The organism is Vibrio algicola (assembly GCF_009601765.2).
Taxonomy (GTDB): domain Bacteria; phylum Pseudomonadota; class Gammaproteobacteria; order Enterobacterales; family Vibrionaceae; genus Vibrio; species Vibrio algicola.
On sequence record NZ_CP045700.1, the window covers coordinates 572,858 to 803,543 of the forward strand.

At 42.1% G+C, this 230,686-nt stretch carries 240 protein-coding genes, 1 other RNA gene and 10 pseudogenes (2 of these 251 cut by a window edge); 81 read left to right on the plus strand and 170 right to left on the minus strand.

Annotation, left to right across the window (positions count from 1 at the left end):
* Both GFB47_RS14290 and GFB47_RS14295 read right to left on the minus strand, forming a co-directional pair.
* Positions 1–8,348: the beginning of a T1SS-143 repeat domain-containing protein gene (locus GFB47_RS14290; RefSeq protein WP_153448706.1), read on the minus strand. The gene continues 9,904 nt to the left of window position 1, outside the view; 8,348 of the gene's 18,252 nt are visible here — the first part of the coding sequence; the start codon lies at positions 8,346–8,348; its stop codon lies off the left edge, out of view.
* Positions 8,279–10,846 carry a retention module-containing protein gene (locus GFB47_RS14295; protein WP_153448707.1) on the minus strand — a complete coding sequence of 856 codons (2,568 nt, stop codon included), beginning with the start codon at positions 10,844–10,846 and terminating at the stop codon, positions 8,279–8,281. Before GFB47_RS14295 ends, GFB47_RS14290 begins: the two co-directional genes overlap by 70 nt.
* 543 nt (positions 10,847–11,389) lie before the next feature.
* Between GFB47_RS14295 and GFB47_RS14300 the strand changes: the two genes are divergently transcribed.
* The 8 genes from GFB47_RS14300 (at position 11,390) to GFB47_RS14335 (ending at position 24,171) form a co-directional block, all read left to right on the plus strand.
* On the plus strand, positions 11,390–12,784 hold the full coding sequence (locus GFB47_RS14300; RefSeq protein WP_153448708.1) for an HlyD family type I secretion periplasmic adaptor subunit: 1,395 nt from the start codon (positions 11,390–11,392) through the stop codon (positions 12,782–12,784).
* A 161-nt stretch (positions 12,785–12,945) separates the two neighbouring features.
* Positions 12,946–14,889, plus strand: coding sequence for a bifunctional diguanylate cyclase/phosphodiesterase (locus GFB47_RS14305; protein ID WP_153448709.1), 1,944 nt, complete (start codon positions 12,946–12,948; stop codon positions 14,887–14,889).
* 8 nt (positions 14,890–14,897) lie between these two features.
* A complete protein-coding gene (locus GFB47_RS14310) occupies positions 14,898–17,222 on the plus strand; it encodes a type I secretion system permease/ATPase (RefSeq protein ID WP_153449020.1) in 2,325 nt (774 codons plus the stop codon).
* A 237-nt stretch (positions 17,223–17,459) separates the two neighbouring features.
* Positions 17,460–18,779: a TolC family outer membrane protein gene (locus tag GFB47_RS14315; protein WP_153449021.1), complete on the plus strand. Its 1,320-nt coding sequence runs from the start codon at positions 17,460–17,462 to the stop codon at positions 18,777–18,779.
* Positions 18,780–18,788: 9 nt separating this feature from the next.
* On the plus strand, positions 18,789–19,382 hold the full coding sequence (locus tag GFB47_RS14320; RefSeq protein WP_153448710.1) for an OmpA family protein: 594 nt from the start codon (positions 18,789–18,791) through the stop codon (positions 19,380–19,382).
* Positions 19,383–19,441: 59 nt separating this feature from the next.
* Entirely contained in the window at positions 19,442–20,101 is a 660-nt protein-coding gene (locus GFB47_RS14325; RefSeq protein ID WP_218619111.1) for a transglutaminase-like cysteine peptidase, read from the plus strand.
* Positions 20,102–20,159: 58 nt separating this feature from the next.
* Positions 20,160–22,022, plus strand: a complete 1,863-nt coding sequence (locus GFB47_RS14330) for a bifunctional diguanylate cyclase/phosphodiesterase (protein WP_178306523.1) — start codon at positions 20,160–20,162, stop codon at positions 22,020–22,022.
* A 109-nt stretch (positions 22,023–22,131) separates the two neighbouring features.
* Positions 22,132–24,171, plus strand: a complete 2,040-nt coding sequence (locus tag GFB47_RS14335; protein WP_153448713.1) for a bifunctional diguanylate cyclase/phosphodiesterase — start codon at positions 22,132–22,134, stop codon at positions 24,169–24,171.
* Positions 24,172–24,289: 118 nt separating this feature from the next.
* Here the strand turns inward: GFB47_RS14335 and GFB47_RS14340 are convergent, their stop codons facing one another.
* From GFB47_RS14340 to GFB47_RS14355, 4 genes are all read right to left on the minus strand, one after another.
* A complete protein-coding gene (locus GFB47_RS14340; protein ID WP_178306524.1) occupies positions 24,290–25,306 on the minus strand; it encodes an OmpA family protein in 1,017 nt (338 codons plus the stop codon).
* 178 nt (positions 25,307–25,484) lie between these two features.
* Positions 25,485–26,096 (minus strand): AI-2E family transporter, encoded by a 612-nt coding sequence (locus GFB47_RS14345; protein WP_153448715.1) that lies wholly within the window; start codon positions 26,094–26,096, stop codon positions 25,485–25,487.
* 26 nt (positions 26,097–26,122) lie between these two features.
* Entirely contained in the window at positions 26,123–28,597 is a 2,475-nt protein-coding gene (locus GFB47_RS14350; protein WP_153448716.1) for a molybdopterin guanine dinucleotide-containing S/N-oxide reductase, read from the minus strand.
* A 13-nt stretch (positions 28,598–28,610) separates the two neighbouring features.
* Entirely contained in the window at positions 28,611–29,705 is a 1,095-nt protein-coding gene (locus GFB47_RS14355) for a NapC/NirT family cytochrome c (protein ID WP_153448717.1), read from the minus strand.
* Between the two features lie 267 nt (positions 29,706–29,972).
* Between GFB47_RS14355 and GFB47_RS14360 the strand changes: the two are divergent.
* Both GFB47_RS14360 and GFB47_RS14365 read left to right on the plus strand, forming a co-directional pair.
* Positions 29,973–30,593 (plus strand): annotated as a pseudogene (locus GFB47_RS14360) (IS5 family transposase); the annotation flags it as partial.
* A 169-nt stretch (positions 30,594–30,762) separates the two neighbouring features.
* The gene (locus GFB47_RS14365) at positions 30,763–30,957 is read left to right on the plus strand and encodes a hypothetical protein (protein WP_153448718.1); all 195 of its coding nucleotides are present in this window, start codon (positions 30,763–30,765) and stop codon (positions 30,955–30,957) included.
* A 65-nt stretch (positions 30,958–31,022) separates the two neighbouring features.
* On the opposite strand, the gene GFB47_RS14370 is transcribed toward GFB47_RS14365, so the two are convergent.
* From GFB47_RS14370 to GFB47_RS14575, 42 genes and pseudogenes are all read right to left on the minus strand, one after another.
* Positions 31,023–31,262 (minus strand): GlsB/YeaQ/YmgE family stress response membrane protein, encoded by a 240-nt coding sequence (locus tag GFB47_RS14370; protein WP_153448719.1) that lies wholly within the window; start codon positions 31,260–31,262, stop codon positions 31,023–31,025.
* A 325-nt stretch (positions 31,263–31,587) separates the two neighbouring features.
* Positions 31,588–31,749: pseudogene (locus tag GFB47_RS14375) on the minus strand (L-threonine 3-dehydrogenase); the annotation flags it as partial.
* 90 nt (positions 31,750–31,839) lie between these two features.
* On the minus strand, positions 31,840–32,841 hold the full coding sequence (locus tag GFB47_RS14380) for a contractile injection system protein, VgrG/Pvc8 family (RefSeq protein ID WP_153448721.1): 1,002 nt from the start codon (positions 32,839–32,841) through the stop codon (positions 31,840–31,842).
* Positions 32,832–33,038 carry a tail protein X gene (locus GFB47_RS14385; RefSeq protein ID WP_153448722.1) on the minus strand — a complete coding sequence of 69 codons (207 nt, stop codon included), beginning with the start codon at positions 33,036–33,038 and terminating at the stop codon, positions 32,832–32,834. Before GFB47_RS14385 ends, GFB47_RS14380 begins: the two co-directional genes overlap by 10 nt.
* Positions 33,013–33,417 (minus strand): phage tail protein, encoded by a 405-nt coding sequence (locus GFB47_RS14390; RefSeq protein WP_153448723.1) that lies wholly within the window; start codon positions 33,415–33,417, stop codon positions 33,013–33,015. The genes GFB47_RS14385 and GFB47_RS14390 overlap by 26 nt, the downstream gene beginning before the upstream one ends.
* An 11-nt stretch (positions 33,418–33,428) precedes the next feature.
* Entirely contained in the window at positions 33,429–35,261 is a 1,833-nt protein-coding gene (locus tag GFB47_RS14395; RefSeq protein WP_153448724.1) for a phage tail tape measure protein, read from the minus strand.
* A 99-nt stretch (positions 35,262–35,360) separates the two neighbouring features.
* On the minus strand, positions 35,361–35,660 hold the full coding sequence (locus tag GFB47_RS14400; protein WP_178306525.1) for a phage tail assembly protein: 300 nt from the start codon (positions 35,658–35,660) through the stop codon (positions 35,361–35,363).
* Between the two features lie 59 nt (positions 35,661–35,719).
* The gene (locus tag GFB47_RS14405) at positions 35,720–36,235 is read right to left on the minus strand and encodes a phage major tail tube protein (protein WP_153448726.1); all 516 of its coding nucleotides are present in this window, start codon (positions 36,233–36,235) and stop codon (positions 35,720–35,722) included.
* Positions 36,235–37,701, minus strand: coding sequence for a phage tail sheath C-terminal domain-containing protein (locus GFB47_RS14410; RefSeq protein WP_153448727.1), 1,467 nt, complete (start codon positions 37,699–37,701; stop codon positions 36,235–36,237). The genes GFB47_RS14405 and GFB47_RS14410 overlap by 1 nt, the downstream gene beginning before the upstream one ends.
* A 74-nt stretch (positions 37,702–37,775) precedes the next feature.
* Positions 37,776–38,318: a hypothetical protein gene (locus tag GFB47_RS14415; RefSeq protein WP_153448728.1), complete on the minus strand. Its 543-nt coding sequence runs from the start codon at positions 38,316–38,318 to the stop codon at positions 37,776–37,778.
* Positions 38,318–39,100, minus strand: coding sequence for a hypothetical protein (locus tag GFB47_RS14420; RefSeq protein WP_153448729.1), 783 nt, complete (start codon positions 39,098–39,100; stop codon positions 38,318–38,320). Before GFB47_RS14420 ends, GFB47_RS14415 begins: the two co-directional genes overlap by 1 nt.
* Complete coding sequence (locus tag GFB47_RS14425) at positions 39,101–39,655, minus strand: phage tail protein I (RefSeq protein WP_153448730.1); 555 nt, start codon at positions 39,653–39,655, stop codon at positions 39,101–39,103.
* Positions 39,656–39,657: 2 nt separating this feature from the next.
* Positions 39,658–40,539 (minus strand): baseplate assembly protein, encoded by an 882-nt coding sequence (locus GFB47_RS14430; RefSeq protein ID WP_153448731.1) that lies wholly within the window; start codon positions 40,537–40,539, stop codon positions 39,658–39,660.
* Positions 40,536–40,874, minus strand: a complete 339-nt coding sequence (locus GFB47_RS14435) for a GPW/gp25 family protein (protein WP_153448732.1) — start codon at positions 40,872–40,874, stop codon at positions 40,536–40,538. The genes GFB47_RS14430 and GFB47_RS14435 overlap by 4 nt, the downstream gene beginning before the upstream one ends.
* A gap of 7 nt (positions 40,875–40,881) precedes the next feature.
* The gene (locus tag GFB47_RS14440) at positions 40,882–41,079 is read right to left on the minus strand and encodes a hypothetical protein (RefSeq protein WP_153448733.1); all 198 of its coding nucleotides are present in this window, start codon (positions 41,077–41,079) and stop codon (positions 40,882–40,884) included.
* Complete coding sequence (locus GFB47_RS14445; RefSeq protein WP_153448734.1) at positions 41,079–41,618, minus strand: phage baseplate assembly protein V; 540 nt, start codon at positions 41,616–41,618, stop codon at positions 41,079–41,081. Before GFB47_RS14445 ends, GFB47_RS14440 begins: the two co-directional genes overlap by 1 nt.
* Positions 41,596–42,141 (minus strand): hypothetical protein, encoded by a 546-nt coding sequence (locus GFB47_RS14450; RefSeq protein ID WP_153448735.1) that lies wholly within the window; start codon positions 42,139–42,141, stop codon positions 41,596–41,598. The genes GFB47_RS14445 and GFB47_RS14450 overlap by 23 nt, the downstream gene beginning before the upstream one ends.
* Positions 42,138–42,752: a phage tail protein gene (locus tag GFB47_RS14455; protein WP_153448736.1), complete on the minus strand. Its 615-nt coding sequence runs from the start codon at positions 42,750–42,752 to the stop codon at positions 42,138–42,140. Before GFB47_RS14455 ends, GFB47_RS14450 begins: the two co-directional genes overlap by 4 nt.
* On the minus strand, positions 42,718–43,065 hold the full coding sequence (locus tag GFB47_RS14460) for a head-tail joining protein (RefSeq protein ID WP_153448737.1): 348 nt from the start codon (positions 43,063–43,065) through the stop codon (positions 42,718–42,720). Before GFB47_RS14460 ends, GFB47_RS14455 begins: the two co-directional genes overlap by 35 nt.
* A gap of 10 nt (positions 43,066–43,075) precedes the next feature.
* Positions 43,076–43,264, minus strand: a complete 189-nt coding sequence (locus tag GFB47_RS14465) for a hypothetical protein (RefSeq protein ID WP_153448738.1) — start codon at positions 43,262–43,264, stop codon at positions 43,076–43,078.
* 59 nt (positions 43,265–43,323) lie between these two features.
* The gene (locus GFB47_RS14470; protein ID WP_225874321.1) at positions 43,324–45,129 is read right to left on the minus strand and encodes a phage major capsid protein; all 1,806 of its coding nucleotides are present in this window, start codon (positions 45,127–45,129) and stop codon (positions 43,324–43,326) included.
* A complete protein-coding gene (locus tag GFB47_RS14475) occupies positions 45,116–46,570 on the minus strand; it encodes a phage portal protein (RefSeq protein WP_225874322.1) in 1,455 nt (484 codons plus the stop codon). The genes GFB47_RS14470 and GFB47_RS14475 overlap by 14 nt, the downstream gene beginning before the upstream one ends.
* On the minus strand, positions 46,570–46,815 hold the full coding sequence (locus GFB47_RS14480) for a hypothetical protein (protein ID WP_153448739.1): 246 nt from the start codon (positions 46,813–46,815) through the stop codon (positions 46,570–46,572). The genes GFB47_RS14475 and GFB47_RS14480 overlap by 1 nt, the downstream gene beginning before the upstream one ends.
* Complete coding sequence (locus GFB47_RS14485) at positions 46,816–48,696, minus strand: phage terminase large subunit family protein (RefSeq protein ID WP_153448740.1); 1,881 nt, start codon at positions 48,694–48,696, stop codon at positions 46,816–46,818.
* The gene (locus GFB47_RS14490; RefSeq protein ID WP_153448741.1) at positions 48,668–49,210 is read right to left on the minus strand and encodes a terminase small subunit; all 543 of its coding nucleotides are present in this window, start codon (positions 49,208–49,210) and stop codon (positions 48,668–48,670) included. The genes GFB47_RS14485 and GFB47_RS14490 overlap by 29 nt, the downstream gene beginning before the upstream one ends.
* Before the next feature lie 102 nt (positions 49,211–49,312).
* Positions 49,313–49,594 (minus strand): HP1 family phage holin, encoded by a 282-nt coding sequence (locus GFB47_RS14495; RefSeq protein WP_153448742.1) that lies wholly within the window; start codon positions 49,592–49,594, stop codon positions 49,313–49,315.
* 27 nt (positions 49,595–49,621) lie between these two features.
* Complete coding sequence (locus GFB47_RS14500; protein ID WP_153448743.1) at positions 49,622–50,098, minus strand: lysis system i-spanin subunit Rz; 477 nt, start codon at positions 50,096–50,098, stop codon at positions 49,622–49,624.
* Positions 50,088–50,558 carry a lysozyme gene (locus tag GFB47_RS14505; protein ID WP_407701707.1) on the minus strand — a complete coding sequence of 157 codons (471 nt, stop codon included), beginning with the start codon at positions 50,556–50,558 and terminating at the stop codon, positions 50,088–50,090. Before GFB47_RS14505 ends, GFB47_RS14500 begins: the two co-directional genes overlap by 11 nt.
* An 88-nt stretch (positions 50,559–50,646) precedes the next feature.
* Positions 50,647–51,312 carry a hypothetical protein gene (locus tag GFB47_RS14510; RefSeq protein WP_153448744.1) on the minus strand — a complete coding sequence of 222 codons (666 nt, stop codon included), beginning with the start codon at positions 51,310–51,312 and terminating at the stop codon, positions 50,647–50,649.
* 1 nt (position 51,313) lies between these two features.
* Positions 51,314–52,312 carry an acyltransferase family protein gene (locus GFB47_RS14515; protein WP_153448745.1) on the minus strand — a complete coding sequence of 333 codons (999 nt, stop codon included), beginning with the start codon at positions 52,310–52,312 and terminating at the stop codon, positions 51,314–51,316.
* 56 nt (positions 52,313–52,368) lie between these two features.
* Complete coding sequence (locus tag GFB47_RS14520; protein WP_153448746.1) at positions 52,369–53,400, minus strand: DUF968 domain-containing protein; 1,032 nt, start codon at positions 53,398–53,400, stop codon at positions 52,369–52,371.
* Positions 53,394–53,681 carry a DUF4406 domain-containing protein gene (locus GFB47_RS14525; protein WP_153448747.1) on the minus strand — a complete coding sequence of 96 codons (288 nt, stop codon included), beginning with the start codon at positions 53,679–53,681 and terminating at the stop codon, positions 53,394–53,396. Before GFB47_RS14525 ends, GFB47_RS14520 begins: the two co-directional genes overlap by 7 nt.
* The gene (locus GFB47_RS14530; protein WP_153448748.1) at positions 53,674–53,985 is read right to left on the minus strand and encodes a PDDEXK family nuclease; all 312 of its coding nucleotides are present in this window, start codon (positions 53,983–53,985) and stop codon (positions 53,674–53,676) included. Before GFB47_RS14530 ends, GFB47_RS14525 begins: the two co-directional genes overlap by 8 nt.
* Complete coding sequence (locus tag GFB47_RS14535) at positions 53,982–54,617, minus strand: GIY-YIG nuclease family protein (protein ID WP_153448749.1); 636 nt, start codon at positions 54,615–54,617, stop codon at positions 53,982–53,984. The genes GFB47_RS14530 and GFB47_RS14535 overlap by 4 nt, the downstream gene beginning before the upstream one ends.
* Positions 54,610–54,819, minus strand: coding sequence for a hypothetical protein (locus GFB47_RS14540; protein WP_153448750.1), 210 nt, complete (start codon positions 54,817–54,819; stop codon positions 54,610–54,612). The genes GFB47_RS14535 and GFB47_RS14540 overlap by 8 nt, the downstream gene beginning before the upstream one ends.
* Positions 54,809–55,465, minus strand: coding sequence for a replication protein P (locus GFB47_RS14545; protein ID WP_153448751.1), 657 nt, complete (start codon positions 55,463–55,465; stop codon positions 54,809–54,811). Before GFB47_RS14545 ends, GFB47_RS14540 begins: the two co-directional genes overlap by 11 nt.
* 3 nt (positions 55,466–55,468) lie before the next feature.
* Positions 55,469–56,311 carry a replication protein gene (locus GFB47_RS14550; protein ID WP_153448752.1) on the minus strand — a complete coding sequence of 281 codons (843 nt, stop codon included), beginning with the start codon at positions 56,309–56,311 and terminating at the stop codon, positions 55,469–55,471.
* The gene (locus GFB47_RS14555) at positions 56,308–56,856 is read right to left on the minus strand and encodes a phage N-6-adenine-methyltransferase (RefSeq protein ID WP_153448753.1); all 549 of its coding nucleotides are present in this window, start codon (positions 56,854–56,856) and stop codon (positions 56,308–56,310) included. Before GFB47_RS14555 ends, GFB47_RS14550 begins: the two co-directional genes overlap by 4 nt.
* Positions 56,856–57,002: a hypothetical protein gene (locus GFB47_RS14560; RefSeq protein WP_178306527.1), complete on the minus strand. Its 147-nt coding sequence runs from the start codon at positions 57,000–57,002 to the stop codon at positions 56,856–56,858. The genes GFB47_RS14555 and GFB47_RS14560 overlap by 1 nt, the downstream gene beginning before the upstream one ends.
* Before the next feature lie 59 nt (positions 57,003–57,061).
* Positions 57,062–57,235, minus strand: a complete 174-nt coding sequence (locus GFB47_RS14565; RefSeq protein WP_153448754.1) for a hypothetical protein — start codon at positions 57,233–57,235, stop codon at positions 57,062–57,064.
* On the minus strand, positions 57,232–57,696 hold the full coding sequence (locus GFB47_RS14570; protein WP_225874323.1) for a YmfL family putative regulatory protein: 465 nt from the start codon (positions 57,694–57,696) through the stop codon (positions 57,232–57,234). Before GFB47_RS14570 ends, GFB47_RS14565 begins: the two co-directional genes overlap by 4 nt.
* A gap of 47 nt (positions 57,697–57,743) precedes the next feature.
* On the minus strand, positions 57,744–57,956 hold the full coding sequence (locus GFB47_RS14575; RefSeq protein WP_153448755.1) for a helix-turn-helix transcriptional regulator: 213 nt from the start codon (positions 57,954–57,956) through the stop codon (positions 57,744–57,746).
* 105 nt (positions 57,957–58,061) lie between these two features.
* On the opposite strand from GFB47_RS14575, the gene GFB47_RS14580 reads away from it, so the two are divergent.
* The 3 genes from GFB47_RS14580 (at position 58,062) to GFB47_RS14590 (ending at position 60,340) form a co-directional block, all read left to right on the plus strand.
* Positions 58,062–58,727, plus strand: coding sequence for a LexA family protein (locus GFB47_RS14580; protein ID WP_153449026.1), 666 nt, complete (start codon positions 58,062–58,064; stop codon positions 58,725–58,727).
* Between the two features lie 12 nt (positions 58,728–58,739).
* The gene (locus tag GFB47_RS14585; protein ID WP_153448756.1) at positions 58,740–59,774 is read left to right on the plus strand and encodes a hypothetical protein; all 1,035 of its coding nucleotides are present in this window, start codon (positions 58,740–58,742) and stop codon (positions 59,772–59,774) included.
* A gap of 377 nt (positions 59,775–60,151) precedes the next feature.
* Positions 60,152–60,340, plus strand: a complete 189-nt coding sequence (locus GFB47_RS14590; RefSeq protein ID WP_153448757.1) for a hypothetical protein — start codon at positions 60,152–60,154, stop codon at positions 60,338–60,340.
* Between the two features lie 12 nt (positions 60,341–60,352).
* On the opposite strand, the gene GFB47_RS14595 is transcribed toward GFB47_RS14590, so the two are convergent.
* The gene (locus GFB47_RS14595) at positions 60,353–60,547 is read right to left on the minus strand and encodes a hypothetical protein (protein ID WP_153448758.1); all 195 of its coding nucleotides are present in this window, start codon (positions 60,545–60,547) and stop codon (positions 60,353–60,355) included.
* Between the two features lie 355 nt (positions 60,548–60,902).
* Between GFB47_RS14595 and GFB47_RS14600 the strand changes: the two genes are divergently transcribed.
* The 11 genes from GFB47_RS14600 to GFB47_RS14650 all read left to right on the plus strand — a co-directional run bounded on the left by GFB47_RS14600 (position 60,903) and on the right by GFB47_RS14650 (position 66,622).
* On the plus strand, positions 60,903–61,154 hold the full coding sequence (locus GFB47_RS14600; protein ID WP_153448759.1) for a PapB/FocB family fimbrial expression transcriptional regulator: 252 nt from the start codon (positions 60,903–60,905) through the stop codon (positions 61,152–61,154).
* A gap of 38 nt (positions 61,155–61,192) precedes the next feature.
* The gene (locus GFB47_RS14605; RefSeq protein ID WP_153448760.1) at positions 61,193–61,711 is read left to right on the plus strand and encodes a hypothetical protein; all 519 of its coding nucleotides are present in this window, start codon (positions 61,193–61,195) and stop codon (positions 61,709–61,711) included.
* A gap of 32 nt (positions 61,712–61,743) precedes the next feature.
* On the plus strand, positions 61,744–62,085 hold the full coding sequence (locus GFB47_RS14610) for a hypothetical protein (RefSeq protein WP_153448761.1): 342 nt from the start codon (positions 61,744–61,746) through the stop codon (positions 62,083–62,085).
* Complete coding sequence (locus tag GFB47_RS14615) at positions 62,086–62,298, plus strand: hypothetical protein (protein WP_153448762.1); 213 nt, start codon at positions 62,086–62,088, stop codon at positions 62,296–62,298. It abuts the gene before it with no gap.
* Between the two features lie 99 nt (positions 62,299–62,397).
* On the plus strand, positions 62,398–62,838 hold the full coding sequence (locus GFB47_RS14620) for a hypothetical protein (protein ID WP_153448763.1): 441 nt from the start codon (positions 62,398–62,400) through the stop codon (positions 62,836–62,838).
* A 3-nt stretch (positions 62,839–62,841) separates the two neighbouring features.
* The gene (locus GFB47_RS14625; RefSeq protein WP_153448764.1) at positions 62,842–63,204 is read left to right on the plus strand and encodes a DUF7694 domain-containing protein; all 363 of its coding nucleotides are present in this window, start codon (positions 62,842–62,844) and stop codon (positions 63,202–63,204) included.
* Positions 63,204–63,503 carry a hypothetical protein gene (locus GFB47_RS14630; RefSeq protein WP_153448765.1) on the plus strand — a complete coding sequence of 100 codons (300 nt, stop codon included), beginning with the start codon at positions 63,204–63,206 and terminating at the stop codon, positions 63,501–63,503. Before GFB47_RS14625 ends, GFB47_RS14630 begins: the two co-directional genes overlap by 1 nt.
* Positions 63,504–63,668: 165 nt before the next feature.
* Positions 63,669–63,935: a hypothetical protein gene (locus GFB47_RS14635; protein WP_153448766.1), complete on the plus strand. Its 267-nt coding sequence runs from the start codon at positions 63,669–63,671 to the stop codon at positions 63,933–63,935.
* An 18-nt stretch (positions 63,936–63,953) separates the two neighbouring features.
* The gene (locus GFB47_RS14640) at positions 63,954–64,550 is read left to right on the plus strand and encodes a 3'-5' exonuclease (RefSeq protein WP_153448767.1); all 597 of its coding nucleotides are present in this window, start codon (positions 63,954–63,956) and stop codon (positions 64,548–64,550) included.
* Positions 64,550–65,125: a single-stranded DNA-binding protein gene (gene ssb, locus GFB47_RS14645; RefSeq protein WP_153448768.1), complete on the plus strand. Its 576-nt coding sequence runs from the start codon at positions 64,550–64,552 to the stop codon at positions 65,123–65,125. The genes GFB47_RS14640 and ssb overlap by 1 nt, the downstream gene beginning before the upstream one ends.
* A gap of 273 nt (positions 65,126–65,398) precedes the next feature.
* Positions 65,399–66,622: a site-specific integrase gene (locus GFB47_RS14650; protein ID WP_153448769.1), complete on the plus strand. Its 1,224-nt coding sequence runs from the start codon at positions 65,399–65,401 to the stop codon at positions 66,620–66,622.
* A gap of 157 nt (positions 66,623–66,779) precedes the next feature.
* Here the strand turns inward: GFB47_RS14650 and tdh are convergent, their stop codons facing one another.
* Complete coding sequence (tdh, locus tag GFB47_RS14655; RefSeq protein WP_153449027.1) at positions 66,780–67,817, minus strand: L-threonine 3-dehydrogenase; 1,038 nt, start codon at positions 67,815–67,817, stop codon at positions 66,780–66,782.
* Positions 67,818–67,849: 32 nt separating this feature from the next.
* Entirely contained in the window at positions 67,850–69,043 is a 1,194-nt protein-coding gene (locus tag GFB47_RS14660; RefSeq protein WP_153448770.1) for a glycine C-acetyltransferase, read from the minus strand.
* A gap of 180 nt (positions 69,044–69,223) precedes the next feature.
* On the opposite strand from GFB47_RS14660, the gene GFB47_RS14665 reads away from it, so the two are divergent.
* A complete protein-coding gene (locus GFB47_RS14665) occupies positions 69,224–70,135 on the plus strand; it encodes a LysR family transcriptional regulator (protein WP_153448771.1) in 912 nt (303 codons plus the stop codon).
* A gap of 1 nt (position 70,136) precedes the next feature.
* On the opposite strand, the gene GFB47_RS14670 is transcribed toward GFB47_RS14665, so the two are convergent.
* Positions 70,137–70,880, minus strand: coding sequence for a phosphatase (locus tag GFB47_RS14670; protein WP_153448772.1), 744 nt, complete (start codon positions 70,878–70,880; stop codon positions 70,137–70,139).
* Positions 70,881–71,087: 207 nt separating this feature from the next.
* Between GFB47_RS14670 and GFB47_RS14675 the strand changes: the two genes are divergently transcribed.
* Positions 71,088–72,212 (plus strand): DUF3541 domain-containing protein, encoded by a 1,125-nt coding sequence (locus GFB47_RS14675; protein ID WP_153448773.1) that lies wholly within the window; start codon positions 71,088–71,090, stop codon positions 72,210–72,212.
* A 74-nt stretch (positions 72,213–72,286) separates the two neighbouring features.
* On the opposite strand, the gene GFB47_RS14680 is transcribed toward GFB47_RS14675, so the two are convergent.
* The 10 genes and pseudogenes from GFB47_RS14680 to GFB47_RS16835 form a co-directional block, all read right to left on the minus strand.
* Entirely contained in the window at positions 72,287–73,072 is a 786-nt protein-coding gene (locus GFB47_RS14680; protein ID WP_153448774.1) for a hypothetical protein, read from the minus strand.
* A 146-nt stretch (positions 73,073–73,218) separates the two neighbouring features.
* Positions 73,219–73,533 carry an AzlD domain-containing protein gene (locus GFB47_RS14685; RefSeq protein ID WP_153448775.1) on the minus strand — a complete coding sequence of 105 codons (315 nt, stop codon included), beginning with the start codon at positions 73,531–73,533 and terminating at the stop codon, positions 73,219–73,221.
* Positions 73,530–74,264 carry an AzlC family ABC transporter permease gene (locus GFB47_RS14690; protein ID WP_225874324.1) on the minus strand — a complete coding sequence of 245 codons (735 nt, stop codon included), beginning with the start codon at positions 74,262–74,264 and terminating at the stop codon, positions 73,530–73,532. Before GFB47_RS14690 ends, GFB47_RS14685 begins: the two co-directional genes overlap by 4 nt.
* A 130-nt stretch (positions 74,265–74,394) precedes the next feature.
* Positions 74,395–75,249 carry a tetratricopeptide repeat protein gene (locus GFB47_RS14695; protein ID WP_153448777.1) on the minus strand — a complete coding sequence of 285 codons (855 nt, stop codon included), beginning with the start codon at positions 75,247–75,249 and terminating at the stop codon, positions 74,395–74,397.
* 152 nt (positions 75,250–75,401) lie between these two features.
* On the minus strand, positions 75,402–76,442 hold the full coding sequence (gene selD / locus GFB47_RS14700) for a selenide, water dikinase SelD (RefSeq protein ID WP_153448778.1): 1,041 nt from the start codon (positions 76,440–76,442) through the stop codon (positions 75,402–75,404).
* A 73-nt stretch (positions 76,443–76,515) separates the two neighbouring features.
* A complete protein-coding gene (locus GFB47_RS14705; protein WP_153448779.1) occupies positions 76,516–77,826 on the minus strand; it encodes a sulfurtransferase in 1,311 nt (436 codons plus the stop codon).
* 143 nt (positions 77,827–77,969) lie between these two features.
* Positions 77,970–78,572, minus strand: a complete 603-nt coding sequence (fdhD, locus tag GFB47_RS14710) for a formate dehydrogenase accessory sulfurtransferase FdhD (protein WP_218619098.1) — start codon at positions 78,570–78,572, stop codon at positions 77,970–77,972.
* Positions 78,550–78,774 carry a hypothetical protein gene (locus GFB47_RS16525; RefSeq protein WP_218619099.1) on the minus strand — a complete coding sequence of 75 codons (225 nt, stop codon included), beginning with the start codon at positions 78,772–78,774 and terminating at the stop codon, positions 78,550–78,552. The genes fdhD and GFB47_RS16525 overlap by 23 nt, the downstream gene beginning before the upstream one ends.
* Positions 78,775–78,863: 89 nt before the next feature.
* Positions 78,864–79,001, minus strand: a pseudogene (locus tag GFB47_RS16810) (hypothetical protein); the annotation flags it as partial.
* 210 nt (positions 79,002–79,211) lie between these two features.
* Positions 79,212–79,514, minus strand: a pseudogene (locus GFB47_RS16835) (AAA-type ATPase lid domain-containing protein); the annotation flags it as partial.
* Here GFB47_RS16835 and GFB47_RS14720 point away from each other — a divergent pair.
* Positions 79,446–79,754: pseudogene (locus GFB47_RS14720) on the plus strand (IS5/IS1182 family transposase); the annotation flags it as partial. The pseudogenes GFB47_RS16835 and GFB47_RS14720 overlap by 69 nt on opposite strands.
* A gap of 38 nt (positions 79,755–79,792) precedes the next feature.
* On the opposite strand, the gene GFB47_RS14725 reads toward GFB47_RS14720, so the two are convergent.
* Entirely contained in the window at positions 79,793–80,599 is an 807-nt protein-coding gene (locus GFB47_RS14725; RefSeq protein WP_225874325.1) for a ParB/Srx family N-terminal domain-containing protein, read from the minus strand.
* Between the two features lie 155 nt (positions 80,600–80,754).
* On the opposite strand from GFB47_RS14725, the gene GFB47_RS14730 reads away from it, so the two are divergent.
* The 4 genes from GFB47_RS14730 to GFB47_RS14745 all read left to right on the plus strand — a co-directional run bounded on the left by GFB47_RS14730 (position 80,755) and on the right by GFB47_RS14745 (position 86,427).
* Positions 80,755–81,753 carry a substrate-binding domain-containing protein gene (locus GFB47_RS14730; RefSeq protein WP_153448781.1) on the plus strand — a complete coding sequence of 333 codons (999 nt, stop codon included), beginning with the start codon at positions 80,755–80,757 and terminating at the stop codon, positions 81,751–81,753.
* Positions 81,754–81,875: 122 nt separating this feature from the next.
* Positions 81,876–83,507: a sodium/sugar symporter gene (locus tag GFB47_RS14735; RefSeq protein ID WP_153448782.1), complete on the plus strand. Its 1,632-nt coding sequence runs from the start codon at positions 81,876–81,878 to the stop codon at positions 83,505–83,507.
* A 213-nt stretch (positions 83,508–83,720) separates the two neighbouring features.
* Positions 83,721–85,616 carry a DUF294 nucleotidyltransferase-like domain-containing protein gene (locus tag GFB47_RS14740; RefSeq protein WP_153448783.1) on the plus strand — a complete coding sequence of 632 codons (1,896 nt, stop codon included), beginning with the start codon at positions 83,721–83,723 and terminating at the stop codon, positions 85,614–85,616.
* Between the two features lies 1 nt (position 85,617).
* Complete coding sequence (locus tag GFB47_RS14745; RefSeq protein WP_225874326.1) at positions 85,618–86,427, plus strand: 3'-5' exonuclease; 810 nt, start codon at positions 85,618–85,620, stop codon at positions 86,425–86,427.
* A 46-nt stretch (positions 86,428–86,473) separates the two neighbouring features.
* On the opposite strand, the gene GFB47_RS14750 is transcribed toward GFB47_RS14745, so the two are convergent.
* Entirely contained in the window at positions 86,474–87,172 is a 699-nt protein-coding gene (locus GFB47_RS14750; RefSeq protein WP_153448784.1) for a LysR substrate-binding domain-containing protein, read from the minus strand.
* On the opposite strand from GFB47_RS14750, the pseudogene GFB47_RS14755 reads away from it, so the two are divergent.
* A pseudogene (locus GFB47_RS14755) lies at positions 87,056–87,487 on the plus strand (phosphorylase family protein); the annotation flags it as partial. The gene GFB47_RS14750 and the pseudogene GFB47_RS14755 overlap by 117 nt on opposite strands.
* A 290-nt stretch (positions 87,488–87,777) precedes the next feature.
* Positions 87,778–87,963 (plus strand): hypothetical protein, encoded by a 186-nt coding sequence (locus GFB47_RS14760; RefSeq protein WP_153448785.1) that lies wholly within the window; start codon positions 87,778–87,780, stop codon positions 87,961–87,963.
* Between the two features lie 85 nt (positions 87,964–88,048).
* Here GFB47_RS14760 and GFB47_RS14765 read toward each other — a convergent pair whose 3' ends face one another.
* The 10 genes from GFB47_RS14765 to galE form a co-directional block, all read right to left on the minus strand.
* Positions 88,049–88,795, minus strand: a complete 747-nt coding sequence (locus GFB47_RS14765; RefSeq protein ID WP_153448786.1) for a phosphatase — start codon at positions 88,793–88,795, stop codon at positions 88,049–88,051.
* A gap of 14 nt (positions 88,796–88,809) precedes the next feature.
* Positions 88,810–89,544, minus strand: a complete 735-nt coding sequence (locus tag GFB47_RS14770; protein ID WP_153448787.1) for a nucleoside/nucleotide kinase family protein — start codon at positions 89,542–89,544, stop codon at positions 88,810–88,812.
* 12 nt (positions 89,545–89,556) lie between these two features.
* Positions 89,557–90,075 carry an MltR family transcriptional regulator gene (locus tag GFB47_RS14775; RefSeq protein ID WP_153449030.1) on the minus strand — a complete coding sequence of 173 codons (519 nt, stop codon included), beginning with the start codon at positions 90,073–90,075 and terminating at the stop codon, positions 89,557–89,559.
* 56 nt (positions 90,076–90,131) lie between these two features.
* Positions 90,132–91,403 (minus strand): zinc-binding dehydrogenase, encoded by a 1,272-nt coding sequence (locus GFB47_RS14780; RefSeq protein WP_153448788.1) that lies wholly within the window; start codon positions 91,401–91,403, stop codon positions 90,132–90,134.
* A gap of 41 nt (positions 91,404–91,444) precedes the next feature.
* A complete protein-coding gene (locus GFB47_RS14785) occupies positions 91,445–92,848 on the minus strand; it encodes a PTS mannitol transporter subunit IICB (protein WP_153448789.1) in 1,404 nt (467 codons plus the stop codon).
* 13 nt (positions 92,849–92,861) lie between these two features.
* Complete coding sequence (locus GFB47_RS14790) at positions 92,862–93,305, minus strand: PTS sugar transporter subunit IIA (RefSeq protein ID WP_153448790.1); 444 nt, start codon at positions 93,303–93,305, stop codon at positions 92,862–92,864.
* 524 nt (positions 93,306–93,829) lie between these two features.
* On the minus strand, positions 93,830–94,909 hold the full coding sequence (galM, locus tag GFB47_RS14795; protein ID WP_407701713.1) for a galactose-1-epimerase: 1,080 nt from the start codon (positions 94,907–94,909) through the stop codon (positions 93,830–93,832).
* A 1-nt stretch (position 94,910) separates the two neighbouring features.
* Positions 94,911–96,089, minus strand: coding sequence for a galactokinase (gene galK / locus GFB47_RS14800; protein ID WP_153448791.1), 1,179 nt, complete (start codon positions 96,087–96,089; stop codon positions 94,911–94,913).
* 106 nt (positions 96,090–96,195) lie between these two features.
* Positions 96,196–97,263 (minus strand): UDP-glucose--hexose-1-phosphate uridylyltransferase, encoded by a 1,068-nt coding sequence (locus tag GFB47_RS14805; RefSeq protein WP_153448792.1) that lies wholly within the window; start codon positions 97,261–97,263, stop codon positions 96,196–96,198.
* Between the two features lie 63 nt (positions 97,264–97,326).
* Positions 97,327–98,358, minus strand: a complete 1,032-nt coding sequence (galE, locus tag GFB47_RS14810) for a UDP-glucose 4-epimerase GalE (protein ID WP_153448793.1) — start codon at positions 98,356–98,358, stop codon at positions 97,327–97,329.
* Positions 98,359–98,780: 422 nt separating this feature from the next.
* On the opposite strand from galE, the gene GFB47_RS14815 reads away from it, so the two are divergent.
* On the plus strand, positions 98,781–99,332 hold the full coding sequence (locus tag GFB47_RS14815; protein ID WP_153448794.1) for a TackOD1 domain-containing metal-binding protein: 552 nt from the start codon (positions 98,781–98,783) through the stop codon (positions 99,330–99,332).
* Positions 99,333–99,354: 22 nt separating this feature from the next.
* A pseudogene (locus GFB47_RS14820) lies at positions 99,355–100,496 on the plus strand (IS3 family transposase).
* Between the two features lie 126 nt (positions 100,497–100,622).
* On the opposite strand, the gene GFB47_RS14825 reads toward GFB47_RS14820, so the two are convergent.
* Together GFB47_RS14825 and GFB47_RS14830 are read right to left on the minus strand one after the other, a co-directional pair.
* The gene (locus GFB47_RS14825) at positions 100,623–102,584 is read right to left on the minus strand and encodes a bifunctional 2',3'-cyclic-nucleotide 2'-phosphodiesterase/3'-nucleotidase (RefSeq protein ID WP_153448795.1); all 1,962 of its coding nucleotides are present in this window, start codon (positions 102,582–102,584) and stop codon (positions 100,623–100,625) included.
* 132 nt (positions 102,585–102,716) lie between these two features.
* Positions 102,717–103,559 carry a DUF6279 family lipoprotein gene (locus GFB47_RS14830; protein ID WP_153448796.1) on the minus strand — a complete coding sequence of 281 codons (843 nt, stop codon included), beginning with the start codon at positions 103,557–103,559 and terminating at the stop codon, positions 102,717–102,719.
* A gap of 281 nt (positions 103,560–103,840) precedes the next feature.
* Here GFB47_RS14830 and GFB47_RS14835 point away from each other — a divergent pair, with 281 nt between their 5' ends.
* The 6 genes from GFB47_RS14835 to GFB47_RS14860 all read left to right on the plus strand — a co-directional run bounded on the left by GFB47_RS14835 (position 103,841) and on the right by GFB47_RS14860 (position 107,399).
* Positions 103,841–104,776 (plus strand): M14 family metallopeptidase, encoded by a 936-nt coding sequence (locus GFB47_RS14835; RefSeq protein WP_153448797.1) that lies wholly within the window; start codon positions 103,841–103,843, stop codon positions 104,774–104,776.
* 26 nt (positions 104,777–104,802) lie between these two features.
* Positions 104,803–105,318, plus strand: a complete 516-nt coding sequence (locus tag GFB47_RS14840; RefSeq protein WP_153448798.1) for a DUF2301 domain-containing membrane protein — start codon at positions 104,803–104,805, stop codon at positions 105,316–105,318.
* Positions 105,319–105,495: 177 nt separating this feature from the next.
* The gene (locus GFB47_RS14845) at positions 105,496–106,032 is read left to right on the plus strand and encodes a YaeQ family protein (protein ID WP_153448799.1); all 537 of its coding nucleotides are present in this window, start codon (positions 105,496–105,498) and stop codon (positions 106,030–106,032) included.
* A gap of 137 nt (positions 106,033–106,169) precedes the next feature.
* Entirely contained in the window at positions 106,170–106,673 is a 504-nt protein-coding gene (locus GFB47_RS14850; protein WP_153448800.1) for a hypothetical protein, read from the plus strand.
* 26 nt (positions 106,674–106,699) lie between these two features.
* A complete protein-coding gene (locus tag GFB47_RS14855; RefSeq protein ID WP_153448801.1) occupies positions 106,700–106,954 on the plus strand; it encodes a glutathione S-transferase N-terminal domain-containing protein in 255 nt (84 codons plus the stop codon).
* Positions 106,955–107,033: 79 nt separating this feature from the next.
* Positions 107,034–107,399: a glutaredoxin family protein gene (locus GFB47_RS14860; RefSeq protein ID WP_153448802.1), complete on the plus strand. Its 366-nt coding sequence runs from the start codon at positions 107,034–107,036 to the stop codon at positions 107,397–107,399.
* Between the two features lie 187 nt (positions 107,400–107,586).
* On the opposite strand, the gene GFB47_RS14865 is transcribed toward GFB47_RS14860, so the two are convergent.
* Positions 107,587–108,525, minus strand: coding sequence for a DUF808 domain-containing protein (locus GFB47_RS14865; RefSeq protein ID WP_153448803.1), 939 nt, complete (start codon positions 108,523–108,525; stop codon positions 107,587–107,589).
* Between the two features lie 486 nt (positions 108,526–109,011).
* Here GFB47_RS14865 and GFB47_RS14870 point away from each other — a divergent pair, with 486 nt between their 5' ends.
* Complete coding sequence (locus GFB47_RS14870) at positions 109,012–109,794, plus strand: TSUP family transporter (protein ID WP_153448804.1); 783 nt, start codon at positions 109,012–109,014, stop codon at positions 109,792–109,794.
* On the opposite strand, the gene GFB47_RS14875 is transcribed toward GFB47_RS14870, so the two are convergent.
* The 5 genes from GFB47_RS14875 to GFB47_RS14895 all read right to left on the minus strand — a co-directional run bounded on the left by GFB47_RS14875 (position 109,745) and on the right by GFB47_RS14895 (position 115,203).
* Positions 109,745–110,590, minus strand: a complete 846-nt coding sequence (locus GFB47_RS14875; protein WP_153448805.1) for a LysR family transcriptional regulator — start codon at positions 110,588–110,590, stop codon at positions 109,745–109,747. The genes GFB47_RS14870 and GFB47_RS14875 overlap by 50 nt on opposite strands.
* Before the next feature lie 319 nt (positions 110,591–110,909).
* A complete protein-coding gene (locus GFB47_RS14880) occupies positions 110,910–112,385 on the minus strand; it encodes a sensor histidine kinase (protein WP_153448806.1) in 1,476 nt (491 codons plus the stop codon).
* A complete protein-coding gene (locus GFB47_RS14885; RefSeq protein WP_153448807.1) occupies positions 112,379–113,062 on the minus strand; it encodes a response regulator transcription factor in 684 nt (227 codons plus the stop codon). The genes GFB47_RS14880 and GFB47_RS14885 overlap by 7 nt, the downstream gene beginning before the upstream one ends.
* 89 nt (positions 113,063–113,151) lie before the next feature.
* On the minus strand, positions 113,152–113,535 hold the full coding sequence (locus tag GFB47_RS14890) for a diacylglycerol kinase (RefSeq protein ID WP_153448808.1): 384 nt from the start codon (positions 113,533–113,535) through the stop codon (positions 113,152–113,154).
* A gap of 18 nt (positions 113,536–113,553) precedes the next feature.
* The gene (locus tag GFB47_RS14895; RefSeq protein ID WP_178306529.1) at positions 113,554–115,203 is read right to left on the minus strand and encodes a phosphoethanolamine transferase; all 1,650 of its coding nucleotides are present in this window, start codon (positions 115,201–115,203) and stop codon (positions 113,554–113,556) included.
* A gap of 243 nt (positions 115,204–115,446) precedes the next feature.
* On the opposite strand from GFB47_RS14895, the gene GFB47_RS14900 reads away from it, so the two are divergent.
* The 10 genes from GFB47_RS14900 to pstB (GFB47_RS14945) all read left to right on the plus strand — a co-directional run bounded on the left by GFB47_RS14900 (position 115,447) and on the right by pstB (GFB47_RS14945) (position 125,413).
* Positions 115,447–116,235: a ferredoxin--NADP reductase gene (locus GFB47_RS14900; protein WP_153448809.1), complete on the plus strand. Its 789-nt coding sequence runs from the start codon at positions 115,447–115,449 to the stop codon at positions 116,233–116,235.
* 157 nt (positions 116,236–116,392) lie between these two features.
* Positions 116,393–116,809: a GNAT family N-acetyltransferase gene (locus GFB47_RS14905; protein WP_153448810.1), complete on the plus strand. Its 417-nt coding sequence runs from the start codon at positions 116,393–116,395 to the stop codon at positions 116,807–116,809.
* 707 nt (positions 116,810–117,516) lie between these two features.
* Positions 117,517–118,575, plus strand: coding sequence for a phosphate ABC transporter substrate-binding protein PstS (gene pstS / locus GFB47_RS14910; protein ID WP_153448811.1), 1,059 nt, complete (start codon positions 117,517–117,519; stop codon positions 118,573–118,575).
* Between the two features lie 160 nt (positions 118,576–118,735).
* On the plus strand, positions 118,736–119,677 hold the full coding sequence (gene pstC, locus GFB47_RS14915) for a phosphate ABC transporter permease subunit PstC (protein ID WP_153449033.1): 942 nt from the start codon (positions 118,736–118,738) through the stop codon (positions 119,675–119,677).
* Positions 119,677–120,546 (plus strand): phosphate ABC transporter permease PstA, encoded by an 870-nt coding sequence (gene pstA / locus GFB47_RS14920; protein WP_153448812.1) that lies wholly within the window; start codon positions 119,677–119,679, stop codon positions 120,544–120,546. The genes pstC (GFB47_RS14915) and pstA (GFB47_RS14920) overlap by 1 nt, the downstream gene beginning before the upstream one ends.
* 143 nt (positions 120,547–120,689) lie before the next feature.
* Complete coding sequence (pstB, locus tag GFB47_RS14925; protein ID WP_225874362.1) at positions 120,690–121,496, plus strand: phosphate ABC transporter ATP-binding protein PstB; 807 nt, start codon at positions 120,690–120,692, stop codon at positions 121,494–121,496.
* Between the two features lie 222 nt (positions 121,497–121,718).
* On the plus strand, positions 121,719–122,540 hold the full coding sequence (locus GFB47_RS14930; protein WP_153448813.1) for a phosphate ABC transporter substrate-binding protein: 822 nt from the start codon (positions 121,719–121,721) through the stop codon (positions 122,538–122,540).
* Positions 122,541–122,694: 154 nt separating this feature from the next.
* Complete coding sequence (gene pstC / locus GFB47_RS14935) at positions 122,695–123,615, plus strand: phosphate ABC transporter permease subunit PstC (protein WP_153448814.1); 921 nt, start codon at positions 122,695–122,697, stop codon at positions 123,613–123,615.
* A 5-nt stretch (positions 123,616–123,620) separates the two neighbouring features.
* Positions 123,621–124,559, plus strand: coding sequence for a phosphate ABC transporter permease PstA (gene pstA, locus GFB47_RS14940; RefSeq protein ID WP_225874328.1), 939 nt, complete (start codon positions 123,621–123,623; stop codon positions 124,557–124,559).
* 104 nt (positions 124,560–124,663) lie between these two features.
* Entirely contained in the window at positions 124,664–125,413 is a 750-nt protein-coding gene (gene pstB, locus GFB47_RS14945) for a phosphate ABC transporter ATP-binding protein PstB (RefSeq protein ID WP_153448815.1), read from the plus strand.
* A 152-nt stretch (positions 125,414–125,565) separates the two neighbouring features.
* Here pstB (GFB47_RS14945) and GFB47_RS14950 read toward each other — a convergent pair whose 3' ends face one another.
* Positions 125,566–126,486 (minus strand): glucosamine inositolphosphorylceramide transferase family protein, encoded by a 921-nt coding sequence (locus tag GFB47_RS14950; protein WP_153448816.1) that lies wholly within the window; start codon positions 126,484–126,486, stop codon positions 125,566–125,568.
* 196 nt (positions 126,487–126,682) lie between these two features.
* Here GFB47_RS14950 and GFB47_RS14955 point away from each other — a divergent pair, with 196 nt between their 5' ends.
* Positions 126,683–128,170 carry a DUF4832 domain-containing protein gene (locus GFB47_RS14955; protein ID WP_153448817.1) on the plus strand — a complete coding sequence of 496 codons (1,488 nt, stop codon included), beginning with the start codon at positions 126,683–126,685 and terminating at the stop codon, positions 128,168–128,170.
* Between the two features lie 78 nt (positions 128,171–128,248).
* Here the strand turns inward: GFB47_RS14955 and GFB47_RS14960 are convergent, their stop codons facing one another.
* The 12 genes and pseudogenes from GFB47_RS14960 to GFB47_RS15015 form a co-directional block, all read right to left on the minus strand.
* On the minus strand, positions 128,249–128,668 hold the full coding sequence (locus tag GFB47_RS14960) for a hypothetical protein (protein WP_153448818.1): 420 nt from the start codon (positions 128,666–128,668) through the stop codon (positions 128,249–128,251).
* An 18-nt stretch (positions 128,669–128,686) separates the two neighbouring features.
* A complete protein-coding gene (locus GFB47_RS14965; RefSeq protein WP_153448819.1) occupies positions 128,687–129,799 on the minus strand; it encodes a glycosyltransferase family 4 protein in 1,113 nt (370 codons plus the stop codon).
* 34 nt (positions 129,800–129,833) lie between these two features.
* A complete protein-coding gene (locus GFB47_RS14970; protein ID WP_153448820.1) occupies positions 129,834–131,039 on the minus strand; it encodes a glycosyltransferase family 4 protein in 1,206 nt (401 codons plus the stop codon).
* Between the two features lie 4 nt (positions 131,040–131,043).
* A complete protein-coding gene (locus tag GFB47_RS14975; protein ID WP_153448821.1) occupies positions 131,044–132,276 on the minus strand; it encodes a glycosyltransferase in 1,233 nt (410 codons plus the stop codon).
* Positions 132,277–132,338: 62 nt separating this feature from the next.
* Complete coding sequence (locus GFB47_RS14980; protein WP_153448822.1) at positions 132,339–133,727, minus strand: capsular biosynthesis protein; 1,389 nt, start codon at positions 133,725–133,727, stop codon at positions 132,339–132,341.
* Positions 133,728–133,730: 3 nt separating this feature from the next.
* A complete protein-coding gene (locus GFB47_RS14985; RefSeq protein WP_153448823.1) occupies positions 133,731–134,936 on the minus strand; it encodes a lipopolysaccharide biosynthesis protein in 1,206 nt (401 codons plus the stop codon).
* On the minus strand, positions 134,933–137,035 hold the full coding sequence (locus tag GFB47_RS14990) for a GumC family protein (protein ID WP_153448824.1): 2,103 nt from the start codon (positions 137,033–137,035) through the stop codon (positions 134,933–134,935). Before GFB47_RS14990 ends, GFB47_RS14985 begins: the two co-directional genes overlap by 4 nt.
* A gap of 16 nt (positions 137,036–137,051) precedes the next feature.
* The gene (locus GFB47_RS14995; protein ID WP_153448825.1) at positions 137,052–137,603 is read right to left on the minus strand and encodes a polysaccharide biosynthesis/export family protein; all 552 of its coding nucleotides are present in this window, start codon (positions 137,601–137,603) and stop codon (positions 137,052–137,054) included.
* Positions 137,604–138,917, minus strand: coding sequence for an outer membrane beta-barrel protein (locus GFB47_RS15000; RefSeq protein WP_153448826.1), 1,314 nt, complete (start codon positions 138,915–138,917; stop codon positions 137,604–137,606).
* On the minus strand, positions 138,918–140,312 hold the full coding sequence (locus tag GFB47_RS15005; protein WP_153448827.1) for an undecaprenyl-phosphate glucose phosphotransferase: 1,395 nt from the start codon (positions 140,310–140,312) through the stop codon (positions 138,918–138,920). It lies immediately after the preceding gene.
* A gap of 257 nt (positions 140,313–140,569) precedes the next feature.
* A pseudogene (locus GFB47_RS15010) lies at positions 140,570–141,717 on the minus strand (ISAs1 family transposase).
* A gap of 138 nt (positions 141,718–141,855) precedes the next feature.
* Positions 141,856–142,173: pseudogene (locus tag GFB47_RS15015) on the minus strand (sugar transferase); the annotation flags it as partial.
* Here GFB47_RS15015 and GFB47_RS15020 point away from each other — a divergent pair.
* The 4 genes and pseudogenes from GFB47_RS15020 to GFB47_RS15035 all read left to right on the plus strand — a co-directional run.
* A pseudogene (locus GFB47_RS15020) lies at positions 142,161–142,301 on the plus strand (IS5/IS1182 family transposase); the annotation flags it as partial. The pseudogenes GFB47_RS15015 and GFB47_RS15020 sit on opposite strands and share 13 nt — an antisense overlap.
* A 356-nt stretch (positions 142,302–142,657) precedes the next feature.
* Positions 142,658–143,014: a YibL family ribosome-associated protein gene (locus GFB47_RS15025; RefSeq protein WP_153448828.1), complete on the plus strand. Its 357-nt coding sequence runs from the start codon at positions 142,658–142,660 to the stop codon at positions 143,012–143,014.
* 138 nt (positions 143,015–143,152) lie between these two features.
* The gene (locus tag GFB47_RS15030) at positions 143,153–143,863 is read left to right on the plus strand and encodes a DUF445 family protein (RefSeq protein ID WP_153448829.1); all 711 of its coding nucleotides are present in this window, start codon (positions 143,153–143,155) and stop codon (positions 143,861–143,863) included.
* A gap of 29 nt (positions 143,864–143,892) precedes the next feature.
* Positions 143,893–144,420, plus strand: coding sequence for an RDD family protein (locus GFB47_RS15035; RefSeq protein WP_153448830.1), 528 nt, complete (start codon positions 143,893–143,895; stop codon positions 144,418–144,420).
* Positions 144,421–144,635: 215 nt separating this feature from the next.
* Here GFB47_RS15035 and GFB47_RS15040 read toward each other — a convergent pair whose 3' ends face one another.
* From GFB47_RS15040 to GFB47_RS15050, 3 genes are all read right to left on the minus strand, one after another.
* On the minus strand, positions 144,636–145,844 hold the full coding sequence (locus tag GFB47_RS15040; RefSeq protein ID WP_153448831.1) for an MFS transporter: 1,209 nt from the start codon (positions 145,842–145,844) through the stop codon (positions 144,636–144,638).
* A gap of 122 nt (positions 145,845–145,966) precedes the next feature.
* Positions 145,967–147,304, minus strand: a complete 1,338-nt coding sequence (locus GFB47_RS15045) for a peptidoglycan DD-metalloendopeptidase family protein (RefSeq protein ID WP_153448832.1) — start codon at positions 147,302–147,304, stop codon at positions 145,967–145,969.
* 254 nt (positions 147,305–147,558) lie between these two features.
* Positions 147,559–148,749, minus strand: coding sequence for a YcbX family protein (locus tag GFB47_RS15050; RefSeq protein ID WP_153448833.1), 1,191 nt, complete (start codon positions 148,747–148,749; stop codon positions 147,559–147,561).
* A 164-nt stretch (positions 148,750–148,913) separates the two neighbouring features.
* On the opposite strand from GFB47_RS15050, the gene pyrC reads away from it, so the two are divergent.
* Entirely contained in the window at positions 148,914–149,942 is a 1,029-nt protein-coding gene (pyrC, locus tag GFB47_RS15055) for a dihydroorotase (protein ID WP_153448834.1), read from the plus strand.
* 291 nt (positions 149,943–150,233) lie between these two features.
* On the opposite strand, the gene arsJ is transcribed toward pyrC, so the two are convergent.
* From arsJ to GFB47_RS15075, 4 genes are all read right to left on the minus strand, one after another.
* Entirely contained in the window at positions 150,234–151,475 is a 1,242-nt protein-coding gene (arsJ, locus tag GFB47_RS15060) for an organoarsenical effux MFS transporter ArsJ (protein ID WP_178306530.1), read from the minus strand.
* Between the two features lie 98 nt (positions 151,476–151,573).
* A complete protein-coding gene (locus GFB47_RS15065) occupies positions 151,574–152,062 on the minus strand; it encodes a cyclin-dependent kinase inhibitor 3 family protein (RefSeq protein ID WP_153448835.1) in 489 nt (162 codons plus the stop codon).
* Between the two features lie 12 nt (positions 152,063–152,074).
* A complete protein-coding gene (locus GFB47_RS15070) occupies positions 152,075–153,076 on the minus strand; it encodes an ArsJ-associated glyceraldehyde-3-phosphate dehydrogenase (RefSeq protein ID WP_153448836.1) in 1,002 nt (333 codons plus the stop codon).
* A 71-nt stretch (positions 153,077–153,147) separates the two neighbouring features.
* Positions 153,148–153,489 carry a metalloregulator ArsR/SmtB family transcription factor gene (locus tag GFB47_RS15075; RefSeq protein WP_153448837.1) on the minus strand — a complete coding sequence of 114 codons (342 nt, stop codon included), beginning with the start codon at positions 153,487–153,489 and terminating at the stop codon, positions 153,148–153,150.
* Positions 153,490–153,961: 472 nt separating this feature from the next.
* On the opposite strand from GFB47_RS15075, the gene GFB47_RS15080 reads away from it, so the two are divergent.
* Both GFB47_RS15080 and GFB47_RS15085 read left to right on the plus strand, forming a co-directional pair.
* Positions 153,962–155,758, plus strand: coding sequence for a formate--tetrahydrofolate ligase (locus tag GFB47_RS15080; protein ID WP_153448838.1), 1,797 nt, complete (start codon positions 153,962–153,964; stop codon positions 155,756–155,758).
* A gap of 165 nt (positions 155,759–155,923) precedes the next feature.
* The gene (locus tag GFB47_RS15085; protein WP_153448839.1) at positions 155,924–156,283 is read left to right on the plus strand and encodes a hypothetical protein; all 360 of its coding nucleotides are present in this window, start codon (positions 155,924–155,926) and stop codon (positions 156,281–156,283) included.
* A 52-nt stretch (positions 156,284–156,335) separates the two neighbouring features.
* Here the strand turns inward: GFB47_RS15085 and GFB47_RS15090 are convergent, their stop codons facing one another.
* Positions 156,336–156,740, minus strand: a complete 405-nt coding sequence (locus GFB47_RS15090; protein ID WP_153448840.1) for an alpha-amylase family protein — start codon at positions 156,738–156,740, stop codon at positions 156,336–156,338.
* A 113-nt stretch (positions 156,741–156,853) separates the two neighbouring features.
* Between GFB47_RS15090 and GFB47_RS15095 the strand changes: the two genes are divergently transcribed.
* Together GFB47_RS15095 and GFB47_RS15100 are read left to right on the plus strand one after the other, a co-directional pair.
* On the plus strand, positions 156,854–157,774 hold the full coding sequence (locus tag GFB47_RS15095) for an IS5 family transposase (protein ID WP_153448841.1): 921 nt from the start codon (positions 156,854–156,856) through the stop codon (positions 157,772–157,774).
* A gap of 83 nt (positions 157,775–157,857) precedes the next feature.
* Positions 157,858–158,097 (plus strand): EamA family transporter, encoded by a 240-nt coding sequence (locus tag GFB47_RS15100; RefSeq protein WP_153448842.1) that lies wholly within the window; start codon positions 157,858–157,860, stop codon positions 158,095–158,097.
* Positions 158,098–158,154: 57 nt separating this feature from the next.
* Here the strand turns inward: GFB47_RS15100 and GFB47_RS15105 are convergent, their stop codons facing one another.
* Both GFB47_RS15105 and GFB47_RS15110 read right to left on the minus strand, forming a co-directional pair.
* A complete protein-coding gene (locus GFB47_RS15105; protein WP_153448843.1) occupies positions 158,155–158,916 on the minus strand; it encodes an exonuclease domain-containing protein in 762 nt (253 codons plus the stop codon).
* Positions 158,917–159,153: 237 nt separating this feature from the next.
* Complete coding sequence (locus tag GFB47_RS15110) at positions 159,154–160,956, minus strand: sodium:solute symporter family transporter (protein WP_153448844.1); 1,803 nt, start codon at positions 160,954–160,956, stop codon at positions 159,154–159,156.
* 985 nt (positions 160,957–161,941) lie between these two features.
* On the opposite strand from GFB47_RS15110, the gene GFB47_RS15115 reads away from it, so the two are divergent.
* Entirely contained in the window at positions 161,942–162,661 is a 720-nt protein-coding gene (locus GFB47_RS15115; protein ID WP_153448845.1) for an oligogalacturonate-specific porin KdgM family protein, read from the plus strand.
* Between the two features lie 194 nt (positions 162,662–162,855).
* Here the strand turns inward: GFB47_RS15115 and GFB47_RS15120 are convergent, their stop codons facing one another.
* On the minus strand, positions 162,856–163,668 hold the full coding sequence (locus GFB47_RS15120; RefSeq protein ID WP_225874329.1) for a polysaccharide lyase family 7 protein: 813 nt from the start codon (positions 163,666–163,668) through the stop codon (positions 162,856–162,858).
* A 78-nt stretch (positions 163,669–163,746) separates the two neighbouring features.
* On the opposite strand from GFB47_RS15120, the gene GFB47_RS15125 reads away from it, so the two are divergent.
* Positions 163,747–164,688 carry a hypothetical protein gene (locus tag GFB47_RS15125; RefSeq protein ID WP_153448847.1) on the plus strand — a complete coding sequence of 314 codons (942 nt, stop codon included), beginning with the start codon at positions 163,747–163,749 and terminating at the stop codon, positions 164,686–164,688.
* A gap of 87 nt (positions 164,689–164,775) precedes the next feature.
* On the opposite strand, the gene GFB47_RS15130 is transcribed toward GFB47_RS15125, so the two are convergent.
* Together GFB47_RS15130 and kdgR are read right to left on the minus strand one after the other, a co-directional pair.
* Entirely contained in the window at positions 164,776–166,644 is a 1,869-nt protein-coding gene (locus tag GFB47_RS15130) for a putative nucleotidyltransferase substrate binding domain-containing protein (protein ID WP_153448848.1), read from the minus strand.
* Positions 166,645–166,955: 311 nt separating this feature from the next.
* Positions 166,956–167,750, minus strand: a complete 795-nt coding sequence (gene kdgR, locus GFB47_RS15135) for a DNA-binding transcriptional regulator KdgR (protein WP_178306531.1) — start codon at positions 167,748–167,750, stop codon at positions 166,956–166,958.
* A gap of 261 nt (positions 167,751–168,011) precedes the next feature.
* Here kdgR and kduD point away from each other — a divergent pair, with 261 nt between their 5' ends.
* From kduD to GFB47_RS15155, 4 genes are all read left to right on the plus strand, one after another.
* Positions 168,012–168,773 (plus strand): 2-dehydro-3-deoxy-D-gluconate 5-dehydrogenase KduD, encoded by a 762-nt coding sequence (kduD, locus tag GFB47_RS15140; RefSeq protein ID WP_153448850.1) that lies wholly within the window; start codon positions 168,012–168,014, stop codon positions 168,771–168,773.
* An 84-nt stretch (positions 168,774–168,857) separates the two neighbouring features.
* The gene (locus GFB47_RS15145) at positions 168,858–169,184 is read left to right on the plus strand and encodes a cupin domain-containing protein (RefSeq protein ID WP_153448851.1); all 327 of its coding nucleotides are present in this window, start codon (positions 168,858–168,860) and stop codon (positions 169,182–169,184) included.
* A gap of 84 nt (positions 169,185–169,268) precedes the next feature.
* Positions 169,269–169,907 (plus strand): RpiB/LacA/LacB family sugar-phosphate isomerase, encoded by a 639-nt coding sequence (locus tag GFB47_RS15150; protein WP_153448852.1) that lies wholly within the window; start codon positions 169,269–169,271, stop codon positions 169,905–169,907.
* A 251-nt stretch (positions 169,908–170,158) separates the two neighbouring features.
* Positions 170,159–170,680 carry a YgjV family protein gene (locus GFB47_RS15155; protein ID WP_153448853.1) on the plus strand — a complete coding sequence of 174 codons (522 nt, stop codon included), beginning with the start codon at positions 170,159–170,161 and terminating at the stop codon, positions 170,678–170,680.
* Between the two features lie 582 nt (positions 170,681–171,262).
* On the opposite strand, the gene GFB47_RS15160 is transcribed toward GFB47_RS15155, so the two are convergent.
* The 54 genes from GFB47_RS15160 to GFB47_RS15420 form a co-directional block, all read right to left on the minus strand.
* Complete coding sequence (locus GFB47_RS15160) at positions 171,263–171,649, minus strand: hypothetical protein (RefSeq protein ID WP_153448854.1); 387 nt, start codon at positions 171,647–171,649, stop codon at positions 171,263–171,265.
* A 173-nt stretch (positions 171,650–171,822) separates the two neighbouring features.
* Positions 171,823–172,023: a hypothetical protein gene (locus tag GFB47_RS15165; RefSeq protein WP_153448491.1), complete on the minus strand. Its 201-nt coding sequence runs from the start codon at positions 172,021–172,023 to the stop codon at positions 171,823–171,825.
* A 2-nt stretch (positions 172,024–172,025) separates the two neighbouring features.
* The gene (locus GFB47_RS15170) at positions 172,026–172,709 is read right to left on the minus strand and encodes a hypothetical protein (RefSeq protein ID WP_153448490.1); all 684 of its coding nucleotides are present in this window, start codon (positions 172,707–172,709) and stop codon (positions 172,026–172,028) included.
* Positions 172,706–173,257, minus strand: coding sequence for a hypothetical protein (locus GFB47_RS15175; RefSeq protein WP_153448855.1), 552 nt, complete (start codon positions 173,255–173,257; stop codon positions 172,706–172,708). The genes GFB47_RS15170 and GFB47_RS15175 overlap by 4 nt, the downstream gene beginning before the upstream one ends.
* Positions 173,251–173,496 carry a hypothetical protein gene (locus GFB47_RS15180; protein WP_153448856.1) on the minus strand — a complete coding sequence of 82 codons (246 nt, stop codon included), beginning with the start codon at positions 173,494–173,496 and terminating at the stop codon, positions 173,251–173,253. The genes GFB47_RS15175 and GFB47_RS15180 overlap by 7 nt, the downstream gene beginning before the upstream one ends.
* Positions 173,496–174,092, minus strand: coding sequence for a YmfQ family protein (locus tag GFB47_RS15185; RefSeq protein WP_153448488.1), 597 nt, complete (start codon positions 174,090–174,092; stop codon positions 173,496–173,498). Before GFB47_RS15185 ends, GFB47_RS15180 begins: the two co-directional genes overlap by 1 nt.
* Positions 174,093–174,096: 4 nt before the next feature.
* On the minus strand, positions 174,097–175,143 hold the full coding sequence (locus tag GFB47_RS15190) for a baseplate J/gp47 family protein (RefSeq protein WP_178306532.1): 1,047 nt from the start codon (positions 175,141–175,143) through the stop codon (positions 174,097–174,099).
* Positions 175,133–175,591 carry a phage GP46 family protein gene (locus GFB47_RS15195; RefSeq protein ID WP_153448486.1) on the minus strand — a complete coding sequence of 153 codons (459 nt, stop codon included), beginning with the start codon at positions 175,589–175,591 and terminating at the stop codon, positions 175,133–175,135. The genes GFB47_RS15190 and GFB47_RS15195 overlap by 11 nt, the downstream gene beginning before the upstream one ends.
* Before the next feature lie 8 nt (positions 175,592–175,599).
* Positions 175,600–176,202, minus strand: coding sequence for a phage baseplate assembly protein V (locus GFB47_RS15200; protein ID WP_153448485.1), 603 nt, complete (start codon positions 176,200–176,202; stop codon positions 175,600–175,602).
* Positions 176,196–177,266, minus strand: a complete 1,071-nt coding sequence (locus tag GFB47_RS15205; RefSeq protein ID WP_153448484.1) for a phage baseplate assembly protein — start codon at positions 177,264–177,266, stop codon at positions 176,196–176,198. Before GFB47_RS15205 ends, GFB47_RS15200 begins: the two co-directional genes overlap by 7 nt.
* Positions 177,259–178,590, minus strand: a complete 1,332-nt coding sequence (locus tag GFB47_RS15210) for a DNA circularization protein (protein ID WP_153448483.1) — start codon at positions 178,588–178,590, stop codon at positions 177,259–177,261. The genes GFB47_RS15205 and GFB47_RS15210 overlap by 8 nt, the downstream gene beginning before the upstream one ends.
* A gap of 21 nt (positions 178,591–178,611) precedes the next feature.
* Positions 178,612–180,363: a phage tail tape measure protein gene (locus GFB47_RS15215; protein ID WP_153448482.1), complete on the minus strand. Its 1,752-nt coding sequence runs from the start codon at positions 180,361–180,363 to the stop codon at positions 178,612–178,614.
* A complete protein-coding gene (locus GFB47_RS16720) occupies positions 180,347–180,475 on the minus strand; it encodes a hypothetical protein (protein WP_267904254.1) in 129 nt (42 codons plus the stop codon). The genes GFB47_RS15215 and GFB47_RS16720 overlap by 17 nt, the downstream gene beginning before the upstream one ends.
* Positions 180,476–180,488: 13 nt before the next feature.
* Entirely contained in the window at positions 180,489–180,833 is a 345-nt protein-coding gene (locus tag GFB47_RS15220; protein WP_153448481.1) for a phage tail assembly protein, read from the minus strand.
* The gene (locus GFB47_RS15225; RefSeq protein WP_153448480.1) at positions 180,833–181,183 is read right to left on the minus strand and encodes a phage tail tube protein; all 351 of its coding nucleotides are present in this window, start codon (positions 181,181–181,183) and stop codon (positions 180,833–180,835) included. Before GFB47_RS15225 ends, GFB47_RS15220 begins: the two co-directional genes overlap by 1 nt.
* 27 nt (positions 181,184–181,210) lie before the next feature.
* Positions 181,211–182,689 carry a phage tail sheath subtilisin-like domain-containing protein gene (locus GFB47_RS15230; RefSeq protein ID WP_153448479.1) on the minus strand — a complete coding sequence of 493 codons (1,479 nt, stop codon included), beginning with the start codon at positions 182,687–182,689 and terminating at the stop codon, positions 181,211–181,213.
* 2 nt (positions 182,690–182,691) lie between these two features.
* Positions 182,692–182,901 carry a DUF2635 domain-containing protein gene (locus GFB47_RS15235; RefSeq protein WP_153448478.1) on the minus strand — a complete coding sequence of 70 codons (210 nt, stop codon included), beginning with the start codon at positions 182,899–182,901 and terminating at the stop codon, positions 182,692–182,694.
* Between the two features lie 35 nt (positions 182,902–182,936).
* Positions 182,937–183,539 (minus strand): hypothetical protein, encoded by a 603-nt coding sequence (locus tag GFB47_RS15240; RefSeq protein WP_153448477.1) that lies wholly within the window; start codon positions 183,537–183,539, stop codon positions 182,937–182,939.
* A gap of 13 nt (positions 183,540–183,552) precedes the next feature.
* Entirely contained in the window at positions 183,553–184,095 is a 543-nt protein-coding gene (locus GFB47_RS15245) for a phage virion morphogenesis protein (RefSeq protein ID WP_153448476.1), read from the minus strand.
* Positions 184,095–184,535, minus strand: a complete 441-nt coding sequence (locus tag GFB47_RS15250; RefSeq protein WP_153448475.1) for a gp436 family protein — start codon at positions 184,533–184,535, stop codon at positions 184,095–184,097. The genes GFB47_RS15245 and GFB47_RS15250 overlap by 1 nt, the downstream gene beginning before the upstream one ends.
* 30 nt (positions 184,536–184,565) lie before the next feature.
* Positions 184,566–185,123, minus strand: coding sequence for a hypothetical protein (locus GFB47_RS15255; protein WP_153448474.1), 558 nt, complete (start codon positions 185,121–185,123; stop codon positions 184,566–184,568).
* 107 nt (positions 185,124–185,230) lie between these two features.
* Entirely contained in the window at positions 185,231–186,130 is a 900-nt protein-coding gene (locus tag GFB47_RS15260; protein ID WP_153448473.1) for a Mu-like prophage major head subunit gpT family protein, read from the minus strand.
* The gene (locus GFB47_RS15265; protein WP_153448472.1) at positions 186,130–187,098 is read right to left on the minus strand and encodes a phage protease; all 969 of its coding nucleotides are present in this window, start codon (positions 187,096–187,098) and stop codon (positions 186,130–186,132) included. Before GFB47_RS15265 ends, GFB47_RS15260 begins: the two co-directional genes overlap by 1 nt.
* 141 nt (positions 187,099–187,239) lie before the next feature.
* Positions 187,240–187,923: a hypothetical protein gene (locus GFB47_RS15270; RefSeq protein WP_153448471.1), complete on the minus strand. Its 684-nt coding sequence runs from the start codon at positions 187,921–187,923 to the stop codon at positions 187,240–187,242.
* Between the two features lie 138 nt (positions 187,924–188,061).
* Entirely contained in the window at positions 188,062–188,856 is a 795-nt protein-coding gene (locus GFB47_RS15275; RefSeq protein WP_153448470.1) for a phage head morphogenesis protein, read from the minus strand.
* Positions 188,849–190,438 (minus strand): DUF935 domain-containing protein, encoded by a 1,590-nt coding sequence (locus tag GFB47_RS15280; RefSeq protein ID WP_153448469.1) that lies wholly within the window; start codon positions 190,436–190,438, stop codon positions 188,849–188,851. The genes GFB47_RS15275 and GFB47_RS15280 overlap by 8 nt, the downstream gene beginning before the upstream one ends.
* Complete coding sequence (locus tag GFB47_RS15285) at positions 190,435–192,042, minus strand: terminase large subunit domain-containing protein (protein WP_178306510.1); 1,608 nt, start codon at positions 192,040–192,042, stop codon at positions 190,435–190,437. The genes GFB47_RS15280 and GFB47_RS15285 overlap by 4 nt, the downstream gene beginning before the upstream one ends.
* Positions 192,043–192,044: 2 nt before the next feature.
* A complete protein-coding gene (locus GFB47_RS15290; RefSeq protein ID WP_153448468.1) occupies positions 192,045–192,623 on the minus strand; it encodes a DUF3486 family protein in 579 nt (192 codons plus the stop codon).
* Complete coding sequence (locus GFB47_RS15295; RefSeq protein ID WP_153448467.1) at positions 192,595–192,843, minus strand: hypothetical protein; 249 nt, start codon at positions 192,841–192,843, stop codon at positions 192,595–192,597. Before GFB47_RS15295 ends, GFB47_RS15290 begins: the two co-directional genes overlap by 29 nt.
* An 8-nt stretch (positions 192,844–192,851) precedes the next feature.
* Complete coding sequence (locus GFB47_RS15300) at positions 192,852–193,142, minus strand: VpaChn25_0724 family phage protein (protein ID WP_153448466.1); 291 nt, start codon at positions 193,140–193,142, stop codon at positions 192,852–192,854.
* 2 nt (positions 193,143–193,144) lie between these two features.
* Positions 193,145–193,444, minus strand: a complete 300-nt coding sequence (locus tag GFB47_RS15305; RefSeq protein ID WP_153448465.1) for a DUF2730 family protein — start codon at positions 193,442–193,444, stop codon at positions 193,145–193,147.
* The gene (locus GFB47_RS15310) at positions 193,445–193,666 is read right to left on the minus strand and encodes a TraR/DksA C4-type zinc finger protein (RefSeq protein ID WP_153448464.1); all 222 of its coding nucleotides are present in this window, start codon (positions 193,664–193,666) and stop codon (positions 193,445–193,447) included.
* Positions 193,667–193,801: 135 nt separating this feature from the next.
* Entirely contained in the window at positions 193,802–194,062 is a 261-nt protein-coding gene (locus GFB47_RS15315) for a DUF2681 domain-containing protein (RefSeq protein WP_153448463.1), read from the minus strand.
* On the minus strand, positions 194,059–194,307 hold the full coding sequence (locus tag GFB47_RS15320; protein WP_153448462.1) for a DUF2644 domain-containing protein: 249 nt from the start codon (positions 194,305–194,307) through the stop codon (positions 194,059–194,061). The genes GFB47_RS15315 and GFB47_RS15320 overlap by 4 nt, the downstream gene beginning before the upstream one ends.
* Complete coding sequence (locus GFB47_RS15325; protein ID WP_153448461.1) at positions 194,294–194,626, minus strand: hypothetical protein; 333 nt, start codon at positions 194,624–194,626, stop codon at positions 194,294–194,296. The genes GFB47_RS15320 and GFB47_RS15325 overlap by 14 nt, the downstream gene beginning before the upstream one ends.
* Positions 194,626–195,174: a glycoside hydrolase family 108 protein gene (locus GFB47_RS15330; protein ID WP_153448460.1), complete on the minus strand. Its 549-nt coding sequence runs from the start codon at positions 195,172–195,174 to the stop codon at positions 194,626–194,628. The genes GFB47_RS15325 and GFB47_RS15330 overlap by 1 nt, the downstream gene beginning before the upstream one ends.
* 80 nt (positions 195,175–195,254) lie before the next feature.
* The gene (locus GFB47_RS15335; protein WP_153448459.1) at positions 195,255–195,734 is read right to left on the minus strand and encodes a structural protein; all 480 of its coding nucleotides are present in this window, start codon (positions 195,732–195,734) and stop codon (positions 195,255–195,257) included.
* A gap of 7 nt (positions 195,735–195,741) precedes the next feature.
* A complete protein-coding gene (locus GFB47_RS15340; protein WP_153448458.1) occupies positions 195,742–195,924 on the minus strand; it encodes a hypothetical protein in 183 nt (60 codons plus the stop codon).
* An 11-nt stretch (positions 195,925–195,935) separates the two neighbouring features.
* Positions 195,936–196,328: a Mor transcription activator family protein gene (locus GFB47_RS15345; protein ID WP_153448457.1), complete on the minus strand. Its 393-nt coding sequence runs from the start codon at positions 196,326–196,328 to the stop codon at positions 195,936–195,938.
* A gap of 145 nt (positions 196,329–196,473) precedes the next feature.
* A complete protein-coding gene (locus GFB47_RS15350; RefSeq protein ID WP_153448456.1) occupies positions 196,474–196,998 on the minus strand; it encodes a gp16 family protein in 525 nt (174 codons plus the stop codon).
* Positions 196,983–197,540: a hypothetical protein gene (locus tag GFB47_RS15355; RefSeq protein ID WP_153448455.1), complete on the minus strand. Its 558-nt coding sequence runs from the start codon at positions 197,538–197,540 to the stop codon at positions 196,983–196,985. The genes GFB47_RS15350 and GFB47_RS15355 overlap by 16 nt, the downstream gene beginning before the upstream one ends.
* Positions 197,537–197,863, minus strand: a complete 327-nt coding sequence (locus GFB47_RS15360; RefSeq protein ID WP_153448454.1) for a DUF3850 domain-containing protein — start codon at positions 197,861–197,863, stop codon at positions 197,537–197,539. Before GFB47_RS15360 ends, GFB47_RS15355 begins: the two co-directional genes overlap by 4 nt.
* Positions 197,863–198,342 (minus strand): hypothetical protein, encoded by a 480-nt coding sequence (locus GFB47_RS15365; RefSeq protein ID WP_225874330.1) that lies wholly within the window; start codon positions 198,340–198,342, stop codon positions 197,863–197,865. The genes GFB47_RS15360 and GFB47_RS15365 overlap by 1 nt, the downstream gene beginning before the upstream one ends.
* Positions 198,329–198,406: hammerhead ribozyme type II (locus tag GFB47_RS15370), an RNA gene on the minus strand. The genes GFB47_RS15365 and GFB47_RS15370 overlap by 14 nt, the downstream gene beginning before the upstream one ends.
* 3 nt (positions 198,407–198,409) lie before the next feature.
* Positions 198,410–198,565 (minus strand): hypothetical protein, encoded by a 156-nt coding sequence (locus GFB47_RS15375; protein WP_153448452.1) that lies wholly within the window; start codon positions 198,563–198,565, stop codon positions 198,410–198,412.
* Complete coding sequence (locus GFB47_RS15380; RefSeq protein ID WP_153448451.1) at positions 198,558–198,773, minus strand: hypothetical protein; 216 nt, start codon at positions 198,771–198,773, stop codon at positions 198,558–198,560. Before GFB47_RS15380 ends, GFB47_RS15375 begins: the two co-directional genes overlap by 8 nt.
* On the minus strand, positions 198,770–198,940 hold the full coding sequence (locus GFB47_RS15385) for a hypothetical protein (RefSeq protein WP_178306495.1): 171 nt from the start codon (positions 198,938–198,940) through the stop codon (positions 198,770–198,772). The genes GFB47_RS15380 and GFB47_RS15385 overlap by 4 nt, the downstream gene beginning before the upstream one ends.
* Positions 198,927–199,145: a hypothetical protein gene (locus tag GFB47_RS15390; protein ID WP_153448450.1), complete on the minus strand. Its 219-nt coding sequence runs from the start codon at positions 199,143–199,145 to the stop codon at positions 198,927–198,929. Before GFB47_RS15390 ends, GFB47_RS15385 begins: the two co-directional genes overlap by 14 nt.
* A 7-nt stretch (positions 199,146–199,152) precedes the next feature.
* Positions 199,153–199,776: a DUF3164 family protein gene (locus tag GFB47_RS15395; RefSeq protein WP_153448449.1), complete on the minus strand. Its 624-nt coding sequence runs from the start codon at positions 199,774–199,776 to the stop codon at positions 199,153–199,155.
* A gap of 11 nt (positions 199,777–199,787) precedes the next feature.
* The gene (locus GFB47_RS15400) at positions 199,788–200,108 is read right to left on the minus strand and encodes a hypothetical protein (protein WP_153448448.1); all 321 of its coding nucleotides are present in this window, start codon (positions 200,106–200,108) and stop codon (positions 199,788–199,790) included.
* Positions 200,095–200,313 (minus strand): hypothetical protein, encoded by a 219-nt coding sequence (locus GFB47_RS15405; protein WP_153448447.1) that lies wholly within the window; start codon positions 200,311–200,313, stop codon positions 200,095–200,097. The genes GFB47_RS15400 and GFB47_RS15405 overlap by 14 nt, the downstream gene beginning before the upstream one ends.
* Before the next feature lie 8 nt (positions 200,314–200,321).
* Complete coding sequence (locus GFB47_RS15410) at positions 200,322–201,278, minus strand: AAA family ATPase (RefSeq protein WP_225874331.1); 957 nt, start codon at positions 201,276–201,278, stop codon at positions 200,322–200,324.
* A 34-nt stretch (positions 201,279–201,312) separates the two neighbouring features.
* Positions 201,313–203,313, minus strand: a complete 2,001-nt coding sequence (locus GFB47_RS15415) for a transposase domain-containing protein (protein ID WP_153448446.1) — start codon at positions 203,311–203,313, stop codon at positions 201,313–201,315.
* Positions 203,313–203,546 (minus strand): helix-turn-helix domain-containing protein, encoded by a 234-nt coding sequence (locus tag GFB47_RS15420; protein WP_153448445.1) that lies wholly within the window; start codon positions 203,544–203,546, stop codon positions 203,313–203,315. Before GFB47_RS15420 ends, GFB47_RS15415 begins: the two co-directional genes overlap by 1 nt.
* A 172-nt stretch (positions 203,547–203,718) precedes the next feature.
* Between GFB47_RS15420 and GFB47_RS15425 the strand changes: the two genes are divergently transcribed.
* On the plus strand, positions 203,719–204,501 hold the full coding sequence (locus tag GFB47_RS15425; RefSeq protein WP_225874332.1) for a LexA family transcriptional regulator: 783 nt from the start codon (positions 203,719–203,721) through the stop codon (positions 204,499–204,501).
* 328 nt (positions 204,502–204,829) lie between these two features.
* On the opposite strand, the gene uxuA is transcribed toward GFB47_RS15425, so the two are convergent.
* Genes uxuA through GFB47_RS15450 form a run of 5 tightly spaced genes read right to left on the minus strand, consistent with a single transcriptional unit; the run spans position 204,830 to position 210,310 of the window.
* On the minus strand, positions 204,830–205,891 hold the full coding sequence (gene uxuA / locus GFB47_RS15430; protein WP_153448858.1) for a mannonate dehydratase: 1,062 nt from the start codon (positions 205,889–205,891) through the stop codon (positions 204,830–204,832).
* Positions 205,892–205,903: 12 nt separating this feature from the next.
* A complete protein-coding gene (locus tag GFB47_RS15435; protein ID WP_153448859.1) occupies positions 205,904–207,382 on the minus strand; it encodes a mannitol dehydrogenase family protein in 1,479 nt (492 codons plus the stop codon).
* 55 nt (positions 207,383–207,437) lie between these two features.
* Positions 207,438–208,406 carry a TRAP transporter substrate-binding protein gene (locus GFB47_RS15440; protein WP_153448860.1) on the minus strand — a complete coding sequence of 323 codons (969 nt, stop codon included), beginning with the start codon at positions 208,404–208,406 and terminating at the stop codon, positions 207,438–207,440.
* Positions 208,407–208,423: 17 nt separating this feature from the next.
* Positions 208,424–209,782: a TRAP transporter large permease gene (locus GFB47_RS15445; RefSeq protein ID WP_153448861.1), complete on the minus strand. Its 1,359-nt coding sequence runs from the start codon at positions 209,780–209,782 to the stop codon at positions 208,424–208,426.
* A 3-nt stretch (positions 209,783–209,785) separates the two neighbouring features.
* Positions 209,786–210,310, minus strand: a complete 525-nt coding sequence (locus GFB47_RS15450) for a TRAP transporter small permease (protein WP_178306533.1) — start codon at positions 210,308–210,310, stop codon at positions 209,786–209,788.
* A 349-nt stretch (positions 210,311–210,659) separates the two neighbouring features.
* Between GFB47_RS15450 and uxaC (GFB47_RS15455) the strand changes: the two genes are divergently transcribed.
* Positions 210,660–212,063: a glucuronate isomerase gene (gene uxaC, locus GFB47_RS15455; protein ID WP_153448862.1), complete on the plus strand. Its 1,404-nt coding sequence runs from the start codon at positions 210,660–210,662 to the stop codon at positions 212,061–212,063.
* Between the two features lie 156 nt (positions 212,064–212,219).
* Positions 212,220–213,707 (plus strand): UxaA family hydrolase, encoded by a 1,488-nt coding sequence (locus GFB47_RS15460; protein ID WP_153448863.1) that lies wholly within the window; start codon positions 212,220–212,222, stop codon positions 213,705–213,707.
* A gap of 89 nt (positions 213,708–213,796) precedes the next feature.
* Here the strand turns inward: GFB47_RS15460 and GFB47_RS15465 are convergent, their stop codons facing one another.
* The gene (locus GFB47_RS15465) at positions 213,797–214,522 is read right to left on the minus strand and encodes a GntR family transcriptional regulator (protein ID WP_153448864.1); all 726 of its coding nucleotides are present in this window, start codon (positions 214,520–214,522) and stop codon (positions 213,797–213,799) included.
* A 356-nt stretch (positions 214,523–214,878) separates the two neighbouring features.
* Here GFB47_RS15465 and kduI point away from each other — a divergent pair, with 356 nt between their 5' ends.
* The 9 genes from kduI (at position 214,879) to GFB47_RS15510 (ending at position 226,902) form a co-directional block, all read left to right on the plus strand.
* Positions 214,879–215,718, plus strand: a complete 840-nt coding sequence (kduI, locus tag GFB47_RS15470) for a 5-dehydro-4-deoxy-D-glucuronate isomerase (RefSeq protein ID WP_153448865.1) — start codon at positions 214,879–214,881, stop codon at positions 215,716–215,718.
* Between the two features lie 120 nt (positions 215,719–215,838).
* On the plus strand, positions 215,839–216,771 hold the full coding sequence (gene kdgK / locus GFB47_RS15475; protein ID WP_153448866.1) for a 2-dehydro-3-deoxygluconokinase: 933 nt from the start codon (positions 215,839–215,841) through the stop codon (positions 216,769–216,771).
* Positions 216,772–216,807: 36 nt separating this feature from the next.
* Positions 216,808–217,431: a bifunctional 4-hydroxy-2-oxoglutarate aldolase/2-dehydro-3-deoxy-phosphogluconate aldolase gene (locus GFB47_RS15480; protein ID WP_153448867.1), complete on the plus strand. Its 624-nt coding sequence runs from the start codon at positions 216,808–216,810 to the stop codon at positions 217,429–217,431.
* Positions 217,432–217,822: 391 nt separating this feature from the next.
* Positions 217,823–219,007 carry an alginate lyase family protein gene (locus GFB47_RS15485; protein WP_153448868.1) on the plus strand — a complete coding sequence of 395 codons (1,185 nt, stop codon included), beginning with the start codon at positions 217,823–217,825 and terminating at the stop codon, positions 219,005–219,007.
* A gap of 95 nt (positions 219,008–219,102) precedes the next feature.
* Positions 219,103–220,557 (plus strand): glucuronate isomerase, encoded by a 1,455-nt coding sequence (gene uxaC, locus GFB47_RS15490; RefSeq protein ID WP_153448869.1) that lies wholly within the window; start codon positions 219,103–219,105, stop codon positions 220,555–220,557.
* Positions 220,558–220,611: 54 nt separating this feature from the next.
* Positions 220,612–222,642, plus strand: coding sequence for a heparinase II/III domain-containing protein (locus GFB47_RS15495; protein ID WP_153448870.1), 2,031 nt, complete (start codon positions 220,612–220,614; stop codon positions 222,640–222,642).
* Positions 222,643–223,057: 415 nt separating this feature from the next.
* A complete protein-coding gene (locus GFB47_RS15500) occupies positions 223,058–224,824 on the plus strand; it encodes a sodium:solute symporter family protein (protein ID WP_153448871.1) in 1,767 nt (588 codons plus the stop codon).
* Between the two features lie 392 nt (positions 224,825–225,216).
* Entirely contained in the window at positions 225,217–225,906 is a 690-nt protein-coding gene (locus GFB47_RS15505; protein WP_407701714.1) for an oligogalacturonate-specific porin KdgM family protein, read from the plus strand.
* 273 nt (positions 225,907–226,179) lie between these two features.
* Positions 226,180–226,902 (plus strand): oligogalacturonate-specific porin KdgM family protein, encoded by a 723-nt coding sequence (locus GFB47_RS15510; protein WP_153448873.1) that lies wholly within the window; start codon positions 226,180–226,182, stop codon positions 226,900–226,902.
* Positions 226,903–227,081: 179 nt separating this feature from the next.
* On the opposite strand, the gene GFB47_RS15515 is transcribed toward GFB47_RS15510, so the two are convergent.
* Both GFB47_RS15515 and GFB47_RS15520 read right to left on the minus strand, forming a co-directional pair.
* On the minus strand, positions 227,082–228,953 hold the full coding sequence (locus tag GFB47_RS15515; RefSeq protein WP_153448874.1) for a DUF294 nucleotidyltransferase-like domain-containing protein: 1,872 nt from the start codon (positions 228,951–228,953) through the stop codon (positions 227,082–227,084).
* A gap of 132 nt (positions 228,954–229,085) precedes the next feature.
* Positions 229,086–229,805 carry a FadR/GntR family transcriptional regulator gene (locus GFB47_RS15520; protein WP_153448875.1) on the minus strand — a complete coding sequence of 240 codons (720 nt, stop codon included), beginning with the start codon at positions 229,803–229,805 and terminating at the stop codon, positions 229,086–229,088.
* A 514-nt stretch (positions 229,806–230,319) separates the two neighbouring features.
* Between GFB47_RS15520 and GFB47_RS15525 the strand changes: the two genes are divergently transcribed.
* On the plus strand, positions 230,320–230,686 hold the 5' portion of the coding sequence (locus GFB47_RS15525) for a FadR/GntR family transcriptional regulator (RefSeq protein WP_153448876.1). 350 nt of this gene lie beyond the right edge of the window; 367 of the gene's 717 nt are visible here — the first part of the coding sequence; it begins with the start codon at positions 230,320–230,322; its stop codon lies off the right edge, out of view.

Genomic DNA, 230,686 nt, shown 5'->3' on the forward strand with positions numbered 1-230,686 from the left:
ACACCAGAGATGGTGGTCACGCCATTGGCATCGGTGGTCATGCTGAAGTTAATTGGGTCACCACCATTGGTGGTCATTTCACCCATTTCGGCGGTTAATGCGGTTTTGCCCGCATTGGTCATGCGCAGCGTGCTTGGATCCAAATTATCACTTGGCGACTCAATCGTAACCGAGCTTGAACCATGCACTGGGTATTCGTTGCCTTCGGCTGGGTTTTGCACATCGCCTTCGTCAACAGTGACCGTATCGGTTACATCGGCCGCATTGTCACCGTCGGTAATGTGAATATTAATGGTGCCGTTAGCCGTATCCCCATCGTCATCCGTGCCGTGCACGTTTAATGCGATGTCGGTGATATCCCCATCATTTTGGTCGATCGGTTGCTCTTGAGTGACAACGTAGTTGCCTTGCGCATCGATGGTCACACTCAAAACGGTGTTGCCGTCGGTGTCGACTAAGGTTAAATCATTGCCATCAACCGAATAAGTCGTCGCTTCACCATTACTGGTGATCCCATCTAAACCGGCTTGATCGGTGTCAAACACGATTTGGTCTACATGATCACTGCCTTGGTCAAATTCAATCGAACCATTGGCGGTTTGGGTGCCGTCATTTTCAGTGATGCTGGCGCCCGTGTCCACGCCAAAGCTTGGATCTTGCCCATCTTCGATGTTTACCGTGATATCAATTTTAGTTTCTGTGCCATCGGTATCATCAATCACCATAGGAACATCGATACTGATTTGATCGCCATTAGCTGTGATGTAGTCACTAGAGAAATCAATGTGATCTAATGGGCCATTTTGAGTGACGGTTGTGGTTAAGGTCACATTGCCATCTGCATCCAGTACTGGTTGCATATTGATGTCTAAAAGACTGTCGCCTGAACCTGGGAAGCCACCTGAAATATCAACGGAACCATCAGCATTAATCGTCATGGTGAACACCAATGCCTGACCATCACTGGTCAATTGATCAAGGTCACCCATCAAATCATCAAGCGCTGCAGGATCAACCGCTAACGTACTAGGATCAAGGTCATCACTTGATGAATCAACCACAACGCTAGATGAACCACTTACAGGATAATTGTCGCCATTCTCTAAATCACCTTCGGTAATAACAACCGTATCTGAAGTATCGTTACTATCGCTATCGTGAATAACAATATTAATGTCGCCATTTGCTTTATCGCCATCATCATCAATAGCGTAAACGTTTAGATCTAGATTCACATCGCCTTTATCTTGATCGATAGGTTCAGATTGAATGAATGTGTAAGTACCATCGGTATTTAGCGTGATAGAAAGAACGTCATTTCCATCCATGTCCGTCACACTAATAGTGTCACCATCAACGGTATATTCTGTCGGTTGACCACCATTAACCGTAATATCACCTAAACCAGAATCGGATTGGTCTGGGTCAAAGCCAATTTCTTTGATTTCATCACTGCCTTTATCAAGATCAATATCGCCCGTTGTGACAGTTGGACCATCTTTATTATCAGTTTCAGTGATATCAATATCGGTAGTGCCGGTGAAGGTTGGATCTTCGCCATCTTTAAAGTTGACGTGTACTGTCACATCCGACGTATCGCCATCGGTGTCATCGATTTCAAATGGCAACTCGACTGAGATCACATCATCAATGTTGGTAATAAGACCGGTATTCTCACCCGTGCCGTTGTTGTCATCCAATGGTTGGTATTGATTAACATCGGTGGTCACGGTGACATCGCCCGTTGCCGGATCCATGGTTGGGGTCATGGTGATGTCTAGGACCGGATTGCCGTCCCCATCCACACCAGAGATGGTGGTCACGCCATTGGCATCGGTGGTCATGCTGAAGTTAATTGGATCCCCACCATTGGTGGTCATTTCACCCATTTCGGCGGTTAATGCGGTTTTGCCCGCATCGGTCATGCGCAGCGTGCTTGGGTCCAAATTATCACTTGGCGACTCAATCGTAACCGAGCTTGAGCCATGCACTGGATAGGTGCTCTCACCATCTGCATTTTGCACATCGCCTTCATCAACATTGATCGTATCGGTTACATCGGCCGCATTGTCACCGTCGGTAATGTGAATATTAATGGTGCCGTTAGCCGTATCCCCATCGTCATCCGTGCCGTGCACGTTTAATGCGATGTCGGTGATATCCCCATCATTTTGGTCGATCGGTTGCTCTTGAGTGACAACGTAGTTGCCTTGCGCATCGATGGTCACACTCAAAACGGTGTTGCCGTCGGTGTCGACTAAGGTTAAATCATTGCCATCAACCGAATAAGTCGTCGCTTCACCATTACTGGTGATCCCATCTAAACCGGCTTGTTCGGTGTCAAACACGATTTGGTCTACATGATCACTGCCTTGGTCAAATTCAATCGAACCATTGGCGGTTTGGGTGCCGTCATTTTCAGTGATGCTGGCGCCCGTGTCCGCGCCAAAGCTTGGATCTTCACCATCTTTAAAGTTGACGTGTACCGTCACATCCGACGTATCGCCATCGGTGTCATCGATTTCAAATGGCAACTCAACAGAGATCACATCATCAATGTTGGTAATAAGGCCGGTATTCTCACCCGTGCCGTTGTTGTCATCCAATGGTTGATATTGATTAACAACAGTATCGACCGTTACATTACCAGTCGCTGGATCAAATGTTGGGGTCATGGTGATGTCTAGGACCGGATTACCCGCCCCATCCACACCAGAGATGGTGGTCACGCCATTGGCATCGGTGGTCATGCTGAAGTTAATTGGGTCACCACCATTGGTGGTCATTTCACCCATTTCGGCGGTTAATGCGGTTTTGCCCGCATCGGTCATGCGCAGCGTGCTTGGATCCAAATTATCACTTGGCGACTCAATCGTAACCGAGCTTGAACCATGCACTGGGTATTCGTTGCCTTCGGCTGGGTTTTGCACATCGCCTTCGTCAACAGTGACCGTATCGGTTACATCGGCCGCATTGTCACCGTCGGTAATGTGAATATTAATGGTGCCGTTAGCCGTATCCCCATCGTCATCCGTGCCGTGCACGTTTAATGCGATGTCGGTGATATCCCCATCATTTTGGTCGATCGGTTGCTCTTGGGTGACAACGTAGTTACCTTGCGCATCGATGGTCACACTCAAAACGGTGTTGCCGTCGGTGTCGACTAAGGTTAAATCATTGCCATCAACCGAATAAGTCGTCGCTTCACCATTACTGGTGATCCCATCTAAACCGGCTTGTTCGGTGTCAAACACGATTTGGTCTACATGATCACTGCCTTGGTCAAATTCAATCGAACCATTGGCGGTTTGGGTGCCGTCATTTTCAGTGATGCTGGCGCCCGTGTCCACGCCAAAGCTTGGATCTTCACCATCTTTAAAGTTGACGTGTACCGTCACATCCGACGTATCGCCATCGGTGTCATCGATTTCAAATGGCAACTCGACTGAGATCACATCATCAATGTTGGTGATCAGGCCGGTATTCTCACCCGTGCCGTTGTTGTCATCCAATGGTTGATATTGGTTAACATCGGTGGTCACGGTGACATCGCCCGTTGCCGGATCCATGGTTGGGGTCATGGTGATGTCTAGGACCGGATTGCCGTCCCCATCCACACCAGAAATGGTGGTCACGCCATTGGCATCGGTGGTCATGCTGAAGTTAATTGGGTCACCACCATTGGTGGTCATTTCACCCATTTCGGCGGTTAATGCGGTTTTGCCCGCATCGGTCATGCGCAGCGTGCTTGGGTCCAAATTATCACTTGGCGACTCAATCGTAACCGAGCTTGAGCCATGCACTGGATAGGTGCTCTCACCATCTGCATTTTGCACATCGCCTTCATCAACATTGATCGTATCGCTCGCATCGGCGGCATTGTCACCGTCGGTAATATGAATATTAATGGTGCCGTTGGCCGTATCGCCATCGTCATCCGTGCCGTGCACGTTAATCGCAATATCTGTCGTGTCGCCATCATTTTGATCGATCGGTTGCTCTTGAGTGACAACGTAGTTGCCTTGCGCATCAATGGTCACACTTAATACTGGGTTTCCATCTGGATCGGCTAAGACTAAGGTACTTGGATCGGTGGCTAATGCATCGGTATCAATGTGTGTCGCTTCACCATTGCTGGTGATCCCCGCTAGACCCGGTTGGTCGGCATCAAACACAATCGCATCGACGTGGTCACTGCCTTGGTCAAATTCAATCGAACCATTGGCGGTTTGGGTGCCGTCATTTTCAGTGATGCTGGCGCCCGTGTCCGCGCCAAAGCTTGGATCTTCGCCATCTTTAAAGTTGACGTGTACCGTCACATCCGACGTATCGCCATCGGTGTCATCGATTTCAAATGGCAACTCGACTGAGATCACATCATCAATGTTGGTGATCAGGCCGGTATTCTCACCCGTGCCGTTGTTGTCATCCAATGGTTGATATTGATTAACATCGGTGGTCACGGTGACATCGCCCGTTGCCGGATCCATGGTTGGGGTCATGGTGATGTCTAGGACCGGATTGCCGTCCCCATCCACACCAGAGATGGTGGTCACGCCATTGGCATCGGTGGTCATGCTGAAGTTAATTGGGTCACCACCATTGGTGGTCATTTCACCCATTTCGGCGGTTAATGCGGTTTTGCCCGCATCGGTCATGCGCAGCGTGCTTGGATCCAAATTATCACTTGGCGACTCAATCGTAACCGAGCTTGAACCATGCACTGGGTATTCGTTGCCTTCGGCTGGGTTTTGCACATCGCCTTCGTCAACAGTGACCGTATCGGTTACATCGGCCGCATTGTCACCGTCGGTAATGTGAATATTAATGGTGCCGTTAGCCGTATCCCCATCGTCATCCGTGCCGTGCACGTTTAATGCGATGTCGGTGATATCCCCATCATTTTGGTCGATCGGTTGCTCTTGAGTGACAACGTAGTTGCCTTGCGCATCGATGGTCACACTCAAAACGGTGTTGCCGTCGGTGTCGACTAAGGTTAAATCATTGCCATCAACCGAATAAGTCGTCGCTTCACCATTACTGGTGATCCCATCTAAACCGGCTTGATCGGTGTCAAACACGATTTGGTCTACATGATCACTGCCTTGGTCAAATTCAATCGAACCATTAGCGGTTTGGGTGCCGTCATTTTCAGTGATGCTGGCGCCCGTGTCCGCGCCAAAGCTTGGATCTTCACCATCTTTAAAGTTGACGTGTACCGTCACATCCGACGTATCGCCATCGGTGTCATCGATTTCAAATGGCAACTCGACTGAGATCACATCATCAATGTTGGTAATAAGACCGGTATTCTCACCCGTGCCGTTGTTGTCATCCAATGGTTGGTATTGATTAACATCGGTGGTCACGGTGACATCGCCCGTTGCCGGATCCATGGTTGGGGTCATGGTGATGTCTAGGACCGGATTGCCGTCCCCATCCACACCAGAAATGGTGGTCACGCCATTGGCATCGGTGGTCATGCTGAAGTTAATTGGGTCACCACCATTGGTGGTCATTTCACCCATTTCGGCGGTTAATGCGGTTTTGCCCGCATCGGTCATGCGCAGCGTGCTTGGATCCAAATTATCACTTGGCGACTCAATCGTAACCGAGCTTGAACCATGCACTGGGTATTCGTTGCCTTCGGCTGGGTTTTGCACATCGCCTTCGTCAACAGTGACCGTATCGGTTACATCGGCCGCATTGTCACCGTCGGTAATGTGAATATTAATGGTGCCGTTAGCCGTATCCCCATCGTCATCCGTGCCGTGCACGTTTAATGCGATGTCGGTGATATCCCCATCATTTTGGTCGATCGGTTGCTCTTGAGTGACAACGTAGTTGCCTTGCGCATCGATGGTCACACTCAAAACGGTGTTGCCGTCGGTGTCGACTAAGGTTAAATCATTGCCATCAACCGAATAAGTCGTCGCTTCACCATTACTGGTGATCCCATCTAAACCGGCTTGATCGGTGTCAAACACGATTTGGTCTACATGATCACTGCCTTGGTCAAATTCAATCGAACCATTGGCGGTTTGGGTGCCGTCATTTTCAGTGATGCTGGCGCCCGTGTCCGCGCCAAAGCTTGGATCTTCACCATCTTTAAAGTTGACGTGTACCGTCACATCCGACGTATCGCCATCGGTGTCATCGATTTCAAATGGCAACTCAACAGAGATCACATCATCAATGTTGGTAATAAGACCGGTATTCTCACCCGTGCCGTTGTTGTCATCCAATGGTTGATATTGATTAACAACAGTATCGACCGTTACATTACCAGTCGCTGGATCAAATGTTGGGGTCATGGTGATGTCTAGGACCGGATTGCCGTCCCCATCCACACCAGAGATGGTGGTCACGCCATTGGCATCGGTGGTCATGCTGAAGTTAATTGGGTCACCACCATTGGTGGTCATTTCACCCATTTCGGCGGTTAATGCGGTTTTGCCCGCATCGGTCATGCGCAGCGTGCTTGGATCCAAATTATCACTTGGCGACTCAATCGTAACCGAGCTTGAACCATGCACTGGGTATTCGTTGCCTTCGGCTGGGTTTTGCACATCGCCTTCGTCAACAGTGACCGTATCGGTTACATCGGCCGCATTGTCACCGTCGGTAATGTGAATATTAATGGTGCCGTTAGCCGTATCCCCATCGTCATCCGTGCCGTGCACGTTTAATGCGATGTCGGTGATATCCCCATCATTTTGGTCGATCGGTTGCTCTTGAGTGACAACGTAGTTGCCTTGCGCATCGATGGTCACACTCAAAACGGTGTTGCCGTCGGTGTCGACTAAGGTTAAATCATTGCCATCAACCGAATAAGTCGTCGCTTCACCATTACTGGTGATCCCATCTAAACCGGCTTGATCGGTGTCAAACACGATTTGGTCTACGTGATCACTGCCTTGGTCAAATTCAATCGAACCATTGGCGGTTTGGGTGCCGTCATTTTCAGTGATGCTGGCGCCCGTGTCCATGCCAAAGCTTGGATCTTCACCATCTTTAAAGTTGACGTGTACCGTCACATCCGACGTATCGCCATCGGTGTCATCGATTTCAAATGGCAACTCGACTGAGATCACATCATCAATGTTGGTGATCAGGCCGGTATTCTCACCCGTGCCGTTGTTGTCATCCAATGGTTGATATTGATTAACATCGGTGGTCACGGTGACATCGCCCGTTGCCGGATCCATGGTTGGGGTCATGGTGATGTCTAGGACCGGATTACCCGCCCCATCCACACCAGAGATGGTGGTCACGCCATTGGCATCGGTGGTCATGCTGAAGTTAATTGGGTCACCACCATTGGTGGTCATTTCACCCATTTCGGCGGTTAATGCGGTTTTGCCCGCATCGGTCATGCGCAGCGTGCTTGGGTCCAAATTATCACTTGGCGACTCAATCGTAACCGAGCTTGAACCATGCACTGGGTATTCGTTGCCTTCGGCTGGGTTTTGCACATCGCCTTCGTCAACAGTGACCGTATCGGTTACATCGGCCGCATTGTCACCGTCGGTAATGTGAATATTAATGGTGCCATTAGCCGTATCCCCATCGTCATCCGTGCCGTGCACGTTTAATGCGATGTCGGTGATATCCCCATCATTTTGGTCGATCGGTTGCTCTTGAGTGACAACGTAGTTGCCTTGCGCATCGATGGTCACACTCAAAACGGTGTTGCCGTCGGTGTCGACTAAGGTTAAATCATTGCCATCAACCGAATAAGTCGTCGCTTCACCATTACTGGTGATCCCATCTAAACCGGCTTGATCGGTGTCAAACACGATTTGGTCTACGTGATCACTGCCTTGGTCAAATTCAATCGAACCATTGGCGGTTTGGGTGCCGTCATTTTCAGTGATGCTGGCGCCCGTGTCCGCGCCAAAGCTTGGATCTTCGCCATCTTTAAAGTTGACGTGTACCGTCACATCCGACGTATCGCCATCGGTGTCATCGATTTCAAATGGCAACTCGACTGAGATCACATCATCAATGTTGGTGATCAGGCCGGTATTCTCACCCGTGCCGTTGTTGTCATCCAATGGTTGATATTGATTAACATCGGTGGTCACGGTGACATCGCCCGTTGCCGGATCCATGGTTGGGGTCATGGTGATGTCTAGGACCGGATTGCCGTCCCCATCCACACCAGAGATGGTGGTCACGCCATTGGCATCGGTGGTCATGCTGAAGTTAATTGGGTCACCACCATTGGTGGTCATTTCACCCATTTCGGCGGTTAATGCGGTTTTGCCCGCATCGGTCATGCGCAGCGTGCTTGGGTCCAAATTATCACTTGGCGACTCAATCGTAACCGAGCTTGAACCATGCACTGGGTATTCGTTGCCTTCGGCTGGGTTTGCACATCGCCTTCGTCAACAGTGACCGTATCGGTTACATCGGCCGCATTGTCACCGTCGGTAATGTGAATATTAATGGTACCGTTAGCCGTATCCCCATCGTCATCCGTGCCGTGCACGTTTAATGCGATGTCGGTGATATCCCCATCATTTTGGTCGATCGGTTGCTCTTGAGTGACAACGTAGTTGCCTTGCGCATCGATGGTCACACTCAAAACGGTGTTGCCGTCGGTGTCGACTAAGGTTAAATCATTGCCATCAACCGAATAAGTCGTCGCTTCACCATTACTGGTGATCCCATCTAAACCGGCTTGATCGGTGTCAAACACGATTTGGTCTACCTGATCACTGCCTTGGTCAAATTCAATCGAACCATTGGCGGTTTGGGTGCCGTCATTTTCAGTGATGCTGGCGCCCGTGTCCGCGCCAAAGCTTGGATCTTCACCATCTTTAAAGTTGACGTGTACCGTCACATCCGACGTATCGCCATCGGTGTCATCGATTTCAAATGGCAACTCAACAGAGATCACATCATCAATGTTGGTAATAAGACCGGTATTCTCACCCGTGCCGTTGTTGTCATCCAATGGTTGATATTGGTTAACAACAGTATCGACCGTTACATTACCAGTCGCTGGATCAAATGTTGGGGTCATGGTGATGTCTAGGACCGGATTGCCGTCCCCATCCACACCAGAGATGGTGGTCACGCCATTGGCATCGGTGGTCATGCTGAAGTTAATTGGGTCACCACCATTGGTGGTCATTTCACCCATTTCGGCGGTTAATGCGGTTTTGCCATCATCGCTAAGACGCAATGTAGTTGGGTCGAGATTATCGTCAAGAGCCGTAATAGTGACAGAACTTGAGCCGGAAACGGGATACCCAGCATTATCATTATCAGGCTGTAAATCACCTTCATTAATATCAATCGTTGTGTCTACATCGGCGGCATCGGTGCCATCGGCGATATTGATATGAATATCACCATTGGCGGTATCACCGTCATCATCGGTTCCGATAATGCCTAAATCCAGTTGCAAAATATCATCTGCGTCTTGATCTAACGGGCCTGTCACTTCAACGGTGTAAGAACCATCAGTCTGAATTTCAACGGTAAGCACAGGCTCACCGTTGATGTCCGTTACGGTGGCAACATTCCCATCAACAGTATAGTCAGTTGGTTGACCATTACTGGTTATATCCTCCAGCGCCGGTTGATTGGGATCAAACACAATGCTGGCCATTTCATCACTACCAAGATCAAGCGGTACTTGGCCATGGATGACAGTGTTAGCATCATCACTTTCATTGATGTCGGTGCCGGTATCGAAGCCAAATTGTTCATTATTACCATCTAATACATCGATATTAATAATGATAGGATCAACAATTGGGTTACCTTGAACATCATCACCAGAGATTGGGAAGTTAATATGAATATCATCCCCATCAGTGGTCACCATACCGGTAGTATCACCATCAATATGATCCAGTGGGCGATCAATCGTGGTGGTAACGGTTACCGTCATATCACCATTAGGTAATGCAACAAAATCGACATCAAATGAAGCAACAGGCTCACCATCTTGAGTACCGATAAAGGTATTAATGTCCGCATCGTAAACAAAGTTAACCGGCTCGCCGCCTGAGGTGATTTCGCTATTCATTTCACCTAAAAGCTGATTAAGCTCGGCATCTGGAATATAAAATGAGCTCGGATCCAGTGCATTGCTGCCACTTTCTACCACGGCAGATTGCGAATTTTCAGTTGGATATCCGGTGCCACTATCTAGATCGCCTTCTGTGACTTCGACATCGAGAACTTGACCCCCTTCGGCAAATACCGTGTGTTTTTGCTCTGCTTCATCATAATATTCACGAGTGAACCCTTCGGTATCATACCCAGCTTCAGCTAACATCGAATCATAATCATAGGCGACGGTCACGAAAGATTCATTCGCCGAACCACCCGCTGTTACACCTGCGGCAGGTGCTTCTGTCACTTCAGTTGGATCTTGTCCTGCTAAAATAGCTTGTTGAATAGCAGCAATATCATCAGGTTGAGCGCCATTTTCTTGTGCTGCTTGCTGCTCAGCACCAATAATCGTTTGAGTAGGATCATCACCATTTAAGATAGATTCGCGAATAGCGGTAATATCTTGCTCTGAGAATTGAGCATTTGCGGCGTTTTCAGCGTTAAAACGAACTTGCTCATCTAAAGGCGTTGCAACCGGACCTTCATCGCCAGCCACAATAGATGTTGAATGTGCATTACTATGGATGTGTTGTACTTGCCCTTGACCAGAAACTGTCGCATTAGCACCGGGGGAAACCAATAAAACTTCATCAGGCTGTAACTGATAATCTCCTGTGATTAACACCGCGCCTTGGCCCGGTTTAATCACAAAAACTTCACCATTTTCAACATTGATATTTGTCGTATTCGTAGCAGGACTAGAATTTTCCATAGATCACTCAACTTATTCGTTAGGTCTTGGTTTAAGTACCAATAGTTTTCGATCCTATTGGCCTCTTTTCTCAGATGGCACCAAGCAAAAATTAATATAAACAATGTGTTTGATATTCAGTAAACTTGCGATACGGATTAAACTAGCTCAATAGCGAAATTTTAATTATTTTTCATTATAAACAATGAGTTAGCCCGATAAAACCAAATATATACAATTATCAATAGTATAGCACCCTACACAATGGGCTTCAAATAGCCTTGCTTATTAAATGGGCAAAATGAGGGCCTTTATTAATGTTTGATATTGTCATCAAATAACTATGATAAAATAAAGGGTAATTGTCACAAAATGTATAAAAATCCCCTGCGAAAATTATCATTTTCTTATAATATTAATAAATTATAATAAAATGATAGAACTTTGATAGATAATCAAAATGTGGCCATCAAATCCATCTAGCTTACGAGTGAATATTTACAAAAATCATTCATTTTAAGTTACCTTACTTTAATAATATGCATCGCCTGCTATTGGTAAATCATGAAAAAAAATATTTCGACTGAACAATTGGATTTTGTTGATGACAAATCATCTGCATTAATGCTCAATACTGCCCGCACCCCTAGAATTATGCTCTGGACGGTTGTACTTTTCTTTGTTATTGCTTTTATTTGGGCCTCACTTGCTAGTTTAGATAAGGTAACAAGTGGTACCGGAAAAGTGATCCCTTCCACTCAAATGCAAGTGGTGCAAAACTTAGAAGGCGGGATAGTTAAACAAGTCATGGTTCGTGAAGGCCAGCCCGTTAAAAAAGGTCAACGCCTACTCCTTATCGATGACACACAGACTAAATTTGATTTTCAGGGTAAGGCGCTCGATATCGCGAGCATGAATGCCGATCAACTACGACTTAGGGCTCAATTAGATGCCGTTAAGATCGATAAATCGAAAATTAAAGATGCTCATCATTGGCAAGATAGTGTCATTATTGATGAAGCGTTAACCCCAGCTTTTGATGCCGATTTTTTAAAACAACACCCTCGTTTAGTGGCTCGTCAAAATAATGAATATCAAGGCAATGTTTCTAATTTAGAAAACCAACTACACGTTGCGATGCAACAAATCACTCAAAAACAGCGTGAACTTGATGAAAACCGCTCTCGCTATAACAACTTAAAAAGCAGTTACAATATTGCGAATCAAGAGTATAAAATCACCGAACCACTTGCAAAGGAAGGTGTTGTACCTAAAATCGAATTGCTTAAGTTACGTCGTCAGTTAAGTGATACTCGCCGTGATTTAACCTCCACTAAAATGCAAATCCCAGTCGCCATATCTGCAGTACAAGAAACCATCTACAAATACCTAGATATTGCGTTGAAATACCGCAGTGACAATCAAAATGAGCTCAATAAAATCAGTGCTCAACTTGCTAGTATGAGTAAATCTCAATTGGGTCTGAAAGATAGAGTTAACCGCACCGTTGTGACCTCTCCTGTCAACGGCACAATTCAAAAGATCTATATCAATACTATTGGAGGTGTTATCCAGCCAGGTATGGATTTAATCGAAATCGTTCCAACCGAAGATACGCTATTAATAGAGGCTAAAATCGCGCCGCAAGATATCGGTTTCTTACACCCAGGTCTTCCTGCATTGATTAAATTTACTGCTTATAATTTTTCTACTTACGGCGGCTTAAACGGAACAGTAGAAACCATCAGTGCCGATACCATCCAAGATGAAGAAGGTAATAGTTTTTACCAAGTCCGGATCCGTACTGGTGAAAATGAGTTAAAAGGTACCGATGGCAAACCATTACCTATTATTCCGGGAATGACAGCAAGTACCGATATCATCACTGGTAAACGTACAGTATTAAGTTATTTACTCAAGCCAGTTCTAAAAGCCACAAATTCAGCCTTAAGAGAATAGTGCCCCTAGGCTATTTGCGCTAGAAACTATTTGTGCTAGAAGCAATTTACATTAGAGATTAAATCTAGAACTCGGTGGTAAAAAGCAGTCACATTGTTGCTTTTCACCATCTAGTCTGAAAAAACTCAAATTTTTGCAACACTATTTTGATGAGAAATCACATGACATTATATAAACAGCTCTTGATCTGGGTAATGGGGATATTCCTCGCCACGGCCACTGTGCTCTTCGTTATAGAGTTTAACAATACGCGAGATTATTTAAATGAAAGACAGATCGTTGAAGTCGACAATACCGTCGATGCCGTTGGTCTTGCACTCACGCCTTACCTATTAGTAAAAAATGATCAAGGCGCAACTGACTTAATTCATTCGATGTTTGATAGTAGCTACTATTCCGATGTTAAATTAACGCCAATCGAAGAAGGCAAAGTAATCGAGGTTGCCTCAAAAGAAACCAAAGCTTCAGCTCCGGGTTGGTTTATCTTCCTATCTGATATAGAACCTTATACTAAAACCGTACGTGTCGGCTCAGACTGGCAACAATTGGCGGATTTAACCGTCACTAGTAATCCTAATCTTGCATATCAGAAATTATGGAAAACTGCCGAACAATTATTACTAACTTTCTTCCTATCGGGCTTAGTGGTTATTGCTCTGTTCTCTTTTATCTTCCGTAAGATATTAGCTCCGTTACGTTCGATTCAAGAAAACGCCAAGAAAATAGCTGACAATCAGTTTGATGAAATTCTTGAACGACCAAAGTTCCAAGAATTAGATGATGTAGTAACCGCATTTAATCAAATGACAACACAGCTTCGCGCGCATTTTAATCAACAAGCAGAAGAAGCCGATAAACTGCGTATCCGAGCTTATCAAGATCCAGTATCCGGGCTGGCTAACCGAAATTATATGATGACTCAACTAGAATCATGGTTACAAAGTCAGAATAAAGGCGGTATTGCACTACTAAAAGTCGAATTATTAAAAGATACTTACGATCAACAAGGCTATGAAGAAGGGGATAATGTCACACGCCTACTGTCAGCTCGCTTAAAAGAAATCATTTCAGAAGAATTTACCATTGCGCGTCTTAATCAATCTGAATTTATGTTATTGGCACCAAATTCTTCAGATGAAGATATGCTACAACTTGGTCAGTCAATGCTGAACATGACCGCATCACTACAAAATGATCCACTCGATATCGCGCCTATGCGTGCTGCTGTCGCTTTAGTCATGAAACAAGAAAACGATACTATCTCGACCATTTTAGCGCATGCCGATAATGGTTTAGTTGAGGCTAGCACCAATCGCGCCACGCCATTATTTATTCATGCATCATCGCATGAAAGCTCGACTCAATCCTCTTTTGGTAAACAGCAATGGAAAAGTATTGTTGATGAAGCGATCGCCAATAAGCAATTTACTTTTAGCTATCAAAAAGCATTCAATCGCGATAATCAATTAATGCACCAAGAAGTCTTTGCTGCGATTCAAAAGGACGATGTTCGCTATTCCGCAGGTCAATTTTTAAGTGCGATTGAAAGCTTAGACAGTGGAGCTCAGTTTGATATGCACATTATTGATGAAGTATTTGAACAATGTAAGATCTACGATCCTAAGTTCCCGATCGCAATTAACATTACCCAAAGCAGTGTCAATGACACCGGCTTTATGCGCTGGCTCAGCCAAAAAATGGAAACGAATCCTAGCTTCTCAAACCGTATTTATTTTGAGCTACCTGAAATTTGTTTCATTAAACAGCCGGATAACACCAAGCTCTTATGTAATATCATCGACTCTAAAGGCTATCAATTTGGTATCGATAACTTTGGCCATAACTTTGGCTCAATCGGTTATTTAAATGCTTATCGCCCTGCTTATGTGAAACTGGATTTTGCTTATACTTCTCAGATCGATGATAACGTCCGGGCTGATGTGATTACTTCTATCACTCGTACCGCCTCTAATTTAGACATCACCACCATCGCCTCACGAGTTGAGACCATGGAGCAAAAAGACAAACTGATCGAGCTCGAACTTGGTGGTTTCCAAGGTTTCGTTACCGAGCAAATTAATAACGACAATGAAGGTCAGGCATAATGAACCCAATTAAAGATCCACTATTAAATTCTCTTGCTTACATTAGCCGTTATTATGGTCAAGCCAACTCACCAGACGCATTAGTTGCAGGCTTACCACTAAAAGATGGCTTACTTACTGTCCATTTATTTCCGCGCGCGGCTGAAATAGCCGGATTAAATGCCAAGTTAGATACACTGCCGCTTACCGATTTACCGCCATTGTTACTACCTGTAGTGGCATTACTTAAAAATAATGATGCTTGCGTGATCTTATCAATCGATTACGAAAAAAATGAAGCGGAAGTGATTTTATCTCAAAGTGATAGCAAGCAGGAATGGATCCACTTAGATGAGCTAAATCAGCAATATACTGGTCAGCTATTTTTGGTTAAAAAACGTTTTCGTTATGACGAACGCTCACCAGAAATGCTTAAAAACCGTGATGGTCACTGGTTCTGGAGCACATTGTATCAATCACGTAAAATTTATCGTGATGTTTTTGTTGCTTCTATTTTAATCAATATCTTTGCCGTGGGAGCACCATTATTCTCACGTTTAGTGTACGATAAAATTGTTCCCAACCTGGCTTATGACTCACTATGGGTCTTGTCTATCGGTGTATTTGTTATCTTTATCTTTGATTTTATTTTAAAGATGATGCGCAGCTACTTTTTAGATGTGGCCGGTAAGAAATCCGATATTTTGATCTCATCGAAAATCTTTAGCCATGTTATGGGTATCCGTCTTGAAGCTAAACCGCCTTCCGTGGGCGCTTTTGCTAAACATATGCAAGAATTTGAATCAATTAGAGATTTTTTCACTTCAGCCAGTGTCACAACTTTAATTGATTTGCCTTTTGCGATCTTCTTTATGATCGTCATTTACATGATTGCCGGACCATTAGCCTTAGTGCCATTGATCGGTGTGTTATTGCTAATTGGTTACAGTTTTGTAGTACAGCGCCCCTTGCGCCGTACTATCGAAGAAGGTTCACGCCTTGCTTCACAGAAAAATGCCAACTTAGTTGAGAGCTTAGCGGGTCTTGAAACGTTAAAAATGTTTGGCGCAGAAAGCCAATATCAATACCGTTGGGAAGAAGCCGTTGCTCACATGTCAAACTGGAGCTTAAAATCTAAGCGCCTAACCGACTCATTACAAAATGCCGCGGGATTCGTACAACAATTTTTGAATGTCGCCATGATTGTAGTCGGGGTGTATTTGATTGGTAATGGTGATCTAACAATGGGTGGTTTAATTGCCTCTACTATGTTAAGTGGTCGTGCTGTAGGGCCCATGATCCAAGTTGCGATGCTTTCAACTCGTTACAACCAAGCAAAATCGGCAATGGGCATTATTGATAAACTAATGCAAATGCCAACTGAGCAAGAAGAAGGCAAGCGTTACATTCATCGCCCGGTTATCCAAGGTAAGATTCAATTTGATAACGTCAGCTTTGCGTACCCAAATGCCACCTCCCCTGCATTGCGTGATATCAATTTAACCATTAATCCAGGTGAGCGTATTGGTATTATTGGCCGTATTGGTTCAGGTAAAACCACATTAGAGCGTATCTTAATGGGATTATACAAACCCACCGCTGGTACGGTATTAATCGATGACACTGATATGAATCAGCTACATCAAATTGATATTCGCCGTAACTTGGGCTGTGTACCACAAGACATTACTTTGTTTTATGGCAGTATCCGCGAAAATATCGCTTTAGGCCGCCCGTTAGCCAGTGATAAAGATATTATGCTTGCGGCAGAACGTGCGGGTGTGACTAACTTTACTCAACAAGATAGTGCGGGCCTTGAAAAGCAAGTCGGTGAAGGCGGCGCAGCACTGTCTGGTGGTCAGCGTCAATCGATTGCCATTGCTCGTGCATTTTTAGGTAATCCACCAGTTCTTATTATGGATGAACCAACCAGCAGTATGGATAACCGTTCTGAAATGTTTATAAAACGTCAAATGAAAAGCATTGCGGATGATGAAACCTTAATTCTTATCACCCATAAAATGAGTATGCTCGATATTGTCGATCGCTTAATCGTAATGGAACAAGGTAAAATTATTGCCGATGGTCCGCGAGACAAAGTTCTACAAGCTCTACGTGCTGGTAAGACGCAAAAATCAGAGCCTAAAAAAGACAACGCTTCAACACCAGAAGCTGCCACTACCGCAGCAAGTGCTCAAGACGCGCTCAAAAAAGCAGTAACCGAGCAGTTAGCAAACACAAACGTACCAATAACAGCAGAAAAAATCACTACTGCACCAGAGAATAAAGAAAAGCCAACACCAAAAGCTCAACAGAGCAAAGCTAATGTTGTCAGAAATGACAAACCAATCTAAGTATTAAAATACTGTTTAATTGATTTAATCCAACAGAATATTTACCAAACATATAACTTAGTTTACAATCATTTATTTCAACGTCGCCCAATTAATGAGATGAATAATTTTCAATTTTTACAAGAAGCGATATGATCAGTGTAAACAAGGTTCAAGGGCAGGACAGATCTTTTTTAGAGGTCTGATCTTATCTAAATCAATCCTTAAAGCTCGCGGTTTAGCATTAAGAGAGTAATGATGATCAAAAAAACACATATAACAAAATTAGCCATCTTAGTTGGCTGTCAATTGCTTGCAATACCTAGTTATGCACAATCTCTTGAACAAGCGATTGCGGCGACACTTATCAATAACCCAGACATAAGATCGTCTTATAACGAGTTTATGAGTAAGAACGAAGGGATCCGTCAATCCCAAGGTCAATATTTACCTTCTGTCGATCTCGAAGCCGGGGTCGGTTATGAAGATTACGATGATGATCCTAGTGGTACCAATGGTGATTTTAACCCTCATTACGCCCAAATCAGTATTCGACAGTTAATTTGGGATGGTTCGAGCACTTATAACGATATTCAACGTAATAAATCAGAAACTGAAGCCCAGCGTTATCAATTGCTGGCCGATGCTCAAGATACGGCGCTATCAACCGTTCAAGCTTATCTGGATGTAATTGAAGCGCAGCAAGTGGTTAAATTATCACAGGCAAATATTGAAGTGCATAACCGCATCTTAAAAGACATTCAAAAACGAACTGATTCAGGCCTAAGTTCCACTGCCGATTTAATTCAAGTACAAGGTCGTGTCGCTTCTGCCAATACCAATTTATTATCCGCGCAAAGTAATCTTAACGATAAAATTACTGCATTTGTACGCGTGACCGGTGAATACCCTAAAGATCTTAAAACACCACAAGTAGATGTCAATTTTCTACCAACAACATTAGAAGATGCGCTAAAAAAAGCGAAAGCGAATAATCCAACCCTGCATGTTGCTTATCACGATATTCTGGCGGCCAAATCACAGTACAACCAAGATACTGGTACTATGCTACCGACGTTCACAGTTGAAGGTTCACAGAAATTCGGTGACGAACTTGATGGCGATGACCGCAATGATGTCGATGAATTAAAAGTCATGCTAAAAATGAATTATAACTTATATAACGGCGGTAGCGATGCGGCTAAAGGCCGAGCGGCGGCTTATCAATTAACCAAAGCTAAAGATATTCGCGACAAAGCCTATCAAATGCTTGAACAAAGCACCCGTCTTTCATGGAGTGCTCGTGACCTAGCATCAGCTCAAGAAAAATATCTTGAACAGCATGTAGACTCTGCAGCGAAAACTATTATTGCCTATGGTAAACAATACAAAATTGGTAAACGTACTCTACTCGATTTACTTAACACTGAAAATGAACTGTTTGACTCTCGTAAAGCGTATTTAGCCGCTCACTATGATGGTGTGCTATCAAATTATCGTTTACTCAATTCCACTGGACTGCTACTCAATGCATTACGTGTTGCTATTCCAGAACAATGGACTAAATCAGTTAAGTAAGGACAGACTATGAAAACGTTAACGATCTCTTTAATGGTGCTGTTGCTTTCAGCATGTTCAGTGTTAGATGCCCCACCGCCTCCACTCGCCAATCAACAAAGTGATATTGGGGACGCTGATGCTGATGGAGTGATCAATGCACGAGATAAGTGCCTCAATACTCCTGCAAACGCTGTCGTTGACAACGATGGCTGTCCAGAAATCAAGGTTGTTACTGAACAGAAAAAATTGCATATTCTGTTTGCTAATGATTCTGATGAGATAACTCAACTCTATCTTGATCATATTAATGCTATGAGCCAATTTTTGGCTAAGTATCCAAAAACTTATATTGTGTTAAATGGCTATGCAAGCCCCGTTGGTCCTTCCGACCATAACCTCAACCTCTCTAGACGTCGTGCGGCGAATGTGTATAAAGCACTGATCAGCTCTGGAGTAGAAAGCGATCGTATACAAATAATTGGTTTTGGTGATAGTGAACCTGTTGCTGGCCAAACTAAGGAAGAAATTAATAAATTTAGCCGCCGGGTAACCGCCACTGTTGAAGGTATGGATAGTAGCGTCGTTGACAGTTGGACTATCTATGATAAACGTAAAGATTAACTCTGAACAACGCAAAGACTAAGACCTCTTGGCGAGATTTCCGTTGGCTTAAATGGGCTATCTTCTCTGTGTTGTTAATTTTATCGGTGAGGGCGATTGCTCTCACCGGTAGCGATAAACAACAAATTGATTTTAGCCGCCAAAACTTTGGCGAACGAGCTGGATTACGCGTCACCGCTTGGCGTAATCTCATTAATTCAATACAAACTTTATCCGAACAACAAAAACTCAATAAAATTAATGATTTTTTTAATCAATTGGTTTTTATCGACGATATTAAGTTGTGGGGGCAAAACGATTATTGGGCAACACCTATTCAATTTCTTGATGTGGGTGGTGGTGATTGTGAAGATTTTAGTATCGCTAAATACTCCAGCTTGCGAGAACTCGGAATCGCTGACTCTAAACTCCATCTTATCTATGTAAAATCGCTCACCTTAAACCAATTTCACATGGTGGTAGCCTACTATCAAACACCCAGTTCAATGCCTGTTATACTCGATAATATCGATGGTGAGATCAAACCAGCTAATCAACGTCAAGATTTAGTGCCTATTTACAGTTTTAACGCCAGTAAACTGTGGATCACCAAAAAACGTGAACGAAGCATAAACTCGATAGTCGCCGGTGACGCCTCAAACTTAAGCTTATGGAAAGATTTACAACAACGCAGTAAAAAACAAAATACTAAACACCCAATAATCAACTTGGATCAATAACACTATGAGCCTATATCAGCAATTTCTTTTATGGTTATCCCTTGTGCTTTTGGTGCTAATGACCACTGTGTTTGGTTTGCAATTCAACTCAACTCATACCTATCTTCAGCAGCAGCAAAAGATCGCACTCACTAATGCCATTAGTTCAATGAATATTGCCCTAACCCGATACATTAAAGATAAAGATAAAATAGGTATTGAGTCGGTGATTAATGCGACTTTTGACAGCGGTTATTATGACAATATTCATTTTGAGATGTTGGATAAAAGCCAAAAAATAGATCGTAAATACCAAGATGATACCAATATTGCCCCGACTTGGTTTCAAAAACTAGACTTATTTAAGAACTTAAAACAATCACAAGTATTGATGGATGGTTGGCTGCAAACCGCCACATTAACTGTCACCAGTAATGCCGATAACGCCTACGATGAATTATGGTCACTGACTATTTATTTACTGGCCGCGTTTATTGCCATTGCGATTGTGTCGGCTTTCTCTTTAGCCTTTATTTTAAAAGTCATGCTCAAGCCATTAAAAGATATTCAACAACGAGCTAACGAGATCAGTTCTGATCAATTTGGAGAGCCTATTCCATCGGTGAATACTCGTGAATTATCTGATGTGGTCCAAGCGATGAATCACATGAGTCAGCATATTGAAACCTATTACCAACAATCAGCTGAAGAAGCCCGCCGTCTTCGAATTCGTGCTTACCAAGATCCCGTTTCAGAATTAAGTAATCGTGATTTTTTTATTACTCAACTCGAACCTTGGTTAGATTCTGATAGCATGGACTATTGTGGCGTGTGCTTAATTCAGGTAGACAGCATTAATGATGCTTATGAAAATCAAGAATTTCAAAAAGCCGATCAACTGGTGAGAAGTTTATCGACCGTATTATCTAGACTCATGAGTGAGGAAAACACCTTAGCTCGCTTTAGTCGCTCTGAATTTATTCTGTTGATCCCTCATTGCCAACAAGACGACTTCGACCGTATTTCAAACAAAACATTAAAAATAGTCAAAGAGTTATCTTCCGATCCAAACACTGCAAGCTCAGCATCAATTGGTATGCTGATGATCCATGACCAAAACGATACTAAAACCGTCTTTAGCCAACTCGATAATGCGCTGACTCAAGCTCGTCAGCAAAGTGAGAATAGCACCTATCTTCTCGATACCAGTTCGATTTCACCTCAGTTCACCAAAGGGAAAATGGAATGGCAAAGCCTTGTCGAGCATGCAATCAACAATGGTCTAGTCAAGATCACACTGCAAGCCGCAATCGATAAGCAACAACAGCACATTCAACATGAAGTATTTGCGTATATTGAAATAGATGGCCTAATCTACAATGCGAATCACTTTATCACCGCATTGGAACAAACTCCGATTGCGGCCCAATTTGATGATCATATTCTATCCTTAGTAACTGAGTATCTTAATAACTCTATCGAACCCTCTCCTATCGCGGTCAATATCACGAAATATAGCATTAATGATGCTCAATTTATTGCTTCACTAGAAGATAAATTAGCCCATAATATTAATCTGCGTGAGTATTTATATTTCGAACTGCCTGAAATCAGTTTTATCAAGAAAACTCAAAGTACGAGGATTTTCACTCATCTTCTCAATAAATATGGCTTTAAATTTGGTATCGATCACTTTGGCCATAATTTCAGCTCACTTGAATACCTACATCAAGTTCGGCCACACTATGTCAAACTTGATTTAGCCTATACCAACCAGTTGGATGATCCGGCTAAATACGATGTACTTGCTTCCATTACTCGTATTGCAAATAACTTAAATATTCAAACAATTGCGACGCGAGTGGAAACGCAAGATCAGCTAGAACAGCTCGCTAATCTTAGTATTAGTGGTTTCCAAGGCTATATTACTGATGCCTCTTGATCTGAGTCATAAATAGCTATTCCTGTGCAGATAGATGCTATCTAATCGTAAGTAAACTCGATACAGTTATCACTCTCTGCTCTTCAAGCTAAATAAGTGTGAATACCGTATGACGTTATACCAACGACTCGTGACAGGGATGTTAGGCATCTTTTTAATTCTTATTTCTTCTGTCTTTATCACTCAATACAACACCGCTCGGCACTACCTTATAGAGCAACAAACTATTGGTGTTAATAATTTATTAACTGCGATGGTAATGGCGACTCTACCGCATCTTAGCACTCAAGATATTGATGGGACGAAAGCCGTCATCGATTCAATTTATAGACGCGGATTTCATGGTACTACCACACTAAACTTTTTGACTAAAAAGCGACTATCTCAGGCTATATCGACTCAAAATCAAGACTCTCAAAATAACGGTCTTAAAAACACGCCATTAACTTGGCATGACCCACATCCACCACTTTCACCTCCTCAATGGTTTCGTTCTTTGGTTAAAATTAACCCCGTCACCGCACAATCTGATGTGGTATGGAACAATACAGCTATCGCTAGCATAGAAATCACTGGCAGTTCTCATAACGCCTACTCAAAACTGTGGAAAGCCACCACTCACCTCTTTATCAACATGCTTATCGTGTTTATTATTGGGGTATTGTTACTTGCGGTGTTCCTACGTCAGTTACTCTCTCCTCTTATAAAGTTGCAACAAAAATCGAATGCTATCGCGCAGCAGCAATTTGGTGAGGCTATTGCTTTACCTGCCGCAAAAGATCTTCGTACCCTTGTCACTAGTTTCAATTTTATGAGTCAAAAAATCAAAAGTCATCTTGAACAAAAAGCGCACGAAAATGAACAGTTGCGAAAAATTGCTTATCAAGACCCAATCACACAATTAGGCAATCTAGATTATTTAAAAGCCAAATTTACTGGTTCTACTCATAGCCGCTCCACTCTAGGTGGGCTGGTTTTATTACGATCTAACCTGATTTCACAACACCTCGAAGAAAATAATATCGATTCGGCTATTACTGATGGTTTCGATCTCGAGAATATCGCGAACGCTGAGTCTCTCTCTCGTCTTCTGGCCCAACGCTTATCCAGCCTTTTGGATGATAACTCTACCATTGCTAGTATCAGCCACTATGAATTTGTCATCATAACAACGCACTGTTGTGCTCAACGTTTAAATGATCTAGCAGAAAAAATGATGCATTTAGCGAACAACTTACAATCTGACCCTTTTAGAATTAGCACCCAACATACGATGCTCGGCCTAGTAATAAACTCAAAAAATGATGATATTAGTAATATGTTACATAAGGCAAAGATAGCGATTCAAGAAGCCAGTTTAGTTTCAGGAAAATCGATTGCTTTGTTTGATCAAGACAGTAATCCAGATCTGAAGATCCGCACCAAGCAAGAATGGAAGCAATTAGTCAAAAACGCTGTCAATCAACGACAGATCAAACTGCACACTCAATATGTGATAAACCGCCAACATCAACCAATACATCAAGAAATATTTGCCTATATCGAGCAAGGTGATGAACGATTTTCAGCCGCGCAATTTATTGATTCAATTGAGTATGAAACAGAGGGTTTATTGCTCGACATGCATGTACTAGAATTGGTATTTGTGCGCCTTAGTTCAGCGGTTAATATTGAAGCTGTCACGGTCAATATCAGCATTTATAGCATCAATAGTGATAATTTCTTACGTTGGCTTACAAGCAAACTTCAAAGCCATCCACACCTATCTGAGCAGCTTATTTTCGAGCTCCCGGAAAATGCATTCATCGATTATCCCGCCAGCGCTCAACAGCTATGTGACGTACTTGCACAATATCAATATCAATATGGTATTGATAAGTTTGGCCGTAATTTTAGTGCGATTCGGTATTTAAACCAATTTAGCCCGAGTTACGTCAAACTCGATTTTGCTTACACCATCAATATCGATCAGCAGCAACAAACCGATGTCCTTAACGCTATTTTACGCATTGCAGACCGCCTGATGATTAAAGTGATTGCCACGCAGATCGAAACCAGTCAGCAGCTTGAACAATTGGCAGAATTCTCCCTCTATGGCTACCAAGGTTTTGTTACCGCTCAACTATTACAAGTCGAGCATCAGAATTGATATTCACACCCTCGTTAAACACATATAAAAAAGCGCCAAATCAATGACGCTTTTTATCTTTAATATCAGAGCCTAAGCATTAAACTTGAACTTAAAACTTTATTACTCATTGGCCTGATTATTGAAAGATTATTTCAACACGGCGGTTTTTCGCTCGGCCTTCTTCAGTGCTATTATCAGCAACTGGCGATTTAGCTCGCATACCTTCGGTCATAATACGATCAGAAGCAATGCCATGTGACTCCAGATACTCGGCGGTATTTTTTGCTCGCTGTTTTGACAGTACTTTCTGCTCAGCAATGGAATTTGCAGAGTTTGAAGTATAACCGGTTATCGTAACGGTTTGTTCTGGATGAGCATTGAGTTGATCGACTACCGTTTGCAAAGTAACGTAACTGTCTAGTGAAATTTCATCGGATTTTTCTGCAAAATTAACCGTCACTAAAGTCATTGACGTATTATTTTTTTCAACTTGTACTGGCGCGGCAACGTCTTTGTAGTCTCCAACTTGATCTTGTTCAATCTGTTCCATAGAAATAGGAGCTGCAAGAACAGGCTCTTTATAAGCATCTTGTCCGAACATATAAATAATACCAAATGTTACGTAATTGACATCACCTCTGCTTTTATAATGGTCATACTCACCTATATTATCGAACCATTGATATTCGGCGCGCAGTCGGACACTCTGGCTAATATGATATTCAATACCGGTACCTAACATTAATGAGACATTATCAGCATCTGGGAGTTTTACATCGTTATAAGAACCACCAATTTTACCAAATAAGTTCCAATTGTCAGACAGGTACCAATCCCCCTTAAAAGAGAGTTCAACGTTTTGGCTTTTGACTTTATCGTACTTAGAACTACCTGTATGTTTATCATTACCAAAATAGTTATAGCCCCCTTCAATCGCAAGCCAATTACTAATTTGATAACCGACTAAGCCACTGCCCCCCCAGGCATCATTATCGCAAGATTCACCTGATTGACAGTTTGAGTCAAAGTTGGTCCAACCCGTTTTGGCGCCAAGATAAAGAGTATTATTTTCGACAGTATTATCAGCATAAGCAGAACTTGCAGCAAAAGTAAGTGCAGCAAAAATAGAGCAAGATAGAAGACTTATTTTCATATTAGTTACCATATTATATGTGAATGGCTTATTAAAATAATGAGTATTAGTGAAGGTTAAATAGTTGCGCCCTAGAAATCAACTAATACACAACTTATCCTAATAAAATTAGAGCTATACCCATCACATAAGATGCTATCTTCAGGTATAGTCGGCTAATCCTATTTATATGACTATATTATAATGATTCTTCATTATTCTCGCCTAACCATATCGTCAATACACCCCACCATAATGCAAGTACCACCGCGCCTAAAAATAAGCCGATAATACCCGCATACATCATACCTCCCAAAGAACCAATGATAATCACAGGCATTGGAACCGAGATCCCTCTCCCCATTAGAAGTGGTTTTAAGATATTATCCGACAAACCTGCAACGATCCCCCAGATGGTAAAAATCAAAAACGAAGTCGTGTCTGCAGTAAAGTACATGTACCCGATTAAAGGGGCTATAGCTAAAATAGCCGGCAGTTGAGCAATACATAACACCAGAATGATAATGGTAAATAAGCCTGCCGCAGGAATGTGGAAAGTAAACATGGCTGCACTAATAATAGCGGTTTGAATAAACGCAACCCCTATCACTCCAACCAATACACTACGGATGATTTTTGCCGTCATTTCAGCCCATTCTGAGCCATGCTCACCGGCACTACGTTCAAAAATAGTAACAACAATTTTGGCGATAGGCTGGCTCGCCACCATAAACACACCAGCAATAATTAATGAAATGACAAACATTAGGACACAAAAAAACCGAACATCATCATAACGTTCGGTTTTCATTTTTCTATAAACTACTTTAGAGCAAATTACGCACCTTTTGGTGGCTCAAATGCTTCCATCGGCAGAGCTTCACCTATCCATTTCTCAATTTTCACTAATGCAGAGTTGGCGGCACAACCATTACTTAAACGTGACGCTGGAATATCGAGAGTTAACACATTCGATCCACCATTACGGTCAATGCCCGTTTTCGGGTCAAAGTCAGGCCAAGCACCTTCATGGATACAAACACTGCCTTGTTTGATGCCATCTGTTACTTTTGCACCAACTAAGACTTGACCACGTTGGTTAAATGCACGGACTAAGTCACCATCTTTAATACCACGAGATTTTGCATCTTGGGGATGAATGACAATAGGTTCGCGATTAGCCACAGCATCTTGTTTGCGAATATCGGCATAGTTAAATTGACTGTGCAAACGTACTGCTGAGTGCGCAGTCATTAATTGCAACTCACCATCTTTAGCATTACCCGTATATTCAGTCGGTTCTAACCAAGTTGGGTGTGCTGGACAATCTGGTAAATTATAACTGGCTAAGGTTTTTGAATAGATCTCAATTTTACCACTTGGCGTACCGAGTGGGTTCATGATTGGATCTTTTCTGTACTCGGCAAAACGAACAAACTTGGCGTTTTCTTCATTCCAGTTCATTTCAAACTCTTTATTCTGTTTCCAGAAATAAGTAAAGTTTGGCATTGGAACACGAGCGTTACGTCCACCTTTTTGCGCAATCTTATAGAAGTGGTTTAACCATTCCATTTCATCGCGCCCCTCACGATAAGCTGAACTGCCGCCTTTAAATAGCATTTCAGACAATTCGGAGAATACATCAAAATCACTCTTCGCTTCACCTTGCGCAGCAACAACTTGCTTCATTGGTGCGATATATTGGCTGCTGTAATCACCAACCATGGTTAAGTCATTTCGCTCAAAGCTAGTGGTAATTGGGAAAACGATGTCGGCATGTTTTGCCGCTGCGGTCCAATATATTTCAGACACCACTGATAATTCAAGACTTTGCCACGCACGCGCTAAGCGGTTGGTATCTTGATGCTGAGTAAAGTTACCGCCACCACACCACCAAATCATCTTAGTGTCAGGGAACGTTAACGTATGGCCATTATGTTGATACTGCTTACCTGGATTTTCCAAGGCTTCCGTAATACGCGCAACTGGGAAAGCATTAACCACCCCTTCGCCATTATTAAGCCAAGAACTGGTATCCCCACCTTCCGATGCTCCAGTATTAATGCTTGATGAAATTGACGGTAAAATACCAGCATCACGCGCAGGATTACCACCATTTGAATAGTGGTAAGAGAAACCAAAGCCACCACCAGGCAGACCAATCTGACCCAGCATTGCCGCTAGAGTGGTGATCATCCAGTGACGTTGCTCACCAAATTGTTGGCGCTGCATACCCCAACCGGCCATTAACATGGTGCGATTTTTAGAGAAGATCTCTGCTAGTAATTCAATTTGCTTGGCTGAGACACCGGTGATTTTTTCAGCCCAAGCTGAATCTTTTACCACGCCATCAGTTTTACCTAACAAATAATCATTAAATTTATCAAAACCATGTGTGTATTTCTCAATAAACTTAGTGTCGTGTTTATTGTTTTTCACTAAGGTATGCCCGATACCCATTGCCAATGCCACATCGGTCATTGGGTTTGGTGCGATCCATTGAACATTTTCACCGAAGAAATCAATGGTTTCAGAACGCATTGGATCAATCGCAATAACGGTTTTGCCCGATTTTTTCAGTTGATGGAAAAACTCAAGACCTTGGCCATCTGCCGCAGTCCAAGCAATCTCTAGGGTATTAATTGGGTTCATTCCCCAAAGTACTACTACTTCTGAGTGCTCCATGACCACAGGGTAAGTGGTTTGTTGCTCATACACTTCTATCGAGCCAACCACATACGGCATAATAACTTGCGCCGCACCGGTAGAGTAATCCCCTAGTGAGCCACTATAACCACCAGCCAGTCCCATATAACGCTGTAATAAGGTACGAGCATCGTGCAGAACACCACTCGAGTGCCAACCGTAAGAACCTGCAAAAATTGACTCTGCGCCATGCTGTTTACGAATACGCATGTGTTGTTCATGAGCCAATTTATAAGCTTGCTCCCATGTCACTTGTACGTATTCATCTTTACCGCGCACACCTTGTGGGTTTTCCGGATTAGCTAAGTAACCTTTACGCACCATCGGGTGCTTGATGCGAGCTTTAGTATGAACTTGAGAAGGCCCAGTACTTTGCAGATGATTGACCACGGTTTGTGGTAAAGCGTTTGTGGTTGATACTAGTTTGCCATCTTTAACTTCTGCCAGTAATACACCCATACGGCCAGCGGTCATGATTTTGCCATCGGTACGACCAATTTTAGGCTCTGCTGCCATTGACGGTAGCGGCACGATCGATGCGATAGCCATAGCACCAGCGGTTGCGCCAGAGCCTTTTAAGAATTTACGACGTGAAATATTAGACATGTTCACTCACTCCTTATTGTTCTGATTTAACAACGTCTTTTGCGTTGTTTTGTAAAAACTTAGTTAGGATTTCTAGATTAAGATCTGAGATATCCGTACGGCTACCCATGGTCTTCACAACCGGTCCCCATGCATTCACAGTAAAGTGCTTTGGTGGGATCTTGGCATGACACGTTGAACAATAAGTGCTGTCTAACTTTTCACCATACTTCCAAATTTCTTTATTTGAATCTAAAACCGGAGCATTGATCTCACCGGTTAAACTCGCGCTACGCCATTCATTACCGTACGCATCTTTCGAACTTGCGCCCAACTTAAGCATTTTTTGACCGGCTTCCGATACACTTGCCAAAATTGAACGTTGGCCATTGCCAAGATAAATCACCGATTCTGCGCCTTTCATTTGGTAACCAGAAACCGTCACTGTGCGCTTATCACCATCCGTTTTTTCAACTTTAAGTTCAACGGTAGGGTTGATCGTTGCCAGTTCGCCCATCTTAATAAAATCAAGTGGGTATACTTGCGCCGCATCTTTCGGCGTTGATTTGGCTAAATCGTATAAATGATCAAAAGCCGAAGTATCAAGTTTAACTTGTGGCGTCATGTGAGCCACACCTTTGTGACAATCGATACAAGTTTGACCCTCTTTTTGCGCTGAAATATGCATTTCACGTGCGCCTTTCGGTTGGTCATACAATTCCATTGCATTGAAGCTATGACAAGAACGACACGTAGCAGAGTCGTTCGCTTTTAGCTGACTCCATACCGTCTGAGCCATTTCTAAACGGTGCGCTTCATATTTTTCGTCGGTATCAATCTTACCGGTTACGAACTCATGATAGATATCTTTCGAGGCACGGATTTTAGTGATCAAGTAATCCACTGGTTGGTGCGGAATATGACAATCGGCACATTCTGCGCGGATACCTTTGCTATTACTAAAGTGAACTGAACCTTGGTACTCATGAAGGGGTTTTTGCATAGTGTGGCACGACACACAAAATTCAGTGGTTGATGTCGCATGTAACACTGCTTGAGTACCACCTAACGTGGCCCAGCCAATCGCGACACCGATCAAAACGATGAGTGCAATATATCTTTTTTTCATTATTATTTTCCTTATAGCGGCAAACAAGATAATTTCGATGCAAAACTACCACCTAAGGATAGGATCTAAAAGTAGAAATATACAAATAAGAGAGTTTAATACTAATTAGTTAAACTGATGAGAATAACAATACTTCTTACTATTAATGGCTTTGTTGCGTAATTCGATGGAACTAAATGTGAAACTGACGATCAGATCGTTTACTCCCCACTAAACCATCGATATTCATGCCAAAACCTCGTTATAAGACCAAAAACTGGAAGTTAAGAGGTTGAAGTCTCATTCAAAACGAAAGCTCGTGGCACGATACAACACTTAGCTATTGATTCTACTGGCCTCAAGGTTTACGGCGAGGGTGAATGGAAAGTCAGGAAACATGGAACTGATGGGAAGCGCCGGATCTGGCGTAAGTTACATATAGGTGTTGATGTCGTTACTCATGAAATTATTGCGGCAGGACTCACTTTCTCGAATGTCAGTGACGGAGACGTTCTACCTAATTTACTAAAGCAAACACGTCGAAAGATCTTAAAAGTATCAGGCGATGGTGCTTACGATACTCGACAATACTATGAAGCCATTCGTATCAAAAAAGCCACCCCACTTGTGCCCCCAAGACTTGGTGCAGTCTTTTGGGAAAAGGGACATCCACGAAATTTATCCGTCGGGTTTCAACAGTTTTATGGTTCTAATAAGCAGTGGAAAACACGGTTTGGGTATCATAAAAGGTCAATTTCAGAAACGGCAATGCATCGAGTGAAAAAGCTATTGGGCGGAACACTCAGCTTAAGAAATTATAATGCCCAAGTTGGGGAAGCTTACGCAATGATCAAAGCTTTAAATAAACTAACAGGGCTAGGTATGCCTAAAACTTACCGAATTGATTGAAATAATACCATTCTAGTGTTGTCACCTCTAAATTTGAATTACGCAACAAAGCCACTACATATGAGTAACATTTTGTTGAACTTAATTTTCATTTTTAACTAGTGTGTAAATTAGATGTTACGCGTATTGTTACACCACACCTTACATTTTGTTACATCTAGGAGATAGCATGAAAGTACTTGTTGAATACACCCAAGCAGGACTGTATAAAGATCAAACTTGGGGTGCACCAATCAAACGCAAGAAAGGCCAATTACAAGCGGTGGAACCGGCCTTTGCCGCCACCTTAATTAAAACCCAAAAAGCATGCCTACGTACTGATATTGATGGCGAGATTATTATTAGCCACGGCAGTCATCATTAAGCTTGACCTATAAAAAAGCTCCTCAGTTATCAATCATCGCTGAGGAGCTAAAATTTCTATAGGCTTCAAGACTTTACTACGCGGGATATATACAACAATATAACAGCACCGACTGTCGCGGTCACTATCGAGCCGATCAAACTACCCGAAGATAAACCAAGCAAACTAAACGTCAACCCACCGATCACCGAACCCACAATCCCGATGACAATATTACCAATCAAGCCAAATCCGGTGCCTTTCATTATTTGTCCAGCAAGCCACCCTGCTATCGCACCTATAAATAAAAACATAATCACTGACATTTAACACTCCTTTCATATCATTATCCTATTGTCTTAAGCTTAGCTAACAAAACTGTAGAGTAATATAAATATGCCAACAAAATTTGTAGTGAATGGCTCATCGAACCCAACAAGAAGGAATCGGATCGGGTTTGGAATAAACTGTTAAAGGTTCAAAATAAGAAGTGATATTGAAAGCCCCAAAATTGCTTTGGGGCTTTTTTATTTTAGCTGTGGGACTAAATTGGGGCTTTTTCTGGGGCTAAATAGGGCAAAACCCTCCACTTTACTGTTTTTATAAACAGTGTTAAATATTTAGCTTTTTAACTCCATAAGTCACCAATTTTTACTTAGTCCAATCTAAGATAACTTTGCCAGAAAGCCCACTACGCATAGCGTCAAAGCCTTTTTGGAAGTCATCCACACTGAAATGGTGGGTGATAATTGGGGTTAGATCTAAGCCGGATTGAATGAGGCTTGCCATCTTGTACCAAGTTTCGAACATGTCAGGCATGAGATTCATATAGGCTTTTATTTTCAATGACTTATCAATATGCAATCTTATCATGGGGCGTATATGGGGCTTTTATAAAATCAATCACTTAACCCCATGATCCCCACTCAAACGAATCGACATCCCTGCATCATTTAATGACCATTCAACCGACGTTGTTCGCCACTTACCGTCTTCAATATCACCAAAGTCTTCTAAAATGAAGTGCCCTTCTGCAATCAACTGAATAAGATCTGGTGTGGCTGGCATGGTGATATCCATCGTGTCACTGCCTGATGTTACGCTTTTAGATCTTGCTTGAACGGCAGCTGTGGCTTCAGCATAGTTAGGGTATTTATACACAATTCTAAATTCAGGTAACCCGGTACCAACCGATACTTCCTTGGTTTCACCAGTGGCCACATCGTTATATTCTGCAATCACTCGCTTGGCTTGTGTTCTGCTGCCAAATTGCCCTTGCCAATTACTGACGTTTTCAGGCTTTAGAGTAATGCTTTTCAGTTCCTTTCCTGATGCGCTCTTCCCTTCCCCATCTTTCAAGAATAACCAATACCCATTCGCCGGCTTACTGACTGCAGAATAGTTTTGAGCTAATCGACTTAATAGGTTCATGTCAGATTCGTTCACCTGATCTAAATGCTCAATGTTTATGTTGGCTAAATCAGAACTAACCTTAGCGATTAAACCATGATCATTTGCAACGGTTTTCACAACGTCACCAAGGCTAACATCATCCCAAGAACGAGTCTTTTGTGATTGCAATACACCAGACTGTTTAGCGTTATTCATTGGCGCAGCACTGGCGGTAAATTGAATTTTTCTTGGCGGTCCACTTGGGCTGATCTCATCAACCACAAATTGCCCTTTATCTACCAATTCACCATTGAAGCCTAGCCCTAATTTAATGACAGCGCCCTTTGGTGGGGTTTTCATATTGTTAGGTGCAGAAATAGCAAAAGAAAGGCGGTCTGATTGTTTGCCTGAATTATCGGTATAACTGAGGCTAATGAGGTTTTTACGGATGGATTCGGTAATGTCGGTACCATTAGCGATCAGTTGAAAATCTGGCTTGTAACCTAATCCCATAAGCTTTCAGCCTCTACTTCTGTTTGAATACTAATATCCGGTAACTCGATAACTAAGCCACTCGGTAAAATGGTACCGTATTCCGCTAAATTCATATTCTCATCTAGCACTTTCTCTACTACGCTGGTTGTGCCGTAATGCTTCCAACAAATGTAATCGAGCACATCACCATCACGGGTTCTGTAAGTCGTCGCCATAATATTTAAGCTCCATAGTGAAAGACTGACGCTTAGGATCGCCTCCTGGTATAAATTTTGAGTTAACAGCATTCAATGCAGTTATTACCCAATATCCAAGAACGCCACCTTCACCAGATGTGAGTAACTGAGGCTCTTGTAAGTCGCCCAATTCGGCTAAGGTTTCAAGTTGCTTGGTACCAACACTGTAAATGGTTGTAGCGATTTGCCCGCTTAATGAAATAGCGTTCGCAGCTTTACCTGTATTTTGCAGTAAATCGTTACGGCCAACACGAGATTGTTCCTGCCAACGCCATTCCCATTTTTGAGTTAACTCGTTATAAGCAGCAGTTGATATGGAAAATTGGAAACTCCCCAATGTAAGCATGACCTGTGACATAAATAGCTTCCTTATTGTGGGATGTCACTTAACAGGCTGTTTTCGTAACCCGTCATCTTCTTATGAACGGCTTGCGCCACTTCTTGCGGGGATTGTCCTGGTGCTGCATTTACTTGGATGGTACCAATAGTGGTTTGATTACCAGAACGGTTAGCATATTGAGCGCCCTGTAATGCAGCGCCATATCGGCTAGTGGGTAAAGCGGTGTTGTTGCCTTGGGCATAAGATGAAGGTGAAGCTTGTGGGTTATCACTGTTTTCGTCATCACCCCAAAACTTTAATTTACCCGCTAGGTTTTTAGCTGTGTCCCATACTGCAGTGATTTTTTGTAACCCTGAGTCAAACATCGATCCGATAGAGCCCCATAAGTCACTAAAAAAATCCTTTATTGGCTCCCAATTATTGACAACCATACCCAACGGAGACCAATCAAATAGAGTTTTTATAACATTAAAGGTTGCCGGAAATTCGGTGCTAAACCAATTTAACGTCCCTTTAAACCATTGTGTAACAGAATCCCAGTTTGTATAAAGTTGGTAACCTGCATAGATCAACGCACCGACAGCAGCAACAACTAAACCTATTGGGTTGGCAGCCATAACCACATTTAAACCAGCTTGAACAGTTGTCGCGGCTTTAAGCATTTGAATCATTTTATAACCAGCAGTGACAAAACTACTAATACCAACAACGACTTTTGCCGCCATTAATGAGCCAATAATAGTAAGTATATTCTTCCAGCCACCCAGCATATCCACCGAGCTAGAAATAAAACCAGAGACTGTTTTTATCCCTTTGCCAAAGGATTCTAATGCTGTTACTGCTTTGGGGATCGCTTCTGTGGCCCATTCACCAAAACTTTTAGCCCAACCATTTATTGTTTCTCTATTTTCACTCGCCCATGATGTAAATTTTTTCATCATATTGGTGAAAACTGGCATTAACTGAGCCGATACAACTCGCGTAATACCTTTGATCGTTAATTGTGTATCTAGCAGCGCATCATCAAAACTTTCGGCACCTTCATGTGCACCTTTATTTAATACCCAACCGAGTCGATCTGCTTCTTCTTTATATTGCTTTAACCCTTTAGACCCATCCTTTAGCATATTGGTCATAGCGGTACCTTTAAGACCAAAGATCTCAAAGGCTACTTGGTTACGATATGCGGCATTTTCTACACCATTTAATCTATCGGCTAATAAATCCATTTTATCGGCGGTCGATAAATTGGCTAAGTCCTCTTGCGCTAGCCCTAATGCTTCAAGTGCTTTTTTTGCAGGGCCACCAGCCGTTTGTGCAAAATTAGCGGTACGACGGGTCATTTTCTCAACGGCGCCATTAAGCTGCTCCGTTGTTACACCAGAACGCTCTGCCGCATACTGATAGCCTTGGAGTGTTTCAATGGGCAAGCCAATGCTGTCTGCCAGCTTTTTTGAGCCGTCCATGGTTTCAGCTTGTGCTTTCGTGATCGCAAATAATGAACCAACGACGGCGGTCGAGGTAGCCACAACAGTTGCACCAACTGCAGTAATACCAACCGCGGCACTTTTTAACTTTCCACCAAAATTTGAAACCGAGGCAAGTTGTTTTTGTTTACGACGAGCTTCATCTAGCTCTTTACCTAGACGATCATATTTATTGGTTAAAAACTCAACATTCGCCCCAGCCAATTTAGATTTCTTAATCTCTTTATTGAGCTTGGCCTGTTCACGCTCTAACGTTTTAACTGATTTTGTAGCTGAGCCTAGTTGCTTATTAAGTGCCCCGGTCACACTTTTAAACGAGCCATCAACTGCGCCGCCTAGTGTAACAACCGCTTTAAGATTTTGAGTTGTTGCCATGATCACCTCTAGGCAAGAGTTCTATAAATTCAAGAAAGGTTTGAAATGGCAGGGAAATCATCTCCTCAATCCCCCACCCTGTATGGCTAGCAAGAACCATTAGTCCTCGCTGGATATTTCGCTCTCTTTCTCTGGCATAAAAAAACCTTTGTAGCATTCCTGCAATTTGATGAAATCCATTGCGTCTAATTGATGTAGCAAGGCATCATCCACTTCACACAAAAGTCCCATCATGTAGAGATCTTTTTCTAAGTCATCGCCTTGGTGTTTTTCCATTAACAATAATTCACGCACGGTTGGTCGGCGCATTGATAACGTTTCAACAGTCTTATTCGCTAGAGCAACTGGGTATGCTAATTTAATGTCTTTTTTTAATACTGGGTATTTTGCTTTTGTCATTATTTTTATCCATAAAAAAGGCTGACACATGGCCAGCCTATTGAGTGAGAAATGATTATTTAAAACAACTGCATTGCAGCGCGAATACCTTCAAGAACATCGACACCACCGAGTTTGCGCACATGGTTTATTGGATCGATTTCAACCAACACCACACCAGCACGAACTACTTTGTAGTAATCCAGTTTCATAGTGACTTTCATTCCCTTGTCACGTTGGCTGCCTGTGTCTTGCGTGTCTCGTTCAATCTTGGTGATCATGCCGCCAAGCTCTTCAACCACATCATAAGCATTACCGCTTAGGTCTGTATAAGTTGAACGAACCGAAACCGAAGTACGAGAGCCCGGGATTAAACCGAACAATGGTAATAAGGTGGCATCAAAACCAAACATGGTAAATGACGACTCGAGTGCAGCCATTCCGTCATCCACTGGAATTGACATATCCATATCACCAGCTTGAAAGTCAAACGTATTCTGTTCAAGAACTGGCGGCGTGTACTCTTTGGCGTTACCGGCTTTACCCACACCATCGACCCAAATCGCCCAGTTTTTAAGTAAGTTATCACCAGCCATTAGCTAAACACCTCTTCCAAGTAATCGTTGTTAATACGAGAGCGGAAGATAATGTGTTCCGCTGGATATGGTGGGCAGAAGTCAAAATCAAAATACACAATACCTTGCTGAATATTGGTAGGTGTATTCAATTCAGGATCACTCCAACATTCACCATTAATAATGGCACCCTGCGCTTTCAAATCACGTAGATAAGCATTCACACCGGAAATCACGTCATCGGTATAGGTTTTGGTGATATTACGGTCCACTGCCCACATGTGAGAACGCTGCACGCTGTCATTGATCATGTCAGCAGTGCGTCGGGTTTGTTCGAAAGTCCACTTAGGATCGGTTGAACAAGTACGGTTACCCCAATGCAAAAAACCTCCTTCACGAATGATGGTGCTGACTTTGTTTTCATTGAGCATATTTGCGGTGGTATTAGGATCTCCCAATGACCAATCAACCGCCTGACTAGTACCTACAATGCCGTAAACCTGTTGGTTTGATTTAGACCACCAAAAGCCTTTTTCCGCATCGATACGAGCACGAAGCCCAGCTGCTCGTGCTGAATAAGGGCGATCGATATCAATTGCTTGGTCAGTATCAAACACTCGAACCCATGGCCAAGTTACTTCTACACGTTCACCAAACTGACGAGCACGTTTCATTGCGTCTGTATAAGTGGCAGTAAGAACACAATCAAGATAAGCAATTGCACGTAAACGAGCCGCTTTCGCTTCAAGCTCTGCTGCAACGCCATCAAACTGACTGAATTCCGGTGCTACCAAAATACGAGGCGTGTAACCGGTTTCAGTTTGGCTATCTAACCAACCTTGCATACCAGTAATAACATTGGCTTGAGTAGCTTCATCATCAAGACCTTCAGCAACTCGAACTACGATAACTAAAGCACCTGTTTGGTCAAAAATGTCATCAATTGCCGCTGGCAGTGTTCCGCCAGTTCCTAATGCTTCGGCACTTTTAGGGCTACCCGCTACAGCAACAGGCACGCCAATCGGGAATGCTTCATCTGCACCACCAGCTAAATATTGGCGAGTATGAGCACCAACTGGATCTAAGCCTGTACCTAACTTAGTTGCTGTAACTAATGCCTTTGCATCTTCATCGGCATCTATTGCTGCAATGATTTCAGTCGCCGTTGAGGTTATGGCCTTTTGTGCGTCGGTTGCTAGGTTGATGGTGATTTTCTTACCGTTCACCACCACTGCTAAATCAGCAGATACTGCGGCAGGGTTAATTAATTCAATACTAATCGCATTGCCTTCTTTACCGGATTTCGCAGCAGTAAATGTTAAACCATCATTTAACACTGCACTTCCCACAGTAAGGGTTGCGGCTATTGCCGCTGCAGAGTTTGGTGCGGTACCCACCAGCCCAATGACAGCTGATTTTACCGTTGTGATCGGGCGTGAGCCGTCATCAATTTCAATGACTTCCACGCCGTGGAGAAATTGTGTCATAGCACTTTCCTATTATTTAGGCACAAAAAAACCAGCAAATGCTGGCGGGTTTGGTTGGTTTATTCAGTAATTCGTTATGTTGGAGAAACGGGCCACGGATTTTCATCACGAATCTTTAAGTACAGCGCAATAGCTTGTTGTTCGTAATCTGCTGCTTTCGCTTCATCTTTCTCGACAGTTCGAATCATTGAAGCTTCATTACGCAATGCATCAACGTTTGTATAAAGCGCACGGCGAGTTGATTCAACTTGCAGTAGTTCCGCTTCATACTGCTGTTGTTTGTTAGTCACCCATGCGCTATCAATCCATTCATCGAATTGAGTTGTGGGCTTTTCTAATGTGTAGTCATCAGTGACTAGCGTTTTGTCATCAAACTCTTTTGGTTCACGCGTTTGCTTGTTGTATGCAGTAACTTTTACTGGTTTATCTTTTACTACCCAACGGCTCTCATTCGTTGGCCAATATGGTACTTGGTCATTTTTATCTCGAAATGAATAATATTGTTTTTCAGAGTCTAATACGGAACTAGGCAATTGGATTTCCGTTGCTAGCGGCATATCAACATTGCTGTCAATTTTTCGAATTGCTGCGCCTGTATTTGCATCAAATAGAATCATTAGAACACTCCTTTTGGTAACCAAATAAATGCATCAAAGAATGCACCCATAGTGTCGGTAAATGTGTCAGTACGTACAACAAAAGATGTATCTATATAAAAACTATATTGATTACCAATATTCGATTGTGCTGCAGTATTTCCTGAAGATGAATCATTCCTATAACGTAATGCACCGCTACCGCCCGAAACTAAAGATCCTTCGGTGTTGAAGCCACGAATTTTTAGGTCTCCCGTAATATTCTGCAAATGATCTTCTTTCGTATCACCCGCATCACCAAAGACACCTGCGGCTTTATCGTGCATATAAAGAGGTTTATTTGGTGTTGTGAAGAAGTCACCTGTTGAATCTGTACCAAATCCCCATTTAGCTGCATGTTCAAATGGAGATGCCGCTTTTGTATCTTCTTCAATGAAGTTGATTGAGGCCGATATCAATTGATATGCTGTCGTGTACTCGCTCACATAACATTTCTGACCAACACTTGGCACGACTAAATCAGCATTTGGGATATAACCAACTAGATTATTAAATACTGGCGTCCCAACTAAAGCTCTAAGTAATTCAGTTTGTAAAAAATACTGAGGTAACGGATTCGGTGTCTGTTCATCATCAAACTTTTTCTTTAAGTTATCCTGTTCTTGCTTCAAGTAAGCCGTTCGGTTTGCTAATTGCCCTGTTGGTACATTATCAATTCCTTCTGGCCCACCTTGAACCACATCGGTTTGTTCAAATTGATATACCCCATCCTCCCAGACCGCTTCTTCTTGTAAATTCGCCATCTATGCCGTTCCTCGGTTATAGGTACCATCACGATAAATGGTGCCATTTCGTAAAATTAATGCTTCGGTAAAGTTCAAGCCCACCAACTCACAATGCAGTGGTGCAGCATCGTCTAGTAATCGTCTAACTTGTCGAGCTTGTTCAGCTGTTATGGTTTTAGTCAGCCATATAATGTATTTAGCAAAGGCCATTTCTTCACCGTAGTAAGTCAATCCGTTACGTTGAATCGAGCCATCACGCAAACCACCGTTTAACCCTTCTTGAATAACAATCTCGTCATAGCCGGCATTACGCAAAATTCTGCGTACTGCATCAGGTGTCCCTTTCCGGCTGTGAACTAAGTACGCCTCTTGAAGAGTTTTACGCTTAAATTCATCACTCCAACGTTCGTCCCATTCATCCACATCCAGTGTTATTGCAAGTACATATAACAATTCAGTTGGACACTTCTCATAATTCCACAAGAAGCGAATAGGCGACGACATATCCGCTTTCGTAACCTGTTCAACAGAACGTTCGAATGATGTAGCGTTTGGGGGTAACAATGAATTCATACTTATTCCATTGCCTTAGCGGTTATCGTGATGGACGTGCAATATGGCGCAGTATCTTTATCTGCCTGGTACTGAACAAAATCTTGTAAGTCCACATCCTTAACACTGGAGATATGCATCGCGGCATCCAATGCTGAATGACTGACTAACGCCCCAATTCTATGCTGTGCATCAACGTATGTTTGAGTATTTGCTATTGCCTGAGCAATGATACTGTCAGAAGCTGAGTTGTTTTCTATATCTAATACCGCATTAATTGAATACTGGTAAATGGTTGCGCTACTAACTCGAACGGTAGAGCACAACGGCCGAACAGTTTCATCATTTAATGCTGCAGTGACGGTATCAACTAAATCTTGATCAGCTTCGCCATTACCCGTTTGAGAAATGATTTTTACATTTACAATGCCAGCCGATTGACGGTATGCATTGGCATCTTTAACTTGAGATGAAGAAGATAATGCATGATAGATATAAGCTTTGCGTGGCCCTGCAGTTGAAATCGATGACCACTTGAGCAAACAGCGATTTCGGAGTGAATCATTACTTTCCATCATTGCTTCCGTTGGCGGTACCGTGGAATCATCAGCAGGAACAATCGTCTCTCGCTCTAAGTCAAAGAATGCAGCTAAGCCATCTAGATCAGAACCCTCAGCCCAAGGCAACATCACCGATAATGCCGCATCATTAACCCGTTGACGCTCGGTCACAGCATCATAAGCGGATACTTCTAACAACTTTACTGATGATTCATGCTCATAATCGGCATCCCAATCAGGCTCACGTGTTTTAAGGGCTGCCTTTTTTTGTGCAAGAACGTCTTCATAATTAAGCTCTTCTCGCACTTTAGGCTTTGGAAGTGATGAAAGATTAATATTACTCATGAAACTTCTATTCCTTCCAACGTGATAGACTGCCCATTAGGCTTATATACGCCCGTAATATCTAACTCGATATAACCAGGTTCGCCCGATGCAATTTTGATTTGCTTTACATCCAAACGAGTTTCCCATTTCTTAATAGCTTGTGCCGTCGCTGCAATAATGCTCGCGGTACCAGAGGCGTTTAATGGGCTATCTATTAATTTGAATAACTCACTGCCATAGTCTCGACGCATCACTCTTGAGCCAATTGGGGTATTTAATATGTCTTTAATGGATTGCTTAAGGTGATTAATACCGTCAAGTGATTTACCGTTTTCAGCGTTCATGCCTTTCATTCTTCACCTACTTAACAGGCCAACTACCAGCGCTGCTTCCAGAGCTCACTATTGCTTTTGCATTCGCTTGAATTTCATCAACGATCGCATTCGCAATCGCCTCTGCATAATCGGCATTTCTTGAGTGCTCACCCGATACAGTAAAACCCTTTGCTGTGAGTTCGGTTAAGATCCGTTGCTTTAAACCTGTCTTAGAAAGTGCCATTACTTACCTGCGATCACCTTGATTGAAATATCTGAATGAACATTGCCAGTAAAAGCGCAGATACACTCACCCGTTACGACGCCAGTTCCGCCATTGAGTTTGACTTGTTTGGCATCAGCAATAATGTCACCCGTTGCCTGTACTTTGACTTCACCTTTCACATCCACCAGCAATTTATTCGTTTTAAAGTTATAAGAAACCTTAGTGCCATCTGAATACTGAGTAACATGCTCATCTGGTGAGGAACTTGGAGGGACATAGCTGGCATTAGGAATACTTGAAAACACAACGCCGTTATTTAAGTCGCCTGATTCACTAATGATCACAACAGAGGTACCGACAGTGATCGGTTGCCAGTCTTGTCGGTTTTCATCCATATTGGTGATCAAAAAAGGCAACCAACTTGTGATTGCCTTTTCTGCATATTGAACTTTAACCCGTGGTGGCGATTGACTAAAATCGACTGAATGAACTTTACCGCGGCGTACCATGTTCGCTAGCCGCTTCTGCAGATCATTAATTATCGGTATTAAGTCCACTAGGTACCACCTGTTCGTATTTATCTTCGTTTTTAGTGCCAATATCTGGCGAGTATCCAACCATTACCGTCGTTGGAATAATGCCTTCTGGCTTATAAAAATCTTCACCGACTTCAATGGTCTGCATAAAGCGAATCGACCAGACCGCATAATCATCAAGTTCAGGCTGAAAATCATCAGGCTCAGCGCCTTGCAAAACCACAGGTTCAATTGGCAACCCAAAACGCTGATCTTGTAGCTTTATGCATAAAGCCATCGCTGCATTTCGTACTTCTAATTGATACGCCGGATCAATTACGCCAAATACCACCATCAATTTACAATTCAAATCGACCGCTAGCATACCGTTCATTGGTTGGCTTTCGCTCATTTCCCAATCTTCAACACCGAAGAACGCGCATGGCGCAGGTAACTCAGTTTGTATTTCAGGGTAATATTGAACGGCCTGAAGCCAGTCCACGTTTTGAGTGATCCAGTCAATTACCGCATTGTGATAATCGGTTAAATGAATACCGTCACTCATGATTGCCACCCAGTTTTATTCATACCCATTTTGACTCGCCCTTTTAAATCAGTTTCAAAGTGCTTCATGAATACCGTAGAGAGCTCTGAAAATATTTCATCTTCAATGGTATCTTGCAGATCATCGGCTACTGATACCCTTGCTTCTTTGATTGGGTATCGGCTTTCGGTAGAGCGAGTGAAAATGGATTTACGGCCATAAGCTCTAGCAATAAAGCCCTTATCGTAAGATTGAGTACCAATTTTTCCCGATGGATTAAATACCGCACCTTGAGGGTTCTTCTTTGAGCCTATTGGCTTCATGCGACCTTTTAATTTACCAACTGGAATATCGTTCATCCCAAACCAAAGCTTTAATTCATCTAGCTTGCTTTGTTTACTGGTGCTTTTAAGACGAAACGTTTGTAAACGACGCCTTAAATCTTTCATTCGTTTAAGTTGAAGTTCGTCCTTGATCTTCTTATTGGTCAACGCTCGCATGGTTTTGGCCGTTCGAGTAAGCGCTCGGTTATAAGCAGCTCGAACTTGAGCTTCAGTGGCACTGTAGATATTTTGAATGGCTTCAATTTCATCCAGATCAATATCGAATAACAGGTTTCGATTGCTCGCCACTGTAGTTCCCCAGTATTAATTTTGTGATACCCGTTCCATCAGGTTCAGGTGGTGTAACGACCAACCACTGTTTACCACTTATTGTCACTAATTGACGCGCTTCAATGCCTAACGCATCTTCATCTCGCAAGCTCAGTTCAGGAGCTGAGTCTGAAATGCGCCCACCACTACCAACTTGAGATAAAGAAAAGGGATCATCAAAGACCCCTTTCGTTTCAACATCACCCATTGGGAGGTGTAAAATAATAGGAATTGAGAACTCAGCCATTAATGCCACATCCATATCAGTAACACCAAGGTTCCAAGTTCTCATACATCACCCTTTATTTTTTATTTGTTTTGATTGTTGCCGGCTTACCAATTTTGGCATCTTTATCAGCCACTTTTGCAGCACCCGCTTGTCGTAGATTTCGAGCAATATCGCTACCAACTTCAATCACTTCATCTTTCACAGCATTAACACCAGGAGAGACTACAGCTCCACGGGTTAATATTAGCTTTACTTTGTCCATGCTTTTTCTCCAACTTAGGAAAGGAAAGCCCCTGATACCAGAGGCTTAATCTTTAATGCTTATTCTCCGCCAGCGGCAGCAACACCTTTCACAAATGATTGAGGATTACGAACCGCAATATCAGCCATTTGGTGGCAACCAATATCCAAACCACCTGTTTTGCTATTGCGAGTAGGGATAAGTTCAACCATCCCCCAAGTACCCACCATCACATCAGAGAAGTTACCAAACAAGGAACCACCTACTGGCATTTGCGTTGAGCTGTGTGCGGCATAGCCATTACACTCTTTGCCTTCAACAACAAAACGACCAGAGCCAGCATCTTTCTTCGTGGTTTTCAGCGCAGAATACACCGTTGGGCGGAATGCATAAGAAAGGTTGCCCATTAATGCATTCACATCATCAAGCGCACCTTCCATCTTCACGATTTCTTCCCACGTGGGAATAAGATTAGTTGTATCAGCAATATCAACCGTTTGAATGCCAGTGGTATTCAAAATACCAAGTGGTTGGTTATTCGCACCAGTTCCACTAAAACCAGCCATATCAATAGCTAAAGCCATACCCATGAGCATATCTTCACGAACAATTTGTTCGATTGCAGGCGATGATTGACGCATAAGCTCAAATGTCATCGGAACAACACCACCAACATGCTTACCACTTAAGGTCACATTGCCAACAGTAACATCGGATTCATTAGCATCGGCTTTCTCTGCCATCCAACCGAAATCAGCAGAAGCCGTTTTCTTCGGCATACTTACATTGCCGTTTAGCCCTGGCAAGAAACGCGCACCTAATTTACCAAGCAAGGTATTAGCACGTAACACATCAATAAATTGATTCGCCATGTGTTGAGTACCGATTAAACCTGCCCCGCCATTAGTATCAGCTCGAGCGCCAGTAAGTACGCTAACAGGTACAATCAAACCACCACCCACAACAGAGCCGCCTTGACGAACAAGTTCTTGTGACATTTCACGTTCAAAACCTGCATTTGACCAGTCGCCAGATAGTTGGGCGTTCAAAGCACGAACCAATGAGTATTCACGATTCTCTTGGCGCAACATGTCTTCACCTGTATGACCAGCCGTTGGCGCGGGTTGAGAAGAAATAAAATCAAACGACTTAGAGCGGAACTGATCTAACGACCAACCTTTCTCAATCGCTTCACGTTTTAATTCCGACAAATCCCAAGGAGCATCAGCAGCAGCACGTTCTAGTGAAAAGATACGAGTACGTTCTTCTGCTCGTACGTTATCAGCATTAATCACGACAGGTGCATTAAGCTGAGGATCTTGACGATTCTCTCCCGTCGGGGTTTGAGTTTCTTTTGGCATATCAATTTCCTCGATATTTAATTCAGTTTCTTCGCTGCGCCCAATGCCTACACTGGCATCAGCTGGAACAGCCACAATTGAGATTTCCGTCGGTTCCCACTCCGTAATTCGAATCGTGTCAGGTGAACCATTCTCACCTTTGGTACGTTCATATTTCAGAATGTTGTAGCCAACGCTGATGTGTTTGCGGATACCGTCCACTACATCTTGAAACACTTCGTCAGCACGCTTGCCTTTACCAAAGCGAAGCGTTGCCCGTCCCCGACGGTCACTGTCGATACGTGCCACTTCAACCACACCGATTTGATCAGTTCGGTTATGGTCCATTAATACCGCTCCACCATTATTTAGCCGATCTAATCGAACGGACTCAGGGGAGTGGTCTAATACTTCTATGCCGAACCAACGTTCGACTGTAATTTCCGAAGAAAACGCCACTTCAACGGTACGACTTTCTTCATCTACTTTTCGCTCACCATCAATCAGCATTGAACGCTGCAATGGCTCACCTTTAATCGTCTTCATCGTCTTCATCGTCTTTAAGGGCATTTTCTTGCTCCAATTTGCTCATGACTTGCACGGCTGAAATACCCAATGACTTCATCAGTGCATCTTCTTCCGCTATTTCTTTAAATACCTCTTCAGGCTCATCACCGCGTTCTCGGATAATTTGAGAAAGAGAAACTATGCGCATTTCGTATTGCACTTTTTTCGCATTAGCTTCTTTCAAAGGATCAACCCATTCCCAACGGCGCCCTACCCATTGTGATGGCAGGTAATAACCCACCCCACGAGACAGTGGCTTGTTGTTAATTTCTAATCGGCCGTAGTAAAGCTCAGAGCCAAGCCAATACTTAAAAACTGGCTTGATGAGAGATTGGATTAACCAGCCTTGCAGAGTTTTAAAATATTCGCGAGTTTCAAGCATGCCAACCCGAGCACTTGAATAATTCACACCAGCTAAGTCATTACCTAATGTGTGATAGTCAACGCCAAGCCCAGAGGCTATTCCCTTTAAGGTTTGTCCCATGAACTCTTTAAATTCACCGCTTGGGTAACTAGGATCAAAGGTTTCAAATTGAAGCGAGCCAATGTTCTCAAACGTACCGGCTTCTGCGTTCAGCATCATGTCACCCGACTCTTCATCACCGGTATATTCTTCATTATCTTCACTTCGGAAAAAGCCCATCTTCGCCGCGCCGATGCGCGCAGCGGTTAATGCAGCTTCTTCATATCGACCTAACTGAAACAAGCGACCAAGTGAAGCAGACGCCCAAGGCATTCCACGCTTTTGACCCACAAATTGTTTACGAAATATATGACGCAATTTATCCGCTGGAATACGTGTACGTGTTTGAGCACCTTCACTTGCGCCAACCGCAGGGTGATAATCCACATAATCATCATTTATGTGGTAGGCAACAGGAGTTAAAAACTGATCGTATTCAATTCCCATACGGATAACATTGCCGTTGTTCCGCTTTTGATTGAAGTTAATATCAACACGAACCGGGTCTATTAAGGTTGGGATTAATCGACCAGAGCGATCCGTTCTTAGATAAACAAATGCTTCACCGTCAGTCACCATGCTGGTTACAATCAGCTGTTGAGTAGCAATAAAATCGGTTTGTTCGATAAACTCTTGCCAACCCGATTCAATCACCTTCCTTGCTGGCTGGTCTGGCTTACCATTAAAATCGACCACTTGAGAACGGAGCTTAAAACCTGCCGCTCCAATAATGTTGTCTTGCAAGATTTGAATGAGCCGAACAACATAATCATTATTTCTAGCTTGCTGACGAGAACGAGCTCGAAGCGTTTCTAATTGAGAGTAAGTGACTTGATCAGGCGTATAGGTATTGGTATCCCACGACATCGTGAGACGGTCTGGCGATGCAGACTCAAACATTCGTCTCGAATCACCCACTATCATTCGTTGGATATTTTGATTTTTCAGTTTTGACATTATCCAACCACCCTAACCGTACGAGTTCGCAAACCCTTTTCTTTACGTTCCAGTTTTTCTAACTCGGATTCATAGCTGCGTCGCATCGTTTCTAATTCCGATGGAGAAAGGTTAGTCACACTGCGTCCATTAAAAGAAAGTTCTGATTTACCCGATGTTAAGATCCCCATTTGAGCGTTTTGAATGGCGTCAATAGCGCTTTCTAACCACTCTTTTCTTGCGGTTTGTCTATCTGTAAGTGCCATTTAAAACCCTTTCATTTTCATTCGACGCCTTGTTTTCGGCTTTACTTCCGCTTGGTGCGTGACTGACTCAGCTAAGGCGTCATAGTTAGGATTAAGAATTTCACGAGCGGCCAAGTTATAAATTTCTAAATCAAATGCTTCATTACGTTTACGGACTTTCACCCACTCTAATACCGCATAACCTTTGTTATATCGGGTTCTGCGCTCTTCAGCGGTAAGCTGTTGAAAGAATTCTTCATCAAATTGACTGCTTACGGGGTAGTGGTAATAACCGGCACCAGGTTCAAGAACTTGCAGCCTTGCCATCACCAACTCTTTTGCGGTATCAGTACCAACAGCAAATAATTTGATTTTGCCTTTGTTTGAGGTCGATGGACGCGAAACAATTGGACGACCAACTCCACCAACACCTTTGATGGCAAAGATACGTCGGCTTTCGCGAGTCTTAACAAATTTATAAACTTCTTGAGTAAAGTGACCACCGGAGTCAATACAAGTACAAGCAATTCTCAACTTGTTTCCCGATTCATGTTCATAGGTTTGAGAAAGAAAATCATCAAGCTCATTCCAGATGTCAGGTTTGGCTAGGTCGCCATAAATGATTTTGAAATCAAGCGCCCAACTTTCATCGCCTTTGCCCCATGCTTTAACTTCACATTCGAGACGATCATCTTGAACATCTACAGAACAGGTAAGTACAAGGCCACCAGCAGGAATTAAGTCATAATGCTCACGTCTGCGATAAAGTTCGTGTGGCTCTAAGCGTTCGCCTTGTTCTTCCCAGGTCTCACCTAAGATGGTGTTTACGAATGTTTTAAGCTTTCCAATATCATCTTTTGCTTTCAACCAATCTTGAATAAGACGTCGCCACTCAGTAAACGGTGAGTAAGCAGACCAAATATGAAATGACACATTTTCAGGTGTATCTACTGGTGTGCCATCAATGGCCGTCCAGGCAATACCATCTTTAGTTGAAAGATCAATATCTCTATCTCGCCAAACACCTTTCGATTGCTCAGGCATCCATTCAGCATAAGTCCCTAAGCAACCGCAGTGTTCACATAGATACGCTACTGTTGAAGGATCATCATTTTGAAACTTCATGCCAAATTCAGCATCAGGCCCGCCCCATTTTAAGGATTGATACTCCTCACAATGTGGACATGGGATTTCATAACGAAGCATCATGCCTGATTCGAATGATGCGCGTTCTATTTGGCATTCATGCTTATTCTTTGGTGTAGAACCACGAATCGACTTGCCGAAAACAGAACCTTCTAAACGACGATCCCCTAAGAATGTTGGTGAACCCTCTTTCTCTACATCCGCAGGGAAAGCGGCAAGCTCATCATAAACAACAGTATCGACTGATTTTTCACGGTAGTTCTTTGCTGCAGTACCACCTACACACCAAAGCTGTCGACGGTTGGAAAACTTTTTAGTATCCAAAGTATTGTCACGGTGCTTTTTCCCATGCCAAGGAGCAAGCTGACGAATAACCGGAACATCACGGATCATTGATTCAATATGTGATTTCATGAAGCCAGCCGCTGCGGCATCCGTAGGCTGAAATAACAATTGATTTCGTTTTTTATGCTCAAGCATGTAAGCCAATGAAGCTTTGAGCATTTGTGAATATCCAACACGAGCTGACTTCATAAGATTCACGACTCGAATCTCGTCATTACCCATACTGTTTAAAATAGCGATTTGGAATGGCAGGGTTTCCCACCTACCTTCTAGATAAGAAGATTCTGCAGATAAGTAAAAGTTTTCATCCGCCCATTCAACTGCTGTCATCGGCAATGGACGCCAGAACGGACGTAAGCCTTGCTTAATTTGATAGCGAAGATTAGCTAGTTGCTTCTCGGATATAGTCATCTATCAAATCATCCATTCGTTCATCAATAGTACTTATCGAGCTCATGCCTTTTGCTAATGCCCGTTTAATGTTTTCAATTTGAACCGTGGTTAATTCAGGATGCTTTCTCATCATGTTAAGAGGAAGCGCATCTAAAATACCGGAAACTTCTGCAGCAACTTTCGATAACGCAAAGCTAGCAAACTCAACCGGTACCACTTCATGCTTTGCAATTTCGTTTTTTAGCTCTTGAGCATCAGCTTGTGCTTTGGTTAATCGATAGCGTTCATAATCCAAACCATTGGGATCTAACTCTTCAGGATTGATCGTCTTAGGTTGATGTTTCTCTGTTTCATTTTTCAGGCGATTATGGAGCACATCGGCAACCGTGAAATAGACAGAACGACCAACCTTTGCAACTGGCTTCACGCCCCATCGGTCAAAGGCTTGAACGCTTATCCCAAGGCTCTCAGCCATAGCTGATTTATTCAGCCAATGAGGCTCTGATTTAGACGCTGTTTTTATCGCTGACATATAAACAACAACCTAACTTTGAAAATGCTCATAAATAGCGAAAACGTGCGAGTCCCATACCCACAGTGAAAAGGGTCAGGAAGGACCCATGAAATCATAGACTTATTTAATTACCTGTTTTAGTTCATCCAGGCGACTGTCCAATGAACCCTTAATGGCTTTCATTCTGGCCGCGTGAAACTCCGCATCTTGTTCAGCTTTAATTTTGTCTTGTTCCGAACGCTTCTTGTATAGCTTATGTTGCATGACAAAGAGAATAAGTGTCGTGACAATACCAATCAGCAATGCAACGTCAGACAGCGTGAACAAGCCACCAATAGCAGTAGACACACTGGCAACATAACTGGAAGTGGTAACTGTTTTATCCATAATGCTCGTTTTCATGTTGGTAACCTCGACTGCAGTCGGGTCTTATTTAGCGACACACTCACTAGGAAGCGCTTCTATATATGACCTCAGCCCATTTACTTGAGCTGTGATGGTTGTGATTTGTTGTCTGAGACGTAGATAAGACTGTTCAGCGTCTCTTGTAAGTTCGGGGGCTCGCTCATCATCCACGCTGGAGGAGCTGGACTTTGCGGGCACTGGCTTACGACAAGTGGCGTTGACGTGCAGCCGCTTAGAACTATCAGCAAGATCACGCTCAAGCTGAGATACTTTAGCCTGTGCATTCTCATACTCCATTTGCTGCTTAACGTACTGCTTAGCCATCTTCTGATTCTGCTCTTGCATACTTGATACTGTATGCTGCACAGACTCAGCTACCTCAATAGCTGTGTTGAGCTTTTCTTTTAAATTTGTATTTTGAACATGCTGAACAAATACCGTCATGCATAAGAGCGCCACCAATACGATAGCAATGCTTTTCAAATAACCATTAGTGAGCATAACGACAAACCGCCTCTTCAATATCCCTGCGATTCATTAGCCCCTTCCAAGGCTTACCTGCTGCATAAACCCAACGTTTAAGCTGTGAACAAGCCCCAGCATAATCATTAGCGTTAAGCTTCTTTAATAACGTTGAAGAATTGAAAGCACCTGATCCTACGTTATAAGCAAAGGAGTAAAGCGCTGCATGCATAGTGACAGGGAGAACGGTTTTAATCTGAGGATTGATTTCACTGGCTATTCGAGCAAGGTCGGTGTCGAGCAATACCTGACACTCATCTGGTGAGTACACCTTACCCTTAATGATATCTGAGCCTGTATGCCCATAACACACTGTAAGAACACCTGCGACATCATAGTAAGGCGTATATTCAACACCTTCTAAATCAACAATCATTGCACTGGCAATAGATAAGGCAGCTGCCGAGATAGCAGCCATCACTCGTTTTGATATCTGCACACTCAACCTCAAATTTTAGGCATAAAAAAACCGCCATCGAGGGCGGTTGATTTGGTTAGATGCAATAATCCAACCTAGAAATTAGAGCTTATATTGCCATCATTTGCTTTTCAAGTTCTTTTTTGTACATTTTACGCGCTAACGTATCGTACTTCACAATTAGGCTTTTTATAAACTCGATATGTTCAGCGATACGAGCCCAATTATTCTGATAGTAACGAGTTCGCTTCTTAGTAAATGTCTCTGAATGGACATCCTTTTGCTCACAATCTACACCCACTAAGACCTCTATAAAAACAGAGCGCGGGGTGACAGGGAGATATTCTAAGCGGCCATTCTTCTGTGTCACTTCGGCACCGGAGAATTGTTCCAATGCCATGCCTCCAACAATTAAAGGCAATAATGCTTTAACACGATCAAAGGTTCGTTCCTGGATAAACTCACCTACATTTGCTCGCTGAATAACCCAATCATTAATAATATGCTCAAACAGCTGATCACGGTTAGAATGCCGGTTCCAGAGTGGTGAAGCATAGGCATACATACTCCACAACTCTAAATGACGATGTTCACGTCCAACCGTATCAACAGCTGCAAGAACTTTACCACCATCAAGCTTTGAGGCTATTTCCATATCAGCAGCACCAAAGCCACCACCTCCACCACCAACATTGTACTTAGCACGAACGCCTTCCGTCGCCATACCAATTGCTGCTGACATATCCCAATGTTCAATATTAGTTGCTAAGCCCATGTTAACCACCTAATCTATATTCTTTCAATTTATACATTATTGGTTTTTCAATTTTCTTATTAATAAAAATCCCAACAATTATAGATAGTACAACTAGCAATACTGCAATTAATTCAACCATTGTAGGGTTTCCTTTATTGGTTGACATGGTTGCCTTCAAAACATATAAAAAATAAATGTGTGATAAATATATACTATAGGATGCATCTCCAATTTTTAATAGCATATTATATACAAACCCCTTTCCTTCCTTAGAATACAAAGCAAATATAATAATGATTAACGAAGGAATCCCATACCTTAACAACCTTCTAACTCCATCCATATGAAATAACGAAACATATAGAACCAATCCAAATAAAAACATAAACAAATTAAAATTTATTACATTCTTGATGCCTATTTTTTCATAAATCAATGCAAAAATAGCACCAAAAGCAAAATTCAACATCAAAGTATCACTTAAGATATATCCAATATTTATCCAGTTCCCACGTTCTTGACCTCCAAACACATTATTCATAATAAATAATGATACAAATATTATGCTTACAGAGATTAAACATGCTTTTATTCTATTTTTACTTAATAACAATGAAAAAGTGAACATGACATAAAATATCATTTCATACACTAGAGTCCATGCGGGAGGGTTAGTTAGAGCTCCTTGTGTAACCTTATATGATGGAATCAAAAATAAGTTACTTATTACCTTATAACCCTCATTAAAGTTTATAAGCATTAGCATTGTAGGAAGTGACAATATCCAATAAAGTGGGTATATACGTTCTATTCTTCCTCTAATAAACATAAATGCATTTCTTTTTTCCGTTTGAGTATATACCATAAGAAAACCACTCAATACGAAAAAAACATCTACACCAAGCCCACCATTATATTGAAATACACCTCCAAACACTCTCCCCCACAAGTGATTAGTTACCACAAGTAAGGCTGCAATACCTCTTACAACTTGTAAGCTATAGATTTCATTTTTCATTATTAATTCCAACTAAAAAATTAATCGCATGATATCATATGTATACAATGCTATCCCTAAACAATTCCACCAAGCCCCATCACCCTCTTAAGCGTCTGCTTTACAAAAAACAACTGCGATCCATGCTTAGCCTCCCAAGCTTTCGGGTCGTGGTGAAACTCTTGGTGAACACTCGCAAGCATCGGCATAGTGAACAAGTCATGCGCTTTACCGCCCATCTTACCTTCACCGTGACCTATTAAATGATGGGCAACAACAGGATCCGAGTCGGTACCATGTCGTCCAGTTGCGCAGCATGGTAGAGAACGAACAAACTTAAGATACTTCTCGCTACGCCAATTTAATTGCTTAGGTCTTTTCATGTACATGGCTGGTGGATTGTCATTAACCGTTAAACGCACCACTTGTTTTGCTAACCGCTCTAATTGCTCTTTTCCATCCAAATTAAAGTCAGGGTCACTTTCACGCTTAAGTGTCAGTACGTCACGTTTAGCTTCCTGCTTAATGCCAAACATCTGATCAACAACACTGTTTGGTAAATGCTGATATACGCCCTCTCTCACCGCCCACCAGAAAAGTTCAGGTAAAGTTAATTGATGGTTAGAATCAAATCGAAGCTTGCCAGCCACAGTGCGAACACCCCAAACCATAATATTATCTCTGGCGGTCTTTCTAGCTTGCTCACTTAATTGCTTTCTTTCTTGGTTATCATGGTGCCAGCACAAACGTAATGCCCCATGTTTGCAGTCTAAAAACGTCAGGTTCTTATCGCAGAATTCACCGTCGGATAATTGGCAATGAGGAATACGCTCAAGCCAGTGATAGAAATTCCCTAAACGGTTTTGAACATCAGCATGCAAGAAGAACTCGAGCAAGCGTTCATCATCCACCAGCGACTTTTTTGAACTATTAGGAATGGCCGAATGGTTCAACTTACCGCTTGGCACATTAACCAACTCTTTCGGTAATGGCGCCACTAGCAGCCGGTTACCCGAACTCATGCGAACCAACTCATCTAATAATGACTTACCCGGCTTAAACATCATCAAACCAAGATCAGGCTGTAAGAATGGTTTAAGCACTAGCATTCGTAGATCACCGATTTACCCATAGATAACGCTTCACGATGTTCAATGCTTGCCCCTTTGGATTCTTCCCAACCTTTCAGCATATAAATCTCATCAGCCACCGACACCATAGGAATGCAGATATACATGTATTCTTCCCATGTCATACCATTAGGCAAAATAGCAGGGTTCAACACGATATAGCCTTCTTGCTCTAGCTCACTCGCTTTACTGATAAACGCAGGTTTATTAAATTCCGGTATACCGGACATCGGCCCAGCGATATAAATCTTCTTACGCATCCAACGCTTCCTTAATCATCTTCACCGCTTTCAAACTGGTGATCATGCCACTGGTGAAACGTAATACCGTCCAACCACGTAATGCAGCAGTATTGTATTTCTCACAATCTTGCTCATAACCTTTACCACGAGTATGGCGGCCGTTTGTCCAGGTACCACCTTCCACTTCAATGGCAATTTGTTGCTCTGGATAAGCAAAGTCAAAACGCCACTTGCGAGTTTCATGGAATCGATACTCAGCTACTGGCATTTCCAACTTCATGGCTTTGATATGGTAAATCAACAACGCTTCTAACTTACTCATGCGGATGCCTTAGATTTTTCACTCTTTATATATGCACGAATTCTCCCGTCTTTATCATCAAACCACTCACCATGTGTTCTAAATTCAGAAAATTTTTGATGACACTCTTTTTCTCTATCGCCTGAAACAAGTAACAAAATATCGAGAGGAATCCCTATACCACATTGCAATGCAGTAATTCGTCTCTTAATGTCATTAGTACGACCAATTTTTATTAACTTCGAAATTGGGTTAAAAATAAAATATGTTGATGTCGATTCATCTTTTCTCGGCAAGTCAGAACTACTCATTAAAATTGCAGGTGCAAAAGTTCCATAAGAATAAGAAAGCGCACTATAAAGCCCTTTTGCCGACTGTGATATGATGGGATATTGGATAAAAATTGATTCTGTCATTTTGGCAATATGACGACCATGCTCTAGATTATCGAGTATAATTCTCCCTTCGGCTTTTGATAAACCAGTGCACTTTTTAGAATCAAGCTCTCTAATTTCACTACTAGCTAGATGTAGCATTTGCATTCCATACTTATATGCAACCTCATCACTAACCTCTCCTTTTATGATTGCCTCAACTAATGCTTTAGCTTCACTACTCATTACAATCTCCCCATTTCCACTTAACTCAAACATGTTCGCCCCCTAAAAATATCTTTCCACTGTTCCCTGTTCGCTCACCATTCACCACGCAAACTTCCACACCTTGCTTGCGAGCTTTATCCATCAAACGCACCAACTCAATCACATGAACATCCAACGCATTACATAGCTCAGTCGGAGTCCAAACCTTAGCGCGGTTCTGTAACACTCGAATCAAATCCATTTCACTGGCCATGGGCACCTCCTTGGGCTAGCTCAGCGATACGGGCAAACACCGAACCGCGTTTAAATTGGCTAGGATCCGGTCTGCCTGCTCGCTCTCTAGCAATATCCGTAGGCATCACAACTGATTTAGGTGGCAAGGCAGGCACATCTTGTGGAATTTCACCGGCTGCAAAACGTTTGGCCCACTTATCGAATATGCGTTTAAACGCTTTTTCATCATCACCAACCGCCTTGCGCTTCACGTTTGCATGGGTCGCATCAGTGAAGATCAACTTTTCCATGCGGTTGGAAGCCTTAGCGCCAGACATAAACCGGTCAAAACAAACTTGGAAGGCATCACCACGACACCAGGTAATAAACTTACCCACGCTTGGCAAAAAATCAGAGCTACTTTCACGGGCAGCTTGTAATCCAGTCTCAACCATCGACATGCTAACAATGCCGTTTTCCATGAACGCCTTAGTCCAAACCTTTTTCACACCGTCTAGCTCGGCTTGGGTTTTAATTGCGTTACGCCATGCCGGGCAAATCGATCTAAGCTCCTTGAGTACCACGTTCATGCAGTATTCCGCTTGAGAATCGATAGACTCCATTGCAGGTCTTGGCTGCTCAGTGCCGATGATATTGGCTTGGTTAAATTCAACGATATTCTTCATGCGCTATCGGATCGTTAAATCCGCCCCCCATCCAGTGCTATCCCAATCAATATCTTGGTCGCGGTTGCCTTTGCTCGCCTTGACCCAATCCGCTTTGAAGCCCTGCCAGCCACGAAACTCCCACTCGTCCAAGCAGTCCGACAAACTCAAACCATGCTGAACATTCGCCTTGATGAACTCGCCAGCCAGAATATTCAACACACGCTGAGTGGGCGGTTTTTTAGTATTGGCCTTGCGAATACGAATAATCTCTTGGATTTGTTCTGGAGTAACCTCACCAAAGACTGAAAAATCTAAATCACTAAGCGAAGACTTTCGCGCCTTTGTATTTTGTTTATTGTCTTTTGGTATAGTGTCTCTCTTTTGTGGTTGTTGGTTCTGACAGTTTGCGTTGTCGGTTTCGACAATCGTCTTGTCAATATCGACAACTTTAATTGTCGGTTTCGACAACTTTTTAACTTGTCGTTTTTGACTGGTTTTATTGTCAGTTTTGACAACTTCTTCTTTCTTTAGCCACTCAGAAACTACCTTGTTAATCCCAAGCTTGCGTCCATCCTTAATAAGGATATTTCGACTAACTAATCCCTTAATGGTGCGAGAAAGGTTGTCTTTTGTTATCCCTGTCATCTCACACAGCTGATCTAAGCAAATCCAATCCATAGACTGACGGTAACCATAGGTTTTGCGCATTACCGCCCACACAATACGGCTCTCACGGCTGCTCAATGCCGTGCAACACAGTGCATCAGCAAGCTCATTGGCAATCTTAAAGAATCCATTATCACAATCAGCCACTTGCTCACCTCGTTTGTCTTGTGCAACCTTAAACGCCACAACATTACTCATGGTCTGCCCTCCATAGCTTTAAGCGAATCACGGCTCACATAGCGCGTTACCATTGGCATGCCTAAGTCTTGGTGACGGTAGATAACCAACGCTGAGCCTTTGGTGTTTCCGTTTACCGCCTTTTTAGTAATAGGATGTTGAAACGAAATACGACCACCAGTAATAAAGCGCACTTCACTCGCGTTCGTAGGCCACCAGCTCGCATCAGGCGTGGCAGGAATAAGTAATACCGAGTTAATTTTGTGTGTAACGCATTGCTCATAGGCTTTATTAAGAAACGCCTTCACCATGCCACGAGAATAAGGCGGGTTAATCCATACGTATTGATAGGCCATTTTGCCAAGGTTTGGATGCACCCCCCAGTCCACCATGTTCAAAGCATCGTCTAGTGCTGTGTAATATGTACCGCATTTTGCATTGTCATCACTGGCAGCAATATCTACATCAAAGAAGAACTCTTCATTAAGCACATCAAACAACCATTGTGGCGTGGACCACGAATCCTTATCATTGGCTGATAAGTCACTAGAAATAACATCAGCCATTACAGGCCCCCCTCAAATACTTGTTTAGCGAATGCACGACTAATACGAACAGGACTACCCATTACCACCATGTAATATTCAAATTGGTTGTCGATTAGCTTGCTGTAGAGTTTTGACGTTAATTTTCGTTGTGCTATTCTGTTCATGATTTCATTTCCAAAGTTGAATCCACGCCATTGGTAGTTACCGCTACGCAATGGCACTTTTATTTTTGGCTATCCAAAGCAGCTAAACCACGCTCACATTTCTTGATGATGTTTTTCAAAGCATCACGTTCAAGCTCTACACTTTCCTGATTTTGACTCTCAGCAACCTTGCAAGACGAACGTGTCATATCAATCATTTGCTCTATCGTGATTAAGAAGATATTGGTTTTCATACATCCTCCGCATACAGCGCATCAAGCTTCAACATAAAGGCTTCAAACGTCGCTTGGTATTTTTGCTTGAGTTCCGTAATGGCTTTACGCTCTGCTGCATCAAACACGCCATCTGCTTTCGCTTCTTCAATGGCTTTGTCTAACATGCCCTTCACCGCATTAAGCTGTAAGTGGCAATCGAACATATCCACGCTATCTAATTCGCTCACTTCTGGCATAGGTACAACAACGTGATTAATACGCTCTGCAAGGTACTGAGCAATGTATGGGGTTTGGCTTGTTACGGTTAACGTCACAAGATCATCAAACTGGAAAAAATTCATCCCCTTTACCTGACGCAAATGGTTTTGAAATTTGTTGATGTTCATACCCAATAAAGCTGCGCCATCCATTTGCTCGCCAATAGCGCCACCACGACCAAGGTGATGTACTGTTCTGTTAATCATTTCTTTTTTATCCACTGTTAACTCCTCGCTAATGTGGTTACGTGGTTGATTTGTTTGTGCGACTATTTGGACTGAGGGTCAGGGAAGACGTCATTTAACGTGAACTCACCACCCCATGAATTAAGGGCGTGAACAATCCGCCAGCCCAACGACGTCTCAACCGCTCTATTTCCATTCTCATAATGGTTAATAGCGCTTTGGGACACTCCAACCTTTTCTGCTAGAGCTTTTTGAGTGACCCCTAGCTCGCCACGAATTACTTTAAGTTTTGACATGTCGGCTCCTTATTAGAATTGAGTATTACATTATGGAATTTATTAATCAAGAAAATATCACATTATGGATATTCCAATAAAATTACAATAAGTAATAATTTAAGGATGAAAATGAATTGGAATGACTTGGTTAAATCCAAGATGAAACAAGTAGGGATCACTCAAAACACTCTCGCTGAAAAGATGGGAATGTCTCAGAGTGCGATAGCTCATTGGTTAAATAGAAACCGCGAGCCTAGTATCGAGAATATTGCCGAGATAATGGCAATCGTTGGTCTAGAGAGCATGACTTTAACTTCTGATGGCATGATTGATTATCCAGATGATGTTATAGCCAATGTAAGCCCTATTGACATCCAACCCACCTATCAAAATAGCTTCCCTGTCCTTAGTGCCGTACAAGCAGGGCAATGGACAGAGGCCTGTGAACCTTATACGTTAGATGAAATTGACGAATGGCATGAAACAACCGTCCGCACATCAAATCGTTGTTTCTGGCTTAGAGTTCAAGGGGATTCAATGACAAGTCCAGTTGGCACCAGTATTCCCGAAGGAATGTTAGTGTTAGTAGATACAGAACGAGAGCACGAAAATGGATCACTGGTTGTGGCTAAACTCACCGACGTCAATGAAGCGACCTTTAAAAAGTATGTTCGTGATGCAGGGCAAGAATATTTAAAACCCCTCAACCCTAACTACACAATGATGCCAATCAATGGGAACTGTCGAGTGATTGGTGTGGCTGTGGACGCTAAATTAAAGTTAATTTAAATAGAGAAAGTCATGCACACCATTTTAAAAATAGAAAATTGCGAACAGCTTGACGAGCTTATTAAAGCTCTAACAAATCCATTACAAAATCAGGATTTATCCACTCTTGATTTAACAAGCCTTTATCCTGAAATAACAGTTAAACTAGATGGTGGTGATGACTTAAATGGACAGCTAACATCGACAATATGCAAAGGATTAGCGGATTTTCATAATGATTTTTTAAAGGCATACTGTATTATTAAATACAGCAGTGACAATTTAAAGAATCTAAAACCCGATGAACGTGAAAAATTAGAAATAGTTTTTAATGTAGAAGCTGGGTGCACCCAGATCTTTGCAGATATAAAAGAATGCTTATCATCAATAAAGGATGTGATCACAGTGGCTAGCGATGGTTTAACAGGAAATCAAAAAACAGCTTTATTTCTTGTGGCTATTATTTCTTGTGGAGGGTATTTTGCTTACTCTGAATACATTGATCTTCAAAAGACACAAGCTTCCGCCTCACAAGCAGTATCAATAAAAGAGGCTGATAACCGACAAATTAAAATATGGACAGATAGCTTAGATAAAGTAGTTATAGCTAATACCAAGCTTGCCGAAACAAAAATAAAGTTAAGTGCACAAATGGATAAAGCCTATCAAGGTATGGTAAAAACCGGCATTGCTGCTGGAGCCACAAACATCAAACTATCTGGAACCTCTTCAGTTGAGTTGAACGAAAAAGATAGCAAGCAATTTACAACCAGTGCAAAAAAGCCACTAATCACATCAGAGAAAACTTATACTCTTGAAATTAACGCCATCAAGCGGACATCTGACGGAAACTTAACAGTTAACGCTAGACTTGATGATGGCTCAGAAAATAGTTTCATACTTGCAGTTGACACTACATTTATAGAGCAAGATGAAGTGAACATACTCTTTGAAGCTTTTAAAAATGGCAATGCAGTTAATGTTCACGGAAACTACAAGATAAGATCTGGGACAATTGAGAAGGCACAAGCATCAACAATATCAAAGCCAAATGCGCCAACTACATAAACCAACAATATAACTAATAAAAACCACCCTCTTCGGTGGTTTTTTTTGTACCTAAAAAAGCAGATCCCTACCAAATTATTACACTCCAACAAAATATAATTCCATTTTGTAATTTACAAACCAATTCCATTATGTAATATTTGTCTCATCAACACACTGAAAGCGCCAAGAACAGCGCCGATCATGTTGATGGCTCTTTAACAGGATTGAACTATGAACGACTAACTTTGGTCCCCTCACCAATGAAGGAACCAAACTAGGTCACTCCGAGCACACTCACGGAGGACAGAAATTGAGTGAAGGCTTTTTGCCATTCATTCGAGTGGCAATTTCAAAGCATCTAGGTTGGGTGTTTTGGAATTTAAACAGGAGGATTTATGAAAGATGCGAAATTATCCAATCACATTTGGAGAGCAATTGAGGCTCAAGCAAAAACTGTGGTGGAAGGACTAAACATTGACAACATTAATCGAATTGATGGTAGTAACGTTGAATTAGTAAATGAGTTTGAGCTAAAGCGACTACGCATTCTTATTCGCCAACTGGAAGAAGAAAGCCCGAACTAACGGGCTTTTAAGTTACTTTTTCTTGAGAGCATCTTCTATTAGGTCTGCATATTGAGATAGGCGTGATAGATGCACTTTTAATCTATCAGGACCAGACGAAGTAAGTACATCATTCTTAATAATCTCAAGAGCGCTAGCAACGGCCAGCTGTCTATCTGGAGTCGATGAGTGTGCAAGTTGAGATATAGCAGTATCTTTATCGCTCATTTAAATATCCTTTTTCTTGTCTGTGGAAACAAGAACATACCAGTTTCTATGTCTGTGGAAAGCCGTAGAGATCACGTTGCTGGGCGTGAATAAATAATCCAGCCCAAATCAATGATCCATTGACAACCTCAGCGGTGCGTAGGGATATAACGCCCGAACCGGAGATCTGCCCCTCCTTGCCTCTCAGCATAAAAACGTGCAGAAATGACCGGTAGTGCGAACAACATGATCACTCGAATGGTCATGCGTACGGGATAGCCTCTTTCCCCATTAAGAGGCAAACCCAAAGCGTCTACCTACCTTACTGGCTGGTGGACGCTTTAGGTTTAAAGCCAATCCAAATAACGGAGGTGAAATGCTTTTACCTGGCATGGAATCAAGCGAAAAAGTAGAGCTAATTATCTCTCTCACCAAAATTCGCAGTGAACCTCAGATCAAAGCACTTAAACGCCACTTTGTAGAGGGTTACAACATGGCCGCTTGCGCTGAATCAGAAGAGATAGCTCCTTCAAACTTTCAAAGAGCAATAGATACCGTTCAATCCGCCTCCAAGATCGTCGATGAAATAAAAGAACTAGATTGGGTTCGGTTTAAATCAGTAAAGTGATAAGCGCACTCTTATTACTTATTAATTAGGAGTAAACAATGTCCAAACAGTTATTCGATAAATCAGGCAAAGAAGTACCAGAACGCCCAGCAATGGACAATGATGATGTTCGATTGCTTGTCATTAACAACGCAGTAGAGGCTCTATTTAAAGGTAAGTATTGCCCGTTTGAATATCATGAGCGAGAAGAACTATTGGAAACGCTTATTGCTGAGTATTCCGATTATGACGACGAATACGCACTAGCTAAGAAGTTTGAAGATTATGGATGGGATGTTAACCGTGACTTTGTTAACAACTTGGAATGTGTAACTGGTGAGATTTCAAGTTCGCTTAATGAGACCATAAAAGCTTGGTTCGATGCTTATCAACCGATTCCCCCTTATTCAACTGGTACTCAGATTACGGTAATCAGCTTTAATGGCAAAGAAACCGGAGTCATTGAGTCCATCTACGAATACGACCAAGCAACTTACACAGTAAAGCTTGATAACCAATTAGACAGTGACACCTCTCGCCGCCTAATTAAATTCGAAGATGCCACCTTGGCAGAATAACAAACCCAACCATCAACCACGAGGGGTACATCATGAAATTTAACCCACACAGCGGATACGGACGCCTGTACAGACTCTTAAATGAAACCAATGGCCCCGTTACTCGTGATCAAATAATTGAAAAATGCTTCATTCCAGTTGGCAGCGTTCGTTACTCCATTATGCGTTTACGTGAGCATGGCCTAACCATCCACGTTGAGTACTGTAATCAATCACATGTTGGCGGAGCAAAGTACACGTTAGATGCAAAAGATAAAAACAAATACCACTTTGAGCCACCTAAAAACAAAAGCCCTCTTCACTTTGTACGTAAAGCGGAATTCCACATTCCATTCAATAACTGGGCTCAAATCCACCAGCTAATGGGGGCTTAAATGGCTGCTACCTATAAAACCGAATACGGCACGGTTACAGCCAGTCGCCCTTATTTCAGCTTCATTTCAGGTCGTGAAGCCATCGACTTAACTTTAATTAAACCCGAAAACGAAAATAATGGCTGGGGCATTAGCCGCGCAGTTCGCTCCGATGTTGAACTAACCCCTGAGTTATTTTTATCTTTTGCCCAAGAGGCTGCAGAGAGACTTTGATGAACACTCTACTACTCTACGCCCTGTTATGTGGGGCGTTTTATCTACTGTATTTTAAATTCAAATAGCGCACTACGGTGCGTATTTGTCGGAGTTAATATGGAAAAGCCCTTATCAATAAAGCTTCACGCGCTTTTATCAAGTGAATTCCCCAATTCATCACAAAATCTAGCCAAGTTTGCACGCTCTAAAAAGTACAAAGAACTTAAGTCCAACTATCGAATTTATCGAATTGGTGGTGACCTGTATATAGCCTATAAATCAGATGAAGAATGGCTTTGTGGAGCAAAATTAATTCGTGTCGCTTGCGGTTACTTTGAAACCTTCGCCAGCCTTACTCCCTCATATGAAGATGTAACAGAGTGGTTCATCAGTGAGTATTCTCAGAAAGGAATGTGTGCTTATACCGATATGCGTCATGAATGGCATCAGGGTGCGCACGAAGAGGAGCTTGAAGACGGAGAAACTAGAACCTGCTTTCACTGCGGAAAAACTGAGGCGCTGAAGTCTAAAATGGTTCGTGAAATCTGGTGGGAGTGAGCGATGAAACTAAAACCATTTAAGAAAATTCATCACTCTAGTTTTCCTCCAGAACGAAACAGAAAGCACCCTCACCACGTCTACCAAAGCAGCCAGTATTTAGTGCAAATCTACCTTGAAAGTGAATCACTTACTCGCATTACCGTGAACAGTGTTAAGCGCAAAGGTAGCAACTGGCAAGACGGGATTACGTTTGATGAACTGCAAGCGATTAAATCAGCAGTTGGTTATGGTGATAGCTGCGCTGTTGAGGTTTATCCAGAAGACAGCGAACTAATCAATGATGCCAATATGCGTCACTTGTGGGTTTTAAGTGAGCGTCCTGATTTTGCTTGGACGCGAGACAAGAATGCGAGGCGAATATAATGGCGCTTGAATTAAGCTCTTTCGATAAACGGTGCGCATTACAGCGCATCATGGAATTAGACCGTAAATTAAACCTAACCGAAGATGAAAAGCGGGATTATCAAAACCGGATTGAGATTGTCGAAGAGTTTGATAGGCAGCATCGAAATACTTGGAAGTCGGAACGCAGATCTTGGATAAAAGCGCAGCTTATCAAAAAGATGATGACCAAAGAGCAATCTGAAAAGAAACTTTCTGAGCTTGATATTGATGCTGACTTAATACTTGGCAGGCCAAGCTACCCATGGAGGTTGATATGAAAATAACCCACCGACCTAGCGGATCAATGTGCCAAGTATGCACCCATAAAGGTGACAAGTCATACCCAAATGGGAAATGTCCATCGCCAGCTATGTTTTACCTTATGCGACCAATCAAGAAAGACAAAGACGGCGTGATCGTTGTTAAGTGTGAGAGGTTTGAGCGTGGAATTCAAAGATAGATACTACTGCCCATATTGCCGCTTAGAAATGCGCAGTGGTGAAGTACGAGCACGGCACGTTGATCCAGATGAAGCGTGGATGGATAGGTGTTGTGAGTACGGTGTGGGCGATAAAGGCGTGATGCCTACCTTGATAACAGCAACGGAACAGGCTAAGCGCTCAATTAAAGACTTAACAGCCAAAAAGAACGCCACCAACAAGAAATTACGCGAGTGCAAAAGGTGGGTGCTAGATAATGAACTTAAATAATTTAAAAGGCATTAAAGAATGAAATACCGGAACGTAGCCATTGATACAGAAACGCTTGATACTGAAACCACCGCCAAGATCTTAAGTATTGGCATCGTGCCTTTCAATTGGGGCGAGCAAGTTAGCTTTGAAGAGTTATGCAACCGCCCATCAAGCAAGTATATAAAAATAGATATGAATAGCTATCTTGTGGAGGATGGAGTATTTACCACCAATGCAAGCACAGAAAGCTGGTGGAGTGAGCAAGGGGAAGAAGCTCGCCACGTATTAGAACCTGATTTAAGTGATCTACCGATTCGCGATGCGCTTCACTCACTCAAGCAGCACTTATCCGATTATGTTGAACCGCTCAAAAAAGACCAGGGACAAGTATTCTGCCGTGGTTACGATTTTGATGGGGGCATTCTTAACAACGCCTTTGAGCAATGCGGAATAGCTAAGCCGTGGGGGTATAACCGATTCCGCTGTGTTCGCACTGTTATTGATACATTAGCCGGCACTCGAAACGGATACGTAAAAGAAAGCGATCCCGATGGATTCATTCACCACCACGCGCTTCACGATGCAGCAAAAGACACATTAAGCATGATCACTTTAGAGATGGGGAGACGATAATGGCTAGCAAAGGCATCAATAAAGTAATCCTAGTCGGCAACCTAGGCAAGGATCCAGAAGTTCGCTACACAACATCAGGTTCAGCAGTGGCGCAAATTACCATTGCAACAAGTGAGTCATGGCGTGATAAAGCCACCAGCGAACAACGAGAAAAAACAGAATGGCACCGTGTTGTGCTATGGGGAAAGGTTGCCGAAGTTGCCGGGGAGTATTTAAAGAAAGGCTCTCAAGTTTATATCGAGGGCCAACTAGAAACCCGTAAATGGCAAGACCAAAACGGACAAGACCGCTACACAACAGAAGTCGTAGTAAAAGGCTTTAACGGTGTAATGCAAATGCTAGGCGGTAACCGCAACGAATCTTGGGGCCAACCACAACAGCCATCAAACAACGTCCAAGCAAACCCACCAGCCAAGAGCCAACAACAAGCGGCTCCTCAAAATCAGCACCAATACCCACCAAACAACGAAAACAACAGCGCACCGCAATACAACGAGCCGCCAATGGATTTTGACGATGATATTCCGTTTATCGACCCCTACCGACGAACGTTACGACTTACCCACTCTATCTAACAAATCTAATCACCCGGTAGGTTTTTTAATCCCTTAACTGTCAACCACCATTTGCACTGTCATTTGGTGGTTATGTTCACTTCATTTACACGTTATATAGGTCGATCAAATGAGTAGATCTCAAATCGCTATTGTTACGCTTAAAAAGGCTTCGGAAGAAATCGGATTGAGCACAAAAACGCTTAGAGAAAAAGCTCGTGACGGTTTCTACCCATCCACTGTCATGAGAAAAATTCAAGGCACTTGGATGGTAGATATTGAGGAGTGGAACCGATGGCACAGAACGCAGGCATAGAACTACCAAAAGGAATTGAAATCCATGGTAATAAACTGCGCATCATTTTTTACAATAATGGTAAGCGATACAGAGAAGCCTTAGGTCTCGAACCAACAAAGCAGAATATCAACTTCGCTAGTCGCAAGCGTGAAGCCATTATGTACGAAATCAAAATAGGTATCTTCAATTACGCCGCCCACTTTCCTAACTCAAAGCATGCCTCAGGCAAACCAAGGGCACTCGATATTAGTGAATTGGCAAAACGATTTCTTGAATCAAAAGCTCACGACGTTCGTAGCTCTACACTGCAACGTTATGATTGGGTACTGCGTGATTTTATTATGTGCTATGGCGAAAATCGCAGCTGCGATACATTATCACCCCGTTCACTTAGCCAGTTTCGACAAGAGCTTGTTAAAGGCAAAGCGGGACGAACTATCAACCGCAATCTAGTGACTATTAACGCCTTCTTAAGCTGGCTGTATAAAATGGAATATATTGATCGTGACTTATCCGAAGTGCTTACTCGAGTAAAAGAAAGCCCTGCCGATATACAGCCATTTTCAGTCGGTGAAATCGATAAGATACTATCTAGCTGTCATCAACTGCAGCATAGAAATATGGTCACCCTACTTCTCTATACTGGTATTCGTAGTGGTGAGCTCTGTGCATTGGCATGGGAGGATGTGGATTTTAATAATAAGACAATTCACGTTCGCCGTTCTACTTATGATAACCGTGGCCTAAAAACCACCAAAACAGACAACGAACGTTTTGTTGACCTCATGCCACCAGCCATTGAAGCATTAAAGGCGCAGCGTCATCTTACTTATCTATATCCTGCAAATAGTCATCAGGTCGAATTGCCTGGTAAAAGCTACCGAACTGAAAAACTTAGGTTCGTATTCAATCCTAAGGTGGTGAGAGCACAAAAAGGAAGTGACTATGATTATTACGGTAAACGCGCATTAGGTAGGATCTGGAAAGAGTTATGCAGTAAAGCAAACGTTGAATATCGCAATCAATACCAATTACGCCACACCTACGCCAGTTGGATGATCACCCACGCTAATGTAAACGTGAGTTACCTCGCCCACCAGATGGGCCATGCGGATATAACCATGGTTGCGAAAGTGTATGGGAAGTGGCTCACCGAATCTAACAAGAAAGAATCGGATAGAGTGTGGAGTGAACTATTAAAGATTCAAAATAAGAAGTGATATAGAAAGCCCCAAAATTACTTTGGGGCTTTTTTGTTTTAGCTTTGGGGCTAAATTGGGGCTTTTTCTGGGGCTAAATAGGGCTAAATCTTCCACTTTACTGTTTTTATGAACAGTGCTAGAACTTTAGTTTTTCATCCCCATAAGTCGCCAATTATTACTTAGTCCAATCTAAGATAACTTTCCCAGAAAGCCCGCCACGCATAGTGTCGAAGCCCTCTTGGAAATCATCAACGCTGAAATGATGCGTGATAATTGGCGTCAGATCTAAGCCTGATTGAATGAGGCTTGCCATTTTATACCAAGTTTCGAACATTTCACGGCCGTAGATGCCTTTCACCACCAAACCTTTGAAGATAATGTTGTTCCAGTCGATTGACATGCTTGATGGTGGTAGACCTAATAAAGCAACACGGCCACCGTGGTTCATCGCTTCTAGCATTGAGTTAAATGCAGAAGGGACGCCTGACATTTCTAAACCAACATCAAAGCCTTCGGTCATGCCAAGTTCGCTCATCACATCTTCAAGCTTTTGCTCTGCCACGTTAACAGCGCGAGTCACGCCCATTTTACGAGCCAAATCTAAGCGGTATTCATTCACATCGGTGATCACTACATGACGTGCACCAACGTGTTTTGCCACGGCAGCCGCCATGATACCAATTGGGCCTGCGCCTGTGATCAGCACATCTTCACCCACTAAATCAAAAGATAGCGCGGTATGGACGGCATTGCCAAATGGGTCAAAAATTGAGGCCAAATCATCAGAGATTTCGTCTGGAATCTTAAACGCATTAAAGGCTGGGATCACTAGATATTCCGAAAATGCACCGGTACGGTTAACGCCAACACCTGTGGTATTACGGCATAAATGAGTACGGCCACCACGACAGTTACGGCAATGACCGCAAGTAATGTGCCCTTCACCAGAAACACGGTCACCAATGGTAAAGCCTTTGACTTCTTGGCCAATACCCACGACTTCACCAACATATTCATGGCCGACAACCATTGGGTAAGGAATGGTTTTTTGTGACCATTCATCCCAGTTGTAAATATGCACATCAGTGCCACAAATCGCGGTTTTGCGAATTTTGATTAAGATGTCGTTATGGCCCATTTCTGGCATATCGACTTCATTCATCCAAATGCCTTCTTCTGGCTTTAGTTTTGACAAGGCTTTAATTTTGCCCATCTGTTGAATGTTTTCTGCCATTTGAATACCCATTAGATAATCTCCATTTCTTTACCAACTGCGATGAATGCATCAATCGCGCGGTCAAGTTGTTCTGTTGTGTGTCCGGCCGACATTTGAGTACGAATACGCGCCTGACCTTTTGGTACCACTGGGAATGAGAAACCGACCACATAAATGCCTTTTTCAAGTGCACGTTCTGCAAATTCAGCCGCCACTTTAGCATCGCCAAGCATGATAGGAATGATGGCGTGATCAGCGCCTGCCATAGTAAAGCCAGCCTCGGTCATGCGAGTGCGGAAATGAGCGGCGTTTTCCCAAAGTTTGGCGCGTAAATCACTGCTTTCTGCCAATAAATCAATCACTCGAATTGAAGCTGACACAATCGCTGGCGCAACAGAGTTCGAGAACAAGTACGGACGAGAGCGCTGACGCAACCAGTCGATCACTTCTTTTTTACCTGCAGTATAACCACCAGAAGCGCCGCCCATTGCTTTACCAAGTGTGCCTGTGATCAAATCAATACGACCCATCACATTATTATATTCATGGGTTCCGCGACCGTTTTCGCCCATAAAGCCCACCGCATGGGAATCATCGACCATCACCAATGCATTGTATTTATCGGCTAAATCACAAATAGCGGTTAAGTTTGCAACCACACCATCCATTGAGAAAACGCCATCGGTCACAATTAACTTATGACGAACACCGGCCTCATCGGCAGCGATCAATTGCTCTTCTAATTGTGCCATATCGTTGTTTGCGTAACGGAAGCGCTTTGCTTTACATAAGCGAACACCATCAATTATAGAAGCGTGATTTAATGCATCCGAAATGATCGCATCTTCAGCGCCAAGTATTGTTTCGAATAAACCGGTATTGGCATCAAAACATGAGGTATAAAGAATGGTGTCTTCCATACCTAAGAAATCCGATAACTTGCGCTCTAAAGTCTTATGCAGATCTTGTGTTCCACAAATAAAACGGACCGACGCCATGCCAAAACCGTGATCATCCATACCTTGTTTTGCCGCTTCGATAAGCGCAGGGTGATTCGCTAAACCAAGATAGTTATTGGCACAAAAGTTTAGCACTTCTTCGCCAGTTGAGATCGAAACCGCAGCCGCTTGAGCTGAGGTAATAATACGTTCAGATTTGTATAAACCTTCTGACTTAACATCTTCAATTTGTTGGTTTATTTGGTTGTAAAATGCAGATGACATGGTATTCCCTTTTATTATAATTTCATTTATACCCGTAGGTATGACTACGATGAGTATGACGAGTTACTGCTGTTAAACGCGATAAAACCATTCTAATCGAACTGATTTAATACTATTATCCCCTAACATGGAAAAACATTAGTGAATTTAAATCACAAATAGCCAAATAAAGGAAATGTGATGCTCAATAAAGGTTTGATCGCCCTACTGCCCGATCTCGCGACATTTATTTTAGTGGTCAATAAAGGCTCGTTCACCGCCGCGGCTAAAGAGCTCGGCGTGACACCCTCTGCATTAAGTAAATTGATCACGCGACTTGAATCAGCGCTCGAAGTGAAATTGTTTGAGCGTACCACCCGCAGTTTATTGATCACTCAATCAGGGCAAAAAATCTATCAACAGTCCGTTATTATGGTCAATGCTGCCCAACAAGCGCTGGATATTTCCAATGCCGAGCACTCCGAACCAGTCGGCACCATTACCGTTGCTGCGCCTAAAGCATTTTTAAGTATCGTATTACAGCCGATTGTGACCCCATTTTTGCAGCGTTACCCTGAGATCGAACTCAAGCTCAAAGTATCCGATGGTGAAATAGGCCTGTTAGAACAAGACATTGATATTATGTTTCGCCTAACCGATGCCCCTTATGAGAACTTAATTTCGCGTGAACTTGGTAAGGTCAATTTATCTTTGTGTGCCAACCCCGATTACCTTTTAGACAAAGGAACTCCCTGCCATCCAACCGATTTACGCCAACACGATTGTATTTATTTGGGTGAAACACGAACCGATCATATTTGGGATTTTGTTAAAGGCAACGAAACCCACACCATTCCGGTAACTGGGCGCTATGCGGTCAACCACTCTCAAATGCGACTCAATGGGGTAAAGGATGGCTTAGGGATCGGGATCTTTCCAGATTTTGTGATAAAAGAAGCGGTACGAAATGGTGAAGTGATTCAAGTGCTAAAAGATTGGACCATTAAAGGGAATTATCATGGTGTCATTGCGATGCAGTACGCGCCAAGCAAATACATGCCAACGCGTATGCGAGTATTTATTGATTATGCGATTAAGCACTTACCGATATAGCTTACAAGCCATCAAATTCTACAATAGCCGCACGTCCACGCAGCGCTAAAAAGGCAAGAAATTGCGCTGGAGTATGTGTGATCACTTTGTCTGTCGGCATTTGCACGTCATCTAATAATGGTGACACTTTCTCAAACACCCCGATTTCAGTGCAAAAATGGGCATCTGAACCAGTAGTAATAAAGCCACCAGCCGCTTTTACTACACGCGCAATTTGTGCACAACGTTCTTCACTGCCGGCGCGACTGCCGCCTTTTAATGAAGAGTTATTCAACTCGATCGCGACATTATGTTGTTTGGCACATTGCGCCACCGCTTCAAAATCAAAATCGTAATTAGGGTTGCCCAAATGCCCGAGCGCATCAATTTTGCCACTTTTGATAATATTGAGCAGCGCCTCGGTGTGCGACGCTTTATCCATTGGCTTAAATACTGCTTCGTGGAAACTGGCGATCACCCAATCAAGGTGCTCATAGGTGCTGGGATGCAGATCCACTTCGCCTGCAACATTCATAATATTGGTTTCCACCCCACGGATGATCGCAACCTCATCAATAAAACGAGGCAAAATACGCTGATTATTGAAAAACCAGTAATGCGGAGAGCCCGGCATAGCAGAGGAATGATCGGTAGTGCAAAACATCTTCAAACCATGCTCTTTCGCCATTTTTACATTTTCAATTAAGGTACTGTAAGCATGACCGCTGGCATAAGTATGGGTATGAGTATCAACTTGAATTTGCATCTGTATCACCTTTCATTATTATTTTTATTCAATCATAGTCATACCATATCATCGCCGCTCTATTGATGGACAGCCTGATCGTGATTGAATTTAAAATATTTTAAATACTCACTTTGATTTAACATAAATATACTGCAATTATTGCCAATATCATCGACACTTATAATTATTATAAGACATCATTAAAGCTTGAGTAAAGGAATCACTATGGCTGTAACATTTAAACGAACGACTCTGATTATCGCGCTGTTAGGTTTGTCACAACTGGCATTCAGCCCTGTCAGTTTTGCTAAAAACAGCCTAAACGCCCAAGATCAAGTTACACAAAATACTTATCGTGAAGATGCCCAAATTATTCAACACACCTTTGAAACGCAGCTTTATACCTTAAGTGCCACCACCGCAGGCCATTATGGTTTACGTTTGTTTCGTCAAACTTTAGATCCTAAATATTCAGCCGCAGTGTGGTCTGATTTAGCTCGCGTCACCAGCACATTGAGTTATATTGCCGATAACATCGAAACGCCTGAACAAGTAAAAGCTTATGGTGTTGAGCAATTAAAGGCTTATAAAAAGATCCAAAAACCACGAACTCAAATGCGCTATACAATCACCAGTAGAATGCCGGAGTACATGTTAATTGGTAACGATTTACTCAGCACCATGGCGCGTGCCAACGAATACGGCTTAAAGCACAAAGACGATGCCAAACTTAAAAAATTACTGCAAGAGTTTGATTTTACCCCGATGGCCACCGATCACGATATGATCCGTGCATGGGCGGCGCAACAAGCCAATCAGGTTTACTGGTTACGTCAATTAGGCGAGCAAGATGTGGTTGAAGCGTTTATTCAAGCCTTTAAAGACACTTACCCAGACGCTCAAGATAAGCAACTTTCGGATCAACAATACGCCAACAAGATTTATGGCATGACCCATATTATCTTTGCCGCCTCCGAGTACTATCAAAAGCAACTCGATCCCAAAAATAAAGAGTTTGATTGGATCTACGCTTACTTTAGTCACAATATCGACACCATAATTAAGCGCACCAAGCATGATGTGATCGCCGAAGTCGGTATCAGCTTTTTACTGGCGGGTAAATTAAATGATCCAGCATTATTAAAGGCCCAGCAAAACATTGCCGAAGCGATCGATTTTAAACATGGCATGATCCCATCCACCGATGGTGATTTTGAAGTGGCTAAAGGTGAGCATCGTAATGTCTTGGCTATCATGCTACTTAATTGGCAAGGGGTGAATCAAGCCCCTACCATCATCAATCAGCCACATGTGTTTAAAAATCTGCCGTATGGATTAATGAAAAAGTAATACCAGAGCTGGCCGTCATAAAAACAGAATCGCCCCTTAACGTTAGCGCTAAGGGGCGATTTTTGTATTAAGATTTATTTGTCGCTTTGTACCACCACATCTTTGGCATTACTTTCAAAGAACTTGGTTAAAATTTGCAAATCTAATGGCGCAATATTGGTTCGAGCCCCCATTGATTTAGCCACCGGCCCCCATGAATTTACGGTAAAATGCTTAGGTGACACCTTAGCATGACACGTTGAACAATAGGTAGTGTCGAGCTTTTCTGCATATTTCCATAATGGCTTATTTGAATCTAGTACTGGCGATTCGATCATGCCGGTTAATTCAGCGGTACGCCATTTATTACCATAATCATCCATACTGAATTTGCCTAATTTCAGCTGCTTTTGGCCTTTCTCTGTCACTGCCGCTAAGATCGAACGCTGTCCCTTGCCTAAATAAATAACACTTTCGGCCCCTTCCATTTGATAACCTGACACTGTCACCATACGCTTGTTGCCATCAAGGCTCACAACCTTCATTTCCACCGTTGGGAAAACAGTGGCGAAGTCTTGCATTTTCACAGGCTTGATCGGGTAAACCGCTGGTGCACTCGCCGATGTTTTGGCGGCTAAAGCTATCAATTGATCAATATTATCCACGGCTTCTGAAGAGACATCAGCATGGCTTGATAATACAGTGGTGCTGGTTGAAGGTTTTGATGGTGCTGGCTCAGCCGGTGATGCTAGTTGTGTCGTTGTTTGTATTGACGCATCCTGATGATGATGCATATCATCCGAATGATTTGAAGAACACGCAAAACTAGTGGTGAAATAAAGGCTTGAAAGTGCGAGCAGCGGAAAAGAGTATTTTTTCATAAGGTGAACCTTACAACTGTGGATAGAGTTGCCTGCATCCTACTCCTAAAAATAAAGCCTAAAATTGATCTTAGTCATGAGTGTGGCACATGAAAATATTAATTATTCTCAATAAATATCCATAAATAACAAGCTTATTATGAATATTAATTAATCACAGTATTCAGTATAAAAAAGCAGCCCATACTGATCACTGTGGTTGCAATCACATTGTTGGTTTTCCAGGCCACTAGCGCCGCCAATATTGCCGCGATTAAATACGGATTGTTTAAAGATAAGGCCAATTGTTCATCATGTACAAAGACAATTGGCGCCCAAATTGCGGTTAACACTGCGGGGCTAGAATAACTGAGCAAGCGTTGCGCTTTAACATTAAGTTTAACCGGCAACCTAGGCTCTAAGAAGATATAACGACTTAAAAATACCACTGCGGTCATGGCAATAATTGATGTAAAGATCATCTTTCCTCCTCCGCTTGCATGGTATTGTCATCCACTCTTTTGGGTAAATTCACTTCGGTTAAATAGCCGCTCACCATGGCGAGTAAACTGGCAATAATTAAGCTGCCTTCTACTTGCCAATAGCTCAATAAAACAGAAGCCACCAAAGCGACGATAACCGCGACAAAAATTGGCAGGTTTTTAATGGTTGGGATCACAATCGCAATAAACGTAGCGGCCACCGCAAACTCTAGGCCCCATTGATTCAAATTCGGGATCTCTTTACCTGCGATGATCCCCACCAAACTCGCAAGGTTCCAAAAAAGATAAAAACTCAACCCAGCCCCCAGAGCAAACCAAGGTTGAAATTGAGTTTTTGTTTGATGTCCGCATATTGCAAATAATTCGTCGGTTAATAAGAAACCAAGGGTTAAACGCCAACGAGCTGGCAGTGGACTGATTTTTTCGCGCATTGAAACGCTGTATAAGAAATGACGCGAGGTAATGAAAAATGTGGTCAGCAGCATGGTCCAAATACCTACGTTGGCATCAAACATTCCGGTAGCAACCAATTGCGCCGCACCAGCAAACAATATCGCTGATAATGCTTGAGCTTCTAATGAGGTTAAACCAATATCAATCGCGTACGATCCGGCTAATAACCCCCAAGGCAGTACCGCAATACTTAACGGCAAGATCGCGAGCGTACCTTGCCATAATTGTAAGCGGCGCGACCGATGATGCTCCTTCACGCCAGTCCTGATTTATTGGCACAGTTTGTATAAACCGTGTTTGTATTAGCAGTATTTGTATTAACAACGTTTGTATTAGTACAACTGCTCTTATTAGTATGCTCATTAGCGTCCATGCTAAACCTTAATATTACGCGGTTTCAGTTGGGTCGATTAATTCCTCAAAACGACTATGCCCACGTAGCGATTCAAAATCCGGCTCTTCTGCGGCCAGTTCACGCAGCGAATTACTCGACTCTATCGCCAACTTCAAATCATTAATCGCTTGTTCTTCCGAACCTAAACGAGAGTACGCACAGGCACGTTGATATAAAGCATGACCATTATGATCATCCACCTCCAGCACCCGATTACAAATACTCAGCGCCCAGTGGTATTCATTAATTTCCATGGCTGCATCGGCTTTATGGGTCAGTGCTTCAAGATCGCCGGGGCGAATTTTTAAGATATCATCATAGGTTTCAATCTTCTGCTCTGGGGTTTGAGCACTTTGCGCCCGCAACCACAGATTATGAATTTCGTTAATGATTTCTATCTCGCGGTTATTTTCGGTAATGATGCGCGATTTTCGCTTAAGGTCACGCTCTAAAATGCTGAACTTTTTCTCATACGATAGCGTAATTTCACTCAGCTGTTTATCGGCCATTTCTTTGGTGTTGTGTTTGATCTCTTTTAAAGACTGCCAACCAACAAGCGCCACTAAAGATGCCACACCAGCAATAATGTAGAAGAAGTAAGTCACGGTGATATTAGAGTAATTGAGGGATTTATCGGCAACAGACAGTTCTCTGTCAGTAATTTGAACCGTGAGGCGACGCTCAAGATCTTGTTGCTCGGTACGCAATGCTTTTAATTCATCGAGCACATAACGTTCCATTAATGGTTTATCCATCATGGGTGTTTCGGAGTATTTTTGAGGTTCATTTGCGACCGCTTGAAAGGTCAGCAATAAAGAGAATAAAACAAATAGACAGCGTGTGATCATATCAATTTCCCTTTGATTCTAAATAGGCTCTCGGATCTGAGAGTTAATGTTTCTTCGAATAACGAAACATTAACATAATCAGTCAAAAATCACATCGAATCAAAGCGATTAATACCCTTATTACTTGGGGTATGTAACATTATTGTTGGTCATTAGGCCACATGAACCACAATTGAACTGTCGTCTTGTTTCTCGACTAACTCTCCAATTGAAATTAATTCAATATTGTATTGCTCTGCCACCACTTGAAGGGCTTGGCGATTGCCTTTTTCTACCGCTAGCAATAAACCGCCCGAAGTTTGTGGATCGCACAATACTGATTTTTGCAGATCGGTAATATTACCAATTAAATGACCATAGCTTTCATAGTTGCGTGAAGTACCACCTGGGGTGCAACCTTGTTCGATATACTCATAAACGCCAGGCAATGTCGGCACTTTATCAAACTCAATATTCGCGATAACGTCCGAGCCTTGACACACTTCGCTTAAGTGACCAAGCAGACCAAAACCGGTAACATCTGTCATCGCTTTCACGCATTCAAGTTGAGCAAAATCAAAGCCTGGTTTGTTTAATTTACACATCCAATCGCGTGCTAAACCTTGATGTTCAAATTTTAATTTGGCGCGTTTTTCTGCAGTAGTTAAAATGCCAATCCCTAATGGTTTGGTAATAAACAAATCACAACCCGCTTTAGCTTGGCTATTGCGTTTAATGGTGTCGGTATCTGCAATACCGGTCACCGCTAAACCAAAAATAGGTTCTGGTGCATCAATTGAATGCCCACCTGCAAGTGTGATCCCTGCGTCTTTACACACCGAGCGGCCACCTTCAATCACTTGTTGCGCCACTTCTGGTGATAACTTATCTAACGGCCAGCCTAAGATCGCGATCGCCATGATCGGTTTTCCGCCCATTGCATACACATCGCTGATGGCGTTGGTTGCCGCAATGCGACCAAAATCATACGGATCATCAACAATTGGCATAAAGAAATCGGTGGTGCTGATAATCGCAGTACCATTTTGTAAATCGTATACCGCAGCATCATCACGCTCTTCGTTACCAACTAATAAGTTCGGATCAACAAATTGTGGCACACTGGTTTTTAAAATTTCATCCAATACTTTTGGTGAGATTTTACAACCACAGCCCGCGCCATGACTGTATTGGGTAAGACGAATATCGCTCATAGTATGACCTCAAATTGGTGTAAGTAACCGCCCCAACTCGATGGGACAATAAATAATACTTTATATTTAATTGTTAATGAACAGCGCTTGGCGTACCAGTCAATGTAGGATTATTGCCATCTAGACTCCATTGATACCAACCACCATCAAATACACTGATATTGTTCCAACCCATGGCATAAGCGTACAAGAATACCGCTGATGCTCGCCAGCCAGTGCCACAGTAGAAGCTGACTTTTTGATCGGTGCGAATATTCCACGCCTGCCATTTCGATTGAATTTCGCTGGCACTGCGCATAGTACCGTCCGGGTTGGTAAAGTCGTCTAAATTATTGGAATTTTTACCACCTTGCCCCCATTTAGCACCATCGACACGACCTTTAGGCTTAATATAGCTGTAACCGCTGGTATCGCCAATGTATTCACTCCAAGTCCGCACGCTGACGAGCGAGTTGTTATCGCTGTCTTTGAGCATGATTTTCACTTGGCTTACATCGGTAATGTATTCAGGGTGGGCTGGAACTTTTGCGCCAAACTTCACCACATTTTTCACCGAATTATTACCCGATTGTGTCGGTAGATCCGCCGCTTGCCATGCTTCCCAACCACCATCCAATAAACGGACATCTTTAACGCCTGCATACATTAGAATTTGAGCAATACGCGCCGCACCTAAATTATCACGTCCATACAAAACCACCGTTGTGTCTTGGGTAATACCCAGTTTCTCAATGTTTTGTTGCAATTGTGCAGGCGGTACCACATTCCACAAAGGTTTAGATTCAAAGTCATTGGTATTAGCATATATCGCACCTTTCACATGAGATAACAAATATCCTGTAGCTGGGCCCCAACCGGCTTCAATGATTTTAAAATCATGTTGCGGCGCAGCCACTAACTGCGCATCATTCGACGATGAATGGCTAACCAACAGATTCAACCAACGAGGGCTGACTAAGGTTTTAAAATGCGGTAACGCAACCAATTGATCTTGAAAATCGGATAATGGCTTTTGCATAATTGCTACAGATTTAAAATCAATACCTGTTAATTGTTGTTGCAGTTTTTTCGCATTGCCGCTGTCACAATAAATCTTAATTGGTTGATTTTTATTGAGTTGTTTTTGATCCACTAAAAAGTGAGTTCTTTCGGCTACAGACATATTGTCTAACCATTGGGCGCGAATATTTACCGCATTAGGAATGTGTCCACCCAACTTCATACCTTCTTGCGGCCAACCATTGAAATACTCACTAGCACGACAATCAATGATCTGCGTCGAAGTGGCATTATCTGCCAGCACTGGCCATGAAATACAAATAGAAGTAAAAACAATGGTCGTTCCTAACCAATGCTTAATTTTATTTTTCGATACTAAAAACATAACTATCCCTATAGCCACAGTAAACACTGCTAGCTGAGTGTAAATGAATAAAAAATTTTTTACTTTTTCTACTAATATCAAGCAGGAAATTGAATCCGATCGGAATGAGTATAGACATTCATTCGACCGGTACGGCAATAACCCTATAAAGTCAGGTTTAATTGTTCAGATAAATCCACCGCCATGCTGGTCGCACCTGAAATCGCCAATAAAATACCCACATTGGCAGCCGCTGTTTTTTGCACCATTTCAAAACTGGCTCGGCTTGAGACTAAAATCGCCCCACCTTGATAGTCAGATGTTAAATAATGACCAATGAGTTTATCTAACGCATTATGACGACCGACATCTTCACGGATGGCTAAGATCTCACCTTTGGCAGAAATATACGCCGCCGCATGGGTTGAACCGGTTTGTTGGTTTAAGGTTTGATGTTGTTTAAATTGTGATAATGCACGTTCAATTGCCTGATGTGACAGTGTGGTGGTATCACTCACTGGCGTCACCGCGCGTACCACATGCTGCAAACTTTCGGTGCCACAAATACCACAACCCGTTCGGCCACTCATATTCCGACGAGCACGTTTTAAGCGTTCAAAATGACGGTTCGCCAACTCAATATGCACTTCAACTCCATTGCATACAGGCACGACTTCAACGCCATGAATTTGCTTGGCATCATCAACAATGCCTCCAGTAACCGAAAAACCAACCGCTAAGTCTTCAAGATCGATCGCGCTGCACATTTGCACCGTCGTTATACACCATCGCCACCGCCGTTTCGACTGCCAGTTCGTCTTCTTCCATATCAAACAATTGACCATCATGAAAACTCAAACGCGAATAAGTGCGGCAAGTGGATGTTGTCGCGAGAGGATCCGTTGAGCACATTAACACATCGGCAGCGATAACTGACGAAACAACCGGTTGGTCAGTACATTCATTCATGAGAAGCGCCTTTGCTAGTCAATTGGAGGTTTAGATTTAGATAAACGAACACAGCCAATAAAGCGGCAACGTCGAGTCCGTTGGGGTTTTTAGGCGTAATCATTGGATGTGATCCCTAAGCGCTGCATACGAGAAAGTAAAGTGGTTCGCTTTAAACCTAAACGTTGCGCTGCGCCGCGAGGCCCTGCCACAATGCCATTGGTTTCTTTTAACACTTGAATAATTTGCTCGCATTCAAGGCTTTTTTTACTGCTCATCGCACTGCGATCGGTATTGCTGCAGGCTTGCTCTTTTTGCCCGACTGACTCAGTACAACAAAAACCGGAACGGGTTTGTGGATCATCATTGACACTAAACGAGGTGCTTTCAACTTCTGGAAAATACTCTTGCAGCTCTGAAATCGGCAAATGCAATACGCTGCCATAGGTCATGATCACCGCGCGCTCGATTACGTTTTTCAATTCGCGAATATTACCAGGCCACGGCAATGAAGACAGCACCCGCAGAGTTTCAGAGGAAATACTGCTGATATCACGGTTCATTTTTTTAGCGAAGATACGAGTAAAATGCTTCGCCAGCAATGGAATGTCTTCACCGCGCTCACGCAATGGCGGAATACGAATTGGAAATACATTTAAGCGATAATACAGATCGCGGCGGAAAGATTTATCATTCGTATCAAAAAAGCCACCCCAATTGTGCCCCCAAGACTTGGTGCAGTCTTTTGGGAAAAGGGACATCCACGAAATTTATCCGTCGGGTTTCAACAGTTTTATGGTTCTAATAAGCAGTGGAAAACACGGTTTGGGTATCATAAAAGGGCAATTTCAGAAACGGCAATGCATCGAGTGAAAAAGCTATTGGGCGGAACACTCAGCTTAAGAAATTATAATGCCCAAGTTGGGGAAGCTTACGCAATGATCAAAGCTTTAAATAAACTAACAGGGCTAGGTATGCCTAAAACTTACCGAATTGATTGAAATAATACCATTCTAGTGTTGTCACCTCTAAATTTGAATTACGCAACAAAGCCGCTTTCAGTGGTAAGATCATCACGATTTTCTGCCAATTGCAGTGACAGTGCTTTTGCCCAATAAAACTCTAAAAATGGCACGGCAACATCTGGCTTATCCCAACTCACGCCTTTGGTAAAATACAGCATGGAACGCATTGGTGAATCTTGAAATTGCTTGAGATCAAGCTGCTTTGGCAATTCTTGTGGCGTAATCGCATCACCGGCAACATTAAATAGCCATGTGTTTTTATCCTGCTGCATTTGCTGCCAAAATTCCGTCATCTGCTTTTTTTGTGCACTAACCCCTGATTGTAAATTAGCCTCTCCATTGCGATAATCTTTTGCGATTAAAACATGAATAGGAAAATCGGGGCCACCATTTGGCATAGCCCAAAAAGTGGTGAAGGTATGATGACCATCGGTAAGATATAGCTGTCCATTTGGGGCGATCACCACAGTTTTCAGCGCCGATTTTTCACGGCCAATAGATTCTAAGCAAGTAAATGAATCAAGCTTATTGGGCTTCGAGTTCTGATCAAAATCCTTGATCCCTTTTTGGCCATTGGCTTCACACACATCATCAAATAGGTTCTTCGGTTTTTTCTGATAGTTAGCCAATTTATACAACACTTGATCACGACCAATTAAAGCTTGGGTTGGGTGCAAATCCCCTAAAGACACTGACACCACATCCCCCTCCGAATGCGGGATATTTTGCTTAGCACTGACCAAAGCCACTGGCAGTAAAAAAGCAGCAACAGTCAAAATAATACGTTTCAATCCGTTGTTAACATGAGAACTTCTCATCATGAGATTAGCCTTGTGGTCGAAGAGATAATAAAAACTAGAAAATACAATAACAAAACGTTAGTGTAAGCTGAATAAATCACAATGTGTAAACGTTATCCACTCTAGCGCGCTATTATTAACGTTTAATGGCATAAAAAATTCTGGAACAAACCACTATGTCAACCATTAAAGATGTAGCAAAAGAAGCGAATGTTTCCATCGCGACCGTTTCACGCGTGATCAATAAATCACCGAAAGCAAGTAAAGCTTCAATTGAAACGGTTAATCTTGCGATGAAAAAATTAGGCTATCGTCCTAATGCTGCCGCGCGCGCTTTAGTTAGCCAGTCCACATTAACCATGGGCGTTTTAGTCGGTGATGTATCCGATCCGTTTTTTGGTTCTATGGTAAAAGCGATTGATACCGTTGCCACCGCGCAGGGTAAACATTTATTAATTGGTAATGGCTACCATAGCGCACAAAAAGAACGTGAGGCGATTGAACTGTTGATCAACCATCGTTGTGAAGCCTTGGTGATCCACTCTAAAGCGCTCAGTAATGACGAGTTGATTGGCTTTGCCAAAGAAATTCCAGGCATGGTGTTAATCAATCGACATATTCCTGAAATAGCCCAACGCTGTATTGCACTCGATAATCATCGTGGTTCCTACCTTGCCACTGAATACTTGATCAAAAAAGGCCACCAACATATCGGTTATATCTGCTCAAACCATGACATCGAAGATACCCATCAACGCAAAGCCGGCTATTTACAAGCTCTAAAAGATAATCACCTGCCGGACTGTGAAAGCTATATTGAATACGGCAGCCCAGATGAACAAGGCGGCGAGATGGCTATGCTCAATTTACTGGCAAAAAATCAACCTTTGACCGCCATTGCGACCTATAACGATTATATGGCCGCTGGAACGCTTTCTGTGCTTGAGGAAAATAACATTGAAGCGCCAGCCGATATGTCGATCATTGGTTTTGATAACGGCCTGATTGCAAAGTACTTGCATCCAAAACTCACCACCGTGCGCTACCCTATTCAAATGATGGCAGAAAAAGCCGCCGCATTAGCACTAAGGCTGGCCAACAAAGAACCGGCTCAAGCAGAAACACAAATGTTTGTACCGACCTTGGTCAAGCGTGTCTCGGTTATAGCCCACTAATTCCTAGAGTTTTTATTGAAATAAACACAAATGTAACACTTTGTGACATTTATCACCCCGCCTGAGCCTGTAAACGTTTACACTTCTTCCAAATTCACACAACAAACGATAGGTTCAATACTATGTCTCATGTAGAAAATGGATTAGGTACTATCGACATCGTTGTATTTGCGCTGTATGTGGCAATTATAATTGGTGTTGGTCTTTGGGTTTCCCGAGATAAAAAAGGTACTAAAAAAGGTACTGAAGATTACTTCCTAGCAGGTAAATCGCTGCCTTGGTGGGCGGTCGGTTCTTCATTAATTGCAGCTAACATTTCTGCTGAGCAGTTTATTGGCATGTCGGGTTCTGGCTTTTCTATCGGCCTTGCGATTGCATCGTATGAGTGGATGGCAGCTATTACCCTTATCATTGTGGGTAAATACTTCCTCCCTGTATTTATTGATAAGGGCATCTATACCATTCCAGAATTTGTTGAGAAACGCTTTAACAAAAATTTGAAAACCATATTGGCGGTATTCTGGATCGGATTGTACGTGTTTGTTAACTTAACCTCAGTTTTATACTTAGGCGGTTTGGCACTACAAACTATTCTTGGCATTCCACTAATGTATTCTATTATTGGTCTGGCTTTATTTGCGTTGATTTACTCTATTTATGGCGGTTTGTCTGCGGTAGTGTGGACCGATGTTATCCAAGTGTTCTTCTTAGTTCTCGGCGGCCTATTAACCACCTATTTAGCAGTTGGTTTTATTGGTGGCGCAGACGGTTGGTTTAGCGGTTTGTCTAAAATGGCAGAAGCGGCTCCTGAGCATTTCCAAATGATTTTGGACCAAAGCAACCCTCAATATGTCAACCTTCCAGGTATCGCGGTACTTATCGGTGGTCTTTGGGTGGCGAACTTATACTACTGGGGTTTCAACCAATACATCATTCAACGTACTTTAGCGGCTAAATCGGTTCCTGAAGCACAAAAAGGGATTATGTTTGCAGCGTTCTTGAAATTGATCGTGCCATTCCTAGTAGTGGTTCCTGGTATTGCGGCTTACGTGATCACCTCTTCTCCAGAGCTAATGTCACAGCTGGGTAATACTGCAATGGTGAACATGCCTTCTTTAGCGCATGCGGATAAAGCCTACCCTTGGTTAACTCAATTCCTACCTGTTGGCTTTAAAGGTATCGTGTTTGCCGCACTTGCTGCTGCAATTGTTTCTTCATTAGCGTCGATGCTGAACTCAACTGCAACTATCTTTACTATGGATATTTACAAAGAGTTCATTGGTCCTAAAGCAAGCGATCATAAACTGGTTAACGTCGGCCGTATCTCGGCTATCGTAGCGCTTATTATTGCATGTTTAGTCGCGCCAATGCTAAGCAACCTTGGTCAAGCATTCCAATACATTCAAGAATACACAGGTCTTGTTAGTCCTGGTATCTTGGCGGTATTCCTACTTGGTCTATTCTGGAAGAAAACCAATAGCAAAGGCGCGGTTACCGGTGTGATTTTATCTATCCCATTCGCCTTGTTCTTGAAATTCATGCCACTGAACATGCCTTTCATGGACCAAATGCTTTACACGCTTCTATTTACCATGGCAGTGATTGCATTTACTAGCTTGAGCTCTTCTGATTATGATGATGACCCTAAAGCGATTGCATTAAATTCTTCCATGTTTACCACCGAGCGTAGCTTCAATGTTGCCGCTTATGTGATCATGATTATTACTGCGGTACTGTACTCAGTCTTCTGGTAATTGGTATCCTGGTAATTAATTAACCAAGAAACACCTTCTAGCCTCATCTTTTGATGGGGCTATTCATACTGATTGTGATTAGATTTGGAATACCCAATAATCATTAACTCCTAGATTCTCGGCATTAACGATCAGTATGAATAGCCTGTTAAGCTTTTGTTTTTACAGTCTAAAATTTAAATCGGGAAAATAAGATAAGGATAGGCAACCTGTATGAATAATGAATTGTTGCCCAATATTGTATTCTTTCTGCAAAACATCTCGCCTTTCAGTCAGCTACCTCAAAATGCACTTTATGATATTGCCCATACCGCAGATATCTTATTATTAGGGTGTGACGAGATTTTAGATCAAGGCGATCACAAACCTTACCTATACATTATTCGAACCGGCGTGGTGCAACAAAACAATCTCGACGGTAGCCTACGCGCCAAGCTTGGGGTGGAAGATATTTTTGGCTTTAACCTACAGCAAACTGATTCTGAGATCGGTTATTCAATTCTTGCCTTAGAAAATACTTTACTCTATCGATTTGATTATCATGCTTTAATTGAAGCCGTCTCCGATCATCCTCGAATAGCGGCACAACTCGCATCTAACCAACAAACACGTTTGCATGCCCAAAATATTAAGCAAAATAATCACCACTATTCTCAGGCACAATATCTTCGCCCTAATAGCGACATTGCCAGCACCCGCCTTGCCATTGCCTCGCCCAGTGACAGCATTCAAGCCGTTGCCCATCAAATGCGAAATGTGATTGGCGTATCCTGTGCTTTTGTGGTCGATGAGAATAAAACACTGATCGGGATGATCACCGATAAAGACATGACTAAGCGTGTGGTTGCTGAAGCGAAAAATGTTCGCGATCCGATAAGCTCAATCATGTCGCAACAACTTTATAGCGTGTATGAGGATGAATTGGTTATCGCGGCTGTGCAATTAATGATGAAGCACAACATCCAAAATGTACCGGTTTTAAACCATAATAAACAGGTCACTGGATTTATTACCCCTCAGCACCTCATACAAAATAACAGCGTCCAGTCTATTTTCTTACTCGATAAGATCCGCCATGCAAAATCCATTGTTGAGCTGATCGATTTATCCAAACAACGTAACGCCGCATTTGAAGGCATAATGGAGAGCAATTCCTCGCCAACCATTATTGGGCAAGTATTGAGTTTGATCTACGATGCCTTTACCCATCGCTTAATCGAATTAGCCATAAAAAACTTTGGCCAACCACCCTGCGCATTCACTTGGATTGTAGCCGGATCCCATGCCCGCAATGAGGTACATTTAGCCTCCGACCAAGACAATGCGATTATTCTGGCTGATAACGCCACCGCATCTGATCGGATCTACTTCAATCACTTTGCGATGAGCATTTGTAAATCGTTATCCGAATTAGGCTACACCCTATGCACAGGCCGCTTTATGGCCGCGACCCATCAATGGTGTCAAAAGGCAAAAATTTGGCAGGAATATTATCGTAAATGGAGCACTAACCCTGAATACGAGTTATTGCTTAATTTGAATGTGTTTTTAGAAATACGCCCTGTTTATGGCGATCTCGCCTTATTTAAGCAAGTCGATGATTGTCGTCATAAGCTTGTCACCAATAATATGCAATTAACCGTGGCCTTAGTGCGTAATGCGCTTAGAACTCGCCCACCATTGGGAATATTCCAACATTTGGTGCTCGAAAAAGACGGCAATAACAATAAAGTCCTCAACATCAAAAAAGCGGCCATCAGTTGCGTGGTCGATCTAGTTCGGATTTATTATTTAATGAAGCAAAACTTGCTCGCTGAGTCTGCTCCTCTAAGTGAACAAGCCAGCCTCCTCAATACCAGTGAACGGATTGATTTTTTACGCGACACTAAGGTGCTAAATGATTCAAGTTATCAAGATCTGAGTGAAACCTATCATTATGTCAATCAATTGCGCTATCAACACCAGTTGCAAGCAATACAAAAGGATTGCGGCATTGATAACCAACTCCAACCTGACTTATTTGGCAGTTTTGAGCGTCAGCATTTAAAAGATGCTTTCCGAATTATTTCAAGCTTTCAAGATTTGATAAAAATGAAATTTGGAGGCTAAGGTGCCAGACCAAATTGAAAAACACCCGTCTCGTTTCACCAGCAAAGGTAAGCTTGGCAACATGATGAACTTATTCTCTAACCGTCACCCTTTACTGCGGTTAGAAAAACGCCGTCAAACACTTTTACAACAAGTACAAGAGCACTCGCAGCAGCCACTGCCACAATACTTACAGCGCTTGCTTGTGCAGCCTTATCCAAATCCAAAACAAGACTGCAAAGACCTGTCGTTTACGGTGGTGGACTTTGAAACCTCTGGGCTTGATCCTAGTAGCGATCATATCGTTAGTATCGGCTGGGTACACATCATTAAAGGCGTGATTAAGCTAAGTACGGCGCAACATTTTATCGTTAACCAACCGGTAGCAAGCGCAGCCACAAAAGAGAATGAAACCGATAATATTGCTCGCTCGTTGCACCATATTTTGCCAGAGCAGCAGAAAATGGGTATTTCAATTGAACAAGCGATGCAGCATTTTTTTGAAAGCCTACCAAGCAGCCTTGTGATCGCCCACGGCACCACCATAGAAACCCGTTTTCTAAGCCAATTCTTTCTGTCTCACAACCTTATCGACTTGCCATTAATTTGGTTAGATACCCTCAAAATTGAGCAAGCCACCATTTTAAACAATCGCTATCAAAATGATTTTCGCTTATCGGCTTTACGTCGTTTCTATAAGCTACCCGACTACCCTGCCCACAACGCATTGATGGATTCCACCGCCACCGCAGAGCTTTTTCTGGCACAAAAAAGGCGCTTATTTGGACAAGCCATCGCGCCGATCGGGATCTTGTATCAAAAATCACAATGAGGATATCAGGCCATCTTGCTAGTGAAGTGTAGCGACACACTAAAGATCAACAGCCCCTAGCAACTTCTAGGATTTTATCAACAGTCTCCTGCTCGTTTTGCTCATCATAAATAATGCATAAACTGGCAGGAATAGATTCGGCAATTTTGATAAATTTAATATGTGCCCATTTTATATTGGCATAACTTTCAGGTACGACCGCCACGGCTTGATTAGAGGCAACAAAAGCTAACTGTGTTTGAGGTTCAATCACTTCATATACGATATTTGCGTGAAAATCAGCTTGCATACAATGCTTTAAAATAAACTCTGTCGATTTGGATTTTTCTCGATTTAAAACCACAAACGCTTCATCTTTAAGCTCTTTTAAGTTAACTAATTTCCTGGTACTCATCGGATGCGTATCAGAAACCGCAAGGCACATATTCTCCGCGACCAGCAATGACGTAGACAGCGGGTAAGTATTTTGAATGTCCGCAAAACGGCAAATACCGATATCAATTTTATTATTTTTTATCGCTTCAGGCTGCGAATTCGGCGATATTTCAATAAAGTCAAAAGTATAGCTCGGGTACCTTAACTTGAATTCATTCAGAATATTGATAAAGCCTTCCCAGAGAGCTGAACTGATCACATTAATACTATGCCAGAGTCGCCAATGGTTGGCCCTAATGATGACAAATACGGCGATCGCTTCTTTAGCCTTGCCAATGCTTATGATAAAAAATTGCGCGCTGAAATCCACAGTGTTGCCAAAGAAAACAATATTCATCTCAATGAAGGTGTTTTTGTTTCTTACACTGGCCCTAACTTTGAAACCGCAGCAGAAATCAAAATGATGAAAATAATGGGCGGAGATGTGGTCGGCATGTCAGTCGTACCTGAAGTTATTTCAGCGGCGCATTGTGGTTTACCTGTTTTAGCCGTATGTGCTATTACCAATATGGCTGAAGGCCTAGGTGAAACAGAACTGTCCCATGAACAAACATTGCGCTGTGCAAAATTAGCTGAATCGGATTTTATTAAATTAATTGAAGAATTTGTTAAGAGTCATTTTTAGATTTCAATCGCGCGCCTGCCACACCGCAAAAGATGACAATCTGACCTTCCCCCTAACCTCCTTCACCGGAGGTTTTTTATTTTCTCCCCCTTTCATTTACTTGCTTCATCCTTCACTTTTTTAGCATTTCCCTTAAACCATGACGCAGACTTCAAACTTTTCAGCCAAAGAAAATATATCCCGTTTAAAATTGATCTAAATCAACCCAGAAACATCTTCGCCTCATCACATTAATAAGTCATTAATAGCTCATTAATAACTCATTAACAACCTCATAATAAGGGATGTATATGGAGCTTAAACCTTGTGAAAAATGCTATACGGATTTGTGCTTAGACGGTAAGTGGTTCCATCATGATCACTTAACAACCAAGGCTTATATGTTAAAAGGTGGGAACTATCAAGCAGTCGAACTTTCAAAAGTCCCCGTCACTGAGGATGAACTGGTTTCGCTGTTAACTGATGCAGTAAAATAAATTCATTCTAATTCAACTGATAACAAAAAACCCGAGTCAGTTACATCTTGTATGTGATGGTTACCGAGCTCGGGTTCTTAGTATTTTAATAGAGGTGTTTGAATTGCTCAATAACAGGCTTACCTCGGAGAAGTAAGAATTTTAAAAACCGTTGTGTTGATGTTGTTATAATTTTACTTTCCTCCACCTTATGCAGTTGCAATAGATTAACCGCTAAATCTAAACGAGCAATCTCTTCACAAAAATGCGCATCAGAACCCGTAGTAAAATACACGCCAATTTTTTTACCTATTTCGACAATTTGACTACAACGTACGTCACTGCCCTTACGGCTTTTTCCTGTTAGTGAGGTATTATTCACCTCAACCGCAACATTGTATTGTTTGGCGCACTGTAAGACCTTTTCAATATCAAATGGATAATTAGGATTACCTAAATGACCAAGAACATCTATTCTGCCACTCTTTATGACATTAATGAGCGCTTGAGTATGCTCGTCTTTATTAGATGGCGGAAAAACAGGTTCGTGAAAACTCGCAATAACCCAATCTAAATGCTGATCGGACGTACTCGGTAAATCAATATCACCGTTGATATTTAATGTATTCGCTTCCACACCGCGTAATATACCTACGTCATGCAAAAATCGAGGCAAGATGCGCTGATTATTAAAAAACCAATAATGGGGAGCACCTGGCATTTCAGGGGCATGATCGGTAGTGCAGAATAATTTCAAACCTTTCTTTTTCGCTGAAAGCGCATTCTCTAGAATCGTACTGTAGGCATGACCACTTGCAAGTGTGTGGGTATGAGTATCGATAACAATATTCATAAAAACCTCTTTAATTAGCAAATATCAAATGAGCCATTACGGTTCATAAACAATTTAAGATCGGCATCAACAGAATGCTGCAATACTTTTTCAACATTGATGGCATCGGAATTATGATAAAACGCTAAAGCATCAGCTTCGCTACTACCACCACGAATTTTCCGATTAACTAACCGCTCTTGAAGAAATTTAGGCTCAGTATCTATAAAAATAGAAAAATCAGCCAAATGGTGTAATTCATTCCAAACTGGCTCATCCAATAATAACCAATTCCCTTCAACAACCACTATATTTTGATTAACTTGAATTGCATCATCAACGGGATCATGAATATTCCTATCGTAATATGGCCATTTAGGTTCTTTATTTTTCAATTGTTTTAATTTATCAATCAATGAAATTAAATTAAACGTTTCATAAGAACCCTTAATATTTTTCAAGTTAATATCTTTGCCATTTTTATGAATAGTACTTTCTTCCAAAATAGCGTTAGGGAGATGAAACCCATCAAAAGGTAAAACTTGCAACGGCTCAATTGAGGGATTTTGATTGGATAAGTGCTGCCAAAAAGCCGCTAACGTTGATTTACCACTTCCTGGAGGTGCGCAAAGGAAAATCACAATACGTTGTTCGTTTTCTTGATATAAGCGAGTAAATTTTTCAACTAAAGGCTGATGGACTTTGACAATATCTTCATCAAAAAATACCGCCTCCGTATCAAACCCACTAACATTTAAGTTCACTTTCATGGTGAAACCTTACTACGAGTTAATTTCCCTTTCGATTTTTTCTAGCAGCATCTCACAAGACAGTTTGAGAACTGTTTTGATAAGGGATTCATATCTCATCTGAGAGAATGTCTCGAAAGAAGAAAATTTTAATTGGTTAATTGATTCAATGTAAAAGCTATCTTGCTGGGTAGAAAGTATTGCTTGATTACTAATAAAGTCGAACACCATATCATCGCCATAAGACACCTTTTCAGGTTGAGCGATCGCATATTCCAGCATTTGAGCATATAAACCAATATCAGAATATGTTTCTAATGATACCTTCCCCATTGCAAAGACTAATTTAGCCATCACATCTGTCGCCACCAGTGGTCCTCCTTCTTTAAACAGAGGATCAACTGCATATTCCATAACGAGCTTATCTTGCACAAACACGTTTGGAAGTAATTTTTTTAATTCTGTATTAATAATTTTATTTGAGATCTGAAGAAAGCAAGTAGCGTTATCACACTCATCCAACTTTTCCATTAACTCATGAATACCTGACAACGTGTAAACCTCTAAATTATGTGGCAACCAAAGGCTACCACATAAATTCATGACAACTAAACCGCCAAGCTCACATCATAGAACTCGAGTAATGCTTTTTCTGCATGAGCACTCCAGACATAATTATCTTTGGCTAAAATAGCATCAAGATCTTTAAAAAATGGTTCATTCTGTGCCAGCGATTTAAAATCATCGATTGCCGTTAATGGCAGATCAATATGCGGATAAATCAGTTTTTTCCCACCAGGTATATTTAATTGGTTTAAAATGGTATCCGGCGCAGCTTGTAGACCCCCTACATGTGTGATCATAAAGGATGGGTTTATTTTCCCTTTCGAGGACAAGTCTAACGATTCAATCATGTCGTCTTTTGAGCCACCCGAAGTGCCCACAATATGCGTTGCTTCGTAATGCACGTTATAAAAATTAAAAGGGACTTTAAATTGCTTATCTGTCGGCCCGGCAAAGAAGTTTAAACAACCATCATTGCCTAACAATTCATCTGCTTGTTCTAGCACCTGGCTAACAGCCGCATAAACCATCACGTCATCATACCCTTTCCCATCGTTAATAGACTTTAGGTAAGATACTGGATCATCAACTTGTGCAGTATTCACATAAATCAACTCAACCCCTTGCTGCTGCGCTGCCTCTATCGAAATCAAACTTTCTGCTCGAGTTAGACGGTCTTGGTCAATATCAGTCACTACCACACGTTTCGGTTTTCTTGGTCCATTGATTGCGTAATCAATCGCGCCAATCCCCATCGGTCCAGCACAGGCTAACAGAGCCAACGAACCACCTTCTTTAATACCCATATCATGTTCATACACAAACTGAGTGGTGTGATAACTTGCGTTGTAAGCCCCTATAATACAAGACATTGGCTCAGCAAGTGACGCATCAGCAAAATACGAACCGGCATAAGGCAGTACACAACCTAGCTCTATCGCAATTTTTGGAATAATCGAATAAGTAGCATTACCACCAAAGGTTTCATAGCTGTAGCCTGCCGAGTAACCAGTAGGTAACCCCATTGCTGGTTGCAGAACAAACGACTGCCCTACTTTAAATTTATCCGCTAAATTGGCACCAACTTCTACAATCATGCCTGCATATTCATGACCCGTAATCACAGGAACTTCTGCAATATTTTCAGGTACACGCTTGTGCTTACTTCCTAGCAAGGCCGCTTTATAAGTTGATAAACAAATACTATTCGAGATATTTTTTACAAGTAATTCATCATCAGAGATTGTTGGTAAGTCAAATGCTCTCAGTTGAACATTTTTTTCACCACAAATTACAGCAGCAGTAGTTTGAACCATGGTATTTCTCCTGAGGGGCTCTATGCCCCTAAATTTTTAAATTAGGCTTGTTGTTGTTCAATCGTTGACATCAATTCATTCAGAGCGGGGTCGTTTAAAAAGTTCTTAATCGGAATAACCGGTAACCCTGTGGCTTTTATCGCCCTATCTTCTAGGCTTTCATGTGTCACAACTACATCAGCCTCCGACGGTACTTTTTCTATAGCAAAGTTTTTAACTTCAATCTCGTAACCGGCTTTCATCAGTTTCTTCCTGAAGATAGAAGCCCCCATCGCACTTGACCCCATACCTGCATCACAAGCGAAAACAACATATTGAATTTTTTTAGATGGCGTTGCTGCTGTCGCTGCAGCGGTATTGATTGCGCCTTCTTTTTTCATATCTTTCATATCGGTAACGGATTGCTCAAAAGCTTCTTCTGATTTTTTCGATTTACTCATTTTCAAAATAAGGCTAGCAACTAAGAAAGAGACTATGGTCGCACTTGCCACACCCGCGAGAGTTCCAATGAAACCGCCTTTCGGTGTCAATGCAAGGTACGAAAAGATAGAACCAGGACTTGGACCTGCAACTAAACCTGCACCTAGTAAGTTAAAAGTGCTAATACCTGTCGCTGCACCCGCAATTAGCGCTAAGATCATAATTGGTTTCATTAAAACATATGGGAAATACAGTTCATGAATACCACCAAAGAAATGAATAATAATGGCACTTGGTGCCGAGCGCTTACTTAGCCCCTCACCGAACTTAGCGTAAGCTAGCAATAAGCCTAAGCCAGGGCCAGGATTTGAAGCCACCATGAAGAAGATGGATTTACCAGTTTCTGCCGCGGCTTGTAGCCCTAATGGATAATAGATACCTTGGTCAATAGCATTGTTCAAAAACAATACCTTAGCGGGCTCATTAATAACCGCAAGTAATGGTAAATATCCCGTTGCGACCAATGCTTCAATGCCAGATTTAACAAACAAATTAGCTGCGGTTACTGCAGGGCCCACCACTTCATAGGCAACCAAGCAACAAAGCATCCCAATAATACCAAGTGAGAAATTGTTAACGACCATTTCAAAACCAGATGGTATTTTATGTTCAATTTTTTTATCAAACTGGACTATAAACCACCCACTTAAAGGCCCCATTATCATTGCACCGACAAACATTGGAATATCTGCACCGACAATCACCCCCATAGTACCAATAGCACCTGCAACCGCACCGCGCTTGTCACCAACGATTTGCCCCCCCGTATAACCAATCAATAGCGGTAATAGATACTTAATCATCGGACCAACAATCTGAGCAAATTGCTCATTGGGCATCCAACCCGTCGGGATGAATAATGCAGTGATAAAGCCCCAAGCAATAAATGCCCCGATATTAGGCAGGACCATTGCGGTCAAATGCCCACCAAAAGCTTGTATTTTTGCCCTAACATTTGTAGCCATGTTATATTCCTTCTTAGTACTGCTTAATCAGTTCGAGTACTTCTTGTTTAGAAGTGGCTTCAGATAACTTAGTGATGTTATCTTCATCAATAAGCATTTCACTTAAGGCTTGTATTACTTCAATATGAGTATCTGAATCTTTCGCGGCAAGCGTAAATAGAACATTGGCTGGACCAAGGTCTGAACCGAAATCAACAGGCTGTGGGAAGATGTGAATACCTAAGCCTGTTTTTAAAACACCAGCTTCAGGTCTTGCATGTGGCATCGCAATACCTGGACAAAGTACATAGTAAGGGCCATTATCATACGTTGACTGGATTATCGCATCAGCATAGTCAGCGGAAACATAACCCTTATTTTCTAGATATTGGGTGGTCGTTTTAACGGCTTCTTGCCATTCATATGACTGATTATGAATAACATCAATTAGATCGTGATCAATTAGGTTATATAGCATGTTGAAACCTTACTTTGTTATCTCTGGGAATAGATCAATTATCAAGATTGTTACTTATAACTGCAACTGCACACATAATGAGATCCACCTCACACAACGAGCTCGGTCAATTAGTATTTAGTCATCTAACTCACATAATTAGAAGTAATAAAATTACAGTTTTGTTCTTGAGCAACTTGTCAATAGTATTAATTAGACTCAGAGCAGGCTTTGCAATAAAACACCTTATTCGATATAAGCGACGTACATCACATTTCAAATATTGACATTGTATTTGTTATTTAATTAACTTAGCGAAATAAATAATAACTTGAAAATCTGTCTCTGGTTTTAGTGATATAGATCTTCATGACTTTATACTACATTAATTTTGTTGCTTTCTTTCTCCATTATACCTCTACTTCATCACCTCTCTCCTTTATCTTTACTTGATTGTTAGAGCGCCCATTCGCCATAAAAAAGCCCCTTTAGCAATTAAGCTAAAGGGGCACATATAATATTTAGTGACTAATATAGCCCTAAGATCAAAAACTAAATTGATATACCGTAGTGTGGTGGTATGACTGATCTGGCTGCACGATACTGTCGCTAAACGTCCATTCAGGGTGATTCGGTGCATCAGGTAAGTATTGAGTCTCTAACGCAAAACCATCACATGTTTGATACGGAGCTTCCTCGCGTGAGGGACACTGAGCTAAATAATTACCACTGTAAACTTGCATCGCAGGCTTAGTGGTAAACACGTGCATGCTGACCTTGTCATCTGGCGACACCACGCTTGCAACTTGTTTCAGTTGATTCAAATGTTCAGTTGAGAAAATAAAGGCATGATCATAACCAGCGGCCAATTTTTGCTCATCATCAAACAAAAAGTCTTGCTGTAATGTTTTTTCAGTTTGAAAATCAAAACCCGTATTCACGACCGATTTTATGCGCGTCGGCAAGCTATTCTCATCACTTGCAAGAAACTGCTCGGCTGATATAGTCAGCTTATGCTCTAAGCAATTGACGCCACTTTTCGCGCCTTGTAGATTAAAATAAGCATGATTAGTTAAGTTAATTGGACACGCTTTATCGACCTTGGCCTGATAGTCTATCGACACTTGATTGTCATCGGTGAGCGTATAGCTTAACTGCACCTGCATATTCCCCGGAAAGCCTTGATCGCCATCGGCGGAGTTAAGTTCAAACACCACTTGGTCTTGTGATTGACTTACCACTGTCCAACGGCGCTTATCAAACCCCATTTCGCCACCATGAATACAATATTTTTCATGGTTTTGTGATAGTGAATAAACCTGTCCATTAAGTTCAAATTGAGCGCCGGCAATTCGGTTTGCATAGCGGCCAACACTCGCCCCTAGAAAACAGGTTTGCTGCTGAAACTTCTCGATGGTATCAACCCCAAGCAATACTTCTCGTACTTGGTCGGCAACCGGAACGGTACAGCTTAACCACGTTGCCCCAACATCCATAAAAGTCGCGGTCATACCGGATTGATTGGATAAGGTGATCACCTTGGCAGCGAGTCCATCAAGGTAGACTCCTGCGCTCATATTGGTGTGCAATTGTTCCACACCGCATGGTAACGATAATGATCCCATATTAACGAGTCTCAGTTGTAATAACGCCAGCGCCATCCATTGCTTTACACACATAGATGGTTTCTTTTAAGCCCGTTTTAGCTTGATATTGTGCTTCCACTGCCGCTTTTACTGCATCAACTAAAGACGGTGGAACCAGAGAAACCACACAACCACCAAAGCCGCCGCCCGTCATGCGTACGCCACCTTGAGTGCCAAGCACGTCTTTCACAATATCAACAATCGCATCAACTTCTGGGCAAGTGATATCAAAATCATCGCGCATAGACACATGCGATTGTTCCATCAGTACCGCTAAACGTGCCATGTCGTGATTTCTTAATGCAATCGCCGCTTCTTCTGTTCGATCGTTTTCGGTGATCACATGACGAGCGCGTTTGGCTACCACTTGGTCTAGCTCGGCTTCACGTTGCATAAATTGCTCAATCGACACATCACGCAATGCTTTCACATTGAAAAAGTCGGCGGCTGCTTCACATTGCTGGCGGCGAGTGTTGTATTCGCTGTCAACTAAGCCGCGTTTTTTATTCGAGTTAATGATCACAATCGCCATATCTTCTGGCATGGATACCGCTTTTGTTTCTAGCGAGCGACAATCAATCAATAATGAATGGTTACGTTTACCTTCAGCCGAAATAAGCTGGTCCATAATGCCGCAGTTACACCCAACAAATTGGTTTTCGGCTTGCTGACCATTTAAGGCGATATCTTGTTGTGAGATGTTAAGCTCGTACAGGGTTTTAAATGTCTGCCCAATCACCACTTCTAATGCTGCCGAAGAGCTTAATCCCGCCCCTTGTGGCACATTGCCGCTCACTGCAATATCGGCACCCGTAAATTCATAACCACGTTTTTGCAAACAATCAATCACGCCGCGAATGTAGTTAACCCACATCACATCATGATCAAATTCGAGTGGTTTGGAAATATCAAACTCATTCACTTGGTTATCAAAATCCACCGCTACCACACGCACGATGTTGTCATCACGCTTAGAGGCTGCCACCAAGGTTTGGTAATCAATCGCGCACGGCAGCACAAAACCATCATTATAATCGGTATGTTCACCAATTAAGTTCACACGGCCTGGCGCTTGAATAATGTGCGTCGCGGCGTAGTTAAAAATCAGTTCAAATGCGCCATTAACGGCTTCTATTAACTTTTGAGTACGTTCGTTCATTGGGTTTACCTACATAGTTTTAATAATGATCACTCGTATGGATATACTCTTGATATGAAAATAAAAACTTCCATTATCTAAAGGAGAGACGAGTGTTTAAATTGGGTTATTGTGCATCTTTATAATGTTGACTGCTTAATGCACGTAATCTTTCTGCTGCTTGTTCTGCGGTGAGATCGCGCTGACTTTCTGCCAGCATTTCATAGCCCACCATGAATTTTTTAACCGTCGCAGAGCGCAACAATGGTGGATAAAACAAAGCATGCAATTGCCAATGTTCAGTACCTTTATCTTCTATTGAATCATCATTTTCAAAAAATGGCGCGTAATGCCACCCCATTGAGTACGGGAAGGAACATTGGAATAAATTATCGTAACGACAAGTGAGTTGTTTGATCGCGAGTGCCAAGTCATCACGTTGTGCATCGCTGAGATCATTCATACGTTTGATGTGCGTTTTTGGCAGTAACATGGTTTCAAATGGCCACGCCGCCCAATAAGGGACCACGGCGATCCAATGCTCGGTTTCTACTACAGTACGCGCGCCATCTTGCAGCTCACTTTGCACATAATCGACTAATAAGTTGGTGCCATGTTGTTGGTAATAATCACGCAGATTTTTATCTTTACGCTCGATTTCGTTAGGCAAAAAGCTATTAGCCCAGATTTGTCCATGCGGATGAGGTTGCGAACAGCCCATTGCCTCACCTTTATTTTCAAACGCTTGCACCCATAGGTAATCTTGACCTAATTCTTCAATTTGCTCATTCCATGTGTCGACCACATTACGGATCTGTGACACGGGTAATTCCGGCAGGGTTTTGCTGTGATCGGGCGAGAAGCAAATCACTCGGCTTAACCCGCGTACCCCTTGGGTTTTAAATAACGGATTTGTGGACGGTGGCGCATCCGGTGAATCTGGCATTAAGGCGGCAAAGTCGTTTTGGAACACAAAGGTGCCTTTATAATCAGGATTCACATCGCCAGAAATTCGGGTATTGGTTGGGCATAAAAAGCAATCGTCTTGATATGGCTTAATGCTGGCGGTCACAGGTTTCTCATCTTGACCACTCCACGGGCGTTTGGCGCGATGAGGAGACACTAAGATCCACTGCCCAGTTAATGGATTGTAGCGGCGATGTGGATGATCAATGGGGTTAAATTCTGTTGTCATTTTTTATTTTCTGCCTGTTTGAGTGAGTTAAAGCGTGAATAACCAATATTATTGATCCCAATATTACGAATCATAGCCATTAGGGTTATTCGACTGCCAACGCCAAGTATCTGCGCTCATTTCTGCCACATCTCGCGTGGCTTTCCAGCCTAAATCTTGTTCTGCTTTTTCTGTACTTGCCCAGCATTCGGCAATATCACCCGCGCGACGTGGTTTGATTTCATACGCCACTTGATGCCCGCAAGCGCTAGAGAATGCATTGACCATATCCAATACGCTGCTGCCTTGGCCAGTTCCTAGATTATAGATATGCAAACCGGCTTTATTCGTCAGTGCATTAATGGCGGCCAAATGCCCATCGGCTAGGTCCATAACATGAATGTAGTCACGCACACCGGTGCCATCTGGGGTGGCATAATCATCGCCAAATACCGCCAATTTATCACGACGACCAACGGCCACTTGCGCAATAAATGGCATGAGGTTATTCGGCATACCTTGAGGATCTTCCCCCATCGTGCCAGATGGATGCGCGCCAACAGGATTGAAATAACGCAACAAGGTAATGCTCCAATCCTTTTCAGCGTCAAACAGATCGCTAAAGCATTCTTCAATAATGTATTTACTGCGACCATAAGGGTTGGTGGTGGCACCTGTTGGTGACGACTCGGTGATCGGTACTTGAGCAGGATCGCCATACACAGTCGCCGATGAACTGAATACAATATTTTTCACCCCTGCGGTACGCATACTGCGCGCTAACACCAAAGAACCATTCACGTTGTTATCGTAGTATTCCAAAGGCTTGGCAACCGACTCCCCGACCGCTTTTAGACCTGCAAAATGGATCACCGCATCAATAGGTTGGTTGCTATTGGCTTGTTCACTAAAGACCTGATCTAAGAAAGCTTCATCACGCACATCACCTTGATAAAATTCAGGCTTGGTGCCGGTTAGCGCTTCAATGCGATTTAAAACCTCTAACTTGCTGTTGGTTAAGTTATCTAATGCAATTGGCTGATGCCCAGCGTTGATTAACTGCACACAAGTATGACTGCCGATATACCCTAACCCACCCGTGACTAAAACTTTCATTTTGACTCCTTCATGATCTTTAGCTTCCAAAAGAAAACGATCCCATTAAAGCAAACCGCTTAACTTATGGTGATAATAGCAACATACCCGGCATTATTTCTGTGATCCAACGCAATTAATGTAAACGTTTACACTTGTAATTACATTAACATTGGAACACCAACATCACTGAGGAACATCCAGCAACTCTGCCTAACAGATCCATGCCTTCATGAATAGGTTTATCAAGCCTATAACTGCCGAAAATCCACATTAATAACCTAAATAATGTTATTAATTACGATATCACTACCAAAAATTAAAGTTCACGCCATAGGATGCTGAACTTCTACATTTTTGATAAGAATATTATGGACTTACTTTTTTTTAACACTCAAAACTCGGTATCTACACCTTCGATGCGACACAATCAGGTAACATGCTTGACTGAACTCAATAAGCATTCAGCATCAGTTTGTCTTATTTCAGCAAACGAACCAGAACAAGACAAATTATTACAATCAATTCATCAATTAGAACACACGCATACTTGGCAAATATATGTGATGAAAGAAAGTACCTTATCTGCTCATTTATCTGATGGGTTATGGTCGGAAAATGAGTGGGAAGCGAAATGGCAACAACATCAAAAACGGTTATCTCATCTCAATGACCGACAAACTTGCCCTATCCTCACTTGGTTATGGCTGGATGAAAAGCGCTCTTTATTACCCGTAAAAGATCATCATACCGACCAAGTTTATTATTACCCATTGATCGATTGTTATTACCCTGCATTACAGTCAGCACAAACGTATGTAGTGGCAAAGCTGAAAAATCAATTACTCCAAACAGAAGACTTTATCGACCGAATTCGGCACTGCCCTGAGTGTGACTCAGCACATCTTAATTATGTTGAAACCTGCGTGTATTGCCACAGCGCGGATATCCAACTATTCTGGTCTAATCGATCTGGACACCTTGATTGTGGATAATCGATAATCAATCGAGGTGAATATGAATACAAAACGTCAATATCGAACTTATACGAAAGAATTTAAAGAAGAGGCAATCGGCCTTATTACCGAACAAGGGTATTCTGTCGCCCAAGCTGCTGATGCGTTGGGAGTATCACAAAACCTGCTTTATACTTGGAAGCAGAAGGCTGACGAACTCAATAATTCATCTGTCAACGCAGATGAAAAAACGGAATTAATGGCTCTGAGAAAGGAAGTAAAGCAGCTTAGAATGGAGAAAGAGATCCTAAAAAAAGCCAGCGCCTTCTTTGCGAAAGAAATGAAGTAAAGTTTCAATTTATTCGAGAGCATCGCTCTCGATTTCCAATAAAAATGCTTTGTAACGCTCTAAAAGTAAGCCGCAGTGCATTTTATGATTGGTTAGCACGACCTGCTCAGATCATTACTGAGCAAGAGCTTAATTTATACAGAACTGCCAAGCGCTTATTCAAGCGCAGTCGTGGAAGTTTAGGCTCTCGTCAATTAGCTAAGAAACTACGTGAAGAAGGCTTCACTATCGGGCGTTATCGTACTCGCACCATCATGCGTAAGTTAGGTCTTGTTGTGCGTCAGCGTCGAGCTTATAAAATCACCACCAAGCGGAAACATAGTGATAGCGTTGCAGATAATATATTAAAACAACAATTTAATCCTACAGTGCCCAATCGTATTTGGGCCGGAGATGTTACTTATCTGAGAACCAATCAAGGTTGGATGTATCTGGCTGTAGTCATGGATTTACATTCACGCGGATCATTGGTTGGGCATTATCAGATCGCATGACGGTAGGTCTCGTTGAACGTGCATTACAAATGGCAATTACACTTCGTAAGCCTCAAAGAGGCTTACTTTTCCTCACAGTACACCAGTAGTTCATTTCAGCACCTGTTAACGAGAAATGGCATCACATCATCAATGAGCAGCGTTGGAGCTTGTTTAGACAATGCAGTCGTCGAACGGTTCTTCGGTAGCTTGAAAAATGAATGGCTACTCAATGTGGTTTATTTAACGCGTGATGCAATGAAAGAAGATGTTGAAGAATATATCCGGTATTACAACCATGAAAGGTTGCATACTACGCTTGGTGATTTAACGCCAATCGACTATAAAAAATTACAAAGTCAGGTGTCCTATTGGGCTTGACCAGAATACTCGGTATAACTAAGATTAAATCCAAAAAAAATCCCCGAGTCGATGAATATACATCATCTTGGGGATTTCAATATCTGGACACCTTAAACGCCCAAAATCTCTCGATGAACAGCTAATTTACTTATTCAACTCCAACTGGTAAACCGCGAAACCAACTTCATCGGTAGCGACTTTCTTCATCGGATACTGGGCTTTGGCTTTAATGAAAGCGGCGGCTTTATCGCTTGGTGAGGTTTCAAAGCGCACATCTAAATTGGCTTTGGTTTTAATCGGGGCAAACGACCAGTTGTTATCCGCGCTTGGCGTGACTTGGCCCTTCTCTTTACTCACGCGGGTAATATAGTCGGCCAAGATTGTGCGGTTTTCATCCGGAGAATCAAACGCCACATACTTGGAACCAGTACCTGCAAACTTACCGCCATAAGCTCGGTAGTTATTGGTCGCCACGATAAAGGTTTGTTTAGGGTTGATCGGCTCGCCTTTATAAGTCAGGTTCACAATACGCTGAGAATCAGGGTGAATCGCCTTACAATCACCGTCATATTTGGCCGGTTGAGTCACATCAATTTGATAGTTAACCCCATCAATCACATCGTAATTATACGTACGGAAACCATCCCAGTTAATGAGTGACTGCGGCTTACTGCTGTTTGGATCAATTTGATTAAACTGCCCTGCTGAACACTCAAGCCATTCTTTTACATCAGCGCCAGACACTTTAAGTGCCACCAGCGTATTTGGATACAGGTATAAATCAGCCGCATTACGGAAAGTTAGTTGCCCTGCTTCGACTTCGGTAAAGTTACCAGGATCGTTCTTACGGCCACCCGCTTTAAACGGTGCTGCTGCGGCTAAAACCGGTAAACCATCCAGATCGGGATCGCCTTGAATAAAGCGTTCGGTGTAATCTTTTTGCGCCATATTAACAATTTGTACCGTAGGATCATCTTGCACTAACGACAAGTAACTGTACATTTCATCACTGGCTTTACCGATTGGCTGATTAACAAAATCCCGCGTGCCTTGATGATCTTCTTCAAGCGCATGTTTCACTTGCATATCTTCTGCAGCTAAAGACTTTTGAGCCTTAGCATCATAAATAGGACGAGCTTCGGCTTTACCGTTGGCAACCATCCATTTATCACCTTTTTGTTCGAGCACTAAATCAATCACCCCCACATGGCTCCCCCAACGACCCGGCATCACCGAAGGTACGCCATTAATGGTGCCTTGTTTAATATCTGCGCCAGCCACTTTGGCAAATTCTTCGCTTGGGAACACGGCATGAGAATGACCAAAAGTGATCGCATCAATGCCTTTTACTTTAGTGAGGTAATAAACGGAATTTTCCGCTCCTTGTTGGTATTTCTCAGTCGAAATGCCCGAGTGAGGAATGGCGACAATCACATCGGCCCCTTCGGCGCGCATTTTAGGGATGAACTTTTCAGCCGTTTCTTTTATATCGGCAACTTTTACTTTGCCAGTTAGATTTTTTCTATCCCACACCATGATTTGTGGTGGTACAAAACCAATATAACCGACTTTAATTTGGTGTGACTCACCGTCAGTATCTTTAAACTGATATTTTTTGATCACATAAGGGTTAAAGTAATTCTTGCCCGTTTTAGCATCAACCACATTGGCATTCACATACGGAAAATTAGCATCATTGGTGGCTTCAGCTAAAAAATCTAGCCCATAGTTAAATTCGTGGTTGCCAATGTTACCCACATCATAATCAAGTAAATTCATCGCTTTATAAGCGGGGTGCACTTCACTTGGTTTTAAACCATGCGAGGCAATATAATCGCCCATCGGACTGCCTTGCAATAAATCACCGTTATCCACCAGCACGCTATTTTTAACTTCTTTACGCGCATTCTCAATCAAGGTTGCCGCGCGAACTAAGCCGATTTTCTTCGAAGCTTGATCTTTGTAGTAATCGTAATCCATATAGTTCGCATGAATGTCCGTAGTTTCAATCACGCGTAAGTGAATAGTGTCCGCAAAAGTAGGATTTGACAGGCCGATCATCCCGATCAACACAGACAAAGAAAGTGGGTGGCGTACAATTTTCATTAAGCTCTCCATTTGGCTCTTGTAATGAGTCGCATCTTATTAACAATGAGACGTATCTAACGTGTGAGTGTAATAATAAATCAGCTTACATTTCATTTATGTGATGAATGATAGATCGAGAATGATTTATTTTTATTTTGCATCTTCCATAAGTTCGCTAAACCTCTCGCGCCAATCGCGTAATTGTTGATGGTAATGCTCAAACTGCTCTGGGTTCATGGCTTGGATCACATCCACCAGCATCGTAATCGTGACGGTGCGGTTATGTTGCCGTTTTTGCGTGAGCGACTCGGGGTACAACCTATCGGGGTTAAGCAAGGTCGTGCTAAATTTTTGTTTGAATGCAGGTGAGTCATTACGCTGCAAAAATAACACCTGTAATTCGGATTTATTGATCAATTGTTGTTTAAGCCAATCTTGCCGCATAGATGGACGATCTTTACTCCATTGCTTCACCATCGCAACTTGTGAGGCAGACAAATCGCCGATCCACGTTTCCAATATGTCAGTCATTCCTTGTTGTGATTTTTCGCGCCGTTGTTGATCGCTGAGGTCATTATCATCGGCATAACGGTCTTCGTATTTGCGTTGCAACGAATCAAATAATTCATCGCCTTGTTGTTGATCTAAACTCATAAATAAGCGGTATAAATGCGGCATAGAATGAGTGACTAATTGAGTCGAAAAGTCTTTTAGTACCTCGTACTGTTGTGCCACTTGTTGCTTGTTCGCTTGAGAGGGCGTCAGAGTAAGCAGGTAATCAATCTGTTTAATATATAAGGGTAATTGTTCGGCTCGATGCCACGCTTGCACCTCGCGTACCGATTGTTTAAACGACGCTTGTTGTTGATCACTTAATGACACATAGCGATCGACATATTGCGCTGCCATCCAATCTAAGCGGTTATAAAAAAATTGGGTTGAACAGGCTGTCATTAATAGCAAACTCAATATGATACAAATCCGTTTGGTCATAACATTCCTTATCCATCACGGTTTACTGTTCTTACTTCAGTGTAAGCAATAAATCCATCAATTAAGAGAGCGCCATAATATTTCTGCTATAGCCGAGATAATAAAGTGCTAAGATTGTGACTATACCCAAAGTAATTGAAGTTGCAGTGAGGCGGCAAGTAAACAAAGCCCCATGAGCTTAGCTTGCCTAAGTGATTGGGGTAAGTTAGCGCAGCCAACAAAGCTGCAGCTTCAAGTAAGACGGGTATATATCAGTGATAGCACTCAATAAAGGATACGTTATGAACTCTGAAAATGCCTTCCCAATCGGGACTCTGGGTCAAAAATGGACAGCCATTGAAAAACGTCAATGGCTAGAACAAACCAGTGTGAAGCGCAGTTATTTTGATGAAGTTATGCCAAAGATTGATGGCTTAAAAAATGATTTCGATGCCTTTCATTATGCCGATTTGCACTACGATGCGAACCCTGTCGGGGAAAGCCGCTACCCACTTTGGGCGCTAAAATCCAAGTCTTGGTCTGCCAATAAACCAACCGTTTTGATTACTGGTGGTGTGCACGGCTATGAAACCAGTGGTGTGCATGGCGCGCTGTTGTTTGCTCAAAGTGAAGCCAAGCGTTACCAAGACCAGTTTAATATTGTGATCGCGCCGTGTGTCAGCCCGTGGGGTTATGAAACCATTAATCGCTGGAACCCCGATGCGCTCGATCCTAACCGCAACTTTATTGCCAATAGCCCTGCACAAGAATCCGCCGCGCTCATGAAGATGGTCAAAGATCTCGATGCGCCAATTTTAGTCCACATTGATTTGCATGAAACCACCGATACCGATGAACTGGAGTTTCGTCCAGCGCTTGCGGCGCGCGATGGTTTAGCTTACACAAAAGGCTCAATCCCTGATGGTTTCTACACGGTTGGCGATACCGAAAAACAAGACGATGCGCTACAAAAGGCGATTATTGATTCAGTACGTAAAGTCACCCACATTGCCCCTGCCGATGACAACCACCAAATTATTGGATCCGATGTAACGCAAGATGGCGTGATCAACTACCCATTAGCCAAATTAGGTTTATGTGCCGGTTTTACCGATTATACTTATTGCACCACCACGGAAGTTTACCCAGACAGCCCTAAAGTGACCAATGATGAATGTAATCGCGCTCAAGTTGCCGCTATTGTGGGCGCATTGGATTATGTTTTAACGACACTTTAAACCTCAACACACAATAGGACCACCACATGGCTGACATACATATAAAAGAAGAGCTTGATAGCATCGATTATTTAACCGTCGGTTTTTATCGTTTAAGCTTTGGTGTGTCTGCCATTGCGATGTTGTTGTTTAACTTTATTGCTTTTGAATATGCCAGCCAGTTGCTGATTTGCAGCTCACTTGTGGCGGCGGCTTGTATGCATATTTATGATAAAAACATTCGCTGGATCATCTTAGGGTCGGCGCTATTTTCTGTCTGTTGGCTGGCGATAGGTCTCGCGCCAATTTTGGCGATAGGTGCAAGCTTTTTAGTCACGAGTGGCCTTGCGATCAAAGAGTATTATTGCTTTCGGATTTATTTGGTTCGTATTACGCCGGTGGTGTTAATCATTTATTGGTTGAGCTTGTTGATCCCTATTTTACCCATCATCACACATGGGTTAGCCATTGCCTCGTTCTTATTACTGAGCGGAATTTGTATTGCTAAGTTTCGCCAGCCATTTCATTTCGATATTGGCGATAAAAGTAAGTTTCAGGTGTAAAGGAATAAGCATGCTAAATCAAATAACGTTGATCGACAGCAGATATTAGTATCCCAACCAAAGCGCCATACGCCACCCCATCACTGCGGTGGCGCTTTTTATGGCAATAACTCACCACTTGGCTGATTTATCACGTACAATCACCTTCTCTTTACTCGCACTCCCAAAGGCTAACTTGTGGCTTTAAAACCAACTATTTATAAATTTCGTATCGCATTAACCGATATCAATAACGATCACTACGATTCACTAAACCTCACCATCGCTCAGCATCCATCCGAGAATGATGCTCGTATGATGGCGCGTGTGATCGCGTATTGCTTAAATGCCAAACCGGATCTGCAATTTACTAAAGGCCTATCTAGCATTGAAGAGCCGGATATTTGGTTAAAGTCGTTAGATGATCAATTACTGCATTGGATTGAAGCCGGCGAGCCTGATTTTGATCGGGTTAAAAAAGCCACCCGCTTGGCCAAACAGGTCAGCATTTATAGCTTTAATACCAAATCGGATGTGTGGTGGAAGCAAAACCAAGACAAGTTCTCAACGTTGAATGCTGATATTTTCCGCTTAGATCATGCCGGGGTATTAGCCTCGACCAAGATGATTGCGCGCACCTTAGAATTAGGCGTGATGGTTTCAGGCAATACAATTTACTTATCGACTGACGATCAACAATGTGAAGTAACATGGGAAATGTTGTCCGAGTCGTAAGTATTACTCGTTTGGTATACCAATAGTGCGCAAGGATACCCAAAGCTACAGCGTCAAGTAAGACGATTATAATAATATTTGTTATGATAGCCTCTATATCTTATTACCCTATTTAATTGATAGTAAAGGAAGACAGGATGTTTCGACTCTCCACTCATTTCTCTGCAACGCTTTTTTCTGCCTTGCTAGTGACATCAAGTATGGCTCAAGCAGAGCAATCAGCCAGCGTGTCTGCCGCTACGCCTGCGACAGTCTCAGCCAGCGAGCAAGCCAATCCTTCTGCTGTAAGTTCTAGTCAAGCAACACTTAGCACTTCAACCGTCGTTGCCACGCCAAGCAAAGATCCAATCGACCCTTCTCAACCGAAGATGTTAGCGGATAAAGATCTCACTCGTTACTTGGTGTGTGGATTTTTACACCGTGAAGGCAGTTATAAAATTGGATCTTATGTGATGACAGAATACCCAATTCAATGGACAATGCATCATGCTGAATACCAAGCTCTGGTTGAAAATAAGCTCACAGAAATTTCTCAACAACAAAATGTCTCTAAGTTTAAAGCAGAAGATACTCTCTACGATAAGTATTCATGTGGCCAAGCTTATGCAGATCTCTTAAAAATTAATCCAAATAAAATATAATTTAGAAAATAATCAAGGAGTTAGATATGACAATTTCCACTCAAGGCTTGGCACTGTATCACTTTGAAAGCTGCCCATATTGCCAAAAAGTTCGCCGTGCGGTTGCGGAATTAGGCCTCGATTTAGAATTACGCGATATTCGCAAAAATCCTGACTTCCAAGACGAGAAAGTAGCAGCAACCGGAAAAACGCAAGTACCGTGCCTACGCATCGAAAAATCAGATGGCGTGACGTGGTTATATGAATCTGATGCTGTGGTAGATTATTTGAAAGCGTTATAACCTCAAATTTTCTGACACAAACAAGGCTGAATGACTCAGCCTTTGTTTTTTATTTTTAGCAAACCCTTATAGGATTAACATGGCGATTATTCGTTGGATTTTAGGGCGTATTATTTTACTGCTCAATTTTGTTTTTTCACCTTCAGGTACCAAACGCTCGGCGCCAGAGCAACAAAAAATTGATCTTGCGACCCAACATCTTTCGTTGTATCAATATGAAGCCTGCCCTTTTTGTGTCAAAGTACGCCGTGCGATTAAGCGTAATAGTTTGAAAATTGAATTACGCGATGCCAAGAATAATCCGACTCATCGTGAGCAACTATTAACCTGTGGTGGCGCCATGAAAGTCCCTTGTTTACGAATTGAGCAGCAAGGTGAAGTGAAATGGTTGTATGAGTCAAACGATATCATTCAGTATTTAGAACAAGAGATTGTGGCGGCTTAATTCGGTTATGACTCCTCAAATTTGCACGTGCAAGTGACACAATCATGCTAACAATAAAATGGCGAATGACCTTTCAGTTGGTCATTCGCCATTTTATTAAGTGTTTAATGCTTCGTTCTTATACCAATGCCATAAATTTAATGAACGTTCAAAATTGATCAAATATTAAATGGAAATGGTATGGGTATTAGGGATTATTTTTGTTGCCATTTAAGCTTGTCTTTAATCCTGCCAATCCAGTCAATATCCCCACCAATACCGTCCCAGCCAATAGACCTAATACTGCCGTCACGATATAAGGAGCAACCGTTGCCACTAGTGGCATAGAAACCATTGGCGCGATCAAGCTTTGAGTAACATGATGCACTGCCGCAATACTATGTTCAATAATGCCACCGCCAACTAAGAACATCGCAACCGTTCCCACCACCGTGAGCACTTTCATCAATTTTGGCGCGGTGGCAACCAGAGCCCCACCAATCATATTCAAAGCGCCGCGACCTTGGCTTTTTCTTTGTAGATAAAACCCTAAGTCATCTAATTTTACGATCCCTGCCACCAAACCATATACCCCACAAGTCATGATAAAAGCGATAAAGCTCACCACAAAAATTTGAGTTAACTGCGGATGACCTTGCACTATCCCTAATGCGATCACGATGATCTCAAGCGATAATATAAAGTCGGTACGGATCGCGCCTTTTATCTTCTTTTTCTCAAACGCCAGTAAATCGATTGGTTCTTTACTGCCTCCGGCTCTTTTTGTTTGAGTCTCATTCTCTGAGTGATGGGGTAAATATTTCTCGAGAACTTTTTCTGCCCCTTCATAACATAAATACAAACCCCCGATTAATAACACTGGCATCAGAAGCCACGGCGCGAGTGCGCTGACTAACAAGGCTGAGGGCACTAATATTAATTTATTGCGAAAGGAGCCTTTAGCCACACCCCAGACCACAGGAATTTCACGCTCAGCTCGAACGCCTGTGACTTGCTGTGCGTTTAACGCCAGATCATCGCCTAGCACACCAACCGTTTTCTTGGCGGCCACTTTGGACATCAGTGCCACATCATCGAGCACTGACGCAATATCATCTAATAATGTCAGTAGACTTAAGCCGGCCATGAGTTATTCCTAAAATATAATCACAAAAAATAATCGATAATTTATCAATTCGTTACTAAAAATGAAAGCACATAACTTCGGTTATCAGGGGCGAAACGTATAAACTCAATGTTGAGATCTGCCTCGAAAACTAAACGCTTTTTCATAAGCCAACTCATAAATGCTGAATCCACGACTATAATTACTCTGTGTGCTTCTGATTCGCAATCATAATAAGCCCACTCCCTGCTTTAGGCTGCTTTTTACCATCCTAAGTAAAGTCTATAAGCAGGGATTTTTTGATCCCATCGTTATTCTGCCCATTCCATTTAATATCTGATCAAGTTGAATACACCGAAAAGATGCAGTCCTGTCCTAGTCGCTTGAGAAAGGCAATCCCATCAATATAACCAATGAAAATTTGGAATAGGTCTATTTCCTTCCTTTTGCTGATCCTACCGCGCTTTTAATGCTATTGTCAGCTCAATTATTATTATAGGGTAGAATATGGATCTCTCATTAGAAGTAATGGCGCTACTGGTCGCCGTTGCAGCATTAGCCGGCTTTATCGACGCCATGGCCGGTGGTGGCGGTTTACTCACCGTTCCTGCACTGTTAGCTGCGGGGATCCCACCCGCTCAAGCCTTAGCTACCAATAAATTACAAAGCTCATTTGGCAGCTTTTCTGCCAGTTTGTATTTTATTCGCAGCGGCACGGTGAAGCTTAAATCGATGTGGTTATCCATTGTGTGTACTTTTATTGGTGCAGCCATTGGTGCCACCACGGTACAGCATATCAACGCCGATGTATTAATGAGCATCATCCCAATCATTTTGATCGCCATTTCGAGCTATTTCTTATTCTCTAAGTCCTTGAGCCCTAAACCGGATGAAAAACCATTATTATCAGAAGCTGCATTCGCCTTTGCTATCGGTACCAGTGTTGGTTTTTATGATGGCTTTTTAGGCCCGGGAACCGGTTCAATATTTGCGGTGTGTTTTGTGGCGCTCGGTCGCTACAGTTTAGTTGCCGCTACCGCTCGTACTAAGGTGTTAAATTTCACCTCCAACATTGCCGCGTTGTCTTTCTTTATTATGGCAGGATTACCTATTTGGGAACTTGGTCTCACCATGGCGATTGGGAATTTTATTGGCGCTCGATTAGGAGCCAAAGTAGTATTAGGCAACGGTCAAAAAGTGGTACGCCCTTTGGTGATCATTATGTCGATGACTATGGCGCTTAAACTGTTGTGGGAACAACATCCACAATTGCTGCAATCAATCTTTTAACCCTTTCGTTTTGATAACTGTTCGGGCGTAAACAGATATTAATCGGGCGAGAGAGTGGCTTTAACGACTCAAAACTAAAGCAATACTTAGCCTCTATTTTTAACGTTTTCACTACCGAAAGTGGCACTAATGCGGCGGCAATTCCACCAAGTGCGAGTTGCGCCGCCGCAGAATATGAGTCCATCTCCATTAAAGCCTCAATCTTTAATTGCGACAACATATCAAACTGATTTCTATTGGCCGGATTGGATAAATCGTTGGTGAGCACTTGCTTAGGAAGTTGCAGCAATGGCGCTTGGCTTATTAACACAAACGGTTCTTGCCACAGCGATATAACTTTCAGCCCATGTTGAGCTGGTAAGTGGCCAGCGCAAAACCCAATGGTCGCTTTACCCGACTGGACACGCTCGACAATTCTTGGGGTGTGATGGGTACTAATCCGAATGGCAGCGTCACATTTAAAATGCTCGCCCATCATCTTGCATAAGTAGCCGGCGACTAAGGTTTCCGAGCAATCTAGCTTAATAATCGTTTGATCTTGCAGGTCATATTGTTCATAAATACGCCCTTGTAACTCTTGAAAGGTAGGGCCAATACTGGCGATCAACTCATTGGCCGCTGAGGTTAAACGCACATGACGCCCGTCTGGCACTATCAATTTTTTACCCAGTTTTTTTTCAAGCAAGGCGATGCGTTTACTGACCGCAGATTGACTAATATAAAGCTGGCTCCCCACCCGACTCATGGTTTTTTCTTGGCTGAGTGCCAGTAAGGTTTCAATCCCTTCCAGTAACATAATTTTTATTAACCTGAGTTTAAGTAAGCCGAATGGATCTAATATAGCATTATACTAGTATAAAATTCATGCTTATTGGGAATAGATTTATTGAAGATAGGGGAAAATAATCACCCTAACGACTGGCATTAGGGTGAGTTGCAAAGCCGCATAAATGGTTTTAAGGAGTAATAAGTTTTTATTACCTAGATAGTATGGTCAATATTGACGGTATTAAAAACAGTCAATTTTGCCTTTTCTATTTCCTCATTTATACCCGCAAGATTTGACGACACTGTAGTGTGAATGGTGCTCACCCTGAGGATTGTTTAAAGCAGCCTCAATGGTCATCCAATCTTTCATTCGTTGAGGCAATCGGCCCGACAGTGAAGGTAACTTGCTGTGCAATATCAGTATTAAAGGTCAATGTATAACCATTTTGTCGACAAATGTTATCCACGATTGATAAGCCTAACCCGTGCCGTTCGTTCGAGGTTCGTGAGCTATCGGCTTGGTACATCGGATCTAAAATATGCTCGATATCTTGTTGACTTAACGGCACAATCAAATCGTTGGTCACTTGTAATAACCAGCGCCCAGATTGAGTTGCCGGTATGAGTGAAACCGTCACAGTTGAACTCTCAGGGCTATAAAATAATGCATTATCAATAAGATTGGTAATAATGACATTGAGTGAGAAAGCATCGGCGTAGAGATTATCGGTTTTCAGTGCCACATCTACCCTTTGTTGAATAGTCGGCACTTTAAAGGCCAAATCTTGCAACACTTGCTCAAGCATAAATTCAGCATCTAACACATCATAATCTAACTGCATGGCGTTCGAGGATGATCGCTGTAATAACAGTAAATTATCTACGATGGTTTTCATTCTAGTCGCAATTTTAAGCATATCTTGCTTGTAGCTTTGGCCTATTCGCTCATCATTTGGATAACGAATATAGACTTCACTCAAACTGATTATTTCCGCAATTGGCGTTTTTAATTCATGGGCAATATCGCCAGTTAAGCGTTGTTCCGTTTGTAGCAGTAATTGATTCGCTTGAATAAAATTATTGATCTCTTTTCGGATCGGTTCGATCTCTTCAATTGTTTTGCCTGTCACTGGTGAGTCAATAAATTTTACTGAATCAATCTTTTCTTGCTGATTAATTTCAATTTTTTTTATTTCTTCATTTAAGTATTGCAGCGGTTGCAAACCATTACTAACAATGCGAGTAGCCACATTTCGCACCAAAAAAATCGAGAAGAAAAAGCTCACAACTAATAAGACATCCAGAAACATCAGCATCTTTTCTAGCGAACTATTTGATTCATATAAGGTTAAATAGGCGGGGTGAGCATGTTGAGTATGGAGTAATTCGGAGTCAGGTAAAAAATAGGAAAGTGACGCTCTGCCTGTTTCCCCATTTGGTAGTTTCATATCAACGATTTGGGTAGTATTGAGTGGCAAGGAAATTTTGAGTAATTCCAAATCGGGAAAGGCGGTTAATGATTCAGAACGCTTAAAGCTTTTATCTTGATACCATAATTGATAATAACCAACATCATCACTGCCTTTCGCATCTTTCATCATCCCATCATTGAATTTTACCGCGTCACCCGATTTATTAACGGTAACTAATGACTTTAAATAATTGGTTTTATTAATCAAAGCCCTATCAAACTGTGAATCGCCCCAACTGTCCATACTTAAATCGACCGATAAATAGATGGCGAAGATCAACACACCAAATAATACTGAAATCGAGTTCACCAAATTCCGCTTAATAGAACGAGGACGATTTTTGTTTAGCATAAATGACTCTTTTCAATAATGTAGCCAAAGCCACGTTTATTCTTTATCGGTAAATCACCGCCACATTGACGCGCTTTTTTACGCACTGAAGACAGGTGCGATTCAATGGTGTTTTTAGATAAGTGGTCAAAATTGCCCATAACCGCTTCACTGATTTTTTCAGCATTGACCACCCGACCTTGCGCTAAAAATAAGCATTCAATAATTTTAAATTCATTGCGGGTTAAATCAATGATTTGGCCTTGATAGGAAAAACTTTTGGTTTCAAGATCGAGCGTAAACCCGTCAATTTCAAGGCTATTATTGACTTGACTAGTTTTCCCACGACGCAATAACGCTAATATTCGCGCATGCAGTTCTTCAAAAGAAAAGGGTTTGGTGAGGTAATCGTCTGCGCCATCCATCAAGCCATCAATTTTATCTTTAGTGAGGTTTTTAGCCGATAAAATAATGACTTTGGTTTCGAGATTTTGCTTGCGCAGAGCTCGCAAAATATCCATACCATCAACATTGGGCAGCATTAAATCCAAGATCAATAAGTCATATTGATTGAGCAACGCCATACTTAAACCGGTTGCCCCATCACCTGCTTCATCAATGGTAAAGCCAAGGTTATTTAATCCTACCACCACACTGCGGCGCAATGCTTCTGAGTCTTCAATGATAAGTAGTTTCATGAGCTCTCTATTCAACCATATTGACGTAAATAAAAATGGGCACAAATAAAAAAGGCTCACCGTGGTGGGGAGCCTTTAAAGTATATCGGTTAAGCGCAGAAGTGGGTGTACAACATCACGCCCCACACCATAAGCGACATGATCATGCTTAAGGTGACGATCCCTGAGCCGATATTTTTTGCCACACCCGACAGTTCGTGATATTCCAACCCAACGCGATCCACCACCGCTTCTATCGCGGTATTGGTCATTTCAGCAAACAGTACAAACAGCATCGACAACATGATCGCCAGCGTTTGTAGCGCCGTAAAATCAATCCAAAATGTCAATATGGTAAGAGGAACCAGCAACATCAGTTCTTGCTGAAAAGCCGCTTCATTTTTAATCATCCACTTCACGCCATTACTGCTGTGTACAAGCGTGTACATAATGCGGCTAAGACCGGTGCGTTTTATTACTGTTTTATCGTTCATTGTTTAACTCAATTAATATTATTGTGATTGGCAGCTTGAAAAGAGATCTTGCTGCTCATTTTTATCTTTGGTGGTCACACCCATAAACCCAATCAAACTATGGAAGAAGTTATCATGTGAATAACCGGTTTTTTGTGATTCACGTTTGACACAATCAAGGTTAATGTTTTTTTGCTGTGCATATTGCTTAGGTATCCACATTTGCCATGGCACCGTGGTTTGCTCTTTCGGTGCCAACGAATAAGGGGTGCCGTGCAAATACAAACCATGTTCACCTAATGATTCACCATGATCAGAAATATACATCATTGCCACATTGTATTTATCGGAATACTGCTGCAAGGTTTTCACAACTTGTGACAAGAAGTAGTCAGTATATATCAATGTGTTGTCGTAGACGTTAGTTATTTCTTGATCGCTACACTGTTCAATGTCTTTACGGTTACACCAAGGCGCAAACTTTGCCATTTTAGCAGGAAAACGCTGGAAGTACGTCGGCCCGTGACTGCCGATAGTATGCAGCACCAATAACTTATCTTTTTTGTCATCCGAGCTTAAAAATGGTTGGGCTTTTTTGAGTAACACGCCGTCATAACACGTTTCACCATTACAAAACTCCGGATCTTGCGATGCATCAACGTGGATCAGTTTGGTTTTCTTAGCGACGCCTTTATCACCACCATCATTGTCTATCCATAAGGTTTCAACCCCACTCTTTGCAATAATATCGACCGCGTTATCTTGGGCATTAGCGCGTTGTTTTTTGTAATCTTTTCGATCCATATTCGAGAACATACAAGGCACCGACAGCGCAGTATAGGTGCCACACGACGACACATCTTTCATTGAAATCAAACCCAAATCTTTGGTGTATGGCTGAGTATCACGCGCATAACCATTGGCGGTAAAATTCATGCTCCGTGCGGTTTCACCTAACACTAAGATCACTAAGGTTGGTTTTTTATTGGCGGTCGGCGTGAGCGCTGCATCTTGACCCAGTTCAACGTACTTTAATGGTTTGGTTAAAAAGTTTCGGTTCACATATTGAAAGGTATTGTAAACATGAGCAGGAATGATCATTTTATTTAAATACTTATTATTACGACCCACAGACGCGTAATCTTTATAAGTGGTCACTGCAATCAAGGCAATGCCACACACGGCGATCATAATGATGATCACGCGGCTTAATAATTCTTTAAAGATAGATTTTCGATATTCCAGTTTAACCCACAAGATCAATATCGCGGGAATTAAGCCAAACACCACAAAAAATAAGGCCGAGCGGAAAGTTAGATAGAACGAAATCTCCGAAGCATTCGTACCAAAAACATTCTCCATCATAGAGACATCAAATAAAATCTTGTAGGTGACAGCGCCAAATAAGGCAATCCCAGAAGTGAGCGTGATCAACGCCATGATAGGTTTGAATACGCCCGGCCACGCCAATAAAGAAAAAATGATCATAAAAGCAAAAAAGAGCACAAAAGGCCCGGTATACGGGAACCAAAAATCAGGCACATCTTTGCTTAATGCGAAAACACGACTCACAATCGGATAATTCAAAACAAAACCGTAATACAACGCTAAAATGGTAATAAGCGTCGTGACTTTCATGGTTGGACGTGGGAATGAATCAAACCAAGCAGGAGTGGATAATTTGCGCATGGGAAAACCTATAAAATCAAAGTAAGGCTAGATTAATCCCAGAAACTTAAGATTGGCTGAAGACAGACTGAATCTTACCTCAACGCAATCACTCACCGTTCATTATAAAAGCAAAGAGTCCATTACCTTATTTTAATGATAATAATTCTTGTTTGCGTTAATGGCGAGGTATATGATGATTCTAGATTATTACTGTGAGTATGATTAATAGCTGCCATTAAATAGAAAAACTAGGAGTCACTTATGAAAGACATTCCTGTTGGTTTTACTGCTGGTCGAGTGATTAAGCGGATTGAGTGGGCGCAACACCTTTTTTCGCTGGTCGTCGAAGTGCCAGCCAATGCGTACCCTTCCCCTGCTTTTATTGCTGGGCAATTTTCTAAACTGGCCTTAGTAAATGGCCAAGGTGAATGGGTGCGCCGCGCTTATTCTATGGTCAACAATCCCACTCTGAAAAAGCAAAATTTAATCCTCGAATTCTTAGTGATTGAAATTCCACAAGGGCAACTCACCCCACTTCTAGCCCATCTGCAGGCTGGTAATACGATTTATGTCGGCACCCAACCTTCTGGTTTTATGACTGTCGATGAGATACCTGACAGTGCGATAGATTTATGGATGTTGTCGACCGGCACAGGGATCGGACCATTTTTATCGATCTTAGAAGAAGTCGAACAATGCCAAAAATTTGAGCATTTGGTGTTAGTCCATGCCGTTCGGACCAAAGAAGAGTTGGTATATAAAGACAAGATCATTGAGATGATGAAAACCTACCAAGGCAAGTTACGTTATGTGCCGATTGTGTCGCGTGAAGTGGAGCAAGGCGCATTGCAAGGACGAATTCCTGAACTGCTTAAGAGCGAGCAATTATCTGCCGCCGCGCATGTGACGTTAACCCCAGAGCACAGTTTCTTCTATTTATGCGGCAACCCCAACATGGTACACGACACCCGCGATACCCTAGAAAGCATGGGCTATCAAAAACACCTGCGCAGTGAATCCGGTCAGTTTAGCTTTGAGAATTACTGGTAAAGCTTTCCTCAGCGTAGGTTAATGCGTGCAACGGTAAGTGAAAAACAGACGTATTTTATTGCATTTAAACCATCGATTAGCAGCGATTGTGTCAGAAATATCTACGGGTTTATCCGCGTTTCCTGCTAATACATTTTTATATGATAAGGAGGTCACATTGAGTATCGAATATAAAGTTAATCAGCAGATCTCGGCTGACGAGTTTATTGGTTTGCTTAAGCGAACGACGTTAAGAGAGCGTAGACCGATAGAAAATATCAAATGTATCAACGGTATGTTAAACAATAGCAATCTCATAATCACTGCTTGGGATGGACCTAAACTGGTTGGTATTTCTCGCTCTATTACGGATTTCCATTATTGCTGCTATCTGTCCGACCTCGCGGTTGATGAAGCATATCAAAGGTCGGGAATAGGCAAGCAGTTACAAGTTCAAACACAAGCCCAAATAGAGCCTACATGTAAACTGTTTTTAATCGCCGCACCGGCAGCCAATGACTATTATGGACAAATTGGCTACACCAAAAACGAGCGCTGCTGGGTGCTGGATCGTGGTAGTGAAATTATCACATAACAAATAAAGATAGGTGTCGCGCAGAAGACACCTTATCTGGGTGCTGAATCAGCTCGAAGCTGCTTATTATTGTAAATTGGTCGATAATATTTTTAGGTCGGTATTAGGGGCAGTTGATCTTTCGTGGTTGTTTTTGCTGCGAATTGTTGGGTTTTTATACAAGGAAGAGGCTTTGTGGTGTAGCTGGCTACACGAAAAGCCGATGACTAAGTAGAAAAGACCAACAAACGCAGCCCGAAGGGTTCGGCTAAAAGCCTTTTACTCTTCGTTAAGTCTCATTTACTTAGAATAACTAGGCTTCAATCGACTTGCCTCGATTAAAAGGCTTTTATCTCGAACAAAATTTAATCACGAAAGATCAACAGCCCCTAGATTCAGCTTTTCTTTAGGCGCATTTAACCTTGATAACATTGCCGTGTTCTACTCTTTCTCATATTTTCAGCCCCTATTAAAATGTAACAAAATCACTGTCACATTTAGTAGTCGAAAGCTCATAACACTCCCCGCCATCAAATCATATCGTGTTTAAAATCCATAATAACCATTAGCGAAAAAATAAAATCCGACACAAAAACAACCAACTACATTAATCTTTCAAATCTGAAACTTATGATTTCACATTCTTCAGCCCGTTGTAACAAAACTGAAATCTAAAGCAGTTAACGTTAGCCCTGAAAACACACTTACTTACAATTCAGGATGGAAAGATGAAGAAATACACTTTGGTTTTGACCTCGTTAGTTGCGTTATCTGCGTCTACTTTGATTGCACCGGCGATGGCAGCCACCACCATTAATGGCGCGGGTGCCACTTTTCCTTATCCGGTTTACGCCGATTGGGCCAAAGCATACAACCAAGAAACCGGTGTACAACTGAACTACCAAGCCATTGGATCCGGTGGTGGTATTAAGCAAATTGAAGCCAACACCGTTGATTTCGGGGCATCGGATGCGCCATTAAGTAAAGATGAATTAGACAAAAATGGCTTGGTGCAATTTCCTGCGGTCATGGGTTCGATTGTGCCTGTGGTGAACGTTAAAGGGATTAAAGCTGGCGAGCTTAAGCTGTCGGGTGAAGCTCTCGCCGATATTTATTTAGGCAAAGTAAAGTATTGGGATGATGCCGAAGTAAAAGCCTTAAATACCAATTTAGCGCTGCCACACCAAATGGTGATCGCGGTGCATCGCTCTGATGGCTCAGGCACTACCTACAACTACACTGATTACTTACAACGCGCGAGCAAAACTTGGGCCTCTCAAGTCGGTATGGGTAAAGAAATCGCTTGGCCAAAAGCTGCCACCGGTTTAGGCGGTAAAGGCAATGCTGGAGTCGCGAATCTCGTCAAACGTACTCCTGGCACAATTGGCTATGTTGAATACGCTTACGCTGAGCAAAATAATCTGGTTTACACCCAAATGAAGAATAAAGAGGGTCATTTTGTGAAACCTGAATTAGCCGCCTTCCAAGCAGCAGCGGCCAATGCGGATTGGTCACATGCACCGGGCTTTAAGCTAATGCTCAACGATCAACCGGGCGCACAATCATGGCCAATGACCGCGGCAACCTTCATCTTAATGCATAAAGAACAAGCCAATCCAGCTACCGCCAAAGAAGTGCTGAAGTTCTTCCAATGGGGCTATCAACATGGCGACATCGCCACCAAATTAGGTTATGTACCAATGCCAAGTAATGTGGTGGATATGGTGCAAACCATGTGGTCAAAAGAAATTAAAGCTAAAGACGGTTCAGCGGTTTACCAGCAGTAAATCCCTTCCCGATGATGGGGTTCTCTGCGTTGCTATGGCTTTGCTTATTTTGCATTGTTGATTTAGCCGCGCGAGAAAGCCCATCCATCATGGATCAAGACATCGTTAACAGGATATTACCTTGAACGTTCCACATATCGACGCATCTCAAAACTCAGTGATTCAAAGCGCGCCCCGAGCTCGATTTTTTACCCATAATCGAGTTGAGCGTTTATTTAAAAATGCGAGTTATACCAGCGCGTTATTCATCATGTTATTGATGATCGCTTTATTTGCTTCATTAGTCGGAGGAGCTTGGCCTGCAATTTCTAAATTTGGCTTTGGTTTTATTACCAATACCGAATGGGATCCCGTTCAGTCTTTATTTGGCGCGGCGAATGCTCTGTATGGCACCATAGTTTCTGCGATTATCGCAGTGCTACTGGCAACACCAGTGGGCATTGCGATTGCAATTTCATTATCAGAACTGGTGCCTAAATGGATTGCTAAGCCGATCAGTATGGCGATTGAATTACTGGCCGCCGTCCCGAGCATTATTTACGGCATGTGGGGGCTTTTTGTGTTCGCTCCGTGGTTTTCTGAAAATGTTCAGGTTTGGTTACTCGAGCATTTAAGTGAAATACCGGTCATTGGAGTGTTATTTAGCGGGCCACCGATTGGCTTAGGCTTACTCACTTCTGGCATTATTTTGGCGATCATGATTTTGCCGATCTTAACCTCATTAATTAAAGATGCCCTTTCAACCGTACCCAATGTATTGCGTGAGTCGTCTTACGGTATTGGCGCGCATTCTTACGAAGTGATTTTAAAAGTATTACTGCCTTCCATTAAAAGCTCAATCTTAGGCGCATTTATTTTGGCATTGGGCCGCGCATTAGGCGAAACCATGGCGATCACCTTTGTGATCGGTGGCTCACAAGACATTAACGCATCGCTGTTTATGCCGGCAACCTCGATCTCAGCCACCATTGCAGAACAGTTTAATGAAGCCACCGATCCTGTGCATATCGCCTCACTATTAGCGTTAGGTTTAGTGCTATTTGTGATCACCTTCATTGTGATGGGTTATGCCCGTCTTCAACTTAGAAAAGGGAACCGCTAATGACTCGCTCACAATGGCGTACCGCCAAAAGTAAAGCATTTAGGGCCTTGTGTTACAGCGCGACAGGATTGGGCTTAGCTATTCTCGGCGTGATTGTTTACAGCTTATTAAGCAAAGGTTTACACGGTTTGCATTTTTCAACTTTTACCGAATCGATGCCAAGCCCTGGCGGCGAAGGTGGTTTAGCCAATGCGATTGTTGGCAGTTTAATGATCAGTGGCGTGGGTATTGCTATCGCGATCCCGATCGGATTACTGGCGGGAACTTGGTTATCGGAATACGGTAAAGATTCAAAACTGGCCGATATTATTCGCTTTTTAAATGGCATGTTAATGAGCGCGCCATCGATTTTGATTGGCTTATTTGTCTATGAAATTTGCGTCAAACCGACCGGCAGTTTCTCTGGTTGGGCCGGCTCGATTGCGCTGGCGATGATCGCACTGCCGATGATTATTTCAACCACCGAAGAGATGCTTAAACTGGTACCGAAAAGCATTCGTGAAGCTGGCGCGGGCCTTGGTATGCCTAAATGGCGCGTCACCTTATCGCTCAGCTATCGCAGTGTTGGTGCTGGGATTTTAACTGGGGTATTACTGTCGTTTGCCCGTATTTGTGGTGAAACCGCCCCACTGCTATTCACCGCGTTAAACAATAATTTTATGTCACTTGATATGAATGGACCGATGGCCAATTTACCAGTCACCATTTATCGACTGGCGATGAGCCCTTATGACTCATGGAACGACTTAGCTTGGACTGGCGCATTAATTATTACCGTCGCCATTTTAATACTCAATGTGACTTCTCGAATGCTACCGGCGATGCTGGCGAAACGTTCGCACATCAAAAGCCAAAAGACACAAGGATAAGACTGATGAACTCGACTGCCTCTACTGTAATTAATCATCCTGTTATGAATACTAACCAAAACTCAAACATTGCAAATGCTGCGGAAAAAACGATGAATTCAGAAAAACCGAAAGCTTTAAAAGATATGAGAGCTTTAGAAAATATGAAAGCTTTGGAAAGCGTTACCAACCCTCCAATTGACACGGCATTATTATCAAAACGTATGAACATCCAAAACTTGAACTTCTTTTATGGCAAAGATAAACAAGCGCTATTCGATATTAATCTGCCTATTTATGATAATCATGTCACCGCCATTATTGGTGCTTCTGGTTGCGGTAAATCAACGTTATTGCGCACCATGAACCGTATCTATAACTTATATGATGAGCACTCAGCCGAAGGCAAGATCTTACTCGATGATGAAAACATTCTGACCACGAACTGTGATTTATATGGCCTGCGCAGCAAGATCGGGATGATCTTCCAAAAACCGACTCCGTTTCCAATGTCGATATATGAAAATATTGCCTTTGGCATTCGCTTAAACGAAAAAGTATCCAAAGCCGATATGGATGTACGAGTACAAGACGCACTAGAGCATGCTCGTTTATGGAAGGAAGTTAAAGACAAGCTACACGCCGATGCAATGGGGTTATCTGGTGGTCAACAGCAACGTCTTTGTATTGCTCGCACGATTGCTTTACAACCCGAAGTCATTTTAATGGATGAACCGACTTCGGCGCTCGATCCTATTGCCACACAAGGTATTGAAAGATTAATCGCCAAACTGAGAAAGACTTTCACAATAGTGATCGTGACTCACAATATGCAACAAGCGAAACGTATTTCCGATTTCACCGCTTTTATGCACCTTGGCGAGTTAATGGAGTTTGGTCAAACTGAACAAATATTCAATCGCCCAGCCCAAAGCATGACGGCTGAATACATTGGTGGTGAGTTCGGTTAAGCCACACGTCAGTCCTTTTTGCTAGATGAATCGCTATTAATCTCACCATTAATAGCGACTTTTCTCGATTTTTGTTCATTCCACTTTTCGTTTATTCACAACACATATTCCCTCTGTCACGTACCCTTCAAATTACTGTCACACAACTGTCATATTTCAACTTTATTGTGTCATTCGTCAACTGAATAACTCAACGGCATGATGCCACAAAAGGAAATAGGAATGAAAAAGACACTAATCAGCACCTTAGCAATTCTTGGCGCACTGAGCGCAACCTCTGTATCTGCAAAAGAAACTATTTCTGCGGTGGGTTCAAGTAGTGTAACTCCATTAATGGAAATGTTTTCTGAAACCTATATGAAAGCAAACCCTGATATTTTCGTTGAAGTTCAAGGCCCAGGTTCATCGGCTGGTATTAAAGCGGCAAAAAATGATTCTGCTGATTTAGGCATGTCATCTCGTAACCTAAAACCTGAAGAAAAAGAAGCAAACTTAAAAGAAGAAATCATCGCCCATGACGGTATCGCGGTTGTGGTTAACCCTGCGAATAAAATCAAAGGATTAACTGCTGCACAAATCACGTCAATTTATAAAGGTGAGGTCTCTAACTGGAAACAAGTGGGCGGCGAAGATAAACCTATCGTGACAATCACTCGTGATACCGCTTCAGGTACTCGCGGCGCATTTGAAGACATTATGAATTTAAAAATGAAAGTGAACGATATGAAAGTATCGGCAATCTCACAACGTGCACAAGTGGCTAACGGTAATGGTGGTTTAAAAACTATGGTTGCAAGTAACCCTTATGCGATTGGGTATATCTCTTTAGGTACGGTTGATAACACAGTGCACCCACTGGCTGTCGATGGTGTCGAAGCCACTATCCCGAACATCAAAAACGGTACTTACAAAGTTTCTCGTCCATTTTTAGTACTGTACCACGAAGGTAAACCATCAGCGTCGGCGCAAAAATTCCTAGACTGGATGCTGACTAAAGATGCACAAAAGATCGTGCTATCTCACGGCTACATTGATATCCACTAAGCAACACTTTAACAATTTTGCCTAGTACGCAAGTGCTAGGCTTCTTTTCCATCTCGACGTTTTTCCTGCTCCTATTTATAGCAAGAGCCATCGATTTGTGAGTTTTGAATACCCATCGCCACTTATAGTGACAAAATTTGGTAGTGACCAAACTATGAATACTATCGTTAACCCAGAAGCATCAAACACTTCTAATCAAAACGGTAATCTACGCCAAAAGAAAGGTGTAGATTGGAAAGAAAAAATCTTCCATGCCTTATTTCTAGGTAGCGCCATCATTGGGATTGTGTCTTTAGCCCTCATTGCTTATTTCATTATTGCCGAAAGTATCCCAGCGTTTAAAGCGGTCGGTGTTTCTGCCATTGTGTTCGGTGATAACTGGCTCCCCCCTGCCCTTTATGGTATTTACACCATGATTGTTGCTTCGGTCGTCTCGACCTTTGGCGCAGTAGTGGTTGGGGTTCCTATTGGCTTATTAACTGCAATTTTTATTGCTGAAATCGCACCGAAGAAACTGGCCGATATTATTCGCCCTGCGGTGGAACTGCTGGCGGGGATCCCATCGGTGGTTTACGGTTTCTTTGGTCTCGTGATTATTGTGCCGTTAATCCAAAATATCTTTAGCGTGCCTGCGGGTAACACAATTTTAGCTGGGATAATCGTGTTGGGCGTGATGATATTGCCAACCGTGATCACCGTGTCTGAAACCTCGATTCGCGCTGTGCCTCAAGCTTATAAAGAAGCCTCATTGGCACTGGGGGCATCAAAAACCTACACCATCTTTAAAGTATTACTGCCTGCGGCTCGTTCTGGGATCATGACGGCGGTTATCTTAGGTATTGCACGCGCGCTTGGCGAAACGATGGCCATCATTATGGTGATGGGAAACGCCCCTGCTATGCCAGAAGGTATTTTAGATTCTGCCCGTACTTTAACCGCCAATATCGCGATTGAAATGTCATACGCAAGTGGTATTCATGCCAACGCATTATATGCAACGGGTGTGGTGTTACTGGCTTTCATCATGATTTTAAATGCCGGTTTGCTTTATCTTAACCGTCAGAAGGCGAGGTAGTTATTATGACTATTCAATCAAACAATCAATCAAACAACCATCATGCACAAGCAACTCTCTCTCAGCCTGTTATTTCTCAAGCGCTGCGCGATAAGTTAAAGAAACAACGTCAGTTTAAAGATACGTTACTCAATATTTTTATTTGGCTATCCGCAGGATTAACGGTTGGCTTTTTATTTTGGATTATGTGGTACATCTTATCCAACGGCTTACAGCATGTAGATTGGAACTTTATTAGCGACGATTATACTCGTACTGGTGATGAACACGGTATCTTCCCTATGATCATCGCCACCATTTATATGGTGATTGCATCAATAGCGGTTGCCGCGCCATTGGGCATCATGACGGCGATTTATTTAACCGAATACGCGAAACCTGGCAGCAAATTAGTGAAAGTGATTCGCTTTTGTACTGAGTCATTGGCCGGTATTCCATCGATCATCTTTGGTCTGTTTGGTATGACCTTTTTTGTTACCGTGATGGGCTTTGGTTTCTCGATTTTATCGGGGGCATTAACCTTAAGTATCTTGATCCTTCCGGTGATTATTCGTACCACAGAAGAATCATTAATGGCGGTTTCACAGACTTACCGTGAAGGATCTTATGGTTTAGGCGCATCTAAAATTTACACCATCTGGCGTTTAATTCTACCAAGTGCGATGCCGGGCATTATTACCGCAGTTATTTTGAGTGTTGGTCGCGTGATTGGTGAATCGGCTCCAGTGTTTTTAACCGCCGGTATGGTGGCGCGTATTCCAGAATCAGTGTTGGATTCAGGTCGAACATTAACGGTTCACTTATACAAACTAACCACTGAGCTTTTCACTATTGATGAGTGGAATCAAGCTTACGGCACCGCAACCGTTCTGATTGTATTAGTCCTAATGATTAACATGCTGACCAAGTTCCTTGGCAGTCGCTTTAATAAAGCCAATTACTAATATTTTATCTTAGAGACGTATTGATTCTAAACACCATTATTAATAACAAAGCAATTTGACTCTCAAAAATATCAGTGGCTTTGTTACCTAAAGAGAATACTAAAATGAACAAATTTAATATCGAAAACCTAGATTTATTTTACGGCGACAACCAAGCATTAAAAAGCATCAACTTGCCGATCCCACACCAGAAAGTTACGGCATTAATTGGTCCTTCCGGTTGTGGTAAATCGACCCTACTGCGCTGTTTAAACCGCATGAACGACTTAATCGCCGGCGTAAAAATCACCGGTAAAGTCAGCATGGATGACAATGATATCTACGGTAATATCGATGTGGCCGATCTGCGTATTAAGGTTGGTATGGTATTCCAAAAACCCAACCCATTCCCAATGAGTATTTATGAGAATGTGGCCTATGGATTACGCGCACAAGGCATTAAAGATAAGAAGCATATTAACGAAGTGGTCGAGAAATCATTACGCGGCGCAGCGTTATGGGATGAAGTAAAAGATCGCTTAAAATCACACGCATTTGGATTATCGGGCGGTCAGCAGCAACGTTTATGCATTGCTCGCACTATCGCGATGCAACCGGATGTGATCTTAATGGATGAACCGACTTCGGCGCTTGATCCTATTGCGACTCATAAAATTGAAGATTTAATGGAGTCACTGAAGAAAGAATTCACCATAGTGATCGTGACTCACTCAATGCAGCAAGCACGCCGCATCTCAGACCGAACGGCCTTCTTTTTAATGGGTGAGTTAGTCGAACACAATGATACTGCTGTTATTTTTAGTAATCCAAAAGATGACCGCACTCAAGGATACGTCAACGGTGATTTTGGTTAAAAAACCAATGCCTCTCACCGCACGTTAAGCATAACTATAAAAAGCGATGGACCTTTTGCCCCTTTAATCGAGGGGCTTTTTTTGTACAGTCACTGAAGAAAAACAATAAGAATAAAAACCCGATACCATGTAAATCTGCCTATTAGCGGCCCCTAATCTTTTACGTTAAAAAATGGTATTTCAGTGCCCAACTTTACCATCACTAAGTATTTTATTTTCCTATAAATATTTGAGTATTTGGTCAAAATGTTTTTTGAATCTATCACTGTCATATTATCCCAACAGGATAGTGTATGAATACCATCTGAAAATGGTTCAATCGGCATCACATCGTTAAAAAATTCTTCTTTATAACGACTTTTAGAGATCTCAGTAATCTTCATTACCTTCAAACTGCCACCATAAGTGACCGCACAGTTTTGACAAACACGATAATATTCACTTGAAGAGTAGTCATCAGTACGTTCAATGATTGGTCCGCCATTACGTCCAAAAGCTTTATCGTTCGCAATAGGTGAGCATGGGTGGGCCTGAAAATCCCCCAATAAAGAATCAGAAAAGAATAACTGTTGCTTAAAAGGTTCATCTGCGGTGGAAGTAAACAGATAAAATGTATCATCGATTTGTTTTACACAAGTATCGACGTATTTGGCACCACTAAGCATTGTTTTGATTTTTTCAAACTTGTTTTTATTAAATTTATATAGCGATATTTCGTTTAAATCTGAGGTTTCAACAATCGAATATAACTCCCCTTCACTTTCAAAAGTAAACGGGAAGGATTTGTGGCCAACAACCTTATTAATGTCGGCAAAAAAATTGTAGCGCTTGCCATCAAAATCCACACATTCAATTTTTCCATTACCATGTGAATAATCAAAAATCTCGTATCCAATATACGCTTTGGCATCAAGTACAAACACAAATGGATCGGCTTCAAAGTCCTTGTCGGTAAAATTAAACCAACGAATCTCATAATGACTTAACCCATTTTCAATCACCTCTAGAGGGTGAGCATCTATCAATCCAATTCGCCAAAAATCTTGATCGGTAAATTTACTTAACCACTTCATCTAACAAATCCCCTTAACGCTAATACTTATACCAACACGACAGCTAGTTGGCTATAAAACCCATAGACTGATGCTTAAGCCATATAAGCCTTTTTAATGCGGGCAGACTTAGTGGAAAGTCTAAAATACTGCTCACTGACCAAGCAAAAATAACGCTACAATCATACATCTATACTAGCTTTCGAGATGGCGTTTTATGTCAATATTCAATAAATATTTATGTTTTCTATGCTTAATAAATGTTTTTCTTCCAGTTCTCACTCAAGCAAAATCGATTGACTGCATTCCACAGGAAAGTAATTCCATACTAATCAACCCTGACATTGGCATTACTGACCACCAAACTATTGATATACGTAATGATCCCAACTGGAATGAACCCAGCTACCCTGAGACAACTGTTGTTTATTTTCGTTGGTACTGGGAACAATTAGAACCCCAAAAAGGCGTCTATAATTTTCAATTAATTGATAACACACTGCAATCTGCGCAACATGCCGGTAAAAAAGTGGTGATTCGATTTATGACATTGGCAGGCCTTGATGAGACCTACTATGCAGGTGATCCTCGCCAAGGTAAAAAAATACTCGGGATCCCATGTTGGTTAAAACAGCAATTAGACCCGAAAACCGATCAAAACTGCGCTGATGATAATAGTTTTGTGGTCGATTATAAAAACCCCATCTTTGACAAAAATTTGAACGACTTCGTGACAGCAATGGGAAAACGTTATAATAAGAACCCCAATATCTTACGTCTCGATGTTGGTTTGGTTGGCACTTGGGGCGAATGGCATTTAGGGACGCATTACCCCGATCCGGTCTCCACTTTGACCAAAAGAGGTTATCGCAATGAGGATTTATTACCATACATTGACATGATGCGTAAAAACTTCCCAGATAAAATGCTGACCATAGATTTGGGTACCGCTAATGATAACTTCACCGGACCTTCGACTAAAAATGGTTTAGGTTGGCGTGCCGATTGTTTTGGCGACTGGTCACACGGTTGGAATCACATGCAAGATGCATATCCTGAAACGTTACGACATATTCAGCAGACAACTGATCCACACATTATGTCGCGCTGGAAACATGCACCGGTTGATTTTGAAATTTGCACCAACATGCAAGGATGGGCTCAACAACCCGATATTTATACCCCACAAAAAGTAGAACAAATCTTTGACAGTGCATTAAAATTACATGCCTCTCTTTTTAATTTAAAATCACAAAAAATCCCAGCAATCTACCAACCAGCACTGAATGATTTTATTAAAAAGTTAGGCTATCGCTTTGTTATTAAACATGTAAATATCAGTGGCAACTTTAAACCAAACACTCCAATTGTAATAAAATCGGATTGGACAAATGTGGGTTCTGCTCCCAGCTATAATAACTACCCTGTCGTATGGCGATTAGTCGATAAAGAAGGCAATGTTGCGGCTTATTTTGAGACAAATAATGATATCCGCGCTTGGTTTCCCTCACAAGATAAGATGACTCGCCCTGCGATATATCAACAAAATAATACTTTCGTCTTACCAGAAAGTCTTCCACGAGGCCGTTATAACCTCGAGGTTGGTCTTGTAACCATGAATACACATAGTGCCGTAATCAAACTCGCAATTGAAAATAACCACAAAAATAACTGGTATGAGGTGACCCAATTCACAATTCGATAACCTACAAAGTAGAACCGAGATCCTCGACATAAGTGACACACTTTAATCAGTTAAAATATTAAACTTCAACTTGATTTATCAGCTTAAAAAGTGAGCTTTAAAATAATCCCACACACCAAAAGAAAAATGACTAAAAATATCAATGCCTAGCGCCGACTTTATTAAGTACATAATCAGAACCGCAGCCGCAAATAGAAACAAGAAGAAAGATAAAATTAATAGTGTTTTAATGAAAAGGCTTAAAGAAGTGCTTCTTCTTGAATTTTTCCGTCTATCCTTACCGAATAAAAATACCACATAATAGCGCCAACGGCCCAATTTTATGACCGGCCGAAAATCAATAATATGGTTAGAAACTGCATTATTAATTGCAATCGACCTTTCAATTGCCTCTCGTTGTTGACTATCAAAAGATTGACAGACCTCATCCGGTATTGCTTTAAACACACGGTCAATAATCGTCCATTGTTCCTCTGTATACTTTTTATTTGAATTCAAAATCTTTTCACTTATTGATTATCGTTTTTCAAATGAGAGAGATGAAAAAATATCATAGGTTTGCTCTGCAATGACATTCCAATCATACTTTTTTAGGTATTCATCATAATTAACCCGTGAGTGGTTCACTGACACCATTAGCATACTGGCTAACTTTTGACTATCACCGCAAGGAAAGTAGCACTCATTGGGTAAATGAACGGCTTTATTGGCTGGAATGTCACTGGCGATCACCGGCAAGGAAAATGACATGGCTTCCAGCAGTGCAATAGGTAACCCTTCGCTAAAAGATGGCAAAACAAAGGTATCAGCTTGCGAAAAAATACTGCTTAGCTCATCTCCCGATAAGAAACCGGTCAATATAACGCCTGCCGTTTGCTTTGCTGAGGCTTTTAGTTTTTCACTGTATTCTGTCGGATGGTCACTATCCCCAACTAAAACTAATTTTTTATTGATACCACTACTTTGAAAGGCTTCGAGCAATACGTTTAAGCCTTTTTCTTGTGAAAAACGTCCAACGGCTATTATGTAATCTCGTGGCTTAAGATCGTACTTGGCTAAATAACCCGCAATTTTATCTTGTTGTGGTAATTGAGCCGAATGAACACCATTAAAAATGAGATGAGTATCATTACGACCATATTTTTCGCTCATTAAATTTTGCATAAAATCAGATATTACAATCACTTCCGATGCATATTTCATCGCAAACTTTTCACCTAAGCGAAGAATAAATTTCGCCAATTTACCCCATTTTTGATGATCATAGTTTTGGCTATGATGGGTGAAAATAACTTTTTTTCCAAACAGACGCAAAATTGGTGTCACTAGTCCAGGACCAATGGCATGTATATGAACGATATCCACCCCTTGTTTAATCGCATACAAAGCCGCTAACAATGAATGCAATGGTGCTTCTAATGATTTATTGGTCACCGCAGGTAGAGCTTTAAGTTTTACACCTTGATATTCACTTTCCGTATAAGGGACATAAGGTTTACGTGCCACCACCGTAATATCCAAATCATATTTTTGAGCTAATATTGGATACAAAGATTGGCAATGAGATTCAACACCGCCTGGAATATTAGGAATACCACGGGTGCCCAGCACTAAAATTGATTTTTTCACACTATAACCTCATCCAAATGCCTATATTTTATTATTAATTATTTAACAGTGATTGATACAAACCCAGCAATTCTTCTTTATGATTCTGCAATGAATATTTCTCGAGTAATCTAGCTCGTGATTTTAGCCCCATATCCGCGACTAATTGTGCATCGTCAGCCAATAACTGCATTTTTGCGGCTAGATCTTCCGCATCCCCAGATGTAAACAAATAACCAGTTTCACCATCGACTATTTGTTCTGGGATCCCTCCGATATTGGCCCCTATTACAGGCTTTCCATAACTCATTGCCTCAAGTACTGACATTGAACAATTTTCATTCCATTCAGATGGGACAACCACTGCTTTGGCGTTTTTAATGATATGAGTTAATGTTTCACCTGTTTGAAAACCTAATAATTCAACGTTATCAAAATTATCTTTAATATGGTCAAACATAGGGCCAGTACCCAAGACTTTTAGTGGCGTATTACCGCCTAGCTGTCGATGCGCTTGTGCCAAAGTGACAATGCCTTTTTCAGGCGTTAATCGGCCACAAAATAAAAAGTAGCCTCCATCTTCGCCAATATCCGTGGTTGAAGCGTCAATACCATTAACGATTACCTGAACATTTGCAGTTGGTATTTGACGTAAGATCATTGATTTCATAAAGTCACAAGGCGCAATGAAAGCATCTAACGCTTCATAACTTTTCTTGCTGCGATGATAGAATGCTTCAAGAGATAACAATACACTTCTTGGCCACGAACCATCCTGCCACTGGTATTTAAACAAATTAAAATAACTGCCAGTATCCCAATCCAACTCAATATTTTTACCCGCGGCCAGCATACTATAATTTGGACAGACCGACTTATAATCGTGCGCAGTGAGAACCGTTTTACAACCCAAACTTTGCGCTATTTTTATCACTGATGGCGTAATTTGGTGGTAAACATTATGAAAATGAACGATATCTGGTTGCTCAGCTTTAATGAGCTTTTCAAACTGCTGACAGGCTTCTTGGTTATGAACAAAATTCATTGCCACTTTCATTCGGTCTAAAATAGAATGTTTGCCATGATAATCCACATTATCGACAAAAAAATCAGCTTGCTCTGACGGAATATTCTCTGGGTGCTTCATCGAAAAATCGATCACTTGGTAACCCGCGTCTTTCACCATATCGCGCTCTTGGAAGAATACAGTTTCAGCACCTCCATGTGGAAAGAAGAATTTATTCACAAATAAAACTTTCATACTATTACCAACCTTTCTTAATTTTTTGTTTCACGACATGATGAATATCAGAGGCAACGTGTTTACCAATGGCAGCATAAGAACGATGGTGCTTAATATAATTGAAGCCGGCATCTAATTCAGATTGCGCCATTGGTTGCTGAGCTAATTCAATCATAGCCTCGGCGTAAGACTCGCTCGTTCCATCGGTGACACGGCCACAGCCCGATTGCTCAATCACAAATTGTTGATCCGGTGAATCATTGCAGATCATCGGCTTTTTTAGTGCCATATATTCCATCGCTTTGGTCGGGGTAGAAACATCCAGCAATAATCCTCGATTCATAAAACCAATCACCATATCGACTCCTTTTAGATAGGACCATGCTTCTTGTATTTGTACCCAACCAGTAATATGAAAATCGTCACTAAGCCCCATCTCATCCGCAGTATGTTGCAAATACTCGCGATCTTTTTCAACCTCCGAATCACCGACGAACAATAACTTCAGGTCTGGCACCACCTGTTTGGCTTGTTTAAATGCGCTAATGATAACTTCTAACTTGCGCAAACGATCTAGACTGCCTAAATAACCGATCACAGGCGCATCGCCCCACTTTTCTATTTTTTTTGCCTCTGTGGTAGCAAAATCATCGATTTTATCGAAATCAACCCCCATCGGAACGACCATCATGTCGTCTTTATTGAGCCCTTTTTGTTGCATATACTTCAACATAAAGTCACTTTGCACATAGACGCGATCCGAGTGCGGTAAGATCAAGCGATACAAAATAAATTCTTCGAGTAAACCTCGCGACAAAATAATTGGACGCTTCCAACTTGGGATATTCTCACTTTTATCTTTGGCTCGCATTGTACGGCTTTCCGCATACAAAAATGAAACCCAGTAGGTATAAGGTAACTTGATGATTTTTGCTACCACGAGACAAATCAAACCAACCCAAACCATGTCTCGCACTTGAATTAAATGGAAACCCTTTTTTTTAGCTATAAAGGCTAATTTGGCGGCATGTAAAAAATACATGACGGAATCAAGGTGACGATTGGAGGTTTTCTTACTGGTCGATAAGGTACTGCCTTCGGTTTCTATCTGCACTGCTGCGCTTTTTGGCATACCTATAATAGTGGTATGGACGCCATTGTTAGGCAATTCTTTCGAGTATAAAACATCCACATCTGGGCGATATGAAGGTAATTCTTCTGGCACAAAGTTAATTATATTGGTTTGATGATCCATTAACTGACTCTCTTGTTTATCGCGGATAAGACGATGGGAAAGACCCTAAAATTTAATTATTATCAGGACAATGCATAACTTGGTTCTATTTTATCCAGCGTGGCTTTTCTTATAATTAAGATCGCCCCCAACACAAAATAAAATTGAAATTGAAACACAGGTATCAGGGCAAGCTGGGGGGAGTATGGTAACGTGATCAACCCAGCTAAAATGAAACCGATAAATGCCGGTTGATAAGACAATAGTTCGGTATCGGGTCGTGACAAATCCTTATCAGAAAAGACCGGTTTTGGTTTAGAGTGTTTTAAAATTAGATATACAATTGCGATTAACAACATGGTGCCAATTAATCCGATCTCCCACAGAAAGATGGCTAATGACGTTGACCCAATACTTAAATTAAATAGGCTTGCAAGATACCCCAGCACTTCACTACCAGAATTAGAACTGTTCAAGCCATAACCAAACAGTTGATTCGCAACCCCTTGAATATCGGAATGTTGTGACCAAAAAATTAACGAGGTCACTCTGCCTAACTCATCTAAGTTGCCATCAATGCCGGGTACAACAATAGATGGATCAAAGATGTAGCCTATATTATCTAAGAATATATCCAATATACTCATGTGTGCTTGTGTATTGGTCGAAAATGCGAGTGCTAATATCGTGACCATCACTGCTAAAATTGCAAATATCCCGAGTACAGAAATTAAAATAGTTTTCACACTAATAGCCCGTACTTCTTTGATATAGCTTGGTTTGATATAAACATACAACAAAAAGAAGGGTGATAACAAAGTGACAAACTTCACTTCTGCGATCACACATATTGCCAATGCGATAGCAATATGGATCGCCACAGACCATAATTTTGCAACTCCATGCTTATATTCCGACAATTTCATCATCATGATAAGCAAGCAAAATAAGCCCATTGAGGCACCATTTCCCCCCGCGACCATGCTTCCACCAAAAGTCCCCACAACCGAATCCCAAGAGTCCATCTTCCCTTCTATCGCAACTCGAGCGGGCACAACAATCAATGCTTGATAGATCACGACGGGGATCTGAGCATAAAATACCCAGTACAGTTTTTTGCAGATTCGATAGAGTTGAGATTCGCGGCAAAAACCTAATAGCAAACAAGGTAATAACAATGAAATCCCGATGCCATTTTTTACCCCTGCAATGGTAGTTTTTATGCCTACTTGCAGCAAAGAACTGCTGAGAGCTAAGACAAAAAAGCCTAAAAAGAGCAATAAAATAATATTTTCAATGTTATCTAAAGGCTTAAAATCATAACGAGTCTGCAGTGGTACTAGTGCCACCATCAACATCGTCATGATGAAAGGGAGCCATAAGAAGGCTTGAATATTGGTAAAATATTGAGCTGTTCCGCTAAAAATCAGCGTAATAAAAACATAAGCCTGAAAAAAGGCCCCTGTATTCATAACTTATACACCATCTTTGTTTAACGTAGCCGCATGTCTATTAATATAGACATAGATCATAAGATACCGACCAGCCGTTAATACTGTAAATACCAAAAGGGAAGCAACATAACTTTTATAGAAAAATGGCATGATAATAAACGCAAGCACCACAATCGCAAGTTGCTCACACTGAATGCGTAAAAAGTATTTCGGGGTGCCAAAAATAAGCTCAAGAACCGTCATAGGCACAAACGCAAGCATCGCAAAAACATACGGCAACATTAAGCGCGATGTTTCAACCGATTGCTCCCATTGATGATTTCCAAAATTATGTGTTAACCATGGATAAACAACATAAATACCAGCGACAGTTATTAATGCAATCGCCAATAAGAACGATCTAATCTTCTTAAATTCAATGTAATTAAAAGTCTTATTGCGAAAATCTTCAGACCACTTAGAAAAGGCATAGTTACTCACTGACTGACCTAAGATTAAAACCGGCGATAAGCAAAAACGGTTGACCACGGCAAAATAACCGGCAACCAATGGACTAAACCAATAGTTAATAAAAACCGTAGGCAATTGCAAACTGGCATTGGCTACAACTTCTGCTGTCCCCACCCTTGATAAATGATTCCAATGTTCACTTAAATACTTGCGCTGAGTCTTAAGGCGAAAATCTGACTTTGAAAAGTCTTTCTTATCAAGACCATAATATAGCCAAGCCAATATTAAGCACAACAAGGCGCCCGCCCAAATAAGATAAAATTGCGCCATACTGTGAGCGACAAAAAGTGATAAAAATACGATGGTAGTAACCGAAATGCGTTGAAATGCCAAGCACACAAAAGACTTACTACGCAAAAAAATGTTCTCAGAGACGATCATCAAGGCATAGCTAACGGTTAAAACATAAATAGCAATTAACGGCAACGTAAAGAAAAAACTCACCCCTAGCGCATAAATCACACTCACTACAACTGACTGTAAAAAGCAAAAATACACAGCTTTACCAAAATCACACTGATCCACTTTCGGTAACAAGAAATGGGAAGCGTACAACGCAATTTGAGCACCAATTAATACAATGCTCATCATTAATGCGTAATTCCCTACATCCGCCATACCAAAGCGAGAAGACATGAACAACAGTGTTAAGGCACCAATAACCTGTGAGATCACCGATGCTCCGCCAATGGTAGAGGCCCCTTTGAGCAAACTCATAATATGATATCCTCACGCGAGGTCATATTAAGGTTCTCATTCGACTCTAATAACTTATCGTTTACTTTATTTAACACACAACCTAAGAATGGTGTCTTCTGCACTTTTAATTGCTTGATTGCCGCGAGTGATATATTGGAACTATTGTAATTAGACGCGGTGACAAATATAGCCGCGTCAATAAATTTGCTAATTAATTGAGTGTCTTTATTGTCAGAAATAGCAGGCGTATCAATAATAATGTAGTCATAATTTTTACGCAAACCTTCACAAAGAGACACAATATTAGGATGGGTCAGTACAACTAGAGGTGACAATGCTTGGTCTTTGCCAGCTGCAAGCCAATCAAACCCTTGTTTTTTAACAATAGCTTGCTCCACAGGCACATTTTGGTAAAGCACATCTGTTAAACCAAGTTGATCTGTATCACCTAATGATAACGTGAGATCACTTTGTCTTAAATCCATATCAATTAATAATACTCGCGTATCAATCGCCATTGATTTAGTGACTAAACAGGCCACTAACGATTTACCTTCTTGCGCATGTGCCGATGTTACGGCCAGTATTTTGGCTTCACTGTTGAGCAGTAAAATCTGGCTACGGATCCCTAGTGATGCAGCGTCAATATTGGGATATTTGATACTATTTTCCAATGCATCATTAGGAGTAATCGCCTGAGGATAAGCTCGTATTTCACCTAAAACCTCCAAACCTAAACGGCGCTTAACATCGAAAATAGACATCACTTTATTATTTAAAGCTGCCATTATTAATATAAACAAGGTTGCAATCAGTAATGAAGCAATCGCCACCATAACAATTAACAACATTTTATTAGGCTTACTTGCTTTACTCGGTACTTGGCCTGCATCAATTATTTTTACAGTTGACTCAATAAATTTAGTATTAATTTGAGTTTCATTCTGACGCTGCAATAATTGGTTATAGAGATCTCGAGTATGACTAATATCATCCGTCATATTGTGGTATTTCGTTTTCTGCACACCTAAAAATTGAAAGTCGTTGGTTCGTTGATTTAAAGCGGCCTGTAATTTTTGCTGTTTAAATACTGCCGCTTTATATTGATCCTTCACTCCTACCACAATTTCATTAATCAGTTTGTCAGCCTGATTTTTTAGAATTCTCAACTGAGCTTGAGCCTGAATCACTTTCTCATGCTTTGGGCCATATCGATTTTCAAGATCAGACAACTGGCCTTGCTGATAAATAATGGCTTGGCGCAAATTCTCCATTTGAGGGTGACGCGAGACATCAGGAAGAGCGGCAAGATCCGACAATTTATGCTTTTGATATTGCACCACCGTATTATACATACCTTCCATACTGGCACGTTGCGCAGTTGCCGCGGCTAGATCTTCGCTTAAAAGTGATAATTGCTTGGATTGAAACCCATCAACGCCATCATCATAAGTGATCAATTTTTGCTCTGTCAGGTATTGATTTAATTTTTTCTCTTTCGCTTTTAATCGTTGATGCATTTCATCAACCTGTTTAGCCAAAAACTGACTGACCTCTTGACTGGTTTGACGGTTATCATCTATAGACAGTTCGACAAAAGCCTTAACAATTTGATTGACCACTGCGGCAGCATCAATAGGATTCTCCGATTCAAAATCAACCGACACAACTTGAGTTTGTCTCACCGGAGATACCGTCATGTGTTTCATTAGATATTTGATACTACGGGATTTTTTCTTATCTAGATTGTCATTTTTAACTGTCTTTGACCCAACAAATTCAGGTTTATTATATAACGCTAATTCATCGACCACTTGAGCAGCCAAATGGCGCGATTTAAGCAACTCATATTGAGTATCAAAATAACGAGCACGGGTCGAGTCAAATGGTACGGTTTTGTCAAATGTCGTTGACTCGCTTAAATCTGCTTTTAATAAAATGGTCGCGAAAGATTCATATTTAGGCGTTAGCTTTAAGATCATAGGAATAGAGATCCCTGTAACCAAAATACTAAATGCCAGGATTTTCCACCAATTTTTTTTAGTTGCTTTCAACAAGCGGGAAAAGTCGATAGTACTTTCTAGCTTGCTTCCCTCTTCAACAAATAATGAGTTCATTTATACCAACTTAATTTTAGAAGAAACTCTGCTCAATAATGACAATATCACCAGGATAAACAGGTTGTGTGTTCTCGACATCTTTTAAGAGTTGCCCATCGGCACGTCGAATGCTTATATCATCACGATCAGCTCGGTCAGTAAAACCACCGGCAACAGCAATCGTTTTCTCTAACGTAAATCCTGGTTGATAGTCATAACTACCAGGGGTTTTAACTTCACCTGAAACATAGATCGGGCTAAATTCAGTAATTGAGACTGTCACCATAGGGCGCTTCATATAGCCATCTTTTAATCGGTCTCGAATATCAATCGACACTTGATTGGGCGTTTTACCCGTCAGTTGTACTTTTCCAATCAATGGATACATAACACTGCCAGTCTCATCAACCAGAAGTGACATCGAAAGGTCTGCTTCGTTATAAACAGAGATCTGTATTTGATCGCCCATTGATATTACATAAGGGTTTTCATTTGCTTGCTGGTTCGTTTTAGAGTCAGCTGATACATTGGTACTCACCAACACAAAGACAAAGAACGTGAGTAAAACTGATGTTATATTTTTCATTTAAATCACCAAGTTAACCGATAATCCGATTTCATTTTGTTTATAACCTAAATCTCTCTGATAGTCAGCGCCATTGATATAAGCAGGATTAGTGCTGTCATCTGTCCTATACAAAGAGTACTTATAATCCAAGGTTAACTTTACCTTAGGTCTGAATAGATAATTCAAGCTAAAGTTAACGTAGTTATACTGATCTGTTGCTTTCCTTATTTGATACTTCTCATGTACATAATGATAAGCTAGTTGGCTGGAAACATGCCCTAAAAATTGGTGTTGTAACGCAATACTCGACTGATAAGATTGAATATAATCACCTGTATTGTCCGGATCTTTCAATACACTGAGTGTTTTCAGCACTAGACTAGAATAATCCACTGGCTGCCACTTATACATCACATCCCAATTCACGCTGGTTATGGAACGATCCGGCATTTTATTGTCAAGATAGTACACTCTTGCCGCGATTTTTGACTTACCCGTTAACTGGCTAATGATAGAAAAAAGGGCAATATACTCATCATTGCAACGTTCCGGATCCAAGTAATCAAAACTTCGATACATTAAGGTATAATCAAAACGAGTTTTATCTGTGTAGTGATGCCGAAAGTTAATACTGGCATGGGTTTCCGTAAATTGTTCATTCTCTAGATAATCTTGAAACTCATAGGCATAACTGTTTAAAATATCGTAATCAAGTTTTTTTTGACCAAGGTTAACAAGAATATTGCCTTTAGCGCCTTTTGCTCCATAAGTATACGTTGCTTCAAAGTCGGTATTCACATTACCGATTTCGTGTTCAATATTAAACGCATCAAAAGTAGCAAGTTTGGCATTAGTTGAATTGTCACCAAAAAAGAACCCACGGGTGACTCCCTCTCCTCTCGCCTCGTGGCCTATCCCATAGTTCCCTTCAAATTCAACATGATGGCGCAGACCTAACTCCCAGTTAAACACACCACTTAATTGATGATCGGCATAACTGTCTGCACTCACCTGGTTATTGGTATAATTGCGATAATCACCTTGATAGTAAAAACCGAAATCTTTTGTATTCCTATGCCCTTCCATTGACAAGCTTGGCTGGAAGGAATAGTAGTTTGAGCCAATTATATTGCTATCTTTTTGATATAAAACATTATCATTATACCCATAATCACTCGTCAACGACGCTGTAAAATCTAGACCGAGTAACGGGTCGATATGGTGTGTCAAATCTTGAAAACGACTGTCAGCTCGCGTCGTCATACTGTAGGCGGCAGCCATGCAGCCTAAAAGCAGTAGATAATCCTTTTTCCACTTTAATGCCCCAATCATTTAATATGCCGTTTCACTCATAAAACCCTTAAATATTGTCATGAAAATTATTTTCAGATCATACAATGGTGTCCAGTTTTGCATATAGCGAATATCATATTGAATGCGCTTTGCCATTTTATCAAGGGTATCTGTTTCACCTCTAAAGCCTCTAATTTGTGCTAATCCTGTGATGCCAGGCTTGACTTTGTGACGCACCATATAGTTATCAACAATCTTGCGATATTGCTCATTATGCGAAACCGCATGCGGACGCGGCCCTACAATTGACATCGTCCCTTGTAATACGTTAATAAATTGTGGTAATTCATCCAATGATGTACGGCGGATAAAAGCGCCAAACTTGGTAACACGAGGATCGCCTTTGGTTGCTTGTACCACTACATCCGTATTTTCCATTACCTTCATTGAACGGAACTTCCATACCTTAATTTTCTTTCCTCCCAAACCATAACGATCTTGCTTAAACAAAACCGGTCCAGGTGAACTCAGTTTAACCCCCACCGCGACACCAGCGAGCACAGGTAAAATTATTAACGTGATCACACTGCCAACAACAAGATCAATGCCCCTTTTAATCACGCCACCCAGTCCTTCAAAAGGAGAGGCAAAAACACTGAAGGTTTGTACCTGACCAACTGATTTTAACTGTATATTGGATAAATTATAGGTATACAGATCAGGAACGATCATGGTATCAACAGTGGTATCCGACAAAATATGCATAAATTTACGAATTCGATCACGGGCCACCAGAGGAAGAGCAATATATACCTCATCGATTTCATTTTTTTTCGCTAGTTCAAGTAATGCAGCAATGCCTCCTTTATAGGCACTTTTCGTCATATAACCAAAACGTTTTGGGCCACGATCATCGTAAAAAGCAATATTCTGAATAATATCCTTGCCATATTTTTCTATTAACCCGCGTTCCACTGACAGTCCACCCGCGGTTAAGCCTAGAATGGCAATTTTTGGCGGCGCTGTTTTTATAGACAAAAGGGATAAGCGCAAAATACCTATTAAGAAAAAAGAGACGCTATAGACAATCCAGAGTAATTCTCTGGTAAGCGCAGCATCTTTTATGCAAGGTAAAGCTATAAATTGAGTTTTGACCAATGACATCAAAATAAGAGAGGTGAGAATAATGGCAATAAACTTCTTTAAAAATAGCATCTTACTTGATTCAAAACCCAGTTTATAGAAGCCGGTATATTCACCACTCAGTAGAAAAATAGCTGAAAATAATAGCCCTGCGGAAACATCCACAATCGATGGGTGTAATCCATTCAACTTTAGCAAACCGATTAATGTTAAATTGATGATACTGAAATCAACTATTTTAACTAATATGGAAAAACCATCGTTTGCAATTTTAATAGCCTCACGACTCATAACTCTAACCTATATATAAATAAATCATTATCGAAATAGAATGCTCTATCTGACTATGCAGCCGAGAATTAAAACATCACCGCTTCAAAATCAAGACAGTTTTAAGCCAATTTTCTATCAACATTTAACCAATTATGAAAAATGTCATCACTTAAATACAATATAATTATGCTTTTTACTCGCTCCATTGACAACAACAATGATTGTCACCGTTAGATTCTCGACATAAGTGACACCCAGGGCAAACGCGTGAGTGTTTAGTTTTTAGCCAGCCCCATAATTCCAGCTATCAATACTTTTTCTAAATGCTCTGTTTTCATCCAGCATCGCTTTTGCTTAGCAATAATACTGAGTTTGGTTGATTCTAACTGCAACATGTTAAGTGCCATATGCCGTAAACACGCTAAATTTTCAGCAGCATTTTCTTGAAAAATTTGGCAAGCATCTTCTTGCATGCTGACATCCAGGGTCCAATGCATCGATTCAATTGCCCAATGCTCACGCACGGCATTGGAGACCTGCTCAGAAGTCATTTTTTTAGAACTTATGTAATATCGATACTCTAAACTGAACGATTTCCTTTTTACATATCGACAACTCTCTATCATGACAATGGTTTTTAACCCCTTCCAACGAGAAAAATTGCCTTCTAACTTATCGGCATCCAGAACATAACTTTTACGATATTCAACGCGTCCATGATGCTTTTCTGGTTTAACTTCATCAGACTCTGATGATAATTTACGTTTAGGTGTAAATGCGCTTTTTACTGCTTTCGCTAGATTGCCTTGGTTACTTTTTACAGCAAGCAAGTAATCACCACCTTGGTTAATTATTGCGGTTGCAATTTTAGTTTGGCATGCCATTGCATCAATAGAGACAAGGGCTCCACGCAAATCTAGCATCTTAATTAGTTCTGGTATTGCTGTGATTTCATTGCTTTTTTGTTCAGTTTTTAACTGCCCTAAAACTAACTTGTTAGCAGAAGCGTATGCACTAATCATATGAATGGTTGAGCTGCGGTTTTCTCTATTGTATGAACCTCGTAAGGTTTTACCATCAATAGCAATCAATTCACCTTCGGTAAGCTGATGGACGGCACTCATCCAACTTAGAAAACATTCTTGAAATTGTTCTAGTTTAAGGTGTGAAATAGCACGAGCAATGGTGTCATCGACGGGTACCCCTCTTGAAATAACCCGAGTTGTTTAAACCAATCATGATGACCAAGGATATATTCATGGATATCAAACCAGCCACGAGCACCAGCGATAACGGAACATAAGGTTCCAAATAGGATATCGAATAAAGGATAAGTGACTTTGGCACTTTGTCGATTGTCGATTGTCGATTGTCGATTGTCGTTTACAGCCTTGAAATGTTCTTTAAATGTATCGATATGCATAGTTTTCGCTTCAAATATCGAGTATGAGATCATAAATAGAGCAGAGCGTCAATGAATGCATTAATTGCTCAAAAAACGTTCGCGATTTTGCCCTGAAGTGACACCCTGTCGATTTTTTATTTTTTTTCAACTCATCAATTAGTACACTAGCTTACCAAAAAAGCCCTTAAATATCGTTATATATATAATTTTAAAATCATAAAATACCGTCCAATTTTGTATATAACTAATATCATACTGGATGCGTTTTGCCATTTTATCCACCGTATCGGTTTCACCACGGTAACCACTGATTTGCGCTAACCCTGTGATGCCAGGTTTAACTTTATGACGCACCATATAATTATCAACAATTTTGCGATATTGTTCGTTATGCGACACCGCATGGGGGCGCGGACCCACAATCGACATAGTACCTTGTAGTACATTAATAAATTGAGGTAATTCATCGAGTGAAAAAGCTATTGGGCGGAACACTCAGCTTAAGAAATTATAATGCCCAAGTTGGAGAAGCTTACGCAATGATCAAAGCTTTAAATAAACTAACAGGGCTAGGTATGCCTAAAACTTACCGAATTGATTGAAATAACACCATTCTAGTGTTGTCACCTCTAAATTTGAATTACGCAACAAAGCCACTTTATAGTATTGAGTATCACGCAAATTCACCATCATAATAAATCTTGTTTAAAATCAAAACTATGATTATTAATCAATCGGTTAATACGAATAAGATATATTGTTTTTTAAACTTAATCTTACATTCAACAAGTGAATGCAACCTGTATTTAACAGTGGAATTACATTTGGTTAACTATAGAATGGTTTACAAAAAAACGATACAAATTTAATGCTGATTAACTATAGATAGGTAGGTAAAAAAAACTCTCTATGCTATAATCTGCGCCCTGTATTTTGTGATAACTAGACTGGTGTACATATGAGCCAAAATGATGAAAAACAACTATTAAACAACCGACTCGATAAATGTCGCCATAAGCTAGAAGCTGCGAAATCTCGTGCTGACAAATCAACGATTTTTCAGTTTGAACTTGAGATTAAACAAATCACTAAAAAACTGGCTCAAATGAACCACAAGGACAGCTTTGATTTGAATAAAGAACGCAAAGCTTTATTAGCAATGCCGTTTATTCGTGAATTGACTAAAGCAGAACAAGCAGACCAAGGTAGCTTGAAAAAAACCTGCAAAGGCTTAGTCATTGTTCATCCTCTTACCAAAATCGGTAAGCAGTTGAATCTTGAAGCCATGACGGGTTTCGCGCCAAGTAAATTCTAATGGCCTTGGCAGTCTCTTGTGATTTATGCTTAAGACTGCTGCATTCAGATTTCCTTAAAGGATGATAACTCTTATGGTTTATCATCCTTTTTGCCATTTATCTTTCGTATAACTGATCAACCTAAATGAATTCGCATTATGAATAAAAGCCTCATTACTAATCTTTTGTCTTTAGCCTTACTGGCTATTGGTTACTTCACTCAGCAGACCTTAGTGCTTTATGCTGGTCTATTTGCTTTTTCTGGCGCGATCACAAACTGGCTCGCTATCCACATGCTGTTTGAAAAAGTGCCTGGTTTATATGGCTCTGGCGTGATCCCCGCACGGTTTGAACAATTCAAATCGGCCATAAAGCATTTAATGATGGATGAATTTTTCACCGGCCAAAATATTGAGAACTTTATTAGCAATGGCATGTCTCAAGGTAAAGGTTTAGATCTTCAACCTGTGATTGAAAAAATCGATTTAGCCCCTTCATTTGATTCTTTAACCGAAGTAATTTTAAATTCATCGTTTGGCGGTATGCTGGCTATGATGGGCGGCGCCGAAGCACTGCAACCATTAAAGCAGCCTTTTATTGATAAAATGCAGCAGTCTATGGTAGAAATTAGCCATAGCGAACAAGTGCAACAAGCGGTGCAAGATCAGCTCCACAGTCAATCTACGTTAAATGACATTAGCACTAAGATTGAGTCGATCATCGATCAACGATTAGATGAATTAACACCTAAGATGGTGAAAGAGATGGTGCAGACGATGATTAAGCAACACTTAGGTTGGCTGGTGGTTTGGGGAGGGATCTTCGGTGGCCTGATCGGGATAATTTCAGCATTGATCACCGCTTTATAAGCAAATTACATTCTCACGTAGGAAGCAATATGGTTAATTTTAATAACGTAGTAGGCACACCAACAGAATACGAATACGTTGGTTTCTGGGCTCGCGTTGGCGCTAGCCTTGTCGATACCATTTTATATTCGTGCCTGTTACTTTTACTGCCGATTGGAAATATGTTTAATAATGTCGAACGTTATTCAATGCAAAATGACATGGGCAGTTTTCACTCTATCAGCACTTCTTGGTCAAGCGTTCTGCCTAGCGGTACCTTGTGGAGTTACTTACCACTATTAATTATTACGGTATTATTTTGGCGCTATCGCTCTGCCACTCCAGGTAAGATGATGATCAAGGCCAAAGTAGTTGATGCTAAAACAGGTTTACCGCTCACCACCACTCAGTCGGTGATTCGCTACCTTGGTTATTTTGTTTCTACTTTTTTATTCTTTCTTGGCTTCTTTTGGGTGGCGGTAGATAGCAAGAAACAAGGCCTGCATGACAAGTTAGCCGGCAGCGTGGTGATCCGCCCTAAAAGCAATACTTTTCAGCCTGATTGGTCTAATAAATAACCTCTTATCTAGCTAAGACTCAACATAAGATCGCAAAAGGCCGAACAGAATATCCACTCTGTTCGGCCTTTTTGATCTCATCTTTAATGTTTCGATTTTATACAAATTACATCGATTTAATAATCGAACAAGATTGACAATTTTCTCAAGCGACTAGGACGGATCAGCGTCTTTTCGGCGTATTCAAATTGATAAAATATTAAATGGAATTTGCTTTAGTTTTTACCCCAATGAAACCAACATACTTCGTTATCCATACTTGGCTTAGACGGTACATTGAAAGCCAGCAATAACGATACCGCCGCCATGAGTGCACCGATATAAAATACCGCTGCTGGTGAGTGTAGCCATAACATACCAAAAGTAACGGGAATAATAACTGCGGCAATGTGATTGATGGTAAATGAAACCCCAGCAGTCGAGGCCATATCTTTTGGATCGGCAATTTTTTGGAAATACGTTTTAATCGCCAAAGCCAAAGCAAAGAACAGATGATCAATCACATATAAACCTGCGGCTAAATGCTCGTTATGCACTAAGGCGTAACCGACAAACACTAAGATCAAGCCGCAATATTCAAATATCATCGCTTTACGTTCACCAATGACGCCGATAAAGCGGCCAATTTTTTTGGCAAACATAAAGTTAAAGGCAAAATTAATCAAAAATAACAGTGTAATATCGGCTGCGGTATAATGAAATTTTTCTACCATTAAGAATCCGGCGAATACGGTGAAGATCTGACGACGTGCGCCACTCATAAAGGTCAGCGCGTAATAAAGCCAGTAACGTTTACGTAGTACTAAGTTTTTATTTTGGATGGTAGTGGATTCAAACTGTGGAAATGCCAATGCCATAAAGACGGTGACAATGAGTGCCGCGCTGCCCATAACCAGATAGACATGCCAATAGTCCCATTTCAGGATCTCTAACATCCCCCATAACACACCATAGGTAATGAGCGATGCCAACGCACCCACCGCGATCAATTTACCAAGAAACTCCGGTGCTTCTTCTTTCGATAACCATTGTAAAGACAGCGACTGTTTTAAGGTTTCAAAATAATGAAATCCGGTCGACATCAATAAGGTGGTCATAAGCAAGCCCAATACCGATGGAAAGAAACCGGTGATAGAAACGCCAATCGACAGCATCGCCAAGGCGACAATCATAAATTTTTGTTCACGAATAAACAGCAATACAAACACCACAGTGAAGGCTAAAAAGCCTGGTATCTCGCGCACGCTTTGCAGTAAACCAATATCCGCCCCAGTAAATCCGGCTTTTTCGATCACAAAGTTATTCAATAATGCCTGCCAACTGGCAAAAGCGATTGGCACCACTATCGACACTAACAACAAGAATATTTGTGGTGTCTGCCATGCGTATTTTGGCGCGGTTATATTTTGTGGAGGAGGATTCATGACGGTCTCTAAGCTTATGCTTTGTTTTAAGTATTCTATTTCAAGATAGGGTTTATCCCGAAAATAAAGGAGAAAAAAGGCAAGTAACGTAAATTACTTGCCTTATTCAGTTATTGAGGGATTTAGCTTTGTTGCTCACCCGGTTTTGCATTTTCTGCTTCTGGAGCATTCGCAGCCGTTTCTTCCGCTTGTTTAAACTCTTTATCGATCTTGCTGACATGTTGTTCAAACTCGGCTTTATCTTCTTTCGAGATAGACGTAGCCATCGGAATATTCGCCGTTAAGAAACTTACCGGACGATTACGGATAATGAATTCATAATGCAGATGAGGGCCGGTTACTCGCCCTGTTGCACCCGATTTACCAATTAATTGTCCGCGATGAACAACTTGCCCTTTATGTACCAAGAATTTACTTAGGTGCAAGTAACGAGTCCGATAAGTACTTCCATGCTGGATCGCGATGTATTTACCTGCGTATGGGTGATTTCGGATCATGGTCACGATACCATCGCCGGTAGCATAAACGTTGGTACCACTTGGACAAGCAATATCCGTTCCGTTATGCGGCGCTAAGCGATGCGTCACAGGGTGTAAACGATGCGGGTTAAATGGTGAACTAATACGATAATGCTGTTTTAACGGCCAGCGTAAAAATGCACGTTGTAAGCTATCGCCATGCTGGTCATAGTATTGGCCATCTTTGTGTAAATAAGCACTGATCACCACGCCACGATTATAAATTCGAATCGCTTCTATTTCACGATTACCACTAGCAACACCATCAATAAACTGACGATTTTGTAATACTTCGAAGCGATCACCTGCGCGTAAATCACGACCAAAATTTAATTTATCTTTTAATAATTGGGTAATATTGGCAATTTCTGCCCCTGACACACCAATTTTATAAGCCGATGTTGAAAAGCTACCATGAACTTTCCCTATTAGCGGGTACGATTTCCAAACACCATCTAATGTGATGTCTTTAAAGGTATAGCTTTCATCATTATGGCGAGTAAATACCACTCGGTCCGCAATGGTGAATTCCACTTCTAATTTAGTTAGATGTTGTTGTTTCTCATCCATCCAAATTTTTAAAATATTGCCCGGCTTTAAGGTATCTAAAGTCAGGTGGTTTTGGTCGGTATCCATCACACTCAGCATGTCACCATACGGCACACCTAAACGAACAAAAATACTGCTTAAGTTATCGCCCGGTTGAATTTCATACGCATACAAGGGCGCATCTTTTAAAGGCATGATCGGTTGAGTTTTCGCCACCGCCAGCTTTTCTTTAGCAAGAATTTTATCCATATCCATAGGGACGGATTTACGCCCGTCGCCGGAGCCGGAAATAATGGCGTACAAAATGAAAAGGACCACAAGACCCGCCGCTATTTTCATCGCGAGCGGAAACGAAGGATGTTGACGCAATTGAGATAATCGTTGTTTAGACATAACACTAAATAATTCAATAAGGATAAAGGTCCGGCTAACAACACAAAGATGTGTTTTGTTCCGCCACGGTATAGACGATAAAACAGCTTATCGACTGACTGCGATAAATTCAGACGGAATGTAACTTAATTTTACAAAAAAAGCTAACCCATTCCTTAAACAGCTTGCTTTACTGACACTATACGGATGCCCCACACACAACGTTAACATTCACGTAATGTTATGGCTTCTTATATCATCACACTAGATTGAGTTTAGCTGACTAACTCAACATCCGATTTTGGCACACAACAACAAGCTAACACTTTACCTTCATCAATTTCGCCAGGAAATAACGCGGGCATATCCGGTTGATCGACACTGCCTGATTCTAATGTCATTTTACAACACCCACAAAAACCTGAACGGCAACTATTGGCGATCGCTAAACCCGCCTTTTCCGCTTGCTCTAATAACGTCGATTGGTTATCACCTTCAAACAGATTGCCATCAATGCTAATAGTGACCTTTTTTACTGCTGCCACTTCCACCACATCGGCGCTGGTATCGGCATAACATTCTTTCTCTTTGGTTTCGATAATTTCCACCACATCTCCCGCGCGGATCATGCCTTCATTTTTGGCGATCACATTTTGACCAAAGAAGATGCCACCACTTTCATCTGCGCGAAATGTTGCCATCGTTTTCACTGGTTCATTTTTTTCACTGCGCATCGCAGTTTTAGGATTCACTGTAGTCAATACACAACGCATGCAAGGTTTCACCACTTCAAATTCAACTTCGCCTATACGAAAACGTTTCCAACTATCTTCGGCAAACGCTTCGGTATCGGCTACCACAATATTAGGGCGAAATTGCGCCATCGTATGTTGCGTTGGTTGCTCTGAAATTGAACAACGTTGATTCAGTTCATCAAGTGAGGCTTGGCTAATCAGTAGCAATGGATAACCATCGGCAAAACTGACGTTGGTTTGAATTTTTTCACGCTGGCGATTGGATTGTTCGCCCGTAAATAGAAGTTGGACTTTTTTACCAATAATAAAGCTAAACCAATCATTGGCTTGTTGTGAGGTTGAATACGCAATGAATTCATCACCCCATACTTGGCAAGTCACCTCCTCCATTGAGCATTCAGAAAAATGAAGATGCAGCGGCGCAGACTCTGGGTAAGTCAACACTAAACCATTGGCTTGCAAGGCAGATTTCACTCGCACCATCTGGTTATTTTCCCGCGCAGTGATCATCCGGCCATTCGTATCGGCCACCATAAAACGTCGGTCAAAGCTTAGTCCTTGTTTTTCCACCCACGATGATGACACGCCGATACCGGTAATTGATTTCACCGGATAAACATTAATTTGAGAGAGTGTGGCGGGGATATGTTCATCAAGGCCAAGGGTGGCTTCAAGTTTGGCGAGTTTTTTTTCCACTTCCGACTGGCTCATTGTTACTCCACAATTTTGGTTATGACGCTTTCTTGCTTTGAAACAATGTTATCAGAGTTCCAGTAAAATTTGATGAAAAATAGCGACAATTGCTCTATTATCCCACACCAAATGCAAGCGTTTGCGTTTTCTTTCCCGCATGAATCAATAAAAGGTAGAAATCCATGACAACCCTAACCATTACCCGTCCTGACGATTGGCATGTACATTTACGCGATGGTGATGCGCTTGCCAACACGGTAAAAGATATCAGCCGTTACAATGGCCGAGCGTTGATCATGCCAAATACCGTTCCACCGGTGACCGATCTGGCGATGGCGCTTGATTATCGTAAACGCATTATGGCGCACAACAAAACCGCCGCTTTCGAACCTTTAATGGCGCTGTATTTAACCGATAACACCACCGCTGAAGATGTCCGCACCGCGCACGCTTCTGGCAAGGTTGTGGCGTGTAAACTCTACCCGGCTGGCGCGACCACTAATTCTGATTCTGGCGTGACGTCGGCACAAAAAATCTATCCGGTATTAGAGGCAATGGCTGAAATTGGCATGTTGTTATTAATTCATGGCGAAGTCACCACTCACGATGTCGATATTTTTGACCGCGAAGAGCAGTTTTTGAATACCGTGCTTGCGCCAATCGTCAATGATTTCCCGCATTTAAAAATCGTGTTAGAGCACATCACCACTAGCAACGCCGTTGAGTTTGTTAAAAACGCCGGTGACAATGTGGCCGCGACCATTACTGCCCACCATTTATTGTTCAACCGCAATCACATGTTAGTGGGCGGAATTCGTCCTCATTTTTATTGCCTGCCAATTTTAAAACGTGGCTCACATCAACAAGCGTTAATTGAAGCAGCCACCAGCGGCAACAAAAAATTCTTCATTGGCACCGATTCTGCGCCGCATGCTCAAGGTAAAAAAGAGACGGCTTGTGGTTGCGCCGGTTCGTATACCGCTCACGCATCGATTGAGCTTTACGCCGAAGTGTTTGATCTCGCAGATAAGCTTGAAAACTTAGAAGCCTTTGCCAGTCATAATGGTCCTGATTTTTATAACTTGCCACGTAATAGCGACACCATCACACTAGAAAAATCAGCTTGGGATGTCCCTGCCACTATGCCATTTGGCGATGATGTCGTTGTGCCGATCCGTGCCAATGAAAAAATTGAATGGTTGGTGAAGTAGGTTCATTAAATTAAGCTTCTATACCCAAAATAATTGAAGTTGCAGTGAGGCGGCAAGTAAACGAAGCCCCATGAGCTTAGCTTGCCTAAGTGATTGGGGTGAGTTAGCGCAGCCAACAAAGCTGCAGCTTCAAGTAAGACGGGTATACACCAATATTAAATGGAATTGGTATTACATTTAACTCCAAATAAATAAAAAGCTCGCGCATTGATTTATCTCAAATACGCGAGCTTTTTATTGATAATCGCCTAGGCCAATGTCTATGCCGAGTCTTTAATGTGATCGTTTTGCTTAGACCGTGGTTGCGGTATGTTTGGGCAACCAAAGCGAAATCACACAGGTTAAGGCTAAAAATCCAAACGACACCCATAAACAGGCTGCGAAACCAGCGACTTGGAACACCCAACCAGATAAAACCGTCCCGATTAAGCGCCCCATCGCATTGGCCATATAATAAAAGCCAACATCTAACGACACCCCATCTTGCTTGGCATAACTGACAATCAAATACGAATGCAATGATGAGTTAACCGCAAAGATAGCACCAAATATCAGCAAACCGATCACGATGGTATACTCGGCATACCAATTGACTTGGATAGCCAATGCGATCACACCTGTCACTACGGTTAATAGCACCGCCCACATTAACGCCATTTTTCCATCTGGGGTAACCCCTTTTTCTCTACCCGTTCCCCCTCTTCCAGTTAACTTGGGCGCTTGAGTTTGTACTATGCCGTAACCAATCACCCATAAGGCTAAAAAACCACCAACATAAGTATGATCCCAACCAAATACACTGCCTAAATAAATAGGCAATGCGACCACAAACCACACATCGCGTGCGCCAAACAAAAATAAGCGCGCCGCCGATAATATATTGACACTCGAAGATTTAGAAAACATCTCCGAAAATTTTGGTTTGGTGCTTGCTTTACCCATATCGGATTTTAAAAACAGTAAACTACTCATGAACACCAACAGCAATACCGCTGCCATCGTTAAAACCGCATATTGAAACCCAATCAACGTCAACAGCAATCCACCGATGAAGAAACCAAAACCTTTTAGTGCGTTTTTAGAACCGGTTAACACTGCAATCCAATGATACAACGCGCCTTGTTCATTATTCGGCACTAAGGTTTTAATCGAACTTTTGGCACTCATTTTATTCAGATCTTTGGCAATACCAGAAATCGCTTGTGCCAGCATCACCCATGCAACGGTTAACCAACTGCTTGGCACTGCAAGTAACAGTAGCACGAGTATTTGCAACGCCAAACCCACATTCATGGTTCGGCTGAGCCCCAACCTTGCGCCTAGCCATCCTCCAACTAAGTTGGTGACAACCCCAAAAAATTCATAAAACAAAAACAAGGAAGCAATGGCTAAGGTTGAATAACCTAAGTCATGAAAATACAACACCACCAACATGCGTAATGCACCATCGGTAATGGTAAAGTTCCAATAATTAAACGTCACCAACATGTACTGTCGTAAGGTGCTATCTAAGCGAGATAAAGCGGCTATCATTTTTATCACTCAACCTTTATCTAAACTCAAAGTGAATAAAAGAAGGGGTCGACGGCCTACTTTTATCACTTTGGTTAATGTCTTTTATATAAAGCGATTTATCCCGCAAAAGCGCGAATATATTCGATCTGATCGGGCTTAGTAAATGCCCCCGGACGCAGGGCTTGCACTTGCTCGATGATCAAATCTAAAGGCCAGTCTTTCTCCAGCAAAAAATGCGCCGCTAATAATCCGGTACGACCCGAGCCGCCCATGCAATGCATTGCCACTTTTTCACCTTTATCAATATGCTGATGCAACGCTTGACTTAACGAGCTCCATTGCTGCATAAAACTCGCGTCTGGCGCTTGATCATCTTCAATCGGCGCGTGATACCATTTCATGCCTAATGCTTCGACTTGTTTTGACAGATCATCAACACCTTTTTGCTGCATTTCTTCGATACTCAAAGCAGTCACAACTGCGCTCACGCCTTGCGCTTTTAGCTGTTGTAAACTTTCAATCAAAGACACAATTTTAGTCCCAGGACACGGCGTTAATATCAAGGCGCCAGTATCAAGTTTTAATTCCCAAGTAGGATGGATCATGATTTTTCCTTGTTATTTTTGGCCAACGAGACGAACTAACTCGGCGGTACGGGTGGCATAGCCCATTTCATTGTCATACCAAGCATAGATTTTCACCATTCGCTTACCGACCACCATAGTAGAAAGCGCATCGACGATGGTGGAACGCGGATCGCCTTTATAATCAATCGAGACTAATGGGCGGGCTTCAAAGCCTAAAATGCCTTTTAATTCTCTCTCTGACGCCTCCTGTAATAAGTCGTTCACTTCTTCTGCCGTGGTATCACGTTTCACATCAAAAATGATATCGGTCAAGGATGCATTAGCCAAAGGTACTCGTACCGCATGGCCGTTGATTTTGCCTTTTAGATCCGGAAAAATTTCGACAATTGCGGTGGCAGATCCGGTTGTCGTCGGAATCAGGCTCATACCACAGGCGCGGGCACGGCGTAGATCTTTATGTGGCGCATCTAAAATGGTTTGAGTATTAGTCAGGTTGTGAATGGTGGTAAAGCTCGATTGCTCAATCCCGAGTTTTTCATGGATCACTTTCACCACTGGCGCAATGCAGTTGGTGGTACAAGACGCCGCGGTCACAATACGATGTTTTTCAGGCTCGAATATATTGTCATTCACTCCCATCACGATATTGGCCACACCCGCTTCTTTAACTGGTGCCGACACCACCACGCGCTTAACGCCTTGCGCTAAATATTGATTTAATAATGCGCTTTTACGGTGTACCCCAGTCGCTTCAATCACCACATCACATTGTGACCAATCCACATCGGCAATCGCTTTTTGTTGGCTGACTTTTATCGACTGACCGTTAATGAGCATGTGATTGTCTGCGCAGGTGACCGCATGGTGCCAACGACCTTGAATTGAATCGAACTCTAATAAATGCGCCAAAGTCGCGGTATCGCCAGCCACATCATTGATTTGCACAAATTCAATCTCAGACCAATCAAATGCGGCGCGAAGTGCTAAACGACCAATGCGCCCAAATCCATTAATTCCTACTTTTATCGTCATCTCTTTATCCTTAAAATGTTCATCATTGTTGATCTGCGTCTAACGTGAAATCGCATAGTTGTTGGCGACTGTTAAACACAGCACGTTGGACGTTCTTTCATTTGTGCTAATCTCTGCACATCTTTCTGGTATTGCGCGGCTAAACATTTCGAGTCGCGCAAACCTTGTAATTGCTTTCTCATCCAACCCGGTAAGTCATCGGCTAAGCGATAAAAAACCCATTGCCCTTGCCTAATATCCACCACCACACCACTGGCCCTTAATAAAGCTAAATGTCGTGAAATTTTGGGCTGACTTTGATCCAAAGCTTGGGTCAGTTCCGCGACACATACTTGCTGTTCACGGGCGATAATTAACACACAACGCACTCGGGTTTCATCTGCAAGCAGTTTAAAAAATTGATGAGGTAACATAAGCACCGCCTCTTATATATGGATATGCGTATGTTATAAATATCTAACAGCAAAGCAAGCTAAAAGTCCAAATGTCATAAAAGGTTCATGCAGCCTAACCCTCTTGTGAACCAAATCAACGGTATATAACCGTCTTACTTGAAGCTGCAGCTTTGTTGGCTGCGCTAACTCACCCCAATCACTTAGGCAAGCTAAGCTCATGATGCTTCGTTTACTTGCCGCCTCACTGCAACTTCAATTACTTTGGGTATAGAAATGTAAATATCTGAAGATTTCGTTGTTAACGGCATAATTTCGAGATCTCAAATTACACTGTGAAATACAGGAAAAAGTTGGATAAAGCAGCAATTGAGGCTAAAATTTCCGCGACAAAATTATCCACTACCATTTTTGCTTTACAAGCGACAATTACACGCTATTATCGCCACGCAAACGTTTCCCTCGCCACTTCAACTACCTTTGATGAGCCTTTATGCTGTCTGACATTGAAATTTGCCGTATCACACCATTAACGCCAATTGACACCATTGCGACTCAACTTGGCTTACACACGGACGAATACCAAAGCCAAGGGGCGTACAAAGCCAAGGTCTCACTTAATAGCTTAAAACGTATTCATTCCCAACCAACCGGAAAATTGGTGGTGGTGACCGCTATCACGCCAACGCCATTAGGTGAAGGGAAAACTGTAACGGCGGTAGCGCTGGCACAAGGTTTGGCGCTGTCTTTAGCCAAAAATTCCTCCGCCACTCATCATTTAGCCAGCAAAAACAATAAACATTCGGTCATGGCGTGTATTCGCCAACCATCAATGGGCCCAGTGTTTGGAGTCAAAGGGGGCGCGGCCGGTGGTGGTTACTCGCAAGTCGCACCAATGGAAGAACTAAACCTGCATTTAACTGGCGATATCCACGCGGTGACTGCCGCGCATAACTTAGCCTCTGCGGCGATTGATGCGCGTATTTATCACGAGCAACGTTTGGGCTATGAGCACTTTGAACAGCGCACCGAGATGAAAGCGCTGCGCATTGATGCAAGTAAAGTGGTTTGGAAACGAGTGATCGATCATAACGATCGCGCGCTACGCATGATCACTGTCGGTAAAAATGAAGCCGATAAAACCATTAACGGCTTTGAGCGAGAAGATGGTTTTGATATTTCAGCCGCATCGGAATTAATGGCGATTTTGTCTTTAGCCGATAGCCTAGCCGATTTACGCCAACGTATTGGTCGCATTGTGGTGGCTTACGATATTGAGAACAACCCAATCACCACTGAAGATTTACAAGTGGCAGGCGCAATGACGGTCACCATGAAAAATGCGATAGAGCCAACCTTAATGCAAACGCTTGAAGGGGTTCCCACTCTTATCCATGCTGGTCCTTTTGCCAATATCGCTCATGGTAACTCTTCTATCATTGCCGATAATATTGCCACCAAACTGGCTGATTACACTGTGACTGAAGGCGGCTTTGGCTCTGATATGGGGTTTGAAAAAGCCTGTAATATTAAAGCTCAAGCTTCCAATAAAGCGCCAGATTGCGCGGTGATCGTTGCCACCCTACGCGCTCTTAAAGCCAATTCAGGGTTATACGATTTACGTCCAGGACAAGCGATCCCAGAGTCTATATTAGCGCCTAATTCCGAGGCGTTAGTGGCCGGATTTGAAAACCTAAAGTGGCATATCGATAACGTCAATAAATACGGCGTCCCTGCGGTGGTGGCGATTAACCGTTTCCCACAAGATACCCAAGAAGAAATCGATCAATTAATTCAACTGGTTGAAGCGCTGCCTAATAATGTCAGCATTGCATTGAGTGAAGGGTTCGTGAAAGGCGGCAAAGGCGCACTTGAACTGGCCCAAAAAGTCGTCGTTCAATGCCAAACACCGCCACACTTCCAACCACTTTATTCATTGAATGACTCAATCGAACACAAACTGCAAGCAGTGGCATTAAAAGGTTATGGCGCGAGCTCAGTGACATTATCTGCCAAAGCGCAACAACAAATGCTGCAATTTACTCAGCAAGGCTTTGATAAACTTGCAGTGTGTATGGCAAAAACGCCGTTATCGATCACCACCGATGGCGGATCAAAAGGTGCGCCACAAGATTTCGACGTGCCAATTCGTGAGCTAAAACTGTGCGCCGGAGCAGGCTTTATCTACGCTTTATGCGGCAATGTTATGACCATGCCGGGTCTGCCAGAAAAACCGGCTTTTATGAACCTAGATATTGATAAAAATGGCGAGATTGTCGGGTTAAGTTAAGGCTGCCTTACTGGTGTGGCGGATAAATTATCACCATTCTGGCCATAAATAAGCCAGCCTCCTAAGCTAGGAAACCTAAAAACTCAGACCTTAATCACAATTTAATCAATAATTAGGTGATACTACTAAGTAGTACATTTTTTGCCCGCGATTAAGGATGATCTCATGGCTACTTTTATTCACCATAATAAGCATAAATCCGCTTCATTTATTACCTTATCTAGAAAAGAGCGCGTGGCTTTTGTGCTGCTTTGCTGCGCCTTTATTGTTGGGTCTATCTATTTTGTCAAAAATACGGCTCAACAACGTCAATACATTGCGTCTTTAAACCAATATCAATACCAATTTAATCAAGCCTGCCAAACCGCAATCAACTCTGGTATGGAAAGAGACAATAGCTATTGCCAAGTCGCCAATAATAATAACCGTCAACTGAGTTTGGCCTTAAAAGATCAAGATATCTCATTAGCTGAATGGATCAATTTAAAGCTCCACTACCAGCATGATTATCAGCCTTTTAATTGACGCACGGTTGAATTAGCCCATAAGTAACCATTTTCTTTAAAGTAACAACACATTATTGCACTAAGGAGAACGGATTATTTTCAATGGGCATATAACGCAAAGAAAAAAGTAACGATTGCCTGCAGCTTTGCTCTTTTCGAATTTTTTGATACTCAATTAGACTGAGTTTGCTGGCCTTAAATTCCGTCGACGCTTGATCTTGTTTAAATATCTCTCTTATTTCACCTATATTACAGGTAAATAATTCATAATAAGACGCCATTATGTCCTGAGATAGGGCCTCGGTACCGGCTCCATCTTGTACATAAACCGTTAATCCAATGTCACTTAGCTCTTGAGTCCATTCCGCCACCTTTTTAGGCGGAAATTGACCTGATAGATATAGACTCACCATTAAAGGCTGAGGATACCGCGCCACTTGTTGCGTTAATATCGCTTTGAGTTGGTCGCGCTGCACTTGCGTCGGAAAGTCATAGTCGCTGATTTCTAAGGCTTTGTTGCGTAATTCGATGGAACTAAATGTGAAACTGACGATCAGATCGTTTACTCCCCACTAAACCATCGATATTCATGCCAAAACCTCGTTATAAGACCAAAAACTGGAAGTTATATAATCAATCACTGATTAAACGTGGTTCACTGACTTTCTGGATTGATGAAGAAGCTATCCAAGAATGGAAAGAAGCTAAACAAGGGCTGCGTGGTAGACCTCGTATTTTCAGTGATTTAGCAATAACAACAGCGCTTATGGTAAAACGTATATTTTCAATGCCCTTAAGGGCATTGCAGGGATTTATTGATTCTGTATTTCAACTTGCTAATGTCCCGCTCACTTGCCCTCATTATTCTTGTATTAGTCGTAGGGCTAAAGAGGTTGAAGTCTCATTCAAAACGAAAGCTCGTGGCACGATACAACACTTAGCCATTGATTCTACTGGCCTCAAGGTTTACGGCGAGGGTGAATGGAAAGTCAGGAAACATGGAACTGATGGGAAGCGCCGGATCTGGCGTAAGTTACATATAGGTGTTGATGTCGTTAATCATGAAATTATTGCGGCAGAACGCACTTTCTCGAATGTCAGTGACGGAGACGTTCTACCTAATTTACTAAAGCAAACACGTCGAAAGATCTTAAAAGTATCAGGCGATGGTGCTTACGATACTCCACAATGCTATGAAGCCATTCGTATCAAAAAAGCCACCCCACTTGTGCCCCCAAGACTTGGTGCAGTCTTTTGGGAAAAGGGACATCCACGAAATTTATCCGTCGGGTTTCAACAGTTTTATGGTTCTAATAAGCAGTGGAAAACACGGTTTGGGTATCATAAAAGGTCAATTTCAGAAACGGCAATGCATCGAGTGAAAAAGCTATTGGGCGGAACACTCAGCTTAAGAAATTATAATGCCCAAGTTGGGGAAGCTTACGCAATGATCAAAGCTTTAAATAAACTGACAGGGCTAGGTATGCCTAAAACTTACCGAATTGATTGAAATAATACCATTCTAGTGTTGTCACCTCTAAATTTGAATTACGCAACAAAGCCGGTCACAGTGGTGAGTTCCATGCTGAAACTATGTTACTGATGATTTACATGGCGTTACTGTCTTCTGCCTCTTTCGCAATTTGGAGTATCTTATTAAAATACCATTCGGTCGGTATGATCACCATTTTTAATTTCTTGATCCCAATTTTTGGCAGTTTGTTGTCGGCCATATTTCTGCATGAAACAGTATTAGAATGGAAGAACCTTATCGCTCTTATATTAGTGTGTAGCGGAATCTTTTTAGTCACTCGCGTACATAAAAAACCATAGCCGCGGTTTTTTCAAGGCCGCTCTTCATCAAATAAGAAAGATCAAAAACAAGAAACATTAAAGGCGGCAAGTGGCGCGACAATACAACTGTCCAACTTGCGCTTTATTGTGTTTACCGCTAAAGATTTTCACTTTTTGAGCAAGGTATAATTCTGCAGTTGACAGTGCATCGACTAACGCATTATGCGCTGAATATGGCGGTAAATTGTAGCGCTTACGTACATCATTGAGTTGCAATTCTACCCGTTCCGATTGATCGTGATACACCAAATGTTTTTCAATTTTTAAGGTATCTAACCAAATGATCGGGAAAGCATTTAACTGGTAACGTTTTAATAGGTAGGTTTGAATAAAACTGCGTTCAATCACTGCGCCATGCGCAATTACCACTTTTCCGGTCATTTTAACAAACAGACGATTCATTGCTTCGTCCAGTTGTTCACCTTCAAGTAGCATTTGAGGGGTAATATGATTGACCACCGCACTGGCAGCCTTTATCTTCTGGTTATCGTCTACATAGCAATGCGCCGCCGTTTCCATATCGATACGACCGCCTATAATACTCACACTGCCCACACTCAATAGACTGTCTTTGTCGAAATCGATCCCTGTGGTTTCAAAATCCAATACTAAAAAATCGAGCTCTTGCAAAGGCTTATTCATTTTAGGCAATGGCGTTAACAGCAAACGACGTAATTCATGCGGGCAACCTTCAGGAATAACTAAATCACGACGTTGTTGTTCTAGTTGGTTGATCGGATGAAAATGATGCTTGGTCGAACTGATTTTTTTTAACACAGACTTCATATATTGCAGCATGTTCAACCCTTTTATATCAAACCATCTTCATCGAGAAAAACGTATAGAGTAGATCAACTTATCACAAGTTAGATTACTCATGTTATCCATTCTTATTATTTGAATCCTTGGGCATCAAAACAATAACCCTAACTTGACGAAATAAGAAAAACGAGCCGCTGACTATTTCTAGTTCGCTAAGCTCGTTTCTTTATTTACGGTGTTACTTTTTGTTTGTGTGCATCAAATCATTAAGCGTTATTTATTTTCAGCTTCAATTTGTGCATCTTCTACTTTGGTATCTACCGCTTTCACAAGTAGGAGACCTACCGCAAGAACAATCACACCACAAAGAACGAAGATCATACGTCCCCAGAATGGGTTAGGTAGAACAAACATTGTCATTACACCTACACCAGCAACACTGATTAGCGTACCAAGCATGCGACGTTGTTTGTTATCAAGGTTCTGTTGCTCTGTACCTTCAGATACAAGCGGCGTTGCCAAGTTGCTGAAGAATAAATCAACATCTTTTTCACGGTGCTCTGCAAGAGGTTTGTAGAACAAGGTAGATAGCATGAAGAAGCCACCCGTTAATACCATGTGTGCAATCAGACCAAGTGCAACTTTCAAGTCTGACCATTCACGACCAGTGAAAGCAATGTCTAAGTTGAACCAGTTTTGTACGTGATCCGCAGTGATAACAAAGCCTACGTAGTAAGACACGATACCACCAACCACTAACGTACCCCAACCAGCCCAATCCGGAGTCTTACGAATAAAGAAGCCAAGGAATGCAGGAATCGTCATTGGGAAGCCAATCAAGGCACCAACGTACATCATGGTGTCAAATAAGCTCAGACCTTTCAGTGAGTTAATGAACAAGGCAACCATGATGATAGCAATACCGAAGAAGGTAGACGTGATTTTAGAAACCAGTACTAATTCTTTTTCTGATGCATCTTTACGTAAGATTGCTTGGTAGAAGTTCTTAACAAAGATACCTGAGTTACGGTTAAGACCTGAATCCATAGAAGACATGGTTGCAGCAAACATCGCAGCAATTAACAGACCCACCATACCTACTGGCATGTATTCTTGAACAAAGTAAAGGTAAGCGAAATCAGCCGCTTTACTACCTGCCTCTGGGTATTGCGCTGCAAGATCAACACCTTGACCAGCAATGAACCAGCTTGGCATGAACCAAATGATTGGACCAATAGTCATTAGTACACAAGCAAGAAGCGCCGCTTTACGAGCATTGTTTGAATCTTTCGCTGCTAGGTAGCGGTAAGAGTTCAACATGTTGTTAGTAATACTAAATTGTTTAATAAAGATGAACACAGCCCAAATACTAAAGATGCTTAAGTAATTTAGGTTGAAGCCAGCGATGAATGTACCAGTAGTAGTAGTGCCATCAACGATTCGTTCAGTCGGGAAGTTTGAAATGATTTCAGAAACACCGCCACCTTGGTAAACAGCAACGACTGCCGCAGTAACCGTTACCGCCATGATGATAACCATTTGCATGAAATCAGATGCGATAACCGCCCAAGAACCACCTGTTACCGACATAACCAATACCACTAAACCCGTTAGGATAATGGTGGTGTTCATATCGAAACCGAAGATACCAGAAGCAATGATTGCAAGACCGTTTAACCAGATACCTGCAGAAATTACGCTGTTAGGCATGCTCGACCAAGTAAATACTTGCTCATTAACACGGCCAAAACGCATACGAATAGCTTCGATAACCGTAATTACGCGCAATTGGCGGAATTTCGGAGCGAAGTATAAGTAGTTCATCAAATAACCGAAGGCGTTAGCAATAAAGATAATCGCAACGGCAGAACCATCGTTGTATGCTTTACCTGCGGCACCAGTAAATGTCCACGCACTAAATTGTGTCATAAAGGCGGTTGCGCCAACCATCCACCAGAGCATATTACCGCCCCCACGGAAGTAATCACTGGTGCTGCTTGTAAATGTGCGGAACATCCATCCAATCGCGATTAGAAAGAGGAAATAGATTCCGACAATGACTGTATTAAGATCCATTCTTGTCACCTTTTTATTATTAAGTTTTAAATACAGTTGCACTATACAAAATTTTCACGCCATTTGTACTACAATATTGCCATTGCGTGACGTTTATCGACATTCTAGCCATCTTATTTGTAGGACAAGTGATCTGGCTCAATAAATCTCACGCAAATGGTCGAATTGACACCAAATCATGATAAAAATCAATTTTTACGTATAATAAGAGGAAAGGCATTCATTTAAGCATGCATCACAACATTTGGCCAACATATCTTCAAGAGCTTTAAAATCACATTTTGTATGACTATTAAAGAAAAAACCCAGTAACAAACTGCTACTGGGTCATACGAAATGTCTCTAATGTTAAACAGCTTATCTTTTACACCCGCTTACCTAGCTATGTAGGTATAGATACAAAAGTATAAGCTCGTCGATATCTAACCGTTAGTAACCTCGTATTAAAGTGCGTGTCATTCGATAAATCAATACAAAAACATAGAGATAGTTCGAAAATGCTCGAATCCAGTCAAGAACCCTTATCTAACCAACCTCTTTTATGGCTTGGTCAACCCCTCTATCTAACATCAATATGCTTTGAGGCGAAAAACTATACCCTAACACATTAAATAATACAATTATCCAGTATCACAATGATTGATTTCAAAAAAATTCGCAGATCAAGATCACAAACCCCAATGCCTTTGTGACAGTTGTAACAAAAGTAAAAATATGCAAATTTCAAAAAAACCTCAAAATAAAAATATAAATCATTTCTAATCATAGACTTAAGATTAAATCACAAAAACAAATGCATTGATACTGCCTATACATCATTCAATAAAGCGATCCTTTTCACATAAATATTTTCTGTGTACGGGTATTATATTTGTATTACTTAATTCTAATAACACTTAAGAAATGAGTGAGTAAACTGAAACGAGCAGCTTGACGGCGAGACTCGTTTTAGTAAAAACATAAAAACAACGATAGGATATCGACAATGTTAAAATTGAAAAAAGTAGTGCTCATCACTTCCGCAGTTTTGCTTGCTTCGACTGCAGTTACCGCAACCGCCGCTTCTTTAGATTACCGTCACGAATACAAATTCGGTAATAACCAAAATGCTGACCGTATTAAAATTGGTGGCAGCACTAAAACCGAAACTGGTCAACACAACTACAGTGTTGAAATGAAGTTTTCTGGTAAAGAAGGCAACTACGGCTACAACGATATGGAGCGTGGGGATTCTGAATTCTTATACTCTTATAAATATAACATTGATGAGCATTGGTATGTAGAACCTGGTATGCCAATTACTTTTGGTGATGAAAGCGTCACTTATAAACCACAAGTTCGTGTTGGTTACAAGTTTGATAACGGCATTGTCACTAAATTACGTTACCGCCATGAGTTCCGTGATTATACTGAATCTAAAAACAATGGCGATACCTATCAAAAAAGTAAAATTACGTATAACTTAGACTACACGTGGAATAACATGATCCAACTTGGTTTCGAAGCCAACTATGAAATTGCCCATGAAGGGGATGATTGGAAACTATGGGATGATAGCAACAAAGGTTATGATTATGACCTGAAAATTGGTTACAAAAATGACAGTAACTGGCGCCCATATGTTCAATTCGGTAATGTTGGCGTGTCATCTAAAACAGATCAACGTCAATTACGTAGCCGTGTAGGTATAACTTATAGCTTCTAATATTTAATTTTCATAAGTTAATCCACATTGAAAACGCCCTATTTTCACGATTAGAAGATAGGGCGTTTTTTGATCATGTGTTTTTAACTAGGTTTCCATTTGTGCTAACACTTACTCAAATCACAGACAAAAAAATGGAGTCACCACTGCTTGAGTCGTTACTCCATCTTCACATCTTCGAGCAATGCTCACACTTAATAAGCGTAACCCGTATGGGATGCTTTTAACGAATAGAAAGTAGCTTGAACATAATCACTGCTATTACCAGTATTGTTTTGATTATAAACACCGGCTTTAAAGTACATGTATTGGCCGCTTTCATCAAAACCACTGTTACTCATATCAATCTTACGACTTAATGTGCTTTTACCTGGCCGTGCAATTGATACGGTTAAACTATTACCTTTTACATCAATTTTATAACTGAATTTTTCATTCAACGCGATACCATCGGATGGATCACTTGCACTACTACTTTTACTGCCGATCAGTTCGTACCATTGTTCACTTCCTGTTCGTGGTTCGTGAGCAAAATAAATCGACCCTTTATTGTTACCAGGCAACTTACGATAATAAATCCTGACTGGTTCATCGTCGTTAGCATGGATTTGTCCAATAATTACGCGTCCAACTTGGGAGTTAGAGCCTGTTCTTGTGACATAATTTACGGCAAGAGTGGCTTCTAATACCCCATCAACCCCACCCGCTTTTGTTTGTTCGGAAGTTGGCGCTGACGAAAATACCCAATTGTTCTTATTTACACCTTTGGTCGAAATGTTCTTATTGCCTTGGCGTAACATGCCACGTAATTCCGTACGGGTGTAGCTGGTTCCGTTCGACGTTTTGGGTGCATCAACCGGAACTCTAAATACCAAACCACCATCAATTGGATGGGTATAAAAATAATCTTCCAACTCATAACCATTATTCAACTCAGTTTCATAAATACTGTCAGATTTTTTATCATTATTTAAATCGATAGGCACCCCTAAATACCAAGAATTCAAATCGAAATTTTCAGACGGTGGGATCTTAGTAATGCAAAATCAACATACAGCGCTGGCGCAACAGCCAACCCTGCTGATTTGCCGAATGTTTACGTTTTTGCTGATGATGGTGCTCAATACTATTATAACGATGATGCAGATTTTGGTAATTACACGTTATACACAACTAAATATGTTGATGAACCAGAAGCTGGCACGTTGCAGTTTAATTATTATGAATCTGATTTAGATAATCCGATAGATGTAAACGATGCAAGCTATACCGTTAAAGATGATAAGTTAAATATTATCAGTACAATTTCTGGTAATCTTACAGGCACCGATGAAGCGATAAATCAAGAAGTTAAAGATGCTGTAGCAATTGCTAATGAAAAAGAGGGAATTGGTGCTACCGATGATTTTGATAGCTATGTTGATGGAACAAATATAAGTGCAGCAAATGACTTATGGGTTGAAAGTGATACTATCGCTGAAGATGATACTGTTTATTCATCTGTAGCTCAAGTTAGCTCTATGTATTCAAATAGCCCATCTAACTCACTTTATTTAGAGGATAAAGATGGATCTAAACCAAAAGCTACACGTCAATTTGTAGATGGGAATCCAGTAGCAGTTGGTTCACTTACTGTTGATGTTTATATTCCATCAGATCAAGGAAGCACAAAAGGTATTTATGTTAATCTAGGTAATGGTGATAATGATAACAATAGTTTTATTCAAGTCATGCTCTCAACAACGTCTAAAAGTGTAACATTAAGAGGCGGAGACAATGGTAAAACAGCATTTACAGATATAGACCAAAAATTACTTGAACTACCGTTCGATATATGGACAACCATCCAATTTGATTGGGATGGATCTTCCGGTTCAGTTACAATTAATGGCAATAAAGTTACGATTAATGAGACGAATGGTTTAAACCTTACAAACACTCCATCACAATTAATGCTATCTGTTGGGGATAATTCGAGCATGGGAAATAAAGCCTACTTCGACAATGTAGATTCAGATTTATTCTAAATAACCATTTCTTTGATATGCCCCCTCTAAAAGGACGCTCAATGCGTCCTTTTTGTTTTTTCAATAGTTTATCTAAAATCCCATTTTTTAATGCTTAATCGCGCCAAATCGTAAAGTCGCCGTCTCTTGTAGTTCATGGATGATCTTGAATGCGTCTTTTAAGTGCTTGCGCTCAAAGCTGCTAAAGCTGTCAGGTTCGATATGGTTGTCGGGGATCAAGTCTAATTTTAATGCTTCACATTGATGATTAAACCGAACTTGAGTGATAAAAAGATAAGCACCAATCGCGTTTTTATACGTGCTTTCTTCCATCAATCCGTGTTCAAAAGCGTATTTAAATCGCTCTTCGGTGCCAGTGAAATCTCCGTGTGCCGACAGATTGTAAATACGGGCTAAATCGACAATCAGATTTAAAGCATGTTTTTTAATATCTAATGTTCGGCTATTATCTCCGCTTTTCTCTAACACCAGATTATTAAAAATGCCTAGTGGCGGTTGGGTGGCGGTGGCATCCTTAACCAATGAAGGAATAAAGCCGCTATTGTCAGCAGTGCACTGGTGTAAATGTTGTTGTAACTCCCCCACCAAATCACTATTACCATGCAATGAACGAACTTCTAAAAATACATTATTATTTATCTCTTTATAATCATCTGGACGGTTTACCCAGTTTTGATAATGTGCTTTCCACCCCGAAACCGTCTGACACCATTTTGGCGTTGCTGCTATATAACGACCATCACCTAAAGGATAGCCACACGTATTCATACCATTGCACACTATCATGGCTAAATGGGTGAAATAAGCCATATCGGCGCTGCTGGCAGCATCATCAATAATCAACCCACTGTCTTGTACCGACAATAAATGCACTTCGTTACGCGCATGCGTTCCCGCCACCATCCAAGAATAATCACAAGGCGCGGCGCCTAATTTACCTTCTGCTAATTGAATAATCCGACGGTTGAATGCATCCATAATCATCGACATCACCGAGGTGACGATGTTGGAGTTCACATGGCTTTCAATCAAAGAATGAAAAATGGCATAGCGTTCGTCTTTTAAATGTTGCAGAGATTGAATCGAGTTGGAATATTTAATTTTTTCGATTAAAAACAAGGCTTGAGTTTGATGATTATGCACCAAATGCGTGGTAGTAATTAAGCCGATCACCGTTTGTCCGTAGACGACTGGTAAACAACGGATATTGAACTGCATCATCATCGCAATGGCTTCTAATACGGTTGCATCACCATCGATCAATTGCGGATTGGTGGTCATCACTTCGGTAATTGGGTTCTGGGTATCAATACCTTGCGCGACAACGCGAGTCGTCATGTCGCGGTCGGTAATTACGCCCACAATATCGTCACCATCTTTGATCACAGCACAAGACGATCGCATTTCATCTTGCATCAATTTAGCTACCGCTTTAATGCTGACGGTTTTATCAACGATGGCGATATTTTCACTGGCGATCGTTGATACTTTACGATAATACGGCCCTTTACCATTAGGCATCGCATGGTATAGCGCAGAATTGAGTCGAGATTGAGCACGAGGATCAAAAAACTCGGCATACTCTGGGTGTTCATCGAAAAAGTGTTTTAATACTGAATGTGGGATCATGTATAACAAAGAGTCGGTTAACGCCACCGCTCGGTATCCATTTTCACTTTCGGCTAATACGTCTAAAAAGGTAAAACCAAATTGGTCTTCTTCACCTAAGCGTGCACGTAATGAACCGTCTTGCATTCGTTGTTCAACCGCCCCAGTTCGGATCACATACAAAAAACGCTCTTGTGTATCCGAATTAAAGTGGATCTCTTCACCCTTGGCGAGATAAGTGATCTTAACTTTACTCACCACTTCTTGAACAACCGATGCAGGCAATTTATCGAATGGATCGATATTGGCCATAAAGTTATGAATATTCGGTAACAGTGACTGACTCATGCGCATCGCCTTTTTGAATACTTAGACTAAAATTTCATTTATACCAGTCTTACTTGAAGCTGCAGCTTTGTTGGCTGCGCTAACTCACCCCAATCACTTAGGCAAGCTAAGCTCATGGGGTTTCGTTTACTTGCCGCCTCACTGCAACTTCAATTACTTTGGGCATATCACCATTAAATCATACAAATTAATAAAGCGCACAAAAAAAGCGGCTTTCACGACCAAGAAACCGCTAAACCGCTTTTTCAAATTATAAACAAAAAACGCTACACTGCTTCAATGCAACGTTATAAAGCAAAAATCAATATGCCTTATTTGCCTTCCGACATTGGATAATCATGGTATCCCAATTGTTCGGAGATATTCTTACAAGCATTTTGCAACAAACCAACATAATAAGACATACGGCTTTCATCAAAACGTATGGTCGGGAATGAAATCGATAAACCGGCAATCACATGGCCAAAGCGGTCATACACAGGTGCGCCAATACAGCGTAATCCAGGTTCTTGTTCTTCGTTATCTTCTGCATAACCTTGCACTTTCACTCGCTTTAATTCTGCAAGTAACTGGTCTACATTGTCATGAGTTTTTTGAGTATGCTTAATAAAAGTCACCTCTTTTAAAGCGTCACGTACAAACGATTCTTCTCGCTCTGCCAGTAACACTTTGCCTATCGCTGTACTGTACAAAGGATTACGGCGACCAATACGTGATTGCATACGTAAGTTGTAACCAGAGTCAATTTTGTGGGTATAGATAATCTGATCAACATCCAAAGCGCCCAAATGAAGTGCTTCATTGGTTTGCTCCGATATGTAACTCATTTCTTTATCTGCTAGCGAGATCAAATCAACGTATTCTAGTGATTTAGCGCCAACTTCAAACAGTTTAAGCGTGAGAGAATACTTATCCGCTTCACCTTCTTGGTCAACATAGCCCAACATTTTCATGGTTTGTAAAAAGCGGTAAGTGGTACTTTTCGACATCATTAAGCGTTGAGACAACTCGGTAATACCAATATTTTTTTGCTCACCCAGTGCTTGAAGAATACCAAAGACTTTCATTACCGATGAGACGGCATCCGGTTGTTTTGCTTTTTCCATTTGAGTAACCTTTATTCATTATTATTACAATTGCAATCATTCTATCTTCTTTATCATTTTTATTGAAATGCTCAGTTCAAAAAAAATGAAACGCAAACAGCTGCAAGATGAAAAATACGATTCAGGTCACTTTTTCAAAACAGCTCTTTAATTTTTATTGAAATGACGTTTCATAATTGATATTGTTATTTCACTTACTCGAGGCCTTGACCTCAAGACACATTAATTGAATGGCTAAAAAGCCGCATTTAAGGATACGTTATGATTTTGAACTCTTTTGATCTACAAGGCAAAGTAGCTATCGTGACTGGTTGCGATACTGGTCTTGGGCAAGGCATGGCACTAGGGTTAGCCCAAGCGGGTTGTAATGTTGTTGGCGTTAACTACAGTGCACCAACAGATACTATTGAAAAAATGAATGATGCGGGATATAAATTCTTAGATGTCCGCGCGAACCTGCTCACCCAAGATGATATTCCTGCCATTATCGAAGCTGCCGTAGCTGAATTTGGTAAAATCGATATTCTAGTTAACAACGCCGGCATTATTCGCCGTGAAGATGCGATTGAGTTTTCAGAGCAAAACTGGGATGACGTGATGAACATCAACTCAAAAACCGTTTTCTTTATGTCTCAAGCGGTCGCAAATCAATACATCAAGCAAGACACTGGCGGTAAAATTATCAATATCGCGTCAATGCTGTCTTTCCAAGGTGGTATTCGCGTACCTTCTTACACAGCATCAAAAAGTGCGGTGATGGGTATCACTCGCGCCATGGCGAATGAATGGGCAAAACATGGTATTAACGTCAATGCTATCGCACCTGGTTACATGGCAACCAATAACACCGCAGCACTGCTTGCTGATGAAGAACGCAGTAAAGCCATTTTAGATCGTATCCCTGCCGATCGTTGGGGAACACCTGCCGATGTTGCCGGCCCTTGTGTTTTCTTAGCATCGGATGCGGCAAGCTACATTAACGGCTACACTATTGCGGTTGATGGCGGTTGGTTAGCTCGTTAATTTTCACTGTTATACAATGTGCAAAGCGGTTGTTGATGTCGCTAATATTAGTCACATCAATATCGCTTTGGCAAAGGAAATACCATGTTTGTTTATAATAAAGACGTTAAATTAGAAGATCTCGGCAACGGGGTTTCGCGTAAAATTATGGCTTATAGTGACAATGTCATGTCGGTTGAAGTGTACTTTGAAGATGGGGCAATTGGCGCATTACATAATCACCCACACGAGCAAGTTACTTACGTACTTTCTGGCGAGTTTGAGTTCACCATTGGCGATCAAACTAAGGTAGTTAAAGCCGGTGATGCGCTGTATAAAGAACCCAATATTATGCACGGCTGCACATGCTTAAAAGCTGGCGTGCTACTCGATACCTTTACCCCAATGCGTAAAGACTTTATCAACCAATAAATTAAATCAAACTATCACTGCTTACATTTCAACTAGATAAGCGGTGATAATTTATCTCAAAAATTCCTTACTGGAGAAACAAAAATGAAAATCGCACTAATGATGGAAAACAGCCAAGCGGGTAAAAATGCAACCATTTTGAATGAACTGACTAGCGTGGTTGAACCTCTCGGTCATACTGTTGCTAATGTTGGCATGAGCGATGAAAATGATCATCACCTAACTTATATCCATCTTGGTATTCAAGCGAGCCTACTGCTTAACTCTCAAGCAGTGGATTTTGTGGTTGCTGGTTGCGGAACAGGTCAAGGCGCGATGATGTCACTAAACCTACACCCGGGTGTGGCATGTGGTTACTGTCTTGATCCATCCGATGCTTTTTTATTCAACCAAATCAACAACGGTAATGCGCTAGCGCTTGCGTTTGCTAAAGGCTTTGGTTGGGCGGCAGAATTAAATGCTCGTTATATCTTTGAAAAAGCATTCAGCGACCCACGCGGTGAAGGTTACCCAGTAGAGCGTAAAGCACCACAAGTGCAAAATGCTGGCATTCTTAGCCAAGTGAAAGCAGCAATTAACAAAGACAACTACTTAGATTCACTACGCGCTATCGACTCTGAATTAGTCAAAACGGCCGTGGCTGGCGAGCGTTTCCAACAGTGTTTCTTCGATAACTGTCAAAATGATGAAATCAAAGCATTTGTACGTGAAATCCTAGCTTAATACTTTTAACTAAGAAAAAATAAACCCCCTAGTTTATTCAGTTTTGCCGGCCTTCTTGGTCGGCATTTTTGTTTATTGAAACTGTGATCATAAATAAATAATTAGAGTGTAAGTCTAAAACCCACATGGTATTATAATTGGTATAACAAATATTGATATTCTGTATACCACTTCATTCACACTGAACATAATCGATTTTTATCACAGATTAGAAATAACCGCTCTCTTAGAATCCCCTTTAAGGATCATTAATGCAGTATCTATTTGATTTACCTTTCGCTCAATGGCTTGGTTTTCTTAGCTTTGCTCTGGGAATTTCTACCTTTTATCAAAAAGACGATCGCAAACTTAAGCTGGTGATGCTGGTTTTCCAGCTCAATAACGTATTGCATTTCTACCTACTCGGCTCTGATATTTCAGCCATCAGTACGTTACTTTCATTCTTGCGTACCGCCACGGCAATACGGACCTCATCCAAAATTGCAGCGACAATATTTATTATTGTCAGCGTTGCCTTAGGCCTATGGATTGCGAATGGGCCACTAGACTTATTACCTATCCTAGGATCGATATTAGGCACAATTGCTGTGTTTCTTCTCAAAGGCATACAAATGCGTATTGCCTTTATTGTTGGTGCGATGTGCTGGCTTGCCAATAATATCATCGTCGGATCGATTGGTGGCTCATTGCTAGAAGCGACTTTGCTGACTGTCAATTTATTTACCATCATGCGGCTTTATCGTAATAATAAGAAAATAGAATTAGATAACTAGTAGACTCGCATGAATTCTTTTTAAGTATGCCATTATGGCATAAATGCTCCTTACCACTTTAGTCTCGAAAGTGCGGAGTATTTAGGCAATATGATTTTTGACCGTATTTCAAAATAACAATGGTGGTAACAGTAGTGAAACTCGTTAAAATCATCAAATGATAATGAGTTGTTACATTAATTAATGATTAAGTATATCTCGAGCGAATATTCAGTTGATCTAGCTCAATTTACGTGCTTTAATGTGACTTAAGTCACATTTAGGGATCAAGAATGAACGCTATTACATTAAAAAATGAACTTCCAAAACTTATTGTCAACAAAAATACAAAGAAAGCTCTAAGTAACATGATGCACTTTGGATTAATGTTTGGAACTACGGTTTCTTTCATCGCTATAACCGCGCTTACATGGATTGAGATCAACTAGTTCCCTCAATTACGGTTACCTCTCAATATTGAATTGAGTACTCAAATTTTAAAAAAACGCCTCTCTTTTTATAGAGAGGCGTTTTTAATATGAGCGAGTAACCCAGTCTTAAAAGAGATTGATATTTTGCCGTCACTTAAGCATCAGCCAGTGGTTAACTGTACATCAATTTATTAGTTGCTGAATTGACTGATGGTATAAAAGATAACGTGTCCGCAGACATTTTTTTTCCATCCGACATTTGAATATGGGTAACGCCCCATAGAACACACCCCTTCTCAACATTGAATAAAACTCGTGTTTGGCTGAATAATATACCATCATCATAGGCTGGTGATACTGCGGTTGCCTCACCTAACCAGTTATCTTTAATTGTTTGATAATCTGTGTGAAGATCAAGAGATAAATATTGCGGCTCTATATCCTTAACAATCGTGAGTAATATTTTAGTCCCTAACCCATTTTTTTGTATCGATAATTTATGTGGGATATTCGTATCATTCCATTTTAATTCAAGAACTTCATTTTCGGCGCGATTCATATAAATACCTTAATTATGATTGCTTATAACTTATCATCAACTACATAGCTCATTGTAGCGCGTCGCGAAATATGAACACGCAAACCCTAGTAAAGTGAACACGCTGCGAATTGTTCATAATACTAGGGTTTGTTTATTTTTATAGCTGTATTTAAAGTTGATTTGAAGATGGATTAAATCGGTTTTGAAATTGTTACGTCACAGCGTTTTGAGTGATATGTCACATTTCCTTTGAAGTCATCACTTACTTTTACGTGGCACCCATCTTGAGTCCTATCTGAGCCAATAATGGCATCTTGCTCACCATCAGTAATAGTCACACTAGAACAAGCCGAAAGAGTGAGTGCTGCACATAAAATTAGAGCTGCTTTCATTTCTAATACTCAGGACTAAACGGTTCGAGTTTGTCGGTTGCATCCCATTGCGCGAACTGATCCCAAATATCACGCTTGCGAGCAATGAATACACGCAAGACTTCACGCAATTCTGCTAGTGAAGTATCGCGCCAAGTATTATCCGCAAGTCGGAATTGAGTAGTGTCAGTTTCTTGGGCGTTAATGGTTTCTGCATCGTTGATCACACGCCGAATGTCTGCTGCATCAGATACAACATCCCATTGAGCACTTAACGCGTTCAAGTCTGAGCTGATTGCAGTGTCACGAATCACTTTGCCGTTACTGGCGTTATACTCTGCAACGGCTTCATCATCTTGCACCCATTGTTCACCTTCCCATTTTTGAAATGGCTTTGGTTCAAGTAAGGTGTATTCGTCATCAAATAGGGTTTTATCTTCAAACTCTTTCGGCTGCTTTGTTTGCTTGTTGTATGCTGTGACTTTGACGAAACGTTCTTTTGCTTGCCAAGTACCGTCATTGTAATCACGAGGTACGTTGCCATTGTTGTCTAAAAATGCGTGGTATTCATTTTCTTCAAGCTCGGCAACAGGAAAGTCTGGTGTGTGATACGGTGGGATCATGAACTCTTTCGATTTGATGTTTTTTACAGCATCAACCGTGCGTAGATATTCACCGGTTTCAAAATGATATTGTGCTAGTTTCATGCTGCATGTTCTCCGTGAATAATCCAGACATCAGAAAAGTTAGTGTTTGGGCGGGTGTAGTCACCCGTTCGGGCGATACGAGAAGCGTCAATTGAAAATGATCTATATCTAGTATTACCAGAACTAGATTCAGTAAGTGATGGTGCTGTTGTTTGATCAACCCCAAAAATGATTCCAGATGTCGATGCAACAAACCCAAAGTTAGATCCACCACTAGCTATACTTGCAGAGCCAGTTATATTCTGAATCTGGTCTTCAACCGTGGTTCCTGCCGCACCATACATACCCGCTGCTGCTTCCCAAGGCATTAAGCCGTAGTTTGGCATAGTAAATGTCGTTGCACCGTCACCTGTTCCATAGTTTGCTGCGTAAGGGGTTGGATTGGCATCAATTAGGGCTTGGTCTACGGCTGTTGATTCTGCGATTACCCAAAGTTTTGGAAAGTCTGCGCGTAGCACTTCGGTGCCGTCAGCTTTTAGGGCTATTTGTGTGCGGTCGAAGCCGTGGATAGATTCGTGAAAGCGGAAGCCTGTTAGCACATCTAACATTGCAGCTTTACCACCTGCGCAATCGCAAGCGCCAAATGATCAAACCTATCAGGATCAAACTCAACACCAGACGCACTGAGCGCATTCATGAACTCTTTAATATTGGCGTTAAACCAGTCTGCACCTGGGTAACTTGGTGCGCCGCTGTCGTTGGATTCAGAGAAGTAACCAGGCGTACCAATTCGAGGTTTGGTGGCTGGCGCTTCCGTGACTTGTGAGCTGTTATTTAACGGATGCATTAAACGCTCTCCTCATCATAGTAATAAACGTATTCATAGTATTTTCCGCCTAGCTTGATGGTGTTTAACGTACACTCAAGAATCGCAGCGGTTTGTAATACCAACGGGGTTAAACAGTTATCTAAACAGGTGGCATACGCTTGGGTGATGCCATAAACATTAATGCGAAGAACGTGACGATAACGCTCTTCATAAAGTGGATATGTACAACCACGTAAGCAGTGGTGAGGGAAGATTTCTTGTACCTCGATATCAAAGCCCAAATCTGCGGCGAGCTTTTCAATGTTCCATGCCTGTAAACCGCCTTTACGGTGGTACTTCTCAACAACAGCCGCACGGCGTGATTCAAAGCCTTGGTTACTCACATTACACTCGGGTAAGCCTAAATAGGTTTCCCATTCGGGTAGTGTTTGAAAGCACGTTTCAGGGCGCATTTCATCAAGCAGTAAGTCAGCATTCGTTTCTGCTGCTTCAAGGCGTGGTGCATAGCCTGCAACATACTTATATAGCGTGCTGTTTGGCTCGTAGTTCCAAATCAAACCACGAGGCATTTGCAGAACAAGCGAGCTTGTCCACTCGGCTACGCTATGGCCCATGTGATCACCCTAAATCATGTAACTGGTTTGCGGCAGCTGGCACATCAGCATTGAGATCAAGCGTATAATCCGTCACACCTTCAGTACCACCTATAGCCGTACGAACGGCGCTAAGTAGCAGGGTTTGACCAGGTGATAGCGTTTTGAAGTAAGAATCCAAACTGGTCTGAACCGATTTACGAAGCTCGGAAGAGTCAGGTGTTAAGCCAATCCCCAAGTCAGTTGTTAACAATTGAAGATTGATATTGATAGGTTCTACGCCCGCAGGACGCCCAACATCTGCACCCGTTGCAGGGTCAGAATGTCGATAAATATAAGCATCCATAGTGGCAATGTCAGAGCTATTCGGAATGATGTCTTCACGGCCATCAAACACAAACGCATAACCAACAGTTGAGCCTCCTTGGTAGCGGTCATACGCCCAAGCGCGAGTCACGCCAGCCACTTCACGGCACCAGCCAACATAGTCATGCACAGCGCCGCCCATTGGAGGGTTGCGCTTACGGAATAACAAACGCTCAAGCACCTCGTTTACAGGCTCTAAATCTGCACCGCCAGAAATTTCGCCCGTTGTGCCGTTTGGTTGAATGCCTGGCACAGTAGAAACTAAAGTTAAGGCTTCACCGTCATCTATATTACCGTCTGCGCCTGGCTCGTTGGCCTCAACTGTTACCAGCACTTCACCATCAATAGGCGCATTAGAAAGCACCACTGTATATAAGCGGCCATCGCTGTGGATTAATTGCGTATCCAGTGGCACAGGCACATCACCAATTAACGTGACAGGCCCAGTTGCTGCCGTGGCAAGCTTCTGGATCACGCCTTCAGTTCGTGCGGTATCAATAATGGTTTGGTCTTCAGATTCAGAAGTAGGAATAATTTGGCGAACAATCCAAGACTGGTAATCGTACACATCACGCAACGAACCACTGACGGCACTATTCAGTGCAAGCTCAATACCAAACTTAGGCAACACCTGATCAAGTGATGCCTCAATATCAAGCTTGCCAGTCTCAATCAGTTGGCGAAGAGTAGGAACGTTAAACGGCATAGATAAACTCCTGAGTAGCAGACCAAGCACGAGACACAGTTAAGGTTATTTCCTTGCCGTCAGGCTTTGAAATCACAATGGTTAACGCAAGGGTTTGAAAGCGAGGAATAGAACCCGTCACAGAGACTTTGCGAGCCATGCAGCCATTGCCATCATCGACCAGCATCCACGCCAGTGCATCTTCGGCATATTTCACCGCACGGTTACGCACATCAGTGGTCAGTTTTTCACGGTAGAGTAGCCAGAGCTTAGAACCCCAAGGTTTATCTGAAAAAGTATCACCCGGCCAACCACGTAAGTCTGTTGTGCCATCCGGAATAATGTCAGAGGAATTAGCACGAGCATCGGTAAACAAAGAAATCAGCACAAGGTTTGATATCGTGCTGTCCACATCACCTTCAATGATAACGTTGGATAACTGAACCATACCTTGTGCGATGTTCATCATAAAAACCTTTAGCCAATAGGCGGTGTCGTGTTCGTGCTTCCTGCTTTGTGATAGTGACCAAGATATGAAAAACCGCCAGCCGTTAAGTCGCTACCGCTAACCACACTGGCTGACGTAATACCGCCAGAGGCAAATATGCCTAAGTCTGTCGAGATACCACCCGTCACATGCAAGGGGCCTTGAATTAATGTTTCTGGTGAGATGATAGTGAAAGAATCGGCAGCGTTATAAATCACCTCAGTTGCTGTGATGATTAGCTTGCCGTCTTTGGTGAGGCGGATGTTGTGACCGTCTTGATGGTATAAAAAAACATCGCCACTTTCACCTGTTGGGCGACAATTTTTATCTTCCACAGCCACTGCAACCAAGTTGGCTAAGTCACCGCCCAGCGCAACCAAGACCGCTTCTGAATTCTTTGGTGGGTTTGAACTCATGCCATAATTTTGAAAACGCTCAATGTTATCGGCAGACTCATCCGCATGTATTTGCACCTGGATGTTTTGACGTTGTAAATCCTCGATAACACCTGTCACCAACGCACGGCCAATACTGCCCATGATCTTGCGACGAATCGGGGCAAGCAGTTTTTGAATATAGCGCTCTGTTACCATTTTGCAGCCACCTTTGTTTTCTTCTCGATTTGTGCTGGTATCTCCATTGCATCCGGTGGAACGACGCTAATCACAGCCAAGCGACCAGAGTCATCTTCGCTAAACATCACCGTTTTAATGAGCAGCTCTTTATCAATGCCGAAGATAGGATCTTGAACTGAAATCAATTGGTTAAAGTTCCACAACTTACCCGTGTCAGGAATACGCCAGCCTGTGACCGTGTACTCTGCACTGTTCGAGCGTGCAATGCTGCGCTGGCGTTCCCATTGACCACGCTTGCTTGCACCATCGGCGGTCGCAATTTCTTCATTGATAATAATCATCGGACGATAACGAGTAATTTCACTATCAGTCACTTCTGCTTTTATGCCTCCAACAGAGGACAATCCAGCACCATCCCACTTTTCACCAAAACTCGGGCCAGTGGATTTCACCGTGAACTGACTAAAGCGATCACGCCAAGAAAAACGCCCACGTGCGGCAAGAATGTTCTGACCGAGAATCAAAGCGGTGCCTGATTTTTCTTTGCTAGTACAAGTGATCACCAAGTTACCAAACGTATCAGAAGTCAGTAGAACACCACGCTGTTTTGCCAAACGTGCAAGCAGCTCATGGGCGGTTTCACCTTGTTCGAGTTGCACACGTTGGAATGCTGCGCCCACATCCGTATTCACGATCACATCAATACCAAATGGCTTGCACACCGTTTTAGCAATTTGCGTTAACGTCTGGTTGTTAAACTGGCCGCTAGAATGCACCACAGAGCAGTCAACAAGGTCTGCGGTTTTATCGCGGCCACTGACCGAGATTTGCACTTGTTCATCGTCATAGCTAGGTATCCAGTCATCAATGTAACCAGTGATCACACGCTCACCACCAATTTCAACCATGCAAGCTTCACCTTGCTGAATAGGTGCACTCACGGCTTGGTATTGGTTGTCCATCCATTTCCAAGTCAAAGACAGTTCAAATGTACCCGCCATATTATCGAGTGCGCGAGTGACTTGAACCTTAGTCCAACCTTCATAAACCTTGCCATCTACTTTCAGCGTGATTTTATCCATTGCCATTCTCCCCGATAATCTCAACCGATTGAGAAGGCTTAATAAACGCAGGATGAGAAAGACCATTGCGGCGAATAATCGACTGGCGGTTTTCTGTATCTCCCGTCTGGCTCCAAGCCACGTAAGACACAGGCATGGTTTGATTCGGGGTATACACAGAAAGTTGGGGCAGCTGCTCTGCGCGAGCACGAGTGTCAGACAACACAGACTGGCGCAACGCACGCAAAGAACGCCAGAGTGATGAATCACCACGTTCGACAGCTTGCTCTGAAAACACCGCCAGTTCACTTGCCACACCATTTCCCATGGCTTTCAATTGAGGGCCAGTCAAAATGGCCGTACGTTCAGCGCCTGTTAACGAGGCAATCACATTGTCATCCGCTTCAGTATCCTGGTTAAAATCTGAAGCCCCCAACGCTGCCGCTTTAGAAATGGCCGCAGAGTTTAAAATCAGCTGTTTATACACTTCACTGTTTTGGGTAATCGCCGCTTTCTTTTCTGAGTTAGCCGTAAATGGCACAGAGCTGGCGACACCATCAGAGCTTGAAATACCACTACTCAAACCGCCTGTTACCGCCAATTCTGCGCGCATACCATCCCAACGGTTTTGCACTTGGGTATAAACATCAAGGGCGCGAATAGGGTCAGTAACAACAGACTTCACATCTTCTAATAAGCCCATTGTTTCAACCGCCAAGTCGCCAGGGTAAGCCAACAAGTTACCAATCGAGTCTTTTGTGCGAATCAAGCGGTTTGTCCATTCACGCAGCTCGCTTGGTAGTGAAGGTAAGTTTCGAGTGAACTCGTCTAAATCATCTAAAAACTGATCCACCATGCCGCCAATGCCTTCCACATTATCGACATCAAAATAACCCTCAAAGGCAGAGTTAGCAGCATCTTGAGATTGTTCGGCTTTATCTTGTAGGTCGCTGGCTGTGTCTGATTGAGCCGAAGGAAAAAGGTTTTCACCCACCTCAAACACTTCAAAGCTAATGCTCGCGGTTCGGTCTTTATTGATAAGTAGCTTATGGCTCACCTTACCAATTTGAACTTGTCGCACGCCAAACCAAGGGTGAATGAATTCGCCTGGTCCCAGCTGATTTAGCGCATCGAGAATATTTTGCAATTGGGTGACGTAATCATCGCCAAGAACGCGACCATTGATTTTTTCTGATTGCAGCACCTTGCCGTTGTCTTCCGCCCAGCCGCTTTCCTTTTTAGGGTAAGCATGAGGAATGGCGCGGCGGCCACTTTCACCATCCGCACCTTCAAGTAAGAATTCAACCCCACGAAAAGAGGCCGTTAAACGTTCTTCAAATGCCATTTAAAGCTCCTTTATGGTGGGTTAATTGATGCCTGAATCTGGGTTAACGGTTAAGCCAGGGAAGCTACCTGTGACTTTCTTAGTAATGCGATCATCACTGACACCAATATCGACTTTGATATTGCCGCCAATACCTAGCGGTTGTGGGGCCATCATCCAAGGTAAGGTGGCTGGCGTTGTGCCATCATTGGTTTGGTAGTTTTTGACGGCTTGAGTGACTGACTTTGATTCTTTATCGTCACTTGAAAATAGAGAGCCTAACGTGGTGTTTTGTGCCCATTTGCCAAATGCAGTATCACCAATTAAGGCATCCATTGTTGACTCGACAATAGGATATAGAATCGTAGCTGCAAGCGCTTTACCTGCGGCAGACTTCACTTTGCTTCCTTTGGTTCCTTTATTACTCCCACCGCCCAATGTGCCAGAATTATTCATACCACCCGCTGGCATGTTCACGACATAAACAGGGGTTGCACCTAAGTCTGCAAAACCTCCTTTGCCACCGACGCCACCCGAACCAGGTATGCCACCTTTACCGAATACACCTTTAACCGATGCGGCAATATCTAACCCTTTTTTCGCAACGACTAAACCGCCTAATGCCCACGCAGCAGCTTCGCCCCAATCTAGCCAGTTTTGAATGGTGTCATCATCAACACTATTAATGGCATCCGCCAAATCTTGGATCGGCTCAGCGAGTCGCATGTTAGCGAACTTTTCAAAAGAGTTATTTAGGGAGGTGAGCGCACTATCAAAAGTAGCCGCATTGGTGGCTGCTGCTTTCTGGGTTGCTCCTACATCAGTGGTATCAGAAACCATCTCTTTTAATAGCGCTTTGTTGTCTGAACTATAAAGAGACGCTAGACCTTGTAGTGATGTTTGGTCGAATACATCGCCCAATTTCAACGGATCATTTTTTGCTTTGTCTAAAATTTCTAGTAGCAACTCAGCAGGCTCTCGCAACTCTTTGGTGCCTTTCTTAAACACCTCAATGCCTTGCTGATCTAAAAATTCAACCTTCTTCTTGTCGGAAAAGGTCGCGAACACAGCTTGAATTGAGGTTAACGATTCATTGGCATTGCCTTTAGCTTTCGCAAACAACTGAACGAGCGCGCCCATTTGTTGAATAGCTTCTGGGCCTTTGCCTTGGTAAGTGGCAAAGAGCTGCTCAGAAATACCCGCAAGGTCTTTGACACTGACACTACCAATTGCAAACTGACCATACAGTTTGTCGATGGTATCCATCACGGCTTCAGACTCGGTAATACCTTTTTCTCTAAACTGGGCAAATAATGCGCCTGTTGATTGAGCATCTGCACCGAATGCCTGCATAAACAAGCCCATATTTTCTAGGTTATCTGTGACGAATTTCAGATCACCGGTTTTGCCAAGAAGCACATCGACACCAGACGCCAATTGTCCAGCATCGACGCGAATGTCTTTATTGTTTGAGATATCTTGAACCGATTGCTTTAACCCATCAACTTCATCAGCACTTAACTTAGCGTTAGTACCAATGCGCGTCATTTGGCTATCGAAAGCAGCGACATTGCGAACGGTTGCACCTGTCGCGAACGCGGTTGCCATACCGACATAACGATTGCCTAAACGATCAATACCACGACCAGCTGCCGCAGTAGTCGTTTTAACTAACGTCATGGCACGTTGGTTTTTCTGCGCAAACTGACTCATGGAGTTGCCATATTGCTTGGCTTTGTTGGCTAAGTTACCCGCTAGGTTAAGAACAATGTCAGTTTCAAGACGTTTGGCCATGGGTCATTTCTCGTATTTTGTGGTAAGTCCGAATCAAACGGCGTAGAGGCATTGAAGTGGTGGTACTGAGTGGCACTTTAGAAGCAATGGCGAGCTGTAAAGACTCGCCCATGTCAGCCAGTACCTTAAGATCGCCCCCGAGCTTCTAACTCCTTAATCAAAAGCTGATCTAACTCACTGGCTTTTTGTTGTAGCAAGTTGAAATCATCAGCATGCAGCTTACGTAGTTCCTTGATAGAAAGTGGGCCTTGTACACTGCCAATGAATTCAACTTGGCGCATCAGCAGCTCTAAGCCATACATCACATCTGAGGTATAGGCGACAGCCACACCGTTTTGCATCACAACTTTTTCAGCCGCTAGCTGCGCATCGATGTAGTCGCCACTGGATAGCTCACGCAATCCAACTTCAAGGTGGGTAGTTTCACCCGCCTTGTAGCCATGCGGTAATTCAAACGTCATGATCGCCATTACACACGCTCCACTTTTTCGCCTTCAAATGTGCCGGTGATTTCACCAGAGTCTGATAGCTGGAATGGGGCTTGCGGTGCACAGCCTGTCATCATGTAATCGATGCCGTTATCACCTTCCCATGTAAGGGTGGCCGCTTCCATTGCGTTAATGTCCATCACATCCACATCTTCAGCAGCCGCGATCGTTACCTGAATAGTCGGTGCGGTGTACTCCCGAGATTTACCCCAAACACGACCAGGGCCAATGTGAGAAGTATTGGTATATCCACCCGAATTCAGTGTTGAGCCTTTTTTCGTTTTTAGTTGGTTGCCATTGTTACGTACAACCACTTCACCAAGAATTCGCATTTGCGTTCTCCTTTTTATTAATCGAGGTTACAGCTTGTATTGCATCAATGCGGCAAATACACGCAACTGATTCACAAGGTCTGGTTTAAACACACAGTTCAAGCGGTTCACATCGCTGTCATCACGGTAAACGCTTAACGTTTCTTTGAAGCCATCGAAGTCTTCCACCAAACCATTTGGCACCCAATCGGTATCGGCCAGTTCCAAAATGGCATTGCGCATCAGCTTAGGCGTCACCACTGGCTGACCAGGGTTAAGTTTTGGTAGTACGTCATCACCGGCTAATTTGTGGCGTGGGTAACGGTTGGTCACCATCACTCGTAGCGAGTAACGCAAGTAGCCCAACGTGGCTGGCGTGGTAATGTCCAAGTAACTTGGGTCTGGGTCGCCATAAGTGTTGACGTTGTACATAGTGACTTCACGCTCAATGGCACATTCACCACCGGGGGTACGGGTATAAGTGGCAATACCATCATGCAGCAGTAAGTTGCGCTCGGTTTGGTCCCAGACACTTTCTTTGGCTGGCGGTAGAATGCCCGGCAACACTAACGTTTGCAGTGGGCGTGCAGGGTCAATACCCAATTGATATGCAGCGATACCACAGTAAGATGCGGCCCATTCCCATGGTGCATGTGGTGAGCTATTGGTACCCATACAGGTGAACAAGTAGTCATTACGGTCATCGCCATAAGAGCCCGTTTCCGCAAACGTGCCACGGAACGCGGTATAAGCAATACCTTCAATCATCTTGAGTGGGCCATAGCGAGATACCAATTCATCACGCAGCGCGTTCATGCTTTGGGTGTCATTAAATGGCATCGCAATATGGTTGTACCATTCGTCAGGAATAGCGGCGATCACTTCACTCATATCAGGAGTGCCAGCACCACCAGAAAACTCCGTGAACGCAATCGTCACACCAGTTGGTAACGTTTCGCCATCGTAATAGCTGTGGCGTAAATCAATGTCGTTACTGGTTTGGCCCGTCCATTTACAGGTTAATTCAACTACGGTGGTTTCAGCATCTTTCAATGCCGCTGTCACAGGTAATGAGGTATTTTCATTGACCGCATTGATAATGGCGGTGGTGATCGCACTCGCAGCATCACCTTCTTTAACGGTCACTTGAACCGACGTACCAGCAATCAGCAACCCAATCACCCCAGCCTTAGCTGTGCTGGCAGTAACGGTAATTTCACCTTTAGCAGCAGTACCACCAAAGTCCGCCACGTTCAGCGCATACACATCGGTGTAGCTGTTGGCTTTGCGTAGACGCTGCAACATGATAGAAAGCATCGAACCTTTGCCATACAGCGCATCAGCTTCACTTTCACTCGTACCGATGCGAGTGATCTTTAACGGAGTAGATAGCGCCGTTGGTAACTGCTGACCAATCACCAAAATCTTTTGCACCAAGGCTGGCGTACCAGAAAGTGCTTCTGAGTTATCGATATCGATAAACACTAACGGCGTATAAATATCGTTTGGAATGTTACCCAATGCCATGGTTATTCTCCTTTCTTAGCAGCAGCTTCTACAGCAGCGGCTTTCTTTGGTTTTGTGGTTGGGGTTGGCTCACTAGCAACAACGTCGCCATCGTTAATGCGACGCACCCAAAAAGCAGACTTTGTGACTTCTTCGCCTTGCTCGGCTAGGTACTTACCGTCAGGTTTACGCACCTTGACGTTCGCTTTATTTGGTTTCACATAGATCTTCATGGTGGTTTCCTTTCGGTTGTAATACGTGTTCGGGGTTAAGAGTCATCTTGTGGAAGCGTGACTTCACCTTCAATCGGTGGGCTACCGTCACCCACATCGCCTTCAAAACTAAAGGTGATAAAATCGTCTAATGAGGATGGATCGAGTGGTTCATCCATCGGCCACCATTGCGACCAGGTGACAGCCCAAATAGCGACACCTAATTGATCAATACTGCCGCTGTATAAGTTATCACTACGAACTGCCTCTACATTGCTACGTGCCGTAGGTAGTGCACCACGCTGCATAATGGCTTGTACTAATTGACCTGCAACCACTTCACAACGCTGGTCTTTGGCATAGCCGTATTGGTCAGTGGTGAACACATAGGCCACAAAATTAACCTTGCCAAATAAGCTGCCTGCGGTGTTCTCATACTCAGTGACACGTAAAGCTGTAATACGTACGCTGCCATCACGGTTACTTAGCCAGCGCTTTACATCTTCCGGTTTATCAAAACGGCCAATGTGACGCTCTACGGTTTGAATTTTGTCAATATCTCGTTCTGAACCTTCAAGCACAGGCTTTAAGTACTTAACAATTTCTTGCGTAGCCCACACCGTGGAACCTTGGATGTTAAATACATCAGGTCTACTCATTTCACTGTCTCCATCACGACATTAGCTCCTGCCAGAAGTCACCAAGGACTTGATAAATTTCGTTTTGGTTTTCACTGCTTAGCCCTAAAAACTCGCGCTGTGGGATGTCCATTTGGCGGCTAAAGCTACTTACCGATTGCCACACAGGGTGTTTAAGTGCTTTGCCAAAGGCTTGAGTAATTAGCCGATTGTGGGCCGATACTTGCACTGCACCCGAAAATCCATCTTGGTGTACGGCGGCATAGGCAAGCGGCGAGCCGATTCGTACTTGGTTCTTTTGTACGATGTACTGAATGGAATCGAGCAATCCGCCATCAGCTTGTAACAAGGACTGATTTCCATGGCGTGTTTTGGCGTAATCCGCTGACCAATCAGGCCAAGACACACCACTAGGGGATTCTTTTTCATCAGCAATTCGTCTGCGGGTCTGGCTCTCAACAACACTGCCGAGGGATTCAAGTAACTCAGACTTATGAGATGGATCCGCCAAGCGCTGAAGCAGCTCTTCATAGCGTCTCAGTTCCTCCGTTCCGGTGACTTGAACCGAGATACCCATTACAAGACGCCTCTAAGTTTGTTGCGGGTAAACAGGCGCTCGCCTTCTTGCACCAGTTCTACTTTGCCCACGCTGCCTTCGGTTGGGTTGTTGTCATCCAAGGTTGGCAAACCGAGCTCGCGCTTACCGTCAGCAATGTCACGCAGGGTTTGCAGCTGCATCTTGTAGCGTTCTTCCAACAAGTTGGTGGCTTGCTGGTCACGGTCGGCCAGCCAGTAGAAAGCAATGGTAATGGCAATCTTATTCAACATGCCTGGCACAGTCGGTAACGGAAGCTCAAAGCGACGCGCCAGAAAAGAATCGATCTCTTCATCGGCTTGCTCTAGGGCTTGGTTAATCCATGTGTCATTTAACTCGTTGGTATTGCGATCAATGGCAAAATTCCAAAGCATTTGCTCATCGCGATCCATTAAGTCTTGTTTTGTTGCGTAGATTGCCATCGGTTTTCCTTAGCTCTTGTCTGTTAATGGCTAGTCTTGAATGTCGATTACATCTTTAAGTTCGACAGTCTCCACCACTAAGCGAGGCTCATCGTGGACGCGCTTTGCCTTTTCAGTAGACATGAACACCACAAACTCAGGTGGGAAGTCTTTAACATCCACTGCCGCAGGCTGACCTTGCGGTTCTCCATCCACCACAAGCACCAATGTTTCTTGTAAGCGGTGAAATTTAACGCCACTGCGCCAAAAGCCAGCATCTGAGACAGAGCGAACTTTAAGGGCACCAAGCACACCAATAGGATCACCATCAGTGCTGAGAAGTGGCTCATCATCTTTTGCTTGTTTCGAAACATCGTCTTGTTCCTTTTGTTGAATATCAGAATCTGCCTTCAACGCTTCCTGTTCGGCTTGCGCTTGATCAGCGGGCTGAGCTTGTTCCACTGGTTGCTCAGTAGTTCCAGTGGTAGATTGCTCGGGGCTGTTGGCATTCGCTGTCTGCTCATCAGCTTTTGCAGCTGCTTCTTTAGCCTTCGCTGCTGCCGTCTGTTTCGCAGTTGATGTACCTGTTTTTTTAGCGGTTCCACTCACGGTGAACTCCTTTTAAATCGAGGTTAAAGTGGCTTTAAACGTGGCGGTAACTGAATACCGCCAGCCCGTTATCAGTTTGCACCTGATAGGCGTTTACGTTTTAAGAACTAAGCCGTGATGTAAGGGCTCACAACAATCTCTACATCGTTGTAGTAGATGTTGGAGTCACCACCTTCTACCAACATGCGAGCCAATAGTTTTTTCGCTGCCGATTCGTTTTTCGGACCAACCACAATCTTGGTTGCGCGAGTACCAATTGGTGTGCCATCGGCTTTCTTCATGGTGCCTAATAGCTCTTTGGCTGCGGCATAAGTGTCTTCATCCAACACGCCTTTAGAACCAATCGCCAACTGAGGGAATGAGAAGCCCACGTTACAACGGCCATCTACACCAGCGGCGTATTTGTTATTGAACCAGGTATATTCTTCATTTGGCTGCATGTTCTTAAACACGAACGGACGACGCTCTTGGTACACGATAGGCTTCAGCACCTTGGTATCATCAATCAAGAACCACGGTTCGCCAGTGTCTGTGGTTGGGTCACCAATCACATTCGAGAACGTCGTTGCTGGATCTGATTCAATTGGGTGGTCGGTATCAAAGTAGTTCTGGCCGTCATAACAAAGTGTTGTGAAACCAGCGACTAATAAGCCGTAAGACAATTCATCAGGGAAGATGGCAACTTGATCACCATAGTTCTGCGCAATAACCGAGTAGTGACCGATTTGGTCATCATCGACATCTTCACGAGAAACAGAGATCGAGCTTTCCCACGTTTTGTTTTCAACCGAATAACCGTGACGGCCCATGTCAGCCAGTTGACGATCACCAACCCATTCTTTAATGCCAGGTAAGTCTTTTAGCCAACCGTAAAAGTTTGCCGCACCCGAGCTAGGTACTTTCGTCGCTACCATCTGCCATTGCGGGTTTGCTGCTTGTAAGCCGCGGGTAAACGCCGCAGACATATTGACTTGAAGAGCTTCAAGTACTTGTGCTTCAGTCGCCATTATTTCGCTCCTTTATTCGTTTCAGCTTTAGCCGCTAGGTACTCTTCTTCAGAGACGCCCATCTTGCGACACATCGCCAGTTCAACATCATCCAGCTTGCTGTTTGTTGCTACTGCTGGCTTTTTCTTTTCTTTGCTATCCACCACTACAGGGGCGGCTTCAACAAAAGACTTAAACTGATCCACGCCACCTTCGGCACGACACAAAGACAAATACATATCCTTATTAGCTGGGGCAACTTTGCCAGCTTCAATGGCATCATCGACAAGTGCTTCAAGCTCTTTATCATGAATAGCAGCCAGTTGGGCTTCTGCCTTCGATACACTGTTTAGCGCAATTTCGTAGGTTTCTTTTGGTACGAACTTGTTTAAGTCCACGGTCTGAGCACGGTTTAGGGCGACATCTTTCTCTTGTTTAAGAGAGTTGATAGCCACTTCGGCTTGTTCTGGTGTTGCATCTTCGGCAAGGCCAAGCGCATCCAAAACGATTTTTGGCAACGGCATATTGGCGTTCTCCATTCGTTGGTTTAATGCAGGAACATCAAGGTTGGGGTCATTGGTTAAAGCCGCACTCACAAGCGCCAGCACTTGGCCGCTCTTGTCGTACGTAAAGGAAGGCGAGTAGAAAGCGTATTTCTTCTCATCAATCAGTTGTGCGCCATCATCATTCCACTCGATAAAGCCCCAGATTTCACCGTTACGGTTTTCGGCTTTGGTAATCCAACCGTACGCCGGAGCAGGTTCACCTTTCGGGGCTTTGATATGGGTTGAGTGTTCAATATCGAATGGGCGCTTTTGCGTAAAGCGGGCAATGACTTGCTCTGGGTTGTTGTTTGTCCAGGAACGGCTATCGACACCTGCAAATGTGCCAGCAGGGATCATCGGTAGCCAAATGCCTTGTTCCGTTGCATTTTCTGCAACCGAGGTAGGCTGTAAGGAAAAACATAATGCAGTTAATGCTTGGTTCATTACTCACTCCAAAATTGAAGATCACATAACAACCTCCTTGGGTTCGGGTTGGTATGAAACATCTTGTGTGAAGTAAGCATGCAAAAAAAAAGCAACCGACGCGGATTAACGTTGGTTGCTTTAGTTTGGGATGATTTAGGATTAGCCTTCGAGTTTTTTCACACGTTCCCACTCTGTCTTTAAAATAACTTTTGCATATGCCTTGGTTTCATTAAGAAGTTGTACATAGTCCTTGTTCATATCATCAACTCCTTGTGATAAAGAATCAATATCTGGCTCTTTTTCAATATATTCTCGTATATCTGAAAGTTGCTTTATTATTTTATTTAATGAATATATTAATTCATTATCAAGATTTAAATCCTTTATGGATACTTTCACTTTTACTGCTTGATCATTTACTTCAGGGTTTAAAAGTAGCTCAATACGCACCCTTGTATTAATCAATTCATTGCTTAGTACTACAGCATTTAAAATTATACCGTTTTCCCTTTTTTGAGGAGGCAAATGATAAGCCATATGGTAGGTACCTATAATATAAGTATGATATTCTCCTGAAGCTGATAAAAATCCAGATACTTCATTACGTAATGTAGCAATCCATTCTCGTCTACTCTGCGCAATAAACTGCCTACGTTTTAAATCTTGCTCTGCTTCCATCTGCTGTTTCGTTTGCTCAGCTAACTTTTTAGCTTGATGAACTTGAAACCAAGCAGCTAATACAACAATAATCACGGTGACGACCATGCTACCAATAGCAATCCAATCCGTGGATGTAATAAGTGTTAGCTCTGGCACTTCCTTGACATAAACACTCGATAACATAACTCCGCCTTCAATCGTTCATTTTGTGAAAACGAAATTCTACCGCTAACAAACACTTATAACCATGTTTAAACCCCGTTTAAATCGCCTCAGATTTGTTTAAACATTTTCATTAGTAACTTTGTAGCCAATATCAACCTAAAGCGGCTTAGAATACGTCTCACGCATTCGAGCCTCTTTTTTATTTAAGTCGGCTTTCATAGCTTGTTCACGAGCTTGACCAGGGTTGTAGTTCCATCCTGGTTCAATGCCTTCTGGTAGAGTTTCCACTTCACCCGTACGTTTATTTACCCATTGCTTGGTTTTGCCTTGTGGCGCAGTGGTTGAAACTTTGTCGCTTTCAGTCAGCTTGCCATATTCATATTTTGATACCTGGCGAATCCAACACTTGCAGCCCCAACCATTAGGCGGCATGTGTTGCTGCCACCATTCATCGTCCACAGGTAACAACAAGTCTTTCCACTTAACGTGATCCACACGGTGTTCCACAGAAGGGCCAAGCTGATACAACAAGTACGGCATGGCTCGCTTAGTGCGCTCGATGCGTTCCCACTGACCAGCTGCGCGTGCGGTACGCATGTTAGTACGGTAGATGGTTTTGATTCGACCTTCGCTACCAAGCTGGACGGTTTTGGTTTCTTTGGTGAGCGGGTCATCCATTTCTTGAACGCCCCACCAACCAGACTTAACCAACAGAGGCTTTAAGATGTCGCGGAACTGGGCAAAAGTTTGGCCTTGTTCAATGGCATCTTCCACCAAGGTTTTCACATCCACCAACAAATCCGCATTGAGCATCTTGGCAACGGTAAAGGCATTGGTGTGCTCTTGCTTCCACACATCCTTGTAATCAAAGCTAGGTTCAATGGCTTTCTTCTTAAACCAGTTGAGTACATCCGTCGGCACGAAATCATACTTGTCTGAATCACTAGGCATCACGAACGTCTCCTAGTGCGCGTGTTTCAAACATGTACTTCGCCATTTGTTCGACAAAGTTCTCTGCACCTAATTGGTCTTGCAGTTCTGGCAGCTTAGCCAAGAACGCATCATAGCTGTCTACGCTATCGGCCAGTTGCATGATCGGGTTCATGAAGTCTTCCGCGACTTCTTCCCAATCGTCCATCGCATCGTCGGTGAGTTCATCAATGATTTGGTCAGAAGTTTGCGTCACACGGTTAATCGAAACACGTTGCTTATTGCGGCCTAACTCAACATCGGCATGTTTCTGGCTACGGTTTAACGCAGGCGGTGGCGTCGCGCTCATGGCAATGAGTGTTTCAGCTTGCAGCAGTTCGTCTTCTTCATCCGGTTCTGTTAAACCAAACTTTTCACGCATGCTAGAGGCTGAGACTTTCATGCCACGATCAATCAATGGCGTGATGCTATCAACCAGCATCTTCAAGTCTTCTGGCTCTGGTACTTTAATGCGTACTTTCGGGTAGCGAGTTTGTACGCCCCAATTCAAAATGATGTAAGGCTTAACTAGGTACTCATTGATGCAGGCTTCCAGTTGGCGTGCATCCCATTTCGCAATATCCATACGCACTTCGTTGTGCACGTTCGCTTGCGATTGCGAGCTGCCATCATCGGCGGTCATGGTTTGGCCGAGTACCGCCTTACTGGTTTGCTCATCACACCAGCGTGCCATGTTTTCAAATAGAGTGTTGCCACCATTACCTTTAGCCGTCTCAATCAGCTCTAGTTTCATCGACTCAGGAATAACCGCGCCTGCATCACTGGCAATTCGGCTAACCGCATTCACTAGCGTGGTAATGTCATCTTTGCTGGCGTTCGGGCCGTACTTACCCACACGCACCGGAATGCCAAACACTTCCGCAAAAGCCCACCAATCGCGAACCGTGAACGATTTCAGCATGTACATCACGGCTACCAAGCGCGCCAATCCATTGCGCCATACACTGCCAGATTTAGATCGAGGCGTGTGTACAATAAACTTATACGGCTCTAACGGTGCGCCACTTGGGTAGTCATTACTAATGAGTAAAATGCTTTCGAGTGTGTCTTGGTCGGCGCGTAAATAACGAGGATCAACCCATTTGTAGTCTTTAGGTTTCCATGGTGTCGCATTAGTGTTCCATAAGATTTGCACGACCGATAAGCCTTTTCCTAAGCCATCAAGAAGGTCAAAGAATAATTCAGGAACTTGATCGTCATTGAGTAAGTCACGGACTTTTTCTGCTAGCTCTACATCGCTTTCGTCTTCACTGGCCGCTTCCACGGTCGGAGGCAATGCCGCCACTGCCAGCTTACGGGTGCGCAGCTGGGCGGCATAATGCAAGTCGCGCTCTTCCATTTCTTCGGCTAGCGTCATGAAGGCTTCAAGGTCAGTGCCATCGACCACTGCGCGCATTAACGTTCCTAGACGTTGCGGGGTTAAGGTACTGGCGACACTGCTCGGGCGAGGGTTTCGCACACTGGTGGTATAAGCACGAGCAATGTCTTCAGACAGCACTTCTTGCTCAACTTTAAACGGTTTGCCATTTGCATCTAAAATCATAATCGAATTCCTTTACCACGCAGGTCGGTGCGTTCACCGAATGCGTCATCGTGTCGGTTGTTTTCTTCAGCACTGCCAAAGAATCGGCGGTGAGTCTCATCGCCTTTAGGGGAAATGGTGTGCAATTCATAGCGAGTTAAATCGGCTTTAGACGCAAGGAAGCCCAAGAAAATAGCAATCGCGCTATCGCCGTGACGCTTGTTGCCATCGCTGCCTTTAGTGCGTGAATCATCAATGCCAGGCACACCGCGAATCATTTGAATTTGCCCAAGGTCGGTGATCACATCTTCATGCTTTGGCAGCTCCAGTTCATCGTCTTCAAAAGCAGCTTTAAACTTCGGCATGTTTTCACGGTAATAAGCGGTAGACAGCATGACTTCAACCACTTCTTCACCATATTTGTAGTGCGCTTGCTCGGCTAGGTACTGGCCGTTACCACGCGCATCGAGGAAGATGCCATCACGACGAGGCAGGCGATCACAAATGTAATACAACGCTTGCTCTTGCTGCTTGAATGGCACGTTTTTCAGCTCGACCAAGAACGGTACTTTACGCTTGGTGTCATCATTGATAATGACAGGAGCAAACACGGTTAAGTCACCACTACGTGCAAAGTCTTCACCGAGTGCATGGCGCAAGTTCTGCGGGAGTTTCTTTAGCTCTGGCCCTGCATGTTCAACCAACCATTCTTGCATTTCACGCATGCGTGCGCCTTCACCTGCTTGGTTAAACGCATCGGAGCCAGTAAATCGCAACACAGGCGCATCGAGTTTTGCTGCTCGCTCTCGCAACGAACGCGCGATATAAGCACCACCGCCAGATTTCGGCACACAGTAATATTCTTCCAGTGCGTCTTCTTCGGTGGCGGTGTCTTTGAGTAAGTTGGCTTTCCATTGTTCTTCTTTTTCAGGCGACCATTCTTGTTTAGTGACCTGACAAATACGCTGATATAAACCTTCAGCACAAGCATTATCCAGCGTGATGGTATGGATGGAATAACGCTTTTTGCCAGCGCGGCTGTCTTGAATGAGTTGGTTGAATAGGTTTTCGACACCGTTGTGGGTAGAGATAAGTCGAACTTTAGATCCCCACATAGTCAAAGCAAGTGCGGCTTTTAAGACTTCGGCTAGGCGTTCATGGAAAGCAGCTTCATCGATGATAACTGTACCTTGCATACCACGTAGGTTAGAGGGGTTACTCGATAACGCCTGAACTTTAAAGCCGGATTCAAAGTAGATCACAAAGGTTAAGATGTCTTTGTCTTCATCGTTCAAGACATCTTCTTGTACTTCACCTGCGGCTTTATCAAATATCTTGGCCCACAGCGCGACCGCATCAATGAACTCTCGCGCCATCTCTTTATTTGAGCCAACGTAGAACACATTGTTACCGCCTTCGCCCTTGGCCGTTCCTGCGCTAATGGCTGAGTCGGCAGCTTCGGCAAAGGTTAAACCGGTTCGGCGTGATTTCTCAGCAATCTTGAGTACGGAGTCATCAGCAATCCAACGCTTCTGATAACCAAGTAAAAGCTCATCCTTATCAAACTCGATAAGGATGTCTTCAGTCACTTTGTTCACGATTGGCAAGGTAACGGTTTCAGCCATAATTAAATCCCCAAGATTTCAGATTTGAGCATTTTCACCGTGTCGGAAGTAAGGCCTGCTTTCTTAGCGACGGCTTCGGTCTTCTCGGCAGCTTCTTCAAACGCTTGCTGACGAATTTCAGACTCCAACTTAATGCTGCCTGTTTGCGCTTCTTGCAGACGCTTAATTGCCAGTGCCATTTGGCCCAAAGTTTTCGGGTCGATGGTTTGGCCTTCTTCCAACGCCGCCATTTGAAAATCAAAAATCTGGCTTTTACCCACTTCAATTAACGTGCGGGCAATATCCGTTTGTGGCATTTCACCAAACTGCTGCACCCATTGTTTCGTCATCTCTTGGGCGCGTTTGTAGTTCTCCATGCCTTTATGAAATGACTTGGAATAACGGCTTAATGCATTGCGCTTGATGTACTCTTCATCGCCACGTTCTTCCGCCAGTACACCTTGCTCGGCAATCAAATCATTTATCTGATTACGGATCTCTTCTTGGGTCATGCGGCCATCACGCAACAACATGTTGAGCTGTGACTTTATGTCATCTGGCAGTTTGTCTATCTTACTCAGTCGATTTTTGGTGTGCTTCATATTGTTCTTGCCTTATATAAGAGAGTCTGGAACAAGCGCCGCTTTTTCTTCTTAATTGATTTCTGGTAACTGATATTGCCCCAAAAAAACAAACCTCATCCATTGTTGGTGCTGATATAAGATGTTCTCTTATATGCATCAATTTACCTCGGTGCCAAAACTTACCTTTATATCCATCATCAATAGAGCAGATCATCGGTTTAACATGTTTGTTTTTCATAACAATCTCTAAGGGCGCGGACGTTTCACACCAGGATGAGTGGCTTGGCCTTCAGCAACATCACTACCGCGTTGAGTGATAGTGGCGACCAAGGTGCCCGACATATCTTTGCAGGTGATTAAGCCTTGCTCTTGTAGCCAGTGCATTTCAGACAACACAAGATCACGACTGATACGATGACCGTACGCATCGAGCGAAGAATCTAAAATAGACTCATTGGCCGTATAAGCAGGTGACTCATTCAGCACCCGCAACATCACAAGACGGCGGTCTTGCTGTAAAACTTCATGCATGCTCATGACTATTCCTTCATTTCTTTTTCAAGCAATAACTTGGTTAAGTGATCAACTGGCTTTAATGCCGCCCGTAATTCTTTGATTTCGCCACGAGTAACTTCCATTTCTAAACGGAGTTTGTGGTTATCATCATGTGTCGGCAGTGACGAAATGTAGTTATTGATCTTATTAATTTTTTGATTTGCCGTTTCTAAATCTTCACGTTTTGCATAAGTTTTAGATAACAGCATTTGAATCACTTGTACTACGCTCAACACTCCAGCCCAGACAATAGGCCACCAAACTTTTAAATCATTAATGTCCACTCATCGTTCCTTTTCTAACTGTGATTTACACGCTACGCATAAAGTGGCAGCAGGGTTGATTTCTAATCTTTTTAATGGAATAGGCTCACCACAACACGCACACACAATAGTGTCACCATCAATCATTTGCGGTTTTTGTTCGGTCACTTGCCTTGCTCGGGCAATAGCAGCATCTCGCTGCCGCTGTTCTAACTTGGCGGCTTGGTCGATTACATCTGTCATTGATTGCTCTCTTTTTTGTTCAGAGGCTTTGTAGGACAAATGGCCTCGTAAGTTTCGTTATGGTTTAACACCTGACGCTTGGTGCCATCGGTGTCTTGTGGGCTGGCATAAATCAACCCAAAGCTGGTACAGCCGCTATTGCTGACGGTAATAACCTTTCTCGCGCATCCGCTCATCAAGCTGATCGCCATCAAGAGCAAAGTTATCTGCTTCAATTTTTTGCTTAATTTGCACATGCTTTATCTCCGTTTGCAATTGTGCGTTCATCACGTTCGCTTGCTCTAGCTGCCCCGCAATGCGTTTCGATTTGGCTTTGTAGTAGTTCATTAGCCAGAACAGGAAAACAAAGGCAGCGGCAGCACCCGCAATCAAATACGTCATGATTGAAAAACTCATGAACCCACCTTGGTCACTTTGGATTTGTAAGCAGAGACAGCGCCCTTGGTCACGACTGCGCCGCCGCTAAAAATGGCCAAGGTGGTGAACAGTTCCGGCACGTAGCTGCGGTCTAAATACACCGAATACAAAAGCACGGCAGAGAGAACGAAGAACCCAAGCACATGCAAAGTGCCTGTGGTACTGGTTCGGTTGTCGTCATTGGTAAACAGCTCTTTTAAAGCGTTGGGTTTAGTGGTTGGCATGAGCGTTCCTTTCATTTTGATTTCTGAGAATCGATTGAATACGAGGATGCAGTGGTGTTTTTAACTCTTGCTGCTTTTGATTTTCCGCATAGCGATAACGAAACTGGGCTAAGTCATTGGCGGTCACGCTTTCAAAACCACGGCGAAATTGTGATTGCCAAGTTGAGTTATGGCTGTACAAAGGTGCTTTGTGTAAACGCGGTTCAATCCCGTTTTGAAGGTCATTTAATTCATCATTAAAGCGAGCTTTACGACCATCTTTGAATCGCTCAAAGGCTCGGGCATTTTTTAGATCGGGGTTGAGTTTATAAAAAGACATCACACCAACTCCCAAGCCGCTTCTAAGCAATCACTTAGACGGTTGTGCCAGCCCTCAATAAAGCGACTTTGTGTCGGGTTCTTCTTGATAATGCGAGCGTAGAAACGAGCACGTCGTAGGTGATAAACAGAAAGCAGGTATTCATCGTCTTTGGCGTAAACCGCTTCATGGGTTTTAGGGCCATAAATGCCATCGGCTACCACGCCAGCGACTTCTTGCAGCATCTTAATGGCGGCACGAACGCCGTGTTGCACAGCAGCATCAAAGACGGCTAACGAAAGAGGGTCAGGTAAATCATTACAGCTTGCTACTAACCAGTAGTGGGCGTAATACAATGCAACGGCGTCATCAATGGTTAGATCAGCAATGTTTTCATGGGGAAACGCACGCTGACTAATACCAAACTTGGTTTCACCACCACGATCTTGAGGGTCGTCCACATAGCCGCCATCAGCCGTTAGCCCACCTTCTTTTTCTAACACGAACATTAACGCATGGCAGAAAGAGAGCGAGTAATCACGAGTATTAAATGGAAAATCTTGAGACATAAAAAAAGCACCGCCGAGTAAGTTGTTTACTCGATTGTGCTTTTTATTAAGGGGGTAAGCGGATTAACGTTGGTTGTTGTTTATGGGTGTTCGTGTCGGCTTAATTGTCTAATAGAGCAATTACATGTCAGATCTTCATTTAATGGGTGCGTAGTCCAATATTCATCATCGACAGAAAATACCTTACCATTATCGGGTTCGTGGATAGCGCAATCTAGAATAAATGTTCCACGCTGAAGTAACAGGTTTGGCATTACTCGCTTAGTTCTATGAATGCGATCCCATTGCTCATTCACTCTGGTCAAAGATATGATTCTAAATACTAAAAAATCAATATGGTTTTTACTTATATCATCTTTCTTGTTACCAATTAGAATTGGCGAAATAGATTCACACATCCAGTTATAAGGTAAAATTTCAATTGCTTGTTTTAGGGCGTTTCTTCTGTCATTGATATTCTTAGATAGAATCTTATGCAAAGATTTTAACGCTGCACTCGGTACATTTAATTGCTTGCAAACAAAATCAAAAGCAGAATCAAAGGCTAAGTTCTTGGCCATGATTACCTCACTTTTTCCACTGACTTAGAGCAATGTAGTAAAGATATGGCAACTGTAATACAGGAATAAGAACTAGAACCAACATTACCCACCAATCAGATTTCAAGCCAACGCGCTGCGCTACTTTACACAAAGGGAATGCGGTAATTAAGCCCACGATAATTGCTACCAATAAATCAAAAATAGTCATAATAATTCCTTCTAAAATAAATCATGTTGTCGTTTTTTCACTTCGCGGTTACGCATCTTAGCAATAACTCGGTAAATGTGTTGCATACTCACATCATATTTACGAGATAATTCAGTGACATTGTTGCCTGTAAACTCGTTCCAAATGTGCAAGTGTTTAATCTCGTTTGCAAGTTGGTTGCCTCGTGGCAAGTAGAACTGCATGCCACCAAAGGCTTTACAAATACTGCTTAACTGACGAATGGCTAACTCTTCACTCACGCCAGCCTCGATAAGCTCATGCTTTAAAATATCGTACATTTGGCGCATGGCTTCCGGCCATCGGCAATCTTCGGTGTCTAAATCTTTAATCGCTTCAATCGACACGTCATCAAAGCCCAACATATCAAGGTTTTGCTCTGTCATTATTAATCTCGCTTATTCCCACTTAATATGGGAATTGTTAGCGGTGATTAAAAACACGTCAACCGATATCGTATAGATGTTCCGGAATGGGAAATAATGAGAAAGGTAGGCAATAAAAAAACGCCCGTTGAATTGGGCGTTTTGGTTAGTCGATAGGGTTATGTTTTCGATGTTCTATGTCGTAATGCGCGCTCATTACGGCATGACTGGGTAAGTTCCCGTATTCATTGCGGCATTTACGCCAGCCGTTCGCAATACACGCTTCATCCATTAAACGCACATGCCAACGTTTTAACGCTTCCAACACATAAGCGGCTTGTTCTTGGTTCATCCAGTTAGCGCGTTCTACGCCTTTGCCGTTAATCTGTTTGGTCATGCGTTTGCAGTAGGCGTCTATTGCTAGGTCTTTGGGGTTACGCACAAAACCTTGTTGGTGCATGGTGATCCAAATAGCTCGAATAACCGTGACTTCTTCCGCTCTTGGGCGTGGCTTGCGCTTCACTTTGAAGCCTTTGGTTTTCATCCAATCGACCACTTGTTTTAGCTTGGCGTCACTCAAGCCTTTGCAGCTTCGTTGGCCTGTAATTTGCTCTAACATATCGCGGTAAACATCATCATCTAAGTTCAACTGACGCTTGCCAATCTGTACCATTTTTAGCATTGCTGACATGGCGGTCTCCAGTTCATTTCTTTCAACTTATTTGCAATGGTGCTTTTCTCACCGAGTGGGTCGATGCCCATCTTCACCATGCGAGTGGCTTGCTCGATGTACCATTGGCTATCATCAGGCTTGGTGGTTTGTACCGCTTCCGCTTTGCCTTGGTGAGTGTGGTTTTCTGTAGGCATTGCTACGTTATTTTTTACCGCTAGGCTTTTGTATACCTGCTTTAAATAGTTGTGGTTGGCGAGTGGCTTCACGTCTTGAAACTGAATGCGCTTTTCACGCAGTTTGTTGACCGTTTCAATCAAGGCGGAAGCAAGTAGATGATCCGCTTTGTATTCATCGGTGACTTCACGCATGAGGCGCAGCGCACGACCATTGGATAAATCTGACTTGAGCGGACGAAACAAGCCGATGTAATTCAACAATGGACGAGCGATAAAATCAGGCAGTGCCGCCACATCACCAAGCAAGTCACGACCTGCTTGGTCTTGGATTAACGCATCCAAGTGAATGTTGCAGTGGCACACAGGGCAACGGGTGAGTTTCATTGCTTCACCTCAACTGCATCACTTGTACCAAGAATGACAAAGCCAGGAACTAGACCATCAAAGTCATAGCCACCCAAGATATAAGTGATCGTTACTTCAAGCTTTCTGCCTGTGTATTTTTCACCATCCCATTCATTAAGCACTAAAAAGTCACCTACGTTGTAATCACGATCTGCACAACGAACCTCAAAACGCTTAGCTCCTGATAACTGTGCATTAAAGTAATTGGGTAGTATTTTTAAATCATGGACATTTGAGGTTGGGCTATTTAAAAATAAGTCTACATATTCACGTAGCTTTTCTGTTGAGGACTTGGCTTTCATTACAAATCTCCCGTGAAAGAGCTTTTAGACTTAACCAAAGTAATGCCTTCAAGCTTTTTAAATTGACGACACACTACGGAAGCTTTAGAAAACGTTGGAACATGGAAAACATGTTTATCATTAAGATCTGGATATTTCTTTGTAACTCGACGTTTCCCCCATATTTTCGTCATGCTAGTTTTAAATTTTGTGTCGTATTTCGATTTGGTCTTCTTACACCACACATCAGCTAGAATCGCTGGCGCTTTATCACTAATGCCATCGTTCCCTGAAAAGCTCACCCATTCACCTTTAATGATCCCATCAATATAAACTTGCAGGCATGTTTTAGATTCAGAAGCTCGAACGCGCTCAACACCTACTTCATATCCTTTGTAGTCAAAGACGATACTTACCCAACCATCAGACATTTCATCTTCAATTTTTTTCCACATTTCTTTGGTTATTTCTGTACTCATAAAAACCTCTTCGCTACTCATCAGTACCTAGCCACGACGCTAGATAGACAGATAACCGCTAACTGTTCGGCTATCTGTTTCGTTCGGGTTAGTCTTCGGCTGGCGGTGGGGTTTGCCCTAGTACCCACATCAGGGCATCGACTACACCTTGCATGTACACATCGCTGTGGTGTTTTTCTTCCGCAAGTTCCAACTGGTTTTCTATTGCTTGTTTGCTGTGTATGCAGGTGTAAGGGTTATTCATTTGGCTGCTCTTCTAATCCTTGAAAATATTCTTCAACTAAAAATCGACCAGTATCGACACCATCAACACGGCCATCATCGTAATGCCAATCTGAAACTTCACCTTGGCTCATAGAGTCTTTATCTTTTTCTGATCGTGATTCTTTTTCAGCTTCGATTTGTTCATCAAAAATTTTCAATAAATCATCTAATATTTTTTGTTTATTCATTCTTCCCATTCCTTTTCATTTGAAGCGATTGACTTGATCCGCTTCGCTTTGGGTAGTGGGGTATTGCGCCAATCCCCACAATGTTTGTCTGCCCACGCTTCGGCTTGTTCTTTACTCATGCGGTTGTGCAGCATGATGCAAGGAATAAGCTCATTACTGCGTGGCATCGTCATTTCCTCCAAAGGGTTTATCACCAAGACCAAGTAACCATTGGCAGGTAGCGGCAACGCCTTTGTTGAACTCCTTGCGCGGGTCGCCTTTGGCCGCCTGTTGAATTTGCTCAATTAACTCGTCTGGTGTGCGTTCTTGCATTTTCTTTAGCAAGAACTCACGGCGCATCGGGCAATCAAGTAGTTGGTTTGACTGAGCCATAACGACCTCACAGTTTTGAAATGTCGAGTGGGATTTGTGTATAAGCGCCGTTCTCTTGACGCTCGTACAAGCGCAAATAAGAACTGGTGCCAGTGATTTGAATTGAATCGGCAATCGCTTCCATGGCGTCTAACCATTCCGCATCATCAATATCTAATTGGCGCAAACTCAGCACCTGGTTTACATCAATGTGGCCTTGTTTATTCACACGGAAAGCATGATCCACAAGGGCTTTGATTTGGTCGCTTGAACCTTCCGACCAGCGTTGAATACACGCATCAATCTTGGTTTTCGCGGCTTGAATGCGTTCATCAAACACGCGGTGTTCACCCATAGCTCGTTGCAATTTGTAGCGGCCATCAAATGAAACCAGTGTGACGTTTCCTTTAGTGCCGCCATAGTTCACGCCGTATTCTTCAGCGGATAGGTCTACAAAGTCGGCGACCTTGTTCATGGCTCCTGCTTTAAAAGTGGCAAGGCGTTGCTGCTGGATGCGAGCTTCTTGCACTATGGTCATCACCACATCATCACGAATGAGATCAATCGCTTTGATTTGGCTCTCAGGTACTAGGTGGCTTTGTGCGTTAAAGCGGTAGCCTTCAGGTGCTTGGTTTGGGTTTTGGGTAGTCATAGTCGTTTCTCTTATAAGTTCGTCGGCCATGAAGCGATAAGCTCTGGCGCGTATGGGTTTAGGTGTTGAGTGATAAAAAAGGCTTCTGGTAGTTCGCTGTCGTACCAACGAACTAAGCAGCCGCTAAGCTTGGCGACATGGCTAGTCACACGCTTGCCTGCTTTACGCTCTGTGACCGTGTAGGCTTTGGTCATCAACGACACAGGCGGCATTTCAATAGTGATGGTTGGAATAGCGAGTTTGACGTTCCAGCCAATCACAGCAGCGCCTTCACGTTCTAAGCGTTCAATGGCATTGCGAACCGCGCGGCGTTTTTCGTTAAAGTGCATCATTGGTTAACTCCTTATCAAATCGATAGATGTGACCGGGAGCCAACAAGCACTCATCAGGTCTCATTTGGTCTAAATCCACGCCACCGTCTACCATGTGCGCAACGCGATCAAACTTGAACACTTGGCCTTGTGAGTCCTTTATCCATAAATAAGCTTCCCCGTTGTGGGTTGCGATAGTCTCTTTACTCTTGTTTACAACAGTCATCTCACACCTCACTCATTGGTTTCTAATTCAGCAAACGCAGTGCGTAAGCCTTTTTCGGTAATCTGTCCGCCTTTGGCATACATGGCCGCAAGCTTTAGGGTTTTGCTTAATAGACGTAAACCACCCGGGCGTTCGCTGATTTGGAACATCAGGCTGTTTTCGGTTTCGCCAAGAACATTCCACGCTTGTGCAATGGCGCGAACGTCGGCTTGTTTGGTTTTGTGAATGCCGCGCTTTTTCGCAATGCGTGAGAACAAACGGGCAAAATCTTCATTGCGTCGGCCACCCGTTAGCTGCGTATAAACCTTGTTGTTACCTACTAGCACCATGCCTACGCCTGTTTCTTCTTGCAGAATGCGCAGCTCTTCTAGGGTTGGGTAATCGAGGTGGTCGGCTTCATCAATGATGATCAAACCCTCTGTACCTTTTAGGCGCTGGCGAATCACTCGCGCTAATGGGCCTTTGCGACGTGGCGCTTGATCCATGCCTAGCTCCATCGCAATTTCATATAAGCATTCGGTCAGGCTTGAACGGCTTGGCGAAGCGGTCACCATCCACACGTTGTTGTTTTGCTTTTGGTACTCGTGCAGGGTTTCTGATTTGCCGACACCGGATGCGCCGTAGATCACGACAATCGATTCGGTCACTTGGGCGTAGGTCAAATCGTTAGTGATTTGCTGTGCTGTGGTTGTCATCACAAAGCCGGGGTTTTGGCTTGGCGTTGCTTTACGTGATTCACGCATGCGCAACCATTTCTCAAGCTTCTCAACAATCTTGCTAGGGTCGGCTTGGTATTTGTTGTTGATGATTTGGCTTAGCGTGGCAGGCGACACGCTGATCTCTTTCGCTAGCTGCGATGATGTAACCACTTTTGAGTCAACCAAAGTACGAACACGCATTAACACATCGGTTTCAGTCGCTTGGGGTTGGCCTAAAGTGATCACGTTTTCCATTTGTTTAGTCATAAATTGCTCCGTTTATCGGCGGTTTAAATTGGTTTTAAAGGCGGTTTTTGTTCTTCTGTTCCACAAGATACGAAAGGTTTTGCGCATAATTGGCTTCGTAGTCTTCATCCAGATCTTCATCCACATGGACTTGTGCAGCGGTGTTGCCAATGGACACAGGGCGGAATGGCTCAACCACTTTGGTTTCTGGGATGAACTCTTCTTCAAGCGGCTTCATCATGGCGGCCACTTCCAGCGCATCCATATCGGTTTGCGCTTGTGCGGCAATCTTGTTGGCTTTGGTAAATTGAGTGCGTTTGCGTTTGTGTTCGCGAGCGGCTTGAGTGTCGCCGAAGCCGACTTTCTCTAAACATTCCGCTGTACAAATTCGCACGCCTTGTAGGGTGTAAACTTCTACGCTGTCATGCAGTTTGAGTGGGTCAAAACGTGCCACCAGTTTTTGCCCTACGTAATCAAACAGGGCTTCATGGTGGTAACGGTTCTTACGACCTTTCAAGCTGCCGCCTGCATCAAGCGTGATGGTGGCGTGTTGTTTGTTCACCGTGATGGCTTCCGCTTGTAGCATCATCAATTGCAGCTGCTCTTGAGTCGCTTTACGGATTGGTGCTTCTGCATAGCTGGCGTTAAAGGCATCGTTAAAGCTCATCATGCCCTGGCAGATTTCAGTGCGGCGGTTTTGCTTGCTGTTGTACATCTCAACACCAGCCGCGAGCGCTTTTAGGAACTCTTCTGCATCAATCGCTTTGCTTGCGTAGTTGTCTGGCTTTGCCATTGGGTTAGGGCCAGTGTAGGCACCTGCACACAGTGGGTGTTTGTCGATCATTTCATCTAGGCCGCCCACACCAAACGCACGTTCGATAGGTTTTGCCTGACCGTGACCTTTACCCAAGATCACGCTTGACCAATGCAGCTTCATACCAAGCATCGGGATGATGCCAAGTGGGTCATCTTCTTTGACTTTGAAGCGGTAACGGTTAGGAACGCCGCCAGTCATCCATTTGTTTGCCGCTGCGCGGGTGTTATCTATGGTGATTTCTTTTGGTACGCCGTAGCGCTCGCACACATCCATAAGTGATAGGCGAATGCTGTCGGTGTTTTCGCTGATGTCACAACGCCAACCCACAATTTTGCGCGAGTAGATGTCTTGCCAAAACCATGTTTTAGGACGAAGAATTTCACCGTTGAACCATTTCACAAACACGTTGTGCTGGTAACCATCGCCATTAATCCATTCAAGGGCATGCAAGCCATCAACACTGCGTTCTTGGCTTGGGAATAAACTCATTAATGCGTGCTCACCTTTGCGTAGCATCACTCGTTGTTGATGTGGTACTTCATGGCGAATACGGCGGTCTAGGCTTTTTAGGCTAGGTACTTTCCAGCCGTGTTGTGGAGCAGCTTCGATTAAGCGCTCGTAACAAGCGGCCATAGTTGGTTGTTCTAGGCGTAGGTAATCGGCTTTGAAAAAATCCCACGCAGCAGGTGTGATGTAGGCAAAGCGTTTCGATTTGATTTCAGACGCGACTTCTTTATTGCGATCAAGCAATGCAGGTGCCCAGTCTTCCGGTGCAAAATCTTTCACTTTGGAACAGGCGCGGCGTAGGCTCATTTTGCTGATCCCGAATTCATTTGAAACGGTTTCATAAGCGGCCATTTTGCCAATGCCAGAGCGCACAAGTTCGCTAACGGTCTGCACGGCTTTTAGTACACCTTGCGCTTTTTCTTGCGCACGAGTGCCAGCTTTGTTCCAACGCACCCATAATGCTTCGCGACAGTAAGAAGTGGTTTTGGGTTTTGGTAAATCGAAAACCTGATCACCCACTTTGATTTTGCCTTCACGCTTGTAAAGCGCAGCTTGTGTGGCAAGCGGTAAAATAGAAATGTGGTATTCGAACGCTTTAGTGCCTTGCCGCTTGCGTTTAAATTCAGGATTTAGATCTCGCTGACTAAATAGGTTATTCAGTCTGGCTAAACAATTTCGCTCTAGCTTTGGCATGCCCGTCACGCCAGCTATTTCTTTGGCTGTGAAGTACATTAAGCTACTCCTTTCGTCTCAACTTCAGGGTAACGACTCGGCCAAATATCTTCTGGTGCCATATTTAGTGCATCTGCAATTAGACGTTCACCCTTCGGCCAAGGAGCACATAAAGCATTGTTTAATGTTCCTCTGTGATACCCGTGGTGCATAGATAATTTGGCAACACTCCAGCCTTTCATTTTTAAGTGAGCAACAATCAATGCTCGTGGCATATCGGTTTTTGTTTCCATTCTTAGCCCCCAATCTGCTAGTATCTCTTTATTACTACATGCACTAAGTAACTAAACTTAGTTCGTAAAATCAATTCTTGATCTAAATATAGTTCTTGTCAACAGCTAAATTTAGATCTTTTTCTAAATTACGTTTCTTTTGGGCTAAATGTGGCTCAGGCTAGATACGACAATGGGTTTAAAGAATATGGTCGAAAAAGACTCAAATTCTTCTAACGATCCGATTGAAAACAAAGGAAATGGATCGTTATCAGAAAGAATTTTGCTTTTGATGAAAGGCAGAAGTGCGAGGCAAGTAGCTGAGGATTGGGGGATTGGAGCATCTACCGTAAATGCTTATGTCAAAAACGGATCCATTCCAAATCTAAATATAGCGCACCAAATTGCGTGCAGAGAGGGTGTTAACCTAGAGTGGTTAGCGACAGGCAGAGGCGAAATGCTAGCAATAGATGAGCCTATGAAGCCTATATTCGGAATCAGTGATGTAGCAGAAAGCTATGCTGCCTCTAATGAAATGCTCGAATTTTATAATGAGTTTGTTCTTATTCCTGGCTATAGAATTCAAGTCTCAGCCGGACACGGTACAAACCCTTTAGGCGGTGAAGAAGAACCATGCAGACACCTAGCGTTTAGGCGCAAGTGGTTGAAGTGGCGAGGCTTTAGCGAAAAGGATTTAGCGATTGTATGGGCCAAAGGCGACAGCATGGAACCAACGATCAACAACAACGACACGCTAGTGGTGCACCTAGGCCGCACCGTTCCACAAGATGGGCACATATATGTTTTTAGAAACGGTGAGGAGCTGTTTGTGAAGCGTTACCAAAGCATGGTGGGCACGTGGCGTTTAATTAGCGACAACAAAGCTTACAGCATGATGGACATCAAAAAAGAAGAGCAGCACCAGTTCCAAGTGATAGGCCAAGTGGTTCACATCGCTAAAGACCTGGGCAACTGATTTAAAAATTTAAAGGCACTTTAAAAACAAAATAAAGCCTTTTCCAAATTGTTCATTTTACTAGGGCTGATTTTCATAATTTCAAAAAATTGTTCATTTTGAAATTTCCACCATCAACACCTAAAATACAAAAAAGGGTTTGAAGCAAAACGCCTCAAACCCTTTGTTTTTCCTAGCCTCAAACCAAATCCATCCCATTTATTCCGACCAATTCCCATCTATTCCTTATATTGTTCATTTAAATAGTCTTCATACACTCATTATTATAAATTAAAACGCCTATCTTTCGGGATAGGCGTTTTTATAATAGTAATGAAAATCAAAGTGATTATTTGCTGTTTAAATTATCCCAAACACCAAGAATGTACATGATCCCAAGTGCACGGTCGTATAGACCATAACCAGGACGAGCCCATTTTTCTTCACCCCAAATATGGCGGCCATGATCTGGGCGAACATATCCTTGGTAATTATATTTATGCAGTGTTTGGATCACTTTAACCGTATCAACAGAGCCATCACAAGCACGATGCGATGATTCAATAAAATCACCATTTTCAAAGCGTTTTACATTACGAATATGGATAAAGTGAATACGATCATGTACTTCATCAATAATATCAGGGATATCATTGGCAGCTGAACCTAATGAGCCACAGCATAAACTTAAACCGTTATATGGATTATCAACTAACTTAAGGAAACGCTTAATATTATCTTTATTGATGATAATTCGAGGTAAGCCAAATATTGGGAAGGCAGGATCATCTGGGTGAATACCCATTTTAATATCACACTCTTCACATACTGGAATGATTCTCTCTAGAAAATATTGTAAGTTTTCCCAAAGTTTTTCAGAATCACAATTTTTATATTGCTCAAATGTTTCTTTTAGGTTCGCCAGGCGCGCAGGTTCCCAACCCGGCATGGTAACTTCAACATTTTTAGAAATAGTTTCAATGAGTTCTATTGGATCAATATCATTAATCTTACTTTTTTCAAAAAACAAAGCATTAGAACCATCTTCCATCTCTTTATACAGCTCTGTTCGAGTCCAATCAAAAACTGGCATAAAGTTATAACACACGACTTTTACGCCAACTTTGGCTAAACGGCGTAATGTTTCGATATATATATCAATATACTTATCACGACTCGGTAAGCCTAACTTAATGTCTTCATGGACATTAACGCTTTCGACAACATCGATATTAAAGCCAGCATCTTCAATGATTTTCTTTTCCGCGAGGATCCGCTCTTCGCTCCATAACTCCCCTGCTTGCATATCATGTAATGACCACACAATGCCTTCAACGCCTGGGATTTGCTTTATATTGGCTAACGTAATTTGATCATTACCTTCGCCATACCATCTAAATGTCATTTTCATTTAAATTATTTCCTATTTATTCATTACGAATTGATGAACGGATTCTTTCGCACCGTGTTCATTCAATGTATTCAATGCTGATAATAAGTTCGATTTGAATGTTTCGTTAGCCGCTATTTTTTTATTAAACATTTGTTCTATTGATAAAAATGCATTAATTAAAGACTCGGATTCTTTATTGTTAGCCCAAATATCAGTAAAGGTCTCTTTCAGCGGGTCTTGTACATCAATATCATTACCTTGCTCATCGATACCACTTGCATACTTAATCCAAGCGGCTAACGCAAGGTATAGGCCTTTAATTTGAACATTATTGTCTAGGCCATATTGAATGGTTTCTAACCAACGCTGTGGAATTTTTTGTGAGCCATCCATCGCGATTTGCCATGTACGATGTTGTAATGCCGCATTCTCATAGCGCTCAATCAAGGAATCTTTATAAGCGCCTAAATCTATACCTTCAATATGGATAGAAGGTGAAATTTCTGTATCCATCAAATACCGTACAAACGTTTTAAATTTATCATCGTTCATCGTTTCTGAGACGGTTTGGTAACCTGATAAATACCCAAGATAAGCAATAGCAGAGTGTGTGCCATTTAATAAACGTAGCTTCATTTCTTCAAATGGCACCACATTATCAGTGAATACAATATTAGAAATCGAGGTTTGATCCCAAGCCGGTCTTTCATTAATAAATTTATCTTCAATAACCCACTGCAAGAATGGTTCGGTCATAACACAAGCATGATCGACTAAACCTAGGACTTGTTCTATTTTCTTCACATCGTCATCCGTTGTTCTTGGAACAATTCGGTCAACCATAGTGCAAGGGAATTTAATATTCGCTTTAATCCAGGTATGTAACTCAGGATCATAAGCTTCGGCAAAATCTAAGACTACTTGCTCAAGAACATGACCATTCTCAGGTAAGTTGTCACATGTTAATGGAGTAAATGGTGCAATATTATTGTTACGACGATATTGAATCGCATTGATTAAAAATCCGATCGCCGATTTTGGTTTATCTAGGTTAGCCAAATCATGCACAATGAATGGATGCTCTAAATTCAAATGCCCATTAGCGGGATTATGGCAATATCCTTTTTCAGTAATCGTTAGTGATACAACCTTCACATCACTACTGTGCATGTATTTTAGAACTTCGTCGCTTTCATCGCTGTTAATTATACGGTCTACAGAACCAACAACATGTAGAGTTAGATCTTCGTTATAACCAACACCAACTGTATATAAATTATCTTGTGGACTTAATTGAGATTTAACATCGATACCACCCCAATTCACACCAACAATTTTCCAGTTACCGCCAATTTCACGCATAAGCGTATCTGTAATTAAAGCTTGATGAGCTCGGTGAAAAGCGCCAAAACCTAAATGAACAATGCCAACAGTCGATGCTTGAATTTGTGTATTTGGCTTAATTTTTGCGTTAGCTTGCGCAATATTTTGATTCGAAAGTAAATTCATTTTTATATCCAATAAAGTAAAGCATATGCAGCGAACCGCATATGCTTGGTGTTAATTATTTTTGAGCATCTTGAATTTGGTTTAACATATCAGCCAAATCTGGATTTTCTTTTTTGAATTTTTCATATACAGGTTTCACTGCTTCTTGGAATGCAGGGATATCACTGTTCACAAAGTTCACTTTTTGCGCTTTAAGATCAGTTAATGATTTATCAACATACGCGTTCCAGTTGGTCTTTTGTTGCTCAACAGTTTCTTTAGCGACTTTACGAATCGCCACTTGTTGGTCTGGCGTTAAGTTATTCCAAACCGTCGTAGATACCACTAAGACATCAGGAACCATGGTGTGCATATCGTATGAGAAATATTTTTTAACTTCATAATGACGAGAAGAGTAATAAGATGGGATATTATTTTCTGCTCCATCTACAACACCTTGTTGAAGCGCTGAATACAACTCACCGTATGGTAGTGGTACCGCTGTCGCGCCTAATGCTTTCATGGTATCAATAGAAATTGGTGAGTTTTGCACACGAATTTTCATACCTTTCAAATCAGAAGGCTCTTTGATTGGCTTATCGGCATAGAAACTACGCTCACCTGCATCTAAGAATGCAAGGCCAATAAAGCCTGATTTTTCAGATGATGCTAAGATTTCGTCACCAATTGGACCTTCTAATACCTTGTCATAGCTTGCTTTATCTTTAAATAAGTAAGGCAGTGATAAAATATTATAATCTGGCGCAAAAGTACTTAAAGGAGCAGCACTGACTTTAGTAAAGGCAATAGTTCCATTTTGAACCATTTGCAATAGATTCGTTTCATCTCCTAAAGTACCGTTTGGATATACCTTAACGCGGATATGAGTTTCAGCTTTCACTTGCTGAGCAAACCATGTCAGTGATTTATGCACCGGATGTTCCGTTGGCAATGCGTGCGCAAGCTTTAATGTCGCGGCCTGAGCTTGAAATGCCATAGCTGATACTAAAGCGACTGACATTAGTAGTTTTTTCATGTTTTTCATTCAAATGTTCCTTTTTATTATTGTTGATAGCCCGCAAGGCGAGGTAGCCAGAGAGATATCTCAGGGAATATAGTAACGATAGCAAGTGTAATAACCATGATTGCAAATAGAGGCAATAATTTAGGTACAACCTGACCTAACTTAGTACCAGACACACTACAACCAACAAACAACGCAGTTCCTACAGGTGGAGTACAAATTCCGATACACAAGTTAAAGACTAAAATGATACCGAAGTGAATAGGATCAATACCCAATTGAGTCGCAATAGGTAAGAATATCGGGGTAAAAATTAATACCGCTGGCGTCATATCCATAAAGGTACCAACTACCAACAAAATCACGTTCATTAACAGCATAACCATTATTGGGTTATTCGATGCTGCTAAAACAAAATCAGCAATGAATCCTGGGATGTCAGCGTTTGCCATTGACCAAGACATCATTGACGATGTCGCAACCATAAGAAGAACTATCGAGGTAGTAACCACACTTTCAATCAATAAAGGAAGCATGTCTTTCATCTTTAATTCACGATAAGCAATACCAAGGATCAAACTGTAAACCACCGCAATAGCTGAAGCTTCCGTCGCGGTAAAGATACCGCCTAAAATACCCCCCATAATGATGACAACTAGGCTTAAGCTAGGTATGGCATCAAGGACAACTTTTCTTTTCTTCTCTTTAAAGACGATACGTTGAGCTGGGATACCAAAACGTTTACCTAAAAGGAAGATACCAATCATAATGCCCAGTCCCATTAACAAACCAGGTAAGTAACCCGCAATGAAGAGATACTGCACAGAGGTGGTACTAACAAGTGCGTATAAAATCAAGATATTTGATGGTGGGATTAATAAACCCGTAGGACATGAAGCCACATTCACAGCAGCAGAAAACTCCGGTGGATAATCATGCTCATCGTATAATGGTTTCATGATGCCACCAACCGCAGCAGCAGAAGCCGCAGCTGAACCAGAAAGAGAACCAAACATCATGTTGGCTAGTACGTTAACATGAGATAACGAACCTGGAAGTTTGCCACCAAATATCATGGCAAAGTTAATCAGTCGAGAAGCTAATCCTCCTCGATTCATTAAATTCCCAGCAACGATGAAAAAGGGCAGCGCGAGCAGACCAAAATTATCGAGCCCATTAGCAAATTTTTGTGAACTAAGCACCATTGCTTGATCGAGAGGAAAGTCAATGAATATAGTTAATATCGCAGCGATACCAATTGAAAATGCAATTGGCACGCCGATAAGTAATAAAACACCTAATACGCCAAACAATACAGCGACAGGAATAAAATCAAAGAACACATCTGGCGCATTGGCGAGAAAGTGTGCTGAAAATAATAAATCTAGTAAAGTCATTGTTTATTTTCCTTGAGTTTCATTTTTAGGCGAAACAAGTGATATAACGGATTCACAAATATCAACTAAACCATAATAAAGGATAAGCACGCCTGAAAAAGGAACCACTAAATATACGTAACCCATTTTTAAGCTTTCACCAAAAATCTCAATACCTGGTGAAATCTGACCATGACGTAAGGTTGAACTCACCATCTCACCGCCACCATAAATCAGGGCAACAGCAGCAAATGCACAAATAATAAGGTTAATGATAATGCCAAGTATTTTTTGACCTCTTACTTCTAACTTCGAAGCCAATAATTCTAATGCAAGGTGACGTTTAATTGAGTAGGTATACGCCCCTCCTAAAATACCAATCCACATTAGTAAATAACGAGAGAGTTCATCGGTAAAACTAGCCGGATCTTGAAGTACAAAGCGAGTAAATACCTGCCATACAACTGCAATAATCATGACTATCATAAAAAAAGCGAGCAAGTACTCCAGTGCCTTTCCTAGATAGTTGTTGAATTGTTTTACAATCATTTTATCCTCTTTAGATCTGTTTTATGCTGCAAGTTAAATTATATCCATTTGATATTAATGATAATTTATCATCCAACCTAACATTGGTCAGACCAAAATGACATATATCACCTCTTGATTAGCCATACTATGTATTGGTATGACATCTAAAACCAGAACCAAGATCAACAAAACAAAATTAAACTTACAAAATGTTACATTATTTGAAGTTGATCACTAAAAAAACATCACTAAACCCTACTATTTGCGTGATATCGCACAATTAAACCGCTACTTTAATAGCTATTGCTCTTTTAAATGTTAGTGGCTTATACTTGATAAATCAGTATAACAACTTAAGGAAAACCTAATGAAACCATTCCTTGGTGAAGACTTTCTTCTGCATAATGAAACGGCTCGTCGTCTCTATCACGAAGTTGCTCACAACTTACCTATTTTAGATTATCACTGCCATTTGATCCCAGGCCAGGTCGCTGATGATTATCGCTTTAGTAACCTAACTGACATCTGGCTGCGTGGTGATCACTACAAATGGCGAGCTATGCGCAGTAATGGTGTATTAGAAAAATATTGTGCGGGGGATGCTTCAGATAAAGAGAAATTTTTAGCCTTTGCCAAAACAATTCCAAATACAATTGGTAATCCAATTTATCATTGGACACATTTAGAATTACGTCGCCCGTTTGGTATTACAGACCTAACATTAAATGAATCCAATGCTGAACGTGTATGGGATCAATGCAACGAAATGCTAGCAACTCCTGAATTTAGTGCACGTTCGATTATGAAAAAGATGAATGTTGAGATGGTGGGCACAACGGATGATCCTATTGATGATCTCAGTGCACATAAAAAAGTCGCCGATGATGGGAGTTTTGATGTTCAAATGCTGCCAAGCTGGCGACCAGATAAAGCTTATAATGTAAACTTACCGACCTTCCCTGCTTATATCCAACAATTAGCCAAAGTTTCTGATGTCAACATTGAGAACTTTGATTCTTTAACTACCGCGTTAAACAAACGTCTAGACTATTTTGCTGCACATGGTTGTAAAGTTTCTGATCATGGTTTAGACACCGTTGTTTATGCAGAGTCCACTCCCGCCCAACTTGATGCAATCTTATTGAAAGGCTTGCAATTAATGCCGCTCTCAGATGATGAAGTTGCGCAATTTAAAACTGCAGTATTAGTTTTTCTTGGGCGTGAATATTCAAAACGTGATTGGGTGCAGCAATATCATATTGGTGCGATTCGTAATAACAATAGCAGAATGTTGACCTTACTTGGTCCAGATACTGGTTTTGACTCCATTCATGACCAATTGATCGCCAAACCTTTATCACAATTATTGGACGCGCTAGATAAAGATGATGCGCTGCCTAAAACCATTTTATACGCTCTAAATCCACGAGATAACGAAGTGCTTGCCACAATGTGCGGTAATTTCCAAGGTGGTGGGATCGCAGGAAAAATTCAATTTGGTTCTGGTTGGTGGTTTAATGACCAAAAAGACGGAATGGAGCGTCAAATGGCGCAACTTTCTCAACTTGGTTTACTCAGCCGATTTGTCGGTATGCTGACCGATAGCCGCAGCTTCTTATCTTATACTCGTCATGAGTATTTCCGCAGAATCCTTTGTCAAATGATTGGCCAATGGGTCGAAAACGGTGAAGCGCCAAATGATTTTGATTTATTAAGTAAAATGGTCGCCGACATTAGCTATAACAACGCAAAAGAATATTTTAGATTATAGTTCCCCCAAAAAAAGTGAGAGGAGTGATCGCCTCTCACTTATTACTTACCCAATAAACTTACCTCACCTAATCGCTTGAGTGTATCAGATCCAAAATCACATATTATATTAGGTTGGCATCACCATAATTATCGAAATTTTTCTCTAGGAGGCCATATGAGCCAACTGTTGCATATTCACCCCAAAGATACTGTCGCGGTAGCATTAACCGATCTAGAGCAGAACGTTGAAATGAACGTAAATGGTCTAACATTCAAGACTCAAGAAACCGTCACTCAGGGCCATAAAGTTGCCCTTAAGAATATAAAAACGGGCGATCATATATTCAAATATGGTGCACCTATTGGACATGCTCTAAATGATATAAAACAAGGCATGGTTGTAAACCAACATAATATTAAAACAAATCTTAATAAGATCACCGAATACTCCTATCAAGCCAAGCATCAAACGGTATCTAGCCCACTCTCCAACAGAGCAATCAATATATTTCGTCGCGCTAATGGCCAAATCGGGATTCGAAATGAATTATGGATCATTCCGACTGTCGGCTGCGTGAATGCGATTGGCTCTATGATGAAAAAACAGTTTTTACAACACAATGACTGTGAAAAAATTGATGGTATCCACGTTTTTAATCATCAATTTGGCTGCTCACAATTAGGTGATGATCATAACAATACGCGCTTATTACTCCAAAATTTAGCATTACACCCCAATGCAGGTGGCGTATTGGTTTTAGGCTTAGGGTGCGAAAATAATCAAATAAAAGCATTCAAAGAAACCCTAGGTGAATTTGATGAGAATCGAATAAAGTTTATGGTCTGCCAAGAACATGACGATGAAATTGATACTGGTTTATCCATTTTGAATGATCTATACCATCAAATGGAAAATGACCAACGTTCGATTGGGCATATTCATGAGCTTAATTTTGGTTTGGAATGTGGTGGTTCCGATGGATTATCAGGTATTACCGCTAATCCTTTGCTCGGACAATTTTCAGATTATGTAATTAGCCACGGTGGCACGAGTGTTTTAACTGAAGTTCCCGAAATGTTTGGTGCAGAGCATCTTTTGATGCAACGTTGTCAAAATCAGCTCATATTTGATAAGACCGTCGAAATGATTAACGCGTTTAAACAATACTTTATTGACCATGATCAGCCAATTTATGAGAACCCGTCTCCGGGCAATAAAGCGGGAGGGATCAGCACTCTAGAAGAAAAATCCTTAGGTTGTACTCAGAAATCCGGCCAAAGCGCGGTTATTGAGGTATTGCACTATGGCGAGCGTATTCACAAGCGCGGTTTACACCTATTAAGCGCACCGGGTAACGATGCTATTGCGACATCTGCCCTTACTATTTCACATTGCCATATGGTTCTATTTTCTACTGGGCGAGGCACCCCTTACGGCGGTCCAGTCCCCACACTAAAAATTGCGACAAATTCAAGTTTAGCAAAGCGAAAACCTCATTGGATCGATTTCAATGCTGGTCAATTAGTAGAAAATAAGCCAATGGATATCCTTCTTAACGAGTTTATCGACCTAGTGGTTTCGGTTGTGAATGGGAAGCAAGCTAGAAATGAAATTAATGATTTTAAGGAAATTGCAGTCTTTAAAACAGGCGTGACTCTTTAATTTAACCCAAGCGACTTTAATTTAACTCAAAGTAACTTTAATTTCGGCCCCCCCAGGAGAAGTCACTGGGGGAGTATCCATATAGTTAATTATAGTAACGTACTTTCAGAATATAGAAATCGGTCATAATCTTCAGTGCTGGCATCAAACAGCATTTTCTTGGTTTTTTCTATATGCATCCAAGACTGTTGTTTTGCATCTTCAGCATCCCTTTTCATCAACGCTTTTAAAATTGCATCGTGATCATGACACCAACTCTTAATTTTTTCTTCATCAATATGTTCGTGTAATTTTTTCCAATACGGATTATTTTCTCGATGATTACATAGCAATTCAGCGATATGTACCACTGCCGAGTTTTGAGTACAGCGAGCTAATTGAATATGAAATTCTCGGTCCCAATGTGAATCGCGAGAGTTATCATCAACTCTAGCCTGATCCTGAATTTTCATTAAAGCGACTAAATCTTGCTTAGTCGCTTGAGTCGCGGCAAACTCCGCAATGCTGCTTTCAAATAATTGACGAGCTTGCAGTAATTCAAATGGTCCCCAACTTTCCATTGGCGATTCTTCTGCATGAACTTGGGTCAATGGTTTTGAATTCACAACTTTGATGCCAGAGCCTTTGCGAACCTCAACATAGCCTTCAACCTCAAGCATGATCATCGCTTCACGTACCACAGTGCGACTCACTTCCATTTGTTCAGAAATGACCCTTTCTGCGGGCAACATTGAACCCACTTGATAGCGGTTGTTTTTAATATCATTTTTAAACTGTGCCGCAATTTTTTGATAGAGCTTAGTATTCGTTTCCATAATCGATAACCTTACATTTGTTATACCAATAATTATATCACAGTTCACTGTAAGAATATAAATTTGATGGCTATTTCCTCAGTATTTTACAATCGATTTTATCTGTACCTAAAAATAGCAATCAAAACGCGTTTGCAATCATATAAACACCTAAAAACAATAAGGTTTATCTAAGAGGGCCTTCTCATTTCATTAGGTTTTCACCATCCAAAAACACAAATAACCAAACAAAAAAACGTTACGCTCATCATAATTAAAATATGATTTCATTTAAGGTTAATCCATTTTGGTATATCATATATTTAATCTTTTCTGACCGTCTAAGCCACTCAAACCCAAATGATGAGAGTATTATTATGATAATTCGTCAAGCATCAAACATGGAAGATGCCAAACAATATGATACCGATAGATTGCGCCAAGAGTTTTTGATTGAAAGCTTATTTCAATCTGGAACAACCAATGTTATCTACAGTCATATTGATAGAATCGTAGCTGTCGGTGCTTGTCCCACCACAGAGCCTCTCGCATTAGCGAGTGCCATCGACAATAAAGCATTTGGGACTGATTTTTTCTTACAACGGCGAGAGATCGGCATTGTTAATTTAGGAGGAAAAGCTGAGGTTACATGCGGTAATGAAACCTACATATTAGACCATTTAGATTGTGTCTATTTAGGGCAAGGTTCTGATAACATTCATTTTCATCCTTCGACTACCGAAAATAAAGCGCAATTTTATGCTCTTAGCACACCTGCACATCATTCCTATCCTAATAAAATCATAACGAAAGATCAGGCCAATAAAATCTCATTAGGTTCTGATGAAATGGCAAACCAGCGTCTATTAACTCAGTATATACATCCTGATATTCTTCAAACTTGTCAATTATGTATGGGGATCACTCACCTGTCACCGGGGAGCGTATGGAACACAATGCCGGCACATACGCATGAGAGAAGAATGGAGATCTATTGCTATTTCAATATTAAACCACAACAAGCGGTCTTTCATATGATGGGAGAACCGACTCAAACTCGTCATATTATTGTACAAAATAATCAGCTTGTTTTATCTCCAAGTTGGTCCATCCACTCTGGCTGCGGAACTCAAAATTATAGCTTTGTATGGGGAATGGCAGGCGAAAACCAAACGTTTGATGATATGGATTTCGTCGAAACATCAAATTTACGATAGAGTCACCTATATGCTAAGTTAACATCGAATACATTAAAATTAAAACCACGTTTCATTTTTAATTGACCTGCACTCGGTGATTGTCAATAATAGAGTCAGATTGAATAAGGAGAATTTTTTATGCACGCGAATCGTATTGCCATCATTGGTGAATGCATGGTTGAGTTACAAAATACAGGTGATGCGACCTATAAGCAGAGCTTTGGTGGCGACACTTTAAATACCGCATTGTATCTTTCACGTTTAACCCACTCGCATCAATTGACCACTTCGTATGCTACAGGCTTAGGTAAAGATCCGTTCAGTGTTGCGATGCTAGATTCATGGCAGCAAGAAAACATTAATACCGATCTAGTCCATATATCGGACACAAAACTGCCAGGCCTGTATTCAATTTCGACCACACCTGATGGTGAGCGTACGTTCCAATACTGGCGTAATGATGCCGCGGCGCGTTACTGGTTACTGGAAAGACCGACTGAGACTATTATCGATTCATTAAGTCAAAATCAACTGATTTACTTAAGTGGCGTTAGCCTTGCCATCTTGCCAACTGAAGCCTTAGATAAACTGTTTACTGTCTTAACCGCGTGTAAATCCAAGGGTTGTAAAATTGCCTTTGATAACAACTATCGCCCTGCTTTATGGGAAACAAAAGCGCAAGCACAGCAAGCTTATAACACCATGCTGAAATTAACCGACATTGCCTTTCTCACTTATGATGATGAAGAAATGTTGTATGGTGATACTTCTGAACAGCAAGCGATTGATCGCACTCAAGCCTTAGGAGTGAGTGAAATAGTGATCAAACGTGGTTCACAAGCGTGCTTTGTTATTACCGAAGATCAACGTATTGAAGTCGCGCCAAAGCCAGTCATCGGCATTGTGGATACGACCGCCGCTGGCGATTCTTTTAGCGCTGGTTATTTAGCCAAGCGTTTACTCGGTGGCACGATAGAACAATCGGCACAAATGGGACACACATTAGCCGGCACGGTTATTTGCTTTCCGGGCGCAATTATTCCAAGTGATAAAATGCCAACACTCAACTAATCAACACTTATTTTAAAATTCCAGCAAGGATCCAAAATGAAAACGTTAAATCAACGCCTTAATGAAATCAAAGTGGTACCTGTGATTGCAATTCATGACGCAGATAAAGCAGTTAAACTCGCGCAAGTACTGGTTGAAAATGGTCTACCATGCGCAGAAGTCACTTTTCGCACGCCAGCTGCTGCCCAAGCGATTAAAAATATGCGCGCCGCCTACCCTGAGATGTTAATTGGCTCAGGTACCGTGTTAACAGCAAAGCAAGTAGATGAATCAATAGAAGCGGGGGTCGATTTTGTAGTGAGCCCTGGCTTTAACCCAACCACGGTCAAGTATTGCCAGCAACGTGGCGTGCCAATCATTCCCGGCGTCAACAATCCAAGCTTGGTTGAGCAAGCTATGGAAATGGGGCTCGATACTTTGAAATTCTTTCCGGCAGAACCTTCTGGCGGCGTGAATATGCTTAAAGCTTTAACAGCGGTTTATCCTATTACCTTTATGCCAACTGGTGGCGTAAATCCTAAAAACGTCAATGATTATCTTGCGATCCCAGCGGTTATTGCTTGTGGTGGTACTTGGATGATCCCGAACGATTTGATCGATAACGAAAAATGGGATGAATTAGCTAAATTAGTGGCCGAAGTGTCAACAATTTTAAAATAATGCATCCTTTTGTGTAAATGCTTAACCTATACCGATCAAAATAATTAGCTGATCAGATAGCTACTACGATTAGTATTAAATGCCATGTTGTTTTGAAATAACCTCAAAACAACATGGCATTTTTATGTCCTCTATCCAATTCCGCATTTTTGCTGCACTGATTGCACCTTTCCTTTTTCATCTTTAGTTCAGTAACGATTTTCATTCTTATTTGGTAATTTAATTCGTTATTGATGTCACATTTCAGTCTTAAAAATAAGAAAAAGAACACTGTTGATATATAATTGAACCATCATTTCAATTATCAAAGATGAAGAACATTAATGTATCGCTACATCAAACGCTTTTTAATTAATGACGTAATTACTCTGAAAATAAGAAAGGACGAAAAATGAAAAAGTCACTACTTGCTACCGCTATTTTAGCTTCAACTTGCTTTTTTTCTAACGCACTTTATGCCGCTGATATAAACTTCATCTCTTACGATGGAAACATTCTTGCCAAGAACAAAGCAGAACTGACCGACAGTAATCCTGCTCTCAAAAAATTAGTCTCACTTGCCAATAAAGCATTAAAAGTTGAGATTGACCCGGTCACCAACAAAACGTTACTTTCTGCCAGTGGCGATAAACATGATTACTTTAGTTTCGGTCCTTACTGGTGGCCAAACCCAGACACCAAAGATGGTTTACCTTATGTACGTCGTGATGGCGAATACAACATGGATACCAAAACCGCTGCCACCGATAAAATGCGCATGATCCGTTTTGCTAAAGATGTGCAAAATTTAGGTCTGGCTTACTACTTTACCGACAATAAAGCGTACGCAGAAAAAGCAAAACAGCAGCTTGACGCATGGTTTGTTAATCCAAAAACAAGAATGAATCCAAACATGGATCACGCACAAGCGATCCCTGGCCGAGTAGATGGGCGAGGCATTGGTATTATTGATAGCCGTCTATTAATTGGAGTGATGGATTCAGTAGAAATGCTGCGCCCGACCATGACAGATAAAGAATACAACGCTGTGGTTAAATGGTATGCCGATTTTAGAGATTGGTTAGTAACAAGTCGTAATGGGTTTGAAGAAGACAACTGGCACAACAACCACGGTTCTTGGTATGACGCGCAAGTGGTGGCATTCTCACTATTTACTCATGATATGGATCTTGCTAAAAAACGTTTAGAGATCACACAAATGCGTCGTATCGGTGGTCAATTTGATATCGAAGGTAAACAAGGTGCAGAGCTCGAACGCACTAAGCCTTGGCATTATTCCAATTTTAACCTTGAAGCGTATAACCTATTAGGTCGTTATGGTGAGCTTGCTAAAGTTGATGTTTGGAACTACAACATTGATAAACACTCCCTAGAAAATGGTTACAACTTCATTGCGAAGAATGTGGTTGATACTAATATCTGGGAATATAAGGGCTTAAAAGAGCGTGATGTTAATATTGCTTACGAAAATATGTTAAATGCCAAACGTGCTTATAAAGACCCAATCTTTGATAAAGCGGTAGAAAAACTAGAGTCGGCAAATAAATCGAACATCGAGAACTTACTTTATAAATAATATCTTTTTATAAAAGATCTCTTGTTATAAATAGTACTACCCGAGCCCTCTTCTGTTGAGGGCTCAATACCTTTTTTTATCCAATAGGCCTAAGCATGACAAAAGCTTACATCCATAATGACTTTTTACTGCAAAATGAAACAGCAAAACATCTGTATCATACTTATGCCAAAAATTTACCGATTATTGATTACCATAACCATCTTGATGCCAAGGAAATTTATGGAAACAGCCAATTAAAGACCATTAGCCAGGCGTGGTTAAGTAGTGATCATTACCTATGGAGAGCGATGCGCAGTACTGGTATCGATGAACATTTTATTACCGGCTCAGCCAGCGAGTTTGAAAAATTCCAACGTTGGTGTGAATGCGTACCTTACCTAATTGGCAATCCACTTTACGCTTGGTCTCACTTAGAGCTCAAACGCTACTTTGAGATCGACACTCTGATCCAGCCAAAAAACACCAATCTACTGTGGCAACAATGTAATGACCAACTGGCCCACCCTAACTTTCGGATCCGCCAAGTCATTGAACGTTCTAATGTTGATATACTTTGCACCACCGACAGTCCATTGAGTGCTCTCAAGTATCATCAAATGCTTGCACAATCAGATTTCAGTAGTCGAGTTTTGCCGACCTTTCGTAGCGATGATGTGTCTCAAATAGAAAACAATCATAAATTCAAAGAGATTGTGAACCAGCTTTCTTTTGTGTGCCACCAAGCTATTAATAATTTTAGTGACTATTTAGCCGCATTATCTCAACGTGTTGAGTTTTTCCATCAACAGGGTTGTCGCTTATCTGATTTAGGTTTAAAGAAAGTGCATTTCACACCATCAACACCTCAAGAGCTTGACGTTGCTTTCGCTAGAGTGTTGTCTCTATCATCTCTCACTCAGAAGCAGACTAAGCAATTAGAAAGCGCCATTTTCGTACACTTAGGCAAGGCATATCATCAACATGGTTGGACAATGCAGTTGCACATTGGCGTACATACTAACGTTAATACACGTCGATTTAAGCAAGTTGGTGCCGGTACTGGCTTTAGTGTAATGAACGATGACAGTATTGTAGAAAATGTCTGTTTGTTGCTTGATCAGCTAGACCAAAAAAACGCACTGCCACAAACCATTTTATATAGTCTTAACCCTAAAGATTTCGAGCCACTGGCTTCTATTTTAGGCGCGTTTCAAGACAATGCTCATGATTCAAACGCCACAAACCACTCACCAAGCACCCCACCCAACGACAGTAGAATGAGTAAAATTCAACTCGGCCCAGCTTGGTGGTTTAACGACCATAAGGATGGCATGGAAAAACAACTCAAGACACTTGCAAACTTGGGTGCGCTCGGTCGTTTTATTGGAATGTTGACCGATTCTCGCAATGTTTTCTCACTTTCAAGACACGAATATTTTAGGCGAGTGCTCTGTAATCTCATTGGTGATTGGGTTGAAAAAGGAGAAGTGCCGAATGACGAAACCTTACTCAAAAACACCATTGAAAATATCTGTTATTACAATGCAAAGGCCTATTTCCGCTTTTAAAGCGTCCCTTTCCATTAATTAAAAAATCATGAAAACCAAAGAATTAGGTGAATTATGTTGCAATTTAACGCACAAGAAATGACGAAAATCAAAAGCAAAGCCTCAGCCGATATTATCCAGCAATTGATCGATGACAACCAAGTAGTATTATCATCCGACACCTTAGTGCCACCCGATGCCCGTGCGACTTGGAATCTCTATTACTTTTGTCCAGATCACTCAGTACGATTAGATTGGCAACGGGATAAATCCACCGAACATTGCTGCCCTGTCGATGGCAAAGTTTTTACCGGCGAACCTTATGATGGTGCTTGGTGGCGTGGACTCAACGGCCTAAATGCCAAAGCCTGTAACGAATTAGGCCTATTGTGGCACTTAACTGGCGAAGACCATTACTTTGACAAAGTGCGCGAGATTTTACTCGGCTACGCTACATATTACCCTGATTATGAAGAACACGGCGGTATTCCTTATAACGGCCCGGGCAAAGCCAATGCACAAACCTTATGTGAGGCAAACTGCAATCTCGACTTTGCCCGTGGCTATGATTTTATTCGTGATGGATTAAATAGCGAAGACCGCACCTACATTGAAACCCGCTTGTTATGCGAAGGCGCTGAGTTTTTAATGCAACATCGTAGTGATCAGTTACATAACCATGAAATGAAAATCAGCGCCACGGTCGGGATAATCGGACTCATCGTCAATAAACCCGACTATATTGAGTTCGCGCTAAATTCGAACTATGGCCTGATTTATCAACTTGAACACGGCGTCAATCAAGACGGCTTATGGTTTGAGGGGTCTATTCATTATCATTACTATGCCTTACAAGCTTTGTTGGCGTTTGAGAAAATTGCGCATCACACCGCTTATTCAGTCAAGCTGCAACCAAATTACCATAAGATGTTAGCCTTCCCATTGCAGCTGATCAGCGCCACTGGTGATTTCCCTCGCTTAAATGATTGCATTGCGGGACAAGAAAAGCTAAACCACACCCATATATTTGAATTTGGTTACCAACAATTTAACGATCCACTCTTTGCCCAAGCACTGAGCACTATTTATCAAGATACGCCTCGAAATAACATTGAAGCATTATTGTATGGTGTCGATCAATTACCAGCTTCAGAGCCTATCGCTTGTCATGCTATTCACGCCCCATTATCAGGATTGACCATATTGCATAATGAAGCGAGCCAAAACATGATGTTACTCAAACATAGTCCTTATGGTGGCGAACACGATCACTATGACCGTTTAGGAGTTATCCTATGTCGCCAAGGAAAGGAGATCATTCCCGATCTTGGAACTACGGGTTATGGCGCAGAAATGCATTATGGTTATTATAAAAATACCGTTACTCATAACACGTTAGCCATGAATCAAAAAAACCAACCACCCGCGAACCCAACCACCGTAAACTTCAAAAAAACGGACAGTTTCACTTATATCAGTACCCAAGTTGATTGGTCACAATCCATTCAAGAACTGGATAGCCATACTATTGTTCAGTGGGATGATGAGGCTTATAAAGCAGTCACTTTCCGCCGCAGTATTTTATGGTTAACCGCTGAAGATTCGCTCAATAACGTGGCGATTGAAATCAATCAGATCAGCAATCCACACCAACAACAGCTAGATTTAAGTTGGCATATTCGTGGCTACCTTGACCCGACCCAGCAAGAAGCAGAATTCAAACCTGTCACCACGCCATTTGACGGCCCATTACAGCGCATGACCGACTGTCATGTTCATCAACTCACTCAAGTAACGCCATACCGCTTTACGATCGCAGAGCAAGCCGATTTCAATATGCATCTTTTTTCCCAGCAAGAATGTGAAGTGCTAACTGGGCAAGCGCCGGATAACCCAGCGACAAGTGATCTAAGTTACTTAATGCTCAGAAGTCAAAGCCCACTCTTTAATGCAGTTGCGGTACATGATCTAAGTACCTGCGTACCGTTGCAGAATGTAGCCATATCATGGGAGAAGGATAAGTTGCATATTGAACTTACCCGCAATGAGATTAAGGCAACTTTCTGTATCGACATTGCAAAAGATGAAGTGATAAAGAACATCTAAAATCAGCGTATAAAGCACACTGGTTCCCTTTGAAGACTTATTTTTAAAATAGGTCTTTTTAATTCATTCTCAGTTAGGGTGAAAAGAAGCTAGCACTACCGAACAGCAATCAACATTTGCTAAAAACCTACACATCATTGCCGAGTAGATAATCGCAGCGATGAATTATTTGTCTCTACATCTAATCCCCTAAAATTAAGATCTCGCACCAAATCATTACATTTATGCGCCTTTTATTTCGAGGAGCAGAAGATAGATGGAAAGTAACAATCTATCCCAACAAAAAAAAGCGATTAAGATCACAAAAAAAGACAACGCAAACTAAATGAACCGACGTTTTGATTACGATCACATACCTGTTTCATTATTATCGCTAGTATTAATAAAAATTAAAACAACGTTTTAGGAATAAATTATGAACTACGATTACCTTGTAATAGGCGGATACTTCTGCTTAATGATCTTTATCTCACTGATCTTTAAGAAAATGGCAAGTAAGAGCACCAGTGACTACTTCCGCGGGGGCGGTAAAATGTTATGGTGGATGGTTGGTGCAACAGCCTTTATGACGCAATTTTCAGCATGGACGTTTACTGGTGCTGCAGGTAAAGCTTTCAGTGATGGCTTTGCTGTTGTTGGCGTCTTCATCGGGAACATACTGGCCTATTTTGTTGCCTATCTTTACTTTGCACGTCGTTTTCGCCAAATGCGCGTAGATACGCCAACGGAGGCGATTCGTCGTCGCTTTGATGCTAACAGTGAACAGTTTTTCACTTGGATTATCATCCCATTAAGTATTATCACAGGTGGGGTATGGCTAAATGGTTTAAGCATCTTTGCTTCTGCTGTTTTTAATGCCGATATCATTACTACAATTTGGATCACTGGCCTAGCAGTACTGATTATTTCCTTGCTCAGTGGCGCCTGGGGTGTTGTTGCCTCTGACTTCATTCAAACATTGGTTATTGCCATCGTATCGGTTGCTTGTGCTATTGTGGCATTGATTGCCGTTGGCGGCCCTACCGAAATCGTAACCAAGTTCCCATCAGGATTTTTTATTGGTCCTGATATGAATTACCCACTTTTAATTGTCTGCTCATTCTTATTCTTTATCGTTAAACAATTACAAAGCATTAATAACATGCAAGATGCTTACCGTTTTTTAAACGCGAAAGATTCTAAAAATGCCAACAAAGCAGCACTGATGGCCGGCTTTATGATGTTGATCGGCACAATCATTTGGTTTATTCCACCGTGGGCATCGGCAATTCTATACCCAGATGCAGCCGCTCAATACCCAGAACTTGGTGCAAAAGCACGCGATGCGGTTTATTTAGTCTTTGCGCGAGAAGCAATGCCTATAGGTACAGTAGGCTTGCTGATGGCTGGTCTATTTGCAGCCACAATGTCTTCAATGGATTCTGCCCTTAACCGTAACTCAGGTATTTTTGTTCGTAGCTTCTACGCCACGATCATTCGTAAAGGTAAAGCGTCGGACAAAGAACAATTACGCGCAGGACAAATCACCTGTGTGGTAAACGGGCTGCTCGTTATTTTGATGGCGCAATTCTTTACTTCACTAAAAGAACTCAGCTTATTTGACCTTATGATGCAGGTGTCTACCCTACTTCAAGGGCCAATCCTAGTTCCTCTTTGTTTTGGTATTTTCATTCGTAAAACACCAAGTTGGGCACCTTGGGCGACCGTATTGTTTGGTGCCTTTGTCTCTTACCTTGTTCTTAATGTATTTACACCACAGGTTGTCGGTTCTTGGTTTGGGTTAGAAAACCTAACGGGCCGTGAAATCTCTGAGTTCCGTACCACGATCACTATTGTGGCGCACTTGGTTCTTACTGCTGGTTTCTTCTGTGCTACCACCTTGTTCTACAAAGAAGAGAAGAACACCAACCTAGAAGTTCAAGAGGCATTCTTTAAAGATATAGAAACAGAATGCGTAGCGGCAGAAGGACAAGATATTGTTGATAGCATGCAGCGCCACAAATTAGGTACGCTGGTTATGTATATGGGTTACGGATTAACCGCAATGGTCTTAATTCCAAATCCAATGTGGGGGCGACTATTATTCTTAGCTTGTGCCGCAACAATTCTTCTCTTTGGCTATTTACTAAAAAGAAGTGCTCGAATAGATGAAACCAATAACTTAAGTAAAGCATCTAACTAATCAATAGATCGCAACGGGAAGTGGCCAAGAAACCTTGGCCACTATTTCAATTTACCTAACCTCTACCTTATCTTGGTTACATCTTATTCTGCCATTACCTTAAAATCCTACAACCTGGCACCATACAAAAAATCAACAAAATAGACACAAATATAAACATTGTTATTTAGGTCACACATTATGTAACAAATCATTTCCATCTGCACTATTGACATATAATATTACAAATAAGATTTGTGCCTAAAGCCATCGTTATTATTAATAACTTCCGCTTTTCACCATTCTTAATGCTCAATATAATCGCTACAAAATAAAGAATTCGGTTTAAGTGATCATCATAGATTATAGAACCGTGCATTAATTTTTATTTATACGAGTTTATTATGAAAAAAATACTAACATTATCTCTATTTGCAATCGCTGTTACTTCAACATCTGCTTTCGCAGCTTCTATAGATTTTCGTCATGAATATAAGCATGATACTGAGGCCAATAATAACCGAGTGAAAATTTCCGGCAGCACTGGTGGTAATTTTTATAGTGTTGAAATGAAATTTAATGGCTCAGATGGTTACTGGTTTAATAATATGGAGCGTGGTGATTCCGAATTTGAATATGGTTATAAGTTCACATTAAATGATAATTGGGCAATCCAACCAAGTATGCCAATTACGATGGGCGATCACAAAACCACATATAAACCTCAAGTTCGCGTCTATTATAATTTCGATTCAGGAATCACAACGAAACTACGTTACCGCTACGGTATTGTCGATTACACCAGCGATATAGAGAATGCAGGTAAGGATAATTATGAATACGGTCAGTTAACCGGTAATATTACCTATACTTGGAAGGATGCTTGGAACTTTGATTTTGAAGCAAATTATTATCAAAATTACGATAAAGATGTACTGCTATTCGACAATGATAATACCAACTATGAACTTAACTTAAAGATTGGCTATAAAATTGGAGAAACCAATTGGCGTCCATACGCTGAGTTTGGTAGTGTTGCTGTCGATAAATATACTAGCGATCGTCAATTACGTAGTCGTATTGGTGTCACTTACAGTTTCTAATAGTGTAAGCTGGTTAGTTACCTGATTTGGATGAAGAAGAAACTACTTAGATATAAATACACCTCCTCATTAAAATAAAGTCCACTAGTGATTCAAGATCATTTGTGGACTTTAATTAAATTCCAACAACATTAACAAGATCAAGTTCAAACAATAAGAGCAAATAAATTAAAATAACGTTTCACTTATCACAATAAATAACCTTTCCACTTCAAATTATAGCTAAAACCTTTAGTATTAATAATGTTAAAACATAATAATAAAGGACTAATAATGAAAAAAGTTATAACACTATCACTACTCACAATGCTAATGGCATCGGCAACAGCATCAGCAACTTCTATCAATTTACGCCATGAATTCATCCCTGAAAAAGATGATTTAAACTCTCGTCACCGCGACCGTATGACGATTGCACATACCTTTAATAATGGTATTGGCATAAGTGGGGAATTAAAATGGGGCTATGCCGAAGATGACCTTGACCTAAGCCAACTAAGAAGCGTAGGACAAGAAGCTATTATCAGTTACAACTACAAACTAACCAAGTCGCTAACAATACAACCTGCTTACGGCTTAGATGCTGGAGATACCTCTGTTACTCATAAATTAAATTTAAAAGGTACACAAAAATTAACCGATAATTGGAAAATAGCAGCACGCTACCGATATGGTTATAAGAATGTCTCTTTAGCCCACACCGACAATAGCCACTACCATCAAATCAATTTAACCAGTGGTTACAAAGTTGGCGATTTTGGCTTAGGTATCGATTTTGAATTTAAACTTGAACAAGAAAAAAGCACAGGTTACAAAGGTCATAATGACTATCTAAATTTGGTTAATTTCACAGCAGATTATCAAGGGTTTGAAAGTGGTTGGATCCCATTTATCGAACTTGGAATGGTCGCGCAGAATACAGATAAAGATACCCCCGCACCAGGCAAGGATGAATACGTAGCTCGTTACCGCGTGGGTATGAAGTACAATTTCTAATTTTACATTTAAGCAATTCCCCCATTTAAATTAGAAAAAAAGTCACATTATCACCTTGATCACTTGGAAAAATGATCATTAAGCAAAGAGATAAGGTGGCTTTTTGTATCCAGTCGATGAGGCTGTAGTTGATCCTATGTAATACGAATCGAAGTCACTGGTAAGTGACTTCAATACCTTTAATGCGCTAATGCACCGAAGCGAATTTTAGCGCCATCTTGCATATCGGCAATAATTCTAAATGCATCTTTTAGGTGTTGACGTTCAAAGCTACCAAAGTTATTTGGGTCAATATAATTATTCGGTATGCCGCCCTTTCTTAACACTTCCAATTGATGGCTGTAACGGAATTGTGCAATAAAATGATACGCACCAATAATATTTTTATACGAATCTTCACTTAAAACCCCCGCTTCATTGGCCGCTTTAAAGCGTGCTTCAGTACCAGAAGAATCACATTCTACCGATAAACCATAAATACGCGCTAAATCAATAATTAAGTTAATCGCGTATTTTTTGATATTCAGCACTTTGGTTTGGTCGCCATTCTTTTCTAGCACTAGGCTGTTAAAAATACCAAGCGGTGGATTGGTGTTCACCGCATCGCGCACTAAAGCCGGTAAGAAGCTTTGATTCTCTTTTATATTACGGTGTAAGTCGGCACGTAGAATATCGGTAAACTCAGCATTGCCATAAATCGAGCGGATCTCCAAAAATACGCTTAAATTGAGTAAGCAATCGTATTCAGGATTGGCCACCCATTTTTTATAATATTCTTTCCAAATTTTGATCGGTTGACACCACTTTGGTGTGGCGGCCATAAATTTACCGGTACACAGTGGATAACCACAGCGATCCAGACCATTGGACACATAACTGCCTAAATGACGGAAGTAGATCTTGTCACTATTGGTGGCATCATCCGATAAGATCAGAGCGGTATCTTGATCGGAAGTGATGTTTAATTCGTTACGTGCATGCGAGCCGGCGCTGATCCAATTGTAATCACAAGGCGGCGAACCTAATTTATCAATCGCAATTTGAATTAAGCGACGAGTATAGGCATCCATGATCATTGACATCACTTTACCGATGGTTTCCGAGGCGACTTTTCCTTCCACTAAAGCTTCAAAAATAGCTTGTCTTTCAGAGGTTAATGGCGATAACTCAGCGATACTATTGCAGTACTTTATTTTCTCTATCAAAAATATCGCTTGCATACGGTGATTCTGAATAAGATGTGAAGTAGTTAATAACCCTACCACTTTATTATCTTTAATCACGGGAATATTGCGAATATTATGCTGCATCATCATGGATACAGCCTCAAGCACTAAGGCATCGGGGCTTATTACAAAAGGATTTGGCGTCATCACCGTTGAAATAGGATCGGTTAACGGCGCTTCATGAGCGATGACTCGTTTGGTCATATCTCGGTCGGTAATTAAACCGACAATTTTGCCATTTTCACAAATCACCGCGCACGATGAACGCAATACTACCCGCATTTCATGGGCGACTTGCTTAATGGTCATATCCGAGGTGACGACCGCGATATGCTTACTGCAAACATCACCAACGCTTTTTATAAACAAGCCTTTCTCTTTATCCGACCACACGACATCGTGCGCGGTTTGTAAACGAACTTGGGCTTTTGAGGCAAAATATTGTTGATAATCAGGCTGTTTTTCAAACAAACGGATCAACGCAGAATGTGGGATCAAATACAACAGTGAGTTTTCTAAGGCGGTGACGATATAGCGACTTTCATCTTCCATCGCATCGCTTAAAAACGTATAGCCAAACAAATCATCACTTCCTAAACGAGAACGTAATTGACCGTCGAGTTTACGTTGCTCTACCGAACCACTGCGGATCACATATAAGTATTTATCTTCAGTATTTTTATTAGGATCAATCACTTCACCACTACTGAGATAAGTGATTTGAACCACTGTCGACAGTTCTTCCACCACCTCGACAGGGAGATTATTGAACGGATCGATCTGGGACAAATACTGAACAATATTAGTAAGTAGAGACTCACCCATAAACACCTCAAAAGTATTATTATAAGATTATTTACTTAGTATGAATAATAAAGACAAAAAAGCAGCCCATTAAGCTGCTTTTTGTGACTCAATATCGCGAATTATTGAAAACTTTCAACAAAAAGTGATCTCTTACACTTCATCAGGTAGACGGTGTTTTGATGCTTGTAAGTGACTGGCCGATACTGCGCGTGCTTTGTCAGCATTACCTGCCATGATCGCTTCATAAATATCGCGGTGTTCTTGTAGACACAATGCTCCATGTTCTGATGAATGCACAATAAAGTTTTTGTACATGCTACACAGTATATTACCGAACGGCAGGTAGAAATCATTACCCGTCGAATTGAAAATCAGGTTATGGAATCGCATGTCGATATCGGTCCAAGCATCTTGAATAAAGACTTCTGCTTGTGAAACATCACACATTTTCTGGAAGGTTTCTGACAATTCAATACGCTGTTCTGCAGTGGCATGAATGGCTGCCAGTGCGCAAGCTTCTGGTTCTATCGCACGGCGTAAACCTAAAAACTGATGGAAGAAAGTATCGTTATCAACCAAACCATCCATCCATTCGATAAGTTGAGGATCTAAGAAGTTCCAACTTGCACGATCTTTGACTCGAGTACCGATTTTAGGGCGCGACTCTAATAAACATTTTGATGTCAGCAACTTCACCGCTTCACGTAATGCAGTACGACTGACACCAAATTGTTCACACAACGCCATCTCACCAGGAATGATCGAACCTTGGGGTAATTTACCCGATAAAATGCCTCTGGCTATTTCTCGTGCAACTTGTACGTGTAGGCTACGTTTAGAGCCAGAAATCGAGTTAAATTCATTGGACATATAGGTTCTTCTTAAAATAAATCAAATTAATAAAGCTTGTCATATTAATGGACATTCTAGCATTAACCTATATTTCATCCATCTCTTTTATGTTGAATAGCACCTGTCACCTCTCATTTATGCTAGTAACTTTACCAAATTGAAGAATATTATAAGGATATTTTCAATTTACCTCGATCCTGATCACATTTTATTAAATCGACAAAGTGTATTGAGGATAAGCCATTGACTCACGCTGGTGTTATTGTATGATAAATGCAGGTTAAGCATCTGTCATGACTGATGCTTAACAGGTAACACAATTGGTGCTGAATCCTTCCTAAGTTTTAGCATTAGTTTCGAATGGTAGTAGTAGTTATTTTGGACTGTTCATTTAAGTCCCTCTAATTTAATGCCCTAGAGATTGAAAGCAATGACCACAACAGTACAGCTTTTAATGACAAGGTAATATTAACTTGTTGCCGGTTTGAGGTTATTTAACCTTATTACTGGCATTTTTTATATCGAAAACAATATGACCGTTCACACTTTTAATTCATCTCCCGCCACTTATCGAATACATGTTTTTATTGCGCAGCAAGTCGCGGCGCAAATTATTTCAGGCAAACTGACCACAGGCTCCAAACTGCCGAATGAGTTAGAGCTGTGTAAAGATTTTGGCGTCAGTCGTACTGCGTTACGTGAGTCGATTAAACTCTTGTCGTCGAAAGGTTTAATCAGCTCTAAACCTAAAGTGGGTACGTTTGTACAAGATCGTAAACATTGGCATTTTTTAGATCCTCAATTACTTGAATGGATCAAAGATTGTGAAGATCCAGAGACTTTCTTGCAGCAATTTTTAGGCTTACGCAAAGCGATTGAACCTGCCGCTTGTGCATTAA

Excerpts from the sequence above, each read along its gene's own strand:
- GFB47_RS15360 (WP_153448454.1), bottom strand. The coding sequence starts at position 197,863 with ATGAAAGCCAAGTCCTCAACAGAAAAGCTACGTGAATATGTAGACTTA.
- GFB47_RS14885 (WP_153448807.1), bottom strand. The coding sequence starts at position 113,062 with ATGAAACTACTTATCATTGAAGACTCAGAAGCATTGCGCCGCAGTGTG.
- GFB47_RS15320 (WP_153448462.1), bottom strand. The coding sequence starts at position 194,307 with ATGCCAACCACTAAACCCAACGCTTTAAAAGAGCTGTTTACCAATGAC.
- GFB47_RS15315 (WP_153448463.1), bottom strand. The coding sequence starts at position 194,062 with ATGAGTTTTTCAATCATGACGTATTTGATTGCGGGTGCTGCCGCTGCC.
- GFB47_RS15205 (WP_153448484.1), bottom strand. The coding sequence starts at position 177,266 with ATGGATAAAATCACGCTGAAAGTAGATGGCAAGGTTTATGAAGGTTGG.
- GFB47_RS14630 (WP_153448765.1), top strand. The coding sequence starts at position 63,204 with ATGGCGCTTGAATTAAGCTCTTTCGATAAACGGTGCGCATTACAGCGC.
- GFB47_RS14555 (WP_153448753.1), bottom strand. The coding sequence starts at position 56,856 with ATGGCTGATGTTATTTCTAGTGACTTATCAGCCAATGATAAGGATTCG.
- kduD (WP_153448850.1), top strand. The coding sequence starts at position 168,012 with ATGATTTTGAACTCTTTTGATCTACAAGGCAAAGTAGCTATCGTGACT.
- GFB47_RS15280 (WP_153448469.1), bottom strand. The coding sequence starts at position 190,438 with ATGATTTTAGATGCAAATGGCAAACCGTTTAAAGTTGAGCAAGAAGTG.
- GFB47_RS15495 (WP_153448870.1), top strand. The coding sequence starts at position 220,612 with ATGTTGCAATTTAACGCACAAGAAATGACGAAAATCAAAAGCAAAGCC.
- GFB47_RS15290 (WP_153448468.1), bottom strand. The coding sequence starts at position 192,623 with ATGAAGCACACCAAAAATCGACTGAGTAAGATAGACAAACTGCCAGAT.
- GFB47_RS14320 (WP_153448710.1), top strand. The coding sequence starts at position 18,789 with ATGAAAACGTTAACGATCTCTTTAATGGTGCTGTTGCTTTCAGCATGT.
- galM (WP_407701713.1), bottom strand. The coding sequence starts at position 94,909 with ATGGGATCATTATCGTTACCATGCGGTGTGGAACAATTGCACACCAAT.
- GFB47_RS14465 (WP_153448738.1), bottom strand. The coding sequence starts at position 43,264 with ATGGACAAAGTAAAGCTAATATTAACCCGTGGAGCTGTAGTCTCTCCT.
- GFB47_RS14725 (WP_225874325.1), bottom strand. The coding sequence starts at position 80,599 with ATGATGAGAAGTTCTCATGTTAACAACGGATTGAAACGTATTATTTTG.
- GFB47_RS14970 (WP_153448820.1), bottom strand. The coding sequence starts at position 131,039 with ATGAAAGTTTTATTTGTGAATAAATTCTTCTTTCCACATGGAGGTGCT.
- GFB47_RS15465 (WP_153448864.1), bottom strand. The coding sequence starts at position 214,522 with ATGGAAACGAATACTAAGCTCTATCAAAAAATTGCGGCACAGTTTAAA.
- GFB47_RS15375 (WP_153448452.1), bottom strand. The coding sequence starts at position 198,565 with ATGAATAACCCTTACACCTGCATACACAGCAAACAAGCAATAGAAAAC.
- GFB47_RS14305 (WP_153448709.1), top strand. The coding sequence starts at position 12,946 with ATGACATTATATAAACAGCTCTTGATCTGGGTAATGGGGATATTCCTC.
- GFB47_RS14425 (WP_153448730.1), bottom strand. The coding sequence starts at position 39,655 with ATGAATTCATTGTTACCCCCAAACGCTACATCATTCGAACGTTCTGTT.
- GFB47_RS14530 (WP_153448748.1), bottom strand. The coding sequence starts at position 53,985 with ATGAGTAAGTTAGAAGCGTTGTTGATTTACCATATCAAAGCCATGAAG.
- GFB47_RS15030 (WP_153448829.1), top strand. The coding sequence starts at position 143,153 with ATGAATAAAAGCCTCATTACTAATCTTTTGTCTTTAGCCTTACTGGCT.
- GFB47_RS15105 (WP_153448843.1), bottom strand. The coding sequence starts at position 158,916 with ATGCTGCAATATATGAAGTCTGTGTTAAAAAAAATCAGTTCGACCAAG.
- GFB47_RS15110 (WP_153448844.1), bottom strand. The coding sequence starts at position 160,956 with ATGGATCTTAATACAGTCATTGTCGGAATCTATTTCCTCTTTCTAATC.
- GFB47_RS14490 (WP_153448741.1), bottom strand. The coding sequence starts at position 49,210 with ATGTCAGCGATAAAAACAGCGTCTAAATCAGAGCCTCATTGGCTGAAT.
- GFB47_RS15115 (WP_153448845.1), top strand. The coding sequence starts at position 161,942 with ATGTTAAAATTGAAAAAAGTAGTGCTCATCACTTCCGCAGTTTTGCTT.
- GFB47_RS15025 (WP_153448828.1), top strand. The coding sequence starts at position 142,658 with ATGAGCCAAAATGATGAAAAACAACTATTAAACAACCGACTCGATAAA.
- GFB47_RS14620 (WP_153448763.1), top strand. The coding sequence starts at position 62,398 with ATGGAAAAGCCCTTATCAATAAAGCTTCACGCGCTTTTATCAAGTGAA.
- GFB47_RS14535 (WP_153448749.1), bottom strand. The coding sequence starts at position 54,617 with ATGTTTGAGTTAAGTGGAAATGGGGAGATTGTAATGAGTAGTGAAGCT.
- GFB47_RS15215 (WP_153448482.1), bottom strand. The coding sequence starts at position 180,363 with ATGGCCAAACGTCTTGAAACTGACATTGTTCTTAACCTAGCGGGTAAC.
- GFB47_RS14900 (WP_153448809.1), top strand. The coding sequence starts at position 115,447 with ATGAAAGACATTCCTGTTGGTTTTACTGCTGGTCGAGTGATTAAGCGG.
- GFB47_RS14950 (WP_153448816.1), bottom strand. The coding sequence starts at position 126,486 with ATGAAGTGGTTAAGTAAATTTACCGATCAAGATTTTTGGCGAATTGGA.
- GFB47_RS14350 (WP_153448716.1), bottom strand. The coding sequence starts at position 28,597 with ATGTCTAATATTTCACGTCGTAAATTCTTAAAAGGCTCTGGCGCAACC.
- ssb (WP_153448768.1), top strand. The coding sequence starts at position 64,550 with ATGGCTAGCAAAGGCATCAATAAAGTAATCCTAGTCGGCAACCTAGGC.
- GFB47_RS14405 (WP_153448726.1), bottom strand. The coding sequence starts at position 36,235 with ATGGCTGGTGATAACTTACTTAAAAACTGGGCGATTTGGGTCGATGGT.
- GFB47_RS14540 (WP_153448750.1), bottom strand. The coding sequence starts at position 54,819 with ATGGCCAGTGAAATGGATTTGATTCGAGTGTTACAGAACCGCGCTAAG.
- GFB47_RS14495 (WP_153448742.1), bottom strand. The coding sequence starts at position 49,594 with ATGAAAACGAGCATTATGGATAAAACAGTTACCACTTCCAGTTATGTT.
- GFB47_RS14300 (WP_153448708.1), top strand. The coding sequence starts at position 11,390 with ATGAAAAAAAATATTTCGACTGAACAATTGGATTTTGTTGATGACAAA.
- GFB47_RS15410 (WP_225874331.1), bottom strand. The coding sequence starts at position 201,278 with ATGACTAAACAAATGGAAAACGTGATCACTTTAGGCCAACCCCAAGCG.
- GFB47_RS14520 (WP_153448746.1), bottom strand. The coding sequence starts at position 53,400 with ATGCTAGTGCTTAAACCATTCTTACAGCCTGATCTTGGTTTGATGATG.
- GFB47_RS14980 (WP_153448822.1), bottom strand. The coding sequence starts at position 133,727 with ATGAATACAGGGGCCTTTTTTCAGGCTTATGTTTTTATTACGCTGATT.
- GFB47_RS15210 (WP_153448483.1), bottom strand. The coding sequence starts at position 178,590 with ATGGCATTTGAAGAACGTTTAACGGCCTCTTTTCGTGGGGTTGAATTC.
- GFB47_RS14430 (WP_153448731.1), bottom strand. The coding sequence starts at position 40,539 with ATGAGTAATATTAATCTTTCATCACTTCCAAAGCCTAAAGTGCGAGAA.
- GFB47_RS15445 (WP_153448861.1), bottom strand. The coding sequence starts at position 209,782 with ATGACTTTACTAGATTTATTATTTTCAGCACACTTTCTCGCCAATGCG.
- GFB47_RS14625 (WP_153448764.1), top strand. The coding sequence starts at position 62,842 with ATGAAACTAAAACCATTTAAGAAAATTCATCACTCTAGTTTTCCTCCA.
- GFB47_RS15045 (WP_153448832.1), bottom strand. The coding sequence starts at position 147,304 with ATGTCTAAACAACGATTATCTCAATTGCGTCAACATCCTTCGTTTCCG.
- GFB47_RS14880 (WP_153448806.1), bottom strand. The coding sequence starts at position 112,385 with ATGCTAAACAAAAATCGTCCTCGTTCTATTAAGCGGAATTTGGTGAAC.
- GFB47_RS14590 (WP_153448757.1), top strand. The coding sequence starts at position 60,152 with ATGAAAGATGCGAAATTATCCAATCACATTTGGAGAGCAATTGAGGCT.
- GFB47_RS15440 (WP_153448860.1), bottom strand. The coding sequence starts at position 208,406 with ATGAAAAACATGAAAAAACTACTAATGTCAGTCGCTTTAGTATCAGCT.
- GFB47_RS15395 (WP_153448449.1), bottom strand. The coding sequence starts at position 199,776 with ATGACTACCCAAAACCCAAACCAAGCACCTGAAGGCTACCGCTTTAAC.
- GFB47_RS14660 (WP_153448770.1), bottom strand. The coding sequence starts at position 69,043 with ATGTCATCTGCATTTTACAACCAAATAAACCAACAAATTGAAGATGTT.
- GFB47_RS14400 (WP_178306525.1), bottom strand. The coding sequence starts at position 35,660 with ATGACAAAAGCAAAATACCCAGTATTAAAAAAAGACATTAAATTAGCA.
- GFB47_RS15230 (WP_153448479.1), bottom strand. The coding sequence starts at position 182,689 with ATGGCATTGGGTAACATTCCAAACGATATTTATACGCCGTTAGTGTTT.
- pstA (WP_153448812.1), top strand. The coding sequence starts at position 119,677 with ATGACTCGCTCACAATGGCGTACCGCCAAAAGTAAAGCATTTAGGGCC.
- GFB47_RS14735 (WP_153448782.1), top strand. The coding sequence starts at position 81,876 with ATGTCTCATGTAGAAAATGGATTAGGTACTATCGACATCGTTGTATTT.
- GFB47_RS15295 (WP_153448467.1), bottom strand. The coding sequence starts at position 192,843 with ATGAAAAACAAACATGTTAAACCGATGATCTGCTCTATTGATGATGGA.
- GFB47_RS15340 (WP_153448458.1), bottom strand. The coding sequence starts at position 195,924 with ATGACTATTTTTGATTTATTGGTAGCAATTATCGTGGGCTTAATTACC.
- GFB47_RS14730 (WP_153448781.1), top strand. The coding sequence starts at position 80,755 with ATGTCAACCATTAAAGATGTAGCAAAAGAAGCGAATGTTTCCATCGCG.
- GFB47_RS16525 (WP_218619099.1), bottom strand. The coding sequence starts at position 78,774 with ATGAATGAATGTACTGACCAACCGGTTGTTTCGTCAGTTATCGCTGCC.
- uxaC (WP_153448862.1), top strand. The coding sequence starts at position 210,660 with ATGAAACCATTCCTTGGTGAAGACTTTCTTCTGCATAATGAAACGGCT.
- arsJ (WP_178306530.1), bottom strand. The coding sequence starts at position 151,475 with ATGATAGCCGCTTTATCTCGCTTAGATAGCACCTTACGACAGTACATG.
- GFB47_RS15260 (WP_153448473.1), bottom strand. The coding sequence starts at position 186,130 with ATGGCGACTGAAGCACAAGTACTTGAAGCTCTTCAAGTCAATATGTCT.
- GFB47_RS14450 (WP_153448735.1), bottom strand. The coding sequence starts at position 42,141 with ATGAGTGACGGTATTCATTTAACCGATTATCACAATGCGGTAATTGAC.
- GFB47_RS14740 (WP_153448783.1), top strand. The coding sequence starts at position 83,721 with ATGAATAATGAATTGTTGCCCAATATTGTATTCTTTCTGCAAAACATC.
- GFB47_RS14420 (WP_153448729.1), bottom strand. The coding sequence starts at position 39,100 with ATGGCGAATTTACAAGAAGAAGCGGTCTGGGAGGATGGGGTATATCAA.
- GFB47_RS15460 (WP_153448863.1), top strand. The coding sequence starts at position 212,220 with ATGAGCCAACTGTTGCATATTCACCCCAAAGATACTGTCGCGGTAGCA.
- kduI (WP_153448865.1), top strand. The coding sequence starts at position 214,879 with ATGATAATTCGTCAAGCATCAAACATGGAAGATGCCAAACAATATGAT.
- GFB47_RS14370 (WP_153448719.1), bottom strand. The coding sequence starts at position 31,262 with ATGTCAGTGATTATGTTTTTATTTATAGGTGCGATAGCAGGGTGGCTT.
- GFB47_RS15275 (WP_153448470.1), bottom strand. The coding sequence starts at position 188,856 with ATGCCTAGTGATTCAGACAAGTATGATTTCGTGCCGACGGATGTACTC.
- GFB47_RS14395 (WP_153448724.1), bottom strand. The coding sequence starts at position 35,261 with ATGGCAACAACTCAAAATCTTAAAGCGGTTGTTACACTAGGCGGCGCA.
- pstB (WP_225874362.1), top strand. The coding sequence starts at position 120,690 with ATGAAAGCTTTGGAAAGCGTTACCAACCCTCCAATTGACACGGCATTA.
- GFB47_RS14860 (WP_153448802.1), top strand. The coding sequence starts at position 107,034 with ATGGCGATTATTCGTTGGATTTTAGGGCGTATTATTTTACTGCTCAAT.
- GFB47_RS14675 (WP_153448773.1), top strand. The coding sequence starts at position 71,088 with ATGGCTGTAACATTTAAACGAACGACTCTGATTATCGCGCTGTTAGGT.
- GFB47_RS15500 (WP_153448871.1), top strand. The coding sequence starts at position 223,058 with ATGAACTACGATTACCTTGTAATAGGCGGATACTTCTGCTTAATGATC.
- GFB47_RS14600 (WP_153448759.1), top strand. The coding sequence starts at position 60,903 with ATGCTTTTACCTGGCATGGAATCAAGCGAAAAAGTAGAGCTAATTATC.
- GFB47_RS14975 (WP_153448821.1), bottom strand. The coding sequence starts at position 132,276 with ATGGATCATCAAACCAATATAATTAACTTTGTGCCAGAAGAATTACCT.
- kdgK (WP_153448866.1), top strand. The coding sequence starts at position 215,839 with ATGCACGCGAATCGTATTGCCATCATTGGTGAATGCATGGTTGAGTTA.
- GFB47_RS14875 (WP_153448805.1), bottom strand. The coding sequence starts at position 110,590 with ATGTTACTGGAAGGGATTGAAACCTTACTGGCACTCAGCCAAGAAAAA.
- GFB47_RS14355 (WP_153448717.1), bottom strand. The coding sequence starts at position 29,705 with ATGAAAAAAAGATATATTGCACTCATCGTTTTGATCGGTGTCGCGATT.
- GFB47_RS14415 (WP_153448728.1), bottom strand. The coding sequence starts at position 38,318 with ATGATTCTATTTGATGCAAATACAGGCGCAGCAATTCGAAAAATTGAC.
- GFB47_RS14515 (WP_153448745.1), bottom strand. The coding sequence starts at position 52,312 with ATGAAAAATGAAATCTATAGCTTACAAGTTGTAAGAGGTATTGCAGCC.
- GFB47_RS15200 (WP_153448485.1), bottom strand. The coding sequence starts at position 176,202 with ATGGTAACAGAGCGCTATATTCAAAAACTGCTTGCCCCGATTCGTCGC.
- GFB47_RS14930 (WP_153448813.1), top strand. The coding sequence starts at position 121,719 with ATGAAAAAGACACTAATCAGCACCTTAGCAATTCTTGGCGCACTGAGC.
- GFB47_RS14770 (WP_153448787.1), bottom strand. The coding sequence starts at position 89,544 with ATGAAAGTGAACTTAAATGTTAGTGGGTTTGATACGGAGGCGGTATTT.
- GFB47_RS15390 (WP_153448450.1), bottom strand. The coding sequence starts at position 199,145 with ATGGCTCAGTCAAACCAACTACTTGATTGCCCGATGCGCCGTGAGTTC.
- GFB47_RS14550 (WP_153448752.1), bottom strand. The coding sequence starts at position 56,311 with ATGAGTAATGTTGTGGCGTTTAAGGTTGCACAAGACAAACGAGGTGAG.
- GFB47_RS15520 (WP_153448875.1), bottom strand. The coding sequence starts at position 229,805 with ATGTCCAATGAATTTAACTCGATTTCTGGCTCTAAACGTAGCCTACAC.
- GFB47_RS15075 (WP_153448837.1), bottom strand. The coding sequence starts at position 153,489 with ATGTTACCTCATCAATTTTTTAAACTGCTTGCAGATGAAACCCGAGTG.
- GFB47_RS14460 (WP_153448737.1), bottom strand. The coding sequence starts at position 43,065 with ATGAGAACTTGGAACCTTGGTGTTACTGATATGGATGTGGCATTAATG.
- GFB47_RS16720 (WP_267904254.1), bottom strand. The coding sequence starts at position 180,475 with ATGGGCGAGTCTTTACAGCTCGCCATTGCTTCTAAAGTGCCACTCAGT.
- GFB47_RS14390 (WP_153448723.1), bottom strand. The coding sequence starts at position 33,417 with ATGTCACAGGTCATGCTTACATTGGGGAGTTTCCAATTTTCCATATCA.
- pstB (WP_153448815.1), top strand. The coding sequence starts at position 124,664 with ATGAACAAATTTAATATCGAAAACCTAGATTTATTTTACGGCGACAAC.
- GFB47_RS15065 (WP_153448835.1), bottom strand. The coding sequence starts at position 152,062 with ATGATCCATCCTACTTGGGAATTAAAACTTGATACTGGCGCCTTGATA.
- GFB47_RS15155 (WP_153448853.1), top strand. The coding sequence starts at position 170,159 with ATGCAGTATCTATTTGATTTACCTTTCGCTCAATGGCTTGGTTTTCTT.
- GFB47_RS15250 (WP_153448475.1), bottom strand. The coding sequence starts at position 184,535 with ATGGCAATCTACGCAACAAAACAAGACTTAATGGATCGCGATGAGCAA.
- GFB47_RS15170 (WP_153448490.1), bottom strand. The coding sequence starts at position 172,709 with ATGAAACTAGCACAATATCATTTTGAAACCGGTGAATATCTACGCACG.
- GFB47_RS14510 (WP_153448744.1), bottom strand. The coding sequence starts at position 51,312 with ATGGGCTTAGCAACTAATATTGAACATTGGGATATGTCAGCAGCAATT.
- GFB47_RS15245 (WP_153448476.1), bottom strand. The coding sequence starts at position 184,095 with ATGGGTATCTCGGTTCAAGTCACCGGAACGGAGGAACTGAGACGCTAT.
- GFB47_RS14765 (WP_153448786.1), bottom strand. The coding sequence starts at position 88,795 with ATGAATATTGTTATCGATACTCATACCCACACACTTGCAAGTGGTCAT.
- GFB47_RS15310 (WP_153448464.1), bottom strand. The coding sequence starts at position 193,666 with ATGACAGATGTAATCGACCAAGCCGCCAAGTTAGAACAGCGGCAGCGA.
- GFB47_RS15095 (WP_153448841.1), top strand. The coding sequence starts at position 156,854 with ATGCCAAAACCTCGTTATAAGACCAAAAACTGGAAGTTATATAATCAA.
- GFB47_RS14470 (WP_225874321.1), bottom strand. The coding sequence starts at position 45,129 with ATGAAGACGATTAAAGGTGAGCCATTGCAGCGTTCAATGCTGATTGAT.
- GFB47_RS15235 (WP_153448478.1), bottom strand. The coding sequence starts at position 182,901 with ATGAAGATCTATGTGAAACCAAATAAAGCGAACGTCAAGGTGCGTAAA.
- fdhD (WP_218619098.1), bottom strand. The coding sequence starts at position 78,572 with ATGTGCAGCGCGATCGATCTTGAAGACTTAGCGGTTGGTTTTTCGGTT.
- GFB47_RS15325 (WP_153448461.1), bottom strand. The coding sequence starts at position 194,626 with ATGTCTTTTTATAAACTCAACCCCGATCTAAAAAATGCCCGAGCCTTT.
- GFB47_RS14995 (WP_153448825.1), bottom strand. The coding sequence starts at position 137,603 with ATGAAAAATATAACATCAGTTTTACTCACGTTCTTTGTCTTTGTGTTG.
- GFB47_RS14990 (WP_153448824.1), bottom strand. The coding sequence starts at position 137,035 with ATGAACTCATTATTTGTTGAAGAGGGAAGCAAGCTAGAAAGTACTATC.
- GFB47_RS14670 (WP_153448772.1), bottom strand. The coding sequence starts at position 70,880 with ATGCAAATTCAAGTTGATACTCATACCCATACTTATGCCAGCGGTCAT.
- GFB47_RS14580 (WP_153449026.1), top strand. The coding sequence starts at position 58,062 with ATGAAAATGAATTGGAATGACTTGGTTAAATCCAAGATGAAACAAGTA.
- GFB47_RS15515 (WP_153448874.1), bottom strand. The coding sequence starts at position 228,953 with ATGGGTGAGTCTCTACTTACTAATATTGTTCAGTATTTGTCCCAGATC.
- GFB47_RS14850 (WP_153448800.1), top strand. The coding sequence starts at position 106,170 with ATGTTTCGACTCTCCACTCATTTCTCTGCAACGCTTTTTTCTGCCTTG.
- GFB47_RS14615 (WP_153448762.1), top strand. The coding sequence starts at position 62,086 with ATGGCTGCTACCTATAAAACCGAATACGGCACGGTTACAGCCAGTCGC.
- GFB47_RS14835 (WP_153448797.1), top strand. The coding sequence starts at position 103,841 with ATGAACTCTGAAAATGCCTTCCCAATCGGGACTCTGGGTCAAAAATGG.
- GFB47_RS15005 (WP_153448827.1), bottom strand. The coding sequence starts at position 140,312 with ATGAGTCGTGAGGCTATTAAAATTGCAAACGATGGTTTTTCCATATTA.
- GFB47_RS14585 (WP_153448756.1), top strand. The coding sequence starts at position 58,740 with ATGCACACCATTTTAAAAATAGAAAATTGCGAACAGCTTGACGAGCTT.
- GFB47_RS15240 (WP_153448477.1), bottom strand. The coding sequence starts at position 183,539 with ATGAGTAGACCTGATGTATTTAACATCCAAGGTTCCACGGTGTGGGCT.
- GFB47_RS15380 (WP_153448451.1), bottom strand. The coding sequence starts at position 198,773 with ATGAATAAACAAAAAATATTAGATGATTTATTGAAAATTTTTGATGAA.
- GFB47_RS14545 (WP_153448751.1), bottom strand. The coding sequence starts at position 55,465 with ATGAAGAATATCGTTGAATTTAACCAAGCCAATATCATCGGCACTGAG.
- GFB47_RS14985 (WP_153448823.1), bottom strand. The coding sequence starts at position 134,936 with ATGAGTTTGCTCAAAGGGGCCTCTACCATTGGCGGAGCATCGGTGATC.
- GFB47_RS14695 (WP_153448777.1), bottom strand. The coding sequence starts at position 75,249 with ATGATCACACGCTGTCTATTTGTTTTATTCTCTTTATTGCTGACCTTT.
- GFB47_RS15165 (WP_153448491.1), bottom strand. The coding sequence starts at position 172,023 with ATGAAAGCAGCTCTAATTTTATGTGCAGCACTCACTCTTTCGGCTTGT.
- GFB47_RS15050 (WP_153448833.1), bottom strand. The coding sequence starts at position 148,749 with ATGAGCCAGTCGGAAGTGGAAAAAAAACTCGCCAAACTTGAAGCCACC.
- GFB47_RS14365 (WP_153448718.1), top strand. The coding sequence starts at position 30,763 with ATGAAAGTACTTGTTGAATACACCCAAGCAGGACTGTATAAAGATCAA.
- GFB47_RS14440 (WP_153448733.1), bottom strand. The coding sequence starts at position 41,079 with ATGGCACTTTCTAAGACAGGTTTAAAGCAACGGATCTTAACCGAACTC.
- GFB47_RS14830 (WP_153448796.1), bottom strand. The coding sequence starts at position 103,559 with ATGACCAAACGGATTTGTATCATATTGAGTTTGCTATTAATGACAGCC.
- GFB47_RS15100 (WP_153448842.1), top strand. The coding sequence starts at position 157,858 with ATGTTACTGATGATTTACATGGCGTTACTGTCTTCTGCCTCTTTCGCA.
- GFB47_RS15415 (WP_153448446.1), bottom strand. The coding sequence starts at position 203,313 with ATGTACTTCACAGCCAAAGAAATAGCTGGCGTGACGGGCATGCCAAAG.
- GFB47_RS14780 (WP_153448788.1), bottom strand. The coding sequence starts at position 91,403 with ATGGTTCAAACTACTGCTGCTGTAATTTGTGGTGAAAAAAATGTTCAA.
- GFB47_RS15385 (WP_178306495.1), bottom strand. The coding sequence starts at position 198,940 with ATGCCACGCAGTAATGAGCTTATTCCTTGCATCATGCTGCACAACCGC.
- GFB47_RS15185 (WP_153448488.1), bottom strand. The coding sequence starts at position 174,092 with ATGGGCCATAGCGTAGCCGAGTGGACAAGCTCGCTTGTTCTGCAAATG.
- GFB47_RS15355 (WP_153448455.1), bottom strand. The coding sequence starts at position 197,540 with ATGAAACTCACCCGTTGCCCTGTGTGCCACTGCAACATTCACTTGGAT.
- GFB47_RS15450 (WP_178306533.1), bottom strand. The coding sequence starts at position 210,310 with ATGATTGTAAAACAATTCAACAACTATCTAGGAAAGGCACTGGAGTAC.
- uxaC (WP_153448869.1), top strand. The coding sequence starts at position 219,103 with ATGACAAAAGCTTACATCCATAATGACTTTTTACTGCAAAATGAAACA.
- GFB47_RS15345 (WP_153448457.1), bottom strand. The coding sequence starts at position 196,328 with ATGACAGAGCAAAACCTTGATATGTTGGGCTTTGATGACGTGTCGATT.
- GFB47_RS14790 (WP_153448790.1), bottom strand. The coding sequence starts at position 93,305 with ATGCTATATAACCTAATTGATCACGATCTAATTGATGTTATTCATAAT.
- GFB47_RS14340 (WP_178306524.1), bottom strand. The coding sequence starts at position 25,306 with ATGAAAATAAGTCTTCTATCTTGCTCTATTTTTGCTGCACTTACTTTT.
- GFB47_RS15420 (WP_153448445.1), bottom strand. The coding sequence starts at position 203,546 with ATGGAAACAAAAACCGATATGCCACGAGCATTGATTGTTGCTCACTTA.
- GFB47_RS15175 (WP_153448855.1), bottom strand. The coding sequence starts at position 173,257 with ATGTTAGATGTGCTAACAGGCTTCCGCTTTCACGAATCTATCCACGGC.
- GFB47_RS14865 (WP_153448803.1), bottom strand. The coding sequence starts at position 108,525 with ATGGCCGGCTTAAGTCTACTGACATTATTAGATGATATTGCGTCAGTG.
- GFB47_RS15035 (WP_153448830.1), top strand. The coding sequence starts at position 143,893 with ATGGTTAATTTTAATAACGTAGTAGGCACACCAACAGAATACGAATAC.
- pstS (WP_153448811.1), top strand. The coding sequence starts at position 117,517 with ATGAAGAAATACACTTTGGTTTTGACCTCGTTAGTTGCGTTATCTGCG.
- GFB47_RS14565 (WP_153448754.1), bottom strand. The coding sequence starts at position 57,235 with ATGAAAACCAATATCTTCTTAATCACGATAGAGCAAATGATTGATATG.
- GFB47_RS14685 (WP_153448775.1), bottom strand. The coding sequence starts at position 73,533 with ATGATCTTTACATCAATTATTGCCATGACCGCAGTGGTATTTTTAAGT.
- GFB47_RS15285 (WP_178306510.1), bottom strand. The coding sequence starts at position 192,042 with ATGGCTGAAACCGTTACCTTGCCAATCGTGAACAAAGTGACTGAAGAC.
- GFB47_RS15425 (WP_225874332.1), top strand. The coding sequence starts at position 203,719 with ATGGGTTTAAAGAATATGGTCGAAAAAGACTCAAATTCTTCTAACGAT.
- GFB47_RS15435 (WP_153448859.1), bottom strand. The coding sequence starts at position 207,382 with ATGAATTTACTTTCGAATCAAAATATTGCGCAAGCTAACGCAAAAATT.
- GFB47_RS14595 (WP_153448758.1), bottom strand. The coding sequence starts at position 60,547 with ATGAGCGATAAAGATACTGCTATATCTCAACTTGCACACTCATCGACT.
- GFB47_RS15405 (WP_153448447.1), bottom strand. The coding sequence starts at position 200,313 with ATGACTGTTGTAAACAAGAGTAAAGAGACTATCGCAACCCACAACGGG.
- GFB47_RS14435 (WP_153448732.1), bottom strand. The coding sequence starts at position 40,874 with ATGAAAGGCATGAACGCTGAAAACGGTAAATCACTTGACGGTATTAAT.
- galE (WP_153448793.1), bottom strand. The coding sequence starts at position 98,358 with ATGAAAGTTTTAGTCACGGGTGGGTTAGGGTATATCGGCAGTCATACT.
- uxuA (WP_153448858.1), bottom strand. The coding sequence starts at position 205,891 with ATGAAAATGACATTTAGATGGTATGGCGAAGGTAATGATCAAATTACG.
- GFB47_RS15180 (WP_153448856.1), bottom strand. The coding sequence starts at position 173,496 with ATGCATCCGTTAAATAACAGCTCACAAGTCACGGAAGCGCCAGCCACC.
- GFB47_RS15350 (WP_153448456.1), bottom strand. The coding sequence starts at position 196,998 with ATGTCAGCAATGCTAAAAATGGTACAGATTGGCAAGCGTCAGTTGAAC.
- GFB47_RS14805 (WP_153448792.1), bottom strand. The coding sequence starts at position 97,263 with ATGACAACAGAATTTAACCCCATTGATCATCCACATCGCCGCTACAAT.
- GFB47_RS14785 (WP_153448789.1), bottom strand. The coding sequence starts at position 92,848 with ATGGCTACAAATGTTAGGGCAAAAATACAAGCTTTTGGTGGGCATTTG.
- GFB47_RS14840 (WP_153448798.1), top strand. The coding sequence starts at position 104,803 with ATGGCTGACATACATATAAAAGAAGAGCTTGATAGCATCGATTATTTA.
- GFB47_RS14560 (WP_178306527.1), bottom strand. The coding sequence starts at position 57,002 with ATGAACAGAATAGCACAACGAAAATTAACGTCAAAACTCTACAGCAAG.
- GFB47_RS15270 (WP_153448471.1), bottom strand. The coding sequence starts at position 187,923 with ATGTTATCGAGTGTTTATGTCAAGGAAGTGCCAGAGCTAACACTTATT.
- selD (WP_153448778.1), bottom strand. The coding sequence starts at position 76,442 with ATGAGCGATATTCGTCTTACCCAATACAGTCATGGCGCGGGCTGTGGT.
- GFB47_RS14605 (WP_153448760.1), top strand. The coding sequence starts at position 61,193 with ATGTCCAAACAGTTATTCGATAAATCAGGCAAAGAAGTACCAGAACGC.
- pyrC (WP_153448834.1), top strand. The coding sequence starts at position 148,914 with ATGACAACCCTAACCATTACCCGTCCTGACGATTGGCATGTACATTTA.
- GFB47_RS14480 (WP_153448739.1), bottom strand. The coding sequence starts at position 46,815 with ATGGCACTTACAGATAGACAAACCGCAAGAAAAGAGTGGTTAGAAAGC.
- GFB47_RS15480 (WP_153448867.1), top strand. The coding sequence starts at position 216,808 with ATGAAAACGTTAAATCAACGCCTTAATGAAATCAAAGTGGTACCTGTG.
- GFB47_RS15265 (WP_153448472.1), bottom strand. The coding sequence starts at position 187,098 with ATGAACCAAGCATTAACTGCATTATGTTTTTCCTTACAGCCTACCTCG.
- GFB47_RS14855 (WP_153448801.1), top strand. The coding sequence starts at position 106,700 with ATGACAATTTCCACTCAAGGCTTGGCACTGTATCACTTTGAAAGCTGC.
- GFB47_RS15130 (WP_153448848.1), bottom strand. The coding sequence starts at position 166,644 with ATGAGTCAGTCACTGTTACCGAATATTCATAACTTTATGGCCAATATC.
- GFB47_RS15085 (WP_153448839.1), top strand. The coding sequence starts at position 155,924 with ATGGCTACTTTTATTCACCATAATAAGCATAAATCCGCTTCATTTATT.
- GFB47_RS15330 (WP_153448460.1), bottom strand. The coding sequence starts at position 195,174 with ATGTCTCAAGATTTTCCATTTAATACTCGTGATTACTCGCTCTCTTTC.
- GFB47_RS14895 (WP_178306529.1), bottom strand. The coding sequence starts at position 115,203 with ATGCGCAAATTATCCACTCCTGCTTGGTTTGATTCATTCCCACGTCCA.
- pstA (WP_225874328.1), top strand. The coding sequence starts at position 123,621 with ATGACTATTCAATCAAACAATCAATCAAACAACCATCATGCACAAGCA.
- galK (WP_153448791.1), bottom strand. The coding sequence starts at position 96,089 with ATGAACGAACGTACTCAAAAGTTAATAGAAGCCGTTAATGGCGCATTT.
- kdgR (WP_178306531.1), bottom strand. The coding sequence starts at position 167,750 with ATGGAAAAAGCAAAACAACCGGATGCCGTCTCATCGGTAATGAAAGTC.
- GFB47_RS15510 (WP_153448873.1), top strand. The coding sequence starts at position 226,180 with ATGAAAAAAGTTATAACACTATCACTACTCACAATGCTAATGGCATCG.
- GFB47_RS15485 (WP_153448868.1), top strand. The coding sequence starts at position 217,823 with ATGAAAAAGTCACTACTTGCTACCGCTATTTTAGCTTCAACTTGCTTT.
- GFB47_RS14315 (WP_153449021.1), top strand. The coding sequence starts at position 17,460 with ATGATCAAAAAAACACATATAACAAAATTAGCCATCTTAGTTGGCTGT.
- GFB47_RS14890 (WP_153448808.1), bottom strand. The coding sequence starts at position 113,535 with ATGAACGATAAAACAGTAATAAAACGCACCGGTCTTAGCCGCATTATG.
- GFB47_RS15080 (WP_153448838.1), top strand. The coding sequence starts at position 153,962 with ATGCTGTCTGACATTGAAATTTGCCGTATCACACCATTAACGCCAATT.
- GFB47_RS15400 (WP_153448448.1), bottom strand. The coding sequence starts at position 200,108 with ATGATGCACTTTAACGAAAAACGCCGCGCGGTTCGCAATGCCATTGAA.
- GFB47_RS14760 (WP_153448785.1), top strand. The coding sequence starts at position 87,778 with ATGGAGCTTAAACCTTGTGAAAAATGCTATACGGATTTGTGCTTAGAC.
- GFB47_RS14665 (WP_153448771.1), top strand. The coding sequence starts at position 69,224 with ATGCTCAATAAAGGTTTGATCGCCCTACTGCCCGATCTCGCGACATTT.
- GFB47_RS15070 (WP_153448836.1), bottom strand. The coding sequence starts at position 153,076 with ATGACGATAAAAGTAGGAATTAATGGATTTGGGCGCATTGGTCGTTTA.
- GFB47_RS15220 (WP_153448481.1), bottom strand. The coding sequence starts at position 180,833 with ATGGCGATCATGACGTTTGAATTACCGCATGGCTACAAGGCGGGTGAA.
- GFB47_RS14955 (WP_153448817.1), top strand. The coding sequence starts at position 126,683 with ATGTCAATATTCAATAAATATTTATGTTTTCTATGCTTAATAAATGTT.
- tdh (WP_153449027.1), bottom strand. The coding sequence starts at position 67,817 with ATGGGCAAAATTAAAGCCTTGTCAAAACTAAAGCCAGAAGAAGGCATT.
- GFB47_RS14575 (WP_153448755.1), bottom strand. The coding sequence starts at position 57,956 with ATGTCAAAACTTAAAGTAATTCGTGGCGAGCTAGGGGTCACTCAAAAA.
- GFB47_RS15195 (WP_153448486.1), bottom strand. The coding sequence starts at position 175,591 with ATGATGAACATCGCACAAGGTATGGTTCAGTTATCCAACGTTATCATT.
- GFB47_RS14500 (WP_153448743.1), bottom strand. The coding sequence starts at position 50,098 with ATGCTCACTAATGGTTATTTGAAAAGCATTGCTATCGTATTGGTGGCG.
- GFB47_RS14525 (WP_153448747.1), bottom strand. The coding sequence starts at position 53,681 with ATGCGTAAGAAGATTTATATCGCTGGGCCGATGTCCGGTATACCGGAA.
- GFB47_RS14680 (WP_153448774.1), bottom strand. The coding sequence starts at position 73,072 with ATGAAAAAATACTCTTTTCCGCTGCTCGCACTTTCAAGCCTTTATTTC.
- GFB47_RS14650 (WP_153448769.1), top strand. The coding sequence starts at position 65,399 with ATGGCACAGAACGCAGGCATAGAACTACCAAAAGGAATTGAAATCCAT.
- GFB47_RS14640 (WP_153448767.1), top strand. The coding sequence starts at position 63,954 with ATGAAATACCGGAACGTAGCCATTGATACAGAAACGCTTGATACTGAA.
- GFB47_RS15000 (WP_153448826.1), bottom strand. The coding sequence starts at position 138,917 with ATGATTGGGGCATTAAAGTGGAAAAAGGATTATCTACTGCTTTTAGGC.
- GFB47_RS14345 (WP_153448715.1), bottom strand. The coding sequence starts at position 26,096 with ATGAAAACCGAACGTTATGATGATGTTCGGTTTTTTTGTGTCCTAATG.
- GFB47_RS14825 (WP_153448795.1), bottom strand. The coding sequence starts at position 102,584 with ATGAAAATTGTACGCCACCCACTTTCTTTGTCTGTGTTGATCGGGATG.
- GFB47_RS14330 (WP_178306523.1), top strand. The coding sequence starts at position 20,160 with ATGACCACTGTGTTTGGTTTGCAATTCAACTCAACTCATACCTATCTT.
- GFB47_RS14380 (WP_153448721.1), bottom strand. The coding sequence starts at position 32,841 with ATGGGATTAGGTTACAAGCCAGATTTTCAACTGATCGCTAATGGTACC.
- GFB47_RS14385 (WP_153448722.1), bottom strand. The coding sequence starts at position 33,038 with ATGGCGACGACTTACAGAACCCGTGATGGTGATGTGCTCGATTACATT.
- GFB47_RS15145 (WP_153448851.1), top strand. The coding sequence starts at position 168,858 with ATGTTTGTTTATAATAAAGACGTTAAATTAGAAGATCTCGGCAACGGG.
- GFB47_RS14610 (WP_153448761.1), top strand. The coding sequence starts at position 61,744 with ATGAAATTTAACCCACACAGCGGATACGGACGCCTGTACAGACTCTTA.
- GFB47_RS15190 (WP_178306532.1), bottom strand. The coding sequence starts at position 175,143 with ATGCCGTTTAACGTTCCTACTCTTCGCCAACTGATTGAGACTGGCAAG.
- GFB47_RS14335 (WP_153448713.1), top strand. The coding sequence starts at position 22,132 with ATGACGTTATACCAACGACTCGTGACAGGGATGTTAGGCATCTTTTTA.
- pstC (WP_153448814.1), top strand. The coding sequence starts at position 122,695 with ATGAATACTATCGTTAACCCAGAAGCATCAAACACTTCTAATCAAAAC.
- GFB47_RS14870 (WP_153448804.1), top strand. The coding sequence starts at position 109,012 with ATGGATCTCTCATTAGAAGTAATGGCGCTACTGGTCGCCGTTGCAGCA.
- GFB47_RS14485 (WP_153448740.1), bottom strand. The coding sequence starts at position 48,696 with ATGACTATATCCGAGAAGCAACTAGCTAATCTTCGCTATCAAATTAAG.
- GFB47_RS15040 (WP_153448831.1), bottom strand. The coding sequence starts at position 145,844 with ATGAATCCTCCTCCACAAAATATAACCGCGCCAAAATACGCATGGCAG.
- GFB47_RS14705 (WP_153448779.1), bottom strand. The coding sequence starts at position 77,826 with ATGTTTTTAGTATCGAAAAATAAAATTAAGCATTGGTTAGGAACGACC.
- GFB47_RS14410 (WP_153448727.1), bottom strand. The coding sequence starts at position 37,701 with ATGACACAATTTCTCCACGGCGTGGAAGTCATTGAAATTGATGACGGC.
- GFB47_RS15225 (WP_153448480.1), bottom strand. The coding sequence starts at position 181,183 with ATGCGAATTCTTGGTGAAGTGGTTGTACGTAACAATGGCAACCAACTA.
- GFB47_RS14295 (WP_153448707.1), bottom strand. The coding sequence starts at position 10,846 with ATGGAAAATTCTAGTCCTGCTACGAATACGACAAATATCAATGTTGAA.
- GFB47_RS15335 (WP_153448459.1), bottom strand. The coding sequence starts at position 195,734 with ATGGCCAAGAACTTAGCCTTTGATTCTGCTTTTGATTTTGTTTGCAAG.
- GFB47_RS14475 (WP_225874322.1), bottom strand. The coding sequence starts at position 46,570 with ATGTCAAAACTGAAAAATCAAAATATCCAACGAATGATAGTGGGTGAT.
- GFB47_RS15160 (WP_153448854.1), bottom strand. The coding sequence starts at position 171,649 with ATGAATCGCGCCGAAAATGAAGTTCTTGAATTAAAATGGAATGATACG.
- GFB47_RS15365 (WP_225874330.1), bottom strand. The coding sequence starts at position 198,342 with ATGAGTAGCGAAGAGGTTTTTATGAGTACAGAAATAACCAAAGAAATG.
- GFB47_RS15150 (WP_153448852.1), top strand. The coding sequence starts at position 169,269 with ATGAAAATCGCACTAATGATGGAAAACAGCCAAGCGGGTAAAAATGCA.
- GFB47_RS15300 (WP_153448466.1), bottom strand. The coding sequence starts at position 193,142 with ATGAGCATGCATGAAGTTTTACAGCAAGACCGCCGTCTTGTGATGTTG.